The following is a 194,726-nucleotide window of genomic DNA, read 5'->3' as shown; positions in this document are numbered from 1 at the left end:
AGTTCTTTTAGTGGTTGATTTCATAACACTCTCCAATTTTTGGGGTGGAAAGTGTCAACCTTATTTAGGACGGCATAGAGAAATGAAAAAAGGCTTAGCTGATGCTAAGCCTTTTTTGTATTTTGCAGCTTGGTTAGAAACGGTAGTTTGCTTGAACACCGATTAGCCAAACATTACCCGTAGTTTCGCCTACAAATTGGCCACCGACTTGTTCTGCAGTGTCGTCTGACTTGTAACCACGAGACTCAACGATTGGTGCGTCTTTCGCAAAAATATAGGTGAAGCCAGCGTCTAGGCTGAAGTCTTTCGTCCAATCGTACGTTGCGCCAATACTTAGCCAAGTGCGGTCAGTTTCTGGAATAGTGATCGTACGGTTTTTGTCGCTTACCGCTGAAGTATCGTATGCAATACCAGTGCGTAGCGCTAGCTTAGGATCAAGCTGGTAAGTGGCACCAACAGCAAAGCGATAGTTGTCTTCCCAGTTTTCTACTTTAACCATATGCGTGCCAGCAGTATCTAGACGTGCTTCCAATTTCTCGAAAGAGCTCCAATCCGTCCAGTTAACGCTTGCGTGTAATGCAAGTTGGTCTGTTACTTGGTGGAAGCTTGCCAACTCAGCTGTTGCAGGCAGGTTTAGATACATGTAGCCGTTGTCGCGTTCAGAAGTACCGAAGCCAAAACCAAGACCTTCAGCATGGCCTTCAAGCTTCAGTTCAACTTCAGATTTGTACGCGAATCCGATACGGTTATTTTCATTGATCTGCCATGCTGTACCAACTTGCCAGCCCCAAGCGGTATCGTCACCTTCCATGTATTTTAGAGCGGTACCTTGAGGAACACTGATTGGTTGATTAGTTTCAGGGTTTAACCCTACAACGTTATTCTTAGGAGCTGCTGCGCCAAAGCTGCCTTCGCCGATGATGTAACGGATACCACCACCAACGCTGATCGATTCATTGACTTTGTAAGCTGCGTTTAAGTTCGCTTCCATTGTCGTTACGCTTGCTTCATTACCGAAGTGCGAGGCACCAAAGCCTTTACCTAAATCGGTTTCCATGCCGTAGTTGGTGCCAAATGCCAAACCAATCGCGAATTTCTCATTATATTGGTGTGATAGGTAGAAGTTTGGAATGATTGCATCATGTGCGAAGTCATCTGAAGATGCAGAAGAAGTGCTACCGTGGAAGTTTACATCACCTTCAATATCAATATTTGGGTTCACATAGATTGCACCAACGGACACTTGAGTGCCTTCCAAATAAGTTAGCATTGCTGGGTTACGCCATTGTGCACTTGCGTTGTCAGCCATTGCAGCTTCACCAGCATATGCTCGACCTAGGCCTGTCGCAGAATATTCAGCAAGTTGGAAACCTGCTGCGTTAGCCATGCCCGTTGTGCCAAGTAGGCTTAATGCCACTGCTGTTGATAGAAGAGTCTTGTTGGTTTTCATTCGAATGTTCGCTGATTTGTTTATAACGTGGGACGAAAGTTTAAAGGTAGAGTTTTTACTTTAGAAATGAAAATCCAGCGCAAGTGGTCATTTGGAATATTATCCTTTCAAATGTTATTTGTGCGGTTTAATAATCTAACTGTGAAAGGCTTGTAAACGGAATTCAGCGAACAGCTGTGCGTCCTAATTGTGAGATTTAGATACACGTGTTCACTCAAATTGAGTGGGCAATAAATCGCAGATATGAAAAAAGGCTGGAAATCCAGCCTTTTATATAAAGTATTTTTCTACTAACTAACAGCGAAGTGTTTAGAAGCTACGGCTGTATTGTAAGCCGAATAGAATTGCATCAGCATGAGTTGTTGCTGTTACACCGGTAGAAAGACCAGGAGCTAATTGAGTATTCTCATTAACTTTTACATCTTCACCTAACAAGTACGTGAAGCCAAAATCGATGTTTGAGCTATTATCAATATGGTAAGAGAAACCTGTGGAGAACCACTGGCGATCTGAGTCTGGTACCGAGATAGACGTTACTTTATCTTGAGCGCTTGTGTCGTACATGTAACCAGCACGAAGTGTCCAGTTGTTGTTTAGGTAGTAAGTACCACCAATTGCGTAGTGCCAGCCATCTTGCCATTGATAGTCTTTCGAGTAACCACCTTTAAGTAAACCCTGATTTAGGTTCTCAAAATCAATTTGGTCGAAATCTTTCCAACCGATGTATTGGATGCTGTAGTGTACAGCAAACTTAGTGTCTTGGATTTTGTGGAAACCAGAAAATTCGGCCATATCTGGTAGAGGTAGCGTGATTTCCTGACCTTTGTCGTCTTTCGCCGTAAATTCAGGGCTGTAACGATACGCTAGACCAAAACGGTTGTTTTCATCTAGTTCGTACACAGTACCAACGTTAAAACCAACAGCCCAACCATCAGCTTTATCTACGTCCAGAATTTTTTGACCGCCAACCCCTGGGACTGAAGAGCTAGTTGTACGCTTCATTGTGCCTTGGCCGTAGATTAAATCTAAACCAGCACCAAAGCTCCATTGTTCGTTTAAACGGTAAGAACCCGCCAATCCAAAGTTGAAGCTTTTTACATCCGTAAGACCACCGTACTCGGTTGCGGTGTAGTTATCTGAAAATTCAGTTTTAGTGCCGAAATTAGAGTATGCGTTTACGCCCCATGCAAACTTGTCATTTACTGGAACGATTAGGTGAATGTTTGGAGCTATTGACGTATCACCCACATCATCAGTGTCAGCAACATTTACAGTACTGGAGCCCAAAGGAGTATTAACGTTATATTTCGCATCTTTCACTTCAATCATTGAAGTAATGCTTTCGAAACCTAGCGACAGTTCCATTTTATCAAACAGAGCCATTGCTGCTGGGTTACGAGCCATTACTGCTGCATTATCTGCGATTACTGCATCACCAGCAAATGCACGGCCGATGCCAGTTGCTGATTGAGCGTTGATTTGGAAACCCGCTGCCATCGATTGACCTGAGGCAAAAGCTACCGTTACTGCTAGGAGAGTCTTTTTAAACAGACGCGTGTTCTGAGTCATTTGTTTTTCCTTATTAGATTCGTCTCTTTGGACGATAAATTGAGCTTTTGCTCAGTGGCGCAGATAGTAGTATCAATAGTTGCTTGGACAAATCCGACCATTGGATAAAATTGAATAAAAATTGCAGAAATGATGTCTAAAAGACGGGAAATTGCACTTAAAATGCATAATTTAGAGTTTAAGCTCTAAATGCGATAGGGGTGGTGAATGTTTTGTGTTCTATTTATACAAAAATGCCGCTAAATAAGATCATTTAGCGGCATTTAACCTTTTGAAGGCTGGAAATCGTCGAAGTTGTTACATTGGCTTAATCATTGATGCAAGAGTCGTAGCGATCGCATCAATATTTTCACCTTCTTCCCCGACTAAAATCAGGCTTGAACTCCCGACGGGCTGAACGATTCCGGTCATGCCATCCTTACTAAAGTCGGTACTTTGTTCGCTTGGAATACCAGTAATAAATAACGTTACTTTACCTTTTGGACCTTGGAACACCATATGCACCGCATTGGATTCGCCAAAACCGCAGTGGTTTAGGTAGTAAACGTGATATGGAAAGTTTTCACTAAACTGGTAATGAAATGGCGACATTTTCGCATTAATTTGCGAGCTCGGTACATCCTCATCAAGATGACGAACAAACGGTTCTTCATGAATAACGTGTTTCATCGCGGTATCCGCTAAACTGGCTTGTGCTGGAGACACCAAAACATTTCCCCAGTTTACTTGGCCAACTAATAATCCTGCGGTGAACGCAATAGAAGCGGCAAGTGCCATTGCTTTGCGGACAAAGTTTGGTCTGACGACCTTCTCTTCATCAAGTGCACTCGACGTCTGGCTAAATAAAATCTTATCTGCGAGATCTTCGGGTACATCCACATTCATGGCTTGTTTAATTTTTACATCGAGATCCAAAACGTCATCAACAAACTTATTGTTGGCGTCGCTACCAGCTAAAGCTTGCAGAATCTCTTCATCCTTTTGTTTTGGATCCGACAAAATACGACGACGAAATTCTAAATCATCCATTCTTTTGTCCTCTCTTAGTATCTTGAGAATCCAACATCTCTTTAAGTTGATTACGAGCGCGAAATAGTCGAGTCATCACTGTGTTTTTATTTAAATCAAGAATGTCGCCAATTTCTTCTCCACTGAAACCACCGACAACTTGGAGAAATAAAGGCTCACGATATTCAACATCGAGCTTCATGATCTGTGCCTGCAGCCATTCTTGCTGATGATGTGAGTCATCGCTGACTTTAGCATCATTGCCGTAATCATCGATATCAACTAAATCAAATTGTTTACGTTCGAAGCGGCGCGCATTTTCTCGTCTCAATATTGTGATGAGCCAAGACTTGGCAGCTTTTTCGTCTTGGAGGCTATCGAGTGACTTCCAAGCTCTAAGACAGGTTTCCTGAACTAGATCTTCCGCGACCGCTTTATCTTTGCACAACCAATATGCGTAGCGGTACAAGTCACGATGATACCCTCGGACGAGCGCTTCGTATTTTCTTTGCTTGTCCATATCAGAGTTGACCGGACTGTTGGAATTTTTCTTTCCAAACATTTTTAATATGGCCACAGGAGCCTCCATCCTCGCTCTGTGAGTTTCTTATTTGTTCTGAGCATGACTTTACTTGCTTCATCGCTTAGCGGTTTTGGTTGCAGGATTTGTCATGCAACCCCTTTGACACAATAAGCCATGTGGTTACCTAAAAGTGTATACGCAAATGTCAGATATCATCGAACACGAATTGATATATATTGTTAACAATATCATCATTAGTAATCAATGGCTTGGATAAGTTCACTCGATGGAGCATTAAAAGGGACTTCTGATGGTGGATTCTTGAATTGTTTTGAATCAATAATCGCTTTAGGTGAGCTTAAAACTCGTAAAATCACTATAAAATTGATCTATTTCAAAATATCAAGCAGTGAAGGGGTTATAGTACACCTTGTCATCTCGTTAGTCATTGCGACTAACATGTTGAGCAAGATGACACTTCCTTTTGAAGGCTGACTTTACTTTCTCCTAATCAGGAAACTGATTACTTTTCAATTGGCGTAAGTTAATTGTTTTATAGATATTCCGACCACACAGTTATGTGTGGTTTTTTTTTGCTTCGATTTTACTTTCCGTATACCTCTTACCGTTTTAACTCTCTATAGTTAACCATTAGTAATCGCATAAGAATCAAAGAAGTAGAGTAATTGAACTACTTGCTTCACGTTTATTTAAACGCACGTTTGATAAATTTAACAAATTCATTACAATGCATCAGGTCAGACCTCTTGTATTTAAGGAGAAACAATGGGCAAGCAGGAAGTAAAAACACGCAATGGTGAGCGTGTCGCTATTGTCGCGGGGCTTCGAACTCCCTTTGCTCGTCAAAGCACGGAATTTAGCCAAGTGCCAGCGGTCGATTTAGGGAAAATGGTAGTAAGCGAAATGCTTGCTCGAACAGATATTGATCCGAAGCTAATCGAACAAGTGGTATTTGGACAAGTAGTACAAATGCCTGAAGCGCCAAACATCGCACGAGAAATCGTGTTAGGCACCGGTATGAACATCCATACTGATGCTTACAGTGTGACTCGAGCGTGTGCGACGAGTTTTCAAGCGGCGGTTAATGTCGCAGAAAGCATCATGGCGGGAACCATCGATATTGGTATTGCTGGCGGTGCAGACTCTTCTTCCGTCCTGCCTATTGGCGTATCAAAGAAATTGGCTGCTAATCTGCTTGCTCTTAGTAAGACAAAAACAATGGGTCAGAAGCTTAGTATCCTCAAAAACTTGAGCTTTAAAGACCTGATGCCAGTGCCACCAGCAGTAGCAGAGTACTCTACGGGTTTATCCATGGGACAAACTGCAGAGCAAATGGCTAAAACACATGGTATTTCTCGCGCAGAACAGGATGCGCTTGCACATCGTTCTCATACGCTGGCTTCTCAAGCTTGGAAAGAAGGAAAAATCCAAGATGAAGTGATGACGGCTTTCCCTGAACCATACAAAAAGTGGATTTCGGAAGACAACAATATCCGTCATGACTCAACGGTTGAGGGATACGCGAAATTGCGACCTGCGTTTGATCGTCAGTATGGCAGTGTTACGGCTGCGAACAGTACGCCATTGACTGATGGTGGTGCGGCAGTGATGTTGATGCGAGAAGGTAAAGCGAAAGAGCTCGGAATGGAGATTCTTGGTTACATCCGAGGTTATGCATTCTCTGCTATCGGCGTGGAAAAGGACATGCTGATGGGGCCGACTTATGCCACAGCGAAAGTGCTTGAAAATACAGGCTTGGAACTGTCAGACCTGACGTTGATCGACATGCACGAGGCCTTTGCTGCTCAAGCATTGGCGAATGTGAAGATGTTTGCTTCCGATAAGTTTGCTCAAGAAAACCTTGGTCGCTCAAAAGCGATTGGTGAAATTGACATGGATAAGTTCAACGTGCTTGGCGGATCAATTGCTTATGGTCACCCATTTGCTGCGACTGGTGCGCGTATGATGACGCAAACCCTACGAGAACTAAAACGCCGTGGCGGTGGTATTGCATTGAATACCGCATGTGCTGCTGGTGGTCTTGGTGCGGCAATGATTCTGGAGGTTGAGTAATGAGCGAGCAAAAAGCATTTAGTCTAAAGGTTGATGAGCAAAATATTGCTTGGTTAGCAATTGATGTTCCTAATGAAAAAATGAATACGCTGCAGGCGGCTTTTGCTGACGAAATGAAAGAAATTTTTGCTCAGCTAAAAGACTCCAGTGGTATTAAAGGGATGATCATCCACTCCCTAAAACCGGACAATTTTGTTGCGGGCGCAGATGTTCGAATGCTAGAAGCATGCACCACAGCAAGTGAAGCGGAAGACTTAGCAAGGCAAGGTCAGGATTTATTCCAGCAGCTATCGGACTTACCGTATCCTGTCGTTGCGGCTATTCATGGCCCATGTTTGGGCGGTGGTTTAGAACTGGCTCTTGCATGTGATTACCGTGTTTGTACGGATTCTGACAAAACGCGTTTAGGTCTGCCAGAAGTACAACTTGGTTTATTGCCAGGTTCTGGTGGTACTCAGCGTCTGCCACGTTTGATTGGCCTGTTACCGTCGTTGGACTTGATCCTGACGGGTAAACAACTTCGTGCGAAGAAAGCTAAAAAATTGGGCGTTGTGGACGCCTGTGTGCCTGACACCATTTTGCTCGACGTAGCAAAACAGTTTATCGACAAAGGTAAAAACAAGGGCACGAAAAAGCTATCGACGAAAGAAAAGGTGATGTCTGGTAGCGGGCTAGGGCGCAAGTTTGTATTTGAGCAAGCTGCGAAGAAAACGAATCAAAAAACTCGCGGTAACTATCCAGCAACGGTTGCAATTCTAGAAGTTATTCAACATGGCTTAGAGAAAGGCTTCGCTAAAGGTCAAGAGCTTGAAGCGAAGCGCTTCGGTGAGCTTGTGATGAGCTCAGAGTCAAAAGCGCTCCGTTCGATCTTCTTTGCCACAACAGAAATGAAGAAAGAAAATGGCACGGATGCGAAACCAGCACCAGTTCATAAAGTTGGTGTGCTTGGTGGTGGTCTGATGGGCGCCGGAATCAGCCATGTGTCTGTTGCAAAAGCAAAAGTACCTGTTCGCATCAAAGACGTTAGCAACGATGGCGTTTTAAACGCGCTCAACTACAACTACAAGTTATTTGAGAAACAGCGCAAACGTCGCATTCTATCCAAGGCCGATCTGCAAGCGAAAATGCTGCAACTGTCTGGTGGTGTCGATTTTACCAGTTTTAATCATATTGATGTCGTAATTGAAGCCGTTTTTGAAGACTTAGATCTTAAGCAAAAAATGGTGGCGGACATTGAAGCGAACGCTAAGACAGAAACTATCTTTGCGACCAATACTTCTTCGTTGCCTATCCACAAAATTGCAGAAAAAGCGGAGCGTCCAGAAAACGTAGTGGGTTTGCATTACTTCAGCCCGGTAGAAAAAATGCCGTTGGTGGAAGTGATTCCGCATGAAACGACGTCAGATGAAACCGTTTCAACAGTTGTTGCACTTGCTAAGAAGCAAGGTAAAACCCCGATCGTAGTGAAAGACAAAGCGGGCTTTTACGTGAACCGCATTCTTGCTCCATACATGAACGAAGCGGCGCATATTTTGTTGGCTAACGAACCGATCGAAAAGATTGATACGGCGTTGCTTGATTTTGGTTTCCCTGTTGGCCCGATTACCTTGTTGGATGAAGTTGGTGTCGACATTGGCGCGAAAATTATGCCGATCCTGGTTAATGAGTTAGGTGACCGATTCAAAGGGCCGGATGTGTTTGATATCTTGTTAAATGATGGACGTAAAGGACGCAAGAGTGGTAAGGGGTTTTACACTTACAAGGGCAAGAAGAAAGATGTCGACAAATCGGTTTACAAACTGCTTAAGCTCGACCCTGAATCTAAGCTAAGCGATAACGATATTGCGTTGCGCTGTGTGCTGCCAATGCTGAATGAAGCGGTACGTTGTTTGGATGATGGTATCATTCGCTCGCCACGTGACGGCGATATTGGCGCGATATTTGGTATTGGTTTCCCACCGTTCTTGGGTGGTCCGTTCCGTTACATGGACCAATTTGGCATTAAAGAGCTCGTAGAGAAAATGAATGAGTTTGCATCGAAATATGGCGATCGTTACGCGCCGTGTGATGGTTTGCTTACTCGAGCTGGTGAAGGGACAACGTTTTATTAAACGTTGCTTCGGTAGAGAAAAAGGCTTGCACAGGGCAAGCCTTTTTCATAAATAAGAAATGGTTACTTCTTCTTGTCTTTCTTATCTTTATTGTGGCCTTTACCAGGGTTGTCGTCCCCATGAACGCTGCTATTACCTTTTTTGTCTTTATCATTCCACTGTTTTGAAGAGCAATCATCTGATTTGATGGATACATTGTCTCCGCTAAGGCGCACACAGTCGTCACTTAGTTCGAAACCATCGCCTTTGACTGAGATTTCAGCGTGAGCAGATGCCAATGGCAGTATAAGAGCCACAAGTAAAAGTGCTTTTTTCATGATTACCTCATTAAGTTATTTTTAGTGCGGTAATTAGAGCATAAGCCGCAATGGCGCAATTTCAATTTTCTGCCAATTATGGTGCCGATTCAATCTATGAGACCGACAGCCTCATAGGTTTGTAGGTTCATTCTAGTAATCGACAATTTTATTTCTGCGCAACTAGATCACCCCAAGCCGCAATCTTTTGGCCGAAGTTGGAACTCTTCAATCGATCCTATTTCTTGTCCTAGATGGATGCGCGGAGCCTCCGAATGCGCTTGACCTTGAGAGTGCATGATCAAACGATTTGCAGTACGAGGTTTCAATTCGTTCACAACGAAGCGAATCATGTCTGCGCGCGTCAGCTTCTTCAACTCCGCCAGTACCTTGTCACGTTGGTTAAACTCAGTGTCCTTATTTCCTATCGCAACCCAAAGACGTTGAGCCCGTCCTCGAAGTGTGGTGTCCGGCGTTGCTATTTGGTTCCACAAGCCGCGCTTACTGCTGTGCCATTGGTAATCGTTTAACTCTAACAGCACCATATAAAAGGCATTTAAAAACTCATCGATTGAGGTAACCAGTTCGGCAGGTGCTGCATTAGGTGACTGCACATACAGTACAATACCAGGGTGACGATTTAGCGGCATATTGCCAGTGCCTACCATGTAACCTAATTGCTGCTTGGTACGGATTTCGTGGAAAAACGTTGCCGACATAAGGTGATTGGCCAATGAGTATAGCGCGATACTGCGAGGCTCAATATCCTCGCACTGGTGGTAAATAACGACCGCGGAATCTTGCTGGTTACAATGCACCTCACGTTGAAAACTGCCATTTTTACCTAGCATAATGAGAGGACGAAGTGCCTCTTCATAACGTTGCTCGTTAACTCTTAGAGCATCCTTTAAGGTCGTTGCCATGTCATGGGCTTGCTGGCGTTGCCAGTCTCCGTAAACAAACATTTCAACGTGAAGTTCTGCAAGAATGGATTCTACGAATACCGAGAGTTCATCGACTTCGATTTCTTCTAGCGCTTCGACTAAGGTTGCGAAAGGCGGGTTATTGGGTTGAAGTAACCCAGTAAGTGCGTTAAACAGCTGCGAAATAGGGCGATCTTGTGAAGCATTTCTCCAGTTTCGTAACAGTTGTTGTTTGATGGTTTCAAAGCGAGCAGGGCTGAAATCTCGAGAAGCAAAACGGTGCAGAATCATTTCTAGCAACTGAGGCAGCTTTTGACTGAACCCTGAGAGGGTTAAGGTCACGCCACCTTGGTGAGCGTACATGTTGTAACCCATCCCTGCGATTTCTGCTTGATAGGTTTCTTTTGCTAGCGAATCGAGGAACATCTCTACACATAAGCGCGTTTTGACGATGTTCTTTGGTGATGCAACGGCATGAGAGCTGTCGATAGCGACATAAACGACACCTTTAGGCACGCGAAATTCGTCATCTTGCAAATGCCACAGCCGAAACCCTTCGAGATCCTCAATCAACTCTGGCAGCGAATCACCATTTTCGAGTGGCATGGGGTCGAGGTCGTAGCAAATATAAGGGTTCTTTTTCGGTAAGACGAATTGCCAGCTTGGGTCGATTTGTTGATAGAAACGACGTTGGTCTTCACTAAAAGGTGTGACGGAGTACGGGGTAAAGTACCATTCGGCAGTACGGTTGTATTCCAGGCCTTTAGCAATCAAAGTGACGCGTACATTATCGATGGTTAAGTATCGCAGCAATGAGCGCTGTAACTCCTCATCGTAGCCCGCCATTTTGTAGTCACCATAAACCGTGTCTTCCGGTTGATAGTGCTGCATGTTGATCACCAGATGGCTGACGAGATCCATTGGGCGCGATGGCTCTTGGAAGCGAAAAGCCGATTCTAATACCGCTTGTTTTTCGAGATAGCGCCATTCATCTAACCCGTCTTGTTTGATCATCGAGAGGTATTGAAAAACTGCTTGAACGATATCATCAACATGATCTAAGCCGTTTGGCGTCAGGGTGCAGCTTACGGTAAAGTCTCGGTAGTTACTGCCACTCGCGCCGCCGCCCGCTGAGAGAGAAGTAATCCAGCCTTTTTCTTTGAGTTGAAGCATCAAACTGCCTTCTCCTTCATAACCCAACAGGTGAGCAAAGTAGGAGAGTGGCTTCACGCTATAATGCGCATCCATTCCCGGCATGGGGAATGTGAGAATCAGTTTACGGAACTCTTTGAGCGGCTCGACTTGAACCAAAATGCCCGTGCTTTCCTCAGTGCCGATCGGTACATCAATCGATTTTCCACGAAGATGGTGATTTGGGATGTCGGCAAACATGGCTTCTACCCAAGCTTGCTGTTCATCGAGCGGCTGTGGCCCAAATAGAGTCAGTGTCATCAAATCGGCGGAATACTGAGAGTGGTGAAACTCCACAATTTCGTCGCGGATGGATTTACCATCTCGGTCGCCAAGAGTATCTAAGTTTCCGACAGAGAATTTTGAAAACGGGTGCTCTGGATTGATGACTTCTTTGTTAACTTGATACAGGCGACGAGAATCATCATTGAGTTTGAGCTTGTATTCGGAGTCGACAGCCTGGCGTTCTTTGTCTAATGCTTCTTCGTTAAACAAAGGTGCGGTAAAAAATTGGCTAAATCGATCTAAGGCACTTTCAAAGGCATTTGGAGCAATATTGAAAAAGAAACAAGTGTGCTCTGTACCAGTCCAAGCGTTGTTTGTTCCACCGTGTTGGCTAATATAGCTTTGAAACTCGCCCACTTTAGGGTATTTTTCCGTACCCAAAAAAAGCATGTGTTCTAAATAGTGTGCCAGACCTTGGCGATCGTTTGGGTCGTCGAAGTGTCCAACGTTCACTGCCAGAGCAGCTGCCGACTGTTGAGCTGTATCGGAATGAATCAGCAGTACACGCAGTTCATTGCTCAAGGTAATGTAGCGGTATTGATTTGAATCGTTAGGACTTAGATGCACGATGCGTCTCCAGATTTCGCATTACAGTAATTTAGGCTCCCCTCGCGGGGGGCGCAAAGTTTGCGTTTCGACAAATACTGCTTGCCGTATTTTTGTTATTCGTAGACTTCTGCACAGGCCCATCGCGTTTGCGTATGGGGAAGAACTGTTTGAGTGAATGCTCTGAACTCATTGCACAGTTAAATAGTGTGATGAACTGAGTACATTCTTTTAATAGATTGTTAAGAAAGTCGCTATCTTTAACAAGCGAATTGGTATAATGAACAGATAATTATATCAGTATTTTTGTTTCGTCATTGTTAAAGTTAGCCCCGTCTATCTAATAAAGATAGCAGTCAACCTTTTGGTAGCGTTAGCTATCCCTAGGAAATAACATGAAAATATTCATCATGCGTCACGGTGAAGCCGAGCATTTTGCAGATTCAGACGCAGCACGACAATTGACCCCAAGAGGCAGAGTCGAATCAGAAGCGGTTGCGAGAGCCTGTAAAGAACAGGGTTTTGCGCAATTCGATAAAGTGTTGGTGAGTCCGTACATTAGAGCTCAACAAACTTGGCAAGAGATCAGTGCGTATTTCTCTGCAAAAAGCATTGAAACTTGTGAAGATATTACACCTTATGGCCAGTCCGAGCATGTCTTCGATTTCGCAAGTGCATTAATCGAAGTCGAACAATTGGACTCGCTTTTGTTCGTATCGCATTTGCCTTTGGTCGGTTATCTGACTTCAGAGTTTGTAAAAGACATGACACCACCGATGTTTCCTACATCAGGGCTAGTGTGCATTGAATATGATTTACAAACACAAAATGGTGAAGTGCTTTGGCATATTACGCCATAAGTGTCTAAACCAAAATAAGCGTTTGCAAATTAGAGACAGAATAAGAAAGGCAGGAGATCCCTGCCTTTTCGTTTAGTGTCTACAGCAAGCCTGTTACTTTTCAGGAATAGAAAGCAACACTAACAACGCACCATCACCACCAAATTCTAGTGGCGCTTGGTGAAAAGCCATAACGTCAGGATGCTGTGCTAACCAAAGTGGGGCTTTCTGTTTCAGGATGTGTTTCCCAATACCATGTTGCACACACGCACAATGAATCTCGTTTTTGATGCAATAGGCTATCATCGCACCAAGCTCGCGTTTTGCTTCTTGCTGTGTCATGCCGTGCATATCGAGGAACACGTCCGGTACATACACGCCACGACGTAGACGTTTGACTTCATAAGTGGAGACGTCGTCACGTGCATAACGAGTTGGACCTTCATCGTTTAATAGAGGGACAAACTCGTCTGAAAAGTAAAATTCAGAGTCACTCGCTTCACGGTTGGAGCGCTTGATTTCTTTTTGCTTAGTATTTTTTTTTGGTTGCTGGATTATGGTATCCTGTCGCAACTTTTTTACGCCCTGTACTGCTTCCTGAAACAAGGCGAAATCGTCATCGTTCTCGGTGTCTTTTTTGCTCATTAGGTAAACAATTTCATTAATAAACTTTATTGGCAGTATTGTAGCGCTTTTCGGAGGCAATTTTGGATAAGATTTTTGTAGAAGAAGCGGTATCGGAGCTGCATACCCTTCAAGATATGATTCGTTGGACGGTAAGCCGCTTTAATGCAGCGAACCTGTTTTACGGTCATGGTACTGATAATGCGTGGGATGAAGCTGTTCAGCTTATCCTGCCAACCTTATACTTGCCGATTGATGTGCCTCCGCACGTATTGAACTCTCGCCTAACGACAAGCGAGCGTCTACGTATTGTTGAGCGCGTAGTAAAACGCATCAACGAGCGTACGCCAACAGCATACCTAACAAACAAAGCATGGTTCTGCGGTCTTGAGTTCTTCGTTGATGAGCGTGTACTTGTGCCACGTTCTCCTATCGGCGAATTGATTCAAGCGGAATTCCAACCTTGGTTGGTGGAAGAGCCTACGCGCATCATGGACCTATGTACGGGTTCTGGTTGTATTGCGATTGCTTGTGCGCACGCTTTCCCTGAAGCAGAAGTGGATGCTATCGACATCTCTACAGATGCTCTACAAGTGGCTGAGCAAAACGTACAAGATCACGGCATGGAGCAGCAAGTGTTCCCAATTCGCTCTGATTTGTTCCGTGATCTTCCAAAAGAGAAATACAATCTAATCGTGTCCAACCCACCATATGTGGATGAAGAAGACATGAACAGCCTGCCAGATGAGTTTACGCATGAGCCTGAGCTTGGGCTAGCTGCGGGTACGGATGGTCTAAAACTAGTGCGTCGTATTCTTGCTAACGCGCCAGATTATCTAACAGATAACGGCATTCTTATTTGTGAAGTCGGAAACTCAATGATTCATATGATGGAACAGTACCCAGAGATTCCATTTACTTGGATTGAGTTCGAGAACGGCGGTCATGGCGTATTTATGCTAACGCGTGACCAGCTGGTTGAGTGTGCAGAAGAGTTTAAACTGTACAAAGACTAATAGAGTCTTGCACTAAACATCAAAACACCGAGCTTTATGCTCGGTGTTTTTTTTATGCATACCTCGCCGATATTAACTCTTTACATCAAAACGTAATAAAGCCACTATGAATCCACGAAGAATTGGAAAGCAGCTATGCTCTGTTTTGAGAGAGCGTGGCGATAAAAACTTGAGGAAGTAATGGCAGGAAACAGTATCGGACAACATTTCCGAGTGACGACATTCGGGGAAAGTCACGGTATCGCACTGGGATGTATCGTAGACGGATGTCCTCCGGGGTTGGAAATTACAGAAGCAGATCTACAAATCGATCTCGACCGCCGTCGTCCAGGCACATCACGTTACACCACACAACGTCGTGAACCGGATGAAGTTAAAATTCTTTCTGGCGTTTTTGAAGGCAAAACCACGGGCACATCGATCGGTTTGCTAATTGAAAACACCGATCAGCGCTCAAAAGACTACTCTGACATCAAAGATAAGTTCAGACCGGGTCATGCTGATTACACTTACCACCAAAAATATGGCATCCGCGACTATCGCGGTGGCGGCCGTTCTTCAGCTCGTGAAACCGCAATGCGTGTGGCGGCTGGTGCAATCGCGAAGAAATACTTAAAAGATGAGTTTGGTGTTGAGATTCGTGCTTACTTGTCACAAATGGGTGATGTATCTATCGACAAGGTAGATTGGAGCGAAATCGAGAACAATGCATTCTTCTGCCCTGATGCTGACAAAGTAGAAGCATTTGACCAACTTATCCGTGACCTGAAAAAAGAAGGCGACTCTATTGGCGCAAAAATCCAGGTTGTGGCAACTAACGTGCCTGTTGGTCTTGGGGAACCCGTATTTGACCGTTTGGATGCAGACATCGCGCACGCACTAATGAGCATCAACGCGGTGAAAGGCGTGGAAATCGGAGACGGTTTCGAGGTGGTAACCCAAAAAGGCAGTCAGCACCGTGATACGCTTGCTCCTGAAGGTTTTGGTAGTAATCATGCGGGTGGCATTCTTGGTGGTATCTCGACTGGTCAAGACATTGTCGCAAACATTGCGCTTAAGCCAACATCAAGTATCACTGTGCCGGGTGAGACCATCACAAAAGAAGGTGAACCAACTCAGTTGATCACCAAAGGTCGTCATGACCCATGTGTGGGTATTCGTGCTGTGCCTATCGCAGAAGCGATGCTGGCTATTGTGGTGATGGATCATTTACTACGCCACCGTGGTCAAAACCATGGCGTAACAACTGAAACACCGAAGATTTAAGAGCTTTGTGTCATTCCAGCGAGCTATAGCGAGACTAGGAATCTAATTTCAGCACGATGAAAAGAGAAAGAAACATCTCTGACAACAGAGTGCTCGGATAATAGATCCTGAATCATGCTCCTTCGTCGCTGTTCAGGATGACTGAATATAAAATTATGCCACTCACTGAATCGCGGGTGGCACAATTTTATCAGGCAACCTTTTTTGTTTAAGTAGTTTTTGCTTAATGAATCGAGCCTTCGGTTTCCAAATGGAAAGAAGGCAGACGCCACTTAAAGCGTACCGCAGCCATACGCAACATGTAACCAGTAACCAGTGTAATAATAGTGGCAGTGACATCGGGAACATTGAATTCTAATAGCGCTAAGTACATTCCTGATGCGATAAGAGCGACAGAAGCGTAAAGCTCTTCATGCAGTACCAATGGTGTTTGGCGACAGATTAAGTCGCGAAGTAGCCCACCGAATACACCAGTTACTAACGCTGAAACCATACAAATACCAGGGTGCAAGCCCATGCCCATCGCAATTTTTGTTCCGATGATACTAAACACGATTAAACCTAATGCATCGAGGCGAATGAACAGACCTTTCAGCTTAATCACCCATTTCGCTAAACCTGTTGTTAGCACACCTGCAACACACGTAATTGCAAGGAACTCTGGGTTTTTTACCCAACCAAGAGGGTAGTGGCCTAATAGAATGTCACGTACGGTGCCACCACCAATGGCCGTTGCGCTGGCCACCAACATAACACCAAACCAGTCCATCTTTCTTCTACCAGCACTTAACGCACCTGTCATGGCTTCAGCCGTGATACCAATGATATACAACACACTTAGCAACATAGGGAAACACTCAACGTAAAAAGTCACTACGTTCTACGAGAATCAGCGTAGGCGAAGTAACAACACTTACAAACGGTTCTATCTCTCTTAAAAAGTGATTAAAACCAGCAACATGCTTGTAATCAAACGGCTTAAAAATAGCGGTTTGAACGGCATCAAAATAAGGCGAGAGTGTAGTGGTAAATAAGTACGCTGACGAATGAGAAATTGTATGGAGAAAGCGATGTTCAGATAAATTCAACTAATAACCAAAAATGTGGGGTTGCCTTTACCTCATAGCTAAAAACAGCGACAATATGCAGCGCATGTCAAACTGAAGTACAAACTCGACGATGACCCACGAATACCAAGACTTAATCACCATTTTTAATGACACCTTTTTAGAACAATTTAATACGAAATTAGAGTTAGGTGGTGATGAGCCTATTTATCTTCCTGCTGATGATGAACACCCTCATCATCGGATTATTTTTGCTCGGGGTTTTTACGCCTCTGCTTTACACGAGATTTCGCATTGGTGTGTGGCTGGTCCAGAGCGTCGTTTGCTGGAAGATTTTGGCTATTGGTATGAACCCGATGGGCGAACAGCAGAAGTTCAAGCGGAGTTTGAGAAAGTTGAAGTGCGACCTCAAGCTTATGAATGGATTCTGGCACAAAGCGCTGGCTTCCCTTTTACGGTGAGTTGTGACAATCTACACGGCGATTTTGAACCAGATAGGCTCGGCTTTATGAAAAAAGTGCATAAAGAAGTGCTAGGTATTTTGGACGTTGGCTTGCCTTTGCGAGTGAAAATGCTTTCTGATGCCCTGCGCGCATTTTATCAAACTAAGCCACTGGAAGCGTCGGACTTTTTCGTTAAATAACCACTAATAACCTCAGAGATACACCATGATTATTGAATTTGAAGAAAAACTACTGGAACTGATTGATGCTCGAATTGAAACAGCATCTGACGATGAATTGTTTGCTGGTGGTTATTTACGTGGTCACATCTCTTTATCCGCGGCGTCTTGTGAAGAAGAAGGGATTAGCGATATTACTGAGCTGAAGTCACGCATTGAGAGCAGCTTAGAAAATGCGCGTACCGAGTTAAGCCCGGCCGATCGCGTGATTGTCAGTGATTTGTGGCAAGAGCTCCAGGCTCAGGCTTAATCCCTAAGCAGCGTTCTCCCTTTATTTAATCCTAGTAATTTACTACTTCGAAAAATTCGAACCTCTCCATAAAATTTTTGTGGTTGTAGCGAAACTGTTCAACTTTTATTCTGATCAGCATAAAACGTGAACAAAGGATTACAACCATGAAAATTGTCGCATTTGGTGCATCTACCAGCTCTACCTCAATCAACAAACTACTTGCTACATACGCAGCAAATCAAGTCGAAGGCGCTCAAGTGAATGTTCTAGACTTAAACGATTATCAAGCGCCAATGTTTAGCGAGGACAAAGAGAAAGAAATAGGTCAAGCTGAAGGGGCTGTCGCGTTTTTACGTGACTTGGCGGAGGCTGACGCTCTCGTTGTTTCCTTCGCAGAGCACAACGGTTCGTACCCAGCGGCCTATAAAAACTTGTTCGATTGGGCGACGCGCATTGAGCGTAATGTATTTCAAAACAAACCTGTCGTTTATTTAGCAACTTCCCCAGGTCCCGGTGGTGCACAAAGTGTTCTTGCGGCGGCGACAGGTTCTGCACAATTTTTTGGCGCGGATGTAAAGGCGTCGTTATCTGTGCCGAGCTTCTACGAAAATTTTGACGTGGAATCGGGTAAGGTTGTAAACCCAGAAGTGGCAGAGCAAGTGAAACAGGCAGTTGCACTGCTGAAGTAATCTCAGTACGAGCGACTTAATGAGTTAGCGATTCCCGACACGTATCTGTGTCGGGAATTAAAACGAGAGAATACTCTTACAGCTCGGTAATGGCTTTGCCTTTTCTTAGTTTACGAACCCACATTCGACTTGGGTGAAGTTCGCTCAATACATCAACCGGTAATGGCAGCGGGTCCCCACAGATCTGGGAGGCCAACACTTCAGCTAATAATGGTGCAGAGCTCAGTCCACGAGATCCTAAACCTAAGAAGCAGAATAGGTTAGGGTACTGATGAATGGTTTCTACCTCTTCTTCTTTTTGATTTTGTAAGTTGGCGTATTGCGTTTTGATCGTCTCAAAGTCACCCACATTTCCGACAAATGGTAAGTGATCTCGGCTAACACAACGAATACCTTGGCGAGATTGATTACCAGTGATATCTACCTCTTTTGCCCATGTTTGATTCGGTACACATTTCACTAGCTTTTCCGCATTATCTTTTTGGGCGTTTTCATCAAATTCGTAGTCAAGGTGACTGCGGTCGTAGCTTGCACCGATACACAAGTGTTGATTACTTGGGTTAACAGGTGTCATGTAACCGTCGTAACACAACACCGTTTTCAGCTGACTCAGCGTTTCGGTTGCTGGCGCATGACTGACTTGTCCTTTCACTTGTCCCATTGGTAGGGAAGCGGTTTGACTCAATGTCTGGAACTCATGGCCGTTCGCAATTACAACCGTTGAGTGCTCAAATGTTTGACCACTCGCCGTTAGTAGCCAGAGCTGACGCTTTTCATCCCAATCTAATGCCTCAACAAGATGTTCAAACTTCGTTGAGAGTAACGACGTCTTCTCCAATTGTTTAATTAACCCGCGAGTTAACTCGGCAGGGCACAGCCACCCTCCCATTGGGTAGTGCACAGACGCCATATCAATAGGTAACCCGATAGTGTTCGCAGTTTCCTCGGCGGACAGCTTTTGAATGAGCTCTGGAGTGAAGTTACCCGCAAGCATTTTCTCCAGTTTGTCTGTGGATTTGTCATCCCACATCAACTGAGTTACGCCACACCAGTCATGATCAAAATCGATCTCTTGTGCTGCTTGTTCAACAAACTGACGTGCGAACAAAAATGCAGGAGCAAACACTCGTGAAACACCCGTGTGCGGGCCATTAAGCAGTGGATAAACGGCTCCTTGTCGATTGCCTGAAGCTCCTTTGGCTGGTTGTTTGTCTTTACAGTAAAGGGTGACGTTTTGGCCACGACGAACTAACGTTTTCGCTAACGCCGCGCTAGCTATACCACCACCAATGATGGCAATCGAATCAAGATTGCTAGATGCTGAGCGATTGAACCAAGGGAGATGGTTCGATTGCTTTTCACGTTGCTCCATAGAGCCGGCGATCATTTCTCGCTTAGTGCCGAAACCTTTCACCTTTTTCATTGTAAAGCCAGCTTCGTTCAAACCACGACGTACAAAGCCTGCTGCGGTAAACGTGGCAACTGTACAATCTTGCTTGGCTAGCTTTGCCATGTTGTTGAACAGGCCTTGGTTCCACATTTCTGGGTTTTTGCTTGGCGCGAATCCATCTAAGAACCAAGCATCAATCAAACCTTGTTCGTTGTATGGAACTTGCGGCATGCAGTCTTTAATGTCACCAAACCAAAGGTCGAGTGTGATTGCGCCGTCTTCTAAAACAATGCGATGACACTCCGGCACAGCGGCAGGGTAGTGCTTTTGTAACTTTTCCGCGTATTCAGCTAGCTCAGGCCAAGCTTCATGCGCCTTCTTTAAATCGGCTTTGCTTAATGGGTATTTTTCAAAGCTAATAAAATGCAGCTCTTTCAATGTTGCGTCCGGATGCTGACGACGAAACTCACTAAACCACTGGCATACTGCTAAGAAGTTTAATCCCGTGCCAAATCCTGTTTCACCAATGACAAAACGTCTTTGGTCAAATTCCTGCCATCTTTCTGGGAGATGATTTTGTTTTAAGAAAACGTAGCGTGTCTCTTCAAGACCGTTTACGTTAGAGAAGTAAACATCATCAAATTGGTCTGAAACCGGAGTACCAGCTTCGTTCCAACCAAGTTCTGCGTTTTTTATTGAAGTCATAATGGTGCAAATTTGTGATTTGGCGCGGTAAGAATGGGGCGATTGTACGAATTTATGGGAAAGCTGACCACTTTTGTTGACTATCTTAGTTATCATCTAGCGGATTTTTGAATTATAGGAATGTCATAATGAAACGAGTCGTAATCACCGGTATGGGTATTGTTTCAAGTATCGGTAACAACGTCGAAGAAGTTCTAGCGTCTCTTAAAGCGGGCAAATCTGGCATCACTGCATCTGAGCAGTTCAAAGAACACGGTCTTCGTTCGCAAGTATGGGGTGACCTAAAAATCAACCCGGCGGAACACATCGACCGTAAGCAGATGCGCTTTATGGGTGATGCGGCTGCTTATGCATACCTATCAATGGAGCAGGCAATCGCAGACGCTGGTCTTACAGAAGAGCAGGTTTCAAACGATCGTACCGGTATCGTTGCAGGTTCTGGCGGTGCTTCTGCATACAATCAAACGGTAGCGACAGACACGATGCGCGCCAAAGGCGTAAAGCGAGTTGGTCCTTACATGGTTCCTCGTACTATGTCTTCTACTGTTTCTGCTTGTCTTGCTACGCCATTTAAGATTCGTGGCGTGAACTACTCAATGAGCTCTGCATGTGCAACATCTGCACACTGTATCGGCCATGCTATGGAGCTTATTCAACTAGGCAAACAAGATATTGTTTTTGCTGGTGGCGGCGAAGAGCTAGATTGGTCTCAAACTATGATGTTTGATGCGATGGGCGCACTGTCAACCAAATACAATGACACGCCAGACAAAGCATCTCGTACATACGATGCAGACCGTGACGGTTTTGTTATCTCGGGCGGCGGCGGCATGCTGGTTATTGAAGAACTAGAGCACGCACTGGCACGTGGTGCGAAAATCTACGGTGAAATCGTAGGTTACGGTGCGACATCAGATGGCTACGACATGGTAGCGCCATCAGGTGAAGGCGCAATTCGTTGTATGAAGATGGCGATGCAAGACGTTGATGGTGTGGATTACATCAACACGCACGGCACATCGACACCCGTTGGTGACGTGAAAGAGCTTGGTGCTATCCAACAATTGTTTGGTGAGAACAGCCCTGCAATCTCTGCAACAAAAGCAATGACTGGCCACGCACTCGGCGCAGCGGGCGTGCACGAAGCAATTTACTCAACACTTATGCTAGACAAAAACTTCATTGCTCCAAGCATCAATATTTCAAACTTGGACGAAGCAGCACAAGGTCTGGACATCGTGACAGAAGCACGTGATGCAGAGCTAACGACCGTAATGTCAAACAGCTTTGGCTTTGGCGGCACAAACGCAACTTTGGTTATTAAAAAGTACCAAGGTTAACTGAATTTGTTGGCGCCTTGCGAGAGTACTGTAAACGCCAACAATCCAGTTTCCAGAGCTTGATCAGTCACACTGATCGAACAGACGCAGACTCTATCCCATGGAGAGCGGGATAGGATCCTTTTGTTCTGGAACTTTGCCCGGCTATTTAGCCGGGCTTTTTCTTTTCTCTGTTTCTGCTTTTCTCTAGGCTTCCCGTCAATCGATTCTATAGGAGTTACCTCCTTGAGGTTTATTGGTGTTATATCTTGAGATTTTTCGGGAAAAGGGCACAATCGCTTTAGTTTCGCATCTTGCGAATAAACGAACTCTTACAAATGGATGTTAGAACGCTGGCGCTATGAAAATTATTGTTGATGAAAATATGCCGTATGCTGAAGAACTATTCAGCCAACTCGGTAACGTAATTCTAAAACCAGGTCGTACACTGACCGCTGATGATTTAGTGGATGTTGATGCCCTAATGATTCGCTCAGTCACCAAAGTGAATGCTGACCTGATCAGCAAAGCAAACAAGCTGAAGTTTGTTGGTACGGCCACGGCAGGCATGGATCATGTTGACCAAGCACTCTTAAAAGAGAAAGGCATTTTCTTCACTGCGGCGCCAGGGTGTAACAAAGTGGGTGTGGCGGAATACGCGTTCAGCGTGATGATGGTGCTCGCTCAGCAACAAGGTTTCTCGGTATTTGACAAGACGGTAGGTATTATTGGTGCAGGCCAAGTAGGTAGCTACCTAGAGAAATGTTTGAAAGGCATGGGTATTAAAGTTCTCATCAATGACCCATTCAAACAAGAGGCTGGTGATCCTCGTAGCTTTACTCCGTTGACAGAACTGATTGAAAGCTCAGACATCATTACACTACATACGCCAATCACCAAAGATGGCCCATACCCAACGCATCATTTGATTGATGAGAAGGTATTAAATGGTCTCCGCAGCGATCAAATTTTGATTAACGCGGCTCGAGGTCCCATCGTTGACAACGCTGCTTTGAAGCAACGTCTTTTGAAAAATGATGGCTTTACAGCGGCACTCGACGTATTTGAATTTGAACCAGAGGTTGATATGGAGCTTCTGCCTCTGCTAGCATTCGCAACCCCTCACGTTGCAGGCTATGGTCTGGAAGGGAAAGCTCGCGGTACAACGATGATTTTCAACAGCTACTGTGAGTTCTTAAATAACGAATTACGTGCGCATGCCAGCGATTTACTGCCAACCGCGCCTGTTCCTACTATGGTATTGGACAGAGCTTGGGACGAAGCAACACTGCATAACATCACGCAGTTAATCTATGATGTGCGTAGAGATGACGCTCTTTTCCGCCGTGAAATCAGTAAGCCAGGCGCTTTTGACCTGATGCGTAAAAACTACTGGGATCGCCGTGAATACAGCGCTGTCACGCTAGTGGGTAACAAAACATGTAACCTTGCTCCATTAGCAGAACTAGGTTTTCAGATTGAGGTAAGTCAATGAGCCAGCAATATAATGTTGCCATTTTAGGTGCGACCGGTGCGGTCGGTGAAACAATTTTGGATGTGCTTCAAGAGCGCAAATTCCCAGTAGGCGAAATCTTCCTACTCGCGAGTGAGCGCAGCGAAGGCAAGACTTACCGCTTCAATGGTAAAACGGTACGCGTTCAAAACGTAGAAGAGTTCGATTGGTCTCAAGCGCATATCGCACTGTTTTCTGCTGGTGGTGAGCTATCAGCCAAGTGGGCTCCAATTGCCGCTGATGAAGGCGTGATTGTTATCGACAATACATCACACTTCCGTTACGAGTACGACATTCCTCTTGTTGTGCCAGAAGTAAACCCAGAAGCGATTGCAGAGTTTCGTAACCGTAACATTATCGCGAACCCGAACTGTTCAACCATCCAAATGCTGGTGGCACTAAAACCAATTCACGATGCGGTGGGCATTGAGCGTATTAACGTATCAACTTACCAATCGGTGTCTGGTGCAGGCAAAGCGGGTATCGATGAGCTAGCAGGTCAAACGGCGAAGCTGCTAAACGGTCTGCCTGCAGACAAGAAGCAATTCTCTCAACAGATCGCGTTTAACTGCATTCCACAAATCGATCAGATGATGGAAAACGGCTACACCAAAGAAGAAATGAAAATGGTGTGGGAAACACAGAAGATCTTTAACGATCCATCAATCACAGTCAATCCAACGTGTGTACGTGTTCCTGTATTCTACGGTCACGCAGAAGCACTTCACATTGAGACTCGTTCACCTATCGATGCACAAGAAGTCGTTAACTTGCTTGAACAAACTGACGGTATCGAAGTGTTCCACGGTGAAGACTTCCCTACACAAGTTCGCGATGCGGGCGGTAAAGACCATGTAATGGTTGGCCGTATCCGTAACGATATCAGCCATCATAGCGGCGTAAACCTGTGGGTTGTTGCTGATAACGTGCGTAAAGGCGCGGCAACTAACGCGGTGCAAATCGCAGAAGTTCTGATCCGCGATTACTACTAAGTCGCTTACAGTTCATTTCAAAGCCTCGCACAGTGCGAGGCTTTTTTGTACGAACGAAACAAAATAGTGTGAGATTAGTACGAATATGGCGAGAGCCACACATTTTTTATTCTCAACGCTATAGTTTTGCATGCGATATCCGATATATTTAACCGATCACCATTTCAAATTGTATCTAGCACAAAACTGAGCCTTCTATGCGTCAAAATTATAAGCGTTTGTTAGCAGCCCTTGTGTTGATGAGCGCGACTCAGACATCATCAGTGGTTCAAGCCGAAGGAATTCGTCTTGTTGGACCGTCTGGTGAAGTGCAATCATCTCCGAGCTATGCTGAAGATATTGAGCGAGCATTACCTGCTCCTCCTGCGAATACTCAACCGTCACGTTTCTTTGGTCCGACTGGTGAAAATCAAACACTATGGTCGATCGCTTCAGAATTACGACCTTCACGCGGTGTTACCGTTCAACAAACGCTTCTTGCCATTTACCGAATTAACCCTCAAGCGTTTGAGAACCAAAACATTCATGAATTGATCCCAGGGAGTCGGCTACGAGTACCTTCTCTAGAGCAAGTGCAAAGCGCGACCACAGCGCAAGCTGTTGCGATTATGAAGGCGCATGAAGCTAAGTTAAAACAGCCGAAGCCGACAAATAGAGCGACGCCAGCACAACGAGTCACCGAGCAACCAAAGCCACAAATTAAAGTAGAACCCAAGCCTGCGGCTAAGCCAGAGACAGTGGCAGCAACGGAGCCAAAACCAACTCCGAAAACAATACCCGTCATCCCTGCGCCACCAGTAACTACCTCTCCGCAGGGTGAAAAGCAGGTCAGTGCGCTAAAGGACAAACTTCAAGGCTCACAAAGTGAATTAGACTCATTAGAAGAGAAGAACCATCGTCTTCGATTGATGCTGTCAGAAGTGCAAAGCGAAGTCGAAACTTTGAAAAGCGAGCTGAATGACGAAGAACGCATTCGCTCAGAAGTCGAGAAGCTGCTTGCTGAAGAACGCCAGCGCCTTGCTGAACAACAACGCATGCAACCAAGCACCATGGACAAAATTTTGTCGAATGGTTGGCTTGTTGGTCTTGCGGCATTAATTCCTGGTGCTTTGATTGCGTTGCTAGTTGTTATGCTTCTTGGTCGACGCTCTAAAGCGAAAGAGGAAGATGCGGCTGCACAGGAACAGCAAAACGTTGATCCTCTTGCGGCGCCAATCGGTTTAGCGGCGGCGGATGAGCTGGATGAAGAGCTCACGCTTGATGATGAATTGTTTGCAGATGAAGATATCAACGCACAGTCTTTAGAAAAAGAGAAGTCAGATTTAGAAGAAGACGTCTTTGCTAACCTCGACGATGAAGAACTTGATTTCAATCTGGAAGGGGACGATGACCCATTTGCAGATATTGGCGATGACGGCGACCTAGATGTTGGTCTGGATGAGTTTGAATCATCGAACAATGGTATCCAAGTCAACGGCGAAGAAAAAGCGCTTGGTTTAGAAGAAATGGAGCGAGCCTTAGATGAGGTTGCTCCAGAACTAGAAGTGCTCGATGACGATGAGTCTGGCTTCGATCTTTCGGATGATACGAATGAGAAATCAGACTTGCTTTCAGACGACGCATTTGCCGAGTTACTTGCAGCCGATGAGCCGTCAGAAGAGTTACCAAGTGACACTGTCGACCAGGATATGCTTGATGACTTGTTTGCTGAACTTGGCAACGATGACTTCGATTTAGATACTGATGAGCCTGAGTTAAAACAGCCCGTTTCGGATGATGACTTTAGTGTAGGAGAGGCATCTGACGACGATATCGATAAGCTATTGGCCCAGTATGAACAACCGGCTAGTGAATCGGAAGTTCGAGAAGCTGACGCCAATGAAGGTCCTGTTCTAGATGAAAACAGTACAGAGCTACTCGATGAACTCATTGATTTTGATGAAGATGACGCAGACGAGTTTGATCCACTAAACGAGCTAGAAGCAATCTCTGGTTTTGAAGGTGATGACTCGATCGAAGAGTTAGACGCAGATAGCACAGACTTACTGGATGAACTCATTGATGATGTTACCTCTGAACTTGATGAAGAGACTGAAGCTGATTTAGATCCGTTTGATGATCTGATTCGAGAGGACGAGAGCCCAGAGCAGAATAAATCGGAAGAGGAAGAGTTACTGAAATCACTTGGTTTTGGTGAATCAGACGCCGACGAAAAGCCATCTCCCGTAGTTGAGTCAGAACAAACTCATGAAGATCAGGACATTGAGTCTGGGTTGGACATCGACGCTTTATTAAGTGAAAACCAGCCAGACACGCAACAAGCTGTAGAAGATCAACCATTAACCGAGCCAGAAGCTACTTCAGAGCCATTTAGCAGCGATGAATTTCTTGGTGATTTAGAGGACCTCTCACCAGAGAATGATCCTTTAATGAGCGAGCTAGACGACCTATTTGAGTCAGACAGTGAAGAGCTTCTGCCAACAGAACAAGAAAAAGCGGATTTTTCTGCTGAACTTGACGCTCTATTTGATAGTGAAGACGATTTACCGCAGCAAGTTGAAAAAACACAAACGGAGATAGAGGAAGCTTCATCACTACAACAAGAGGCTACCGATACTGATTCAACACAAGAACCATCCGTGGAGTCCGATGCTGAGGTACAGCCTCACGTTGAGCGAGAGGAAGACATTCCAGCCTTCACGCCGACACCAAATACAATAGAAAATGAATTCGGTGTTCCACAAGAAGAAGATTGGCTACTGGATGAGCCTGAATTGGAGCCGGAAACTGAGTCGACCAACGATTCAGAAGATGAATTCAATTTTGATGAGCTAGATTTGCCAGAATTCAGTGAAGAAGATGCTCTAGCATCTATGGCTGGCGAACCTGCGTTAGAAACGTCCGAGTCCGTTGAACCAGAACAAATTGAAGCCGACTTGCCAGCTGAGTCCGAAGAAGAGTTCAATTTTGACGAGCTGGATCTTCCAGAATTCAGTGAAGAAGATGCCCTGGCGTCCATGGCTGGCGAACCTGCGTTAGAAACGTCCGAGTCCGTTAAACCAGAGCAAGTCGAAGCTGACTTACCAACCGAGTCCGAAAAAGAGTTCAATTTTGATGAGCTGGATCTTCCTGAGTTTAGTGAAGAAGACGCATTGGCGTCTATGACGGATGAGCCGGAGTTAGAAACGTCCGAGTCTGTTGAGCCAGAACAGGTTGAAGCAGACTTGCCAGCTGAATCAGAAGATGAATTCAATTTTGATGAGCTCGATTTGCCAGAGTTCAGTGAAGAAGATGCACTGGCGTCTATGGCTGGCGAACCTACGTTAGAAACGTCCGAGTCCGTTAAGCCAGAACAAGTTGAAGCCGACTTGTCAGCTGAGTCCGAAGAAGAGTTCAATTTTGACGAGCTGGATCTTCCTGAGTTTAGTGAAGACGACGCATTGGCGTCTATGGCTGGCGAACCTGCGTTAGAAACGCCAGAGTCCGTTAAACCAGAGCAAGCTGAAGCAGATTTGCCAACTGAGTCCGAAGAAGAGTTCAATTTTGATGAGCTCGATTTGCCAGACTTCAGTGAAGAAGATGCACTGGCGTCTATGGCTGGCGAACCTGCGTTAGAAACGTCCGAGTCCGTTGAACTAGAACAAGTTGAAGCCGACTTGTCAGCTGAGTCCGAAGAAGAGTTCAATTTTGATGAGCTCGATTTGCCAGAGTTCAGCGAAGAAGATGCCTTGGCGTCGATGGAAGAAGAGCCAGAATTACCGAGCTCTGAGACTGCAGATATAGAACCAATCTCCGGTGAGGATGAAGAGTTAAGTTTTGACGACCAAGATCTTCCAGAGTTCAATGAGGAAGATGTTCTCGCGTCAATGAACGAGGGTGCGCCAGAGAGCCCTAAGGTTGAAGCAGAGACATCGAGACCAGCTATTCAAGCCGATAACGATCATGATGCTTTGTTTGAAGTATTTGCGCAGCAAAACGGCTTTGATACTGACCCAGAAGTGCAGCCAACAGCGACAGAGGGTGAGCCGCTCAGTAATTTGGATGATGAATCATCAATGGCTAACCTTCTTACGGAAGACGCAAACTCAGAAGTATTTGAAGGTAAACTAGACAGTGACACCATCGCAAGTGCAGGTATGGATTTTGAAACCATGCTTGATGTTGGAGATGATTGGGATGGCTTTAAACCCGCTGCTGATAACGTAAGTTCTACTGAAGAAGTGCCTGAGGACCAGCGTGATGTTTGGAATTCGAGTGATGCACTAAGTCAGCCAGAGATCGCGCAAGAAAACTGGGCAGAGCAAAGCGACTTGGATGACTTCGACCCGAAGAAAAATCAATTTATGACGATTGATGAATTGATGGCTCAGGTCGACAGAGAAGGTGGTGAGTTCGAAGAAGAAGACCTTAAGCTCGATGTCGGATTGAACGAGTTTCCAGATGTTATCGGCGAGATCGGCGATATTGACGTAGATAACAATGCTGAAGCGGCTGGGAAACTGGATTTGGCTAAAATCTATCTCGAGATGAACGATTCTCAAGGGGCGATTAAACTACTAGAAGAGGCGATTGTTTACGGTGAGGATGATATTCGCCGCGAAGCAAAAAGCCTGATTGACGCCATTAATGGCCGATAAACCGAAACAAAAGGGTAGCGTTTGCTACCCTTTTTGTGTCCCGTTAGTAGGATGCTACCTTTATGTCATCCTTGGTGAAACTGGCAACTTGAGGTGACTTGAGTATATACTTCCCGCCCCATTTTAGAGTTCGAAGGTTAAGATGAGAATCGCATTAGGTATCGAGTACAACGGTACAAACTACTTTGGTTGGCAGCGCCAAAGAGAAGTGAAAAGTGTCCAAGAAGAGCTAGAGAAAGCATTGTCCGTCGTCGCTAATCACCCAGTTGAAGTTCAGTGTGCTGGTCGGACAGACGCAGGCGTGCATGGCACGGGACAAGTTGTGCACTTTGATACCAACGTTACTCGAAAAATGGTAGCTTGGACCATGGGCGCAAACGCGAACATGCCAAGCGATATAGCGGTTCGTTGGGCTAAGGAAGTTTCAGATGATTTCCATGCAAGATTCTCAGCGACAGCGCGCCGTTATCGTTACATTATTTTCAATCATGCTTTACGTCCAGGCATCTTAAACTCGGGGGTTAGTCACTATCATGGTGAGCTCGACGAGAAAAAAATGCATGAAGCAGGGCAGTCCCTACTTGGCGAAAATGATTTTACGTCGTTTCGCGCGGCGCATTGTCAGTCTCGCAGCCCATTTCGAAACTTGATGCATCTGAACGTTACGCGCCATGGGAACTATGTGGTTATTGATATTAAAGCTAATGCGTTCGTGCATCATATGGTTCGTAATATCACGGGTAGCTTGATAAAAGTTGGACGTGGCGAAGAGAGTCCTGAATGGATCAAGTGGTTATTAGAAGCCAAAGATCGCAAACTAGCGGGTGCGACAGCGAAAGCGGAAGGTCTGTACCTGGTAGATGTAGACTACCCAGAAGAGTTTGGGTTACCTGAAGTGCCGATCGGTCCACTGTTTTTACCAGATAATTTGAACTAATTTTACAAACTTATTTCAAAATATCGGTAGTGTTTACATTGAATGTGAACGGAAAACATACGCTATTTACGATATCAAAAATAGGTACAACCAGTTTTTTATCTACAGTAGCTGCAAGATATGGTTTAATCCGTCGGTATTATGTCGAATTTATATCTTTCGCAATGAAGCGGAAGAGTTGAGAGAAAAGGTCTTCCATGAGTTGGCTTGAAAAGATTTTAGAGAAAAGCAATCTAGTAAGTTCACGCAAAGCTTCTATCCCAGAAGGTGTGTGGACTAAATGTACCTCTTGTGAACAGGTTTTATACCATGCTGAACTAGAGCGTAACTTAGAAGTTTGTCCAAAGTGTAACCATCACATGCGTATGAAAGCGCGTCGTCGTTTGGAAACATTTTTAGATGAAGGTAATCGAGTTGAATTAGGTTCTGAACTTGAGCCACAGGATAAACTGAAATTTAAAGATTCTAAGCGATACAAAGAGCGTATCTCTGCTGCACAAAAAAATAGCGGTGAGAAAGATGCGCTAGTTGTGATGCAGGGTGAATTGCTTGGTCTGCCGCTTGTGGCGTGTGCGTTTGAATTCTCCTTTATGGGTGGTTCAATGGGTTCAGTCGTTGGTGCTCGCTTTGTGAAAGCAGTGGATGCAGCCATTGAAAATAACTGTGCGCTTGTTTGTTTCTCAGCAAGTGGTGGTGCTCGTATGCAAGAGGCTTTAATGTCTCTTATGCAAATGGCAAAAACCAGTGCTGCGCTTGAGCGTTTATCAGAAAAAGGTCTGCCGTTTATTTCTGTTCTAACTGACCCTACAATGGGTGGTGTATCAGCAAGTTTGGCTATGTTGGGTGATATCAACATCGGTGAACCTAAGGCCCTCATTGGCTTTGCTGGTCGTCGTGTAATCGAGCAAACTGTACGTGAAGATCTTCCTGAAGGTTTCCAGCGTAGTGAGTTCCTACTTGATCACGGTGCTATTGATATGATCGTTGACCGTCGTGAAATGCGTCAGCGTGTGGGTGGTCTTATCGCTAAGATGACTAACCACAAGTCTCCTTTGGTGGTTTCGGTTAACGAATCTCCAAATGAAGAGCCATATTCTGTACCAGAAGCGGACGAAAAAGGGTAAAGTATCAACTAACATAAAAACCAAAGAATTTAATGGTTAAAGTTAGATGACCCAAAACCCAACTCCTCAAGCCACATCTTCATTAGAGATGTGGCTTGATTATTTAGCAAATATTCATTCCTCAGCAATTGATCTAGGCTTAGACCGTGTCCAAGCGGTAGCAAACAAAGCCAATCTTACCAAACCAGCTCCAACCGTAATCACCGTTGCCGGAACCAATGGCAAAGGCTCAACGTGTGCGTTAATGGAAGCCATTTTACTTGATGCTGGCTATTCAGTCGGTGTTTACAGTTCTCCGCACCTGATTCGTTACAACGAGCGTGTACGCATTAATGGCGTCGATGTTGTAGATGCAAAGCACTGTGAAGCATTCGATTATGTAGAAAAGCAGCGTGGTGATATTAGCCTTAGCCTCTTTGAATTCGGTACACTTGCTGCGCTACGTATTTTCCAAGTAGAGAAAGTTGACGTTGTCTTACTTGAAGTAGGACTTGGCGGTCGTCTAGACGCCACTAACGTTGTTGACCATGATGTTTCTGTTATTACGAGCTTAGCGATCGATCATGTGGATTGGCTTGGTGATGACATCAATGTTATTGGCTTTGAAAAAGCGGGCATTTACCGTTCAGGGAAGCCAGCAATTTGTGGTCAACCAACGCCACCAGCGACCGTGGCGGCTCATGCTGACGATATTGGTTCTGAGTTCTTCCAAGTAGGTATTCAGTACGATTACCAACTAACTGATAATGGTTGGAAATGGAGCAGTGGGGCATTTGAGTTAGAGGATTTACCAATCCCATCGCTACCATTACAAAATGCAGCCACTGCACTGATGGCACTAGGGGCTTCGGAATTGCAAATCACTGACATAAATATTGTCAATGGCTTGAATAATGCTCGTTTGGCGGGGCGTATGCAGGTACTGCATCACGAACCTGAAATAGTCCTTGATGTCGCTCATAACCCGCACTCTGCTGAGTATTTGGTAGAGAGAGTGAAGCAACAATATCTGGGTAAGAATATCCATATTGTGGTTGCAATGCTGCATGACAAGGACATTAAAGCAACCATTGAAGCTCTAACTCCAGTTGCAACACAATGGTATCCAGCGTCGCTTACTGGACCGAGAGCGGCGACCGCTGATGAATTGTGCCAATACTTACCTGATGGGCAAGTTCATTTTGAAAACCCTGTTGACGCCTTCGAGAGTGCGAGAAGCCACGCAAAGACAGGAGACGTTATTCTGGTGGTTGGCTCATTCCATACCGTCGGAGAGGTATTGGAACATTGGCAATCAAATAATAAATAAGTAAAGGTATTTTGATGGCAAGTAAATTCCAAAGTCGTTTAGTCGGCACCATCATTCTAGTCGCAGTCGGAGTCATTGTTCTTCCCGATGTGCTAGATGGTAAGAAACTGCACTACAAAGAAGAATTTGCCAGTATTCCTATCAAACCAGAACTTGATAGTGATGTGGAAAACTTCGAAATATTAGAGCCAGTGGAAGACGACATTACGTTACCGGATTCTCCGGTTGAAGCTGTAGTGCAAGAACGTGAGGATGCTCAAGTAGCCGTTTCTGAGCCCGAGCCAGCGCCAACATCTAAACCTGAGGTCATCAAACAACCAGAGCAAGTTGAGGTCGTCACTCGTCCTGTTCAAGAGAAAAATCAATATGAAGATTCAGCTTGGATCATTCAGTTGATGGCACTTAAGAATCACGAAAATGCTGTCGCGCTTGTCGCGGATTTGCAAAAGCGTGGTTATCAAGCTCACACAAAGAAAGAAAACGAGTTTACGAGAGTGATTGTTGGCCCTGATGTGTCAAAAAGTAAACTTGAACGACAAGTTCAAGAATTACAAAAAATTACAGGTTCAAAAGGTCAATTGCTTAAATTTAAGCCATTAAATCCATAAGAAAACGTTTGCGTCAGCATTTTTTCTGTTAAAATGCGCGCCAACTTAAGATGAAGAAAAGATGAATTGGATAGATTTTATCATTTTAGGTGTGATCGGATTTTCAGCTCTGATCAGTTTAGTTCGCGGTTTTGCTAAAGAAGCTTTGTCTTTGGTGATTTGGTTCGGAGCGTTTTTTATCTCCAGTAATTACTATGCCAAATTGGCGGTGTACTTCACCAACATCGAAGATGATATGTTTCGTAACGGAGCGGCGATTGCGGCGTTATTTGTCGCAACCTTGGTAGTTGGTGCAGTGGTGAATTACGTCATTGGTCAACTGGTACAAAAAACAGGGCTATCAGGTACGGACCGAATTCTCGGGATTGTATTTGGTGGTCTACGCGGAGTCTTAATTGTTTCTGCGGTGCTGTTTTTTATGGATGCGTTTACTGCATTCCCAAGCTCGGATTGGTGGAAAGATTCACAGTTGATCCCTGAGTTCAGCCGTATCATCGCCCCATTCTTCGAGCATTTACAAGCAACATCAAGTTTTCTGTCTGGCACTATCTAGTAGTGCCAGCTACTGTCGCAAATCGAGGATTAGGACATGTGTGGTATTGTTGGAATCGTGGGCACAACGCCTGTAAACCAGTCTATTTATGACGCGTTAACGGTGTTACAGCATCGTGGCCAAGATGCCGCTGGTATTTGTACCATAGAAAGCAATCGTTTTCGTCTACGTAAGGCGAACGGTTTAGTCAAGGATGTATTTGAAGCAAGACACATGCAACGCCTGCAAGGCGAGGTCGGAATTGGTCATGTTCGTTACCCTACAGCAGGCAGTTCAAGCGCTTCAGAAGCTCAACCTTTCTACGTAAACTCTCCTTTCGGTATTACACTTGCCCACAACGGTAATTTGACTAACGCTAACGAAGTTCGTCAGAAGCTGTTTGAAAAAGATCGCCGTCATATCAATACCACTTCAGACTCTGAAGTATTACTAAATGTACTGGCGCACGAAATTGACTCAGTAAAAGGAAATGTCACGACCGAAGACGTATTCCGCGCAGTCACCAATGTTCATCGCACAATTCGCGGTGCTTATGCTGTGACCGCCATGATCATTGGTCATGGTATGATTGCATTTCGTGACCCACACGGTATTCGCCCGCTCTGTTTAGGTAAGCGTGAAGTTAACGGCAGAGCAGAGTACATGGTTGCGTCTGAATCGGTGGCATTGGATGCGGTCGGTTTTGATTTCGTCCGTGATGTTGCACCTGGTGAAGCGATTTACGCAACGTTTGACGGTGAGCTTTACACGAAGCAGTGTGCAGATAATCCTAAGCTGAACCCTTGTATTTTCGAGTTCGTGTACTTTGCTCGTCCAGATTCGTTCATCGATAAAATTTCGGTATACAGTGCTCGCGTTGAAATGGGTAAAAAGCTGGGCGAACGTATTCGTGAAGATTACGCAAACCTTGATATCGATGTTGTCATTCCTATCCCTGAAACGTCTTGCGACATTGCACTGCAAATCGCTCAAGCGATCGATATCCCTTATCGCCAGGGTTTCGTGAAAAACCGTTATGTTGGACGTACGTTTATCATGCCTGGCCAGCAACAACGTAAGAAATCAGTACGTCGCAAGTTGAATGCTATTCGTTCGGAATTCAAAGGTAAGAATGTGTTGCTGGTGGATGACTCTATTGTTCGAGGTACAACGTCAGAGCAGATTATTGAGATGGCTCGTGATTCTGGTGCCAAGAAAGTGTACATGGTCTCAGCGGCTCCTGAAGTTCGTTTCCCGAACGTATACGGCATTGATATGCCAAGTGCTACAGAGCTTATTGCCCATGGCCGTGACAACGATACAATTTGTAAGCAGATTGGTGCCGATGCGCTTATTTATCAACGTCTAGAAGATTTGGTAGAAGCTGTAGGTCTTGGAAATCAAGACATTACTCAGTTCGATACTTCCGTGTTTAACGGTGAATACGTAACGGGTGATATCGACCAACAATACCTAGATTTTTTAGATGGTCTTCGTAACGATGATGCGAAAACACAACTTGAAATCCAACAGGACTTAGCAAACCTAGAGCTTCATAACGAAGGCGCATAGGATGCGCTTTCTTAAGTCGTAAAAAAACCAGAGCTTCGGCTCTGGTTTTTGTTTTCGCTATCTAATTAGTGAATGTTATAAGCGATCACAAAGTCAATAAAGAGGCGAACTTTCTCTGGCAGGTGATCTTTGTGGTTGTAAAGCATATAAATGTCGCGCGGGTTTGCACTCCAATCTGGCAGTACGCGTACCAAATCGCCGCTCTCGATGTACTCTTTGATCATGACATCTGGCATTAGTGTGATGCCTAAACCTTCGGAACAAGCGCTGCGCACCACATTGAGCGCGTTTGCTTGAAAACGACCACGATCAACATTCACCACAGACTCGCCTTTGCTATTAATCAAGGTCCACTTAATAAGTGGGTACCCTTTTAGCAATGAATGGTTAGAGAGCTCTTCTGCATGATGTGGCGCAGGATTCGAGGTTAGATAGTCAGGGCTTGCAACGAGAATATCCTTCACTTCGCCAATCTTACGCGCGATGAGGCTAGAGTCGCGTTGCGGTCCCACTCGAAAAATTACATCCCATTCAGTAGGGTCAAGCTTGTCCGCATTATTCTCTGTCGTTAGCTCAATGTTGATGTCCGGGTACTGCTTCATAAAGCTGTTGAACATCGGCATCATCATTCGTTTAGTTAAGTTGTAAGGCGCGGATATCTTAATCTTGCCGGATGCTCCTCGGCAGTCGTCAGTGATTTCCTCTGCTGCGGTTGTTAGCCTTTGTAGTAAAGGAGAGCACTCATGGTAAAAACGTTCCCCTGCTTCAGTGAGCGAGAGTTTGCGAGCATGACGGTTCAATAGTCGAAGATTGACAGAGTCTTCTAGCGCTTGAATGCGTCGGGTGATGGTCGCAACCGGGATCATGGTTTTTCGCGAAGTTGCGGTGTAGCTCCCATTTTCGACAACCAGTCGAAACAGGTTTAAGTCATCTAATTTCATATTTCCAGACACATTAAATTACCGATTACGGTTAATTTATAATTAACTTTGTGATCAAAGCTTGCTTTAAGTCAACATGTTGCATCATTTGAACACAGCAACCCTGTTTGAGTAAATACTGTTATACGCCGTAATATTTGTATTAATGCAGTTTCCGAGCTAAGTTTTATAACAAGGCGAAGCGGCCTCAGGTCTTGCTGTGACACGTTTTGCTGGAAGTAAACACAACAAAAATAATGACTTAATAATAAATCTGTTTTTTTGACTGAGCTTTGTGAGGGATAAAGGTATGTTTAAGACTCACAGTCAAACGGCAATGGTCTCGGCACAGGAAGTGATTAATCAAAAACTAATAATGTTGGTGGACGATGATCCAATATTTCGTAAAGTAACCAATGCCTATTTAGAAAGTCAGGGTTTTAAAGTAGTAGAAGCAGAAAACGGCCTAGAAGCGCTTCAACAACTCAGGGAATGCCAACCCGATCTTATCTTATGTGATTTATCGATGCCGGTCTTAGATGGTATCGAGTTCGTCGAAGAAGTTAGTCTCGAATATCCATATATGCCGCTTATCGTGGTATCAGGCACGGATGAAATGTCCGATGTCGCGAAAGCGTTGCGATTTGGTATTAAAGATTTTCTTCCTAAACCGATAGGTAATTATGAGCACCTATCTCAGGCGATAGAGAATACGCTAGAAGATACCGATAGCCACTTCTCAGAACAACGTGACTTTTCAAGTCAGTGGTTCAGGGTTGATGATGGTGGTGAGATCCCGGATGAACAAGAGCTGTATTGGCATCTGGAATATTTACAACAGAATCCGAGTGCGGCAAGAGATTTACTGCAAGCGCTATTGCCAGAGAAGGATGCTGCTCAGGGAGATTGGCGCTGCTCGTACCGTTTATTGCAATCGACGGATGTGATGCCCTTGGTTTTCGATTATCGTTGGTTAATGAATGGTCAATTTGCGTTTTATCTCGTTGATTCTGCTTCCCAAGCTAATGATGGAGTTGCGACGACATTGCTCGTTAGGGCATTGTTTGACGATTATCTCCGTAACTTGAAAAGTTTCAGTGCTGATCTCAAGGACATGGTAGGGATCATTGAAAAAGGAATTGAGTGTTCGGAGTGTGCGGGTGCAGTCAATGCTGTGTTTGGTGTCGCCGACCTCGCTTCATCCTCGGTCTCTATATTGCCTGCGGGTTTAGATAGCCATTGGTCTGACGGAAATACGAATCAACACATCGCAGCAGGTAACCGTTTAGGGGGAGGAAGTATGAAAAACTTCATCACCCGCGATTTACCGCTTAGTGTTGCAGGACAGTTGTCTATCGGGTGTTTAGGTTCTTCAAGTTTTAGTTTAAGTATTACCCGGAAATCCCGACTAGTATAATTATGACTTGCAAACCAATAAGCAGCGTCCTTACGCTGCTTATTATCTTTTTAGAACCACCAAAACAACATACGTTTAGTTTAATAACCTTACTTTTTGCTGGTGTTTAGATTTGGCTGTTTAATGTATAGTCAGCGCTTAAAACAATAATGCCCCATTTGTGCAACGATAATTTAACGCTGTGCCTTGGGAGAAGCAAAGTCAACTAGTGAGAAGACACATCATGGCAGACAAAGATTTTAAAGAGCCTTATAATATTTTTTACTTTTTAGGTTTTATTGCAGTTCTTTTGATCCCAACACTTCCTGCAACGCTAACCTGGCTTCGTGTAATGAATGGTTACGCAGGCTTTTAATCTAGCTATTTTGTACCGGAGTTCACCATTCGTATTAAGCGTTACTTTTTCAATACTGTTGGTGGACTCTGTATTGTGCTCGGCATAGCCGGCATAGCCCTTCCACTTTTACCCACCACACCTTTTATTTTGCTTGCTAGCGCATGTTTTATGCGTGGTAGCCCCGCATTTCATCAATGGTTACATAACCACAAAACGTTTGGACCCATTCTCGACAATTGGCATAAGCATCGGGCTGTTACTTCAAAAGTAAAAAAGCGTGGTGCGATTTTTATTGCGCTTAGTTTCATGGTTTCAATCGTTGTTGTCCCCCTCGTTTGGGTAAAAATTGGTCTTTTAGTGATGCTAATCGTTTTACTCAGCTGGTTTATGCGTCTGCCTGTGATTGAGTTGGTTGCTGACCGAGAAGAAAATCACTAAGATTGTAGAGAATAGTGTGCCCGCTCTTCGAGTGGGCGTTTGTATTTTCAGCGCCTGTGACTTTTACGAAAATAAGCACATAGTGGTGAAAACCTATTGTTCGTTGCCCTCGTGATACTGCGATTAGAGAGGGCGATGAGCCAATCTAAGTAAATCGGTATTATGACTACAGAAACAATCTCACTGATCAAATCTAGCATCAAAAGCATCCAAGACTACCCAAAGCCAGGCATTCTATTTCGTGATGTGACGAGCCTTCTTGAAGACGCGAAAGCATACCAAGCGACGATCAACTTACTTGTTGAACGTTACAAAGATATGGGCTTTACCAAGGTTGTGGGTACGGAAGCTCGTGGCTTTCTATTTGGCGCGCCTTTAGCGCTTGAGCTAGGTGTTGGTTTTGTACCAGTGCGTAAACCAGGCAAGCTACCACGCCCTACTGTTGCTCAATCTTATGAGCTTGAATACGGCGTTGATACACTAGAAATCCATACAGATGCCATCGTTGAAGGCGACAAAGTACTGGTTGTCGACGATTTATTGGCAACGGGCGGTACTATTGAAGCGACGACTAAGCTGATTCGCCAACTGGGTGGTGAAGTTGAGCACGCTGCGTTCGTTATCAACCTACCAGAAATCGGTGGTGATAAACGTTTAGAAGCACTAGGTCTAAACGTGTACAGCATCTGCGATTTTGAAGGACATTAATACATTCAATGAGTTATTTAGCTTTAGCGCGAAAATGGCGTCCTAATCAGTTTGACCAAGTTGTCGGACAAAAACATGTCCTGACGGCGTTGGAAAACGCACTGGCGCAAAACCGTTTACACCATGCTTATCTGTTCAGCGGGACTCGTGGTGTGGGTAAAACGAGTATCGGTAGGCTGTTTGCCAAAGGCTTGAACTGCGAAACCGGCATTACCGCGACACCTTGTGGTAAGTGTGATACTTGTCGTGAAATTGATGAAGGTCGCTTTGTCGATCTTCTTGAAATCGACGCAGCATCACGTACTAAAGTTGAAGACACTCGTGAACTGTTAGACAACGTTCAATACAAACCTGCTCGTGGACGTTTTAAAGTGTACCTCATCGATGAGGTGCACATGCTATCGCGTCACTCTTTCAACGCGTTGTTGAAAACCCTGGAAGAGCCGCCAGAGTATGTGAAGTTCTTACTCGCAACAACTGATCCACAAAAGCTGCCTGTCACTATATTGTCGCGTTGTCTTCAGTTTCATCTGAAACCAATCAGCGTTGATGATATTCACCAGCAACTTGATTACATCCTAGGTCAAGAGCAAGTTTCAGCAGAGCCAAAAGCGTTGGGTATGATCTCACATGCTGCAGATGGCAGTATGCGTGATGCTCTCAGCTTGACTGATCAAGCAATTGCATTAGGTAACGGTGCGGTGCAAACCGATATTGTCAGCCACATGTTGGGGACGATTGATACCGACCAAGCGATTCACTTACTAGAGTCAATCAGCAGCAAGCAACCTCAACAAGCCATGGATAAAATCCAGCAATTAGCAGCAAATGGTGTTGAGTGGGATGGTTTGTTGCAGCAAGTCGCAACACAGCTTCATCGAATTGCGATGTATCAAGCGCTGCCAGCGTCGCTAGACCGAGCGCAGCCAGATGCAGAAAAAATCGAGTTGTTGAGTAAAGCACTAAGTCCGCAAGACGTTCAGCTTTACTACCAAATTGCATTGAAAGGTCGTGAAGATTTGACTCTCTCGCCAAATGGGCGAGTCGGTCTGGAAATGATTGTGCTGCGTATGATGGCGTTCCGCCCATCAAGTAACAGTGGGGCAAATGTTGTTTCCAGTAACTGCGAATCAGCTTCAGCCCCAGTTCAAAGTGCCAGTCAATCAAAGGCTGCGCCAGCTCAGACCGCCGCTGCCCCTCGAGCTCAACAGCCGAGTCCAGCACAAAGCACACCACAAGTGGCGCCTCAACCTTCATCCAGTTCGCAACCTGAGTATCAAGCGAGTGGATATGAGACGGTTCCACCACAGTATGATATGGCGCCGCCGATGAGTGAAAACCCAGCGCCGCAGCATGAAACGCCACCTCAACAAATGCAAGAGAGCGTTTCAACACCAGCGCGCGGTGGTCTAAGCGGTTTACGTCACCAATTACGTTCTCAGCGTCAAGGCCTACAACAGAATACTCCTCAAAATGGTGGCTCAAAAAAGCCTAAAGCGGCATCTGCACAACCAGAATCGGTGATCGACCGAGTAGCGCAATTGCATGGCAATTCCGCGCAGGTGTCGCCAAACTTAGCTCCGAAGTCGACGGAGCCACAAGTTGAGGAAGCGTATCGCTGGCGTCCAAGCAAGCCTGTTGAGACAAAAGTAAATACAAAACTGACACCTACGCAGCTCAAGCAGGCACTTGAGCATGAGAAAACGCCTGAAATGGCACAAAAGCTCATCGATGAGTCATTAGAACATAATGAATGGGCGAAGCTAATCAGCTTAATGGAGATCCCTAAGCTGGTAGAGCAACTTGCGCTAAACTCTCATTATAGTAAGGAAGGAACAACCGTTTCGTTACTATTGAGAAGCAGCCAAGCTCATTTGAATACTGATAGAGCTCAAGCCGAATTGCTTAAAGCACTTAATACCGTGTTGGGTGAAGAGTGCCACATGAGCATCGAAATAGGGGAGAGTGGAGAAACACCACTTGAACTGAGAGATAGGCTCTACCAAGAGAAATTACAGCAAGCGCTGAACAGTTTAGAAAACGATCCAAATGTTCAATTTATTGAACGTCGTTTTGCTGCAGAGCTTGATAAAGATAGTGTGCGCCCTATCTAATAATCGAATGGAATGGGGTTGAAAACCCAAAGGTATAACCCCATTAATTGATGCAACACCTCATTAAACCAGAGAGATAAACATGTTTGGTAAAGGCGGTATGGGCAACCTAATGAAGCAAGCCCAGCAAATGCAAGATCGCATGCAAAAGCTTCAAGAAGAAATCGCGAATATGGAAGTAACTGGCGAGTCTGGTGCTGGCCTAGTTAAAGTTACTATCACTGGTAGTCACAGCGTACGTCGTGTTGACATCGATGAAAGTTTGATGGAAGACGACAAAGAAATGCTTGAAGATCTGATCGCTGCGGCGTTCAACGATGCAGCCCGTCGTGTTGAAGAAACTCAAAAAGAGAAAATGGCTTCTGTAACTGGCGGTATGCAACTACCACCAGGCATGAAAATGCCATTCTAATCTGCTGATATTTAATTAAGCGGACTTTTAATGCGTACCAGTCATATGCTGGAGCAATTGATGGAGGCCTTACGTTGTCTACCTGGGGTTGGCCCCAAGTCAGCGCAGCGTATGGCCTTTCATTTGTTACAGCGCGATAGAAAAGGCGGTTTGCAGCTTGCAGATGCGCTGAGTCAGGCAATGACAGAAATAGGTCATTGTACTGAGTGTCGAACCTTCACCGAAGAAGAAGTCTGTCACATTTGTACCAACCCAAAACGCCAAGAAAATGGTCAAATTTGTGTGGTAGAAAGCCCGGCAGACATCGCAGCCGTTGAAGCAACAGGCCAATATTCTGGTCGGTATTTTGTTCTTATGGGGCATTTGTCGCCATTAGATGGTATTGGTCCAAGTGATATTGGATTGGATGTCCTTGATTACCGCTTACGTCGCGGTGATATTACCGAAGTGATTTTGGCGACAAACCCAACAGTTGAAGGTGAAGCCACTGCCCACTACATCGCAGAGCTATGTAAAGAGCACCAAGTTGATGCCAGCCGCATCGCGCATGGTGTGCCTGTCGGTGGGGAGCTAGAGCTTGTTGATGGCACGACGTTGTCACATTCGCTATTAGGTCGACACAGAATTTAATAAAAAGCCGCTGAATTCAGCGGCTTTTTTGATTTTGGGAGTTAGGAACGATTAATCGTTCGATTCTTTACCAAGAAGATTTTTGTAGATAACCGCACCAAGCACGCCACCCACAATAGGCGCAACCCAGAACAGCCATAGCTGAGAAACCGCCCATTCACCCACATATACTGCGACTGCCGTGCTACGAGCAGGGTTTACTGACGTATTGGTGACAGGAATGCTGATCAGGTGAATGAGAGTCAAACACAGGCCAATTGCGATAGGTGCAAAGCCTTGTGGCGCACGTTTGTCTGTTGCACCCATAATGACAATCAGGAACATCATCGTCATGACAACTTCAGTCACAAGTGCAGCGATCATCGAGTATTGGCCTGGAGAGTGTTCACCATAACCATTGGCGGCAAAGCCAGAACCCACAACATCGAATCCTGCTTGTCCAGATGCAATAACGTAAAGCACGCCACCTGCGATAAGCCCGCCGATCACCTGTGAGATGATGTAGGGAGCAACGTCTTTTGTTTCAAAACGACCGCCTGCCCAAAGGCCTACTGTCACTGCAGGGTTCAAGTGACAACCTGAAATATGACCGATAGCAAATGCCATCGTCAGAACGGTTAAACCGAATGCCAAAGAAACGCCCAACAGACCAATACCCACTTCAGGGAAACCCGCAGCCAACACCGCGCTACCACAGCCGCCTAACACTAGCCAGAACGTGCCAAAAGCCTCAGCCAAATACTTATTCATGTTCTTTCCTGATCTTTAATTAAATGACCCGCTGAACATAGTCGAGAATTGTCAATAAATTGTGAGGGAGATCGCGCAAAAACCGCAAATGGAACGCTATGTGGCAAGAGTTCTCAAGGGTGAGATAAAAGGCTGAGGGGGGGATTGCTAAATCTTGAGTTTGCTTTGATTACTGCCTCGGAGAGAAACAACCGAGGTACTAACTTTAAACGTGTGGTCTAGAGTCGCATTACGTCAATTGTTCTAATTCAGTGATGTTGTCGAGTGCTTCTTGATTGGTCTTGCCGCATACAATCGGACACGGTTTAAAATCGTGACAGACTTTAGGGCGTTCAGGCTTACCAAATAGCTTGCACAAATTGTCGTCGTTGAGTTGCACACAACGAACACCTGCAGGTTTGCCCTTGGGCATTCCAGGTATTGGTGAAGAGATACTTGGCGCAATACAGCACGCTCCACATCCTAATCGACAATCCATAATGTAAACCTCTTAAAAAATTAAGGGGGCAATTATGGTCATTTTGACGTGGATTGGAAGAGTGAAGAAAGAAAAAAACAAAAGGGCGCGCTTAACATTACGCTCCCTTTTTGGTTTTTTGCTTTTAAATCATCGTGATTATTTTAAGAAACGGTTATAAACAAACAACAGAATAAATGCGCCTAGTGTTGCGGTAATGATACTACCAATGTTGACGCCAGTTGCTCCGCCGAAACCGAGAATGCCGCCAAGGAAGCCACCTACAAATGCCCCTGCAATACCAAGTAACATTGTTGCAATCCAACCGCCCCCATCTTTTCCTGGCATGAGCCATTTAGCAAGTGCGCCGGCGATTAAGCCCAAAATAATCCAAGAAATAATACCCATGAAAACTCCTTAATGCCTTCTTGATCAATTGAGTAATGGAAACTTGTTTAAGGATAGAACAGTAAAACGAAAGTAGTTGAATATCTCCACCGTTATGTGGAAAGGATGCAAGATCTTCTCAAAACTTGAACTTTTGCGTTGAGAAGAGTATAAATCGCCCCCTAAATTCCCTTGGTGAGACCTGAAGTATGAGCACTCCATTTTGGCAAAGTAAATCGTTAGAGCAGATGACAGAAGAGGAATGGGAATCTCTCTGTGATGGTTGTGGCAAATGTTGTTTGCATAAGCTGATGGATGAAGATACCGATGAAATCTACTATACCAATGTGGCTTGTAGCTGGCTGAACAGTAAAACGTGTTCATGTAAGGATTACCCAAACCGTTTCACTTCGGGTGAAGAGTGCACCAAGCTGACCCGAGAAGACATCGACGATTTTACTTGGCTGCCACACACGTGCGCTTACCGTCTGTTGGCTGAAAAGCAGCCTTTACCAGAATGGCATCCGTTGATTACAGGCTCTAAGTCCGCAATGCATGCGGCAGGGGAAAGTGTCCGTAACAAAGTTGTTTACGAGATTGATGTGGTGGATTGGGAAGACCATATTTTAAATCATCCCAACCGTCCTTAGTCGAATACAAACAAGCCTTTCATTGATTAAATGAAAGGCTTGTTTGCTATTGGGGCTCCCAACTTTGACGTCTCGCTAACGAAATGCTGCTCAGTTTATTATTTAGTGTTGTAAACTTAGGAGTATGATTTCAACGCTTTACACTTCTATTCCTGATTGTTTTGATCAGGATTGTTCCCTATGAGGTAAACATGACGTTTCATTTCCCCCAGAAACTGCGCCTGACATCTTGGGTGACATTATTCGCACTTGCCGTCATTATGTTCTCCCCAATGGCTGTTCATGCGACTGCTACTGACGATATCCAAGAGCCTTCTGCTGCCGAAATCTCGATTGACAACTTGAACCGAGAGATTGTGGATTTATCCCAAAGCCTCTCGCAAGCGAGTGGCGACGAGCGTGATGCCCTTCAACTGCAACTATTCCAAAAGAATGAAGAATTAAGAAGCCAGTTAGCGTCAGCGATTGAACGTGAAACTATCTCTCGCGACAAGCTGATCTTGCTAGTTAAAAAACAAGAACAATACTCTGAGGATGCGACGAACTATCTATCGGAAAAAATAAAGAAAGTCGTCGAGGATTTAAATAAGGCTAAGGATGAAGAGAAGCTTGCTCTTGTTAATGATTATCGAGAGCTACAGCGTTATCTTGATGTTAGCTTCGATTCGAGCTGGCAAAATCTCGCTTGGTTGAAGGAGCTAGGGGCCCAAAACGAGCGCGCAGAAGCGGAACTAAAAGATAAAATTGATAAACGTATGCGCTTACTGTCTGCTTCTATTGAGTACTTGAGTCAGCAAAGTGAGATCATTGGCTCCCAACTTTCGTCTAGCCCAGAGTCGGAAAAAGCGTCGTTGCAACTTAGTCAGCTCATTACTAAACAAAGGCTAAATATTGCGACAGAAAGCTTACGCAACCTGATTTCAATTGGTGATAAAGTCGGTTTAGAAACGTCTGAATACAAACGCCAAATTTTTGAAGTGACGGGTAATATCACCCATGATTTACTAAATACCAAAGTTGTGTGGTCAATACTGAGTCACTGGTCCAACTCGGCACTGGATTGGTTTGCCGAGAATGCACCGCAGCATATCTTCCAGTTGTTTGTTTTTGCGCTGATTTTATTGATCGCTCGCGGACTGGCTAAGTTAACGCGCAAAGTCGTCCGTAAAGCAGTTGCATCGAAAAACTTAAAACTTTCCCACTTGATGCAGGACTTCTTTATCTCGATGTCCGGCAAATTCGTGTGGGTGATCGGTATCATGGTGGGCTTATCTCAGCTTGGTTTGAACCTAGCGCCAATCCTAACCGGTTTCGGTATTGCTGGTGTGATTATTGGTTTCGCGTTGCAAGACACGTTATCCAACTTCGCGGCGGGTATGATGCTGCTTATTTATCGCCCATTTGATGTTGGTGATTTTGTGTATGCTGGCGGTGTGGATGGCAAGGTAAGCCATATGAGTTTGGTGAACACCACAATCCGTACGTTTGATAACCAAATTATTATTGTGCCTAACAGCAAAATCTGGGGGGATGTTATTAAGAACGTCACGCATGAACGCATTCGCCGCGTGGATATGGTGTTTGGCATTGGCTATGCGGATGACCTCTTAAAAGCGGAGTCAGTATTGTCTGATATCATTACCTCTCACCCTTCGGTACTTCGCACTCCAGAGCCAATGATCAAAGTTCATACATTAAATACGTCTTCTGTAGATTTTATTGTGCGTCCTTGGGTAAAAACGGATGATTACTGGGATGTATACTGGGATGTGACTAAAGAAGTGAAACTACGCTTCGACCGAGAAGGTATTTCGATTCCTTTCCCACAACAAGATGTGCATTTGCATATGGTGGAGAAGCAAGACGCTTAATCACAGATCCCAACTAGTGAAAGGCACTCTAGATAGAGTGCCTTTTTTGATCTTCGGTTAGCGCTATAGTTACAGTTCGTTAAAGAACACCAGTTTCGGCTCGCATTCTAACAAATTGTCGATCTGGCTAATCAAAAGAGCAAAGTGTTCTGTTTTACCATGAAGCTCAAATGCTTGTTGGTCTTTAAATTGCTCCTGAAAAACGAAGTGGCATGCATTGTCTTTATCTTGGAACAATTGATAACGAACACAACCTTCTTCATTGCGAGTAGGTTCAAGCGCTCGGGTAAGTACCTCTTTCAACTCTTGTTCTTTTCCCGGTTGTGCATGAAAGGTAGCCGTCAAGTGAATCATAATGTTTACTCTTTTTGTTATAGGTAACGCCCTTGGCGTTGCAGGAACTCAATTTTGTAACCATCAGGGTCGGTTACAAAAAAGAACGTTGCTAAATGCTTTTGTTGATGGTCAAAGGCTTTGATGTCACCAGTTTCAATGCCGAGAGATTTAATGCGTTTGTGGGCTTGTTCAATGTCCTCCACGCTGACGGCAAGGTGGCCGTAGCCTGAGCCGTGAGTGTAGGGCTCACTTTGATCGTGATTGTGCGTCAGTTCCAATTCAAAGCCAGTTTCTTGGTTGGCTAGATAGGTTAGAGAAAAGCCATCAAAGATGTATTGATCAGCGACTTCTAGTTCAAGTACGTCACAGTAAAATTGTAGAGAGCGGTCCAGATCACTTACTCGGATCATGGTGTGAATCATTTTTGTCATAGGTACTCCTTGATAGTCCGCACAGGTTAGCGATTTCAAAAGGAGTCTGGGTAGTACTCTAGTACGACAAGTTAGAAGATGCTCAAGGGTTTATAATACGGATGCATAGCCTAGGATGGTTATTGCTCGGTTGGTTGCTATTAACTGTTAAGTTGCGCAAGTGCTTGACGAGTGGTCTCTTGAGGTTGGCGAGCGTACGTGAGGCAAGCGCATCGAAGTAAGGAGGCAAAGTTGTTCACTTCACCATTGTATTCGAGTGCTTCTTGATAAACAGTGCTTATGAATTTAGGAACCGTCATGTTTTGAGCACTAGCGATTTCCTCAAGAATTGTCCAAAAGCTCGCTTCAAGTTTTACACTGGTCGCGTGACCATCAATACGGATAGAGCGGGTGATGAACTGATAGTTGTCTTGGGGTTGCTTAGCAAAGATTTCGCACATTTTCTTTATTCATATAATTAAAGACCCATAATTATTGTGGTGTACGATTTAAAACGTCAACTGTTTTCATGCATAAAAAAACGCTCCCTTGCGAGAGCGTTGAAACATCACGAGTTGTGAAGTAAGTGCAAGTTGATTATTTAATTTGTTGTTTCAAGTACTCGCCTAGTTGCGAGTGGTGCATGATTTTTGATACTGGAAGGATAGTTTCTGCAGGTCCCCAAGCAAATACGTTGACAGGAGTATGCGTATGAGTACCCGTCCCCCATACTGTGTTTTGCTTTGTTGCATGCTCACGCGCTAGCAAGTTGCCACGGTCGTTGTAAGGAAAGAAAGCATCAAAGTCATTGATTGTCGGTACGTTCTCTTCGCTTAAGTATTTGTGTCCAGCGAGTCGGTATGGATTTGGTTTACTTGCTAATACGCGTTCTGCTTGCTCAGGCGTAATCGAAAAATCGCTATTTGCGTTCACGACTTCCGCAAACTTCTCTGGAGTTTGCTCTTTCTTATCAAGCGCTTGGAATTCACTGATCATGCCGTAGTAACTTTTCTTTTGGTTGTATAAACCATCGAGGATCTCGAACTGACCAAAGTTGAAGTTTGGCGCGTAATCCTGATTTTTGAATGCTTCGCCGTCGCGTTTTTGTGGTTTAGGCAAGTTTGCTGATGAGTAGCTAAAGCCAAAAGAGCCGGTTTCGTGGTCAGCAGTAACAATGATCAGGGTGTCATCACGGCCTTTTGCCCACTCATAAACTGAGTTTACCGCTTCATCGAATTTAAGCATTTCATGCAGCATCGTACCTGCATCGTTACTGTGGCCAGCCCAGTCAATTTGGCCGCCTTCAACCATCAAGAAAAAACCGTCTTTGTCTTTTGAAAGAATGTCGATTGCTTTGGTGGTCATTTCTTTCAGCGATGGCTGCGTGCGTTTTGGATCGTTTTTGCTTTGACTGTAGGCAATACCATCGTTCATGCCCGAGTAAGCAAAAAGTCCAAGTAATTTGTCACCTTTAGCTTGTGTGAGCATATCGCGGCTGAAAGCTAAGCTATAGCCTTGGTCTTGCGCTTCGGCAAGCAAGTTGCGTTCGTCTTTGCGTTTCGATTTTAGGTAGACATTACCTTGAGTGAGCTTTTCAAGTTGCTCGTATGTCTCTCCCTTGTCGTTTGTCGACTTTGGAATCCAATGACGAAGTCCCCCAGACATCATCACGTCTACGCCTGTTTCGAGCATATCCGCCGCAATACTGTTTTCTAGGGAGCGATGTGGTTGATGAGCGGCAAATGCTGCTGGCGTTGCGTGGGTCATACGCGTATCAGAGACGAGCCCAGTTGCTTTACCTTTACTTTTGGCTTTTTCCAAAATAGTTTCGACATGGTTGCCTTGGCTATCAATGCCAATGACTTCAGAAGCGGTAGGGATTCCTGTCGCTAGCATCGTAGCTGAGCACGCAGAGTCGACGACAATTGCGTCTTCTGGATTGGTCAGTGATGATCCAATCACACCTTCTTGAGCGAGTTTGTATAACGCTGTGCTTTCGCCTTTGTAAACCGAGTTAGGTGCGTGTTTTGCGTAGGTCTCGAGTAAACCAACTTGTTGAGGACCCATGCCGTCGCCGATCATCAAAATGACGTTTTTGATTTCAGCTGAGAGTGCGTTGAAAGAGAGGGTAGATGCAGCCACTGCCGTAACGATTGGAGATACTAAGCGCTTCATTATATTTTCCTTGTTTATTGAAAGCGCAGGCATTAAAGCAATGATTTATGAAGGTTTTGTGTCGGTAATAAAAGTTTAACCAAATTGTCGTTTTTGTTTGGTTTTGCAGAAAAAATGAGTCGCTCTCTATCGTTCGTTAGTTTGGAAAGAAGAAAGCCCACAAACGTGGGCTTGGATTACGCTTAGGAGTTGAAAGCATGGACTAAAGTTATCCATTCAGTGCCTTCACAAGAAACCTAGTTTAGGGAGCAATAAACGAGCATGTATTATCGGGCCACAAGAGCGGTCGAATTCACTTACGTTTGCATCATATCGTTCTTTGGCTTATTAAATTATGGGCTGCAGTAAGTGTTTGGCTCAAATAGGATTTGTTGTCGTGACGATTATCAGACTGGTTATCAGACTAATGCCAATATGATGCCACCAACGGTAAGTGCCGCAGAAAGGTATTGACCCGCAGAATATGAGCCATCCTCTTCTTTCTCGATTTTATCGGGGTGATCCATGCCAAGCGCACCATGCGTGAAAGATTCGACCTTTTCACCAACAGATTTATCTTCTGCTTCTATTTTCTTGCTGTCGTGCTCGATTTGTTGCAGAACGGCAAGTAGCGCTTTGCCTTCGATCGAAAGCGTCACCTTATTGTGTTCGACTTTCAGCGGCGAAGCACTAGTTTCTTCTTGTGCAATACTTGCTTGTTTAGAGGCGACAGATTGTTTGGCATAGCTATTAACAGAAGTGCTTCCTACTGGATTCATCGAATACTCCTTGGAACATCGACACTCGGTCACTGAGTGCGGGTAAAAAGCAGTTATATTTTTATCGGCGGCAAAGTTTATTTCTGAAGCTATTTGGATAAAAACAGGTCTGCTTTTGCCGCTTCTAGTTTCTATTGGTGATCTTTAGCAAAAAATAGACCAGCAGGAAGCAGACCCTTGTCACTCAATGAACTCGGAGCGGTGTGATGATGCAACGCAACGGCAAGGTAGTAACTTAAATTGAAGACCAACTACTTACATTGAAGATCGTTATTGCGTTTAGTTAGATGTTGATATGCCGCCATTCGGTGAGCATCTTGTACATACCGTACTGGTGGTGCGAGAACCTCTAACTGATAGTCAGTATTATCGGAAAGCACGTTATCTGTTGGGCTAATTACAACCACTTTTAAGCTCGGGTTGCGGCTTAAGATTGATGCTGCCGTACCCAACCCTTGCTCGGTGTGAAACTTGCCTGCAACATGGACAACCTGAGCGCCTGGGTTGTCATCTAGGTAGCTAACGATAGATTCCGCCATAGTTTCATCCCAAGTAACTTGAGCTGCAAACTGTTTTTCCGTCTGCTCTGGCTTACCGTGATGCATGGATGCCATGAACTTTTCTTTGTACGGACTACTACCAGTGTTGATGGCTTGTGCAATGAACATCCGCTGATCATCATCGAGCTTGTTAATGTAATCTAGCCCTTGTCGACCAATGCATCGGACAATGCTCTTTGGTGCATTTGCTGCAATGACCGGGAGATTCTTCTGCTTAGCAAACTCCACGAGAGGGCGATAGTCGCTTTCATAATTGGGCCAAGCGTTGGCTTGTTTCATTAAGTACTGTTCGCCGATCTCCCCACGTAGGTAAGCGTCAACAACAGGTTGTTTGTCGCGGGTAAATTGTTCCATAGATAACGCGAGTGAGCGGTCGTAGGACGTAAGTTGTTTGAGCATATCGGTTTGAAAGCGATGAATGCCGGCGTGTGTGTGCCATTCACCAATAAGAATGACATCTGCTTGTTGCAGCTCAATTGGCAGTTTGCTTAGAGCGATGTGCTCGCCAGAAGGGGTGTATAGTTGGTAGTCGTAAAAACTAGTGACTTCCGCTGAGGTTGCGTGAGAGTTGGTGTGCGTATATGAAGAGCAACCAGTAAGTAAGCCTGCAAAGAGCAAGCTCAAAGTAGAAAAGCGCATTGAAAAGCCTCCAAAAATGTCCGGATGATATTAATGGAGGCTGAGCAATGAATCAATATAAATGATAACTATTTGCGTTTGTTGTTTTTTTTGACTTATTAATTGAGTGTTTTTTTGCGATATACACGCAACATAAAATCAGCCTCACATTGGAAAAGTGTAGCGGATTTCAACTCTTCACGAAGAGCATCGGTTGCTTTCCATGCGAATGGCGTCATTTGCAATAAATCGATTGCGGCTCCGTTTTTCAAGTCCATAACATAGTTAAGATGCTGCTGGTGCTCTAATTCAAACCCTTCAATATGTTCTGGTTCTTCATTGTGAAGACGAACTTCTTGATAAATACGTTCACGCAGTTGGTATAAGTGGCGACTAGCAGGAGTAACCGTGACAACAACGCCGTCGTTTTTTACAACGCGCTGCAGCTCCTCAGCTTTACAAGGGGCATAAATGCGCAAAATGGCATCTAAGGATTCATTTGCGAAGGGAAGTCGGTGACTAGAAGCCACACTAAAATTGCAGTGCGTGTAACGCTTCGCCGCGTAACGAATGGCAACTTTGGAAATGTCTAAGCCATAAATCGTGGCATGGTTCGCTTGTGTTTCTATCGTCTTTTGTACTTGATCTGTGTAGTAACCTTCACCACAACCAATATCTAATAATTGATGGGTGCTCCCCTCAGTGTATGTTGCACACAGCTGCGCCACTTCTTGGCGCATTGGGTTGTAGTAATCTCCTTCAAGGAATCGACGACGAGCTTGCATCATCTCTTTGTTGTCACCAGGATCTTTAGAACGTTTGTGGTGCGCTGGCATCAAGTTAACGTAGCCTTCTTTTGCTAAGTCAAACTGATGATTGTTTTCGCACTTAAACGTTTTTTCATTTAACGCTAGAGTTTGGTGGCATAGAGGGCATTGATAGTTCATGACGATCTCGAACAGAAAGTAGGGCGGCAAATTCTATCAAAAAGCATGGTCTCAAGTGAAACAAAAAGAGCCGACTGGGTCGGCTCTTATTAAGTATTAGTGGAAGAAGTCGACTTGCTCTTTCAAGTTTCGTGCTTGTTGTTGAAGTTCAATGGCACTTTGCGAGGTTTTTGCGCTCGTGTTGCGGCTTTCTCGGTTAAGTTCACTGATAGAATGGGCATTTGCTGCAATTTCTTGTGAAACTTGAGCTTGTTCTTCTGAAGTCGCTGCAATGGCGTCGGCTTGAGAGGCTATCGACTGCACTTGTACTGCGATGGCTTCTAATGCTGTGCCCGCGTCTTGTGCTTTGTCCAAGACCTGGTTTGCACTGCGTTGGCTGTCTGTCATCATATTAACTGCATTATGAGTCGACCCTTTTAGTTTCTCGATAATTTCCACGACATCCTGAACTGAGCTTTGGGTTCGGTGCGCAAGTGTGCGCACTTCATCTGCTACAACTGCGAAGCCACGACCTTGTTCACCTGCTCGTGCTGCTTCAATGGCGGCATTCAAGGCAAGTAAATTGGTTTGCTCAGCAATTTCATCAATCATTTTAGTGACGGTTTGAATACTCTCGCTATCGCGATTTACTTGCTCGATAGCCGTTGCTGATTGATCCAATTGATCGTTAAGTTGAGCAACGTCGATACATACGCCTTCAACAATCGCGAGACCAGACTGGCTATCGGTATTTGCTGAGCGTACGTTTTCCGCAATGCTTTCGACTTGTTGTGCGACAGATTGAGCGGAAGAGGCCATTTCTTCAATCGCTGTCACAACTTGCTCGACTTCTTGTTGTTGTCGGTCGGCTTGGGTCAAATTGCTATGTGCATCGTTGGCAACGCTGGTGGAGTTGCTCTCCACTAAGTCGCTTGTTGAACGGATCTTACCAACGAGTTCATTGAGCTGACTTGCCATACTGGCGACACCCGAGCTCAGGTTCGTAATTTCATTCTTTGATGCTTTACGAGACGCTGGGATGCTCAAGCTGACTTCGCCGCCGGCTAAGCGAGTCATGTATGAGTTTAGAGTCGTGAGAGGTTGTAAGCTGTGATTCAAGAAAAGTGTCAGTACAACAAAAGTAATGATTGCCGCTACCGAAGAAATGATGGCAATGAGTGTGAGAAGCGTGTCGCTACCTTTTGTAACTTCTTTGATAAACGTACCGCCTAGCAGTTTCCAGTTCCAACCTGGAACCTCTGTGTAGACAAGATACTTTTCGCCTACGTTACCTTGGAACTCGAAAGGGTAGCGAATTAATCCACTAGATTGTTCGAAAATCTGGCCAAAAGGCTTGTGACCATTGTAGTCGGCGACTTCTAGTATTGACGAATCTGAGCCGCTTTTTGCTGGATGAAGTAGGTATTTACCAAGATTGTTTTCGTCGTTATCAACGATAATGGTGTAACCAGTGTCGCCCCATTTTATCTCTTCGAGTGCATCGAATAAGGTTTGTGTCGCTTGGTCTACTGGTAAGCCAATAAACGATAGGCCTGCTACCTTTCCTGTCGCATCTTTGATTGGGGCATAGTAGGTAATGTAGCGCTCGCCATACAATTTAATTTGAGCGTAATACGGTTGTCCTGCTTTAAGTTGCTGATAACCAGGATGGTTGATGCCTAGCGTGGTTCCGACCGCTCGCTGACCTTGTGGATCTTTTAGGGAGGTGGACACCCGAATAAAGTCGTCACCCAATGGTGCGAATAGCGTTGCTATAGCGCCGGTATCACGTGTGAAACTGTCGACCAACTTGGTGTCATTAATTAAGCTTTCACTGTATTGAGTGATGTTTGGTACTTCATGTCCCATGAAGTCAACCGTGTAATTTTCGACATAGACACCGGCAAGGTAGCCATTGCGAAAAGTAGATTCGAGGACTTTAGCGGTGTGCAGGTAAGCATCGAATTGGCCAGCAATGGTTTTTGCCATTGATTCTACTTTAGATTGGTGTTCTTTCAGTGTGCTTTCCAATAGAACATCGGAAGCGTTGCGGTAAACAAGCGCTGCAATACTGCTGAAAGCAATGAATAGACACAAAGTGAGCACCAGTTTCAACTGGAATCCGACACTTTGATTTCGGTATCTCTCTAACATAGACTAATTCCTGATATTTTTATTATTTATGAGTTTTGTATCGGTATGCTATCGGTTTATATGATCAATTTTTTTGATATTTATTAATGAAACCGTCAAAAGTGACCAGTAACCAATAAGTTAGTAAAGATAGGACCATCTAAGCAGAGCTTTTATTACAAAAAAAGCCGGGTATCCCCGGCCTTTATATGGTGATTCTTACTGCGCTGAAATGACAGTGACAAGTTCATGTGTCTCACCTGGTTGGAGCGTTTGACCTTGCTCAATACTTGGTGCATGAACAGCAGACTCCACACACAACATGGTTTGATAACCATCGTCAGCCATGTCACCCATGCTTTGCGCACCTTCTGCCCAAGGGTTCCATAATACTGCAGAGTTGTGGCCTTGGTTGTGTACGCTTAGCGTACGATCCAATACCGGGTCTTTTACCAAAATTTTCGCTTCTGGTTGCGTGTAAACGCGATCAATGGTGTCAGTTAGTTGTAGAACATTACCACCTTGGCATACCGCATCAGCTTTCAAGCTATCAATGTACTCGGCACCCATGCCTGTCGTTTGTGCTTGCTTAATGTCTCCAACGTTTAGGTAAGTATGTAATGCGCCAGAGAAGGTCCAAGCCTCGTCATCGATGTTCATGACTTTGAGCGTCACTTTTAGCTCATCGCCCACTTCAATCACCAAACGAGCGTCAAACATATGGGGCCAAATATCGTGGATTTCTTCTGTCGGGAACAGAGCAAGTTCAACAATCACACCGTTATGGTTCTCACGATGTTCAACCAACTCCCATTCTGCGGTGCGGGCAAAGCCGTGAGCTGGAGCAGCAATACGCCCAAACCAAGGCCAACAAATCGGAATACCACCGCGAAGAGCAGCTTTACCATCGAAGACAGCTTTTTCGCTCATCCAGATCAGATCTTCTTGACCTTCAGGCGTGAACGACACGACATGACCACCGTGTAGCGAGATGCCTGCCGTTGCTTTGTCATGAATCACGCGGACGATTTTTATCTGATCAACTTCAACGATAGTGACGTTATCAGATAGCACCGTTAGGGCTGGGAGAGTTTTTAAATCCATGTATAGTTTCCTATCGCTGGGGAGAGCTTTTAGACGCGCTTCTCACATTAAATGCAACATCGAGCCTGCATTCTCTCAAATTCCAGATACAAAAAAGGCGACCCTAGAGCCGCCTTTTCTTTAACGAAGTTATTCGCTAATTGCTAACTTTCTAATTACTTAGAGATGTGAGCGATTAGGTCTAGAACTTTGTTTGAGTAACCGATTTCGTTGTCGTACCAAGATACAACTTTAACGAATTTGTCAGTTAGCGCGATACCAGCTTTAGCATCGAATACTGAAGTGCAAACTTCGCCGATGAAGTCTTGAGATACAACTGCATCTTCAGTGTAGCCTAGAACGCCTTTTAGTTCGCCTTCAGAAGCTTCTTTCATCGCTTTACAGATGTCTTCGTAAGAAGCACCGTTAACTAGGTTAACAGTTAGGTCAACTACAGAAACGTTAGCAGTTGGTACGCGGAAAGCCATACCAGTTAGTTTGCCGTTTACTTCTGGAAGTACAACGCCTACAGCTTTAGCAGCACCAGTTGAAGATGGGATGATGTTTTGAGAAGCACCACGACCACCGCGCCAGTCTTTAGCAGAAGGACCATCTACAGTTTTTTGAGTTGCTGTAGTTGCGTGAACTGTAGTCATAAGACCAGATTCGATACCGAACTTGTCGTTAAGAACTTTAGCGATAGGCGCTAGACAGTTAGTAGTACAAGAAGCGTTAGAAACGATGTCTTGACCAGCGTAAGTGTCGAAGTTTACGCCGTTAACGAACATTGGAGTAGCGTCTTTAGAAGGACCAGTTAGTACAACTTTTTTCGCGCCAGCAGTGATGTGCTTACGTGCAGTCTCGTCAGTTAGGAAAAGACCAGTTGCTTCAGCTACAACGTCAACACCGATTTCGTCCCATTTTAGGTCTTCAGGGTTGCGCTCTGCAGTAACACGTACAGTTTTACCGTTAACGATTAGGTTACCGCCTTCAACTTCAACAGTACCGTTGAAACGGCCGTGAGTTGAGTCATACTTAAGCATGTATGCCATGTAATCTACATCGATAAGGTCGTTAATACCTACTACTTCGATGTCGTTGCGCTCTTGCGCTGCACGGAATACGAAACGACCGATACGGCCAAAACCGTTAATACCTACTTTGATAGTCATTATAGTTGCTCCACAACTTAATTTCTGATTAAAGATAACTGGTAGTAAAATTACAGAATCCAGTAAACATCTGCAAGTGATAATCGGACTTAACTTGTTTAAAGTCAAAAAAAAGCGACGCTTTTTTTAACAATTCTTTGCAAATGTACGTTTTTTAAACTTTTAACTGATTCTTCTGTAGCCCAGTTGGCGTAATATAACTGGTGAGATAAGTGCTCTTATCAAATTAATTACGCATGGTGTCCTGGTGAGAAAGTATGTGCTACAACTGTTAAGAGAAGCAAGTTTTTTGCTAAAAAAGTCAATACCAAGAACAGTAAATAAGGAGCCGAAAGTCGTGGAACAAAGCGGGAAAAAAGTGACGAAGTCAGATGAACAGTGGCGTGAGCAACTGTCTGATGAAGAGTTCCGTGTTTGCCGAGAGCAAGGTACAGAGCCTCCTTTCAGCGGTAAGCTACTGCATAATAAGGAAACTGGTGTTTATGCTTGTACTTGTTGTAATGCCCCTCTCTTTGTCTCTGATAACAAGTATGACTCTGGCTGCGGATGGCCAAGTTTTGATGCGCCTATCAACGATCAAGCGGTGCGCTATTTAGAAGATCTAAGTCACGGAATGGTACGTACAGAGATTCGTTGTGCAACGTGTGATAGCCATCTAGGGCACGTTTTTGAAGATGGCCCACAGACCACAGGAGAGCGTTTTTGTGTTAATTCTGTGTCGTTAATTTTCAACAAATCAGAATAATAACGACAAAATTGTGCTCGAGATTGTTTTATCCTTTCAGGATGATTCATGCTCAACGGTGATCTGAGTGTCGCTCGACTTAAATAAAAACTCCCGCTCATTGCGGGAGTTTTTCGTTTATATCTCACTGGGTATCATTGCTGGGGAATAGATACCTTTCTCTATGGCTTTCGCCACCGATTCGGCTAATTCATCCAACTGCTTATATCGCTCTGGATGACTGAAATTGAACATACGTTGGAGCTGCTTTTCATCAGCAAGCGGTACGTCGAATCTCTTCGCGACCATTGCCCATAGATACGCTTGCTCTTTGTCTCCAAGCCCTTGATGAATACTTGCCATTGACTTGAGAATGACCGGATTGATGTTGTCTTCATCAGATAAAGACAACGCGTTATTAAGAAGCTCCAGGGTTTTCTTGGTATCTCGGTTGGTATAAAAAGTGGCTAATGCATATTGCATCTCAGCATTATTTAATTGGGGAGACCCTTCCATTTGTAAAAATGCGCGCCGAGCTTGAGTATCTCCCGTTTGAGACCATAAGAAATACAAAGTAGCCGGGTCTTCTGAGCCTTTTAACTCGTTTACAATGCGCTCTAGCTCATCAATACTGTGTACCAATGCATTAAAGCGTTGTCTTTTGAGAGCACTTTGATCAATAGGGGTGATCTGGGAGGCGAGTTCTAAGCATTTCCTATATCCAGCGACCAGACCGTATTCGATGATTTGGTTGGCCTCTGATGGGTTTTTCAATTGCTCAAACCGATGCCAAACCAAATTTGTTCTTGGAATTCGACATTGGCCGTCATCCATATTGAGCTGCTCGCAACGCAGCTCTGGTGTTTTTTGGCACAACTCTTCGGTTGTCACGTTACCTTCAAAACAGCCCGATAGCGCAAAACATGCGAGGCTGAGAAGTAACCAGTTTGTTCTTTTCATGGCTTTGCTTGTGATCCGTTACACCAATTCATTTTCGTATTCTTGACTCAGTTTCTTAACCCGTTATGTTCTGTAAATAGAATGTAATAAGAAGGTACACTATGGACGCAGAACAACTATTACAAGCGATGACTCCAGAAGTTTATGATCGCTTAGTCTATGCAGTAGAAACGGGAAGATGGCCTGAGGGTACAACACTTTCTAAAGAGCAGCGAGATTCGTGTATGCAAGCTGTGATGTTGTATCAATCAAAACATAATACTGATGCGCAGCATATGACGGTTGCAGCCGGTGGTGAAATCAGTTTTAAATCAAAACAAGAGCTTAAAAAACAATTCAGCGGAGAAGAGAGCGATATTGTTCGTGTCAATCCGAACATTGATTAATCCTTACGCCTTATTTCTCAAAATTTTATTATTTTGATTTTGAAAGAAAAAAGCCCAAATTGTATTGGGCTTTTTAGATCGCAGAAAGCTTGAACTTACAGGCTCATTTCACCACGCAGTACTTGTTGCATTCTCGCTTTTACTTCTTCGTAAGAAAGGTTTTGGCTTAGAAGGTAGTGTAGTTTTGCCAGCGCCGCTTCGGGCGTCATGTCAAAGCCACTGATAACACCAGAGTCTGCGAGCGCACAACCTGTGGCATATCCGCCCATATTCACTTTACCTGCCAAACACTGAGTTAGGTTTACGACAATAACGCCGCGCTCAGAGGCTTCTTTCAGGTGACCAAGCAGCTCAGGGTTTTGAGGAGCATTGCCGACACCAAAAGTCAGAAGAATCATCGCATTCACGGGCTGACGAAGCGTGTTGCGGATAACTTCGTGTGAAATACCAGGGTACATGGTGATCACACCGATTGGTTGTGGCGTGATGTTGTGAACCTTAAACTCACCTTCTGGTTGTGCACCAACGGTTACGCTGTTGCTAACTTGAATATTGATCCCAGCTTCCAATAGTGGAGGAAGGTTTGGTGAAGTAAAGGCATTAAAACCGTCAGCATGAGATTTTGTGCTGCGGTTACCACGCATCAATTGATTATTGAAGAACAAAGTTACTTCGTTGATCGGGTAGTTTGCCGCAATATGTAGCGCGTTTAATAGGTTTGCTTGGCCGTCAGAACGCAGCTCTGCGAGAGGGATTTGTGAACCCGTTACAATCACTGGCTTACCAAGGTTTTCAAGCATGAAAGACAATGCGGACGCTGTGTACGCCATGGTGTCAGTACCATGTAGGATAACGAAACCATCGTATTTGTCATAGTTGTCACGAATATCATTCGCAATCTGCTGCCAGTCAGCAGGTGTCATATCTGATGAGTCAATCAGAGGGTCGTATTCGTGGATGGTGTAATCCGGCATTTCAGGACGATGGAATTCGGGCATGCTTGCTAATTGCTTTTCCATAAAGCCAGCAACAGGCACATAGCCGTGGTCGGATTTTTGCATTCCGATGGTACCACCGGTGTAAGCGATGTAGATGTGTTTTCTAGTCATCGTTTTTTCTTTCGTGTAGGGGAACAGAGGCGGGGATTATATACCTAAATAACCTTGAGATGCGAGGCTATACGCACAGCATCAGAAAGTCATCTGAGGAGATGCAAAGCCTAATAAAAAGGGCACTTCAAGTAGAAGTGCCCTTTGTAATATTGATGGAAAAACTACTGCACTTGGCAGTTCAAACAAAATGCGTATTGACCTTTAGGATCGTTGAAGCTTTGGAGCAAGCTTGCGTCTTGTTCGAATTGTTGAGCTACGGGTTGAAGACTTTTTGGTAGCAAGCTTGTTGCATCAATACCTAGAGAGACTTTCACCTGTTTCATAAACTCTTGCAGAAATAGTTCAGTAGGTGAAAGAGGCTCTTCTACCCAGTAAATGCCGTAATCGGTCACGTTCGCTAGTTTCGCCGCTAGCTCTACAGCATCATCAAAGTCACCCATTTGATCGACAAGACCAAAGGATAGTGCATCTTGGCCAGTCCAAACTCGACCTTGAGCAACCTTGTCAACTTCCTCTAGAGACATATCGCGATTCTCGCCAACTAGAGAAATAAAGCGCTTGTAACCGTGTTCGATACCTAATTGGAACACTTGAGACGCGCCTTCAGAAAGGCCAGTGGTAATACCGTCACCTGAGAACGGCGATGTGCCAACGCCATCAGTGTTAATACCTAACTTGCTAAAGCCTTTTTCAAACGTGGTGATGACACTAAATATACCAATGGAGCCCGTCAGGGTTGTTGGCTGAGCAACGATTTTGTCTGCGCTCATTGAAATCCAATAACCACCAGAAGCGGCCAAACTCGACATGGATACAACAACCGGCTTACCTGCTTGCTTCAGAGCTTCTACTTCGTTACGAATCACTTCAGAAGCAAAGGCACTGCCTCCTGGACTATCTACTCGTAACACGACCGCTTTCACTTTTTCATCATTGCGTGCTTGACGCAGCAAGCTTGCGACCGTGTCACCACCAACAGTTCCGCGAGGTTGTTGACCGTCCATAATCGCGCCACTGGCTAGAACAACGGCGATGTCGTGTTGAGGTAGTGTGTAATCAGGACGAATCGTTGCAAGGTAGTCGTAGTAACCAATCGCGTTGTAGCTGTCTTTGCCGTCGCTACCAAACTGTTTTGCAAATAGAGTGCGAATGTCTTGGCGTGTCGCGAGTTCATCCACTAGCCCCAATTTGACTGCGAGCTGAGCAATATCGCCATTTACAGACTTCATCTCGTTAATCAGCTCATCCATGGTTGGATTAAGCACTTTCGCATCAATGTTTCGGTTTGTTGTTACGTCATCAACAAAAGCACTCCATAATTGAGTAACCCAACGTGTTGCTGACTCTTTCGCCGCATCGGACATGTCATCACGAATAAAAGGTTCGATAGCGGATTTATAAGTACCTACGCGAAAAACATGAGTAGAAACGTCAAGCTTTTCAAGTAACGTTTTGTAGTACATTGAGTAAGCGCTGTAACCTTTAATCAATACACCACCATCAGGTGCCAGATAAACTTTATCGGCGTAACTTGCCAAGTAATATTGGCTTTGGTTGTAGAAATCACCTACGGCGTAAACGGGTTTGCCTGATGCTTTAAATTCGTTCAACGCTTTCGCGATGTAACGTAGTTTCGTGAGATTTGTTTCTGGCATGTCTCGCAGTGCTAGCACTAATCCAGACACTTTAGGATCGTCTTTCGCGTAGCGAATAGTATCAACGATATCGAAAAGGACGTTTTCTTTCGGTAGCTCATTACCCAAAAGGGAACCAGCAAAAGAGTCCATTGGGTTTACATAACGTCTTTGTTCGACAATTGGGCCTGAAAGGTTCATCACCAATGCCGATTCTTTTTCGACGACAGGTTGACCGTCTCCGGTATAAGTAAAGGCAAAGTAGAAAACGGCAATCATCAGCAAGAAAATTAGGTTTGCCAGTGCGAGTCTAATGAAAGTGATACTTTTCCATATCCCTTTAAATATCAAACCAATAAATTTGAAGAGTTTTTTCATCTTGTCTCCATAACGAGATAGTTACGCCGAGTCTAACAAAGTATGGGTTCTTATCTCTAAGATCTCAAAAGATAACATTTTTTTAGCTTATCACGACCACTCAACAATTGGCATATTTTCACACGAGATTGATCGGTGTTACAAAAATGTAAACGCTTGTTTGATTTTTTGGTTGAGCAGGCTTAATCTGGTCAGACCATGATAATAACAATGGATGTTAAGTGATGTCTGCCATGTACCCAAACCTATTAAAGCCACTGGACCTCGGTTTCACACAATTACGAAACCGAGTTCTGATGGGATCAATGCACACTGGCTTAGAAGAGCACAAAGAAGGATTACAGAAGCTCGCGGCTTTTTATGAAGAACGCGCGAAAGGCGGTGTCGGACTGATTGTAACCGGAGGTTTTTCTCCTAACTTACGCGGTCGTTTACACCCGTTGAGTGCTGAATTCAGCAAGCCAAAACATGCTAAAGCCCATAAAGTTGTGACAGAAGCGGTGCACAAGCACGGTGGTAAAATTGCGTTGCAAATTCTCCATGCTGGGCGTTATGCAATGCATCCATTCTCGCAAAGTGCATCTGGCATTAAAGCGCCAATTGCAAAGTTTGCTCCGAGTGAAATGAGCGACCGCCAGATAAAGAAAACCATCGACGCGTTTGCTAATAGTGCGGAGTTAGCACAGCTTGCTGGTTATGATGGCGTCGAGTTAATGGGCTCGGAAGGTTACTTGATAAACCAATTCTTATGTAAACGTACTAATATGCGTTACGACGAATGGGGTGGCAGCTATAAAAAACGTATGCGTTTTCCGCTAGAAATTGTTAAAGCGGTACGCAAGACGGTAGGTGACAAGTTCATCATCATCTTCCGTCTTTCTATGCTGGATCTTGTCGAGCAGGGCAGCACTTTTGAAGACGTTATCGAATTGGCGAAAGCACTTGAAGAGGCTGGCGTCACGATTATTAATACGGGTATCGGTTGGCATGAGGCTCGAATTCCGACCATTGCGACTCAAGTACCACGCGGTGCGTTTACATGGGTTACGGAAAAAGTTAAACCTCACGTTTCGGTTCCTATTATCACTTGCAACCGTATAAATACGCCAGATGAAGCAGAACGTATTTTATCTTCAGGTCATGCCGACATGGTTTCGATGGCGCGCCCATTCTTGGCCGATCCTTACTTTGTTGCTAAAGCCGAACAGGAAAAAGCGCAGCTTATTAATACGTGTATTGGTTGTAATCAGGCGTGTCTAGATAACGTGTTTAAAGGTAAGCGCGCCAGTTGCTTAGTGAACCCTCTAGCGTGCTATGAAACCGAAATTGTTGTTGAACCAGCCTTTAAAAAGAAAAACATTGCAGTTGTTGGTGCTGGACCTGCGGGCTTGGCTTGTGCGACCACACTGGCTGAACGTGGCCATAAGGTTGATTTGTTCGAAAAGAACGACCGCATCGGTGGTCAGTTCCGTCTTGCGATGCAGATCCCTGGTAAGGAAGAGTTTCGAGAGACGATACGATATTTCGCTAACCGTATTGATGAAACAGGCGTGAATCTGCACTTATCGACGGAAGCGAACTATGACTTACTCACAGAGTACGATGAGATAGTGATGGCATCGGGTGTTGAGCCACGTAAAGTCAATATTGATGGAATTGATAACCCAGAGAAAGTCGTCGACTATCAAACTCTCATTCGAGACAAAACGCCAGTCGGTGAGAAAGTGGCTATCGTTGGTGCTGGTGGCATTGGCGTAGATGTCGCGACCATGCTCACAGAGCCAGTTGGACAAACGTTGGATGACTGGTTGCATGAATGGGGAATCGACAAGGAGATGTCTCAGCCGGGTGGTTTATACCCTTACCCTGATGCGGTTAGCGATAAAGAAGTCTGGGTACTTCAGCGTCGTAAAGGTCGTGTAGGTAAAGGTCCGGGTAAAACGACAGGTTGGATCCATAAACGTACCCTTGAAAAACGGGGCGTACATTTAGTCGGTGGTGTGTCTTACGATAAAATTGATGATCAAGGTTTGCACATTCATGTAGATGGAAAAGAACAATTATTGAACGCGGACAAAGTCGTCATTTGTGCGGGGCAAGAGTCTGTTCGTCCATTTGAAGATAAATGGTCTGAACTCGGAGAGAAGATTCATATCATTGGCGGAGCTGACCATGCGGGTGAACTTGATGCTGTGCGTGCGATTCGTCAAGGTGTTAAATTGGCGGTAAAACTCTAGCCTTTTAATGTGTGTTTACCATAAAAGCTGCGCTTTGAGCGCAGCTTTTTTGTATAGAACTAGTCACTGATATCTGGCAGTTGTTTGGCCATTACCACGCCAACAAAAGTAATAAAAGAGAACACTAACACCACAGCTGAAAGGCTCAAGAAGTTCGACATAACACCAAGAGAGCTCATTAGAAGCAGCATTATCCCAACCACTGTGTTACTCACGGCTACATAGCTCGTCCGTTTGTCACCTTCTGCGATATCAACTAAATAGGTTTTTCGTCCGACTCGTATTCCGTCGTGGGCAATACAAACACAAAAGTAAAGCAGAGGAATCACGAATAGGAAGCTTTGGCTAGCGGTGACCCATGTATCGTAAATAAATAACACAACACCAAGTAGCGCGCTCATCATTGCGCCTATGACCATCACACTGCGGCTGGAGCGATCGGACATTCTTCCCCAGAAAGGACCTGACACAAAGGAGGCTAAGCCACTCGCAAACATAAAGAGAGCTAGCACCCAGAGCTGTCCACCCAGAGATTGCTGTGCCAGCACAACGTAGTACGGTGCACTCAGCGCAGAACATAAAAATAGTGTCCGCGTGATAACGAATCGACGAAAGGTCACGTCTGTCTTAAGTAACGCGAGTTGTTTAAATGCTTCGAGGACGCCATTTCGACCACCGTCTACCTCACCGGCATACTCATTAATTCGCGCATAGACGAATGCCGCGATGAGCCATATGACGCCCGCTAAGCCTAAACTCAGACCGTAAAAGCGCTCTGTCGGCTCTACGTCCCATAACCAGGCTAGTGCCAGAAGGCTCGCGAAAAGTAGCGTAACCAGGCCAGCAGCGCTTGAAGACCAGCCGTTGACTTGACCTCGTTGGTTTTTAGGGATGGTTTTGCCCAATACATCTTTTGATGCGACGGAATTTAAACCGCGTGAGAGGCTGAAGATCACAAGGCATGCAATCACACCATAACCCGCAGCTGCTCCTGTTAGAGTTAATGCGACCAATCCGATTGCAAATATGGAAAGAGCCTGCAAGATACTGCCAATTACCCAGACCCATTTTCTTACTGGAATGCGTCGGATGTAGTGCGCGATGCTAAGTTGTGGGATAAGGGATCCTGACTCACGAATAGGAACCAGCCAACCAATTAAGTAAACCGGAGCCCCGAGACTTTGTAGTATCCACGGCAACGTGACTTTAGGATTGATTAACGCATCGCCGACTTTCGTTAAAAACTGAGCGAGAATGATTTTAAGAAAGTTGCCGGGAACTTGATGACAAGCTGATTCAGGAATCGCCTTACAGGCACGGGCATCTTCGTCATTAACGATCTTTTCGTAAATGCTGTTTTGTTTGTCCTTGTTCATCAACCTGCCTATGTTCAACTTATTCATTTCGCGAATAAATTAACATTAAACCCAGATTGATGTTAAGTGAAGCACGTTATCAAGCCCACAGAAAACCGGTTGTTATTCGCAGGAGCAGATTGTGCTAAAGTGGCGTAAACAAAATAACAACGATATTCAATAAGGATTCTTTCATGGACGCTCTCGATCTTTTGCTCAATCGCCGATCTATCGCGAAGTTATCCGCGCCTGCACCAGAAGGTAAAGCTCTTGAGAACATCATTCGTGCTGGCCTTCGTGCGCCTGACCATGCGGGATTAACCCCTTGGCGTTTCGTTATCGCACAGGGCGATGGTTTGAAAAAACTGTCAGATATCTTGGTAAAAGCGGCAGAAGCTGAAAATAGTGATGAAGCGGTGGTCGAAAAGGTAAAGAATGCCCCATTTCGCGCACCAATGGTGATCACGGTGATTGCTAAAGTAACAGAACATGAGAAAGTACCAGCACTAGAGCAACACTTATCTGCGGGATGCGCTGTACAAGCGATGCAAATGGCAGCCGTAGCGCAAGGCTTTCAAGGGTTTTGGCGCTCAGGTAAGTGGATGTTCCATCCAGAAGTTCATCAAGCATTTGGTTTAGAAGGTGACGATGAGATTGTTGGTTTCTTGTACTTAGGCACGCCTGGTTGTACACCGATGAAAGTTCCTGAGCGTGACCTTTCTCAGTTTGTTGAATTTCTATAACTGAAAACTTAAATAAACTGACTGTTTATTTATACAGTTTTTCTTGATTTATTAGGGCTACATTCGTTAATGTGGCCCTAATTATATTTATTTCCAAAACGTTATGTCTCGTCTGTTTATTGCTGAAAAACCAAGCTTAGGCCGTGCGATTGCCGCTGCACTGCCAAACCCTCAAAAGAAAGATCAAGGATTCATCCGCTGTGGGAACGGGGATATCGTTACTTGGTGTATCGGCCATTTGCTCGAACAAGTCGAACCTGACGCTTACGATGAGCGTTATAAAAAGTGGAATATGGCAGATTTACCAATTGTTCCGCAGCAATGGCAGCTCAGACCGAGGAAAAGCGCAACTAAGCAATTAACAGTGATTCGTAAATTGCTCAAAGAAGCTAACGAAGTCATTCATGCAGGAGACCCAGATCGAGAGGGTCAGCTGTTAGTTGATGAAGTTCTGGACTATTGCAAGTTATCTAAAACCAAGAAGGAATCCACACAGCGTTTGCTGATTTCCGACTTGAACTTACCTGCGGTTAAACGCGCACTCAGTTCTATGCGCAGTAATCGCGAGTTTATCCCACTTTCAGTTTCTGCATTGGCCCGCTCTCGGGCTGATTGGCTGTATGGTATGAACATGTCTCGTGCTTATACCTTGCTTGGTCAAAAAGCAGGGTATCAAGGTGTTCTCTCGGTAGGGCGAGTGCAAACGCCAGTTCTTGGCTTAGTGGTGCGTCGTGATGAAGAAATCGAAAACTTTGTCCCGAAGGACTATTTTACCCTACATGCTCTGATCCCATATCAAGATGCCAATGGTACTTTTGATATTCGTGCTCGTTGGAAGCCAAGTGAGGCATGCAAGCCTTGGCAGGACGAAGAAGGTCGAGTGTTAAACCGTAAGTTGGTGGAAAATGTTGCAAACCGCATCGCAAATCAACCTGCAAAAGTGACGGAGTCGGAACAAAAGCAAACCAAGCAATCAGCACCATTACCTTATTCGTTATCTGCCTTACAGATCGATGCCGCGAAGCGCTATGGTATGAGTGCGCAACAAGTACTAGATACTTGTCAGGCATTGTATGAAAAGCACAAGCTGATCACTTACCCGCGTTCAGATTGTCGCTATTTACCGATGGAACACTACTCACAAGCAGGGACGGTGACAACTGCTATTGCGAATAACGCAAAAGAGTTGCAAGTTGCCGTTCAGGGAGCAGACTTAACATTAAAGTCCAAAGCCTGGAACGATAAAAAAGTGGATGCGCACCATGCGATTATCCCTACACCGAAGCAAGCTAATGTGAATGCGCTTTCCGGCAATGAGATGAAAGTGTATCAATTGATTGCGCGCCAGTACCTCATGCAGTTCTATCCGGCGGCGGTTTACGCAGAAGCGAAATTGGTTTTCGATATCGCTGGTGGTACGTTTGTCGCGAAAGGTCGTCAGTTAGTTTCGCCGGGTTGGAAAGCGCTAATGGGCAAAACTGACAAGGAAGATGAAGGTATTGATGCCGTGCCACCGCTACCCGAAGGCACCGTGTTAACTTGTCGTGAAGGGGAAATAAAAGACCGAAAAACCGAGCCACCAAAGCATTTTACCGAAGCATCGCTGTTGCAAGCGATGACCGGGATCGCCCGTTACGTTGCGGATAAAGAACTGAAAAAAATCCTTCGTGACACTGATGGGCTAGGCACGGAAGCGACTCGCGCTGGTATTTTGGACACGCTGTTCAAACGCCAACTGCTTACGCGTCAAGGTAAGTCAATTCTCAGTTCTCCTGCGGGAAGAGGTCTCATTCATGCCTTGCCAGAAGATTCAACATACCCTGATATGACGGCTCATTGGGAGCACCAGTTACAAGGTATGGCAGAGAGAAATCAAGCATATCAGCCGTTCATGCAAGCACTGGAACAACGCATTGATAGCTTGATGGCACAAGTAAAAGCAGGCCCTATCCCTGATTCATTACGTCATTTACCCAAGGTGGAACGTCCTGCGTTTAAACGTAAAAAGCGCAGTTATTCAAAGAATGGTGGCGCGACTAAATCTCGTGCAACCAAAGGTAAGCAGGCATAGGACAAGCGCGGTGTAATTAAACACCGCGCATGCTTGAAAATAGATTACTCGAACAGGTCACCGTGGTTTTGGATCGCGCCTCTTACTTCACCTTGAGTTAACACGCGTTTGTCCAGTACCTCTTTCACCTGGTTGCCCAAGTCAACTAATGTATCTCGATTCGCTTGAGTTTGGCGTTTACCAGCACTTCTCAAGCAGTAATTTAGTTCGTGCTCTTCGCTAAAATTAACCAAATCCCTATCTGCTGCCATCGTGCTTTCTCCTTATTTGTTCTACTTTTTCCTAAGTCTGGATTGGATGTAGATAAATTCAAGTTAGATTGCGTGAATTATGCTGGTGGATCACTGATGAACATTATGTTTGCCAACCAAGTCACGATTATGAAGCCTGGCTTTGATGGTATTTGGTTTAGTGATGGTTGTGTCTTAATGCTGCTACCAAGGTAACTCAGTACCATCGTAGTTAATAAATCGACCTGAAAGCTGCGGTGTGCTCAGCTCTATCACGTTCGCTAGGCCTTGCGCGGAGGTTTGCGTATCTATCAAAGCATTTGGCCCGCCCATCGCCGTTTTTACCCAACCAGGGTGAAGCGCTAAAACGGTAAATCCTTCAGGTGTTAAATCATTACTTAAGCTTTTCACAACCGAGTTAAGCGCCGCTTTCGATGAGCGATAAATATAACCGCCACCGGACGTATTTTCGGTCATGCTCCCCACTTTTGATGAGATACAAGCAATCTTTTTTATCTTGCCTTGTTGTAAGCGAGGGTAACAGTGCTCAACCAGTTTTAACGGTGCAATGGTGTTTACTTCGAAGGCTTTACGCCATTCTTCTACGTCAGTGTTTCCAAAGCCATATCCCTTGGGGCCGTAATATCCTGCATTATTGATGAGTAAGTCGATGGCAGGGAGTTTATCGGCAAGCTTAGCGACTTGTTCGTAGTGAGTGACATCCAGTTCGTGCAAAACCAAATTACTGAATTGTGAGGCTAGAGTTTGTAGTTCTGAACTGTTCTCTAAGGAACGGCTAGTAGCATGTACTTGGTGGCCTTGCTTCAGGTACAGCTCAGTTAAGCTAAGGCCAATGCCGCGATTTGCTCCGGTAATAAAGACGGTTTGACTCATACAAACACCTATGTTTTTTTGATTTCAGTTGAAAGTCATTGTGTTAGCTAAGCACCATAAAATCAACCAACCACCACGCACCAACAACAAGAGATGAAAATAGGGACAGAGCACAAAGAGAGCCAAACAGTGCGCCGAGAATAGCAAAGAAAGTAGAATTCATATGTATATTAAATTTAATTGATATTGAAAATCATTATCAATTAAATTGCGTTTTATTCAACCCTTGAAGTTGATACTATTTCGTTACCATTGTTATTAAGAATTTCTCATGCTGCCATTTATCTACCACCCGATTTATTCTCAACTTGAGTTGCCAGAGGGGCATCGTTACCCAATTATGAAATACCAGTACCTCTATGAATCGGTATTGGTGCATATAGAGAAAGATAACTGGAAAGAGCACGCGCAGTTTTTCCAGCCCGAAGCATTAACTGTTGGGGAAGTAAAGCGTGTTCATGACGAGGAATACGTCGAGTTACTTGTTAGTGGAAACATGCCAGCTGCGAAGATGCGCCGAATAGGTTTTCCTTGGAGTGAGTCTCTCATTACCAGAACGCTAACTTCAGCAGCGGGCACGGCTATGACCGCAAAAAAGGCACTTGAGTACGGTGTGGCCATTCATTTGAGTGGTGGGTATCACCACGCACACAAAGAGTTTGGCAGTGGTTTTTGTTTATTTAATGACTTAGTGATCGCGGCCAGGCAAGCGCTCGAAGTCGAGCATGTCGATAAAGTATTGATCATTGATAGTGATGTTCACCATGGGGATGGAACAGCAACTTTATGTGACGATGAGCCAGATATCATCACGCTTTCTTTCCACTGTGATAAAAACTTCCCAGCGAGGAAGCCTCAGTCTGACCTCGATGTGCCTTTGGTGCGAGGGACAGGTGATGAGGATTTTTTAATGGCGTTTAAAGAAGTGGTCGATATGGCACTTAATCTTCATCGCCCTGATTTAGTTATCTACGATGCTGGTGTCGATATACATCAAGACGATGAGCTTGGATATTTTGATGTGTCGACTCAAGGGATTTTAGAACGTGATAGATTTTTAATGCAAACAGTGAAATCTCGAGGTATCCCTGTCGCAGCTGTCGTTGGAGGTGGATATCGAACGAATCATGCTGACCTCGTCCCAATTCATTTGCAGCTTATCAATGCCGCTAAAGAAGTCTTTATTGATGAGTAGATACAACTAGATGTAAATATCAAATTGATTCAACACTGGAACGAACGAAAAGGGCATTAATTTTTTTGTGGGTTCTTTCGGAGTGTGGCGGAGTGCTTAGTTGCGTTCAAGAAGTGATAAGTGATTTGTACAAATCTTTTAAGTCTGGAGATGCGAAAAAGCCCGCTAATTTCTTAGCGGGCTTTTTCTAAAAGTGGCGGAGAGATAGGGATTTGAACCCTAGATACGCTATTAACGTATGCCGGTTTTCAAGACCGGTGCTTTCAACCACTCAGCCATCTCTCCGTTGTTGAGGCGCATAATATAAGGCTTTGAAAATGTTGTAAACCCCTAGTTGAACTGATTGGATGTTTACTGCGCAAATTTGTGGTTTGTGTTGTTTAAATAAACAAAAACTCCCCAAAAAGGGGAGTTTGAATAGTATATGGATTGCTAGGTATTAATCGTTTTTAGAATAAAAACGCTGTAACTCAGTTAAACCTTGCATCAAAACTGGCAACTTCGGTGCATCATCTCGAAGTCGTTTGTAGTTTTTGTCATACAGCTTGTAGTTGCCAAACTTATCGATCACTGTGGTTTGTGAGCTAGTAATTAAGGCAAGCTCGCGAGTATCGCCCGCCAAGATCCAGCGACGACGACTTTCATCGAATAGGTTGCGACCACTACTGTAATCATATGGGTTGGAAGATACGCCGAGCATATCTTGCAACAGTGTAACTGAGAGGTCCAAGTGACTTGTGCTGTGATTAAATTCGCCAGCTAGCATTCCAGGCCAATGGATCACCATCGGAACTTGTAATTGATAACGGCTGTAGTTGCTGTTTGCTCCCCAGCTGTTCGTATTGGTTTCGTTAAATTCACTACCGTGATTAGAAGTGATGATTACGATGGTGTTTGTCAGTTGTCCCGTCGTTTCTAGTTCATCAATAATACCGGCGATAGTTCTATCCGCCGACTTCACTGCATATTCATAAGCTTTTTTGAATCGCTCACTTGCGGGCATTTCTTCGTCATTATTTGAAGGAATCGATTCAAAATTATCAACGGTGGTGACTTCGATGTAACTAAACCATGGCTGACTTGCTTTCTCTGCTAACCATGTATTCCAGTTTGCGATAGATTGTTTATCGGTATGAGCTTGCGTGCCATCTAGGTCTTCCGCTAAGTTCAAGTCGCGGAAAATAATTTCTGAGTAGAGATCATCTTCAAACCCACTGCCACTGAATAAACCAAAGTTGTAGCCCTGATCTTTCAGTACATCGAGCAATACTGGGGAAGCACCTTGCGCCTTGATGCTTGATGCATAACTGGTCGGTAAGCCATAGAACAAACCAAAGGCCCCGTATGTATCATTACTTGAGCTGTAATGATTACGGAAGTTCTGATTGTTTTCAGCAAACTCATAGAGGTTAGGCATCTCTTCTTGGTTAAGCGCATCCGCTCGTAAATTGTTTATGCTGATCATCAACACATTGAGCTTATTAACTCGGCGGTTAAACTCAAGCTTTTCAAGAGGGTAGTTGACTAACTCTACGTTGCCTTCGTTTTCTGCTAAACGTTTTAGGTATTCCTCACGGTCAAGTAGACCATGTTTTTCCATAAAACTCTTCGCCGTCATCGGATAAGACAAAGGGAAGTTTGAACGCTGGCTAGTAATTGGGTTGTAAAAATATGCATCTGCCCAAATGTAAACCAAATGGCTGGTCATAAAGCTGAGGAAAAAGACGGCCGCGAGAGGGCGTCCTACGTGCTTATGAGATAGTTTGCGCTGTTTTCGCCATACCCATTCGGATAGTGCGAGTTGAATAAGGAAGATCAGCGGCATCACAACAAATAAATGTTGTAGGTCAGTGCTGAGCGCACTTTTGTCTTCGCTGAATAGTAACTCCCAGACAACGGGAGTTAAGTGCAAATTGATCGACTGATACGCTTGGGTATCAATTAATAATATGGTTTGCCCAACGGTTGCGAAAATCACTGCCACCAAACGGAACAACTTCCGCGATGGCAGGATAAACGTCAACGGGAATAGAACAAGCAAGTAAAGTGCGAAAACTAGAAAGCCAAAGTGACCAACCCAAGAAACCGCCAGATAAAACTGACCAAGTAACGTCTCGGGCCAAGGAGACTGAACAATGTAGCGTGTGCCTATCAACATCGATGCAACGATATTGAAGAATGCAAACCAGTGACCCCAACCAACTAGTCGAGATACACGTTCGCCGTATGAGTTTCCGCTGTCTACCATGTATGTGTTCTATTGTCCGTGATTAGTGTGTTTTTGGTGTTTCTAAAGAAGACATCAGCGCCTGAGCAAATTTTTCAGCAATCGCTTTGCGTTGTGAAGCAGCAACACGTTGATTTAAGACATTGGTTGCGATATTTCCGGCAATCATTAGCGTCAACTCAGGAGAAGCAGCGTGTTTTTCAAGAACTGTTGCTACTTCAGCAAGAATTTTTTCTACTTGCTCGTCAGTATATTTAGATGTAATCGGCATAAAGACTCTAATAATGATAGTAAAAGCGGCTTATGATAACCTACAATGCCCATCAACTAAAACCTTGTAGCAAGATAAAATCACTATGAGTCTTCATCTTTCAAACGTTATTCTGCATCAACTGTGCAAAAACGATCAGGACGAGCTGGTTGTAAACTTTCGTCCAGCATCATTAGAGAACGATGCATCTACAGAAAACTTAGTCGCTGAGCTTCACCGAGTATTCCATTCTAAAGCTGGTAAAGGTTTTGGCGCTTTCCAGTCAGACAGCGAATTTCAATTTTGGCTTCAAGAAATGCGCAAAGGAGAGCGAGATTTTTACGACTTCTCACAAATTAGTGCAAATCGCTTGAAAGAAGAGTTGATTAAGTACCCATTTGCGGATGAAGGTATCTTGGTTTTCGCAGAGTATCAGAGTTTAGCAACGGACTACTTGTTCATCGGTATCCTACCAATGAATCAAAGTTTAAAAGTGACCGAAGGTTTGGACATCAGTGCGACAGATTACTTAGATATCACCAAAATGGATATTGCCGCACGCATCGACCTGTCGAGCTACGAGACCGACAAGGAATCCAATCGTTATCTGCAATACATTAAAGGACGCGTTGGCCGTAAAGTGGCGGACTTCTTCCTAGATTTTCTGCAAGCGGATATTGGCTTAGATACTAAACAACAAAACTTAGTGTTGATGCAGGCGGTGGATGATTTTTGTGCTGACTCGAAGCTAGAAAAGCAAGAAGTGAACGAGTACAAGAAACAAGTTTACGACTACTGCAATGAGCAAATTAAATCCGGTGATGAAGTTCAAATCTCAGAGCTTTCCGGAGAGCTTCCTCAAAGCCAAGATGGCACGAGCTTTATGGATTTCACCAAAGAGCAAGGGTACGAACTTGAAGAGTCTTTCCCAGGTGATCGTGCGACGGTTCGCAAACTGACTAAATTTGTTGGAGCTGGTGGTGGTTTGAATATTAGCTTCGATAGTCTCTTACTTGGCGAGCGTATTTTTTATGATCCAGAGACGGATACCTTAACGATTAAAGGGACGCCTCCAAATCTAAAAGATCAGTTAAGTCGCAATTAAAATCATATCGTTAAATAAAGAGAGCAAACGGCTCTCTTTTTTTATGTGAATAAGAAACATCCATAGTATATGCTTGTAATTAATGGAGATATGCGAGGGGCAAGTGTTGCTGAAGCTAAAAGAAGAAATACGGCGGTTTGTTTGGTTCTGGTTCGTTTTGTGGTGTGTTTTAGCACTTGGCATTTGGCTGCAAGCCAAACAAACGATTCAAACGATTTCGACTGTAAATGAGTTAGGAAGTAAAGTTGAAGAAGTCAGGCACTTTTTTAACTTCGATCTGCCTTACCGTGTTAAACACGTCGACCAAATTTCACTGAAACTTCAGTTGGCTTATGCAGTTCGCTTACAGCTTGAAAGTGAGTTTTCTGAAGGGAAAATCACACCAGACATCACTCAATTGCTTTATACGACCGACCGATTTTTAGAAAGTGCTCGAGCTTTTGTAAGAAGTGACAGTGAATTGGTTTCGTTAGCAGAACAGTTACGAAGCAGCCGTGCTCGAACAGAAAACTCTGAGCAAATTCAGGCAATGTACTATCGCTTAGGTGCGCTTGTTTTTGAGTCTGTCTTTAGTGACTCTGCAACGAATAGCGATACTTACCGTGACTTAGACCGACTTTTTATTGAATCAGAGACGCTCTCTCCCGAAGAGCGAAGCGCTCTTCAGCGCCAGCTTGCTCAAACCTCAAGCGCACTATCTGCTCAGGCACAGGGCAGTTATTTATCCAATCACCTGCTTAATCCAGATTTCCCGAACCAGTTAACTTCGATAAATGATCAGTTGGAACAGAAGCTAATGACTTTTATTGTTTGGTTGTCTGTAATCAGTGGTTTGCTCCTTTTCCTCATTTCATGGGGAGCCTTCTCCCCAAAAACGATTCAACCGATACCACTACCCAGAACCGATGATAGAAAGTCAGAGCAAGTTGGCGATGATGAAAATGGAGCTAACGCTGTTCCCTCTGCTCAGTCAGAAAATTTTCAAAACGTCCAAATGAACGAAGAAAGTTGTAATGAGGTGAATTCATCACAAGTGGAAGTAGTGGAACGTGAGCCGTACATAGATATCAATAAAATGTTAGATTCTCTGTCTGGTGACGAGGGCGCTGTGCGGATGTTACTGGAGGTCTTTATTCAGGATCACTCTGGCGATGGCACTAAAATGTATCAGCTGTTAGAAGAGGATAAAGAGCAAGCGCAAAGAGCCGCACACAGTCTTAAAGGGGTCTCAGGGAGTTTAGGTGCAATGCCATTGCACTGTATTTCGGGTGATATTGAACTGTTGATTAAACAAGGGCAAAAAGTGCCGGAAGAGAAGTTGGCATGTTTAGATGATGTCCTAAAACAAACCATACTTTTTGCTAATAATGTTCTCAATAGTGAAAAGATAACAGAAGCGCTAACAGATTGATATTGCTCTGACTTAATGTCATAAGAGTTGAGGTAATAAAGGCTCGAACTATATGACTTAGTTCGCTTTATTCCTGTTCTATACAATTTGTTAAAGGTGTTTTCATGTCCGTTCGCCGAATGTCTTCAATGATGTTGATAGGGCTGGTTATGATGCTTTCAGGGTGCTCCCTGCTCGAAGTCAAGATCGAGAGTCAAACCGTCCCTCTTACCAAACAAGAGCTCAATATGCGTCTTTTGACTCGTGAGTATGCGCAGCAGTTTTTTGCTCAGGTTGAGCAAGCAGCAGACGCACTACACGAACAATATGAGCCTCATGATAAAGTTCATCAATCTTATATTTTACTTTGGAAGATAAATGCTGAAGAAGGCATCCAAGCTTCTGCGTATCAAGTGTCCCCAATGGCTGCACTGATTGATACATGGACTTTCACGCTACAAATGGAACAGTTCTTTACTACCGCTTCTGGTAATGAGCTCTTTGCGTCTGATGAGGCCAAGTTAGTTTCCGTTTATTTAGCGAAAGAGGTAGATAAACTGGCTCAATCTTTATTGAAGAAAGAAGCATACATCAAGACACAAACGTTTGTTGCAGAGTTCGCCAAGCAGCATCCCTTCGCTGATTTAAGCATGATTAGGACTCCGGCTTACCGTAGGTGGTTAGCTGCAAACCAAATTAGCGAAGAGGAAGCCGTTACAACGCTAGGCACGATGCCAGAAGCACTCGGGGATGTCTCTGATCGTCTAAGTCTGGTATCAGAGCAGACACCAAAAATTATGACGTGGAAAGCGCAGTTGTTGGCCTTGAATAGCTCTGCCAGTATCGAAAAAGTCAATGCGGCGCTCAATAGTTTGCAAGTTACCGCTGATTCGGTGAGGGATTTTATCGATAACAACCCAGAGTACATGCGTTATTTGGCAGAACAAATGGCGCTGGAGTTACAACCTTTGGTTGACGATATTGATCAAAGGACGGAGGCGCGTTTATCTCAGTTGGGTGAAGAACGCCAAGCTATAGAGCTGATGGTTGCCAGAGAGCGCCAAGAAATCGCACAGATCATTACCCATGAGCGCGAGAAGTTTGCTCAAGATATGGATCGAGTGTCGCAAGAGGTTGTGAATCTCGCAATGACTAAGCTGATTGAACTTGTCAAAAGTACCATCATCTACTTTATTCTGTTCATTGCCGTTATATTCTTTGCACCGCTTGGCTTGGGCTATTGGTTTGGGAAGCGTGCAGCCGTGAAAACGCCAGTCAAACAAAGCTAACGATTTGTTTTGGAAATAAAAAAAGAGCGCTTTAAAGCGCTCTTTTTTAGTATTGAATTCGGAAGGGAGGTTCTTCCTATCTCTGCGAAGTTAAGCGGTTTGCTGCTTTAATTCGCCTTCAGCTTCTTCAACTGCTTCTGCTGTTGGTTCGCACTTATCAACAAACCAACCCATGTAAGAAGTGAAGATCGTTACGATGATACATACAAAACTCAGCCACATGAACGGGGCATAAGACAGTGTAGCAACACCCAAAATACTGGCCATGTAGATACCGTTGTCACTCCAAGGGACCATACCTGAGGTTAGCGTGCCGCCAAATTCTGCGTTACGAGACAAATTCTTACGTTTGTAGCCTAGACGGTCGTAGTTCTTCGCACAGATTTTTGGGGTCAGAATAAGTGAAACGTACATCGCTGAACCAAATACGTTGCCCATAAAGGCAGTACCAATTGTGCTTGTTGCCAATGAACCTGCACTTTGAACGCGTTTTTCAAACAGCTTCGCGATAGTCTCTAGCACGCCTACTTTATCTAGTAGACCACCAAAACCAAGGCCAAATACGATAACCGCTACCGACCCAAGCATTGAAGACATGCCGCCACGGTTAAGGATTGAGTCAATGAAATCTACGCCAGATGAGATTGCAAACGGAGCCCAAGCCGTGTTGAACGCGGTTAGGAAATCGACATCTTGGATCATCACTGCCCAAATAATACCTAGCAGAGAACCAAAACTGATCACTGGGAATGAAGGCATACGCATCGCTAGAAGTGACAATACGATGATCACAGGAACAAATGAGTAAGGGGTGATGTAGAACTGCTGTTCCATCGCTTTAATGACAGAGTCTACCTGGCTCATGTCAACTTGACCTGCGTAGTGGAAGCCAAATGCAGTAAACATAATGCCTGTAATAATGTAGCTAATGAGTGCTATCGGCAACATGCCTTTAATATGTTCCATCACTTCAACGTTAGACATAGATGAAGCAAGGATTACTGAATCCGAGAGAGGCGACATTTTGTCACCAAAGTAACAGCCTGAAAGTACGGCACCTGCAGTGATTGGCGCAGGAACACCAAGACCTTGACCGATACCCATCATTGCAATACCTGCCGTGCCAGCCGCACCCCAAGACGTGCCAGTCGCTAGCGCAGTCAATGAACAGATGATCATGGTCGCGAGCAAAAAGATGGAAGGGTGGATTGCTTTAAGGCCGTAGTAAATAATGGTTGGAACAATACCACCAGAGATCCAAGTACCTACAAGCGCGCCAACGGCCAAAAGGATTAAAACGGCTCCAAGTCCATTGGAAATGCCATTTAGTGCTGCTTTTTCCAGATCTTTATACTGATGGCCAAGCTTTATGCCCAATATCATGACAATGAACCAACCGATGTATAGCGCTAGCTGAATCGGTAGGTCTAGCTTGGCTGTGAACGAAAATGCCAGCAGGAGAAATAAACCGAGCGAGATAAATACCTGTATCAAGCTTGGTAGGCGTGGTGTAACTTGCTTCATATGTGCCTCTGTCAATCTTGGAGCAATAGAGGAAGGCGCTCCTTGTTGTAATCGCGCATAACATACATTAACAAAAATTATATTTCGAACATTTGGTGTTTTATCTTGATGTTCGTCGGTAAAAACGTTTGCTTGTGAAATTAACTGTTAGTTTGTTTTAACTTTTTTGGTTTTAAATGTTGTGTAATGTGAAATTATTGTGCTTCATGTGTTATTTTCTCATTGAGTGGTAAGACCAATTAGGGAGCTAAAGTGCTTTCCCTACTTGAAAAATGGTTAAAACCGCAAACCAAACACTAAAAAATCTCGTGTAACCCGGTTTTTCAGAGGAAAAGGTTAAAAAACGCGCTTATTTACAAAATAGGGGTTGAGATTTTGCTGTGAAAAATTAACTATGGGGTAGGTTTTTTAATACATGGAGAGTTAATACGATGAGAGTTGGTTTAGTTGGTTGGCGCGGTATGGTTGGTTCAGTCCTTATGCAGCGTATGGTTGAAGAGAAAGACTTCGACCTAATCGAACCAGTATTCTACAGTACTTCTCAAGTTGGTATTCCTGCTCCTAACTTAGGAAAAGACGCAGGCTTACTGCAAGACGCGTATGATATTGAAAGCTTAAAACAGCTTGATGCGGTAATCACCTGTCAAGGTGGTAGCTACACAGAAAAAGTTTTCCCTGCACTTCGTCAGGCTGGTTGGAAAGGCTACTGGATTGATGCGGCCTCTACGCTACGTATGGCTGAAGATTCGATCATCACACTTGATCCAGTGAACTTAAAGCAAATCCAACAAGGCATCCACGGTGGCACGAACACATTTGTCGGTGGTAACTGTACGGTTAGTTTAATGCTAATGGGGCTAGGTGGTCTATTTGAGAAAGGCCTTGTTGAGTGGACAAGCGCAATGACTTACCAAGCCGCATCTGGTGCCGGTGCGCAAAATATGCGTGAATTGATCTCGCAAATGGGCGTTATCAATGACTCTGTGAGCTCTGAACTTGCAAACCCATCAAGCTCTATCCTAGATATTGATAAGAAAGTTGCGGATACAATGCGCAGCGGCTCTTTCCCTACCGATAAATTCGGTGTGCCACTAGCTGGTTCGTTGATCCCATGGATCGATGTGAAGCGCGATAATGGTCAGAGTAAAGAAGAGTGGAAAGCGGGCGCTGAGGCGAATAAAATTTTGGGTTCTCAAAGTTCACCTGTTCCAATTGACGGTACTTGTGTGCGTATTGGCGCGATGCGTTGTCACTCTCAAGCACTTACTATCAAGCTTAAACAAAATGTACCAATGGACGAAATCGAAGAAATCATCGCTACTCATAACGATTGGGTGAAAGTGATTCCTAACGACCGTGACATCACTGCTCAAGAGCTAACACCGGCAAAAGTTACGGGCACAATGTCTGTACCAGTGGGTCGTCTACGTAAGATGGCAATGGGTGATGATTTCCTAAATGCTTTCACTGTTGGTGACCAACTGCTTTGGGGTGCTGCGGAGCCATTGCGTCGTACTCTGCGAATTATTCTGTCTGAGAAAGCATAATCACATCAATCCTTTATTTGATGACAAAATAAAAGAGCTCCTTAGGGAGCTCTTTTTTCATGCGTCGTCTTCCGTTCGAACGACTCTTTTGTCTGGATCGGCCAGTTCACTACCACAATGTTTACAGTAAATTGCGTCAGAGTCGTGCCCTGCGTGGGAGCAGTTTGGGCATTTCACCAATACTTTGTGCGATTGCATCTCTTGGTGCAGTTCGGCAGTGAAAATACCTGTAGGTACCGCCAAAATGGAATAACCCAGTAACATGGTGAGTGATGCAAGCCCTTTACCTAGGTCTGTTTGAGGGACCAAGTCACCATACCCAACCGTTGTGATGGTCACGATCGCCCAGTAAATACTTTTAGGAATGCTAGTAAATCCGTTTTCAGGTCCTTCAATGATAAAAATCAATGAGCCGAAAATCGTTACCATAATGGCGACGGAGCTAAAGAAGATAAAAATCTTTCTGCGCGCCATAAGCAGTGAACGTAAGAGGATATTGGACTCTTGGAGGTATCGGACTAACTTGAGTATGCGGAATATTCGCATCACTCGCAGCGCCCTGATCACACCCATAAACGAAGCCGATGGGAAGAAGAGTGCTAAATAAGTGGGCAAAATCGCAAGTAAATCGACGACACCATAAAAACTCTTTGCGTAGGCGGCAGGTTTGGGGGAGCAATAAAGCCTTAGAAGGTATTCAATCGTGAATAGGCCAGTAAATGTGTATTCAATAAACTTCAGCTCTTTTTCCCACTCGGCCCGAACGGAGGGTATCGAATCTAACACCAGTACGATTAACGAACTGATGATCGCGATAATGAGAGCAATATCGAACGTTTTACCAGCTTTGGTATGAGTACCAAAAATGGTGACATATAGAGTATGTTTAAGAGAGTCAGTCGTCATGACAAAGCGATCCATTGTTGAATCGCTCTATCATACAATTTTATAGAAACTCAGGCTAATCCTGGAAATAAGTTGCGTAAGCCATTCGCAATGAACTCTATGCCAAGCGCGCCCAATATCAAACCCATGATACGAGTAATGACGTTGATTCCAGTTTGACCTAAAAATCGTACGATCAATGGGGCAGAACGGAATAATAGCCATGAACAAAGGCAGAACAAACCAATCGTAATACTAATGCCCACGGTATCGAACATGCTTGGGTAGCGTGCACCATAAACAATAGTCGAACTGATTGCACCAGGACCTGCCATTAAAGGCATTGCAAGAGGGACCACACCAATCTGTTCACGACTGACGTATTCCGTTTTCTCTTGTTTGTTCTGCTTATCTTCCCCCAGTTTACCGCTCATCATCGAGAATGCGATGCTAAGTAATAGCAACCCGCCAGCGACACGAAACGAATCCAGAGAAATACTGAACATGTCTAACAGTAACTGACCAGCAAAAAGCGAAATGATCAGGATGATCGCAACAGCCACATTTGCTGTTGTTGCCGTATTGCGCTTTTCGTCGGGTGTCATATGCCCGGTTAGTGACACAAACACAGGCATGATACCAACAGGGTTTACTGCGGCGACCAAACCGAGAAAAAACTGCAAGAAGATAGCAAGTTCAAAAGTTTGCATGTTGCTTACTCATCAAAGTTCACATTAGTGAAAAGGAGAAGGGGTAATTTGGGCGTAATGTAAGGCAAAAGTTAGGTTGTAAGAAATGAAAAAAACTAACGCATTCCCTGCCATTTAAGTGAGAAAAACTAATTCTTTAATAAACTGTATCTAATCTGGAAAGGAAATGTTACCTATAAAGTTGCTGATAAATTGCACTGTTTTACATAAACGTTAACATTCGCACATTTTTGATAAAAACCAAGGTGGTTTGTAGAGAGATGTATTCGGTTCGATATACTCTCAGTGGCACAAAGAATTGGGCCTACATGTAATTTTGTTGGTCAAAAATGAAACTTTTTTACAGGTTGTTGTAGTTTCTTTTATTTATTTGTCCATTTGCTTCTTTTTTACTCAATAAAAAATGAAAGTTAATTTATTTGTTTATCAGTGATTTATGTCATTTTGGTGTGATGAGGCACCACTTTGGTAGTATTTAGGTGGTGAGAACTGATCCAAGTCAATTTTTTTCACACTCTGAAATATTATACTCAGTCCTGAAAGCAATTTACTAAGACGTTTGTTTTCTAAGTGACTGATAAACAGTAAAAACGATAAGTAATAGCCTTAGTAAAAAGTTTTTAATATTTGTTAATTTTAGGAGATTCCCTATGCCTGTAACTAATATGGCTGAACTAGATGCAATGGTTGCTCGCGTTAAGAAAGCGCAAGAAGAGTTCGCTACTTACTCTCAAGAGCAAGTAGATAAAATCTTTCGTGCAGCATCGCTTGCAGCTAACCAGGCCCGTATCCCGCTAGCTCAACAAGCGGTAGAAGAATCTGGTATGGGTATTGTTGAAGATAAAGTAATCAAGAACCACTTCGCTTCTGAGTTTATCTACAACAAATACAAAGACGAACAAACGTGTGGCATCTTAGAAGAGGATGACAACCTAGGTACTATGACTATCGCTGAGCCTGTAGGCATCATCTGCGGTATCGTACCAACGACTAACCCAACTTCTACAGCGATCTTCAAATCTCTAATCTCTTTGAAGACTCGTAACGGTATCATCTTCTCACCACACCCACGTGCGAAAAACTCAACTAACGATGCAGCTAAACTCGTTCTAGATGCAGCAGTAGCAGCAGGCGCACCAAAAGACATCATCGGTTGGATCGACCAGCCTTCTGTTGAGCTTTCAAACGCTCTAATGAAACACGATGACATCGCGCTTATCCTTGCAACTGGTGGTCCTGGCATGGTTAAAGCCGCTTACTCTTCTGGTAAGCCAGCAATCGGTGTAGGTGCAGGTAACGTTCCGGTTGTTATCGATGAAACAGCAGACATCAAACGTGCTGTTGCTTCTATCCTTATGTCTAAGACTTTCGACAACGGTGTAGTATGTGCTTCTGAGCAAGCTGCAATCGTAGTTGATGAAGTATACGACGAAGTGAAAGAGCGTTTTGCTTCTCACAAAGCTTATGTCCTAAGCAAAGCAGAAGCTGATAAAGTTCGTAAAGTGCTTCTTATCGATGGCGCGCTAAACGCGAAAATCGTAGGTCAGCCAGCAGCAGCAATCGCTGAAATGGCAGGCGTTAAAGTTCCAGCAGACACTAAAGTTCTTGTTGGTGAAGGTCTGGGCAAAGTATCTCACGATGACGCATTCGCTCACGAGAAACTATCTCCAACTCTAGGTCTATTCCGTGCTGACAACTTCGAAGACGCGGTTGCTCAAGCGGTAACTATGGTTGAGATTGGTGGTATCGGCCACACATCTGGTCTTTACACTAACCAAGATACTAACGCTGATCGTATCCGTTACTTCGGTGACAAGATGAAGACAGCTCGTATCCTAATCAACATCCCGACTACTCACGGCGGTATCGGTGACTTGTACAACTTCAACGTTGCGCCATCTCTAACGCTAGGTTGTGGTTCTTGGGGTGGTAACTCTATCTCTGAGAACGTAGGTCCTAAACACCTAATCAACAAGAAAACTGTAGCGAAGCGAGCTGAAAACATGTTGTGGCATAAACTACCTAAGTCAATCTACTTCCGTCGTGGTAGCCTTCCAATCGCACTGGGCGATCTAGAAGGTAAGAAACGTGCATTCCTAGTAACTGACCGTTTCCTATTCAACAACGGTTACGCAGATGACGTAGTAAGCCTACTAAAAGCTCAAGGCATGGAAGTTCAAACATTCTTCGATGTTGAAGCTGACCCAACACTGTCTGTAGTAGAAAAAGGTGCGGCTCAAATGGCTAGCTACCAACCTGACGTTATCCTAGCGCTAGGCGGTGGTTCACCAATGGATGCAGCGAAAATCATGTGGGTAATGTACGAGCACCCAGAAACTCACTTTGAAGAACTAGCAATGCGCTTTATGGACATCCGTAAACGTATCTACAAGTTCCCTAAAATGGGTAAAAAAGCTGAGCTTGTATGTATCACTACAACTTCAGGTACTGGTTCAGAAGTTACTCCATTCGCGGTTGTTACTGACGACAAGACTGGTGCTAAATACCCACTAGCTGACTACGAAATCACGCCAAACATGGCAATCGTTGATGCGAACCTAGTAATGAACATGCCTAAGTCTCTAACAGCATTTGGTGGTTACGATGCAGTAACTCACGCTCTAGAAGCTTACGTTTCTGTTCTTGCTAACGAATACTCAGATGGCCAAGCTCTTCAAGCACTTAAGATGCTAAAAGAGTACCTACCATCAAGCTATGCGAACGGTGCAAATGACCCAATCGCTCGTGAGAAAGTACACAACGCAGCTACTATCGCTGGTGTTGCATTTGCGAACGCATTCCTAGGTGTTTGTCACTCAATGGCTCACAAACTGGGTGCTGAGTTCCACTTGCCACACGGCCTAGCTAACGCACTACTTATCTCTAACGTGGTACGTTACAACGCGAACGACAATCCAACTAAACAAACTGCGTTCTCTCAATACGACCGTCCACAAGCACGTCGTCGTTACGCTGAAGTTGCTGACCACCTAGGCCTAAGCCAAGAAGGTGACCGCACTGCTCAGAAGATTGAACGTCTACTAGCATGGTTGGATGAACTAAAAGTTAACCTAGACATCCCAATGTCTATCCAAGCGGCAGGTGTTGCTGAATCAGATTTCGTAGCGAAACTGGATGAGCTAGCGGTAGAAGCGTTCGATGACCAATGTACTGGTGCGAACCCACGTTACCCTCTAATCAGCGAACTTAAAGATGTGTTGATGGCTTCTTACTACGGTAAAGCATTTGTTGAAGGCGAAACTTTCGAAGGTACAACTGTTATCAAGAAGAAAGCAGACCAAGAAGCAGCAAAAGCAGCACCTAAAGCAAAGAAAGAAAAAGCTGACGCGTAATTAAAAAATCGAGTGAGCAAGGTTTTCGCTAGCACGGAACCTTAATCGGGAAAAGGTTAAAGCCCCAGTCAAATGACTGGGGCTTTTTTTTATTTTGGTGCAGGAGTTACATCTGGCTTGGGAAAACAGAGTTGCTGTGTATGCTTACACTTCGGTCGCAACTACTCGGCCACTGAAGTATTCATTCGCGACGATGTATGCTGTGTTGCGGACTAGTTCGTCTTGGATCTCAGCCCAGTGCCTCTCGTTGAGCTCTTCTTTTGTATGATTTACCGAGGGAATAACGCCGCCCACTCGAATGTTGAATGGTGTGAGTTCTTTTGCCCAGCTGTGAGTAAAACCTGACACCAACGCCGCCATGCTTTCAACTCCCGTAAAGTCTTCATGGTTGTCATGAGAAATGACGTTAACAATGACGCCTTTCTTGTTTCTGGCTCGAAAGCGCTCTGCTCCTACTTGGCCGTAGGTATAAAGGAAGCGTGCCGCAGACGACAAGTGATCAATGTAAGTACTCATTGGTTCTGGCGCCATTAAGCCAGGCATAGGGGAGCTGGTCCAGCAATTAACAATCACATCTGGTGTCGCACGTAGCTGTGATTCTATCTGGTCAAACAATAAGTTAATGGACGTTGTGTTATCACTACACACATTCATCGCATACACTTTGTCAGTGAAAGCGCTGATTTGCTCATAGCTCGCTCTCAAAGCGCTAGAATTTTGGTCACAAAGAATCAACGTTGCTCCAAGGTGAGCAAAGTGATTTGCACAGGTTCTTCCTATAACTGAACCTGCAGACGTGACGAGAATAATTGATTCTTTGATATCCATAGCACCTTCACTGTATCCATATGTGAAAAACAATACACCAGTGGTTTGTGCTAATAGCATGGTTGAAATTCGTTGGGTTCAGTGTGAAAGGCTTCAAACTAACGCTTTCGAGTGAGGACTATTGTGCGGTAATTTGTAAGATGTCACATTTCTGACGTGTAGGTATTGCAAGCTATTGGATAAAAAGCGGATCTCTATGCTTTAGCTTGAATTTGATGCTGACGTTGAGCCGTCACTAGCTGATTATATAGCCCAGCATCTGGGATCAGTTGTTTGTTGCGTTCGCCCAATCTGCGTCGCTCATGACCAGATAGGTTGTGATAAACCTCCTCTGGTAGGTTGAATGTGTCTTCAGGCAGGTAAGTCAGCGCATCTGGTTTTAGGTAATGGCTCAGCTTTGCGGAAGGCAATCCTGCATCGTGAAACTGTTTCGCTTGTTCAGCTGCGAGTTCATAGCTGCTGCTATTAGAACGAAGAGCTTGAGGTTGCGATAAACCCAATTGTTGGCGAAGAATACTGTCACTGGTGATGACTTCCTGGACCTCTTCAACTGGGACCACATCGCGAACATCATTAGAGAACATAGACAGAATCAGCGAGAAATCCGCACGACGACCTTCGTGTACGGCATGGTTAATACCATTACCGAACTGAAGTTCGTTGATAATTGCAGCTTTGTCTAACGTATGAATTTGCATGATGTTCCTCGCTCGATGCTCTTTTAACGGCGTGGATAAGAAAAACTTTAGTAAAAGAGGGAATTATTTAAAGGTGCTAGGGAAGGCGAAACAAAAAAGCCCGCTAAATAGCGAGCTTTTGAATAAGACTAAATTGAACTTAGGGGGAAGTATATTACTTCGCTAGGTTCTCAGCTACGAAGTCCCAGTTTACTAGAGCCCAGAAGCCGTTCATGTAATCAGGACGTACGTTGCGGTAATCGATGTAGTACGCGTGTTCCCATAGGTCAACAGTTAGAAGTGGTGTTGTACCTTCTTCTGTTAGAGGAGTAGCAGCGTTAGATGTGTTAACGATCTCTAGAGAGCCGTCAGCTTTCTTAACCAGCCAAGTCCATGAAGAACCGAAGTTGTTGATTGCTGAATCAGTAAACTTCGCTTTGAATTCTTCAAAAGAACCGAATGCTGCGTTGATAGCGTCTGCAACTGCGCCAGTTGGCTCGCCGCCCGCATTTGGAGCAAGACAGTGCCAGTAGAACGTGTGGTTCCAGATTTGCGCTGCGTTGTTGAATACGCCACCAGTAGAAGTCTTGATGATCTCTTCTAGAGTTTTGCCTTCGAACTCAGTACCAGGGATAAGACCGTTAAGCTTAACAACGTAAGTGTTGTGGTGCTTACCGTGGTGGTAGTCTAGAGTCTCTGCTGAGATGTGTGGTTCTAGTGCGTCTTTCGCGTAAGGAAGAGCTGGTAGTTCAAATGCCATTACTCGATTCTCCATTGATTTGAAAGGATGACCTTTCGATTGCTTCCAGTGTTTTTTATAGCTATGTCGCCTTTAAGGCTGACTTGCTAAGTATTTTAGCAAGTTTTTACTTTATTAAAACCCCGATATGAAAATATTTTAAGAGGTTAGCAGTGGTGAAGTGCTGCATTGCTCGCCAATAAGCAACCTAAAATTAAGCCTTATTAATTATATGGTTTTTATTCTGTCGTTATTGAGTAGAATGTGGCAAATAAATAAAGTTCAAACCCATGAATGAGGAAGCGATGGAAACTATCGACAAAATCAAACAGCAGATCTCTGAAAACTCAATCCTGCTGTACATGAAAGGATCACCGAAACTACCTAGCTGTGGTTTCTCTTCTCAAGCGTCACAGGCACTAATGGCATGTGGTGAGAAGTTCGCTTACGTAGACATTCTGCAAAACCCAGATATCCGTGCTGAGTTACCAAAGTACGCGCAATGGCCAACTTTCCCTCAACTATGGGTTGAAGGTGAGCTTATCGGCGGTTGTGACATTATTCTAGAAATGTTCCAAAAAGGTGAACTGCAGCCTCTAATCAAAGAAGCAGCAGCGCGCGCTGAAGATCAAGCTGAGTAATTCGTAAATACTCACATTTAGCGATAGAATACGAAGGAGCCGTACTGGCTCCTTTTTCTTTTTAGGTTAGTGGAATGAACATAAAGCTTTACTACGTGCATGACCCAATGTGCAGTTGGTGTTGGGGTTACAAACCAACGCTGGATAAACTAAAACAGCAACTGCCAGGTGTGATTCAGTTTGAGTATGTGGTTGGTGGTCTTGCGCCAGATACTAATTTACCGATGCCGCCCGAGATGCAACAAAAACTCGAAGGTATTTGGAAGCAGATTGAGCGCCAGTTAGGCACTAAGTTTAACTACGATTTCTGGAAGCTTTGTACGCCAGTAAGAAGCACTTACCAATCTTGTCGTGCGGTTATTGCAGCGGGCTTTCAAGACTCTTATGAGCAGATGCTAGAAGCGATTCAGCATGCGTATTACTTACGTGCGATGCCTCCTCATGAAGAAGCCACTCACTTGCAACTAGCGAGAGAAATTGGCTTGAATGTTCAGCAATTCAAGAATGACATGGATGGCTCTTTCTTAGAAGGTGTGTTCGAAGATCAATTGAGCCTTGCAAAGAGCCTAGGTGTGAGCTCTTACCCTAGCTTGGTTCTTAAAATTAACGACGCTTATTTTCCGATTGCCGTCGATTACCTGTCGACAGAACCAACCTTGAAGCTGATTCGTGAGCGTATTATTGACAATATGCCAGCGCAATAACCACAGTTATGAATAACAAAAAGCCGCTCATTGAGCGGCTTTTTCGTAACTAATGTACATCCATCCAAACAATAGTATTAAAGCACCATTGCTGCAATCCAACCAAAGATGATTAGAGGGATATTGTAATGGATAAAGGTTGGAACGACTGTTTCCCAAATGTGCTCATGTTGACCGTCGGCATTTAGACCAGATGTAGGGCCTAATGTAGAGTCAGAAGCTGGAGAGCCTGCATCACCTAACGCCGCTGCAGTACCTACCAGTGCAATCGTTGCCATCGGCGAGAAACCGAATGCTAGCGCAAGAGGAACATAGATAGTTGCAAGGATTGGAATCGTAGAGAACGATGAACCAATGCCCATTGTTACTAATAGGCCAACGATCAGCATCAGTAGTGCAGCTAAAGGCTTATTGTCACCGATGCTGGTTGATAGCGATTGTACTAGTGTTTCAACACCGCCAGTTTGCTTCATTACTGCTGCAAAACCTGCCGCTGCGATCATGATGAAGCCAATCATTGCCATCATGTGTACACCTTTAGTAAATACGTCGTGCGTCTCTTTCCATGCAATAACGCCGCCGAAAGTGAACACCATAAAGCCAGCTAGAGCACCGATAATCATTGAACCCGTGTAAAGCTGAACACCCAAAGCAGCGACAATACCAAGTGCCGCAACTAAGATGTGCTTTTTATTAATGACGTGATCGGTTTCGTCAACGACAGTCAACTCAGTTTCTTTGTAGACACGCGGTTTACGATAGCTCACAAAGATAGCCAGTAATAGACCAAACAGCATCCCTGCACCTGGCAGTAACATGGCGGTTGGGACTTGGCTTGCAATCACATTCTCCAAACCGTTGTCATGTAGGTTCTTTAATAGAATGTTGTTTAAGAAAATACCGCCGAAACCAACAGGTAAGATCATGTAAGGTGTGATCAAACCGAAGGTAAGAACACACGCGACCAAACGTCGATCGAGCTTAAGTTTCGCAAATACGCCCAAAAGAGGTGGAATCAAAATTGGAATAAAGGCGATATGGACCGGAATTACGTTTTGAGATGACATAGTGACAAGAACGAGCGCGACTAACACCGCGTACTTTAACCCGGTAGTTGACGCCGAGTTTTCTTTACCATTTAAGCGCTTGATAACACTTTTGGCCAGTAGATCCGTGATGCCTGATTTCGAGATGGCAACAGCGAAAGTACCTAACATGGCGTAGCTTAGCGCGATAGTTGCACCGCCACCTAGACCACTTTCAAATGCGGCAACCGTATCCCCAAGGCTCATGCCTGCGACTAGGCCGCCTACGATGGCACTAAACGTGAGGGCAACCACCACGTTTACGCGCATCAATGCTAACACGAGCATGACGCACACTGATATAACGACAGGATTCATACTTTTCCTAATATGTTGTGTTTACTTATTATTCTTCGTCGACAAGCGGCCAACCGCCGAGGGCCTTCCATTTGTTGACAATACCGCAGAATAATTCTGCTGTTTTTTGTGTATCGTAAAGCGCAGAGTGTGCTTCACGGTTATCAAATTCCATCCCGGCTGTTTTGCATGCTTTAGCGAGAACTGTTTGGCCATAAGCAAGGCCACTTAATGTAGCCGTATCAAAAGTAGCAAAGGGATGAAAAGGGACTCTTTTTAGTTTACAGCGTTCATTTGCTGCGTTTACAAAACCCAAGTCGAATGCTGCGTTATGAGCAACCATAATTGCACGTGAGCAATCTGCGGCTTTTTGTTCTTTGCGAATAAGCTTATAAATTTCCTTTAGCGCCTCTTGCTCAGAAACAGCACCTCGAAGAGGGCTGAAAGGGTCACGAATACCATTGAATTCAAGCGCTTCTTTTTCTAAGTTAGCGCCTTCAAATGGTTCCACATGAAAATGAATGGTGGAGGCCGGATGCAACACGCCATGTTCGTCCATTTTCAACGTAACGGCACAGATTTCTAAAAGTGCATCAGTTTGAGCATTGAAACCAGCGGTCTCAACGTCTACTACCACAGGGAAATAACCACGAAAGCGTTTTTTCAAGGTTAGAGCTTCATTTTCTAGTGTCATGTTGGCTTATTTTTGTGTGACGAAGGCTGCATTATTGCAGATTATACCGATGAGAAAAACCGCAATTTAAGAGAAAACCGGAATTCTATTTTGCATCCAATCAATAAGTTTGTATTGCATATTATGTAGACGTTTATTCGCCATACTTTGCATCATGTAAACCGATAAAACATGAGGAGGTAAAACGCTAAGTGGCGGTTAAGGTGATTGGAACACGGTGGCTCACATTAATGGCAGTGTGACAGATAACCCTATATTGGCGAGATTTTTGCATGCCGGTTGAAGTGGTTTTATTGATGCAAATTGACGGCAACAGACTGCCGTTTAAGAGACAGTATTAGATGAAGAAATGGCTGATTACCAGTGGTGTTGTATTTTCGTTGTTTAGCACAAGCAGCTTCGCTTTGATGGGCAAACGTTATGCTGCAACTCCACAGCAATCTCAATGGGAAATGGTGGTCAATACACCATTAGAATGTCAGCTTGTACACCCCATTCCAAGCTTTGGAGATGCGGTATTTTCATCTCGTGCGAATAAAAAAATCAATTTAGACTTTGAGTTAAAAATGCGTCGTCCGATGGGAGAAACACGTAACGTCAGTCTCATTTCTATGCCGCCACCTTGGCGGCCAGGTGAACACGCCGATCGAATTACAAACCTAAAGTTTTTTAAACAGTTTGATGGTTATGTCGGAGGGCAAACAGCATGGGGCATTTTGTCTGAGCTGGAAAAAGGCCGTTATCCGACTTTTAGTTACCAAGATTGGCAGAGCCGAGATCAGAGAATTGAAGTCGCATTGTCATCAGTACTATTTCAAAACAAGTACAACGCGTTTAGCGACTGTATTTCCAACTTATTGAAATATAGTTTTGAGGACATTGCTTTTACGATTTTGCACTACGAAAGACAAGGTGATCAGTTAACCAAGGCTTCTAAAAAGCGTTTATCACAAATTGCAGATTATATCCGACATAATCAAGATATCGATCTCGTGCTGGTGGCGACGTACACAGATTCAACCGATGGTAAAAGTGCGAGTCAAAGTTTATCAGAGCGACGTGCAGAGTCACTTCGTGACTATTTTCAGTCTCTAGGGCTACCGGAAGATCGAATTCAAGTGCAAGGGTACGGCAAGCGTCGTCCTATTGCAGATAACGGTTCCCCAATAGGAAAAGACAAAAACCGCCGAGTCGTGATATCTCTAGGGCGAACCCAAGTGTGATGCTTATAAAAACGCCGAAGCTGAAAGCTTCGGCGTTTTTGATTTACTGACGTTGTTAATAATATTTTAGTGGTATTTTGCCAAGCACCTTTCGGTGATTCCTGCTGTATAATTTGAATGTTAGTTTAAGCGGAATTTGGCAATGACTTCGCAATTGGTTGCGGTATCTATTTTTTCAACCTGTTTGGCAATAGCTGGATTAGGGTGACGCTTCATAAAGTCTATCAACGCCTTAGTACAGCATCCTATCGAGTCGATAAAGCTTGCACACTCTTTATTTGGGCATTGTGGGATAAGTGTTAAGACTTTCTCAGAGGCCAGTTGAAGGTATTTGAGTTCATAGTCAGTATCTCCGGCCCAACGCCAGAACTGAGCTAAGTTATGACAAGAAATCACAGAAATTAATAATCGCTCGTCCGCCTCAATTTCCACACATTCGCTAATATCTTCACTCAGGCTTAGGGCTTGCTGGTAATGAAGAATGCTGCGAACAGGGTCATCTAGTTGAAGTGCCGTATCGGCTAGAAGTGTGTGTTTTTCCCATTCACTGATCATTATCGTAATCCCGCATATCGAAGTTGCGGATAAATCTAAACGATAACCATTATCAAGTAAAGAGTTTTGTTTATAAAAGGACAGGCAGATCGCAGACCTGCCTGTAATCGGAGTTCAACTTGCAGTACAAGTGATTATTAGAAGTGCCGCTTAGCCTTCAAGACCTGCTGAAGCTTGCTTATTTTGAATAAGCTCAATCATATAACCATCTGGGTCTTTTACGAATGCAATGTGCGTGCTTCCGCCTTTTACTGGACCTGGCTCACGCGTCACATTACCGCCCGCCGCTTTGATAGCGTCGCAAGTTGTGTAGATATCGTCAACACCAATGGCGATATGACCAAAAGCGGTACCTAAGTCATACTCAGTTTTACCCCAGTTGTAAGTCAGTTCGATCACTGCACCTTGGGATTCGTCACCATAACCAAGAAACGCTAGCGTGTATTCGTACTCTTTATTTTCGTTAGTACGAAGCAGCTGCATGCCCATAACTTCAGTGTAAAACTTGATGGATTTGTCTAGATCACCTACGCGAAGCATAGTGTGGAGAATTCGACCGTTTGACATTTTTTGCTCCTAGCTTTGATTTACAAATAGCGTTAGCTATCTGGGTATACTTTCTCTTTATATTCGCACAAATCTTCGATAATGCAGCTACCGCAGCGAGGCTTTCTTGCTACGCACGTATAACGACCATGAAGAATGAGCCAGTGGTGCACATCGAGTTTGAACTCTTTTGGCACAACTTTTAATAGCTTCTGCTCGACATCATCAACCGTTTTTCCCATCGCAAATTTAGTGCGATTCGACACGCGATAAATGTGCGTATCGACGGCAATAGTTGGCCAACCAAAAGCGGTGTTGAGCACGACGTTTGCGGTCTTGCGACCTACGCCTGGTAGCGCTTCTAACGCTGCACGATCTTCAGGAACTTCACCATTGTGTTTTTCCAACAAGATCTTACAAGTCTTGATTGTGTTTTCTGCCTTTGAGTTAAACAAACCGATGGTCTTTATGTATTCTTTTAAGCCATCGACTCCCAAATCAAGAATGCTTTGAGGTGTATTCGCTACAGGGAAAAGCTTATCGGTGGCTTTATTGACGCTTACATCGGTTGCTTGAGCTGATAGTAATACAGCGATTAGCAGCTCAAAAGGGGAGCTCCAGTTAAGCTCAGTTTGAGGATTCGGATTGTTTTCTCGTAATCGCTCAAGAATTTCGATTCTTTTTATTTTGTTCATTGCTGACTTCCAATACCGTCTCTGCGGTTTATGAAAAAGGCTCCTATGACAGAGCCTTATCTTGTTATGCGTTAGTGACGCGAGCACGTTCTATGGTTGGTTTTTCTTCTTTTGGTTGACGTGCCTGAATTGAATTATCTATGACATTTTTGAGCGCTATCAACAGCCCAACACCGATAAATGCACCAGGTGGGAGAAGCGCTAACAGGAAGCTATTGTCAAATTGGAAAACTTGAATCCGTAGAGCTGAAGCCCAGTCTCCTAGGAGAAGGTCTGCTCCGTCGAATAGTGTGCCATTACCAATTAATTCGCGCATGGCACCTAAAACAACCAAGACGCTCGTCATACCAAGGCCCATCCACAAACCATCTAGCGCAGCGGGTGTAACATCATTTTTTGACGCGTAAGCTTCTGCTCGGCCAATAATAATGCAGTTCGTTACAATCAGAGGAATAAAGATACCTAGAGACAGGTACAAACCGTACGCATAGGCATTCATTAACAACTGAACGCAGGTAACGAGTGAGGCAATGATCATAACGAATACAGGTATACGGATCTCTTTTGGCACATAGTTACGGATAAGAGAAACTGTTACGTTGGATCCAACTAGCACGAGTAAGGTTGCAATACCAAGACCTAATGCATTGGTTATCGTGGAAGAAACCGCTAGCAGTGGACATAAGCCCAGCAGTTGTACGAGAGCGGGGTTATTACTCCACATACCGTTTTTCATCAGTAATTTATTCTCATTCATTACTGCTCTCCTTCACAGCCTAACGGCTGGCTAAGAATGTCTTCACGAGATTGGTTTACGTAGTTAACGGTATTTCGCACCACTTTTACGACGGCTCTTGGCGTGATCGTTGCACCAGTAAATTGATCGAAATCGCCGCCATCTTTACGAACTTTCCACGAATTCCAATTGTTTTCCGTGACTTGTTTTCCTGTAAAGCTCAGGATCCAGTCGGTGACACGAAGATCGATTTTATCGCCCAGACCAGGGGTTTCTTGGTGGTTTAGGACGCGTGTCCCCAAAATATTGCCCTGATTATCAATCCCAGTAATCACTTTTATCTCACCATTGTAGCCATCTGGCGCGATAGATTCTATTGCGATTGCTGTTAGTTCACCATTCTTCGTGGCGAGGTAGGCTGGCATCGCACGTAATGTCCCCAGATCTGGAGACGTGACCATTGTACAAGCTTGCGTGAGTGCGTTGTCATGCATGTTTTCTGGAATGACTTGATTCAAAACAGAAAGTAATTGTTTTTGCTCTTGTACCTTGATTTGGTCTTTTGTTAGGTACTGAGTAAGGGCGACTAATCCGGTTGTTGCACATGCAAATATCGCGAGTGTCAGACCATTTTTTCTAATAGCGGTTAACATGTTTACCTCAGTGACCGTAAGTTCTAGGTTTGGTATAGTAATCGATCAGTGGCACACACATATTTGCAAGCAACACTGCAAATGCAACACCATCTGGGAAACCGCCCCAACTGCGAATGATAAAGACCAAAGCACCAATAAGCGCACCGAAGATTAAACGTCCTTTGACGGTGGTAGACGCCGAAACGGGATCGGTTGCAATAAAGAATGCGCCAAGCATGGTTGCACCAGATAACAAGTGTAAAACTGGCGACGCAGTTTCCCCTGGCGTCAGCAACGTGAACACTAGGCTAAACAGAGTCAGACTCGCAAGGAAACCTGCTGGAATATACCATTGGATGATACGCTTTTTGATCATGACTATGCCGCCAAGAAGGTAAGCAAGGTTTACCCATTGCCAACCAATACCACCTAAGCCATCAAATATTGGCTGCGACATTACTTCGCTTGGAGTGGCACCTGTAAGAATGCCAGTCTTAAATGCATCAAGTGGTGTCGCCATTGTCACGCCGTCAACACCTGAGCGAACTTGCTGAAGTGATAAGCCGTCGTAATCATAGCCCGTAAAAATTAAAGAGAGTGTATCTGCAAAATTTACATGATCAGGTATGAGTGATGTCGGTGCACTCCAACTCGTCATTTGTACTGGGAAAGAGATCAACAAGACCACATAAGCGACCATTGCAGGGTTGAATAAGTTTTGTCCAAGGCCACCATAGAGGTGTTTAGCGATTACTATCGCAAAAATAAGCCCGATCACCATAATCCACCACGGAGACCATGGTGGTATAGCAACGGCTAACAACCAAGCGGTAACTATTGCACTGTTATCACGTAGCGCTCTCATTGGTGAGCGTTTACGACAGATCATGACTAAGGCTTCAAGGGATACAGCGACTGCAATGGCAAAAATCAGCTGAATAAGCGTACCCCAGCCAAAGAAGTAGGTTTGAGCTACTAAACCTGGAAGTGCGCAAAGTGCCACCCATTTCATTAAGTCTGGCGTACTACGACGACTGTGGGTATGCGGTGAACTGGCAATAAAAAACGACACTACTCGTTCTCCTCAGTATTATTTTTATTAGCTTCTTGTTGCGCTTTGCGTGCCTTCGCGCGCGCAATTGCTGCGGCAACCGCGGCTTTCTTCGGATCCACTTCTGGTTCTTCGGAGGTTGCTTCTTCAACAGGCTCTGTTTGCGTTTCTTGCTTCGCTTTGCGCGCTTTGGCTCGAGCGATGGCAGCAGCCACGGCGGCTTTTTTCGGATCGTCGGTTTGCTCGGCAGGTGCTTCAGCTTCTTCCGCTTCAGTTGAGTCTGCTTGTTTCGCTTTACGAGCCTTCGCGCGTGCAATTGCTGCGGCAACCGCGGCTTTCTTCGGATCGTCGGTTTGCTCGGCAGGTGCGTCAGCTTCTTCCGCTTCAGTTGAGTCTGCTTGTTTCGCTTTACGCGCTTTGGCACGTGCAATGGCAGCAGCCACTGCGGCTTTCTTCGGATCGTCGGTTTGCTCAGCAGGTGCTTTAGCTTCTTCCGCTTCAGTTGAGTCTGCTTGTTTCGCTTTACGTGCTTTGGCACGTGCAATCGCGGCAGCCACGGCGGCTTTTTTCGGATCTTTGGTTTGCTCGGCAGGTGCTTCGGCTTCTTCCGCTTCAATTGAGTCTGCTTGCTTCGCTTTTCGTGCTTTGGCACGTGCAATCGCAGCAGCCACGGCGGCTTTTTTCGGATCTTCGGTTTGCTCGGCCGGTGCGTCAGCTTCTTCCGCTTCGGTTGAGTCTGCTTGCTTCGCTTTTCGTGCTTTGGCTCGAGCAATTGCAGCGGCCACGGCGGCTTTTTTCGGATCGTCGGTTTGCTCAGCAGGTGCGTCAGCTTCTTCCGCTTCAGTTGAGTCTGCTTGCTTCGCTTTACGTGCTTTGGCACGTGCAATGGCAGCAGCAACCGCGGCTTTCTTCGGATCGCTGTCTTGCTGTGTAGACGTTTCCGATTCTACAGATTCAGTTGAATCTTCTTGTTGTGCTTTTTTCGCTTTAGCTCGGGCGATGGCGGCCGCAACTGCCGACTTTTTATCATCAGCGTTATTGTCTGGCGTTTCGCCTTGTTCTTTTTGCGCTTTCCGTTCGCGAGCAAGACGTTTGCGTTCTTCGCGCAGTTTTGCCATTTCTGAGTTATCAGGTTCACTAGAGCCTGCTTTAGCTGCTGCCGCTTGTTTCGCCTTCGCTTTGGCAATGGCTGCCGCTACGGCTGGTTTTACTGCTGGCTCTGTTTTTTCTGTGGTTTCTGTCTTTTGAGCTTTCACTCGTGCGATTGCTGCTGCTATCGCATCATCGCCGCCAGAAGACTTCATCTCTTTACGGCGCTGATCGGCAGCTTTCTTGAAGCGATTTTCACGTTCTGCTTTTTCGCGTTCCATACGCGCTTTTTTCTCTTCAAAACGCAGTTTTGCTCGCTCTGCAGCTTCCGCTTCTTGTGTTCTAGTTCTAATTTCTGCTTTCGCTTGGCGGTAGTACTGTACGAGCGGAATTTCACTTGGACATACAAACGCACAAGCGCCGCACTCGATACAATCCTTTAAGTTTAATTCTTCGAGTTTGTCATACTCTTCAGCTTTTGCATGCCATTGCAGTTGTTGAGGCAGCAGCGAAGCAGGGCACGCTTCTGCACATTGGCTACAGCGAATACATTCCATCTCATACTGGTGCGGAGAGATCTCTCGACGAGTCGGAGCAAGGATACAGTTTGCTGTCTTGGTAATCGGCACTTGGGAGTGAGGAAGGGTAAAGCCCATCATTGGCCCACCCATAATTAAACGCTGTAACTTCTTATCTGCTTTATAGCCAAACTCATCCAACAGTGCTTGTACTGGTGTCCCTAACAATGCCCAAACGTTGCGTGGTTGTTTGAAGGTTTTACCAGTGAGAGTCACGATGCGCTTTATCATCGGTTCACCGTCGATGACTGCGCGTTTTATAGCGTAAAGAGAACCAACATTCTGAACCAAAATACCAATATCGGCTGGAATCGCGCCACTTGGTACTTCTTTATTGGTTAAAATTTTGATCAGCTGTTTTTCACCGCCAGAAGGGTATTTAGTCGGGATAACGCGAATAACGATATCTTTGTTTATAGCCGCAGCTTCTAGCGCTTTGATTGCTTCTGGCTTGTTGTCTTCAATGCCAATAATCGTGAGCTTTGGTGTCAGGATATGTTCGACAATTTCGATACCTTGAATAAGCTCTTCGGCATGTTCTTGCATGAGCTTGTCATCAGACGTGATGTATGGCTCGCACTCTGCTGCATTAACGATAAGAATCTCGGTACGAGCAAAACCTGATTGGATTTTTTTTGCAGTAGGGAAGCCTGCGCCACCCATACCAGAAATACCAGCGAGACGAATAATATCAATCAGTGCGTCAGGGGTTTCTTTTTGGTAATCTGCGACGGGGTTTCTTTCACACCATGCATCTTTCCCATCAGGCGTGATGACTGCGCACAACTCACTTAACCCAGAAGGGTGCGCGACAGTTCGTGGCTCAATCGCGGTGAGCGTACCTGATGTTGGAGCATGCACTGGAACCGTAAAGCCGGTCTCCGATTGCGTTAATGGCTGACCTTTTAATACGTAGTCACCTTCGGCAACCAGTAGGTTACCCGCTTTACCAATGTGCTGTTTTAGCGGCAATACAATTTCTGACGGGATAGCCGCATGAGCGAGTTCAGTTTTGTTGGACTGCTTTTTATTTTCTGCCGGATGCACACCACCTGGGAAATCCCAAAGCGCGCCTGTACGAATTTGTTCAATCAAAGACAACATGTGAAACCTTACTTAATTGAATCTTTCACGTTCGCTGCATTGTCGGCAGCATCCGTAATGTTAAGTACCGGAATGGAGTGAAGTTGCCACTTCCAGCTTTCTGTGGTCGTTGCCACAGGAATCATTTCAATACAATCAGTCGGACATGGGGCAACACACAAGTCACAGCCCGTACATTCGTCTTTGATTACGGTATGGACCGCCTTTGTTCCGCCTACAATTGCATCCACCGGACACGCCTGAATACACTTAGTGCAGCCAATACACATGTCTTCATGAATAAACGCAACGGTTGGAATTTTGCTGTCGAGATCGTGCGCAGATTCTTCTGGCTCAACACCCATTAAGTCGGCGAGCTTTTCGATTGTTGCCTGACCACCAGGTGGACATTTGTTGATGTGGTCGCCATTTGCAATTGCTTCAGCATAAGGGCGGCAACCAGGGTAGCCACATTGACCGCATTGAGTTTGCGGTAAAATGGCGTCGATTTGATCCACAATAGGGTCCGCTTCAACTTTAAAGCGAATAGAAGCAAAACCAAGTATCGCGCCGAAAATCGCAGCCAGAACCGCTAACGCGATAATCGCAATTAAAATCGTACTCATCGCTTACTTCACCAAACCTGTAAAGCCCATAAAGGCGAGTGACATTAAACCTGCTGTAATCATTGCTATTGATGCACCTTTAAAAGGTACAGGAACGTCGGCGGCGGCTATGCGCTCTCGCATGGATGCAAAAAGTATCAACACCAATGAGAAACCAACAGCGGCGCCGAAGCCGTAGATGATCGATTCAATAAAGTTATGGTTTTCATTAATGTTAAGAAGTGCCACGCCCAATACTGCGCAGTTTGTTGTGATCAGCGGTAAGAAAATGCCAAGCAAGCGATAAAGCGTCGGGCTGGTTTTGTGCACAACCATTTCGGTGAACTGCACCACAACGGCTATCACCAAAATAAAACTCATGGTTCGAAGGTACTCAATACCCAGTGGACGAAGGATGTAGCTTTCCACTAAATACGCACACACTGACGCGAGCGTTAGCACAAAAGTTGTCGCTAAGCCCATACCTATTGCTGTTTCCAGTTTTTTGGACACGCCCATGAAAGGACATAGGCCCAAAAACTTCACCAGTACAAAGTTGTTCACCAGCACAGTGCCGACCAACAACAAAACATATTCGGTCATAGTTATTACGTTCTTAAAATCCGATCTTGATATTATCGTGTTTTGTGACACCAATAACAACCAGTGAACGATGTGGTTTTACATACACGATGGAAAAATAGTCGTCTAATTGATGTATTTTGATGAATCAATAAGAAATTGAATCGTTTGCTGAATGTATTGTTAGCGAGAGGATACTACCTATTAATTTTCATCTAATGTGTGATTTTAAAAAAGCCCGCCTCTCCCAGGTAGAAAAGAGAGGCGGGCAATGTATATTTACAAGCTAATTATTTAAACTTTCTGAGTGCTTGATGGACTGTGTTTATATCTTACTCGTGAAGGTACGAGTGATGACGTCTTGCTGTTGCTCTGTCGTTAGAGAGTTAAAACGTACCGCATAACCAGACACTCGAATCGTCAACTGAGGGTATTTCTCTGGATGTTCAACCGCATCCAATAACATCTCTCGGTCTAGAACGTTGACGTTAAGGTGTTGACCACCTTCAATCGCAATGCCCTCGTTGCTTGCTTCGTGATGGAAGTAACCATCCATTAGCGCAGCTAGGTTCTTCTTCTGACTCAAGTCATCTTTACCCAATGCGTTAGGCACAATTGAGAAAGTGTAAGAAATACCATCTTTAGCGTAAGCGAACGGTAATTTAGAAACCGATGCCAGAGACGCAACCGCCCCTTTTTCATCACGACCGTGCATTGGGTTTGCACCCGGTCCAAAAGGCATACCTGCGCGACGGCCATCTGGTGTATTACCCGTTTTTTTACCGTAAACCACGTTAGATGTGATTGTTAAAATCGATTGAGTTGGCACTGCTTCGCGGTAGGTGTGCATCTTCTGAATTTTCTTCATGAAGCGCTCAACTAGATCACAAGCGATGTCATCAACACGGGCATCGTTGTTACCAAATTTTGGATAATCACCTTCGATTTTAAAATCAACGGCGATGCCATCTTCATCACGAACGGGTTTCACGGTTGCGTATTTAATTGCTGCTAAAGAGTCTGCAACAACAGACAGACCTGCAATACCACACGCCATCGTGCGGTGCACGTCGCGATCCATCAATGCCATCAGTGATGCTTCGTAGCTGTAACGGTCATGCGAATAATGGATGATGTTCAACGCTGTGACGTATTGCGTTGCTAGCCACTCCAACATATTGTCGAAACGAGGCATCAAAGCGTCAAAGTCGAGAATTTCATCTTGAACTTTGTCCACTACCGGACCCACTTGCGCTTTCGATTTTTCATCGATACCACCATTGATGGTGTAAAGCAGTGCTTTTGCAAGGTTGGCACGTGCACCAAAGAATTGCATGTGCTGACCAACAACCTGCGGGCTCACACAACAGGCAATCGCGTAGTCGTCATTGTCGAAATCAGGACGCATTAGATCGTCGTTTTCGTATTGAACCGAAGAGGTATCAATCGACACTTTTGCAGCATATTGTTTGAACGCTTCAGGCAATTGCTCTGACCAAAGAATCGTCATGTTTGGCTCAGGAGCAGGGCCCATAGTATGTAGCGTATGTAAGTATCGGAATGTCGTTTTAGATACTAGCGTACGGCCATCAACACCCATACCTGCCATGGCTTCTGTTGCCCAGATTGGGTCGCCAGAGAACAATGAATCGTATTCTGGTGTGCGTAGGAAGCGAACCATCCGTAGCTTCATGATGAAGTGGTCAATCATTTCTTGCGCTTGTGATTCATCAATCAAACCGTTTGCGATATCGCGTTCTAGATAGACGTCTAGGAAAGTCGAAGTACGGCCCAGTGACATTGCTGCGCCGTTTTGCGATTTAACCGCCGCTAGGTAGCCAAAGTAGGTAAATTGGATCGCTTCTTGTGCTGTTTTAGCAGGTAGCGACATATCAATGCCGTATTTCAGACCCATTTGACGAATGTCTTCAAGCGCTTGAACTTGATCGGCTATTTCTTCGCGCAGACGAAGTGTTTTCTCAAGATCGTTGCCTTGCTCTAAGAACGTTTGTGTTGAGTTGTATTGTTCTTTTTTGTCTGCTTTTAAGAAGTCGATACCGTATAGGGCGAGACGGCGATAGTCACCAATGATACGACCACGGCCATAGGCATCAGGAAGGCCTGTGATGATGCCGGATTTACGACAGGCTAGAATTTCTTTGGTGTAAAGGTCGAAACACGCTTTGTTGTGAGTTTTACGGTATTCAGTGAAGATTTTTTCAACCGTTGGATCCAATTCGCGGCCATAAACTTCGCACGAGTTTTTTACCATGCGAATCCCGCCATTGGCGATGATTGCACGTTTTAGCGGTTGATCAGTTTGTAAGCCAACGATCTTTTCCAGATCTTTGTTGATGTAGCCTGCATCGTGGGAAGTGATTGTTGAGGGCAAGTCTGTGTCAAAATCAATAGGGGCGTGTGTGCGGCTTTCTTGTTTTATGCCTTCAAGCACTTGGTTCCATAATGCTGAAGTGGATTCGCTAACCTCGGCTAAGAAAGACTCGTCTCCCTCATAGGGTGTATAGTTTTTTTGGATGAAGTCACGAGTGTTGACAGAGTTTTGCCATTCACCAGCAGTAAATCCAGCCCATGCATCTAGCATGTCAGTTGTCGGAATAGTCATAAGTAAATCCCTAAGTTATTGATAATTAGAATGGAGGCGACGAGTAGGACGGAACCATTCTTAACCCTTTTAATCGTATGGATTTATTTGGTATGAGTAAAATGAATGCTTTTCATTTTTTCAATGATTAAATTGCATTAATAATACATTCAATTGGTTATGATTATTTTTTGCTAGAAAAGAGACAGAATTAAATGTGTGGTGCTGTGAGAACACTATCTATGACAATGTTATGAGTTCTGTAATTTGAACTTATTTCGGTGTGATTTTATGACGCCTAGATTGGCTTAGATTTCATGGCGATTAAGATACAAAAAAAGCCGTGTCTTGCGACACGGCTTTTCTATAATCTGGCTCCTCCTGCTGGGCTCGAACCAGCGACCTGCGGATTAACAGTCCGTCGCTCTACCAACTGAGCTAAGGAGGAATTGCTTTGCTTGAAAGCGGGACGAATCTTACCGAGCACTCAAACTACTGTCAACAGTAAAAAAATACATTTTTAGCAAAAAATATTGAGTTAAGGGCTTTACTTTTCTGTATGGCTTGTCAGTAAAGGCTCGAGGTTAGTTATCCACTAAATTTGTGGATAAGTATGTTGATGAGATCTGGGTAAAGAAAATTGATATGCAACTAAGTTTTTATTTAATGAATTTTTAGTAGGAATTATGCGTAAAATAAGCAAATAAAACAAAGATTTATCGATGTTAATCAAAAGGTATTCAAAGTGGATAAAAATCAATCTTTTGGGGATAAGAAAGTTTTAAGCTAATTTTTGGGGAAAAGTTGTGGAAACTATAATGTGAAGAATGTGTGTAGCTCTTCAACTAGGGCGAAGTACTATATCAGAGTCACTTTTGTATGGCTATAGCATTCTAGACAAACAAGAAAATTTATTAACAATGATGGTTAAATTCTCGATAGACGTAGATTTCATTAGCTAAGGTGTATATATATACAGCCAAAGCGCAGTAAAATTGAGGAAGGGTATGAGTAAAGTCTATGAATTGGTCTCCGATTATCAGCCGTCGGGCGATCAACCAGGAGCGATCAATCAGTTGCTTGAGGGGCTCGATGCTGGGCTAGCACATCAAACCTTGTTGGGGGTCACAGGCTCAGGTAAAACCTTCACACTAGCGAATGTGATTGCTCAAGCCCAACGACCTGCAATATTACTTGCGCCAAACAAAACGCTTGCTGCTCAGTTATATGGTGAGATGAAGTCATTCTTTCCTAATAATGCGGTTGAGTATTTTGTTTCTTACTACGATTACTACCAACCTGAAGCGTACGTTCCGACCACGGATACCTTTATAGAGAAAGACGCTTCAGTTAACGCGCATATAGAACAAATGCGTTTGTCTGCTACAAAAGCACTACTAGAACGTAAAGATGCCATTATTGTTGCATCGGTTTCAGCTATCTATGGTTTGGGTGATCCGGAATCCTACTTACAAATGATGCTTCATTTGCGACGTGGAGATGTGATTGATCAGCGTGATATGCTTCGTCGCCTAGCGGAGCTCCAATACTCGCGCAATGATGTTGCTTTTGAGCGAGGGCAGTTCCGTGTCCGTGGCGAGGTGATTGATATATTCCCTGCTGAATCAGACCAAGACGCTGTGCGCGTTGAGATGTTTGACGATGAGGTGGATTGCATCAGTGTGTTCGACCCATTGACAGGCGTGGTCAAACAACGAGACTTGCCGCGCTATACCATCTATCCCAAGACGCACTATGTGACGCCAAGAGATCGCATTCTTGAAGCGATTGAAAATATTAAAGTCGAACTAGAAGTGCGCAAAAAGCAGCTTCTAGATAACAACAAGCTACTGGAAGAGCAGCGAATTAGCCAGCGCACTCAATTCGATATCGAAATGATGAATGAGTTGGGCTTTTGCTCCGGTATCGAAAACTATTCTCGTTATCTCAGTGGACGCTCGGAAGGTGAGCCGCCACCAACCCTGTTTGACTACTTACCTCATGATGGCTTGTTGATCATCGATGAATCTCACGTGACAGTACCGCAGATAGGTGCCATGTATAAAGGTGACCGTTCGCGTAAAGAAACGCTGGTGGAGTTTGGTTTCCGGTTACCTTCAGCTTTGGATAATCGTCCACTGAAGTTTGAGGAGTTTGAAGCACTAGCGCCACAAACGATTTTCGTCTCTGCTACGCCCGGAAATTACGAACTAGAAAAATCGGCGGGTGATGTGGCGGATCAAGTCGTTCGTCCAACAGGCTTGCTTGACCCTGAGTTGGAAGTTCGCCCAGTAGCGACCCAAGTCGACGACCTATTGTCTGAGATCCGTATTCGCGCTGCTAAAGATGAGCGAGTTCTGGTTACAACACTGACCAAACGAATGGCTGAAGATCTCACCGAATACCTTCACGAACATGATGTTAAGGTACGTTATTTACACTCAGACATTGATACTGTTGAGCGTGTGGAAATTATCCGTGACCTTCGTCTTGGGGAATTTGACGTGCTGGTGGGAATAAACTTATTGAGAGAGGGCCTGGATATGCCAGAGGTCTCGTTAGTTGCAATTTTGGATGCGGATAAAGAGGGCTTCTTGCGGTCTGAACGCTCACTCATTCAGACCATTGGTCGTGCTGCACGAAACATCGAAGGTAAGGCGATTTTATACGCTGACCGAATCACCAACTCAATGAAAAAGGCGATGGATGAAACTAACCGTCGTCGCGAGAAGCAGGAAGCGTACAACGAAGAAATGGGTATTTCGCCACAAGCGCTCAAACGAAATATCAAAGACATCATGGAACTTGGCGATATCACTAAGTCTAAACGCCAGCGTAACACTAAACAGGTACCATTATCGAAAGTGGCGGAGCCTTCGCAAACTTACGAGGCACTGTCCCCTCAGCAGCTAGAAAAAGAAATCAGTCGACTGGAGGCAGCGATGTATCAGCATGCGCAAGATTTAGAATTTGAGTTAGCGGCACAAAAGCGTGACGAGATTGAAAAACTACGAGCGCAGTTCATCGCAAATAGTTGAACAAACTTACCGATTTAACTATCCAAGCATTTTAGGTCGCTTGTAAAAAAAGAAGCCAATAGGCAGTCGGGTCTATTGGCTTGTTTTGTGAACATATCGTTCACTAACAACGTCAGTTGGCTAGGTGACCCGAGGGGTCACTATCGTTACAGCATGGTTTGTGCCACTTTTTAAATAATTGATATTATTTTTGAATTTTTTCCTTTGCCCATAATTTAGCTAATGTTATTTGCAAAATGCAAAGCGTAATGCGATTATTGTTTAAAACACAACAAAATAATAGCTAGGTTATGCAACAAAAACCCGAAGGCCCAAAGTCTCGTTACCTTTTAATGGTCGAGGACACCGCATCTGTTGCGGCTCTGTACCGCTCATACCTGACACCGCTTGGCATAGATATCAATATTGTCGGCACAGGTAGGGATGCCATTGAGAGCCTAAATCATCGAATTCCAGATCTTATTTTACTCGATCTCCGTCTGCCAGATATGACGGGGATGGACGTTTTACATGCCGTTAAAAAGAGTCATCCCGACGTACCTATAATTTTTATGACCGCTCACGGTTCTATCGATACCGCTGTCGAGGCCATGCGTCATGGCTCACAAGACTTTTTAATCAAACCGTGTGAAGCAGACCGTTTACGTGTCACGGTTAACAATGCAATTCGTAAAGCGACCAAGCTAAAAAATGAAGCCGATAATCCAGGTAATCAGAGCTATCAGGGGTTTATCGGCAGTAGCCAAACCATGCAGCAGGTTTACCGTACGATAGATTCAGCGGCGAGCAGTAAAGCGAGTATTTTTATCACAGGTGAAAGTGGTACTGGTAAAGAGGTATGTGCCGAGGCTATTCACGCAGCAAGTAAACGTGGTGACAAACCTTTTATTGCAATTAACTGTGCTGCAATTCCAAAAGATTTGATTGAGAGTGAACTGTTTGGTCACGTAAAAGGGGCCTTTACTGGCGCTGCGAATGATCGTCAAGGGGCAGCTGAGTTAGCGGATGGCGGCACACTTTTTCTAGATGAGCTTTGTGAGATGGACTTGGATTTACAAACCAAGTTGCTACGATTTATTCAAACGGGCACATTCCAAAAAGTGGGTTCCTCAAAAATGAAGAGCGTGGATGTGCGCTTTGTGTGTGCCACTAACCGTGATCCCTGGAAAGAGGTACAAGAAGGTCGATTCCGTGAAGATTTGTACTATCGTTTGTATGTCATTCCTTTGCATTTACCGCCTTTACGCGAACGAGGCGAAGATGTTATTGAAATTGCATACTCACTGTTAGGTTACATGTCACACGAAGAAGGAAAAAGCTTCATACGTTTTGCGCCTGATGTCATCGAGCGATTCAACAGCTATGAGTGGCCGGGTAACGTTCGTCAGTTACAAAACGTGCTACGCAACATCGTTGTTCTAAACAACGGTAAAGAGATTACGTTGGACATGTTACCGCCACCGTTGAATCAACCGCTTGACCGTCCGTCGTCTGTGGCTAAATTAATTGAGCCGAAAGCGATGACCGCATCTGAGATTATGCCATTATGGATGACGGAAAAAATGGCAATCGAGCAAGCGATTGAAGCATGTGATGGCAATATTCCTCGAGCGGCGGGATATCTTGATGTCAGTCCGTCGACGATTTACCGCAAGTTACAGGCATGGAACGGCAAGGAAGAGCGGCAAAAAGTATGAGTGTAAATGTATTAAATCAGCAAAAAATAGATGAACTGTCGATGGAAATTGGCAGTGACAACGTACCTGTACTGTTCGATATCTTCCTAGGAGAAATGGATACCTATATCGAGAACTTATCCCAACTGCAGGGGGCAGAGCGATTAGCTTACTCAAAAGAAATCAGCCACGCGTTGAAAAGTAGTGCTGCGAGCTTTGGGGCAGATCGCCTTTGTGAACTGGCTATGTCCATAGACAAAAAAGCGAAAGCCGGTGAGTTGACTGCGGAGTCTGAGGAGTTAGAGGCTATGTTCGATCTTTTGCACGAAACTCGAGATGCTTATCGCTCTTGGCGACAGTAGCTATTTTTTCTATTAACCATTTTTTCTTAGTAAACATCTGTTTTTACTGGATGCCTGAACTAAAACCCTTCGATGACAGAAGGGTTTTCATTATCAATAAACACCTTAAAAGAGGGCGCTAGCCAGGTAACGTGCTCTTAAATAGAAAGTTGTAGCTGATTTTCAATCGCTAGTTTGAGCTTGTTTCTATCGTGACGCCAGTCTCGGTTAGAGGAGGCGAGTGACTCCGTCACTACATTCCATTGACTTAAGACGTCTTGCTCGGTTTTCTCTGCTAGAACCACGTCTATTTTTCTTCCTTGACAGGCACGTTCACACCATTCTAATTTTTGAGCCATCGTCATTCGTCCCGCTGGGCCGTATTCTGGACTCAGGTTAGCAACAAAAATGACTTTTGCTTTTGTGTTTGCTGCAATCGCTTTGCCGAGTTCAGGCAGCAATAAAGGAGGCATGATACTAGTTAAAAAACTGCCAGGGCCAAGAATAATCGCGTCAGCTTCCGCCAAAGCTGTGATGGCTTCTTTGGTAGCAGGCACTTCTGGTGAAAGATCCAAACGTCGCAAGTCTGCTTTCATTTCGTCGACATTTGTTTCTCCCGTAACCCACTTCCCATCTACGGATAACGCGGAAAGATCCGAAGGGTGTTCGGACATAGGAAGGATGTTAACGTCGACTTTTAACATATTGCGAATCAGATTAATGGCATCTAAAGGTCTGACCGATAAGTTATCGAGTGCAGTAAGCATCAAGTTACCAAGATTATGACCATCAAGTTCGCCAGTGCCTTTGAAGCGATATTCAAACATCATAGAACTGATCGAAGGCTCTGTAATGAGCTGATTAATACAGTTACGTGTGTCTCCCCAAGCGATTCCTCCTTGGCAGTGACGAATTCTTCCTGTTGAACCACCATTGTCAGTCGTGGCAACAATCCCAGTTGCATTGCTGCCAAAATCTCGTAATGCGGCCAGCATTCGACCTAAGCCATGACCACCGCCAACAGCGACCACTTTTTTATCTGTGTAGATATTCATTATGTTCTTCTAATAATCTAATAAAAAACGGCTACAATTTATCTTAAGGAGTGTCTTAAAGGTACTCACTTAGCGGTAAATTGTGTCTCTAGAGAGTTTTTTATCACTCAAGTCTGGATTCCATTACAAATATTAAGTATTTTACACCGCAAAGCTATCAGAGATTTCATATCTCTGGTTGCCATAACTCCGAGCTCACTATTGCTAAGTCCTTGGATAAGCGTTTTGAGCCAGTGGCATACTGTCACAAGGGCATGATTGGAAATGGCCATGCCTCCCGTGTTTGGAAAGGTGTTCCGTGGCGCAACAATTCGAAGACAAATTTCATCGTAAGTTTTATTACTTGCGTCTGTCTGTGACCGACGTATGTAATTTCAAATGTACCTATTGCCTTCCTGATGGCTATAAGCCTTCGGGCAATAAAAACTCGTCTTTTTTATCTCTCCCTGAAATCAAACGGGTCGTAAAAGCATTCGCTGATTGTGGCACGTCAAAAGTGCGCATCACTGGTGGTGAGCCTAGCTTACGCAAAGATTTTACCGACATTATCCATTCAGTAGCGGCGACGCCTGGCATTCAAAAAGTTGCAACGACAACCAATGGCTATCGCATGGCAAAACAAGTCGCAGATTGGCGTGAAGCGGGTTTAACCCACATTAATGTCAGTGTGGATAGCCTTGACCCGCGTATGTTTCATCAAATCACAGGTGAAAATAAGTTTACTGAAGTCATGAATGGTATCGAACGTGCGTTCGAGGTCGGTTATGAGCAAGTAAAAGTTAATGTGGTGTTGATGAAAGATCTGAACCATCACGAGCTGCCAGCGTTTCTTAACTGGATAAAAGATCGTCCAATCCAACTGCGTTTCATTGAGTTGATGCAAACGGGTGAGATGGATGAGCTATTTAATAAGCACCATGTATCCGGAGTGGCAATTCGTAACCAGCTAATTGCAAATGGTTGGTTGCTGAAAGTGCGCTCGCATAATGATGGTCCTGCGCAAGTATTTGTTCATCCTGATTACAAGGGTGAAATAGGTCTTATCATGCCTTATGAAAAAGACTTTTGTGAAAGCTGCAACCGACTGCGCGTTTCTGCGATGGGTAAGCTGCACCTATGTCTGTTTGGAGACCACGGTGTAGAATTGCGTGATCTTTTGGAACGTGATGAGCAAGAGAGTGAGCTTATTGAACGTATCCAGGCGCAGTTACAAACCAAGTCGGTAAGCCATTTCTTGCATGATGGCAATACTGGTATGACGCCACACCTCGCGTCTATCGGCGGCTAACTTCATTCAATTTTTAGAGCGAGTTCACTGATAAGCTGGCTCTAACTTTTTCCGAATCGATACCAAGCGTATCAAAGCTAATTAAGAGAATAGGTGAACAAATGGGTCACGCTGAAAGCAAATTCCAACCTGCAAATATTGCCGTTCTAACGGTATCTGACACTCGTACTGAAGAAAACGATACCTCTGGTCGTTACCTTGCTGAACATGCTCAAGAAGCGGGTCACAACGTAGTAGACAAGCAAATTGTTATTGATGATATGTACAAGATCCGCGCGATTGTTTCTCAATGGATTGCTGATGAAAGCGTACAAGCGATCATGATTACTGGCGGTACAGGTTTCACCTCACGTGATAGCACGCCAGAAGCACTTAAGCCTCTATTTGATAAAGAAGTTGAAGGTTTTGGTGAGTTGTTCCGTATGGTGTCGTACGAAGAGATCGGTACGTCAACTATTCAGTCTCGTGCGATTGCAGGTTTTGCTAACCACACCGTGATCTTCGCAATGCCAGGTTCAACTGGTGCGTGCCGCACAGGCTGGACAAAAATTATTAAACAGCAGTTGGATGCAAGTCATCGCCCTTGTAACTTCATGCCACACCTATCTGTATAACCTTTCCTAAAAGCGAAGGAAAAACAATGACCCAATTTACACATATCAATGCTTCTGGCGAAGCAAACATGGTTGACGTGTCAGCAAAAACGGAGACGGTTCGTGAAGCTCGTGCTGAAGCATTTGTTCACATGGCCCCAGAAACACTTCAACTGATTGTCTCTGGCCAGCACCACAAAGGTGATGTATTTGCGACGGCTCGTATTGCTGGTATTCAAGCTGCGAAGAAAACCTGGGATTTGATTCCACTTTGTCATCCGCTACTACTCTCTAAAGTTGAAGTTCAACTGGAAGCTATCGAAGCAGAAAACAAAGTTCGCATCGAATCAGTATGTAAACTTGCGGGTAAAACTGGTGTGGAAATGGAAGCGCTCACGGCAGCTTCCGTTGCTGCTCTAACGATTTACGATATGTGTAAAGCAGTACAAAAAGACATGGTCATTGGTCAAGTTCGTCTATTAGAGAAAACGGGTGGTAAATCTGGTCACTTTAAGGTGGAATCATGATTAAAGTACTTTTCTTTGCTCAAACTCGCGAGCTGATTGGCATCGACAGTGTTGAGTTAGACGGGCCGTTTGAAACGGTTGAATCAATTCGTGCACATCTAGTGGAAGAAGGCACTGAGAAAGATGGCAAGTGGGATTTAGCACTCGAGCCAGGAAAGCTACTTGCTGCAGTGAACCAATCTATCGTCCCTCTGGATACACAAGTAAAAGCAGGTGACGAAGTTGCGTTTTTCCCGCCGGTAACTGGGGGTTAAGATGGATTCTCGTGTTTCTGTACAAATTGAAGATTTTTCGGTTGAGCAAGAATATCAACGTCTATCTGAAGGGACGGCTGCCGGCGCTGTCGTTACATTCGTTGGTAAAGTTCGAGATATGAACCTTGGGGATAATGTCATTGGTTTACATCTAGAGCACTATCCGGGGATGACAGAGAAGAGCTTGAGCGACATTTGCGATCAAGCTGAATCACGTTGGCCATTATTGGGCGTACGCGTGATTCATCGTGTCGGAGACATGGATAGCGGTGATCAAATTGTATTTGTGGGCGTTTCCAGTGCGCACCGCGGCGCGGCATTTGATGCGTGCGAGTTCATCATGGATTATCTGAAAACCCAAGCTCCATTTTGGAAAAAAGAGCGTACGACGAATGAAGATCGTTGGGTTGAGTCGCGCGACACCGATCATCAAGCTGCACAGCGTTGGGAAAAATAGAACTAACCCGCATTCTAGTGAAAAAAGCTAAGTGCTAATGGTACTTAGCTTTTTTTGTATTTATCTTCATTGTATTGCTCACTTTGTTTCAATATTTCCTATCTTTTGTCTGGTGATATTCTTCACAATAAAAGTTTTTTGCCCAATATATAAACAATTATTTGTTAGACTTGATTTGTCATAAATGTTAAATGATGTGTAAATATCTAGCATAAGATGCTAGTAAATGGTTTAAACTCAGATTAATCGAAAGTTTCGCCTGTTAAATGTCGCTTCTGGTCTTTATTTGGCTGGTGAATGCTTTGGGGTTAGAGTTTACTGCTAGATATGTGTGGTTTAGTCAGCATTATTGGTTTTTTTGCTACATTTTTATGGCAAATTACTTCAATGATTGCTAATGTGTGCCGCAGTCTTTGTAAGGTTTTAGACTTTTGTGCTCAGAAAGTGCACTAAAAAAATCTAAAACTCTGACCGTTCCAGGCCCTTACAAAGAAGTCATGGATGCTAACGAAAAAATTTGGAGTTTTACGCATGTATAAGAATAAAATCACGCGCGCTTTATTTATTGGTGCTGGTCTTTCTCTCGCTCTAGCTGGTTGTGGTGAAAAGCCTGCGGAGAAACAAGCTGCTGAGCCTGCTCCGGCTCCAGCCCCTGAAGCTAAATCTGATTCTAAAGAGCCAAAACTTGCTGCTGTTCAAGAATTGGTGCGTGGTAACGGTACAGAAGTTGCGACAATAGACCCTCATAAATCTCAAGGTGTTCCAGAATCCCACGTGATTCGCGATCTTCTTGAAGGCCTTGTAAACCAAGATGCGGACGGTAACACTATCCCTGGTGTTGCAGAATCTTGGGAAACTGAAGACAACAAAACATACACTTTCCACTTACGTGAAGACGCAAAATGGTCAAACGGTGATCCTGTCACTGCAGGTGATTTCGTTTACAGCTTCCAACGTGCAGTCGATCCAGCAACCGCCTCTCCATATGCTTGGTACATGGAATACACCAAGATGAAGAACGCAAAAGACATTGTTGCGGGTAAAAAAGATAAGAGCGAGTTAGGTGTTAAAGCGGTTGACGACCACACGTTAGTGGTTGAGTTAGATACTGCAGTACCATATTTTGTAATGATGATGGGCCACACGACAGTGAAACCTGTTCATCAAGCAACTGTTGAAAAGTTCGGCGATCAATGGACGAAGCCAGAGAACTTTGTAGGTAACGGTGCTTATGTTGTTGACAACTGGGTTGTAAACGAGCGTTTGGTTCTAAAACGTAACGAACAGTACTGGGACAACGAAAACACGACGCTTGACCAAGTTACTTTCTTACCAATTGAGAACCAAGTAGCGGAAATGAACCGCTTCCTAGCGGGTGAAATCGACTTCACGAACGAGCTGCCTACAGAGCACTTCAAGCGTCTGAAGAAAGAGCACCCACAAGAAGTGTCTGTAACCGGTAACTTATGTACTTACTACTACATCTTCAATACGAAGAAAAAGCCGTTTGATGATGTTCGTGTGCGTAAAGCGATTTCTTATGCGATTGACCGTAACATTGTGACCGATGCGATTTTAGGTCAAGGTCAAAAGCCAGCTTACTTCCTAACACCTGAAATTACGGCAGGTTTCAACCCAGAAATCCCTGCATACGGCAAAATGACGCAAGAAGAGCGTAACGCAGAAGCTGCGCGTCTATTGGAAGAAGCGGGTTACGGCGCAGACAACCCTCTTGAATTTAACCTTCTATACAATACATCAGAGAACCACAAGAAACTTGCGGTTGCACTGGGTTCAATGTGGAAGAAGACACTTGGTCTAGACGTTACGCTAGAAAACCAAGAGTGGAAAACTTACCTATCTACCAAAGATTCTGGCAACTTTGAGGTTGCTCGTGCAGGTTGGTGTGGCGACTACAACGAAGCTTCATCTTTCCTAACGCTGATGATGAGTAATAACACTACTGGTGGTATTCACTACGACAGCAAAGAGTACGATGCGATCATGAACAAAGCATTTGCTTCAACTTCTGACGAAGAGCGCCAAGCACTTTACCTAGAAGCAGAGAAGTTGATGGCAAAAGATATGCCAATCGCACCTATCTACCAGTACGTGAAATCACGTCTACTATCACCGAAAGTTGGTGGCTTCCCAGTAAATAACGCGGAAGACAAGATTTACTCTAAAGATCTCTACATCACAGAGTAATTCGTAACTCGATAGAACTATAAAAATGAGGCCCTACATGTGAGAAATTGCATGTAGCGCCTATCTTTAGTCCAAAAGAATTGGACGACTTCTTTAATTTAACTGTCACAGACTGAAAGAGTGAGTTTATGCTTAAATTCATCGCAAAAAGGATATTTGAGGCGATCCCAACAATGTTGGTTTTGATCACCGTATCTTTCTTTCTTATGCGCTTTGCACCGGGAAACCCTTTCTCGACAGAGCGTCCATTGCCACCCGAAGTAATGGCAAATATCGAAGCTAAATATGGCTTGGATAAACCTGTATTTGAACAATACACCACGTATTTGACCAATGTTATCCAAGGTGATTTCGGACCGTCATTTAAATACCTTGATTACTCAGTAAACGAGCTGATCGCGGTTGCCTTACCTGTTTCGGCTAAAGTGGGCTTCATCGCCTTTATCTTTACTTTGATAATGGGGGTTACCGTCGGTACCATTGCTGCGCTCAAGCAAAATACTTGGATTGATTACACCATTATGTCGACTGCGATGCTTGGTGTGGTAATGCCATCCTTTGTATTAGCGCCTGCGCTTATCTACATATTCTCGCTTCACTGGAATATCTTCCCTGCGGGTGGTTGGCAAGATGGTAGCTGGCAGTATTTAGTGCTTCCTGTTATTGGTATGTCGCTACTGTATGTTGCTACCTTTGCTCGTATCACGCGTGGTTCGATGATCGAAACCCTAAACAGTAACTTTATTCGTACGGCACGTGCTAAAGGTCTAAGTTACCGTTATATCATTATCAAACACGCTCTTAAGCCGGCACTTCTCCCTGTTGTTTCTTACATGGGTCCAGCTTTCGTAGGTATCATCACCGGTTCCGTTGTTATCGAAACCATTTTTGGTCTGCCTGGTATTGGTAAACTATTCGTTAACGCTGCGTTTAACCGTGACTACTCGCTAGTAATGGGGGTAACCATTCTGATTGGTTTCCTATTCATTCTATTCAACGCGATTGTAGATATTTTACTTGCAATGATTGACCCGAAAATTCGCTACTAACAGGGACGTTTGGTTATGTTAACGAAAAAAGAAAACCTAGAAGCGATTGAGAAATTCTCCGAAAACTTGGAGATTGAAGGTCGCAGTCTTTGGCAAGATGCTCGTATCCGTTTCATGCGCAACAAAGCGGCGATGGTGAGCTTATTCCTTCTTGTTCTAATGACGTTGGCGGTTATTATCCTGCCAATGATCGCACCGTACACATTTGATGATACTGACTGGTACGCGATGCACGTTGCACCGAATGCTGACCATTGGTTTGGTACTGACAGCTTAGGCCGTGATTTATACGTGCGTACGCTAATTGGAGGTCGTATTTCGTTGATGGTAGGTGTTATGGGTGCATTTGTAGCGGTACTGATTGGTACGCTCTACGGCGCAGCATCTGGTTTCATCGGCGGTAAAGTTGACCGCGTAATGATGCGTATTCTAGAAATTTTATACGCGGTACCGTTTATGTTCCTGGTGATTGTACTGGTAACATTCTTCGGTCGTAACATCATGCTGATCTTCGTTGCGATTGGTGCTATCGCATGGCTAGATATGGCGCGTATCGTACGTGGTCAGACTCTTAGTCTACGTAGCAAGGAGTTTATCGAAGCGGCACATGTGTGTGGTGTAAGCAACTGGAAAATCATTACTCGTCATATCGTACCTAACGTACTGGGTATTGTAGCGGTATACTCTACGCTGCTTATCCCAAGTATGATTCTAACGGAATCATTCCTATCATTCCTTGGTCTTGGTGTTCAGGAACCAATGACAAGTTGGGGCGCTCTTCTACAAGAAGGTGCACAGACAATGGAAGTAGCAATCTGGCAGCTGGCATTCCCAGCAGTGTTCATGGTTGTGACGCTATTCTGCTTCAACTACGTTGGTGACGGCCTGCGCGATGCGCTGGATCCAAAAGACAGATAATTAAAAGATAAGATTAAGGAAGCAATGATGAGCTTATTAGATGTCAAAGATCTGCGCGTCGAATTCACCACGCAAGATGGTATCGTAACCGCAGTAAACGATTTGAACTTCTCTCTCAACCAAGGCGAAACCTTAGGTATCGTTGGAGAGTCGGGATCAGGTAAATCTCAAACCGTATTCGCAATCATGGGCCTTTTGGCTAAGAACGGTATTATTTCTGGTAGCGCAAAGTTTGAAGGCAAAGAAATCCTAAACTTACCAGAAAAAGAACTGAACAAAGTGCGTGCGGAACAGATCGCAATGATCTTCCAAGACCCAATGACATCACTGAACCCTTACATGAAAGTGAGTGATCAGTTGATGGAAGTGCTTATGCTGCACAAAGGCATGGGCAAAGCGGAAGCATTTGAAGAATCAGTACGCATGCTGGAAGCGGTAAAAATCCCTGAAGCGCGTAAGCGTATCACGATGTACCCGCATGAGTTTTCAGGCGGTATGCGTCAGCGTGTAATGATCGCGATGGCGTTGTTATGTCGTCCTAAACTGCTTATTGCCGATGAGCCAACAACAGCACTTGATGTGACGGTACAAGCACAGATCATGGACTTGTTGAATGAGCTGAAATCTGAGTTCAACACAGCGATCATCATGATCACGCACGACCTTGGTGTGGTTGCAGGTTCGTGTGACAAGGTGCTGGTGATGTATGCAGGCCGTACTATGGAGTACGGCAACGTAAACGAAATTTTCTACAATCCAAGCCATCCTTATGCGGAGGGGCTGCTGAAGGCGATTCCTCGCCTCGATACTGAGGGTGAAATTCTGCCGACCATTCCTGGTAATCCACCAAACTTGCTTCGTCTACCGCCGGGCTGCCCTTATCAAGAGCGCTGTCACCGTGTGATGGATCGTTGTAAGCGCGAGGCGCCAATTCTGACACCATTTGGTGATGGTCGTCAGCGTGCATGTTTTTCTGAATGGGAGGCTTGGAACAAATGAACGCAGTAGACAAAAAACTAATTCTGGACATTTCTGAGCTGAAAGTTCACTTCAGCATTGCCTCAAAGTCGGCATGGCCGTGGTCAAAGCCTTCGAGCCTGAAAGCGGTAGATGGCGTGAACGTTCGACTATACGAAGGGGAAACGCTTGGTGTAGTAGGTGAATCAGGTTGTGGTAAATCGACGTTTGCTCGTGCCATCATTGGTCTGGTTGAAGCTACTGACGGCCAAGTAGTTTGGTTGGGTCAAGACCTTACTAAAATGAAAAGCGTTCAGCGCCGTGAGACGCGTAAAGAAATTCAGATGATTTTCCAAGACCCATTGGCATCGCTGAATCCGCGTATGACTGTTGGTGATATCATCGCTGAACCTCTTGAGACATTCTATCCAGAACTGTCTAAGCAGGAAGTGAAAGATCGCGTTAAAGAGATGATGGCGAAAGTTGGCCTATTACCTAACGTGATTAACCGTTACCCACACGAGTTCTCGGGTGGTCAGTGTCAGCGTATCGGGATAGCGCGTGCGCTTATCCTTAAGCCTAAGATGATCATTTGTGACGAGCCAGTATCGGCGCTTGATGTATCTATTCAAGCTCAGGTTGTTAACCTGCTTAAAGAGATTCAAAAAGAGTTAGGGCTTTCTCTGGTATTCATTGCGCATGACTTGTCTGTCGTTAAACACATTTCAGATCGCGTTTTAGTTATGTATTTAGGTAATGCCGTGGAACTTGGCGAGGCCGAGGCTCTGTTTGCTGATCCTAAGCACCCATATACGCGTGCGCTGATGTCTGCGGTTCCGATCCCGGACCCGGATATTGAGCGCAATAAGAAAATCCAAATGCTAGAGGGTGATCTTCCTTCACCTATCAACCCACCGTCGGGTTGTGTATTCCGCACTCGTTGCCCACAAGCAACCGAAGAGTGTGCGAAGACAAAGCCAACCATTTTAGGTAATGACGTTCACGCGGTATCTTGTTTACACGTTAGTGTATAAATTCAGCCTGTGACGGGCTTAAGCGCGACACCTTCATCGGGTCGCGCTTTTTTTATGTGTCTGATTTATACATTCGAATTTCTTGAACATGATGTCCTAAGTTCGATGATTCTCTGTTTGATAGGAAACGCTAATATAGACACAAACAGAACGAGAGGAGAGCAATCATGGGTAAGTTGGTTGAAGGTGTTTGGCAAGATGTCTGGTATGACACAAAATCAAATGGTGGCAAATTTGTGCGCGAAGATGCCGGATTCCGTAACTGGGTTAAAAACGACCCTGATGCGGAGTTTACACCAGAGTCCGGTCGATACCATTTGTATGTCTCTCTTGCTTGTCCGTGGGCACATCGAACCCTCATTTTCCGCAAGCTGAAAGGTTTAGAACCACATATTGATGTCACGGTCGTTTGCCCTGATATGCTCAGCCAAGGTTGGCAAATGGGGCTTCCTGAGCCATTGTTTGGTCACACGCGCATGTATCAAATTTACACGCAGGCCAAACCCGATTACACGGGCCGCGTAACCGTGCCTGTACTTTGGGATAAAAAGACCAATACTATTGTGTCAAACGAGTCGTCAGAGATCATTCGCATGTTCAATTCGGAATTCAATGCGTTAACAGGGAATCACGACGACTACTATCCAGATCATCTAAAACACGTTATTGATGAGTGGAACGATTTTGTTTATCCAAATGTCAACAACGGAGTGTATCGTTGTGGCTTCGCGACTACACAAGAGGCGTATGAAGAAGCGTTTGATTCTTTGTTTAATGCGTTAGATAAAATCGATGCTCACTTAGCGACGCATCGTTACTTAGCTGGGAACACAATTACTGAGGCTGATTGGCGTTTGTTTACGACTCTTATTCGTTTTGATGCGGTGTATGTGGGGCATTTCAAGTGTAACAAGCAGCGCATCGCAGACTACGAAAATATACAAGGCTACTTAAAAGAGTTATATCAAGTCGAAGGCGTCGAAGAAACGACGGATTTCTATCACATTAAACGCCACTACTACTTCAGCCACACTGGGATTAATCCGACGCAAGTTGTACCAAAAGGGCCTGATTTAGACCTAAATACTCCTCATGGAAGAGAAAGGATTGGCTAGTTTGCTGCTTCCATTGCAAATGAAAAAGTACTTAACGGTTAGCAATGCCGTTAAGTACTTTTGTGTCATCTAAATACCGGGAGTAGGAAGTTTACTTTTTCATTCATCGCCACCTTACTTAGCGCGTACGATGTCCATCACTAGCTTTCCGTCCACTTTTACAGGACCGTCCTCTTTAGCGCCGAGCGTATACTCAAACACACCAGTCTTCATGCCACCTTTCTCTCCGTGGACCATTAACATCAGCATATCGCCTGATTCTACTGGTTCCATCAAAATTGCATTTACGTTTTCATTCTTTCCCATTTTTAACGGAGCGTAGCCGATAACAGGACCAGGCTTCATTGATTCGTCTGTTCGGTGGACAACCATCCACCCATTGTCATCAGCATGAGCCATTTCAGCGGTCACCGTTCCTCCGGACATATCTTGATCGACGCCTTTAATACTCGAGGCGGAAAAGCTGAATGAAGAAAAACTAATCAGAAACGCAGCTAAACCAAACTTTATCAGTGATGTATTGATGAAATCCTTCATATATATTCCTTAGCAGTCAATGAGTTTGTGCATTGCAGTAGCTTTTACGTATTTCCTAGCAAAAAAGTTTAGCTAAAACGTAAATAATGCCGATAAATTGAACAGGGGCCGTGCTGCCTTGGAGCCAATGTATTTTGGGGAATGGGTCAATCGGTGTAAGAACAAGCGCGAGCATTGTCGATTAGGTGTGGTGGGGCGATAGGGAGAAAAGCTTTGCGCACCAGTAATTATAGGTTGTGCAGTGATTGGTATAAAAAACAAATAAGTGTTCTGGCCAGCAATAGAAAAAGCCCTCGACGAATCGAGGGCTTTGTATCTATATCTAACTAGATGTCAGAAGCGATTATTTAGCTTCTTGGTCTGCTTGGATAGCTGTTAGAGCGATGGTGTACACGATGTCGTCTACTAGCGCTCCACGAGACAAGTCGTTTACAGGCTTACGCATACCTTGCAGCATTGGACCGATAGATACTAGGTCAGCTGAACGTTGTACCGCTTTGTAAGTTGTGTTACCCGTATTTAGGTCTGGGAATACAAATACTGTCGCTTTACCTGCAACTGGAGAGTTTGGTGCTTTAGAAGCAGCAACGTTTTCCATAATGGCAGCGTCGTACTGTAGAGGACCGTCAATGATAAGATCAGGACGTTTCTCTTGAGCCAGTTTTGTTGCTTCACGTACTTTATCAACGTCTGCACCCTTACCAGATTCACCAGTAGAGTAAGAGATCATTGCAACGCGTGGTTCGATACCGAATGCTGCTGCAGAGTCAGCAGATTGGATAGCGATTTCAGCAAGCTGTTCAGCAGTTGGATCTGGGTTGATTGCACAGTCACCGTAAACCAGTACTTGATCAGGCAGAAGCATGAAGAATACTGAAGATACGATAGACGCATTTGGTGCCGTCTTGATGATTTGGAACGGAGGAACGATAGTGTTCGCCGTAGTGTGAACAGCACCAGAAACTAGGCCGTCAACTTCGTCGTTCTCAAGCATCATTGTGCCAAGGAATACTGAATCTTGTAGCTTCTCACGAGCCACAACTTCAGTCATGCCTTTCGCACCGCGCAACTCAACTAGGCGAGCAACGTAGTTTTCACGAACAGCATCTGCATCGATGATGGTTACACCAGTACCTAGCTCAACGCCTTGTTGAGCCGCTACGCGACGGATTTCATCTGGGTTACCTAGAAGTACACAGTCTGCAATGCCGCGTTCAGCACAGATTGCTGCTGCTTTAACTGTGCGTGGTTCGTCACCTTCTGGAAGAACGATACGCTTACCTGCTTTACGAGCAAGTTCAGTTAGCTGGTAACGGAACGCTGGTGGGCTTAGACGACGAGACTTCTGAGTGCCTTCAGTCATAGACTCGATCCAGTTACCGTCAATGTGGCCAGCAACGTGTTCGTTGATGAACTCGATACGCTCTTTATCGTCTGCAGGTACTTCGATGCTGAAGCTCTGTAGGTTTAGAGACGTTTGCCAAGTGTTACCTTGTGCTTTGAAGATAGGTAGACCAGTGTCGAATGCTGGTTTACATAGGCCTTCGATTTCGCTAGGGATATCGTAACCGCCAGTTAGCAGTACTGCACCAATATCCACACCGTTCATTGCAGCAAGAGAAGCAGCAACGATAACATCAGGACGGTCTGCAGAAGTAACAAGTAGAGAACCCGGTTTGAAGTGCTCAATCATGTTTGGCAGAGAACGTGCACAGAAAGTGATGCTCTTGATGCGACGAGTGTTGATGTCACCTTCGTTGATGATATCTGCTTTCAGGTGCTTAGCCATGTCGATTGCACGAGTCGCAATCAGATCAATGCTCCATGGCACACAACCTAGTACACGAATTGGAGAAGTGTTGAAAATTTCCATCACTTTCAATTCGTTTTGTTTCGCGCTGTCTGCATCGTCAAAGATTTCAGATAGGTCAGGGCGAGTACGGCCAGCTTCGTCAACAGGAGCGTTTAGCTTGTTGATGATAACACCAGAGATGTTTTTGTTTTTAGTGCCGCCGAAGTTAGAACATGCTACTTCGATACGCTCTTTCAGTTGCGCAGGGTTATCAGTACCTGGAGTCGCAACTAGCACGATTTCTGCACCAAGTGTTGCCGCGATTTCCGCGTTTACTTGGTTTGCAAATGGGTGCTTACGAGTAGGTACAAGACCTTCGATTAGCGTAACGTCTGCGTCTTTGTTGATTTGGTTGTAACGTTCAACAACGGTTTCTAGCAGCTCGTCCATGTTGTCGTTACCGATTAGGCTTTCAGCAACAGACATCGCCATTGGTTCACCGATCTTCATATCGCTGTTACGACCAACGATAGTTGAAGTCAGATCTGGCTGATCACCACCTGAACGTGGCTGACAGATTGGCTTGTAGAAAGAAACTTTAACGCCTTTACGCTCCATAGCGCGAAGAACACCCATGCTAACGCTTGTTAGGCCAACGCCTGCGCTAGTAGGGATAAGCATAATAGTACGAGACATTCGTAGAGTACCTTTAGCTATTTGGGGGATAAAAGCTCAACTCTTATTCCATGAAGCTCGAAGAATAGGAGTTGAGCCCCTAAGAAATTCGTTTGAATGAAAATCTGGCTAGCCGAGTGGCTAGCCAGGAATTCAATTAAAGACCTGTCAGGCGAGCAGTGTCTTCAGCGATGACTAGCTCTTCGTTAGTAGAGATAACCATTGCAGGGATACGGCTGTTTTCAGTCGTGATAACGCCTTCGCCGCCGAAGCGAGCTTTAAGGTTAGCTTCGCTATCTACTTCGATACCGAAGATGCCAAGACGGTTTAGAACCATTTCACGGATAGGGCCAGAGTTCTCGCCGATACCGCCAGTGAAAGTGATTGCGTCTAGACGGCCTTCCATTGAAGCCGTGTAGCCAGCAACGTATTTAGCTAGACGGTGGCAGAACACGTCCATTGCGCGTGTTGCTTCTTCTTTTTGACCGTAGTTGTCTTCAACGAAACGACAGTCAGAAGTCACTTCAGTTAGACCTTGAAGACCAGACTCTTTAGTTAGCATCGTGTTGATTTGATCAACAGAGTAACCTAGAGCGTCGTGTAGGTGGAAGACGATAGCAGGGTCGATGTCGCCACAGCGAGTACCCATTACCAGACCTTCAAGTGGAGTAAGACCCATAGAAGTGTCTACAGATTGACCGTTCTTGATCGCACATACAGATGCGCCGTTACCTAGGTGACAGTTGATGATGTTTACTTCTTCAACTGGTTTGTTTAGTAGGCCTGCAACTTCACGAGTGATGAACAAGTGAGAAGTACCGTGCATGCCGTAACGACGGATACCGTGTTCTTTGTATAGGTTGTATGGAAGAGCGTATAGGTAAGACTCTTCAGGCATAGTTTGGTGGAACGCAGTGTCAAATACAGCAACGTTTTTCAGCTCTGGGAAGTTTTTCTTAGCCGCTTCGATACCGATGATGTGAGCAGGGTTATGAAGAGGTGCAAATGTTGCAGCGTCTTGAATACCTTTTAGAACTTCATCAGTAATTAGTGCAGATTGAGTGAACTGCTCGCCGCCGTGAACGATACGGTGACCGATTGCGCCTAGGTTAGCTTTAAGCTCTGGCTTAGAAGCAAGAATAGTTTCTACCATAAACGCTAGTGCTTCTTCGTGAGCTGCACCATTGCCTAGTTGAGCTTCGTGCTTGCCATCAAGTTTCCACTTGATGCGAGCTTCAGGAAGGTGAAGACACTCAGCAAGACCTGACAAGTGCTCGTCGCCGTTCTCGGCATCAACAACGGCAAATTTAAGAGAAGAACTACCGCAGTTTAAAACTAAAACTAGCTTAGACATGTATGACTACCTGTTATTCGTCTGATAAAAAAATCAGTTAAAGAATGAAAAATTAATCACAAGAATAGCCGATACCCAGAAGGCTGCGTACTAATCCTGGTCAAAAATTGTTCTAATTCCATATAAAGAAATAGTGATGAACCCTTCCATCACTATGATGCGATCCGTGCAGATAGATATCTCGGAGTTGCTTAAATTGTAAATAACAGCAACAATGAGATTGAGGGTCTGCAAAGGATAGCGATAATAAGCAATGATAACAAAAAAAATTTGAAAGAATATTAACTTTCATCAATTTTTTGTACCTTCAGTTGAAATGTTCAACTATTTTTTAGTGAGAGAGCGGTATGAGTAATAAAGTCGGATTGATCCATAGCCTGAAAGATGGCCAGAATTACATGGAGATCTGGCCGGTTCGTAAAGAGCTAAGCGCCATATTTCCGGAACAGCGTATCATTAAGGCGACTCGCTTTGGCATTAAAGTCATGCCGGCCGTTGCTGCGATCAGCGTACTCACTCAAATGGCATTCAACAATTACCACGCGTTACCTCAATCCATTGTTGTCGCCTTGTTTGCGATTAGCTTGCCACTTCAAGGCATTTGGTGGCTTGGTGCTCGATCCAACACGAAATTGCCGCCTTCTTTGGCCTCTTGGTATCGGGAGTTGCATCAAAAAATTGTGGAAACAGGTTTTGCATTAGAGCCTGTCAAAGCTCGCCCTCGTTACAAAGAGCTTGCGATAATACTGAACCGAGCGTTTCGCCAGCTCGATAAATCGTCATTAGAGCGTTGGTTCTAATTTAAATTGTTTGAAATGGAGTGTGCACTGGCCGCTCCATTTTTGATCCTGCCTCTATTACCTACTTTGACGGTCGTTGATGAAGCGAGCGAAGCTTTGTTTACCAAAGATTCTTTCCGGATGAAGAAGTCCCCCGATCACAAATGTTGCTTTAGTGTTAAATCTTTCTTTTCTTTACTAAGACTTAGTAGTAATAATAAAAACAAGATGCGCAAGAAGTGCACAGTTATATGAACACAACAATACCGCCTTCAAACATTTGAATTCACGAGTCGATACACATATTGAAAGCTCGTGAAACAAGGACGAAGTCACATCAAGGAGTTATGATGAAAACGAAACGTTTATTAGCCACTGCCGTTCTATCAGCTACTGCTATTTTCTCTTCTACCAATGTACTGGCCGCCACTGCAACTGTCGCAGTTTCACAGATTGTCGAACACCCGGCGTTAGACGCGACGCGCCAAGGGTTACTTGATGGTTTGAAAGCGAAAGGCTACGAAGAAGGCAAAAATCTAGAATTTGATTATAAGACCGCACAGGGTAATCCAGCGATTGCGGTGCAAATTGCCCGTCAGTACGTCGGCGAAAATCCTGATGTGTTAGTTGGCATCGCGACACCTTCGGCACAAGCTTTGGTGTCGGCTACTCGCTCTATTCCTGTTGTCTTTACTGCGGTAACAGATCCGGTTGGTGCGAAATTGGTTAAGTCGATGGAACAACCAGGCAAAAACGTAACTGGCCTGTCTGATCTTTCACCCGTTGCTCAGCATGTCGATCTCATCCAAGAAATTCTTCCTCAGGTGAAAAGCATCGGGGTTGTATTTAATCCCGGTGAAGCTAATGCCGTGACTTTAGTTGAATTACTAAAAGAAAGCGCAAAAGCAAAAGGCATACAAGTGGTTGAAGCGACCGCACTAAAAAGTGCTGATGTTCAGTCTGCGACTCAAGCGATTGCAGCGAAATCAGACATTCTTTACGCCCCAACAGACAATACAGTTGCAAGTGCGATTGAAGGGATGATTGTGGCAGCGAATCAAGCGAAGAAACCTGTATTTGGTGGCGCGACGTCGTATGTCGAAAAGGGTGCTATTGCAGGCTTAGGTTTTGACTACTACCAGGTTGGTGTACAAACCGCGGATTACGTGGCGGCGATTCTTGATGGTCAAGAACCAGGCAAGCTGGATGTAAAAGTCGCGACGGGCTCTGACCTTGTAATTAATGAAAGCGCAGCATCTAAGCTCGGTATCAAGCTGCCAAGTTCTGTGGTTGAACGTGCGACAAGCATGCAATAAGTAACGCTTTTTGGGGTAAAGACCGTCACGTTGGTTGGTAGACGCTTGCCCCAAAATTGATACTCGCCGAATTTCTCGTGTAGAGCATTCTGCTAGAGAAGAAGGGGAGTATACGTTAGAAGTCTTACGTTCAGGTTGGTATTAGCCAGCCTGAGCATGCAGAAAGGAGCAGTTATGTCTGCATTTGCTTTTTTTGGCGCACTCGAAATTGGCTTGATTTATGGCCTAGTCGCTCTGGGTGTGTATCTTACGTTCCGTGTTCTCGATTTCCCCGATTTGAGTGTGGATGGCAGCTTTCCAATGGGAGCTGCGGTGGCTGCAACGGCGATTGTCGCAGGTATTAATCCTTGGCTTGCGACAATAATGGCGATGATAGCTGGTAGTATGACGGGGTGGGTAACCGCTTTTCTGGCTGTTCGGTGTGGTATTTTACACCTGTTAGCTTCCATTCTTACCATGATCGCTGCATTTTCAATTAATATTCGTATTATGGGCAAACCTAATATGGCGTTGCTTGGAGAGGATACTATTCTCACTCCGTTTGAAGCATTGGGCGATGCGATGTTTATTCGCCCTCTGGTTGTTGGGGTCTTAGTTCTTCTTTCCGCTTTCTTTGTCATTCGCCTGCTGAACAGCGACTTTGGTCTTGGTTTACGAGCCACGGGTGTGAATGCGCGTATGGTTTCTGCGCAAGGGGCGAGCACTGGCTTTTATACCTACTTTGGCTTGGCTTTATCCAACGGGTTTGTGGGATTCGCAGGCGCGTTGTTTGCACAAACGAACAGCTTTGCGGATGTGACCTCTGGCGTGGGCACCATTGTCGTTGGTTTGGCAGCTGTGATTTTGGGGCAGACCCTTATTCCCGGGCGCAAGATTTGGGTTGCGGTATTTGCGGTCATCATCGGTTCGGTACTTTATCGCCTTGCAGTGGCTTTCGCTTTGAGCTCTGGCATGTTTGGTTTACAAGCTTCAGACCTCAACCTTGTTACCGCAGTATTGGTGGCTGTGGCGCTTATTGCTCCAAAGCTAAAACAGAGCATGAGAGCGAAACAACGCGTTACTGATGCTAAACAAGCGGCATCAAAAAATGGTTCTGGGGAGGCATTATGATCGAACTAAATAATATTCAGGTCACGTTCAACCCTGGGACGATTTTGGAAAATCGTGCATTGAAAGGCGTCTCTTTAGAGGTTCCAGAGCATCAATTTCTTACCGTGATTGGTTCTAATGGCGCAGGAAAATCGACGTTGCTTGGTGCGGTGACAGGTGAGACGCCGATGATAGGTGGTCAGGTGATCATTGATGGCAAAGACGTCACCAAGCAGACGGTTGCCCAACGTGCGACGCAATGCGCCCGAGTGTTTCAAGATCCATTGGCCGGGACTTGTGGTGAACTGACGATAGAAGAGAACATGGCTCTAGCGCACATGCGTGGTAAAAAACGCAGCTGGGGGTTGGCGCTCTCTACCAAACGTCGCAAGCTGTTCCAAGAGCGAATTAGCATCCTCGGTCTTGGTTTAGAAGACCGCTTGGGCGATAGCATTGGGTTGCTGTCTGGTGGACAACGACAAGCCGTTAGCCTTGTGATGGCGACGTTATCGGAGAGTAAGTTGTTGTTGCTTGATGAACACACGGCTGCGCTTGATCCTCGTATGGCGGCGTTTGTTATCGACTTAACTAAACGTATTGTCGATGAGTTCGATTTAACCGTGATGATGGTGACGCATTCGATGAAAGACGCATTAGCATGTGGCGATAGGACCGTAATGCTTCACCAAGGTGAAATTGTGCTTGATGTGGCTGGAGAGCAGCGTGCTAACATGCAAGTACCAGACTTGTTGGATATGTTCTCCAAAGTGCGTGGTGAAGAGCTGGCAGATGACAGTCTTTTGTTGAACTAAGCGGTATCCGACAAGTCACTACGCCTACTAAGTGTGATCCTCCTTGGGAAAATTGGCTGATATGTCAACTCGCAAGGAGGATTTCTTGTCTCTAATTCTTCAATAACATAGTGGCATATCCGATGACGAGGAGTGCCCATAATGAACCTGCCATTTATTTTTCATAGTCAAACTATTGATGGTTTAGCTTTTAATGACGAGCACGTTACAGTCAGACTGAAAACCGAGACATTGGATTTTGATTCCGTCTATGTGCGTATTGAGCCGGACAATGAAGAATATCTGGTCGACATGGCTCAAGTAGGAACGGCTGGTGAATTATTACTATGGGAGGCATCGTTTCGACCAAATCAAGATCGAGATGTCACACATTATGTGTTTAAGCTCCTCAAAGACGGACAACAATACTGGCTCGATGCACGAGGCGTACAAAAGCGTATTCCACCCAAAGAGTTCCACTTTAAGTTGAATGTAGAGCATCAACCACCAAGCTGGGTCCAAGAGCAAGTTTTCTATCAAATCTTTCCTGACCGTTTTTCTGCTAGTAAAAGTGAGTCCGATATTCGCCACGCTTATGCTCAGTATGATTCTGCATCGATCGTCAAGCCGTGGGGAGACGCGGTAGGTTCTCACCAAAATACCGGGGCACGTGAATTCTTTGGCGGCGACCTCAAAGGTGTAGAACAAAAGTTGGACTATCTTGAACAGCTCGGCGTTACTGCGCTTTATTTCAATCCGATCTTTTCTTCACCAAGTAATCATAAATACGACACCACTGATTACTTCACTGTTGACCCTATGTTCGGCACCAACGATCAGTTTGCTGAACTGTGTGAGAAAATCCGTGGTAAGAATATGAAGATTGTCTTAGACGCGGTGTTTAACCACACGTCAGTGCATCATCCTTGGTTTGATATCCAACAAAAAGCAGAAGGAGCACATGGCAATCCGCAGTCAAAGTTCCGTGATTACTACTTTTTCGAAGGCGAAACCAATCACTACATTGGTTGGAAAGGCATTGGTAACTTACCGGTTCTGAACTTCGAAAATGAACAGGTGCGCGACTACATCTACCAAAGTGAAGAGTCTGTCATCAAGTACTGGCTGAAGCCACCGTACTTGGTTGATGGCTGGCGGTTTGATGTAATTCATATGCTTGGCGAAGGGGACGGCGCGAAAAACAATGCTCATTATGTGGCAGCGTTTCGTAATGCGACTAAGTCAGTAAAACCGAATGCTTATGTGTTAGGTGAGCACTTTTTTGAAGCAACGCAGTGGTTGCAAGGTGATCAAGAGGATGGGGCGATGAACTACTACGGTTTTGCTCATCCAGTCCGAGCTTTTATCGCACGACAAGACATTATGTACGATCCAATCAACATTGATGGTTTGGAGTTTAAAGCATGGTTGGACGAAGCCAGAGCAAAAATCCCATTTTCTAATCAGCTATCGCAGCTAAATCAACTCGATAGTCACGATACTGCTCGGTTTATCACATTGGTTGATGGTGATAAGCGTAAAATGAACATCGCGCTAGCAATGCTTATGACTTACGTTGGCACGCCTTGTATTTACTACGGGAGTGAAGTCGGTCTAGAAGGAGGTCTAGACCCGGATAATCGTCGCTGTTTTCCTTGGAATGAAATCGAAAGTTCACAATGGCTATCGCTTTACCAACAATGGATCAAGATACGTAAACAATGTAAGCCTTTACAGTCGGGCTGTATTCAATGGCTTCATTGCACTAACAACCAGTTGGCGTACGCACGTGTACTGGGTCGCGAAGCAGTCGTTGTTATGATTAATCTCAGTGGTAATGAATGTTCAATCGATTTACCTATGTGGCAACTGGGCTTGGAGGTTAGCCAAGTTATATCGTTGTTAGATGACACAGAACAGGTTGATTATAAAGGTCATATCTCTGTCAATATGTCGGCACAGAGCTGCAAATTATGGCGACTAAAGTGACACCACACTCTATATTGATTAAACTCCTTTAATATATAAACGGTCTCAAACAGCGCGCACACATTTGTTTGGTCTCTTGTTATCTGGTGCTGCATTGCATGCGTCACCAGATAACGAGTATCAATTTAATAGCAGTCATAAGAGACTATTGACCTTTCATATGCATGGTACTCAATGGTAAACCAAAGGCGATTTAGCCTCTCATTTGTCATCTTTTTTCCTCTGGCGTTATTTGTAGTGGTTTTACTCGTGACAACGAAAAATTACTATGATGCGGTTAACCGCTATATCGATTCTGAGTATTCGCGTATCGAGCGTGCAATGTCTCGCGGTATTAAAGTACTCACGGCTTTAGATTACAGCTTCACCAACTATACCAATTACGCTAACCCACTGTTTGAAGAACATAATTCTTTAGTCAAAGAAGGGCTTTGTTATCTTTGGCCTATAGATGTGTTATTACTCGAAAGTGTTTATAGTGAAGGGTTACCTGCGGTTGACCTTGATTATATGATCGTAGGGGACGAAAGCTTATGTCAGCAAGGTTCAACGATTAACCAGTTAGCTGAACAAAAGGCGGGTTTTGCGCCGTCATTGTCATTTCTGCACGATATTGAATCGCACATTGTTGGAATCCATTACATTGACAAGCGCGGTTACGTTATCTCCTCCCCCGATACCTACGCAAAAAATTTCACAAGAGAGCTTTTGTCAACGCTAAAAGCCCGACCTTTTTGGCAAAAAACCGCGCAAGATAAAGTGAACATTACCTTGGCTGGACCAGGGCCTGTGTTGGACTCGATGGAAGGTCAAGTCATTAGTATGACGGTACCCGTCTATGAGAAAGGAGAACATCAAGGTGTTTTGTCTATTGATTTTGACATCAATACGCTCATGGCTTCGTCGCTAGGTCTTGTTGGTCAGTTTCATTTGGTTTCCAATTTACAATCCATTCCTTCAAACAGTACACGAATCAAACCAGTCGAATTAGAGCGATTGAGTGCGAATCACAGCATGTACTACGAGTACAACCTTTGGGATGAAGCTAAGAACCTAGCGGTTTTTGAAAAATACAGCCTTATTGTCGCACTATTTATTTACGTGCTGAGTACCGTCGTCTTGTTCTATGTGAATATGCATAGCGAGCGACGCTACTTTAAAGAACTGGCAGCAAGAGACCCAATGACCAGCTTATTGAATCGTCGAGGTATGCAAACCGTGTGGCGTAATAAGATGACAAAAAAACAGGTTGCTTTAGCAGTGTTCGATATTGATAACTTCAAGAAGATCAACGACACCTATGGTCATGATGTCGGTGATTCTGCAATTCAGCTTGTTGCAAAATGTATACGTGAAAATATTCGCCATACCGATGTTGCCTCAAGGTTTGGTGGCGAAGAGTTCGTTTTAGCGATTTATGACGAAGATTCAGAAGGCATTAAACTCATTTTAGACAGAGTAAAAAAAGCCATAGATGAGCGTTCGATACGCGTAACGAAAGAAGGCTTTACGATCTCTGGCGGTGTGGTGTTTAGTAAAGAGAGCCGAGTAGAAAACTTTGATGAATTGTTTAAAGCGGCGGATGAAAAGTTATATCAAGCCAAAAGTACCGGCAAAAATAAGATCTGTTACTAGGATTTAGGTACAAAAAAGGACGAGATATTCGTCCTTTTTTGTGTTCGGGAGTTATGCAACCTGAGAGTTTAAGTCATCGCGGTAGCGTTGAATATGCTCAACAATTGGTGCGGCTTTGTTGAACGTTCTGATTTCTCTAAATAGGTCTTTTGCTTCAGGATAAGCCTGACGTAAGTAAGAGAACCATTGTTTTACGCGGTTTGGGTAATACAAGCCTTTATCGCCTTTCATCTCAAACTTGGAGTAATAGATGAGCAACTCAACCACCTCGGGCCATGACATTGGCTGGTGGTTATGTTTCACCATATTGCCTAAGTTAGGGATATTGAAAGCGCCTCGGCACACCATCAAAGAGTTAACGCCAGTCGTTTCAATGCAACGTTGACCGTCTTCATAATTCCAAATTTCACCATTCGCTATCAGTGGGATATCGAAACGTTCGCGAATTTGGTTGATGTAATCCCATTTTATCTCAGAAGCTTTATAACCACCTTGTTTAGTACGTGCGTGTACGGTCAATTCATTTGCGCCAGCAGACTGAATGGCATCGACAATTTCAAAGCAATCTTCAGGGTTCTCCCAGCCAAGACGAATTTTTGCAGTTACGGGAATGGCTTCTGGAACGGCTTCTCGACAAGCTTTCACAACACGGTGAATGAGCTCTGGATGCTGGAGTAGCGCTGCTCCACCTTTACTTTTGTTGACCATTTTGGCTGGGCAACCAAAGTTTATATCAATGCCTCTGGCACCAAGATTTGCCGCTTTAATTGCGTTCTCAGCCATCCAGTTCGGTTCCTGTCCCAACAATTGCACATGTACTGGCACACCAGATGCAGTCTGAGAACCTTGCAACAGCTCTGGGCATAAACGGTGAAACACATGATCGGGTAATAGCTGGTCGATTACGCGAACAAACTCCGTAACACACAGGTCATAGTCGTTTATCTCGGTCAGGATTTGGCGCATCAAATGATCTAAAACGCCTTCCATTGGGCCTAGTACAACTCGCATAGCTTGCCTAATACAGTTTGGTGGTAAAAAGGAGGGCGATTGTAGCGATGTAAGTTAAGTTTGTCATTAAAAGACTCGAAGCGCCCAATGCCGTCAAACACACAACGTTAGGTTACTTGCTTTTGAGCTCTGAGGTATAATGCCGCCAAATTTATGGGAAACCAGATGTCATGCAATACACATTGATTGAAAAAGGTGAAGTTCACGTCGATGAATCTTGCCTATTTATCGAAGGCGCAGTGTTAGCTGCGAATCTGACGACAAAACCACTCGCTCCTGAAAAGTGGTTAGAGCCGCTATTAGGTGAGGGATTCAAAGCGATTCAACCAGCTGTGGAAGAGCAAATTCACAAGCAGCATAACCGAATTCAACGAAACGAATATTCCGTGCTAGAGCTAACAGGCAAAGAACCTGAACAACTTGCTGATTTTGCCGAAGGCTTTATGTCTGTTTGGTCAATGATTGAAGAACAGTGGCAAGACGTTGAGCTCAATGATGGATTACAGCGTATGCTGCAAGCATTACTGACCACTTTGATGCTGGCTATCGATGAGCCAGCAACGCAGCAACAGATGCGCGACGCAGGTATTGAAACGCCACCGGCCCTGACAGATTTAGTCGACCAGCTTGATTTAATGGTCGGTGAAGTCGCGCTGGGCGCGGATGAGTTGATGGTAGGAAATAAAGCTCAAAGCCTAAACCCATTCAAAGGTATCGGGCGCAATGATCCCTGTCCTTGTGAGAGCGGAAAAAAATTCAAGCAGTGCTGTGGTCAATCACGCGGCTAAATCGAATCGCCGCGCTATCCACTTAACAAAGAGCCGACCAGATGGTCGGCTTTTTGTTAATTTTTACGCGTCAGTAGGATTAACGAATTGGATTAACGCGTTTTGCAGGGAAGAATTGTGCAATTACAATTAATGCCAAAGCGATTAAATTGCCTGCAAAAATTACGACTAACCATTGTGGCATTGATAAATCAAGGAACTGCCATACAACCTTAGAGCAATCACCATATGCTTCAAACATCCAAGGAACCCACTGATTGAGCGGAGCCCAGCTAGGGAATGTGACGAATAAATCGCAAGTCGCGAATGGTGATGGATTAAACTGGTAGTCAACGTGCTGCATCGCAAGTAACAAACCCTTGTAAGCACTTAATCCCCAGCCTATCAAACCTAGCCAGCGGAAAATTGGGTTCTTGGGTGCCAATATACCAACCATTGCAGCGACGCCCACTCCCATCATCGCGACTCTTTCATAAATACACATGACACATGGTGCAAGCATCATGACGTGCTGAAAATAGAGGGCACATGCTTCAAAGAAAACGACGAATAGCAGAAGCAGTAGCCACGATAAACGTCCCTTTGAAAACTGGTTAAGTGAATTTAAAATAGTCACGTTTTTGTTCCTGTCTGAAATAGAAAAAGCTCTGAATACTCAGAGCTTTTTATCGTGGATAAGTTTCCTAATCAACTCAAATTTTAGTGACCACCGGATACTACGGGAGTCAGATCACCACTATGAGGTAAAATCCAACCAGCTTCGTAGAAAGAAGCTGTTGCAGGCTCTAGGAAGAACATGATTCCCATCAGACCGACAATCGCAAGAACGACGGTGTAAGGCAGCGCCATGATAACCATTCGACCGTAAGACAGACGAATTAATGGAGCGAGAGCCGATGTGAGTAAGAATAGGAATGCCGCTTGACCGTTTGGCGTTGCAACAGAAGGCAGGTTAGTACCAGTATTGATTGCCACCGCCAGTAAGTCGAACTGATCACGAGTAATGAGACCCTCAATGAGTGCAGTTTTTACTTCATTGATGTAAACCGTACCAACGAACACGTTATCCGACACCATCGATAATAAGCCATTCGCCACATAGAACAGAGCTAGCTGAGTACCTTTATCTTCAACGGCAAGCACCGCATCGATGACTGGTTTAAACAGCTCTTGGTCAATGATTACAGCAACGATCGAGAAAAATACTGCAAGCAGTGCAGTGAAGGGCAGGGCCTCTTCAAACGCTTTCCCCATGGAGTGCTCTTCAATGACACCAGTAAATGCGGTCGCTAATATGATCACAGAAAGGCCAATTAAGCCGACAGCCGCTAAGTGCAAAGCGAGTGCAACGATCAACCAAACCGCAATAAGACCTTGAACCCAGAGTTTTGCGACATCTTGATTTGTTCGCGTTTTACGCTCTTCACGGTCAAAATCGACGAGGATCTGACGAACGTTATTAGGAAGCTTCGCGCCGTAGCCAAACACTTTAAGCTTTTCAACTAAAGCACAAGTGATGAGACCACAGAAAAATACAGGTAGTGTCACTGGAGACATACGGATTAGGAATTCACCAAATAACCAACCCGCTTGGTCTGCAATAATTAAGTTTTGAGGTTCACCAACCATCGTGGTTACGCCACCTAAGGCAGTACCTACACCAGCATGCATCAACAAAGAGCGCAAAAACGCACGATAGTTTTCTAAGTCATCACGCGTTAGTTCAGTGATCGTGTCATCTTGTGTATGGTCATGGTCACCGATAGGGTTACCAGACGCCACTTTGTGATAGATAGAGTAAAAGCCGATCGCCACGCTGATAACAACGGCGATAACCGTCAAGGCATCCAAAAATGCAGACAAAAATGCCGCAGCAAAGCAGAACGCGAGTGATAGTAGGGTTTTAGAGCGAATGCCAAGTAAAATTTTGGTAAAAATGAACAGCAATAGCTGCTTCATGAAGTAGATGCCCGCAACCATAAATACCAGAAGTAGCAGTACTTCGATATTTGCTACTAATTCGTGCTTAACTTGCGCAGGGCTAGTCATGCCGATAGCAATGGCTTCAATAGCAAGTAAACCGCCAGGTTGTAATGGGTAGCATTTTAATGCCATTGCTAGCGTGAAAATAAATTCAGCGACCAACAACCATCCAGCTACAAATGGGTTTATTAGGAAGAATACAATCGGGTTAATTATTAAGAAGGCTATAATGGCAACTTTGTACCAATCAGGCGCTTTACCAAGGAAGTTCTTGATAAAAGCGTTTCCGAGCGATATCGGCATGATAATTCTCTTTATAACAAAATTATGAATAGACACTACAATAGTGCTTAAGTATCTGTTTGTTAGACTTATTGACTAGTCTTTAAAAACAATAACTTAGTAAAACAACACTCCTTTGTTTATTGTAGTCTTGCCAAGTTACTTCCCCTGAACTCAAGCACCGCTCACTTTCGACCGCAAACTCTACACTCAGGCATTTATTAGTCAATAACAAAACGTGATGCTACCGACTAAAATGACTTTTTAAATGTAATAACGCGATCAAAACGGCGTTACTATACCATGAAAGTCTTAAAAAAATCCTCTTGGATTTTAAATGACGGTCAGTGACGAGAAAAGGCAAATTAAGAAAGAATATTAACTGTGATATACAAAGTAATTTTTCATATTTTGAATATAAAAATGTGACACGGTTGTCTTTATTTCTCCGAGATTTGTGAGCTGTTTAATTAAATGAAAATTCATATTTTACTGCTTTCGCTCGCATGTTAGAGCCTCTTAAATTGACACAACATATAGAGTATTAACTCTATATTATGGAGTCGTTTCCACTATTGATCGTAAATTTTCTCAAACCGCTAAGTAGTGGTATGATGAGTAGTATCGACCCTCAGAAATCAATATTGGATAAAAAGTAGAATGGTCATAAAGGCGAAAAGCCCTGCGGGATTCGCAGAAAAATATATTATCGAGAGCATTTGGAACGGCCGTTTTCCTCCAGGCTCAATTTTACCTGCTGAGCGCGAGCTGTCCGAACTGATTGGTGTTACTCGAACGACTTTAAGAGAGGTTCTTCAACGACTAGCCCGTGATGGATGGCTGACTATCCAGCACGGCAAACCTACGAAAGTTAACCAATTTATGGAGACCTCTGGTCTGCATATTTTGGATACTTTAATGACGCTAGACGTTGATAATGCGACAAACATTGTAGAAGATCTGCTTGCGGCACGTACTAACATCAGTCCTATCTTTATGCGCTATGCATTTAAAGCGAACAAAGAGAGCTCTGAGCGTACAATTAAGAACGTAATCGAATCTTGTGAAGCTTTAATGAATGCGGCTTCCTGGGACGAATTCATCGCTTCTTCGCCGTATGCTGAAAAAGTTCTGCAGAATGTGAAAGAAGATAACGAGAAAGATGAAGCGAAGCGTCAAGAAATCTTGATTGCTAAAACGTTCAACTTTTACGATTATATGCTTTTCCAGCGCCTAGCATTCCATTCAGGAAATCAAATTTACGGTTTGATCTTTAATGGTTTGAAGAAGCTCTACGATCGTGTCGGTAGCTACTACTTCTCAAATCCAGCTTCTCGTGAGCTAGCTCTGAAGTTTTACCATCAATTGCTCGAAACTTGTGAAAGTGGCCAGCGTGAGCAACTACCAGTAGTGATTCGTCATTATGGTATGGAAAGTGCGTTGATCTGGAACGAAATGAAAAAGCAATTACCAACGAACTTCACGGAAGACGACAGCTAAGCGCTGACAAGTTGAATAAACGAAAACCGCAGTGCCTTAGGCCTGCGGTTTTTTTGTTTTTATTTATAAGTCGGCGACGAACCAAGCACCAATAATAAGGTATGGAACGTTTATCCTGCTAGTGAGAGTCTGGGTAACGGTAGATATAATGACTCTACGACATCTGAAAGGACATGGTCGTAAGTATTGAAGATGGTCAATGACAAGTCCGATGTGACGCCATAAAGCTCTGCTTCTGTTAAGTCGACATGACTCCCTGTCACGTATTCATTTAGCGTCTGTATTGAGCGCGTGGAAGCAGGAGAGGTAATGCTAAGTGGAGCGATAACCGCTAGTTGGTTTAGCTTACGCATCATGACCGATGCATAATTTTTGAAACGCTCATTTCCGCCTTGCTCTCCTAAATCTTGAATGCTGATTCGTAACTGAGTCAGGGTCTCCAAGCTATCCATAATGTTTTGCCAGTTCATGTGATACTCATTATGCAAGTCATCTCTTTGCTCAACCGCTAGCCATGCGATGGTTACTTCATCCATCAAAAACAAGCAATGACGAATCAACTTACCATGCTCCATCTGGTTTCTTGCAACACTATGGGCATCCCATTGTTCAAGTAGTTTCCCTACTTTAATCTGTAATACGCGATACATGGGTTTGTTTTCAAACCGTGAGGTTTCGACTAAAAGATGAAGCTTGTTAGTCAGAGCATCATTAAGAGCGTCCAATTTTTGTTGATCGTTTTGTTGGAATTGAAGCGAGTAGTGAGTAGCAGCTCGGTGGTGTCTCAGAAGGTGAACAACATCTCGTAATAATGTTAACAGCTGATATTTGCGCGCATGTTGCTGCTCTCGTTTAGAAGATAAGTGATATATTCCGGCTAAAATAGCGATGGACAATAGTGTGGAAATCAAAACAAACATAACCAACTCCTTGTTAGTGTTTGGACCTAACAAGGAAGATTGCAGTTTTGATGCCAAACAAAAACTCAATTTAAACAATTGGTTATATTGAATGTTCTTTTTGAATGGTCGTTGTTGGTGCATGGATTCACCAAATTTGTGAATATGTTTGATTATTCGGTGTCGATGCTTGGTGTACGCGTTATTCTTTGTGAGTTACATATTGATTACTTTTTAGTCTGATTCAAGTCACAATGTTTAGAAATTAAAATATTCGAACACTTCATATGATATAAGTTGTCTATTTTGTTGATTGTTCGAGGTAATTAATTTGTCTAATAAATTCGACCTATGCTTCAGTACTCACTCAAAGATAACGCTCCCTATCGATACAAATGATGAGGATAGGTACCTTCAGTTTCGTAAGGACAACCCACATATATTTGGTAGTTTTATTCCCGCAGGTACTCCTTTCATACTGAACGAAGGCTCTGTGATCAACATAGCTAAGTTGCGTAGCGAGAGACCTGATATAGCTTGTGCTCTTGATACTGTAAAAAGTTGGTCACAAGAAACCAAAAGAAATGTAGCCAATCTAACAAGTGAGTTTGGCGATGAAAACTTACAAGCGGTAGCCCTCCTCTATGAAAAAGAGATTAAGCCTTTTTTAGATGCTACTAATCATACTATGGGAGGGAAAATCGATGAGTATACTGCAGTAGGTGCTGCCGCTACTGCTGTTAATGAAAAGCAAGTCAGATTGAGTAATTTCGGGAAAGCTTTGCTCAAATATCAAAATGCCTTACTAGATGTACGTACAGCCTCACGAAATGGTGCGCAGAAAAAGGAGCTTGTGAAGCTTGGATATAGAGTTAAAGAAGCTCATAGTTCTTTGAATGCAAAATTTACAAAAGAACTTGCCCATTATGCAGGGCGAATTAAAAGTAGCCGCGGTAACATTTGGAGCAACCCGAATAGGGCTGTCAATATCGCGCGAAGCGGTAGGGATATAACTAAGTTACATTTAACATCTATAGCTAACATCCGCTCAATTCGAGTTCTTGAACAAAGCTCTAGTATTGTAGGTAAAAAGATCATCATGATTGATGCTGGTGTTCGCTTTAACAATGTTCGAAATGCCAAGAATAACGGAGAAAATTGGCAAAAAAGAGCGGCAATGGAAGTTGCTGGGTTTGGTGCGAGCAACGCTGCTGGCATTTGGACCACATCCAAAGTGATTGCATCTGGAATGGGAATCGCTTTGGCTGCTGGCCCATTTGGAGTCGTAGTCTTAATTGGTGTAGGCTTAGGTGTCGGCTATGCAGCAGCTAAGATGGCTGATAGTGCAGGGCAAAATTTAGCCAAAGGTGCCTATGAAGTTAGTTCTAACATTCATTGGAATTAAAGGGATCAACGTGTCTTATTTTGATATGACAAATATGATTATCGGATGTACTTGGTTAGTTAGTACTTTGCTTTTCATTCGTGTTTCGGTAAAGCGGATCGAGAAAAAGATGTCGAAGGATGGTCATGGCCCTGTCGGTTGGGATAGAGATACCTGGGGGGTTAGATTCCCAATGTATACTACAGTTTTAATGCGAGGCAAGCCTGCGAAAGTATCACTTGTAGATGATCAGTTAATACTAAAATACGCAACGACATTTGATCGAGTTCTCGCTTTTGTAGTCACGATCAGCTTTGTACTTTTCCTTGCATGTGGCGCGATTATTACTTGGGGTCCAGAAGAATTCTCTTTGTAGTACAATCAAGCTTAATCGATAAGCTTAACTGCGAGAAAAGGCTTAACTGATTTAGTTAAGCCTTTTCAATAAAGATACTTACATTACGCGCATGCCAGGTTGAGCGCCTTCGTGTGGCTCAAGGATCCACAGGTCACTACCACCAGGGCCTGCCGCTAGGATCATACCTTCAGACATACCAAACTTCATCTTACGAGGTTTTAGGTTTGCTACCATTACCGTTAGCTTGCCTTCTAGCTCTTCAGGTTTGTAAGCTGACTTGATGCCAGAGAATACCTGACGAGTTTCACCACCGATGTCCAATTGGAATTTAAGCAGTTTGTTGGCTTTTGGTACTTCTTCACAAGAGATGATACGAGCGATACGCATATCTACTGCAGCAAAAGCATCGAACTCAATCTCTTCAGCGATTGGTTCTTTGTCTAGCTCGGTTTGGCTAGCCTTGTTCTTTTCCGCTTCAGCTTTCTCTTTCGCCGCCATTTCTGCCGCCGCATCTTCTTTAGACGCTTCGATCATCGCTTCAACATTCTTCGGATCGATACGGTTGAACAGTGCTTTGAACTTAGTGATCTCGTGGCCTGTTAGTGGAGCAGCGATGTTTTCCCAAGTTAGCTCTTGGTTTAGGAACGCTTCAGTACGCGCAGCTAGCGATGGCATTACTGGTTTCAGGTAAGTCATCAGTACGCGGAACAGGTTGATACCGACAGAACAGATGTCTTGTAGTTCCTGATCTTTGCCTTCTTCTTTTGCTACAACCCACGGTGCTTTTTCATCAACGTATTGGTTAGCTTTGTCTGCCAATGCCGTGATTTCACGGATTGCACGACCAAACTCACGCGTTTCGTAAAGCTCAGCGATACGGTCAGCAGCAGCAACAAATTCGTTGTAAAGTTCAGGCTCTGCAAAGTTGTCAGACAGTTTGCCTTCAAAACGTTTCGCGATGAAACCTGCGTTACGAGATGCCAGGTTAACGATCTTGTTAACAACGTCAGCGTTTACGCGCTGAGTGAAGTCTTCAAGGTTAAGATCTAGATCGTCGATACGGCTGTTTAGCTTCGCAGCGTAGTAGTAACGTAGACACTCAGGGTCTAGGTGCTCTAGGTACGTGCTTGCTTTTACGAACGTACCTTTAGACTTCGACATTTTTGCGCCGTTTACGGTTACGTAACCGTGTACGAATACGTTGTTAGGCTTGCGGAAGCCAGAACCTTCTAGCATTGCTGGCCAAAATAGGCTGTGGAAGTAAACGATGTCTTTACCGATGAAGTGGTACAGCTCTGCTGAGCTGTCTTTTTTCCAATACTCGTCGAAATCTAGGTCGTCGCGCTTGTCACATAGATTTTTGAAAGAGCCCATGTAGCCGATAGGCGCGTCTAGCCATACGTAGAAGAATTTGTTCTTCTCACCAGGGATCTCGAAGCCAAAGTATGGTGCATCACGTGAGATATCCCATTGCTGCAAACCAGATTCGAACCATTCTTGCATTTTGTTCGCTGTTTCAGCTTGTAGCGAGCCAGAGCGAGTCCACTCTTTTAGCATGCTTTCAAACTGGGGCAGGTCGAAGAAGAAGTGCTCTGAATCTTTCATTACTGGCGTCGCACCAGAAACCGCAGATTTAGGATTGATCAGTTCTGTTGGGCTGTAAGTCTCACCACAGTTGTCACAGTTGTCACCGTACTGGTCTTCAGACTTACATTTTGGACAGGTACCTTTTACGAAACGGTCCGGTAAGAACATCTCTTTTTCTGGATCGAACAGCTGAGAGATAGTGCGGCTAGAGATAAAGCCATTTTTCTTCAACTCAAGATAAATGTGTGACGCTAGCTCACGGTTCTCATCTGAGTGCGTGCTGTGGTAGTTATCAAAGCTGATATCAAATCCAGCGAAGTCTTTTTGGTGCTCTTCGCTAACTGCGGCAATCATTTCTTCAGGAGTAATACCCATCTGTTGCGCTTTAAGCATGATTGGTGTGCCGTGAGCATCGTCAGCACAGATGAAGTTTACAGTGTTGCCGCGTAGGCGTTGGTAACGAACCCAAATGTCCGCTTGGATATGCTCAAGCATATGACCAAGGTGGATCGAACCGTTAGCGTACGGAAGGGCACAAGTTACCAGCATTTTCCTTGACGGAAAGTTTTTTGGATCGTTTGCCATACTTAATATTCGCTTTTCTTGATAGGTATAAATAAATTTTGATGGATAATACTACCCCATGAACTGACTAACTCCAAGGTGTCAAACTGCGGAATGCCTTAGTTTTTTTGGGGTTCTGGTTGAGCCTGGACGGTGGTAGCATGACATCTAAAAGGAGGGCTTATGCATCAGTTCACTTCAAAACAAGATTTTTGTCACTGGTTTAACCAATTCCAACATCCACAGTTGGTGGAAAACTGGGCAGATACTCATGGCGCAATTTCGATTACGACAAAGGGTTCTATTGATATAACGTTGCCATTCGCAAGTAATGAGCTTCAAACCGTACTGCATGACTGGATCAAACAGCAGCGAGCCTCGGGTAAAGTGGCTGAATTCCCATTTAATATTCGCCTTGGAGTTAAAGCTTTAGAAACTCAAGTGGCTAACTCGGTTAAGGGTGTTAAGAACATCATTGCTGTCAGTTCTGCGAAAGGTGGCGTTGGTAAATCTACTACCGCAGTTAACTTAGCGTTGGCGATTGCTCAATCTGGGGCGAAAGTGGGATTGTTGGATGCAGATATCTATGGTCCGTCTGTACCTATGATGTTGGGGCAAGAAGATGCTAAACCAGAAGTTCGTGATGGCAAGTGGATGGAACCCATTTTTGCTCACGGCATCTATACTCATTCTATCGGTTATTTGGTGGATAAATCAGAAGCGGCGATATGGCGCGGTCCAATGGCTTCAAAAGCATTGTCGCAGTTATTAACTGAAACAGATTGGCCAGATTTGGATTATTTGGTGATTGATATGCCGCCAGGTACGGGGGATATTCAATTGACGCTGTCACAACAAATTCCGGTAACAGGTAGCGTGCTAGTCACAACGCCGCAAGATTTAGCCCTTGCCGATGCAAGGAAGGGAGCGGCAATGTTTAACAAAGTCCATGTCCCGGTTATTGGTGTTGTGGAAAACATGAGTTATCACATTTGTAGTCAATGTGGCGCGAAAGAGCATATTTTTGGTATGGGCGGAGCTGAAAAAATGTCGCAAGAATTTGGCTTAGCATTGTTAGGACAAGTTCCGCTTCATATCTCTATGCGAGAAGATATTGACGCTGGCGTGCCAACGGTAGCAAGACGCCCAGAAAGTGAGCATGCAGGGTATTATAAGCAACTTGCCGATCGCGTATGTAGCACGATGTTTTGGCAAGGCAAAGCAAAACCAGATGCGATTAGCTTTACAATGGTGAACTAAGTTTACTATGCCTGTTGGTTGATAATTGCACATTTTAACGTTTGCTCGGAGGTTAATCCTCTGAGCAGGCAGAAACTTATGACTAAACCCTAATTCCAACTAGTAACTATGGGGTGAACTCCCTATAATCAGGCAGTTTATCTTTTTATGTGACTAGAAATCATCATCGGGTGCAAACTAATGTCTGATAATAATCAATGCGTCATCGTAGGTATTGCTGGCGCTTCTGCTTCTGGAAAAAGTCTGATCGCGAGCACTATTTATAATGAGCTTCGCGCGAAAGTAGGCGATCATCAAATCGGTGTCATCACGGAAGATTGCTACTACAACGACCAAAGCCACCTAAGCATGGAAGAGCGAGTAAAGACGAACTACGATCACCCGAGTGCGTTGGACCACGACCTACTGTGTGAGCACCTAGAAAAATTGGTACGTGGTGAAGCAGTAGAAGTGCCTGAGTACAGCTACACTGAGCACACAAGAACAATTAACACCACCACAATGACACCTAAAAAGGTGATCATTCTAGAAGGTATCCTTCTTCTTACAGACCCTCGTCTTCGTGATTTGATGCATGCGACAGTATTTATGGACACACCGTTAGATATTTGCTTGCTTCGCCGTGTTAAGCGTGATGTGGAAGAACGAGGCCGAACTATGGAGTCTGTTCTTAAGCAATACCAACAAACAGTACGTCCGATGTTCATGCAGTTTATCGAACCTTCTAAGCAATATGCGGACATTATTGTTCCTCGCGGTGGTAAAAACCGTATCGCAATTGATGTATTAAAAGCTCACATTGCAAGACTTTTGAAAGCTTAAGCCTATAGACGGCTATATCGCTTTATTTTTAGGAGAAGAAGTGGCACCTTAAGTGCCACTTCTTTTTTTGTTTTTAAATTAGTCAGTTGCAGGTTAAAACCAGACACTTTTCACGCTTTTGTGGAACTGTCAGCGGCAAATGGAGTCTGCGCTTATAATTGTAAAAACACTCGAGCAAGGAAAAACAAATGAAGAAACTGCTCTTAATTCTAGCAATACCGATTGTGGTCATTTTGGTCGCAATTTTAGCGTTAACCATCTTCGTCAACCCGAATCAGTTTAAACCCCTTATTGTTGAGCAAGCGCAAAAGCAAACGGGATTAGAGTTGGTGATTGAAGGGGATATCAGTTGGCAATTTTTCCCATCAATTGGCTTTGAGTTGGGACATACAGAATTGCGAAACCCACAAGGCTTTAGTAAACCCAATTTATTCAAAGTTGATACCGTTGGTGTAGACATCTCTGTTATGCCACTTTTTAGTCAACAGCTTGAAATTGGAAACGTCACGCTTGATGGTGCTGAGTTCTACATTGAAACCAAGAAAGATGGCAGCAAGAATATTGATGCATTGACGAAAGCCCAAACACAACAAGCAGAACAAGAGAGCAATGCTGCGCCTACGCAAAATGGTGAAACGCAAACTTCTGGTTCTGATTGGAGTATTAATCTTGCTGGCGTTACGGTTTCTAACGGTTCATTAGAAATGCAGGATAAGCAAGCCGGTAGTTACACCAAACTTTATGATATTTCATTAAACCTTTCCGAATTCGCTTTTGACAACTGGACAACGGCTGATTTTGGCGTGAAGGGCGAAATGAACGACCAAAAGTTCACCGCGAAAGGTCAGGCAGACTTTAAGCTAGAAAAAGGTTTGGCAAACTACGCGCTAAAGAACATCAACTTTGATGCGACATACTCTGACCCTGCCAATAAAATTGAATCGGCAACGATCGGTTTAGACACGTTTGAATTCGATAAAGTAAATAACCTGACTTATGCCATTAAGGGTGTCGCTGGTGGTATGAAGTTAGATATGCAGGGTGCTGGTCAACTTAGCGTGGACAAGGCTATCAGCAAAGTACAGTTGGATAAGTTAACTCTTAAATCGACTTTTGAGGGTGATGCTTTACCTCAGTCCCCGATGAAAGTCGACATGGTGTCTGATCTGTCTTTCGACCTAACGAAAAACCATCTGAGTTTTGTTCTAGAGAAGTTAACAGCGAATGCTATCGCCCTAGATGGTAAGGCAGATGTGACACTCGGTGATATTCCTAAAGTACGCTTTGCTCTCCATAGCCCCAATATCGATCTTGATGAGTTTTTAGGGTTAGATAAGCAAGCTGCCGAAGGTAATAAGCCTGCTTCTGGTGGCGAGAGTGCTCCTGCCGGACCTGAGGTTGAGCCTGATTTGTCTGCGTTGAAAACGTTAGATGTAAAGGGTGACATTACCATCGACAAATTCAAAGCGGCAAATGCGAAGATGGAAGCGGTAAAAACGAGCTTCACTGTAAATCGTGGCGTGTTTGAGCTTACATCTTTTAGTTCGAAGTTGTACCAAGGCTCAATCTCAGCGACAGCGAAGTTAGATGCACGCCAATCACCAGCGACTTACAGTGTTAAAAAGTCAATCAAAGGCGTGAAAGTTCAACCGCTACTTATAGACGTTGCTGAAAACGACAAACTTGAAGGGACAGGTAACATTGATGTGAATGTTACAGGTAAGAGTCTCACGCCTACCGGTATCAAGAAGAATCTATCTGGTACGGTTGTTATCAATTTTGCTGACGGTGCGGTGAATGGCATCAACGTTGCTCAGTTGATTCGTGAAAACTATGCGAAATTTAAAGGGCAAAAAGTTGAAGGCACCAATGAAGCTAAGAAAACAGACTTCAGTGCGATGACGGCGACATTGAAACTCAACAAAGGTGTTGTATCAACGGATAATATGCAAGCTCAGTCTCCATTGTTACGTGTTCGTGGTAAAGGTACCGCAAACTACATTAATGAAACAGTCGACTTTACTATCAGCACGTCAGTTGTAGGCAGCCTAGAAGGCCAGGGCGGTAAAGATATAGATGAGCTGAAAGACATCACGATTCCAATCAATGTGTCTGGTAAGTGGGCAGAACCTAAATTCAAGCTCGTATTCGATGATGTTCTGAAGCAGAAAGCTCAGAAAGAAATCGATCGTGGCGTAGAGAAGCTAACGGACAAAATCAAAGACGAGAAAACCAAAGATGCGGTCGATGGTTTATTGAAGAATCTTTTCAACTAACCGTGCGTGAAAATCAAAAGGGTTGGCATTTTGCCAACCCTTTTTAAATTACTCTGCGAGTGTTACCAATCGACGCCTTTGAGGGCTTTTACGCCAGATTCAAATGCGTGCTTTACATTTTTCACTTCAGAAACGGTATCGGCCATTTCAATCAGGGTTCGATGTGCGCCACGCCCAGTAATAATAACCGACTGCATTTTAGGTCGGTTGCTCAGCGCTTCGACCACTTCGTCTAAGTCGATGTAGCCGTAGCTCACCATATAAGTTAGCTCGTCAAACAAGATGACATCGATAGAGTCGTCTTGCAGCATGCGCTTACATTCTTGCCATACGCCTTGCGCTGCTTCGGTATCAGCGGCTTTGTTTTGAGTTTCCCACGTAAAGCCGGTTGCCATTACTTGGAATTCAACGCCGAGTTTCTCAAGTAGGTTGCGCTCACCGTTGTCCCAAGTACCTTTAATAAACTGCGCGACAGCACAATTCAAACCATGACCCACTGCGCGTGCGATCGTACCGAATCCTGATGTCGATTTACCTTTACCATTTCCGGTAATGATCAGTAGCAGACCTTTTTCCTCTTGAGCAGCAGCGATTTTTGCGTCTACCTGTTCTTTGACTTTTTGTTGGCGAGCTTTATGGCGTGCTTCTTTATTTTCTTCGATAGACATAATACTTCCTCAATTCCTTTTCGTGCTGTGCCCAAGTTAATTTGGGTTCATTGATTTATCTCGCTATGATAGACCAACATATCGTGAAGAAAAACCACCGATAATTCAGGGAATAAAATGAAGAAAATACTTGTTGTTTGTATGGGAAACATTTGTCGGTCACCAACTGGAGAGGCAGTGTTAAGAGCGAAAGCTCAAAAGCTAGGCGTTGAAGTAGAGGTTGATTCGGCAGGTACAATTGGCTACCACGCAGGAAACCGACCGGATTCAAGAGCGATGGCAGCAGGAAAGCAGCGAGGTTATTCTTTTAAAGGAATGCAAGCGCGCCAAGTCACCATTGATGACTTTGAAAAGTTTGACCTTATATTAGCCGCAGATAAAGCAAATTTGGCCGATTTATTGGATATTTGTCCGTTGAAGTATCGACACAAAGTATCGTTATTTTTAAGTCATTCTGAGTCAGGTTACGACGAAGTCCCGGACCCATATTATGGTGGGGAAGATGGCTTTGAACTGGTGCTTGATTTAATCGAAGAGGCATCAGACGCAATTTTGAAGAAGCTATAATCGCCGTGCTTGAAGACAATAGAAAAAGGGATGAGCTCAGCTCATCCCTTTTTATTCGTGTTAACCCGCTAGTATGTCGGTTGCGACTTTGTAGCTTGGGTCTTCCTTCACGTTAATTTCAACCAAGCTGCCAGCTTTGTCCAAAAGTTTACGACAATCTGGGCTTAGGTGACGAAGGTGCAGCGTTTTACCTTGAGCATTGTAACGCTCAGCCAGTGTTTCAATGGCTTCAATTGCAGAGTGATCTGTCACGCGAGAGTCTGCAAAATCGATAATCACATCTTTTGGATCTTCAGGCGCGTTAAACAACTCCAGGAAGTTAGCCGCAGAGCCAAAGAAAATAGGGCCGTGAATCTTGTACTCTTTTGAACCTTCCTCGTTTAAGCACGTGTCGGCATAGATGTGCTTAGCGTGTTGCCATGCAAACATTAATGCAGAAACGATAACACCAACCGCTACGGCAACAGCAAGGTCAGTAAGAACAGTAACAACGGTCACAAGAACAATAACGAAGAAGTCTTGCTTCGGTACGCGGCGTGCTAGCTTAAATGTTGCCCATTCGAATGTACCAATGACAACCATGAACATCACACCAACCAGAGCAGCGAGTGGGATCATTTCAATTAGCGAAGAAGCGAATAAGATAAACATCAATAGAGCGATAGCCGCAACGATACCAGATAGACGGCCGCGACCACCTGAGTTTACGTTGATCATCGACTGACCAATCATCGCACAACCACCCATTGCGCCAAACACAGAACACGTCATGTTTGCCATACCTTGACCGATACATTCGCGGTTAGATTGACCACGAGTATTCGTCATCTCATCTAAAACTGTCAGTGTTAGTAGAGATTCAATTAGACCAATGGCCGCGAGAATGATCGTGTATGGAAGAATGATTTGTAGTGTCTCTAGTGTAAATGGTACCGCAGGAATAGAGAAGGTTGGTAGTGAACCTGCGAGTGTTGCAGCTTCATCACCAGACATTGTACGCAGGAAGTCAACAACAGTGCGAGTTTCCAGATCCAAGCCAACCACTAAAGCCGTCACCGTTACGATCGCAACAAGTGAAGAGGGTACAGCTGTTGTGATTTTTGGTAGAAAGTGAATGATTGCCATAGTCAGCGCAACCAAACCAAGCATTAGCAGCATCTGGTCTTGTGGTAGCCAAGTAAGCATGCCGTTGATGTCTGGCGCTTTAAACTGACCCAACTGAGCTAGGAAGATAACAATAGCCAGACCGTTCACAAAACCGATCATCACAGGGTGAGGTACGATACGGATGAACTTACCCAATTTAAACATACCAGCGGCAATTTGAAGAATACCAGCGAGCATGATGGCTGCGAATAGGTACTGGACACCGTGAGTCGCGACAAGCGAAACCATTACGACTGCCATGGCACCTGTTGCACCAGAGATCATGCCAGGACGACCACCGAAAATGGAAGTAATAAGACCAACGATGAATGCAGCGTAAAGACCGACCATCGGATCTACGCCTGCGACGAACGCAAATGCGACAGCTTCAGGAACCAATGCTAGCGCAACGGTTAAGCCTGATAGCACATCATTTTTTACGGAGTGCTTAGAAAATTGGGGAAATTCGAACATGTTTGTTTTTAAGTTCTCTTTGCAATGAGTTAAACCCGACACATATTCGTATTTGCACAAGCCACTGGAAGGTTGAATTTTAATCAAACATTGCAGTGTAAACCGTAGTATTAAAAGAGCAGCATCAGAATGGTGTCGAAAACTTGAGTCGGCGCATGCTACCGAAAAGTGTGATTAAGTTCAAGAATGATACGAATAATGGCGTACAAATGTGATCACGAATTGGTATTTATATGAACAATTTTTTGGGCAAATATGAAGATAAAAAAGGCTACCAGATGGTAGCCTTTAATTTATTTATGCCGTTAAGCAGTTGAACGTAATGATTTAGCCTAGTTAAAGTTAGGCTTTGTCATCTCTGCCGATGCACGGTTTTTAGCCACTTGGCTACCAGCACCTTTAGCTTGGTAACGTTCGGTTTTGAACGGTGCTGCTGCAACCGTGATTTCGCGTAGCTCTTGAGGGCCAGGTGCTTTCGTCATCGGTGCGCTAGCGTTTAGCTTAGCCGCAACTTTAATGGCTTCGACTTTAGGCTCTGGTTTATCTACTGGCGCTTCGGCCGCAATCTCTTTTTCTGCTTCAACGATAGGCTCTTCAGTAGGTGCCGTTTCTACAATGGCATCAACCGGTTCAGCATGTTCAGTTAAAGGAGTTTCAACGATAGGCTCTACCGAGGCTGTTTCTATTACTGCTGATTCAGCTTTTTCTGTGATTACTGTTTCCACAGCAGGTGCTTCCACAACGGGTGCTTCTACTACTGGAGCTTCCACTTTCGCTTCAACGGTTTCTTGAACCTTGTGTTCAACAACTGGCGCATCTGTTACGACAGGCTGCTCGCGACGAATAATCACTTTACCCATTGCCATTTCTGGACAAGCAAAGCCACCTTGGATTGCAGGTACTGCTGCTACAGCTTCTTCCTTAACTCGCTCTTCCTTCTTAGGTGCTGGTTTCGGAATGTAACGTGGCATTACTTTACCCATAGCCATTTCAGGAGAAGCGACACCTCCCTTACGTAGGCGGAATGGGTTAGGGCGGCGATCACGGCCACGGCGACGACGCTGGCCGCTTGCACGCAGGTGACGTGGTGAACGACGATTACGACGTTGCTTAGACTCTGCTTGCTTGTTGTCTTGCTGTGCCTCTACCGCTGCTTCTGTTGGCTTTTCAACTTTAGCTTCAACCGTTTCTTGAGTCTTAACCGCTGTTTCTTCGGCTTTCTTCTCAATAGCTTCTTGGTCCTTAACGCGTACAGACTTGTTCAATTTGCGACGTTGGCGGCGCTCTTTCACTTTTTCTGCTTTCGCATTTTGCTGCTTCGGTTTGCTCTCTTCTGGTTTTGTTTCAGTACGAGCTTCCGCTGCTAGCTGCAGACCTTTTTCCGCTACTTTTGCGTTTGCTTTCTGCTCTTGGGCTTTATCTGCCTGTTGAGCTTTAGGTTTACGCTTTTGGTTACGGTTTTGCGGTTTATTTGTTTGTTGTTGAGCTTCGTTTTGCTCATTAGCCTGCTCATCACGAGGCTTACGACGACGTCGGTTATCGCGATTGTCGCGGTTATCACGATTATCACGCTGGTTGTTATTGCGACGACGATCGTTGCGATCACGTTTGTTACGTCGATTATCGCGATTTGGTTTTTTCTCTTCCTGAGGTTTCTGTTCTTCTTTTGTTTCTTCAGAACCACCGAATAGGAAGCTACCAAGTGCTTTAAACAGACGGCTGAACAATCCAGGTTTCTCTTCTTGTTCAACGTTTTGTTCTTTCTTCTTCGCCTCAGGAGCTGGTTTAGCTGCTGGTGCAGGTGCGGTTTGAGACGGAGCAGCAAAGCCTTTAAGAACTGGCTCTTCAATTCGTTTTGGTTTTACGTCAACTTCCGCTGGCTCTTTACCTTCTGCTTCTTTCATTGCTTCCAGTTTCTTAGGAAGTAAGTAAGAAATCAGATCGAACTCTTCGCCTTCACGAACACGGATAACTTCAAAGTGCGGTGTTTCCATATCAGAGTTAGGAACAACCGTAATTTTCACTTCTTGAATGCGTTCGATATGGTTTACTGAACGACGTTTTTCGTTCAATAAGTAAGAGGCGATTGGCACAGGTACGACTGCAAGTACTTGTGCTGTGTTGTCTTTTAGCGCTTCCTCTTCAATTAAACGAAGTACAGAAAGTGCTAGAGATTCGTTGTCGCGAACGACACCAGTTCCGCTACAGCGAGGACAGATGTGATGGCTTGCTTCTGCAAGAGAAGGGCTCAAGCGCTGGCGTGACATCTCCAACAAACCAAAGCGAGAAATACGACCGATTTGTACACGAGCGCGATCAAGACGAACGGCTTCACGTAGACGGTTTTCTACTTCTCGTTGGTGACGAACTGGGGTCATATCGATAAAGTCGATAACCACTAAGCCACCCAAGTCACGTAGACGTAATTGGCGAGCAATTTCGTCGGCTGCTTCTAGGTTCGTGTTTAGAGCTGTTTCTTCAATATCGCCGCCCTTGGTTGCACGAGCAGAGTTGATATCGATAGACGTTAGTGCTTCAGTCGGGTCAATAACAATAGAACCACCAGATGGCAGACGCACTTCACGTTGGAAAGCCGATTCAATTTGGCTTTCGATTTGGTAGTGGCTGAATAGTGGAACTTCGCCTTCATATTTCTTAACGCGGTTAAGGAAATCAGGGCGCACCAATTGAATGTGCTCTTTTGCACGTTCGTAGATGGTGTTGCTATCAATTAAGATTTCGCCAATATCACGACGCAAATAGTCACGGATTGCACGAACGATAACGTTACTTTCTTGGTGGATTAAGAATGGAGCAGGGTTAGAGTCCGCTGCACCTTTGATTGCACCCCAGTGGTTAAGTAGTACATTCAAATCCCACTCAAGCTCTTCAGCACTCTTGCCAACGCCAGCAGTACGTACGATTAGGCCCATGCCCTGAGGCAGTTCCAAAGTACTTAATGCGGCTTTTAGTTGAGTACGCTCGTCACCTTCGATTCGACGAGAAATACCGCCAGCACGAGGGTTGTTAGGCATCAGAACAAGGTAACTACCAGCAAGAGAAATGAAAGTAGTAAGAGCTGCGCCCTTGCTTCCACGTTCTTCTTTTTCCACTTGAACGATAACTTCTTGGCCTTCCGTTAGCACTTCTTTGATGCTTGGACGACCTTGGTAGGTGTAACCTTCAGGGAAATATTCGCGGGCAATTTCTTTGAGAGGGAGGAAACCGTGACGCTCGGCGCCGTAATCAACAAATGCGGCTTCTAAGCTTGGTTCGATACGTGTGATACGTCCTTTGTAGATATTCGCTTTTTTAGATTCATGACCTGGACTCTCGATATCAAGATCGAAAAGTCGCTGGCCATCAACCAGAGCGACACGCAACTCTTCTTTTTGAGTTGCGTTAATTAACATTCTTTTCATTGAAAATTCTCGTTGTCTTTTCTTTTATATCTTTCTTGTCGACTTGCCACTGTTTTTTCGCTCTTTCACGGTGCCTGATCCCATGGCTTGTATTTTGCAGCCTCCCGGCTGGAAGGGGATGCTCTCGGGCACTTCAGTCATCACAAGCCTCTTGTGGTTTCTGTTGGAAACGTAGACTTGTGACCCGCTATTTGGGCGGTAGGTACTCAACGTGAATATGCGAGGAGTAGGGTGGCAAGAGTGTTGAATTCGATGTGTCTCACGCCAATGCTGCACTCGACCTTCAACGATCTACTCACATTGCTTGAGGATAAATGATTGGTAATGAATAAAATGTAACCAAACCTTCCTTAGCAGCTGTGAACTATAGCAGTGCGCGTGGCTATCAGCAATCTGCTTTCACGCAAACGATAGAAAATTTGCCGCTAAACTCAAAATTTCTAATTTATAACAGGTTGTTTCATAAGCAATTGAGATGTGCAAACTGTTCAGGACAGAAAACAAATTGAGAACTTGATTGAGAGTTTTAATAATTTAAACAAAAGCTTGGCGAAATTTAGACCAGTATGTGCCACCGAGTGTTTCTTTTACGACAAGAATAATGTGAAGTCGCACGAAATTGAGTTTACAATACCGCCCATGAACGAAATAAGAACAAAAGTCCAGTTCGTCGACATTGACGAAGATATGGCGGGTCAGCGCATTGATAATTTTTTGCGCAACCAATTAAAAGACATTCCTAAAAGCATGATTTACCGAATTGTGCGTAAGGGCGAAGTGCGCGTAAATAAAAAGCGTATAAAAGCAGAGTACAAGTTAAAAGCAGGCGATCTCGTTCGTATTCCACCGGTGACCGTCGAGAAAAAAGATGATGATGTCGCACCAAGTACGAAACTTAACAAAGTCGCTGAGTTGGAAAATATGATTATCTTCGAAGATGATCATATGTTGATTCTAAACAAACCATCTGGCACCGCGGTGCATGGTGGCAGTGGTTTAAAGTTTGGTGCGATTGAAGCGCTTAGGGCTCTGCGTCCTCAAGCTCGCTTTCTTGAACTTGTGCATCGTATTGACCGTGATACTTCAGGGATTTTGCTGGTTGCTAAGAAGCGTTCTGCACTTCGTCACTTGCAAGCCCAGTTTCGTGAAAAGACAGTAAAGAAGTTTTACTTAGCTCTTGTCATGGGGCAATGGAAAAGCAGTTGTAAGGTTGTGAACGCGCCACTGCTCAAAAACGAAGTGAATAGTATTGTTCGTGTTAACCCTAATGGTAAGCCGTCAGAAACGCGTTTTAAGATTTTGGAAAAGTTCGAACAAGCTACATTGATTCAGGCGAGTCCGATTACTGGTCGAACTCACCAAATACGAGTTCATACGCAATACACTGGTCACCCAATCGCTTGGGATGATCGCTACGGTGATCGTCGCTTTGATGCTTACACAGGTCAAGTTGGTTTAGATCGTTTGTTCCTACACGCGGCAAACATCAAGTTCCAACACCCATCAAATGATGAGTGGATGGAAATCAACGCACCGATGGAACCGAAACTAGAAAAAGTGTTGGCGGGTTTAAGAAACGCGTAACCATGTTTTCCTCGCGGATGCAAAAGGGAGCCTGTGGCTCCCTTTTATCGTATTTGGGTTAAAGGACATCGAGTCCTTGAACATTCAACATATCAATCAAATCAATCAATGGTAGTCCGACAAGTGTGTTCGGGTCTTTACCGACTAATTTCGTAAACAAGCAAATTCCCATGCCTTCGCTTTTAAAGCTGCCTGCGCAGTAAAAAGGTTCTTCCCTGTCGACGTAGCGTTCGATTTGTTCAAGCGTTAAATCTCTAAAGTGCACCTCGAAAGAATCAAAGCCGACTTCTGTATGGTTTGTCACGGTGTTATGTACCGCAAGACCAGTATAGAAAGTGATGACTTTTCCACTTTGAGCCAAAAGTTGATTTATCGCGTTATCTCTATTTAAAGGCTTGCCAACGATTTCACCATTAATGACACAAACTTGGTCACTGCCGATAACTAAACTTGCTTTATCCGTCTGGCAAGATATTGCTTTCTCTTGGGCCAGTCTCTGCACAAGTTCAGTTGGCGTTTCTTGGTCAAAAGGTGTTTCATCGCAATCAGGTGGTAAACAAACGAATGGTAGTGAGAGCTTTTCAAGCAGTTGTTTACGAAAAGGGGAAGTTGAGGCTAAAACCAGTTGGTAATTTTTCATTTTGAATTACAATTCGTGGGAGCATTTCCAATAGGATAATCGATCAAAAATGATTCTGGCTAATGCTCTGTATGTTAAGCGTAAAAAAGTACAACTTTTTTGCCTTTTTCTTTGACTAATTTTGATTTGGAAGATAATATTCGCGCCCTATGCAAAAGGTAAAAATACCGCGAACGGTTGACCCAGCTAAAGCTGCACAGAAACGATTGGATTACGATGGCATCATCCAAGCTAGTCTTTTCAAGCGCTTAGTGGAAACAACTGAAGGCGTAAAACGCGACGCAGAAGTCTCATTGTCATTTGGGATGGATGAACAGCGACTCGTTGTTATCTCTGGTAAAGCTAACATCGAAGTCGATTTAGAGTGTCAGCGTTGTAATGAGGTATTCGCACATGAGTGCGAAGTTGAATTCCTTTCTACTCCTTACTACGGTGAGAAAACAGAACAGGAAGCACCAGAAATTTATGATTTGGTAGATCTAAATGAATATGGTGAATTAGACCTCATACAACTTGTTGAAGACGAGTTCATCTTAGCATTACCTCAAATTGCGATGCACGATGAAGCGGATTGTAGCGTTGATTCAAATAACATGGTTTTTGGTGAGATTCCTGAAGAAATTGAGGAAGAAAAACCGAATCCATTCGACGTTTTGAAAAGTCTGAAAAAGTAATAGGTGTGGTAGCCGATTCTTCTTCAGGTTTTTAACCCAATAGTATAGGAGTAGGGTCAATGGCCGTACAGAAAAACCGTAAAACTCGTTCTAAGCGCGGTATGCGTCGTTCACACGATGCGCTAACTACAGCTGCTCTATCTGTAGACGCGACTTCTGGTGAAACTCACCTACGCCACAACGTAACTGCTGAAGGTTACTACCGTGGTCAAAAGGTTATCAACAAGTAAGGTTGAACCTTTGCAAAGTATTACCGTTGCACTTGATGCAATGGGCGGGGATTTCGGTCCACGCGTAACAGTGCCTGCCGCCGTGCAGGCACTGTCTCATTTCCCAGAGCTAAAAGTGATTCTTATTGGTGATCAATCTCTGATCACGTCTCAATTATCTCAACTCGGTACCTCGACCAGTTCCCGCTTGACTATTCTTCACAGCGAGAAAGTTATCTCGAACTCAGAAAAACCTTCATTGGCGTTACGTAATAGCCAAAATAGTTCTATGCGTATGGCTATCGATTTGGTTTCTGAGCAGAAAGCGGATGCTTGTGTTAGTGGTGGCAACACCGGTGCATTAATGGCACTATCGCGTTTCATTCTTAAGTTACTTCCTGGCATTGAACGTCCTGCTTTAGTTTCCGCTTTACCGACGATTACCGGAAAGCGTACTTGGATGCTGGATCTGGGGGCGAATGTATCGTGCGATGCTGATAGCTTGTTCCAATTTGCTGTAATGGGCAGTGCATTAGCTGAAGAACACTTGGGTCGTCCTCCTCGCGTTGCTGTACTCAATATTGGCGCAGAAGAGATTAAAGGTAACGATTTAGTCAAACGTTGCGCAGAAATGCTTTCTCAGACCGATGCGATTAACTTTGTCGGTTATATTGAAGGTAATCAAATTTTGCATGATGTTGCGGACGTCATTGTTTGTGATGGATTTGTCGGCAACGTATGCTTAAAAGCCAGTGAGGGAACAGCTCAACTTTTTATCGAAAAAATTAAAACCAGCATAATGGCATCAACGATAAAGGGTTGGATAGCTAGAAAGTTGTTTTCTAGGCTGTTTAATGAACTAAAAACACTGAACCCCGACCAGTATAACGGCGCAAGTTTGCTAGGATTGCGCGGCATTGTCATAAAAAGCCATGGAAGTGCGGATGTATCTGCGATTGTCAATGCACTTGGCGAGGCAGTACACGAGGTCAAACGACAAGTACCAAGCCGTATTAGCGATCGTTTGGAAGCGGTTTTACTCGAGAGGCATTATTAGTCTTCATGTATAGCAAAATTTTAGGTACTGGCAGCTACCTGCCATCTCAGGTGCGTACAAACGCAGATCTAGAGAAAATGGTAGATACAAGTGATGAGTGGATCGTTGCTCGCACGGGTATTAAAGAGCGTCGAATTGCTGCAGAAAACGAAACTGTAGCAGACATGGCATTCTACGCAGCTGAAAACGCTATCGATATGGCGGGTATTGATAAAAACGATATCGACCTGATTATCGTAGCCACAACGAGCAGTAGCCATACTTTCCCTTCATCTGCGTGTCAGGTGCAGGCAAAGCTTGGCATTAAAGGTTGTCCAGCTTTTGACTTAGCCGCTGCTTGTTCTGGTTTTGTGTACGCATTATCTGTTGCAGACCAACATATCAAATCTGGTATGTGCAAAAACGTACTTGTGATTGGTTCAGATGCTTTGTCTAAAACGTGTGATCCGACAGACCGTTCAACCATTATCCTATTTGGTGATGGTGCCGGAGCCGTTGTCGTAGGCGCTAGCCAAGAGCCTGGCATTATCTCTACCCACATATACTCGGATGGTCAATTCGGAGAGCTTCTAAGCCTACCTGTACCTGTGCGGGGGCAAGATGCGGATAAATGGCTTCATATGGCTGGGAACGAAGTATTCAAAGTCGCTGTAACTCAGCTATCGAAACTAGTAAAAGATACGCTTGAAGCCAACAACATGCATAAGTCTGAACTAGACTGGCTAGTGCCGCACCAAGCGAACTACCGCATTATTTCAGCGACAGCGAAGAAACTTTCGATGTCACTAGACCAAGTCGTGATTACACTTGATAAACACGGCAACACATCAGCTGCGACGGTGCCAACAGCACTAGATGAAGCGGTACGTGATGGTCGTATTAAACGCGGTCAAACTCTGCTTCTTGAAGCGTTTGGCGGCGGATTCACTTGGGGCTCGGCCCTTGTGAAGTTCTAAGTTTCACAAGAATTCAAAATTTAAGGTGCACTTGGTGCATCTTATTTCTTTTTACTTTGCTTAAAGGAAAACAACATGAGCAAGTTTGCTATCGTATTTCCAGGTCAAGGTTCTCAAGCTGTAGGTATGCTTGCAGAACTAGGCGAACAATATGACGTAGTAAAACAAACATTTGCAGAAGCATCTGACGCACTAGGTTACGATCTATGGGCGCTTGTTCAAAATGGACCTGCAGAAGATTTAAACGAGACTTTCCGTACTCAACCAGCTTTGCTAGCTTCATCTGTTGCAATCTGGCGTGTATGGCAGGAACTTGGCTTAGAGCAACCAGCAAACCTAGCCGGTCACAGCCTAGGTGAGTACTCAGCACTTGTATGTGCGGGTGTTATTGACTTTAAAGAAGCCATCAAGCTGGTTGAATTACGTGGTCAACTTATGCAAGAAGCAGTACCAGCGGGTACTGGCGCAATGTACGCGATTATCGGTTTGGCTGATGATGCGATTGCAAAAGCGTGTGAAGACGCAGCGCAAGGCGAAGTGGTCTCTCCAGTAAACTTTAACTCGCCTGGCCAAGTCGTTATCGCTGGTAGCAAAGACGCAGTAGAGCGAGCTGGTGCGCTATGTAAAGAAGCTGGTGCGAAGCGTGCGCTTCCTCTTCCTGTTTCAGTACCTTCACACTGTGCACTTATGAAGCCAGCAGCGGAAAAACTTGCTGTAGCTCTTGAGTCTATCGAATTTAACTCACCACAGCTGCCAGTTATCAACAACGTTGATGTGGTTGCTGAGACAGATCCTGCAAAAATCAAAGATGCGCTTGTTCGTCAGCTACATAGCCCAGTTCGTTGGACTGAGACAGTTGAACTGATGCACGAACAAGGCGTAGAAAATCTTCTTGAGCTTGGTCCTGGTAAAGTTTTAACAGGTCTAACAAAACGTATCGTGAAAACGCTAACTGCAGCAGCAGTGAATGATATCGCATCGCTAGACGCTGCGAAGTAATCCATCAAGCGATAAATTTGCGATAAGAAAAGGAAACACAACATGATGAATCTAGAAGGTAAGATCGCGCTAGTTACCGGCGCAAGCCGTGGTATTGGCCGCGCGATCGCGGAACTTCTTGTCGAGCGAGGTGCTACGGTTATCGGTACTGCTACTTCTGAAAGTGGTGCGGCTGCTATCAGCGAGTATCTTGGTGATAACGGTAAAGGCTTAGCGCTTAACGTGACTGATGTCGAGTCTATCGAAGCGACATTAAAAACGATCAACGAAGAATTTGGTGTGATCGATATTCTGGTGAATAACGCTGGTATTACTCGTGACAACCTATTGATGCGCATGAAAGATGATGAGTGGAACGACATCATCGATACCAACCTAACGCCAATCTACCGCATGTCTAAAGCGGTTTTACGCGGTATGATGAAAAAACGTGCGGGTCGTATCATCAACGTAGGCTCTGTTGTTGGTACCATGGGTAATGCTGGTCAAACTAACTACGCAGCAGCGAAAGCGGGCGTGATTGGTTTTACTAAATCAATGGCTCGTGAAGTTGCGTCTCGTGGTGTAACAGTGAACACTGTTGCTCCTGGTTTCATCGAAACTGACATGACTAAGGCACTAAATGATGACCAACGTGCGGCAACATTGTCGAACGTGCCAGCAGGTCGTTTAGGTGACCCACGTGAAATTGCATCAGCAGTAGTTTTCCTTGCTTCTCCTGAAGCAGCGTACATTACTGGTGAAACTTTGCATGTAAATGGTGGCATGTACATGGTTTAATGCGACAGTTTATGCAAAATAAGCTATTTTACATTGTGAAAAATAGCCTATAGTTGCAGTTAACTGTCATGAACTTTTCATGCTTATGCGCAAGATTTGTGCATGATTTAAGTCAAAAATGTATTGAAATTCGGTTAAATTCGCTAATTTTGTGGTTTGACCAGCAAGGACCCCCTTGCAACTTTCAATAGTTCGAATAAACTACGGAATCATCGCATTAGGCGAAATCTGTAAAGGAAAAGAAAAATGAGCAACATCGAAGAACGCGTAAAGAAAATCATTGTTGAACAGCTAGGTGTAGACGAAGCAGAAGTTAAAAACGAAGCTTCTTTCGTTGACGATCTAGGTGCTGATTCTCTAGACACTGTAGAACTAGTTATGGCTCTAGAAGAGGAATTCGACACTGAGATTCCTGACGAAGAAGCTGAGAAGATCACTACTGTTCAAGCTGCAATCGACTACGTAAACAGCGCTCAGTAATTAGCTCTCCCAGGCGGTCTCCTAGACCGCCTGTGTTCTTTCTAACTTCTTCTATCCTCTCATAGAAATATTCAATTCCCGGAGAATTATATCGTGTCCAAGCGTCGTGTAGTTGTCACTGGCATGGGTATGTTGTCACCGGTAGGCAACACAGTAGAATCATCTTGGAAAGCCCTGCTAGAAGGTCAAAGTGGTATCGTAAATATCGAGCACTTTGATACTACGAACTTCTCAACTCGTTTTGCAGGTCTTGTTAAAGATTTCGATTGCACAGAGTACATGTCTAAAAAAGATGCTCGTAAGATGGACCTTTTCATCCAGTACGGCATTGCAGCGGGTATTCAAGCTCTTGATAACTCTGGCTTACAAATTACCGAAGAAAATGCGGCTCGAGTTGGTGTTGCTATCGGCTCAGGCATTGGCGGTCTTGACCTTATCGAAACTGGCCATACTGCATTAGTAGACAAAGGCCCTCGCAAAGTTAGCCCATTTTTTGTTCCTTCGACCATTGTAAACATGGTTGCAGGTAACCTATCTATCATGCGTGGTCTTCGTGGTCCAAATATCGCGATTTCTACCGCATGTACTACTGGCCTGCATAATATCGGCCATGCAGCACGTATGATTGCCTACGGCGATGCAGATGCGATGGTTGCTGGTGGTGCAGAAAAAGCTTCTACGCCTCTTGGCATGGCTGGCTTCGGTGCAGCTAAAGCACTATCTACTCGTAATGAAGAGCCTCAAAAAGCGTCTCGCCCATGGGATAAAGGCCGTGATGGTTTTGTTCTAGGTGATGGTGCTGGCATGATGGTGCTTGAAGAGTACGAACACGCAAAAGCACGTGGCGCGAAGATTTACGCAGAACTGGTTGGTTTTGGTATGTCTGGTGATGCTTACCACATGACATCTCCAAGCGAAGACGGCTCTGGTGGTGCACTTGCGATGGAAGCGGCGATGCGTGACGCTAACATCACAGGTACTCAAGTAGGTTATGTGAATGCTCACGGTACTTCTACTCCTGCTGGTGATGTTGCAGAAATCAAGGGCGTGAAACGTGCTCTTGGTGAAGAAGGTGCGAAGCAAGTTCTTGTGTCTTCAACTAAGTCGATGACGGGTCACCTATTAGGTGCTGCTGGCTCTGTTGAAGCAATTATCACGGTTATGTCTTTGGTTGACCAAATTGTTCCGCCAACCATTAACCTTGATGATCCAGAAGAAGGTCTAGACATCGACCTTGTGCCGCATACAGCGCGCAAAGTTGAAGGTATGGAGTACGCTATCTGTAACTCGTTTGGCTTTGGTGGTACAAACGGTTCTTTGATCTTCAAGAAGTTCGCTGAGTAACACTATCTAACCTAATTTAGATAAGCGAAACTTGTATTCTAACGGCTCGATGCTTAGCATTGAGCCGTTTTGTTTTATTTGTTGTCTGCTAATTTGAAGGTACGTGAATGTTTTGGGTAAATGGAGTTCCGCAAACGCATGTAGAGCTAGGTGATCGCTCATTCCAATACGGTGATGGAGGCTTTACCACCATCCTGACCCAAAATGGAGAGTTGGTTTACTGGCAGGAACATACTGAGCGCATGAGTGCTTGCCTTGACGCTTTGAAGATCTCTTCACCTGACTGGAAAGTTGTGCATGATTGGGCAAGCAAAGCGGTTTTATCTGACACACGAGCGGGGGTGAAGATTCACGTTAGCCGCGGTATTGGCGGGCGAGGGTATAGCCCTAATGGGATTGAAAGCCCTATCGTGACGATTTCCAATTTTGCGTTTCCTTCTCATTATTCATCTTGGCAAGAACAAGGTGTGGACTTGGGCGTTTGTAATACTCGTCTAGGGATTCAACCTTTACTTGCGGGACATAAGCACAACAACCGTTTAGAGCAGATTCTCGCCAAGGCTGAAATCGACAATACAGAGTTTGCAGATGCAATAACGTTAAATGTGCAAAACCATGTCATTGAAACTACAATGGCCAACCTTTTTTGGGTTAAAGGTAATAAAGTATTTACGCCGGATCTGACCTTATCAGGCGTTACGGGCGTAATGCGTCGTAAGGTGCTTGAGTTACTTAAAGTAAGTCATATTGAAGTCATCGAGGGGCGTTTTATACTTCCAGATTTGCTGAGTGCTGACGAGGCTTTCATGTGTAACTCAATATTAGGTGTCGCACCTATTCGCAGCATAGTGACATCGAACTCTAAGACTATATTTCCGATAGGAAAATTGACTCAACGACTGCAAGGGAATTTAACTACGTGATTAAAAAACTGTTGGCTTTTGTTGTGCTGATCGCAGTGATAGGCGCAGCAGCTGTTTTTTATATAATTTCACAGGCTAAACAATACGTTGAAAAGCCTATTCTATTGGAACAACCTCAGCTGTTTACTGTAGAAAGTGGTACAAGCTTTCATCATGTCATGCGCGCCTTAGTTGAAGATGAGGTGATTGAAACATCGGAGTATATCCGTTTAATTCCTCACTTATATCCAGAATTGTTGCAAGTGCGAGCGGGTACTTACCAACTTGAGCCTGGTATGTCGCTTTCGCAAACATTGGAGCATCTGAATAATGGAAAAGAATACCAGTTTGCGATCACTTTTGTTGAAGGCAGCCGCTTTTCTGAATGGGTAGATCAACTAAAAAGTGCTCCTTATTTAAAGCATGATTTAACCGAACTGTCAGAAAAAGAAATGGCTGCGAAGCTCGGAATTGAGAGAGAAAAGCTAGAAGGGTTGTTTTTAGCAGAAACCTACCATTACACAGCGGGTGCGAGTGAAAGCCAGTTATTAAAACGAGCGCATCGAAAACTCAATAAAATACTGGACGCTAGCTGGGAAGCTCGTCAAGAAAAGCTGCCATTACAGGATAAATATGAAGCCTTGATTCTCGCGTCTATCATCGAGAAAGAGACGGCTATTGATTCTGAGCGTGAGCGCGTCGCTTCTGTGTTTATCAACCGATTGAACAAACGCATGCGGTTACAAACTGATCCGACAGTTATTTATGGTATGGGTGACGCCTACGATGGCAACATTCGTAAGAAAGATTTGCGTACGCCGACACCATATAACACCTATACCATCAATGGTTTGCCACCAACACCGATTGCGATGGCTGGTAAAGCTTCCATTGAAGCGGCTTTGAATCCAGAAAGCAGCAACTATTTATATTTTGTAGCAAGTGGAAAGGGCGGACATGTATTTTCGAAATCCCTTGCTGAGCACAACCGTGCTGTTCGTGCCTATTTAAGAGAACTAAGAAAGAACAAATGATGAAAGCAAACTTTATTGTCGTTGAAGGCCTAGAAGGCGCGGGTAAAAGCACTGCGATTAAAACCGTTTTAGGTACGCTAAAAGCGGCTGGTATTGAAGATATCGTAAATACCCGTGAGCCAGGAGGCACACCGCTAGCGGAAAAAATGCGCGCTCTGGTGAAAGAAGAGCACGAAGGCGAAGAACTTAAGGACATGACGGAGTTGCTTCTTCTGTACGCTGCACGTGTTCAGTTGGTTGAGAACGTGATCAAACCAGCTTTGGAAAACGGTCAGTGGGTGGTTGGTGACCGACACGATATGTCGTCGCAAGCTTATCAAGGTGGTGGCCGTCAGATTGACGCATCGTTAATGAAAAATCTCCGGGATACAACGCTTGGTGATTTTAAACCTGCTCTCACTCTCTATATGGATATTGACCCTCGTGTTGGGCTTGAGCGTGCACGTGGGCGTGGTGAGTTAGATCGTATAGAGAAGATGGATATTAGTTTCTTCGAGCGTACACGTGAGCGTTATTTGGAGATTGCTCATGCCGATCCTTCCATCGTTATCATTAACGCAGAACAGACGATTGAAGGCGTGTCGCGTGATATTCGGGACGCTCTAAACGAGTGGCTAGCTCGTCAATAAGTGAAACGTAAATTTAGGTGACTCATGTTAAATGATTATCCATGGCTACAGCCAATATGGGATAACCTCAAAGTAGGGTTAGAGTCGGACAGAATACCAGGTGCGCTTTTATTACAAAGCGAGCAGGGCTTGGGCATCGAAAAACTTATCGAGTTTTTTAGCCAAGCACTTCTTTGCCAAAATTACGCGAGTGAAGCATGCGGTTTTTGTCATAGCTGCCAGCTAAATCAATCTCAAAACCACCCTGATTTACACTGGATCAAGCCAGAGAAAGAAGGAAAGGCGATAACGGTGGACCAAATTCGCGCTTGTAACCGTCTTGCTCAGGAATCATCTCAGCTTAATGGTTACCGCCTATTTGTAATAGAATCGGCGGACTCTATGAACGAGTCGGCATCGAATGCGCTGTTAAAGACGCTAGAAGAGCCTGGGGAAAAGTGCTTGTTTTTGCTCGTTACCCACAATCAGGAGCGTCTGCTCCCAACGATTCGTAGCCGTTGTCAACACTGGGTTGTTGCGCCTCCGTCAGCGGAACAAGCAATGCAATGGATGCACGAACAAGGGGCGAAGCAAGTTCCTGCTTATGCCTTAAAACTGAATATGGGATCTCCAATAAAAACATTGGATGCGTTAAATAATGGTGAGCTCGAAGCTTACTTGGCTTTTGAACGCAGTTTTATTAAGGCAATGTCTTCGCCTGTTTCAGACGTTTCTGAGTGTGCTTCTTTAATCGCTAAACACTCAGAGCAATCATTAGACTGGGCATGGTATTTACTGACAGATGCTCAGAAAGCGCAGTTTGGTGTATCAGAAGCTCAAATGCTTCCGGGCGCGACAAAGTTTCAACCGGACAACTATAACGGTTTGTACTCATCAGCGAAGGCGCTGATGAACCTGAAAGCTCAGGTGCAAGCCTTTCCTGGCCTGAACCTTGAGCTACTATCAATGAATTGGTTAATTGAATCACGAGAGGCATTATGTTCGTAGATTCTCATTGTCATTTAGACAAATTGAATTACGACGATCTCCACATCAATGTGGAAGACGTTATTAACAAAGCTAAACAAGCAAACGTAACTGAGCTACTTTCTGTTGGAGTAACGCTGGATTCTTTCCCGAAAATGATGGAAATGATCGAGCCTTATGACAATGTTTATGCTTCGTGCGGTGTGCACCCACTTGATGTTGAAAGCGACTTTTCGATGGACGTATTGCGCCACCATGCGTCGAATGCAAAAGTCGTCGCTATTGGCGAAACGGGTTTAGATTATCATTACAAGCCCGAAACGGCCGCGTTACAGAAAGAGCGCTTTGAGCAACACGTTGATCTTGCAGTGGAGCTCAACAAACCTTTAATTATCCATACCAGAAACGCACGTGCGGATACTCTAGATATTTTGCGTAAGGGTGGGGCAGAGAAATGTGGTGGTGTTATCCACTGTTTTACAGAAGATCTTCCATTTGCTGAAGCTGCACTGGAGCTGGGGTTTTATATTTCTATCTCGGGGATTGTTACTTTCCGTCAAGCTACAGAGTTAAAAGAAGTGGTGAAGACTCTACCTTTAGAGAAGCTTCTTATTGAGACAGATTCTCCTTACTTGGCTCCTGTCCCTCATCGTGGCAAAGAGAATCAACCCGCTTACGTTGTCGAAGTCGCTTCTTATATTGCGCAACTCAAATCGTGCTCTCTTTCTGAAGTGGCACAAAAAACCACCGAAAACTTCCGAAATCTTTTTTTGCGATGAAAAAATAATAAGAGCATAAAAAAGGAGCTTAGGCTCCTTTTTTGTTGATAAAAACAACAGATACGCTCACGAGTTTAATGTTTACTAAAAATGTTGATTTAATAACATTCAAAAATCACAAATGTAATTTTGTTACTAAAAATAACATTGAGGCGTATTTTATTTACGCCTTAAAATTAATTATATAAATAATTAATTCTTTATAAAACAGTAATATAAGTGCAATGCAAACCTTTTCATCGGCTGTTTTTGGGTGTGATCCAAGACTTGTTTTGAAACTAAATTTCGTAACTGTGTGGAAAGTTTGAGGGTCATCAATATATATTTAGAGCCGGAAAATATAATGCAGTTGTGGTTACATTTTCATTGGGTGCTAACCTTTAGGCTACGGGGGTGTGCCGTTAGTGCCCAAATAATACTTATAAATTTATCAGGAGCATAAACATGTTTAAGAACCTTTTTGCTAACCTGCAAAAAGTTGGTAAGGCTCTGATGCTTCCAGTATCAGTTTTACCAGTTGCAGGTATTTTATTAGGTGTGGGTGCTGCCCATCTAAGCTTTATTCCAGAGATCGTTTCTAATCTTATGGAACAAGCTGGTGGTTCAGTATTCGGCCAAATGGCACTTCTATTTGCAGTAGGTGTAGCTCTAGGCTTCACTAACAACGACGGTGTTGCAGGTCTTGCAGCTATCGTTGGTTACGGCATCATGACGGCAACGCTAGGTGTAATGGCGGGCGTTATGGGTGTTGAGAAAATCGATACAGGTGTACTAGGTGGTATCCTTGTCGGTGGTGTGGCTGCTTGGGCATTCAACCGTTTCTTCAAAATCCAACTTCCAGAGTACCTTGGCTTCTTCGCTGGTAAGCGCGCAGTGCCAATCATCACTGGTTTTGCTGCGATCATCCTAGGTGTTATCCTTTCTGTTATCTGGCCACCAATTGGCGGTGCAATTTCTGCATTCTCTGATTGGGCTGCACACCAAAACCCACAGCTAGCATTCGGTATCTACGGTGTTGTTGAGCGTTCTCTAATCCCATTCGGTCTACACCACGTATGGAACGTACCGTTCTTCTTCGAAGCAGGTTCTTGTGTTAACGCTGCCGGTGAAGCTCAAAATGGTGTACTAACTTGTTACCTAGTTGCTGATGAAGCATCTCGTGCTGCTGGTAATGGCTTCGGTCAGCTAGCGGGTGGTTACATGTTCAAGATGTTCGGTCTACCAGCTGCAGCAATCGCAATTGCTCATTGTGCTAAACCAGAAAACCGTGCAAAAGTAATGGGTATCATGGCGTCAGCTGCACTGACTTCATTCCTAACTGGTATTACTGAGCCAATCGAATTCTCATTCCTATTCGTTGCTCCACTACTATACGGTATCCACGCTCTACTAGCTGGTTCTGCATACATCGTTTCGAACACTCTAGGCTTTGTACACGGTACTTCTTTCTCTCACGGTCTGATCGACTTCCTAGTTCTATCTGGTAACGCTCAGAAGATGGTGCTAATGATTGCCGTTGGTCTAGTTTACGCAGTAATTTACTACGTAGTGTTCCGTGGTGTAATCACAGCGCTTGACCTAAAAACACCTGGCCGTGAAGATGAAACGGAAAGTGCAGCTGTAACTTCTGGCTCTGATATGGGCGGTGAACTGGTTGCAGCGTTTGGCGGTAAAGCTAACATTACTGGTCTAGATGCATGTATCACACGTCTACGTGTAGCAGTTGCAGATACAGCTGCTGTTGACCAAGACAAGCTAAAACAACTAGGCGCTGCTGGTGTTGTAGTTGTAGCTGGTGGTGTACAGGCTATCTTCGGTACTAAGTCTGATAACCTAAAAACTGAAATGGATGAGTGGATTCGTAACCACGGTTAATCGCAGTCATTCATAGTAATGCATAAAAGGAGGCTTCGGCCTCCTTTTTTAGTTCCTATTTTATTAACTGACAGTTCCTTTTTTAGTGTGATCCTAAACTCATCTTTACTTTTGTCAGCTTTTTCATACATCGAGCTTACCCATCGTTGACATATTGATATGCCATTATGTTTGAATAGCGAATAATGTTTTTTTGAATAATTGATAACGTGTATGAAGAACAAATTCATTTTAGTTTTGGGACTAGTTTCTAGTACGGCAATGGCGGCAAGCGAACCAACGGATCTATCAGTTGGTATGGCTGTCGATCAACAATTAAGTGTTGTTGTAGAGTTAGATAACAAATATCGTGGCATTATCGGAAACGATGGTATGGCGTTTGATTACATCGCTAAGCGTGGAACATTCGATCAAAACATGCCTGTGACTTGGTATGTCGGCGTTGGTGGCTGGTATGAATGGGATGACGAGTTTGGTGTGAGAGTACCACTTGGTGTGAACTGGGATTTATCACGCGGCTGGGACCTTTATGGCCAAATACACCCAGAGCTAGATCTTTACAAAGGTGCTGACTTGCAACTTGGCGGCGCCGTTGGCATCAAGTACAGTTTCTAGAATTGAACTAATGTATGTATAAAAAAACGCCGGTAACTACCGGCGTTTTTTTGTATGGAACTTAACGTTCTATTGTTTATTCATGGCTCGCTTAATGCAAACGGCAGCGCCGCCCCAAGTGATACCTAAACCAATAACCATCATAATAATTGCGCTGATTGTCATTTTGCTGTCTCCTTGCGGTTCACTGCGTTGATCACTAGACCAAAGATAAAGAGTGCGGCGATAAGTGCCCAGCCTAAAGTTAGATCATAGCCACCGTAGCCTTCAGTAATTAGGGCGTATAGCTTGGTCGCTAAGATAATGGCGAGCATGATTGGTGTAACGAAGCGTAAGCAGATCTCGAACCATTGACCAACAGAGAAATCAGAGCGCTCGTTAACGTAATTACGTACTTCTGGCACGCGCTTCAATAGCCACGCCATCAAGACAATCTCAACCAGACCACCAACCATGATGCCAACGTTGTTTGCAAAGTGGTCTACTAGGTCGAGTAGCAGCAGACCGCCATTGGTAGCAAACGCCATAGAGACAACGAAGCCAATACCAATCACAACATTTGCAGCTTTTTTACGGCTCCACTTCAGCTTGTCGATAATGGCTGAAGTTACGGCTTCCATAATTGAAATATGCGAACTTAGACCAGCAACCACCAGTGCAAAGAAGAACAGTGGACCAAGAATATATGGGGCAGGTAGTAGGTTAATTGCCGCAGGTAAAGTAACAAAAGCCAAGCCAACGCCTGCAGATACCACCTCTGTTAACGGCTTACCTTGCTCTTGAGCCATGTAACCCAATACTGAGAAGATCATGATGCCGGCTAGGATCGAGAAGCCACAGTTGATCAACACGGTCATAAACGCGTTATTCGTTATGTCTGACTTTTCTGGTAGGTAGCTAGAGTAAGCTAGCATGATGGCGAAGCCGATACTTAGCGTAAAGAAGATCTGACCATATGCCGCTGCCCATACTTTCACATCCCAAATTTTGCTGAAATCGGGTTCGAACATGTAGTTCACGCCATCTAGAGCTCCTGGCAAGAAAATCATACGTCCGATTAAGAAAATCACCATCAAGAATAGGATTGGCATCATAATTTTAGATGCTCGTTCAATTCCTGATTTCACGCCTTTGGCAATGGCGGTGTAAGTAATTGCCCAAGCAATTACCATGGATAAAGCAATCTTCCATTGAATACTGCCTAAGTCTGTTGGTGAGTTGTCACCTAGCTTTAGGTATTCACTAAAGAAAAATGCGTTGGTATCGGTTCCCCAACCTTGAGTGAACGACAACCCAAAGTAAGAAATCGACCAACCGATAACAGCCACATAGTAAACGGCAATAACTGCAGCCACACCAACTTGGAACCAGCCAAGCCATTCAAATTTAGAATGAATTTTCGCAAGTGTTTTTGGTGCCGAGCCTCGGTATTTTTGTCCCATACTGAACTCAAGGATCATAAATGGAATACCGGCAGTGATCATGGCAAAAATGTAAGGAATAAAAAATGCGCCGCCACCGTTTTCATAGGCCATGTATGGGAAACGCCAAATGTTTCCCAAACCGATAGCAGACCCAACTGCTGCTAAGATGAATCCCGCCCGGGATCCCCATTGTTCTCGCTTCATATTTGACTCCTATAAGACTCCCTGAGGAATGAAGCTCTCTACGTAACACAGTAATAATTGCGCAAATAGTTGGAAGAAAGGACCGCTGTTATCCATCAGCTTTTCTATCCTTAATTCTAACTTCTTATAATTTTATAGAGCTATATTCTGGCTACTGTAAGAGAAAGTAGATTATTAATCTTAAAATTTTGATGTGTGTTTGATAAAACTGAAATATTTATCTGTTTTCACTGATCAGACTAACTTCTAATAATACTTAGCGCAATAGAATCTAAATGTTAATTCAGATGCGTTGTCTGGTTTTAATCTTGTTAAATTTGAGTTTGATTGTGGTTTTATGTGGGTGTGTGGTTGTTTGTCTGGAATAAATGACTGGGATCTAATAATTGCTTTGGTGTTTAAGACTATTTTGATGAATTAGGGCGTACGGCTATCTTTTGTGCACCTATCTAGATGATGCTTCGTTACTTTGCCAAACAATGGTGTTTAGACGATGTCCTTTATCGGCTCTGTGCAGGACTCGTTCAGCGTTCTTTGTGACGAGCCCTACAGAGGAACATGTATAAAAATTAGAAGCGGAAACTAAAACCGACATTTGATTGGAATTGGTTCATCCAATCAGTATCGAACTTAATGATACAGCTTGAGCCGTCATTAGGTAGAGTACAGGCGCCAGATGTATCGTTATCAACGACCGTACCTAACCATCTCAGTTGGGCTGTTAATGCAAAGTTCTTTGAAAATTCATATTCCAGTCCTGCAAAAGCGCTAGCCGAAAATCCGTATTTTTTGTCTACCCAATCCACATCGGCATAAGAAGCGCCCAAACCTACACCGATATAGGTTTGCCAATTTTCTGCGACAGGATAGTACATGCTGCTTTGGAAGTGCAGATAATGTATATCTGCTGAGTTGGACAGCTTTTCAAGTTCCGTCGATTGATTGGAGTAAAACAATCCGATCCTTCCTTTTTCTAAGGGAGTCTCGACTGAAAGAGCGTAATTCACTGCGGGGTCGAGATCGTATGTATTACCACTTTCATCCTCTACTTGGCCGCCTCCTGTATAGCCTATGTATGGTGTAACGATGATATTCGCTTGTGCATTGATAGCAGTACTCATCATCATGATTCCTACTAGCCAGCTGAGTTTTTGGTTCATGCCCTATCTCCTTATTATGACTAAGCTAATTGTGATGGGTTAGTCAAAATTGCGCGACTAAATTAAGCAAATCTTGAACATATTTCACACCGGTGTTATTAATTTGTTACATATTAAGGAGGTGTTTATGGAACACGATCTAAAATCCGCATTAATCATTGTGGTGACTGTTTTTGCAGTGCTTTTGTCATTTGGCATCATTGCTATTACAACAGCTTAAGATAACCACTTTTACCAAACGTTTTAACAAAACGGCGTGAGCCTATGATACGTAACAGCGGTATAATCACAGAAAGCCATGCAGAGCTTGATGTAAAAGTTTATGAGCACTTTAGGCATGGTAAAACTGCTTTAGTCACGCAAGGTGGAGGGCAGAGAGGGATTTTTACCGCTGGCGTTTTAGACGCCTTTTTACTTTCCAACTTCGATCCTTTCGATGAATTCTATGGCACCTCTGCCGGAGCACTTAACTTATGTTCTTACTTGTGTCGTCAACATGGCATGGGCAAAGCTTTTATTACCGAGCTGACAACGTCTCCTGAATTTTTTAATCTGTTTCGCTATATCCGAAAGCAGCAGTACTTAGGTTTAGAGTGGGCATTAGAACGGATTCAAGATTTCCCATACAAGCTTGACCTTGATTTAGGTCGCAGCGCATTGGGAAAACGAGGAGCGTTTGCTGCGGTAACGAATATAGAGACGCTATCAGATCAATATCTACCAATCTTGGATGACTCGTGGTTTAACACTATGCTAGCGACATGTGCGATTCCCAAGTTGTACCACGGACCTGTCGACGTAAATGGCAATAAGTTTGTTGATGGCGGCGTGTCTGCCTCTATCCCTGTTCAAGAAGCGTGGCGTCAGAATGCTCGCAACATTATTGTCATTCGCACAGAGCCGTTTTCAGAGATTGAAGCGAGAGCCCAAAGTGAAGTGGGGGATGTGCCTGTCGAATGGTATCGAGAGTCTATCAACTCAGTACAGCAATCATGGCAGCAAAAAGTGAATCAGTGGAAGCTGGATTGGGCGTCGTTCTTCCAACAAAAAATTAATGCAGCACATCAATCGAAGCTTGCAGGGAAAATGCTGTTAAATGGAGGCCGTTGGTTGTTCGGTGCCGATAACTTGTATCGTTTAAGTCATCTGATTGGTGAGAATTTTGATTCAGGTTTAGCCGACATGCTGATGATTCATTATCAAACATTTGAGCTCACTCAGGCCTTTATATCTGCTCCACCTGACGACACTTTTATTTTACAAGTTGCGCCTAAAGAGGGACTTCGTTCTTCTTCTTTGTTAAGTGACCAAGAGTCACTAGAGCATGACTATCAACTTGGGCTTCAAGCTGGGTTTAACCTAGTTCAACTCTATGACCAGCTGGATGTTGAAATTGATGGTAGAGAGACTGCATAAACCTTCTTACGTTCACGATGTGCGCAATATACAAAGCATATAAATAAGGCTCCATTTTCGGAGCCTTATTTGCGGGTTCTTGTGGTTAATTCCAGTTAGGTATAACGACTACGCTTGTAGAATGCGCATGCAGTTGGTTGAGCCAACAACATCCATTACATCGCCTTGAGTAATAATGACTAAATCACCTTTGTGCAAGAACCCTTGCTCTTTAAGGCTAGTAATCGCTGCTTGAGCTGTTGGTAAACCCGCATCACTTTTTGACTCGAAATATACAGGTGTCACGCCTCGGTATAATGCTGCTCGATTTAGTGTCGATTCATTCCGTGATAAGGCAAATATTGGCAAGCCAGAGCTTAAGCGAGACATCATCAACGCAGTCCTGCCAGACTCAGTTAACGAGATCATCGCTTTAATTCCTTCCATGTGATTCGCAGAGTACATGGTTGCCATTGCGATGGTTTCTTCAGCGGTTTCGAAGGTTCTATCTAAGCGATAAGTAGATAGACTTGCCTCCGACATTTTTTCTGCCCCCACACATACTTCGGCCATGGATTTGACCGTTTCTACAGGATATTTACCTGCAGCAGTCTCTCCAGACAGCATCACCGCGTCAGTGCCGTCTAGAACCGCATTGGCCACATCCATCACTTCAGCACGCGTTGGCATTGGGCTAGTAATCATGGATTCCATCATTTGTGTCGCAGTAATCACGATACGGTTTAAACTGCGTGCGCGACGAATCAGTTTTTTCTGGACACCAATGAGCTCAGGGTCACCGATTTCTACACCAAGGTCACCACGTGCAACCATCACCACATCGGATGCGAGAATAATGTCGTCAATAGACTCATTGGTCGCGACGGTTTCTGCTCGTTCGACTTTAGCCACTAACATGGCTTCAAGGCCTGCATCTCTGGCTAAGCGTCGAGCGTAATGCATGTCTTCGCCGTTACGTGGGAATGAAATAGCAAGGTAGTCCACTTGAATTGCTGCGGCGGTAAGAATATCAGCTTTATCTTTCTCTGTGAGCGCATCCGCTGACAATCCGCCGCCTTTTTTGTTGATCCCTTTATTGTTGGACAATGGACCACCGACAATCACACGGGTATGAACTTTATTACTCTCTACTTTAGTAACTTGCAACTGAACGCGTCCATCATCGAGTAATAAAATGTCATTTGGTGAAACATCTTGCGGTAGTTCTTTATAATCTAACCCTACAGATTCTTGATTGCCTTCACCTTTTGGTAAATCACTATCTAATGTGAATTTATCGCCCACATTCAAAATGACTTGGCCGTCTTTAAACGTTGATACACGGATTTTAGGGCCTTGTAAGTCACCAAGAATTGCAACCTGACGCCCAAGTTTTGCTGCAATGGTACGGACTTTGTTCGCACGTTGAATGTGGTCTTCACTGGTTCCATGTGAAAAATTCATACGGACAACGTTTGCACCGGCTTTGATGATCTCCTCAAGTATATTGTCCTTATCCGTTGAAGGACCCAGCGTAGTGACAATTTTTGTTCGTCTTAATTTGGAAGTCATAGATTCTCCGATGAATGTGTGTGTACAGGTAACTTGAACTCTATCCTTACTTTACGCAATCGCTCTCAAGGTTAGCCTCGTTGCTGAGCCCACACCTTAAAGCTACTTGAATATAAGTATATGCACAGAATGTTTACATTAAGAGTAACCCCGGTAAAACAGGCAGATATTCGACAGGCAATGGCCTTATTGATAAAAATGCGCTGCTTTAAAGGCACTACTTCATAATTTAGTGAATAAAAATAAGTTATTTTTCAAACAATTTAACAGGAGTAGATTCTTCGTTATTTGATTGAATACACAAACAAACAGGTTTATACGTGATGCTTGTCACGGGGATTTATTAATTCACTTCACAATTAGTTCGCAAAGTAAAAAAATTGTCCCGTTATAGAATTTCGGAGTGCAAGATGTACATGGCTCAACCGGGCCATATTGATCATATCAAACAGGTCAATGCTGGTCGTGTATATAAACTAATTGACCTAAAAGGTCCTATTTCTCGAATTGATTTGTCCAAGCAGAGTGAGCTTGCTCCTGCTAGTATCACCAAAATCACTCGAGAATTAATTGAAGCGCACTTGATTCATGAAACGACAGTACAAGAAGCGACGAGTCGTGGTCGACCTGCTGTCGGTTTGCAGGTCAATAATGAAGGCTGGCAATTTTTGTCAATGCGTTTGGGGCGGGGTTATTTAACCATTGCTTTGCATGAGTTAGGCGGTGATGTACTAATCGATACTAAAATCGAGATACACGAGCTTGATCAAGACGATGTGCTTGAGCGCCTGCTTTACGAAATTGATGAATTCTTTCAGACTTACGCGGATCAACTTGATCGGGTTACCAGTATTGCCCTTACGCTGCCTGGTCTCGTGAACTCAGAGCAAGGTGTCGTTTTGCAGATGCCTCATTACAATGTCGAAAATCTTGCTCTTGGACCAGAGATATACAAAGCAACAGGCTTGCCAGTTTTCATTGCCAATGACACGCGAGCTTGGGCATTAGCAGAAAAGCTTTTTGGTCATTCTCAAGATAATGATAACTCCGTTCTTATCTCTATCCACCACGGTTTAGGTGCGGGCATCATTCTGGATGGGCGCGTTTTGCAAGGCCGTCATGGTAACATTGGTGAACTCGGGCATATTCAAATTGACCCAAATGGAAAACGTTGTCATTGCGGCAATATTGGCTGTTTGGAAACCGTTGCCAGTTCTCAAGCAATTCGTGAAGAAGTCGTAAGACGAATCGCTGATGGCGAAGACTCTGTTCTTGCTAAACAAGAGGAAATGAGTATTGAGAGCATTTGTGAAGCCGCTGCAAACGGTGATCCTTTGGCCGTCGATGTGATTGAAAAACTTGGACGCTACTTAGGCTCTGCAATTGCTATTGTGATCAACTTATTTAACCCTGAGAAAATCTTGATCGGTGGTGTGATTAACCAAGCAAAAGATGTGCTTTATCCTGCGGTTCGTCGCTGTATCGAAGAGCAGAGTTTACCTGTTTATCACCAAGATCTTGAGCTGGTGGAGTCTCGTTTCTATAAGCAAGCCACAATGCCTGGTGCCGCGTTGATTAAGCAAGCGTTGTACGATGGTCAACTATTGATGAAGGTTGTGGAAGGTTAAGTACTTTTTAACATGATGATGTGCCTGGCTGTTGAGACTGCATTTGTAGGTGATTTAGGGTGAGACTTAACGGCTCACCCTTTTTGATCGCCTATTACTAGAAAGGGAATTTGAGTTATGCTGCATTGCTATATCTGCGCCATTCATGTAATTTCCTAAAAAGCTCAAGTAAATAAACAAAATGGCTTTCAATGTGCTGCGTGACTTTGCGTCTGATGCGAAGAGAAGTAATACGCTAAAACTGTTGTACTTTAAAGCTGTGCTCGAAAAGCCAAATATTTTAAGGTTATTTGGTTATATAACCTTGCTGTGTCTGTACTGATTTCGAGTAAAATAAGAATTATCCATAATTTAGGTAGTAGTATGTCCGGAGTGTTAAATACGGTTGACCAGCGTACAAACTTGGTTGGTGAAAATCGACTAGAGCTTCTGCTGTTTACTTTAAATAGTCGCCAATTATTTGCGATTAATGTGTTCAAAGTGAAAGAGGTCATCAAGCTTCCACCGTTAACCAAGCTCCCTGGATCGCACTACAATATTCGTGGGGTTGCTTCTCTACGAGGTGAAGCGGTACCAGTGATTGATTTACGAGGCGCAATTGGTTTTCCTGCTTTACGTGGTGAAGCGGAAGAAGAAAATTTGATCGTGACAGAGTACAACCGCACGGTGCAGGGCTTCTTAGTCGGTCCGGTTAAAAACATTATTAATACGGCATGGACTGAAATTCAGCCGCCTCCTTCCACGTCTGGTCGCTCGAATTACCTCACGGCTATCACGCAAATCAAAGAGGGGGATGCCTCTCAAATTGTCGAAATTATTGACGTTGAAAAAGTTTTAGCAGAGATCGTGCATTATGACGTGACTATTTCGGAGGACATTCTCGATCAAGAATTGGCCCAAGCAATGGTCGGGCGTAATGTTCTGATTGTAGATGATTCCTCTACAGCTCGTAATCAAGTTCGCGATACGCTTTCTCAATTGGGTATGAATATCATCGAGTGTCGTGACGGGCTAGAAGCGTTAACGGTTTTAAAACGTTGGTGTGATGAAGGTAAAGATGTAGAAAAAGAGCTGTTGATGATGATTACGGATGCTGAAATGCCTGAAATGGACGGTTATAAACTGACCCATGAAGTGCGCCAAGATCCACGTATGTCTAAGTTGTTTATCACATTGAACACTTCTCTGAGCGGTAGTTTTAATGAAGCCATGGTACAAAAAGTAGGCTGTGATCGCTTTATATCTAAATTCCAACCGGATCTGCTGGTTGAAGTTGCTCAAGACCGATTACGCCAGATGCTTTCTAAAAGTGCATGATTAGATCTAGTGAAATCAGAGGGAGCGCACCTCTCTCTGATTTTTAACATCTCTCTCCTTAATTCCTCTGTACTAATGGAAATCCCGAGATTTACTTTGTAGATTGTTCAAGTAGTGCGTGCAATCAATCAACCTGCCAGCTATAACGTGCGTGACTTCTCCCTCTCTTTCAAGAATGCCTTTCACCATTAATACTTTAGCGCCTAAATACGCTTGCTTTTGGGCTCGTGCTGTCGCTTGCCAAACGACCACATTAATGTTGCCCGTGTCATCTTCTAACGTAAAAAATGTCACGCCAGCGGCGGTGCCTGGAGATTGTCTTCCTGTTACCACACCTACCACTGTGACCAGTGACTTATGCGGTTTCTCTGTCAGTTGCCTCATGCGGGTAAAGTGAGGGAGTTTGCCCGTTTCTTCTAATAATTTAATTGGATGGCGGCTAAGAGATAGTCCCGTGCTTGCGTAATCCTCAATTAAATTTTCATATTCAGAAGGTTGAGTCTGGTAGCTAACATTGGGTTCTTCGACCTTGTGAAACAATGGTAGGTCAGATAAGGAATCCATTGCTGCCCAGCGAGCGTTATAACGATTTCCCGATAAGGCCTGAAATGCATTGGCTGAAGCCAATAATTCAATGTCACTTCGGCTTCTTAATATCTGCTTTACTTCTTGAATCGATCGGTAACCATTAAGTGGTTTGCGCTCAATAAGCCTTTGTGCGCTTTCTGCGTTAAAGCCTTTCACCAAGCGAAAACCAAGTTGCACGCCGAGCCTGCCATTCGGACGTGAGACGAGATGATGTTGATATTTTGAATGATTGACGCACACCGGCAATACTTCGACGCCATGTCGGCGAGCATCTTGTACTAATTGCGATGGGCTATAAAATCCCATTGGTTGGCTGTTCAACAATGCAGTGTAAAATTCGGCTGGGTAATAATATTTTAACCATGCAGAACAATATGCCAGCACTGCGAAAGATGCTGAATGACTTTCAGGGAAGCCGTACTCACCAAAGCCGCAAATCTGATCGAAAATGCGCTCAGCAAACGCTAAGTCATAACCTCTCTCTTGCATACCATTGATCAGTTTTGGTCTGAATTTAGCGAGATCGCCATTCTTTTTCCATGATGCCATTGCTCGACGGAGTTGATCGGCCTCGCCGCCGCTAAACCCTGCGGCTACCATGGCTAGCTTGATGACTTGCTCTTGGAAAATAGGGACGCCCATAGTCCGCTCAAGAACGCTTTTTACTTCTTCCGATGGATAACTGACAGGCTCTTTGTGATCTCGTCGTTTTAAAAAAGGATGCACCATATCACCCTGAATAGGGCCTGGACGAACAATTGCAATTTGAATCACTAAGTCGTAATAACAAGCAGGCTTTAGGCGAGGAAGCATGCTCATTTGTGCACGAGATTCAATTTGGAATACGCCTATCGTGTCAGCTTTTTGGATCATGCGGTACACGTGTGGATCATCTTGTCGGCGAGTGATCTCGGAAATCGAGAGGGAGCGCTGGTGATGTTTCTCGACCAGTTGAAAGCACTTTTTGATGGCGTTTAACATGCCGAGTGCGAGTACATCGACTTTTAGTAGCTTCAAGCTTTCTAAATCGTCTTTATCCCATTGAATGATAGTGCGATCTTCCATCGAGGCATTTTCAACAGGTACCAACTCATATAAAGGGCCAGATGAAATTACAAAGCCACCTACGTGCTGAGATAAATGGCGTGGGAAGCCAATGATCTCGTTGACCAATTGGATAAACTGCTGCCCTTTGAGAGATTCTGGTTGTAAGCCAAGTTCAATAATTTGAGCTTGCCAGCCTTGGCTGCGATCTCGGCGATTAACGTTCTTAATGAAAAAATCTAATTGGGTCTCTTCAATCCCTAGTGCTTTACCGACTTCACGCACGGCACTTTTAAAGCGATAGCTGATCACTGTTGCAGCAAGTGCTGCACGCTCACGGCCATATTTTTTGTAAATATACTGGATAACTTCTTCACGGCGCTCGTGTTCAAAGTCTACATCAATATCCGGCGGTTCCTTACGTTCTTTACTGATAAATCGTTCGAATAAGACAGCGATTTGTCGAGGATCGACGGCGGTAATTTCCAGGCAATAACACACTACAGAGTTTGCAGCGGAACCTCGCCCTTGGTAAAGAATACCTTGCTGTTTCGCAAACATTACGATGTCGTGAATAGTAAGGAAGTAGTAGTGGTATTTAAGCTCTTGAATAAGCGCCAGTTCATTCTCGATGGTTTGATTGACTTCTGCTGGCACGCCTTCAGGAAAACGCAGCTTTTTACCACGTTCGACCAACATACGTAAGTAAGAGTCGGGTGTATAACCATCTGGGATCAGCTCGGTAGGATATTCGTATTTTAAATCGGAGAGCTTAAACTCGCATAAATCGGCGATGTAAGTACTTTCTTCCAGCCATTCTGGTTTGTAAATCCGAATCAACTTTTTAAAAGGACGAAGCGCTCGCTCAGTATTCGAAATACGGTCAAAACCGAGTTTATCGACGCTACACCCATGTTTTATAGCAGTAAGTACATGCTGTAATGGCAAGCGTTCAACATCATGCATGAGAACGCCTCCGCAGGCAGTTATAGGTAATTGAAATTCATGTGCTAACTGCTCGCAGTGCGCAATGTACTCAGTATCGTTGTTACTCAAATGGCGCTGAATCGCTACCCACAAACGATTAGCGTGGTGTTGATTGAGCCAGCGCCCCCAATAGTGATCACTCTCTTGATGTGTGGGCAGCCACAATACCAAACAATGTCGAACCGACATCAAATCCCATTCGAACAGTTGATAGTTGCCTTTTTCACTGCGTCTCCTTGCGTTTGTGATGATACGACACAACTCGGCATAAGCCTTGCGACAAGGGCAAAGCAGTACGATTTGGCATTCATCATTTAACCAAAACATACTTCCAACGATTTGTTTGATATCGAGTTTATGTTGTTCGATGGTCGTATGGGCTTTGACAACGCCCGCGACTGAACATTCATCCGTTATAGCTAGAGCTTGATAGCGATAGAAAGCAGCTTGGAGTACCAGCTCTTCTGCATGAGAAGCCCCAGTCAAAAAAGAGAAGTTAGACTGACAAAATAGTTCCGCGTAACTCATAATGACCCAACAAAAATAACTGTCGATTTAACAAAAATAGCCATGAAGAAACCAGTGCTTGTGCTGATCGCGAAATATCCATAACCAGCGGCCTTGCTTGGTGTGTGCAATGTAGTAATCACGCATGATCTCATCACCATCCCACCACCCAGAAACTATTCGCTCAGGTCCGTGGACCAAAGAAACTTGCTCTTGCAATACAATGGGAGTCGGTAATTGCATTGCTGGGCGTAGTATGGATGGTATGGCGTGCCCCTTTTCATCCGGAGCATCAGCAGGGCGATACTGACTGGCCTTTTCTGGTCTAGGATCGCAAGCAATATTGGGTTTTAAAACGGCACTTTTTCCCAATTTAGCTTGCAGTAAAGAGAGCAGCTCTAAAGCATTCATGTTTCCTTTCTGCCCAGCAAAGAGATCGCGTGATGCACTAAGAGGCTCACCTTGACGGATGACTTTTAACGTTAGCCCTGTGACTGGGCCATTAAGCGAGAGTGATTCTAAGCTTAAACTCGCTAACTGTTGCCAACGCTGACATAGGTAATCACCTTGCGCAGAAGTGAGTTGAAGGTGTTGCTCTTGTTTCTCACGCTGGTGGAGTGTTAAACACAGTTCAAAAGCGACCTTATCTCTTAATTTTAGAAAGGTTTCGAGTTGACGAAGTAATTTGGTCAACGGCTTTTTAATCCACTGAACGTTTTCGATCTCAAACAAGAGCTCTAAATAAACTTGGAAGGATTCGGTAGGGTGATAAAAGTCGACAGGGTGTTTAAACTGCCCAGTCAGTCGACCAACGTAGTTCACCAAATCGATATCAAAGCGTCGTGCGATGTCTTGCAATGGCAGTTCAAGCAGGTTTTGCAATGTGGTGACGCCTACACGTTGTAACTTCTCTACGGTAGCGTTTGATAAATCTGTCAGTTTTAACGGTAGTGGTGATAAAGCTTTTTGTATGGCAGATTTGTCTTCACTGATGACGTTCGCTCCTGATATTGCCATCAATTTGGCAGCAAAAGGCGAAAAACCACATCCGAATTGAAAACTCAGTTTCAGCTCCGATAAGTGAGCTCTGACTTTATTCCAATAGTTTTCAAGCCCTTCATACAGAGCGAGCATTGGAGTAGCACGCAGCAAAATACCTTGGTTTGGCATCAACACAACGTCAGATGTGATCAAATACAGCCATTGAGCAATTTCTTGTAACTTGCTCAATTCGGTGTGCGGATGATAAGGATGCACTTGTAAATCTCGACACAAGGACGCAGCACTGCCTAGGCCCATACCAGGCTTAATGCCTTGTTGTTCGGCAATCTCGTTGTATTGAAGAATCTGGCAACGTTGGCTTTCGACAATCACCACGGGTTGTTCTTGGTTATCACCAAAGAGTGCGTCTAGCTGCAGGCGAGGGAAGTGCAAGTAAATCCACAGAGCCATATCACTAACCTTGGTTCGCCAGTGGGAAATTGACCACAGTCGAGTGCACAGTTTCAGATGATGGTTTCACCAGTTGCGGGTAATGGTGTTGGAAGCCGATACTAACGCTACCTCTATTCCAGCCTCCTTTCCTTTTCAGCACTTCAACATTAATCCCTTGCTCGTCGCCTTTCAGTTTTAAACTGAGTGACACAGGCAAAGACAAGCGGTTGATAGTATCTGTTTTAAGCATAAAGAGAGGGCAACTCCCTTGTTCACTTGCTACCTGTAAGCGTTTCACTTGATGTATTTCAAGCTCTTCTTGCCATAACAAAACATTACTGCATACCCCACTTTTCAGACATTGCTCTGCAGCCCAAAGAGCATCTTTGGGGTGAGTTGGAGTAACAACCCACACTTGGTTTATATCCAACCCGATGTAGTGTAAAAACAGAGAATTCACTAGCGCAGGTGGTTGAATAAATGCGGTCATACCATTGGTCTGAGTGGCTTTTAAATAGGGAGCGAGCAAACGCAATTCACCAATACTACCAATAGATTCCATCTCCACTACGCCATGAGATGGAAAGCCTCCGCCGAGCAAATCATCTAATTCAGAAAAACCGGAACTAGTCTGCAACTGCTGAGGATCTGCTTTCGTTAAATTTGCTTGCCAAACAAGGTGTTGGCTTTTTAAGTTCTGAATAATATCTTGCATAATAAATACCTGTATATATGTACAGTATATTTCTGTGGGAGAAAGTCGCAAGATTTTTATGAAGAGAGAAATGAAAAAAGGCAGCGTTTGCTGCCTTTTCAATCGATTATGTGAGGTAACCTGAATGAGTTATTTACGCTTCGGTTGAGCGTCGATGCACTGACCGTTCACATCGGTAACCGCAGGATCCATTAAGTGCAAATATAGCGGCATGATATCCAGTGGCGTTTTGAGAGTATTCGCATCTTCACCCGGATATGCTTTTTCACGCATGCGAGTACGAGTGGCACCAGGGTTAATTGCGTTAACGCGGATCGGTGTATCACTCAGCTCGTCAGCTAAAACTTGCATCATGCCTTCTACGGCAAATTTAGAGATAGCGTATGGCCCCCAGAATGCGCGGCCAGAGTGGCCGACGGTTGAAGAGGTAAAGATAATACGCCCAGCTTCTGATTTACGCATCACAGGCAGTAATGCTTGAGTCATTAGCACTTCGGCTTTCACGTTGATCTGCATGATATCGTCGAAGTCTTCCTCTTTGATTTGATCAAATGGACACAGCGAACTCAAGACACCTGCGTTGTGTAATAGACCATCCAAGCGACCAAACTGTCCTTCGATTGTCTCTGCCATATCAATGTAATTCTGCTGAGTTGCGCCCTTGAGATCCAATGGAATGATAGCTGCTTGTGGATAGCCAGCAGCTTCAATCTCATCATAGATAGATTCAAGGTTTTGCACATTTCTACCCAAGAGAATAACAGTTGCACCGTGCTCGGCATAAGAAAGCGCGGCTTGACGGCCGATGCCATTACCAGCGCCAGTAACAAGAATGACTTTACCTTTTAGAGCATCAGCTGAAACGGAGTAGTTCACGGCGATAAATCCTTATTATTGTAAGAGGGTCCATGATAGTTAATTGACGCTAAAAAACGCCTGTTTCTCAATGGAAAATCTTGGTAATCGTGACAAGATGGTTACAATACACCAATTCATGTGTTATACCAATTCCAGAACTTTCGTTAGGTATGCTATCAATCAGAACAAGTGGTTACAAACCGCGCTGCCTTCTCGCTGATGTTTCTGCGTAACATACTAACATCATCTGAAATGAGATAAAGGAGCTCTCGTTGGAATTTTTATTAGATTATGGTCTGTTTCTGGCCAAAATTATCACGGTGGTTGCTGCGATAATTGTTCTGCTCATTATTGCAAAATCGGCTGGTGGCAAATCGGGTGCGGCGAAAGGGGAGTTAGAGATTACCAACCTTTCAGAGCAACACAAACAATCTGTTGAGCAGTTAGAGCATCATTTGCATGACGATGCTTTCATCAAGGCTCGAGATAAAGCCGTCAAGAAAGAAGAAAAAGAGAAGAACAAATCTCGCGAGAAAGAAATCAAACAAGCGAGCAAAGACGGTTCATTAGATAGCAAGCGTGAACCACACCTATTTGTTCTTGATTTCAACGGTAGCATAGACGCAAAAGAAGTCGCGTCTCTACGTGAAGAAATCACCGCTATTTTGGCTGTCGCACGTGAAGGTGATGAAGTGTTACTTCGCTTAGAGTCTGGCGGTGGTATGGTTCATGGTTACGGCCTTGCCTCTTCTCAACTGGACCGAATCAAAGCTGCGGGTCTTCCTCTGACCATCTCTGTTGACAAAGTTGCGGCAAGTGGCGGTTACATGATGGCATGTGTAGCAGATAAAATTGTTTCTGCACCATTTGCAATTGTGGGTTCTATTGGCGTTATCGCACAAATTCCTAACTTCAACAAACTGTTGAAGAAACATGACATTGAGTACGAACAACTAACAGCGGGTGAATATAAACGCACGCTAACGATGTTCGGTGAGAATACCGATAAAGCGCGCGATAAGTTTAAGCAAGAACTTGAAGAAACACATGTCTTGTTTAAAGACTTCATTCGTGAGCGTCGTCCTAGTTTGGACCTAGACAAAGTAGCCACTGGTGAGCACTGGTTCGGTACACAAGCGAAAGAGCTTGGTTTGGTGGATGACATTAGTACATCTGATGATATCGTTGTTGCGGCATGCAAAGATAAAACTGTACTTTCTGTGCATTATGTACAAAAGAAAAAACTGGCCGACAAGCTAGCAGGTGTGGCGGGTAAAGTCGCTGATAGTGTGATTTTAAAGTTAGCTGAGCGTGGTCAAAATCCGATTGTTTAATCGAGCTTAAGTTCATGACATTTAAAACGGCGAGGGCGGAAGCTCTCGCCGTTTTTGTTGAACTTTATGTTTATTGATGAATCCAATTACGCATTAGGTGTAATGCTTTACACGACATTTTTCCTCGCTCCAAAGACTGATTACCCGTATAATGTGCGCCTCGAAAACCGAGCAAATTGCTGAAAAGAAACTATTGGTGGAGAAGAACATGTCCTCTCAAACTCCGGTTGTAACCGTAGATGGACCTAGTGGTGCAGGTAAAGGCACTTTATGTATGTTGCTGGCGAAAAAATTGGGTTTCCAACTCTTAGATTCTGGCGCAATTTATCGTGTACTTGCACTCGCTGCGATTCACCACGGTGTCGACACCGAGTCAGAAGATGCTCTTGTCCCACTAGCAACACACCTAGACGTTCAATTTATCGCGGAAGGTGACTTAGTTAAGGTCATTCTAGAAGGCGAAGACGTGTCAGGGGAGCTTCGTAAAGAAGAAACGGGTATGGCAGCATCTAAAGTTGCGGCTTTGCCACGTGTTCGTGAAGCATTACTACGTCGTCAGCGTGCATTTGAGACCGCTCCGGGTCTGGTTGCTGATGGTCGTGATATGGGCACAATTGTATTCCCGAGTGCGCAAGCAAAAATCTTCCTTGATGCGAGTGCTGAAGAGCGTGCAAATCGACGCCTTAAACAGTTGCAAGAGAAAGGGTTAGATGTTAGATTTGCTGACCTTTTAAGCGAGATCCAAGAGCGTGACGACCGAGATCGTAACCGCCCAGTGGCGCCATTACGCCCTGCTGAGGATGCGCTTGTGCTAGATTCTACGTCGATGACTATCGACGAAGTAGTAGAAAAGGCACTACAATATATCGAATCGAAGCTAGCTGAGTAATAATACTCGACTAGGCTAAGAGCGTTGGTCGCAAGGATGATGACTGGCGAATTTAATAACCCCATGCGGTAGGATACCCGTGGAAGTTTAATTTATTGAAGATTAATTAAATGACTGAATCTTTTGCTCAACTCTTTGAAGAGTTTCTAAACGAAACAGAATTCCAACAAGGCAGCATCGTTAAAGGTACTGTAGTAGCTATCGAGAACGGTTTCGTTCTTGTTGACGCTGGTCTTAAGTCTGAATCTGCTATCCCTGCTGAACAGTTCAAGAACGCTGCTGGCGAACTTGAAGTTGAAGTTGGCGCTGAAGTAGACGTAGCTCTAGACGCTGTTGAAGATGGTTTCGGTGAAACTCAACTTTCTCGTGAGAAAGCTAAGCGTCACGAAGCTTGGATCGTACTTGAGAAAGCTTACGAAGAAGCTGAAACTGTTGTTGGTATCATCAACGGTAAAGTTAAAGGCGGTTTCACTGTTGAACTAAACGGTATCCGTGCTTTCCTTCCTGGCTCTCTAGTAGACGTACGTCCAATCCGCGACACTGCTCACCTAGAAAACAAAGAGCTAGAGTTCAAAGTTATCAAACTTGACCAAAAACGTAACAACGTAGTTGTTTCACGTCGTGCAGTTATCGAATCAGAGAACAGCGTTGAGCGTGACGAGCTTCTAGAAACTCTACAAGAAGGTTCTGAAGTTAAAGGTATCGTTAAGAACCTTACTGACTACGGTGCGTTCGTTGACCTAGGTGGCGTTGACGGTCTTCTACATATCACTGATATGGCTTGGAAGCGCGTTAAGCACCCATCTGAAATCGTTAACGTTGGTGACGAGATCCAAGTTAAAGTTCTTAAGTTCGACCGTGAGCGTACTCGCGTATCACTAGGTCTTAAGCAACTAGGCGAAGATCCATGGGTAGCAATCGCTAAGCGTTACCCAGAAGGTCACAAACTAACTGGTCGCGTAACTAACCTAACTGACTACGGCTGCTTCGTTGAAATCGAAGAAGGCGTTGAAGGTCTAGTTCACGTTTCAGAAATGGATTGGACTAACAAGAACATCCACCCTTCTAAAGTTGTTAATGTTGGCGACGAAGTTGAGGTTATGGTTCTTGAAATCGACGAAGAACGTCGTCGTATCTCTCTAGGTCTGAAACAGTGTAAAGCTAACCCATGGCAGTCATTCGCTGAAGCACAAGCTAAAGGCGACAAAGTTACTGGTAAGATCAAGTCTATCACTGACTTCGGTATCTTCATCGGTCTAGAAGGCGGCATCGATGGTCTAGTTCACCTATCTGACATTTCTTGGAATGTTGCTGGCGAAGAAGCTGTACGTGAGTACAAGAAAGGCGACGAGATCTCTGCAGTTGTTCTAGCAGTAGACGCTGAGCGTGAGCGCATCTCTCTAGGCATCAAGCAAATGGAAAATGACCCATTCAATGCTTACGTTGCTGACAACAAGAAAGGTGTTCTAGTTAACGCTACTGTAACTGCTGTTGACGCTAAAGGCGCTACTGTTGAAATCGCAGAAGGCGTTGAAGGTTACATCCGTGCTTCTGAAGTATCACGCGATCGCGTAGAAGATGCTTCTCTAATCCTAAGCGCTGGTGATGTTGTTGAAGCGAAGTTCACAGGTGTAGACCGTAAGAACCGCGTAATCAACCTATCTATCAAAGCTAAAGACGAAGCTGACGAGCAAGAAGCAATGGCATCTATCAACAAGCAAGATGACAATGCATTCGGTAACGCAATGGCTGACGCTTTCAAAGCTGCTAAAGGCGAATAATATACTCGCTTAAGCAAAAAAGGAGCCGCAAGGCTCCTTTTTTATATTTGGTCATATTTAAGTAGTAATACTAATGACAGTAAACTATCTTAATAAAAGGCATTTCTTCATTGCGCATTTTGCATAAAATTTGTCTAGAATTGTCAGCAAGTGTTTGTTGGAATTAGTATTACTTACTATAATAAGTGATAAAGATACTCAAAGAGGGCAACTATGACTAAGTCTGAACTGATTGAAAGACTCTGCGCTGAGCAAACACACTTATCAGCGAAAGAGGTAGAGGATGCTGTAAAAGATATTTTAGAGCACATGGCCTCTACACTAGAGAGCGGTGACCGTATCGAGATCCGTGGCTTTGGTAGTTTTTCTCTTCATTACCGCGAGCCTCGCGTAGGTCGTAACCCTAAAACGGGCGATAAAGTGGAATTGGAAGGTAAATACGTTCCACATTTCAAACCTGGTAAAGAACTTCGTGAGCGTGTAAATATTGGTTAATGCACTCTTATTAGTTTGAAAAAAGCGGCATACGTTTGTGTATGCCGCTTTTTTGTAATGTATCCAAGTTAGTCATACATCCAAGATCGTTTACTAATCTAATTGTGGATTCAGCTGTTTTCTTTGCTGCTTTCTATACCCAAATAACTTTAACTTCTAAGCATGTCTACAAACTAAGCATCTTGAGGTTACTTGGGTATAGATTATTGCTAATATACGTAGTCTGAAGAAGCATTTTCCTGCATAATCTTACCGACTTACTCCTAGAAGGGTGATGTAACATGAAAATTATAAAAATCGTTGCTGTTTTAGCTCTCTTTTTAATTGCATTGGCGTTAGGTTCCCAAAACCAAGAGCTCGTGACTTTTAACTATCTTCTAGCAAAAGGAGAGTTCCACTTATCTACGCTATTAGGTGTAGTATTTGTGGTTGGCTTTGCTTTAGCGTGGGTTATATTTGGTAGCATCCAACTGAAAACTCAGCTACAGGTCCGTCGTTTAAAGAAAAAACTGAAAAAGTACGAACCAACTGAATCAAACAACGCTGCTGATAAGCCAGCCATTGAAAAACAGGCATAAGGATAAGGCTTAACTTTAATGCTTGAACTACTCTTCTTGTTGTTGCCTATAGCTGCTGCGTATGGCTGGTATATGGGGCATCGCAGCGCTCAGCAAGACAAGCAGAAGCAATCTCATCAAATCTCTCGTCAGTATATGACGGGTCTTAATCTGCTGCTCTCTGACCAATCAGATAAGGCTGTCGATCACTTTATTGAATTGCTCCAAGTTGATAACGAGACCATCGATACTCACCTTGCGTTGGGTAACCTGTTCCGGTCTCGTGGTGAAGTCGACCGCGCAATCAGAATTCACCAAAATCTTATTTCTCGTTCAGGCTTAACACTGGACCAAAAGAACCTCGCCCTTCAACAGTTAGCGAAAGACTACATGGTCTCAGGTTTTCTTGATCGTGCAGAGAAAATCTTTGAACAGTTAGTCGAAGAGCCAGATTACAAAGAGGCGGCTCTTCAACAATTAGTGACCATTTATCAGCAAACACGAGAATGGGAAAAGGCGATTTATTACGCGAACCAATTGGCTAAGTTAGGTAATAAACGCTCAAGGATGCGTGCAAATATTGCCCATTTTTGGTGTGAAATAGCCATGCTCGACCAAGCTGATGGGAATACTAATAAGGCAATACAGCATTTTAAAAAAGCGTTAGCGGAAGACCCGAAGTGTGTTCGAGCAAGTATTGCTTTGGGACGAATTTACCTAGAGTCTGAAGACTATAAGCACACCATCAAATATCTGACGGGGGTACTTGAGCAAGATAAAGACTTTATCAGTGATGTCTTGCCAACTATTGCAGAATGCTATCATCATCTGGGTCAGGAAGATGAACTTGTCGAATTTCTGCGAGCTTGCATTGATAAGAAAGCAGGCGTATCAGCCGAGTTGATGTTGGCTCAATTAGTTGCTCATCACGAGAACGTTGGGGCTGCTCAAGAGTTACTGACGAAACAATTGCTGAAAAATCCAACCATGAAGGGCTTCTACCGTTTAATTGACTACCACATTGCAGAAGCAGAAGATGGTCGAGCGAAAGACAGCCTATCAACACTACAAGCGATGGTGGGTGAACAGTTAAAAGTGAAACCACATTACCGATGCCGGAAGTGTGGATTTTCTACCCATTCCCTTTATTGGCATTGTCCGTCCTGTAAAGGATGGGGGACGATCAAGCCAATCCGCGGATTGGATGGTGAATAATTCTTAATGCAGCTGGCAGAGTTTCTGTCCGCTGCATTTTTTTAACTTTTTATTTAATAAGAACCAAAACAGTTAGGAGATGAAATGATCGACCAAAAAGTTATTGTCGCACTGGATTATGATAACCAAGCAGATGCACTTGCGTTTGTAGATAGAATTGATCCTGCGTCATGCCGACTAAAAGTTGGCAAGGAGATGTTTACGCTATTTGGTCCTGATTTTGTACGTGAACTCCATAAACGTGGTTTCTCGGTATTCCTAGATTTAAAATTTCACGATATTCCAAACACCTGCTCGAAAGCAGTTCGCGCTGCGGCTGAAATGGGTGTATGGATGGTGAACGTACACGCGAGCGGTGGTGAGCGTATGATGACGGCATCACGTGAAATTCTTGAGCCATATGGTAAAGATCGTCCACTTCTTATCGGTGTAACGGTGCTAACCAGTATGGAACAAAGTGATTTAGCTGGTATTGGTTTGAATGTTGCGCCTCAGGAGCAAGTGATTCGTCTAGCAACCTTGACCAAAAACGCGGGCTTAGATGGTGTCGTATGTTCAGCGCAAGAGTCCTCACTACTGAAGAGCGAACTAGGCCAAGAATTTAAATTAGTGACCCCTGGTATTCGACCTGCTGGCTCGGAACAAGGTGACCAACGCCGTATCATGACGCCAGTAGACGCTATCCAATCAGGTTCAGATTATCTTGTGATTGGTCGCCCTATCACTCAAGCGTCAAATCCTGCAGAAGTGCTGAAGTCGATCAATGAGAGCTTATCTAACATGTAAGCACTGTCTCGATTGTATGGAGAAAAGTGAGGCTGGATGCCTCACTTTTTATATCGAATGAAAATACTGATCGCGGTAAACAACCATTCCTTTTAACCAGCTATGTCTGATCATTTACTCGCTGTAACTGGTATATCGGGGCCAATTGAGATAAAGGTTCTGCGGTTTATTCTGAGTAAAGTAGGGCTTGGTACTATGTCGATCACACTTTTGTAACATAACTCACTGTGATGCCTCGAAAATGCAATCATGTGTTATTGATGGCTTGCGTTACAAATATCTAAAGAATACTATGGCGAAGATGCATTCACTGCGTTGTAAGGTCTAGGATGACCTAGTGAAACTCTTTGAAATTAATATAGAAGCTGGCAGGACGTCACTTCATATTACGTTCCTATTATTTCCTATCTGCGTATTTTAAATCGCAGCTTTCTGTGAGCTTTCACACGCTGTCTTCCTTGTTACGACCTTAGTGCGCAAACACAACAAGGAAGAAACATGACTAAAAAACTGCCATTTTCAGTACTAGCAACACTGACCGCTGCCAGTTTTCAACTGAGTGCGGCAGAATTGCCAGCTGATATCGAATGGATTTCAAACAACAACGAACCTCTATTTGCCTCTGAAGAAGCGGTACGAGGTGGCACCTATCGCACTTACATTCAGAGCTTTCCGCAAACATTACGAAGTGTTGGTCCAGATGCGAACTCAGGTTTGCGCCAATACTTAATGGATGGTTCACCAAAACTGGCTCAGCGTCATCCAAATACTGGCAAATGGATCCCTCAACTTGCTGAGTCATGGGCATTTGGAGAGGACAACAAAACCGTATTCTTTAAACTCGACGAAACGGCCGAGTGGTCAGATGGTGAAAAAATTACAGCAGATGATTACGTCTTTATGATGAAGTACTACACGTCAAAAGACATTATCGACCCGTGGTATAACGACTTCTTCACAAACAGTATTGTGAGTGTTGAAAAAATTGATGACTACACGATCAAAGTCAATCTTGCTGTAGCTCAAAGTCATGACTCACTTATGGTTATGATTAACATGCCAAGTAATGGTTTTCAGCCTCGTCCTGAACACTTCTTTGAAGGAGAAAAGGACGCAAATAACGATGGCATGCCTGATAACTTCGTCAGAAAGTTTAACTTTAAATCTGAGCCAACCGCAGCGCCTTACTACATTGATCAAGTGAAGAAAGGTAAGAGCGTAACATTCAAACATGTCGGTGAAGATTGGTGGGGATACAACAACCGCTACTATAAAAACCGTTATAACGTTGAAAAGGTTCGCATTAAGGTAATTCGCGATCCTGATATTGCCATGAAGCACTTTGAGAAAGGCAACTTAGACTACTTTGAGATGGTGCTACCAAGCTTTTGGCATGACAAAACCAATAGTGATGTGTACAAAAAAGGCTATATCCAAAAGTACTGGGGCTTTAACGAAGCACCGCAAGGAGCTGGTGGTCTTTGGATGAACACAGCGATGCCGATGTTGGATAACCTAGAAGTGCGTAAAGGTGTTATGGCAGCCACTGACTATGACGGCATGATTGAAAACATCATGCGTGGAGATTATTCACGTAAACCGCATGGACTCGGATTTGGTCATGGCGAATACGATGATCCTAACAATACACCGCCAAAGTTTGATGCTGATGCGGCGGTTAAACACTTCGAAAAAGCGGGCTTTGACAAAGTGGGCGCAGATGGTATTCGTGTTAACGACAAGGGCCAACGCTTGAGCTTTGCTATCACCTACGGATACAACTCTTGGACACCGCGTATTGCATACCTGAAAGAGCAAGCGAAACTTGCTGGTCTTGAGTTCACGTTAAACTTGGTGGATGGCTCATCTGCGTTTAAATACATTCTTGAGAAAAAGCATCAGCTAGCGTTTTTGAATATGGGCTCTGGTGAGATCCCTGCGTATTGGGAATACCTACACTCGGATAATGCAAATCGACCACAAACGAATGCTCACACCAACTACAGCAGCCCTGAGCTAGACAAGTTAATTGAAGCGTATGATTCTGAGTTTGATCAGGAGAAGCGTTACGACTTGTCGCATCAAATCCAAAACTATGTCAGCAAAGCGAACATCATCGTTCCTGGCTACATGGTGCCTTATTCTCGAGTTGCTCATTGGCGCTGGGTTAAAATTCCTAAAAACGGCATGACAAAAGCGACAGAATGGGTGCTTCATCCAATGGATATCGGTAATTTCTGGATTGATAACCAAGTAAAAGAAGAGACAGAAGAAGCGATGGACGAGGGTAAAACCTTCCCAGAATTAACGGTAATTGATGATCGTTACAAATTGTAAATCAGTAGTTTAGATAGAAAATGATAGCCCCGGTAATGAATTTTATCGGGGCTTTCTTTTTTACTTAATAAGGTAAGACGCTTCTAAAAGGTAGGTTTTTGCATCACCAAGCAAAGAGAACGCTTTATCGATGGTTTTAAATCGATCATCAAGCGAGTCGCTTGATATCAGCTGGCTGAATGTTTGCAACGAGAAAGCTTCGTTTGCTTTGAAGAACTGATGTACGTTTTCAAGCTGCACTTTATGAATATGCTCCACCTTATTTAGGGCGGTGGTTAAATCGGAAATGTTAATCGACATTGCTACTCGGGAACCTTATCAACAAGACCTATATGAGGTCATAGAGTGGGGTTTTATATTTTGTGACAGAGAGTAGCACCGAAGAGCAATTTATAGTCTGATGAAGATCAATTTGCCTTATTTAAGCATCTGTAACGTGGCACTAGACGTGTACCTAGAGCTAGTACACGTTACAACGCTTGAATATAGGCTAGGATTTCACCTGATCAAAAGTAAAAGCCAAGTCCGACTAAAAGCCCTTGAGAAGCCGTATCATATTCAAATACCTCTTCATTTTTGTAATCGACCCAGGTCGACTTGTAAGCTAAGTTGAGATCAGACCATTCGTTAAAGCTATAACGAACACCAGTTTGAATGGCATAAGTGAAGTGAGTATCGTTGCCAAGTCCGGCGTCGATGCTGGCATGAAATCGCCAGTTTTCGCTCAATTCATCAATGAGTCGCAAGCCAACTAAAAAATCGACCCAATCTTCTTGTAATGACAGTCTATCTTCTAGTACCCGGTTGTCATTACGATACAGCTTGCCGGTGATGTCATTGTCCCACCAACGTAATCCAAACATATAATCCAGTTTACCAAATGAATATTGTTCGCGTTGGAATGCCTTTGCTTCTAGAACACCTTGCCGTATTTCGATGTCCGCACGATAACGAGCGTTAGGCAGAGCGCCCTTGATATTATTAACATCACCACTTAAGTTCATGAAACTATAATCTATGTAGTAGCCCCACTTACTTTGGTAAATACTCTCGAATCGCAACATCGCCCCAATATCGAGGTGGTCTACGATGAACTTAGGATCGACATCCACCTCTGATGAAAAGCGACCAATACTGGTATCCCCGTGGATATTCAGTCCTAGCATGTACACTTCTATGCTATTTCGCCAACGAGATTCTTGTGTCTCGGCTGAGAGCGCTACTGATGTAGGTAATACAAGAATGAGTGAGGAGAGTGATAGCAGGTTACATGGTTTCATCCAATTTCCTTTTCGGCTTTTCGTCAGCTTTCAGCTTAGTAGAAGTCGCTACACTCTGCATAAAAAAGGGAAGCAACTTGCTTCCCTGTAATTAACATTGACTTAGAGTTGTTTGGCAATGTCTGAGGTTAGGCTTTCTAAGCCTATGGATAAAGCGTTGACGAGCGCTTCATAGCCCTCATCTTGAAGCGGCTGTGAGATTTGTATTGGCGCGCTGTTTTCTACCTTACCTTCGGCATTAATGAGTAACCATTCCCCCTCAATTTCGATATTACCTTTGTAGCTGCCATTAAATTTATTTAACGTAAGCTGGAGTTTGGCTTCACCGCTTTGATCCAACAGATTATTCATTTCAGTCGGCCAGTAATGACTTTGCTTGTGACGTAGTTCCGCGACGACTCTCTGAGTGATTTGCTCAGAAATACTGTGCGCCCATTGATTGTGCTTCGCCTGAATAACTTGGGTCTCAGAGGTTCGATAAACAATGCCATTATCATTCAAATAACTCGCCAATGTCACTGGACGAACAACTAAAGTTGGGCGCTGAGCGATATCAGAAGAGCTCAGCGTCACTGGTTCCGCCTTAGGTAGAAGGTACATAGCTCCTTTAGTTTGCGGAGCGCTACTGCAACCCGTTAGACCGACAAATAGCGCGATAGACAGAAAGAATACTCGTTTCATTAGTTTTTGCCTTTAACTGGTATTGGGTCACTGATTTCATCTTCTCCAAACACGAGAGAGTTTGGCTTTTCGTTTAGCTGTTTAAGTACGGGTTTAAACTCTGTCATCACGCTTTCTAATTCTTTTAGCGTGGCTTCCATTTCGCTGTACATGGTTGAGTTGGGCCCATAACCATCGAGTGTTTTTTGTAATTGCTGTAAGCTTTGGCGAATATCTGTTGGGATCTCTTGCGTCTCTTTTTGATTCAAAAGTTTATCAATACTGTCCGCCACGCGTTCTGCTGAAGCTAACGTTTTTTCAGACGTTTTTAACGTTGAATTGAGAGAGTCTAGTGTTTCTTCCATTGGTAAGTTATTAATCTTATTTAGGAAGTCGTTCACTTGGCGCTGAACCTGCGCAAAACCACCACGCATGGTTGGGAAAACATCTAAATCAGCAAACTTACTCGGTACGTAAGGCTCGTCGTTTGGATAGAAGTCGGCGTCAACATACAGTGCGCCTGTTAATAAGTTACCTGTTTTTAAAGTACCACGTAGGCCTTTAGCAAACTCACTCTTCAATTTATCTTTTAACATTGGTAAAGATTGGGATTGGAAATCGCCATAAACACGGCCGAGCTCGATACGTACCAATACAGGGATTTTTTTCGCAGAAAAGTTCTCTTCTGGGGTTGGAAGTCGCATTGGTACACGCATCACAGTACCAATTCTCAAGCCTCGATATTCGACAGGTGCCTTACGTTTAAGTCCTCGTACCGATTCATCAAAAAGCATAACGAATTCAATATAATCATCGTACATGCCTTCTCGAAGTTGTTTAATATCATCGTACAAGCGGAAGTTGACCATATTTTCAGTGAGCTGTTCACCGGATTCAAGACCTGGAACGGTATCGAAGGTAACACCACCCGTTAGCATGCTCTCTAATGAGCCAAACTTGACTTCGAACCCTTCAGCATTGAGCTGTAAATCTACGCCAGAATTCAGCCAGAACTTGGTACGAGTGCGCACTAAGCTGTCATAAGGCTTGAAAATAAAGAGTTGGTATAACGCTTTGCGAGTGTCAACATCAAAGCTAGTTTTCTCTACACGACCAACCGTAAAGCCTTTATAAATGACGGGGTCACCAACGCCTAGCTTACCCGCCTCGCGGTGTGTTAACACAAGGCGTAACCCCTCTGCATCAGGAGAGGCCACTGGGGGAACATCTAAGACCGTAAAGCGCTCTTTCTCTATTTTAGATTTACCCGGCTGAAGTTGGATATAAGCGCCAGAGAGCAAGGTCTCTAAACCTGAAACGCCATCACGGCCAATACGAGGCTTCACCACCCAAAACATGGTGTCATCTCGCAGCATGCGTTCTGCATCCTTGTTCATTTGTGCCTTAGCGATGATGTGATCGT

Annotated in this window: 171 protein-coding genes, 2 tRNA genes and 1 riboswitch (1 of these 174 cut by a window edge); of the genes, 97 read left to right on the top strand and 76 right to left on the bottom strand. The window is 44.3% G+C overall.

All coding sequences use genetic code 11. From position 1 onward, the window contains the following. Positions 1 to 133: 133 nt before the first annotated feature. The 4 genes from R7Z47_RS13980 to R7Z47_RS13965 all read right to left on the bottom strand — a co-directional run bounded on the left by R7Z47_RS13980 (position 134) and on the right by R7Z47_RS13965 (position 4,616). On the bottom strand, positions 134 to 1,450 hold the full coding sequence (locus tag R7Z47_RS13980; RefSeq protein ID WP_047104363.1) for an outer membrane protein transport protein: 1,317 nt from the start codon (positions 1,448 to 1,450) through the stop codon (positions 134 to 136). A gap of 309 nt (positions 1,451 to 1,759) precedes the next feature. Beyond that, on the bottom strand, positions 1,760 to 3,019 hold the full coding sequence (locus R7Z47_RS13975) for an outer membrane protein transport protein (RefSeq protein ID WP_064354222.1): 1,260 nt from the start codon (positions 3,017 to 3,019) through the stop codon (positions 1,760 to 1,762). A 297-nt stretch (positions 3,020 to 3,316) separates the two neighbouring features. Further along, on the bottom strand, positions 3,317 to 4,048 hold the full coding sequence (locus R7Z47_RS13970) for a DUF3379 domain-containing protein (RefSeq protein WP_017635939.1): 732 nt from the start codon (positions 4,046 to 4,048) through the stop codon (positions 3,317 to 3,319). Beyond that, the gene (locus R7Z47_RS13965; RefSeq protein WP_005380528.1) at positions 4,041 to 4,616 is read right to left on the bottom strand and encodes a sigma-70 family RNA polymerase sigma factor; all 576 of its coding nucleotides are present in this window, start codon (positions 4,614 to 4,616) and stop codon (positions 4,041 to 4,043) included. The genes R7Z47_RS13970 and R7Z47_RS13965 overlap by 8 nt, the downstream gene beginning before the upstream one ends. A 720-nt stretch (positions 4,617 to 5,336) precedes the next feature. Between R7Z47_RS13965 and fadI the strand changes: the two genes are divergently transcribed. Beyond that, positions 5,337 to 6,644 carry an acetyl-CoA C-acyltransferase FadI gene (gene fadI / locus R7Z47_RS13960; RefSeq protein WP_005384447.1) on the top strand — a complete coding sequence of 436 codons (1,308 nt, stop codon included), beginning with the start codon at positions 5,337 to 5,339 and terminating at the stop codon, positions 6,642 to 6,644. After that, positions 6,644 to 8,755: a fatty acid oxidation complex subunit alpha FadJ gene (gene fadJ, locus R7Z47_RS13955; protein ID WP_005380532.1), complete on the top strand. Its 2,112-nt coding sequence runs from the start codon at positions 6,644 to 6,646 to the stop codon at positions 8,753 to 8,755. The genes fadI and fadJ overlap by 1 nt, the downstream gene beginning before the upstream one ends. A 62-nt stretch (positions 8,756 to 8,817) precedes the next feature. On the opposite strand, the gene R7Z47_RS13950 is transcribed toward fadJ, so the two are convergent. Together R7Z47_RS13950 and R7Z47_RS13945 are read right to left on the bottom strand one after the other, a co-directional pair. After that, the gene (locus R7Z47_RS13950; protein ID WP_005384444.1) at positions 8,818 to 9,072 is read right to left on the bottom strand and encodes a hypothetical protein; all 255 of its coding nucleotides are present in this window, start codon (positions 9,070 to 9,072) and stop codon (positions 8,818 to 8,820) included. A gap of 167 nt (positions 9,073 to 9,239) precedes the next feature. After that, on the bottom strand, positions 9,240 to 12,017 hold the full coding sequence (locus R7Z47_RS13945) for an insulinase family protein (RefSeq protein WP_086046947.1): 2,778 nt from the start codon (positions 12,015 to 12,017) through the stop codon (positions 9,240 to 9,242). A gap of 374 nt (positions 12,018 to 12,391) precedes the next feature. On the opposite strand from R7Z47_RS13945, the gene sixA reads away from it, so the two are divergent. After that, complete coding sequence (sixA, locus tag R7Z47_RS13940) at positions 12,392 to 12,856, top strand: phosphohistidine phosphatase SixA (protein ID WP_005380537.1); 465 nt, start codon at positions 12,392 to 12,394, stop codon at positions 12,854 to 12,856. A 93-nt stretch (positions 12,857 to 12,949) separates the two neighbouring features. Here the strand turns inward: sixA and smrB are convergent, their stop codons facing one another. Beyond that, the gene (smrB, locus tag R7Z47_RS13935; protein WP_005380539.1) at positions 12,950 to 13,480 is read right to left on the bottom strand and encodes an endonuclease SmrB; all 531 of its coding nucleotides are present in this window, start codon (positions 13,478 to 13,480) and stop codon (positions 12,950 to 12,952) included. 62 nt (positions 13,481 to 13,542) lie between these two features. On the opposite strand from smrB, the gene prmB reads away from it, so the two are divergent. Together prmB and aroC are read left to right on the top strand one after the other, a co-directional pair. Next, entirely contained in the window at positions 13,543 to 14,475 is a 933-nt protein-coding gene (gene prmB, locus R7Z47_RS13930; protein ID WP_005380541.1) for a 50S ribosomal protein L3 N(5)-glutamine methyltransferase, read from the top strand. Between the two features lie 180 nt (positions 14,476 to 14,655). Continuing rightward, the gene (gene aroC, locus R7Z47_RS13925) at positions 14,656 to 15,741 is read left to right on the top strand and encodes a chorismate synthase (protein WP_262606917.1); all 1,086 of its coding nucleotides are present in this window, start codon (positions 14,656 to 14,658) and stop codon (positions 15,739 to 15,741) included. A gap of 223 nt (positions 15,742 to 15,964) precedes the next feature. Here aroC and R7Z47_RS13920 read toward each other — a convergent pair whose 3' ends face one another. Then, positions 15,965 to 16,588, bottom strand: coding sequence for a trimeric intracellular cation channel family protein (locus R7Z47_RS13920; protein WP_005380544.1), 624 nt, complete (start codon positions 16,586 to 16,588; stop codon positions 15,965 to 15,967). 332 nt (positions 16,589 to 16,920) lie between these two features. Between R7Z47_RS13920 and R7Z47_RS13915 the strand changes: the two genes are divergently transcribed. From R7Z47_RS13915 to R7Z47_RS13905, 3 genes are all read left to right on the top strand, one after another. Then, positions 16,921 to 17,451 (top strand): elongation factor P hydroxylase, encoded by a 531-nt coding sequence (locus tag R7Z47_RS13915; RefSeq protein WP_213897693.1) that lies wholly within the window; start codon positions 16,921 to 16,923, stop codon positions 17,449 to 17,451. Between the two features lie 25 nt (positions 17,452 to 17,476). Next, positions 17,477 to 17,740 carry a YfcL family protein gene (locus R7Z47_RS13910; RefSeq protein WP_017635933.1) on the top strand — a complete coding sequence of 88 codons (264 nt, stop codon included), beginning with the start codon at positions 17,477 to 17,479 and terminating at the stop codon, positions 17,738 to 17,740. 146 nt (positions 17,741 to 17,886) lie between these two features. Further along, the gene (locus R7Z47_RS13905) at positions 17,887 to 18,411 is read left to right on the top strand and encodes an NADPH-dependent FMN reductase (protein WP_005380552.1); all 525 of its coding nucleotides are present in this window, start codon (positions 17,887 to 17,889) and stop codon (positions 18,409 to 18,411) included. Between the two features lie 76 nt (positions 18,412 to 18,487). On the opposite strand, the gene mnmC is transcribed toward R7Z47_RS13905, so the two are convergent. Beyond that, a complete protein-coding gene (gene mnmC, locus R7Z47_RS13900; RefSeq protein ID WP_262606916.1) occupies positions 18,488 to 20,506 on the bottom strand; it encodes a bifunctional tRNA (5-methylaminomethyl-2-thiouridine)(34)-methyltransferase MnmD/FAD-dependent 5-carboxymethylaminomethyl-2-thiouridine(34) oxidoreductase MnmC in 2,019 nt (672 codons plus the stop codon). A gap of 128 nt (positions 20,507 to 20,634) precedes the next feature. Between mnmC and fabB the strand changes: the two genes are divergently transcribed. The 10 genes from fabB to purF all read left to right on the top strand — a co-directional run bounded on the left by fabB (position 20,635) and on the right by purF (position 35,049). Then, entirely contained in the window at positions 20,635 to 21,846 is a 1,212-nt protein-coding gene (gene fabB / locus R7Z47_RS13895; protein ID WP_005380557.1) for a beta-ketoacyl-ACP synthase I, read from the top strand. A gap of 340 nt (positions 21,847 to 22,186) precedes the next feature. Continuing rightward, entirely contained in the window at positions 22,187 to 23,320 is a 1,134-nt protein-coding gene (locus tag R7Z47_RS13890) for a 4-phosphoerythronate dehydrogenase (protein WP_005380560.1), read from the top strand. Continuing rightward, positions 23,317 to 24,330 (top strand): aspartate-semialdehyde dehydrogenase, encoded by a 1,014-nt coding sequence (locus R7Z47_RS13885; protein ID WP_005380562.1) that lies wholly within the window; start codon positions 23,317 to 23,319, stop codon positions 24,328 to 24,330. Before R7Z47_RS13890 ends, R7Z47_RS13885 begins: the two co-directional genes overlap by 4 nt. A 197-nt stretch (positions 24,331 to 24,527) precedes the next feature. Then, positions 24,528 to 28,967, top strand: a complete 4,440-nt coding sequence (locus tag R7Z47_RS13880) for a FimV/HubP family polar landmark protein (protein WP_318077680.1) — start codon at positions 24,528 to 24,530, stop codon at positions 28,965 to 28,967. Between the two features lie 142 nt (positions 28,968 to 29,109). Then, on the top strand, positions 29,110 to 29,904 hold the full coding sequence (truA, locus tag R7Z47_RS13875) for a tRNA pseudouridine(38-40) synthase TruA (protein WP_318130154.1): 795 nt from the start codon (positions 29,110 to 29,112) through the stop codon (positions 29,902 to 29,904). 197 nt (positions 29,905 to 30,101) lie between these two features. Then, on the top strand, positions 30,102 to 31,028 hold the full coding sequence (gene accD, locus R7Z47_RS13870; RefSeq protein WP_005380583.1) for an acetyl-CoA carboxylase, carboxyltransferase subunit beta: 927 nt from the start codon (positions 30,102 to 30,104) through the stop codon (positions 31,026 to 31,028). A 46-nt stretch (positions 31,029 to 31,074) separates the two neighbouring features. After that, positions 31,075 to 32,337, top strand: coding sequence for a bifunctional tetrahydrofolate synthase/dihydrofolate synthase (folC, locus tag R7Z47_RS13865; RefSeq protein ID WP_053349561.1), 1,263 nt, complete (start codon positions 31,075 to 31,077; stop codon positions 32,335 to 32,337). Positions 32,338 to 32,351: 14 nt separating this feature from the next. Further along, entirely contained in the window at positions 32,352 to 32,945 is a 594-nt protein-coding gene (locus R7Z47_RS13860; RefSeq protein WP_017820797.1) for an SPOR domain-containing protein, read from the top strand. A gap of 61 nt (positions 32,946 to 33,006) precedes the next feature. Further along, complete coding sequence (locus R7Z47_RS13855) at positions 33,007 to 33,498, top strand: CvpA family protein (protein WP_005380590.1); 492 nt, start codon at positions 33,007 to 33,009, stop codon at positions 33,496 to 33,498. A 36-nt stretch (positions 33,499 to 33,534) separates the two neighbouring features. Then, positions 33,535 to 35,049, top strand: coding sequence for an amidophosphoribosyltransferase (gene purF / locus R7Z47_RS13850; protein ID WP_005380592.1), 1,515 nt, complete (start codon positions 33,535 to 33,537; stop codon positions 35,047 to 35,049). Positions 35,050 to 35,114: 65 nt separating this feature from the next. Here purF and R7Z47_RS13845 read toward each other — a convergent pair whose 3' ends face one another. Further along, positions 35,115 to 35,990, bottom strand: coding sequence for a LysR family transcriptional regulator (locus R7Z47_RS13845; protein ID WP_005384959.1), 876 nt, complete (start codon positions 35,988 to 35,990; stop codon positions 35,115 to 35,117). Between the two features lie 289 nt (positions 35,991 to 36,279). Here R7Z47_RS13845 and R7Z47_RS13840 point away from each other — a divergent pair, with 289 nt between their 5' ends. The 7 genes from R7Z47_RS13840 (at position 36,280) to recR (ending at position 42,025) form a co-directional block, all read left to right on the top strand. Next, positions 36,280 to 37,386: a response regulator gene (locus tag R7Z47_RS13840; protein WP_005380606.1), complete on the top strand. Its 1,107-nt coding sequence runs from the start codon at positions 36,280 to 36,282 to the stop codon at positions 37,384 to 37,386. Between the two features lie 223 nt (positions 37,387 to 37,609). Continuing rightward, entirely contained in the window at positions 37,610 to 37,741 is a 132-nt protein-coding gene (locus R7Z47_RS13835) for a hypothetical protein (RefSeq protein ID WP_005380608.1), read from the top strand. Between the two features lie 33 nt (positions 37,742 to 37,774). Next, positions 37,775 to 38,161: a YbaN family protein gene (locus R7Z47_RS13830; RefSeq protein ID WP_080276930.1), complete on the top strand. Its 387-nt coding sequence runs from the start codon at positions 37,775 to 37,777 to the stop codon at positions 38,159 to 38,161. Positions 38,162 to 38,323: 162 nt separating this feature from the next. Continuing rightward, entirely contained in the window at positions 38,324 to 38,869 is a 546-nt protein-coding gene (gene apt / locus R7Z47_RS13825) for an adenine phosphoribosyltransferase (RefSeq protein WP_005380615.1), read from the top strand. Positions 38,870 to 38,877: 8 nt separating this feature from the next. Continuing rightward, positions 38,878 to 40,983 carry a DNA polymerase III subunit gamma/tau gene (gene dnaX / locus R7Z47_RS13820; RefSeq protein ID WP_258481878.1) on the top strand — a complete coding sequence of 702 codons (2,106 nt, stop codon included), beginning with the start codon at positions 38,878 to 38,880 and terminating at the stop codon, positions 40,981 to 40,983. 82 nt (positions 40,984 to 41,065) lie between these two features. Then, the gene (locus R7Z47_RS13815; protein ID WP_005380618.1) at positions 41,066 to 41,395 is read left to right on the top strand and encodes a YbaB/EbfC family nucleoid-associated protein; all 330 of its coding nucleotides are present in this window, start codon (positions 41,066 to 41,068) and stop codon (positions 41,393 to 41,395) included. Positions 41,396 to 41,425: 30 nt separating this feature from the next. Continuing rightward, the gene (gene recR, locus R7Z47_RS13810; protein ID WP_005380619.1) at positions 41,426 to 42,025 is read left to right on the top strand and encodes a recombination mediator RecR; all 600 of its coding nucleotides are present in this window, start codon (positions 41,426 to 41,428) and stop codon (positions 42,023 to 42,025) included. Positions 42,026 to 42,076: 51 nt separating this feature from the next. Here the strand turns inward: recR and aqpZ are convergent, their stop codons facing one another. The 3 genes from aqpZ to R7Z47_RS13795 form a co-directional block, all read right to left on the bottom strand. Then, on the bottom strand, positions 42,077 to 42,775 hold the full coding sequence (gene aqpZ / locus R7Z47_RS13805) for an aquaporin Z (protein WP_258481877.1): 699 nt from the start codon (positions 42,773 to 42,775) through the stop codon (positions 42,077 to 42,079). A 229-nt stretch (positions 42,776 to 43,004) separates the two neighbouring features. After that, complete coding sequence (locus tag R7Z47_RS13800) at positions 43,005 to 43,253, bottom strand: YkgJ family cysteine cluster protein (RefSeq protein WP_065767476.1); 249 nt, start codon at positions 43,251 to 43,253, stop codon at positions 43,005 to 43,007. Between the two features lie 138 nt (positions 43,254 to 43,391). Then, on the bottom strand, positions 43,392 to 43,640 hold the full coding sequence (locus tag R7Z47_RS13795; protein ID WP_005380625.1) for a GlsB/YeaQ/YmgE family stress response membrane protein: 249 nt from the start codon (positions 43,638 to 43,640) through the stop codon (positions 43,392 to 43,394). 188 nt (positions 43,641 to 43,828) lie between these two features. Between R7Z47_RS13795 and R7Z47_RS13790 the strand changes: the two genes are divergently transcribed. Continuing rightward, positions 43,829 to 44,269: a YcgN family cysteine cluster protein gene (locus tag R7Z47_RS13790; protein ID WP_005384948.1), complete on the top strand. Its 441-nt coding sequence runs from the start codon at positions 43,829 to 43,831 to the stop codon at positions 44,267 to 44,269. 191 nt (positions 44,270 to 44,460) lie between these two features. Beyond that, positions 44,461 to 46,140 (top strand): mechanosensitive ion channel family protein, encoded by a 1,680-nt coding sequence (locus tag R7Z47_RS13785; RefSeq protein WP_005380681.1) that lies wholly within the window; start codon positions 44,461 to 44,463, stop codon positions 46,138 to 46,140. A 69-nt stretch (positions 46,141 to 46,209) separates the two neighbouring features. Here R7Z47_RS13785 and R7Z47_RS13780 read toward each other — a convergent pair whose 3' ends face one another. The 10 genes from R7Z47_RS13780 to gap form a co-directional block, all read right to left on the bottom strand. Next, positions 46,210 to 46,494 carry a putative quinol monooxygenase gene (locus tag R7Z47_RS13780; protein ID WP_025767189.1) on the bottom strand — a complete coding sequence of 95 codons (285 nt, stop codon included), beginning with the start codon at positions 46,492 to 46,494 and terminating at the stop codon, positions 46,210 to 46,212. A gap of 17 nt (positions 46,495 to 46,511) precedes the next feature. After that, positions 46,512 to 46,907, bottom strand: a complete 396-nt coding sequence (locus R7Z47_RS13775; RefSeq protein WP_005380685.1) for a VOC family protein — start codon at positions 46,905 to 46,907, stop codon at positions 46,512 to 46,514. 140 nt (positions 46,908 to 47,047) lie between these two features. Beyond that, positions 47,048 to 47,347, bottom strand: a complete 300-nt coding sequence (locus R7Z47_RS13770; RefSeq protein WP_005384938.1) for a ribbon-helix-helix domain-containing protein — start codon at positions 47,345 to 47,347, stop codon at positions 47,048 to 47,050. 136 nt (positions 47,348 to 47,483) lie between these two features. Next, entirely contained in the window at positions 47,484 to 49,061 is a 1,578-nt protein-coding gene (locus R7Z47_RS13765; RefSeq protein WP_047104402.1) for an alkaline phosphatase, read from the bottom strand. 398 nt (positions 49,062 to 49,459) lie between these two features. After that, entirely contained in the window at positions 49,460 to 49,819 is a 360-nt protein-coding gene (locus tag R7Z47_RS13760) for a hypothetical protein (protein ID WP_258481876.1), read from the bottom strand. 251 nt (positions 49,820 to 50,070) lie between these two features. Then, positions 50,071 to 51,018: a ChaN family lipoprotein gene (locus R7Z47_RS13755; protein ID WP_258481875.1), complete on the bottom strand. Its 948-nt coding sequence runs from the start codon at positions 51,016 to 51,018 to the stop codon at positions 50,071 to 50,073. Positions 51,019 to 51,116: 98 nt separating this feature from the next. Further along, the gene (rlmA, locus tag R7Z47_RS13750; RefSeq protein ID WP_132936857.1) at positions 51,117 to 51,944 is read right to left on the bottom strand and encodes a 23S rRNA (guanine(745)-N(1))-methyltransferase; all 828 of its coding nucleotides are present in this window, start codon (positions 51,942 to 51,944) and stop codon (positions 51,117 to 51,119) included. A 96-nt stretch (positions 51,945 to 52,040) separates the two neighbouring features. After that, entirely contained in the window at positions 52,041 to 54,077 is a 2,037-nt protein-coding gene (locus tag R7Z47_RS13745) for a methyl-accepting chemotaxis protein (protein WP_258481874.1), read from the bottom strand. Positions 54,078 to 54,275: 198 nt separating this feature from the next. After that, complete coding sequence (locus R7Z47_RS13740; RefSeq protein WP_258481873.1) at positions 54,276 to 55,160, bottom strand: D-hexose-6-phosphate mutarotase; 885 nt, start codon at positions 55,158 to 55,160, stop codon at positions 54,276 to 54,278. Between the two features lie 155 nt (positions 55,161 to 55,315). Further along, positions 55,316 to 56,311 (bottom strand): type I glyceraldehyde-3-phosphate dehydrogenase, encoded by a 996-nt coding sequence (gene gap / locus R7Z47_RS13735; RefSeq protein WP_005380697.1) that lies wholly within the window; start codon positions 56,309 to 56,311, stop codon positions 55,316 to 55,318. 337 nt (positions 56,312 to 56,648) lie between these two features. Here gap and msrB point away from each other — a divergent pair, with 337 nt between their 5' ends. After that, complete coding sequence (msrB, locus tag R7Z47_RS13730) at positions 56,649 to 57,056, top strand: peptide-methionine (R)-S-oxide reductase MsrB (RefSeq protein WP_005380698.1); 408 nt, start codon at positions 56,649 to 56,651, stop codon at positions 57,054 to 57,056. 117 nt (positions 57,057 to 57,173) lie between these two features. Here the strand turns inward: msrB and R7Z47_RS13725 are convergent, their stop codons facing one another. Then, the gene (locus R7Z47_RS13725; RefSeq protein ID WP_047104411.1) at positions 57,174 to 57,995 is read right to left on the bottom strand and encodes a DUF2989 domain-containing protein; all 822 of its coding nucleotides are present in this window, start codon (positions 57,993 to 57,995) and stop codon (positions 57,174 to 57,176) included. 101 nt (positions 57,996 to 58,096) lie between these two features. Here R7Z47_RS13725 and R7Z47_RS13720 point away from each other — a divergent pair, with 101 nt between their 5' ends. Then, positions 58,097 to 58,381: a YeaC family protein gene (locus R7Z47_RS13720; protein ID WP_005380700.1), complete on the top strand. Its 285-nt coding sequence runs from the start codon at positions 58,097 to 58,099 to the stop codon at positions 58,379 to 58,381. A 95-nt stretch (positions 58,382 to 58,476) separates the two neighbouring features. On the opposite strand, the gene ansA is transcribed toward R7Z47_RS13720, so the two are convergent. Continuing rightward, a complete protein-coding gene (gene ansA / locus R7Z47_RS13715; protein WP_054577621.1) occupies positions 58,477 to 59,490 on the bottom strand; it encodes an asparaginase in 1,014 nt (337 codons plus the stop codon). Positions 59,491 to 59,654: 164 nt separating this feature from the next. Next, entirely contained in the window at positions 59,655 to 61,505 is a 1,851-nt protein-coding gene (gene sppA / locus R7Z47_RS13710; protein WP_005380705.1) for a signal peptide peptidase SppA, read from the bottom strand. A gap of 224 nt (positions 61,506 to 61,729) precedes the next feature. Here sppA and R7Z47_RS13705 point away from each other — a divergent pair, with 224 nt between their 5' ends. Further along, the gene (locus tag R7Z47_RS13705; protein WP_053306674.1) at positions 61,730 to 63,742 is read left to right on the top strand and encodes an NADPH-dependent 2,4-dienoyl-CoA reductase; all 2,013 of its coding nucleotides are present in this window, start codon (positions 61,730 to 61,732) and stop codon (positions 63,740 to 63,742) included. 59 nt (positions 63,743 to 63,801) lie between these two features. Here the strand turns inward: R7Z47_RS13705 and R7Z47_RS13700 are convergent, their stop codons facing one another. Then, on the bottom strand, positions 63,802 to 65,118 hold the full coding sequence (locus R7Z47_RS13700; protein ID WP_238966925.1) for an MFS transporter: 1,317 nt from the start codon (positions 65,116 to 65,118) through the stop codon (positions 63,802 to 63,804). Positions 65,119 to 65,291: 173 nt separating this feature from the next. Between R7Z47_RS13700 and R7Z47_RS13695 the strand changes: the two genes are divergently transcribed. Further along, positions 65,292 to 65,840, top strand: coding sequence for an NAD(P)H nitroreductase (locus R7Z47_RS13695; RefSeq protein WP_005380711.1), 549 nt, complete (start codon positions 65,292 to 65,294; stop codon positions 65,838 to 65,840). 103 nt (positions 65,841 to 65,943) lie between these two features. Beyond that, positions 65,944 to 67,911, top strand: a complete 1,968-nt coding sequence (locus R7Z47_RS13690; RefSeq protein ID WP_171345868.1) for a DNA topoisomerase III — start codon at positions 65,944 to 65,946, stop codon at positions 67,909 to 67,911. A 44-nt stretch (positions 67,912 to 67,955) separates the two neighbouring features. On the opposite strand, the gene R7Z47_RS13685 is transcribed toward R7Z47_RS13690, so the two are convergent. Further along, positions 67,956 to 68,162 (bottom strand): hypothetical protein, encoded by a 207-nt coding sequence (locus tag R7Z47_RS13685; protein ID WP_005380717.1) that lies wholly within the window; start codon positions 68,160 to 68,162, stop codon positions 67,956 to 67,958. Positions 68,163 to 68,345: 183 nt separating this feature from the next. Further along, complete coding sequence (locus R7Z47_RS13680) at positions 68,346 to 69,035, bottom strand: SDR family oxidoreductase (RefSeq protein ID WP_017635826.1); 690 nt, start codon at positions 69,033 to 69,035, stop codon at positions 68,346 to 68,348. A gap of 271 nt (positions 69,036 to 69,306) precedes the next feature. Between R7Z47_RS13680 and R7Z47_RS13675 the strand changes: the two genes are divergently transcribed. Then, positions 69,307 to 70,230: a histone deacetylase gene (locus R7Z47_RS13675; RefSeq protein WP_213880849.1), complete on the top strand. Its 924-nt coding sequence runs from the start codon at positions 69,307 to 69,309 to the stop codon at positions 70,228 to 70,230. 194 nt (positions 70,231 to 70,424) lie between these two features. On the opposite strand, the gene R7Z47_RS13670 is transcribed toward R7Z47_RS13675, so the two are convergent. The 3 genes from R7Z47_RS13670 to R7Z47_RS13660 all read right to left on the bottom strand — a co-directional run bounded on the left by R7Z47_RS13670 (position 70,425) and on the right by R7Z47_RS13660 (position 72,728). Further along, positions 70,425 to 70,515 (bottom strand) — tRNA-Ser (locus R7Z47_RS13670). A gap of 154 nt (positions 70,516 to 70,669) precedes the next feature. Next, positions 70,670 to 72,478, bottom strand: coding sequence for a DUF3413 domain-containing protein (locus R7Z47_RS13665; RefSeq protein ID WP_005380721.1), 1,809 nt, complete (start codon positions 72,476 to 72,478; stop codon positions 70,670 to 70,672). A 22-nt stretch (positions 72,479 to 72,500) separates the two neighbouring features. Beyond that, on the bottom strand, positions 72,501 to 72,728 hold the full coding sequence (locus R7Z47_RS13660) for a YejL family protein (RefSeq protein ID WP_005380722.1): 228 nt from the start codon (positions 72,726 to 72,728) through the stop codon (positions 72,501 to 72,503). 85 nt (positions 72,729 to 72,813) lie between these two features. Here R7Z47_RS13660 and yejK point away from each other — a divergent pair, with 85 nt between their 5' ends. From yejK to R7Z47_RS13645, 3 genes are all read left to right on the top strand, one after another. Next, positions 72,814 to 73,812 carry a nucleoid-associated protein YejK gene (gene yejK / locus R7Z47_RS13655; protein ID WP_005380723.1) on the top strand — a complete coding sequence of 333 codons (999 nt, stop codon included), beginning with the start codon at positions 72,814 to 72,816 and terminating at the stop codon, positions 73,810 to 73,812. A gap of 82 nt (positions 73,813 to 73,894) precedes the next feature. Continuing rightward, positions 73,895 to 75,223, top strand: a complete 1,329-nt coding sequence (locus tag R7Z47_RS13650; RefSeq protein ID WP_262606909.1) for an Hpt domain-containing protein — start codon at positions 73,895 to 73,897, stop codon at positions 75,221 to 75,223. A gap of 104 nt (positions 75,224 to 75,327) precedes the next feature. Then, positions 75,328 to 76,491 (top strand): chemotaxis protein, encoded by a 1,164-nt coding sequence (locus R7Z47_RS13645; RefSeq protein WP_262606908.1) that lies wholly within the window; start codon positions 75,328 to 75,330, stop codon positions 76,489 to 76,491. 90 nt (positions 76,492 to 76,581) lie between these two features. Here R7Z47_RS13645 and nhaC read toward each other — a convergent pair whose 3' ends face one another. Next, positions 76,582 to 78,015 carry a Na+/H+ antiporter NhaC gene (gene nhaC / locus R7Z47_RS13640; protein WP_005380726.1) on the bottom strand — a complete coding sequence of 478 codons (1,434 nt, stop codon included), beginning with the start codon at positions 78,013 to 78,015 and terminating at the stop codon, positions 76,582 to 76,584. A gap of 431 nt (positions 78,016 to 78,446) precedes the next feature. Between nhaC and asd the strand changes: the two genes are divergently transcribed. After that, positions 78,447 to 79,562, top strand: a complete 1,116-nt coding sequence (gene asd, locus R7Z47_RS13635; protein WP_005380727.1) for an aspartate-semialdehyde dehydrogenase — start codon at positions 78,447 to 78,449, stop codon at positions 79,560 to 79,562. A 57-nt stretch (positions 79,563 to 79,619) separates the two neighbouring features. On the opposite strand, the gene R7Z47_RS13630 is transcribed toward asd, so the two are convergent. Then, positions 79,620 to 80,483, bottom strand: coding sequence for an ion transporter (locus R7Z47_RS13630; protein WP_005380728.1), 864 nt, complete (start codon positions 80,481 to 80,483; stop codon positions 79,620 to 79,622). 35 nt (positions 80,484 to 80,518) lie between these two features. Continuing rightward, the gene (locus R7Z47_RS13625; RefSeq protein WP_005380729.1) at positions 80,519 to 81,157 is read right to left on the bottom strand and encodes a YchE family NAAT transporter; all 639 of its coding nucleotides are present in this window, start codon (positions 81,155 to 81,157) and stop codon (positions 80,519 to 80,521) included. Between the two features lie 650 nt (positions 81,158 to 81,807). Here R7Z47_RS13625 and adhE point away from each other — a divergent pair. After that, on the top strand, positions 81,808 to 84,510 hold the full coding sequence (adhE, locus tag R7Z47_RS13620; RefSeq protein ID WP_005380731.1) for a bifunctional acetaldehyde-CoA/alcohol dehydrogenase: 2,703 nt from the start codon (positions 81,808 to 81,810) through the stop codon (positions 84,508 to 84,510). A gap of 144 nt (positions 84,511 to 84,654) precedes the next feature. Here adhE and R7Z47_RS13615 read toward each other — a convergent pair whose 3' ends face one another. The 3 genes from R7Z47_RS13615 to sodB all read right to left on the bottom strand — a co-directional run bounded on the left by R7Z47_RS13615 (position 84,655) and on the right by sodB (position 86,775). Then, complete coding sequence (locus tag R7Z47_RS13615; RefSeq protein WP_005380732.1) at positions 84,655 to 85,398, bottom strand: SDR family oxidoreductase; 744 nt, start codon at positions 85,396 to 85,398, stop codon at positions 84,655 to 84,657. A 134-nt stretch (positions 85,399 to 85,532) separates the two neighbouring features. Continuing rightward, positions 85,533 to 86,036 carry a VC2046/SO_2500 family protein gene (locus tag R7Z47_RS13610; protein WP_213874813.1) on the bottom strand — a complete coding sequence of 168 codons (504 nt, stop codon included), beginning with the start codon at positions 86,034 to 86,036 and terminating at the stop codon, positions 85,533 to 85,535. A 154-nt stretch (positions 86,037 to 86,190) separates the two neighbouring features. Next, complete coding sequence (gene sodB / locus R7Z47_RS13605; protein ID WP_005396533.1) at positions 86,191 to 86,775, bottom strand: superoxide dismutase [Fe]; 585 nt, start codon at positions 86,773 to 86,775, stop codon at positions 86,191 to 86,193. 284 nt (positions 86,776 to 87,059) lie between these two features. On the opposite strand from sodB, the gene R7Z47_RS13600 reads away from it, so the two are divergent. Next, entirely contained in the window at positions 87,060 to 87,395 is a 336-nt protein-coding gene (locus R7Z47_RS13600; protein WP_017635833.1) for a Grx4 family monothiol glutaredoxin, read from the top strand. Positions 87,396 to 87,469: 74 nt separating this feature from the next. Continuing rightward, positions 87,470 to 88,099 (top strand): DsbA family protein, encoded by a 630-nt coding sequence (locus R7Z47_RS13595; RefSeq protein ID WP_262606907.1) that lies wholly within the window; start codon positions 87,470 to 87,472, stop codon positions 88,097 to 88,099. Positions 88,100 to 88,176: 77 nt separating this feature from the next. On the opposite strand, the gene R7Z47_RS13590 is transcribed toward R7Z47_RS13595, so the two are convergent. Together R7Z47_RS13590 and rnt are read right to left on the bottom strand one after the other, a co-directional pair. Next, on the bottom strand, positions 88,177 to 89,502 hold the full coding sequence (locus R7Z47_RS13590; protein ID WP_005384889.1) for a Na+/H+ antiporter family protein: 1,326 nt from the start codon (positions 89,500 to 89,502) through the stop codon (positions 88,177 to 88,179). Positions 89,503 to 89,530: 28 nt separating this feature from the next. After that, on the bottom strand, positions 89,531 to 90,175 hold the full coding sequence (rnt, locus tag R7Z47_RS13585; protein ID WP_005384888.1) for a ribonuclease T: 645 nt from the start codon (positions 90,173 to 90,175) through the stop codon (positions 89,531 to 89,533). A gap of 341 nt (positions 90,176 to 90,516) precedes the next feature. Between rnt and motY the strand changes: the two genes are divergently transcribed. Beyond that, a complete protein-coding gene (gene motY, locus R7Z47_RS13580; protein WP_005384887.1) occupies positions 90,517 to 91,398 on the top strand; it encodes a flagellar protein MotY in 882 nt (293 codons plus the stop codon). Between the two features lie 120 nt (positions 91,399 to 91,518). On the opposite strand, the gene R7Z47_RS13575 is transcribed toward motY, so the two are convergent. The 11 genes from R7Z47_RS13575 to R7Z47_RS13525 all read right to left on the bottom strand — a co-directional run bounded on the left by R7Z47_RS13575 (position 91,519) and on the right by R7Z47_RS13525 (position 102,603). Continuing rightward, the gene (locus tag R7Z47_RS13575) at positions 91,519 to 91,953 is read right to left on the bottom strand and encodes a DUF2753 domain-containing protein (RefSeq protein WP_005384886.1); all 435 of its coding nucleotides are present in this window, start codon (positions 91,951 to 91,953) and stop codon (positions 91,519 to 91,521) included. A 150-nt stretch (positions 91,954 to 92,103) separates the two neighbouring features. Next, positions 92,104 to 92,520, bottom strand: a complete 417-nt coding sequence (gene gloA, locus R7Z47_RS13570) for a lactoylglutathione lyase (RefSeq protein ID WP_005380739.1) — start codon at positions 92,518 to 92,520, stop codon at positions 92,104 to 92,106. Between the two features lie 32 nt (positions 92,521 to 92,552). Then, a complete protein-coding gene (gene nth, locus R7Z47_RS13565) occupies positions 92,553 to 93,194 on the bottom strand; it encodes an endonuclease III (protein WP_005380743.1) in 642 nt (213 codons plus the stop codon). Between the two features lie 64 nt (positions 93,195 to 93,258). Then, positions 93,259 to 93,951, bottom strand: coding sequence for an electron transport complex subunit E (locus R7Z47_RS13560; protein WP_262606905.1), 693 nt, complete (start codon positions 93,949 to 93,951; stop codon positions 93,259 to 93,261). Then, positions 93,951 to 94,583 carry an electron transport complex subunit RsxG gene (gene rsxG, locus R7Z47_RS13555; protein ID WP_262606904.1) on the bottom strand — a complete coding sequence of 211 codons (633 nt, stop codon included), beginning with the start codon at positions 94,581 to 94,583 and terminating at the stop codon, positions 93,951 to 93,953. Before rsxG ends, R7Z47_RS13560 begins: the two co-directional genes overlap by 1 nt. A gap of 7 nt (positions 94,584 to 94,590) precedes the next feature. Then, complete coding sequence (rsxD, locus tag R7Z47_RS13550; RefSeq protein WP_005390256.1) at positions 94,591 to 95,637, bottom strand: electron transport complex subunit RsxD; 1,047 nt, start codon at positions 95,635 to 95,637, stop codon at positions 94,591 to 94,593. Continuing rightward, positions 95,637 to 98,387: an electron transport complex subunit RsxC gene (rsxC, locus tag R7Z47_RS13545; protein ID WP_262606903.1), complete on the bottom strand. Its 2,751-nt coding sequence runs from the start codon at positions 98,385 to 98,387 to the stop codon at positions 95,637 to 95,639. Before rsxC ends, rsxD begins: the two co-directional genes overlap by 1 nt. Positions 98,388 to 98,395: 8 nt before the next feature. Beyond that, entirely contained in the window at positions 98,396 to 98,992 is a 597-nt protein-coding gene (gene rsxB / locus R7Z47_RS13540; protein ID WP_005380760.1) for an electron transport complex subunit RsxB, read from the bottom strand. Positions 98,993 to 98,995: 3 nt separating this feature from the next. Beyond that, a complete protein-coding gene (gene rsxA, locus R7Z47_RS13535; RefSeq protein ID WP_005380762.1) occupies positions 98,996 to 99,574 on the bottom strand; it encodes an electron transport complex subunit RsxA in 579 nt (192 codons plus the stop codon). 304 nt (positions 99,575 to 99,878) lie between these two features. Then, positions 99,879 to 102,176: a formate C-acetyltransferase gene (gene pflB / locus R7Z47_RS13530; RefSeq protein WP_149192467.1), complete on the bottom strand. Its 2,298-nt coding sequence runs from the start codon at positions 102,174 to 102,176 to the stop codon at positions 99,879 to 99,881. A 351-nt stretch (positions 102,177 to 102,527) separates the two neighbouring features. Next, positions 102,528 to 102,603: transfer RNA gene (locus R7Z47_RS13525), tRNA-Asn, on the bottom strand. 559 nt (positions 102,604 to 103,162) lie between these two features. Between R7Z47_RS13525 and uvrB the strand changes: the two genes are divergently transcribed. The 3 genes from uvrB to luxU all read left to right on the top strand — a co-directional run bounded on the left by uvrB (position 103,163) and on the right by luxU (position 107,231). Beyond that, positions 103,163 to 105,193 carry an excinuclease ABC subunit UvrB gene (uvrB, locus tag R7Z47_RS13520; protein ID WP_017636056.1) on the top strand — a complete coding sequence of 677 codons (2,031 nt, stop codon included), beginning with the start codon at positions 103,163 to 103,165 and terminating at the stop codon, positions 105,191 to 105,193. Positions 105,194 to 105,483: 290 nt separating this feature from the next. Continuing rightward, complete coding sequence (gene luxO / locus R7Z47_RS13515; RefSeq protein WP_005380768.1) at positions 105,484 to 106,890, top strand: quorum-sensing sigma-54 dependent transcriptional regulator LuxO; 1,407 nt, start codon at positions 105,484 to 105,486, stop codon at positions 106,888 to 106,890. After that, a complete protein-coding gene (gene luxU, locus R7Z47_RS13510) occupies positions 106,887 to 107,231 on the top strand; it encodes a quorum-sensing phosphorelay protein LuxU (RefSeq protein ID WP_017636054.1) in 345 nt (114 codons plus the stop codon). Before luxO ends, luxU begins: the two co-directional genes overlap by 4 nt. 137 nt (positions 107,232 to 107,368) lie before the next feature. Here the strand turns inward: luxU and R7Z47_RS13505 are convergent, their stop codons facing one another. After that, entirely contained in the window at positions 107,369 to 108,265 is an 897-nt protein-coding gene (locus R7Z47_RS13505) for a YvcK family protein (protein ID WP_005388931.1), read from the bottom strand. Between the two features lie 175 nt (positions 108,266 to 108,440). Next, a riboswitch (molybdenum cofactor riboswitch) is annotated at positions 108,441 to 108,575 on the top strand. Between R7Z47_RS13505 and moaA the strand changes: the two genes are divergently transcribed. From moaA to R7Z47_RS13450, 11 genes are all read left to right on the top strand, one after another. Continuing rightward, positions 108,564 to 109,553 carry a GTP 3',8-cyclase MoaA gene (moaA, locus tag R7Z47_RS13500; RefSeq protein ID WP_017636052.1) on the top strand — a complete coding sequence of 330 codons (990 nt, stop codon included), beginning with the start codon at positions 108,564 to 108,566 and terminating at the stop codon, positions 109,551 to 109,553. Its footprint overlaps the riboswitch before it by 12 nt. Positions 109,554 to 109,654: 101 nt before the next feature. Next, positions 109,655 to 110,167 carry a molybdenum cofactor biosynthesis protein B gene (gene moaB, locus R7Z47_RS13495; RefSeq protein WP_005388935.1) on the top strand — a complete coding sequence of 171 codons (513 nt, stop codon included), beginning with the start codon at positions 109,655 to 109,657 and terminating at the stop codon, positions 110,165 to 110,167. 26 nt (positions 110,168 to 110,193) lie between these two features. Next, entirely contained in the window at positions 110,194 to 110,673 is a 480-nt protein-coding gene (gene moaC / locus R7Z47_RS13490) for a cyclic pyranopterin monophosphate synthase MoaC (protein WP_005380779.1), read from the top strand. Next, on the top strand, positions 110,670 to 110,927 hold the full coding sequence (gene moaD, locus R7Z47_RS13485; RefSeq protein ID WP_017636051.1) for a molybdopterin synthase sulfur carrier subunit: 258 nt from the start codon (positions 110,670 to 110,672) through the stop codon (positions 110,925 to 110,927). Before moaC ends, moaD begins: the two co-directional genes overlap by 4 nt. Before the next feature lies 1 nt (position 110,928). Next, complete coding sequence (gene moaE, locus R7Z47_RS13480; protein ID WP_017821374.1) at positions 110,929 to 111,384, top strand: molybdopterin synthase catalytic subunit MoaE; 456 nt, start codon at positions 110,929 to 110,931, stop codon at positions 111,382 to 111,384. A 531-nt stretch (positions 111,385 to 111,915) separates the two neighbouring features. Beyond that, a complete protein-coding gene (locus R7Z47_RS13475; RefSeq protein ID WP_017633862.1) occupies positions 111,916 to 113,592 on the top strand; it encodes an ABC transporter substrate-binding protein in 1,677 nt (558 codons plus the stop codon). A gap of 128 nt (positions 113,593 to 113,720) precedes the next feature. Continuing rightward, complete coding sequence (gene oppB, locus R7Z47_RS13470; protein WP_005380786.1) at positions 113,721 to 114,641, top strand: oligopeptide ABC transporter permease OppB; 921 nt, start codon at positions 113,721 to 113,723, stop codon at positions 114,639 to 114,641. Between the two features lie 15 nt (positions 114,642 to 114,656). After that, entirely contained in the window at positions 114,657 to 115,559 is a 903-nt protein-coding gene (oppC, locus tag R7Z47_RS13465) for an oligopeptide ABC transporter permease OppC (protein ID WP_017633861.1), read from the top strand. Positions 115,560 to 115,586: 27 nt separating this feature from the next. Then, positions 115,587 to 116,558 (top strand): ABC transporter ATP-binding protein, encoded by a 972-nt coding sequence (locus R7Z47_RS13460; RefSeq protein ID WP_005380792.1) that lies wholly within the window; start codon positions 115,587 to 115,589, stop codon positions 116,556 to 116,558. Beyond that, positions 116,537 to 117,550 carry a murein tripeptide/oligopeptide ABC transporter ATP binding protein OppF gene (gene oppF / locus R7Z47_RS13455; protein ID WP_005387265.1) on the top strand — a complete coding sequence of 338 codons (1,014 nt, stop codon included), beginning with the start codon at positions 116,537 to 116,539 and terminating at the stop codon, positions 117,548 to 117,550. Before R7Z47_RS13460 ends, oppF begins: the two co-directional genes overlap by 22 nt. Positions 117,551 to 117,717: 167 nt before the next feature. Further along, on the top strand, positions 117,718 to 118,665 hold the full coding sequence (locus R7Z47_RS13450; RefSeq protein WP_005387267.1) for a glutathione S-transferase family protein: 948 nt from the start codon (positions 117,718 to 117,720) through the stop codon (positions 118,663 to 118,665). A 114-nt stretch (positions 118,666 to 118,779) separates the two neighbouring features. Here R7Z47_RS13450 and R7Z47_RS13445 read toward each other — a convergent pair whose 3' ends face one another. The 3 genes from R7Z47_RS13445 to R7Z47_RS13435 form a co-directional block, all read right to left on the bottom strand. Beyond that, positions 118,780 to 119,202, bottom strand: coding sequence for a hypothetical protein (locus R7Z47_RS13445; RefSeq protein WP_005387269.1), 423 nt, complete (start codon positions 119,200 to 119,202; stop codon positions 118,780 to 118,782). Positions 119,203 to 119,545: 343 nt separating this feature from the next. After that, complete coding sequence (gene pta, locus R7Z47_RS13440; protein ID WP_005380805.1) at positions 119,546 to 121,690, bottom strand: phosphate acetyltransferase; 2,145 nt, start codon at positions 121,688 to 121,690, stop codon at positions 119,546 to 119,548. Between the two features lie 136 nt (positions 121,691 to 121,826). Then, entirely contained in the window at positions 121,827 to 123,023 is a 1,197-nt protein-coding gene (locus tag R7Z47_RS13435) for an acetate kinase (protein ID WP_005380807.1), read from the bottom strand. Positions 123,024 to 123,370: 347 nt separating this feature from the next. Between R7Z47_RS13435 and yfbV the strand changes: the two genes are divergently transcribed. The 6 genes from yfbV (at position 123,371) to R7Z47_RS13405 (ending at position 130,622) form a co-directional block, all read left to right on the top strand. Further along, the gene (gene yfbV / locus R7Z47_RS13430; RefSeq protein ID WP_005380809.1) at positions 123,371 to 123,823 is read left to right on the top strand and encodes a terminus macrodomain insulation protein YfbV; all 453 of its coding nucleotides are present in this window, start codon (positions 123,371 to 123,373) and stop codon (positions 123,821 to 123,823) included. Positions 123,824 to 124,152: 329 nt separating this feature from the next. Further along, the gene (locus R7Z47_RS13425) at positions 124,153 to 125,118 is read left to right on the top strand and encodes an ABC transporter substrate-binding protein (RefSeq protein WP_017633858.1); all 966 of its coding nucleotides are present in this window, start codon (positions 124,153 to 124,155) and stop codon (positions 125,116 to 125,118) included. Positions 125,119 to 125,292: 174 nt separating this feature from the next. Further along, positions 125,293 to 126,228, top strand: a complete 936-nt coding sequence (locus R7Z47_RS13420; RefSeq protein WP_012841584.1) for an ABC transporter permease — start codon at positions 125,293 to 125,295, stop codon at positions 126,226 to 126,228. After that, on the top strand, positions 126,225 to 127,019 hold the full coding sequence (locus R7Z47_RS13415; RefSeq protein WP_005387275.1) for an ABC transporter ATP-binding protein: 795 nt from the start codon (positions 126,225 to 126,227) through the stop codon (positions 127,017 to 127,019). The genes R7Z47_RS13420 and R7Z47_RS13415 overlap by 4 nt, the downstream gene beginning before the upstream one ends. A gap of 141 nt (positions 127,020 to 127,160) precedes the next feature. Further along, positions 127,161 to 128,987 carry a maltodextrin glucosidase gene (malZ, locus tag R7Z47_RS13410; RefSeq protein WP_318130142.1) on the top strand — a complete coding sequence of 609 codons (1,827 nt, stop codon included), beginning with the start codon at positions 127,161 to 127,163 and terminating at the stop codon, positions 128,985 to 128,987. 174 nt (positions 128,988 to 129,161) lie between these two features. After that, entirely contained in the window at positions 129,162 to 130,622 is a 1,461-nt protein-coding gene (locus R7Z47_RS13405; RefSeq protein WP_005387278.1) for a sensor domain-containing diguanylate cyclase, read from the top strand. Positions 130,623 to 130,673: 51 nt separating this feature from the next. On the opposite strand, the gene dusC is transcribed toward R7Z47_RS13405, so the two are convergent. After that, on the bottom strand, positions 130,674 to 131,633 hold the full coding sequence (dusC, locus tag R7Z47_RS13400) for a tRNA dihydrouridine(16) synthase DusC (RefSeq protein WP_017633856.1): 960 nt from the start codon (positions 131,631 to 131,633) through the stop codon (positions 130,674 to 130,676). Positions 131,634 to 131,803: 170 nt separating this feature from the next. On the opposite strand from dusC, the gene R7Z47_RS13395 reads away from it, so the two are divergent. After that, the gene (locus R7Z47_RS13395) at positions 131,804 to 132,421 is read left to right on the top strand and encodes a YecA family protein (RefSeq protein ID WP_064354183.1); all 618 of its coding nucleotides are present in this window, start codon (positions 131,804 to 131,806) and stop codon (positions 132,419 to 132,421) included. Positions 132,422 to 132,500: 79 nt separating this feature from the next. Here the strand turns inward: R7Z47_RS13395 and dsbB are convergent, their stop codons facing one another. Further along, positions 132,501 to 133,037 carry a disulfide bond formation protein DsbB gene (gene dsbB / locus R7Z47_RS13390; RefSeq protein WP_017821379.1) on the bottom strand — a complete coding sequence of 179 codons (537 nt, stop codon included), beginning with the start codon at positions 133,035 to 133,037 and terminating at the stop codon, positions 132,501 to 132,503. A gap of 83 nt (positions 133,038 to 133,120) precedes the next feature. Next, positions 133,121 to 134,707 carry a Na(+)/H(+) antiporter NhaB gene (nhaB, locus tag R7Z47_RS13385; RefSeq protein ID WP_005380822.1) on the bottom strand — a complete coding sequence of 529 codons (1,587 nt, stop codon included), beginning with the start codon at positions 134,705 to 134,707 and terminating at the stop codon, positions 133,121 to 133,123. A 639-nt stretch (positions 134,708 to 135,346) separates the two neighbouring features. Between nhaB and fadR the strand changes: the two genes are divergently transcribed. Then, positions 135,347 to 136,186, top strand: a complete 840-nt coding sequence (gene fadR / locus R7Z47_RS13380; protein ID WP_005380824.1) for a fatty acid metabolism transcriptional regulator FadR — start codon at positions 135,347 to 135,349, stop codon at positions 136,184 to 136,186. A gap of 110 nt (positions 136,187 to 136,296) precedes the next feature. Here fadR and R7Z47_RS13375 read toward each other — a convergent pair whose 3' ends face one another. Then, entirely contained in the window at positions 136,297 to 137,106 is an 810-nt protein-coding gene (locus tag R7Z47_RS13375; protein WP_213866435.1) for a hypothetical protein, read from the bottom strand. A gap of 310 nt (positions 137,107 to 137,416) precedes the next feature. Here R7Z47_RS13375 and R7Z47_RS13370 point away from each other — a divergent pair, with 310 nt between their 5' ends. Together R7Z47_RS13370 and R7Z47_RS13365 are read left to right on the top strand one after the other, a co-directional pair. Continuing rightward, the gene (locus R7Z47_RS13370; RefSeq protein WP_171344334.1) at positions 137,417 to 138,490 is read left to right on the top strand and encodes a hypothetical protein; all 1,074 of its coding nucleotides are present in this window, start codon (positions 137,417 to 137,419) and stop codon (positions 138,488 to 138,490) included. Further along, positions 138,459 to 138,845, top strand: a complete 387-nt coding sequence (locus R7Z47_RS13365) for a hypothetical protein (protein ID WP_017633851.1) — start codon at positions 138,459 to 138,461, stop codon at positions 138,843 to 138,845. The genes R7Z47_RS13370 and R7Z47_RS13365 overlap by 32 nt, the downstream gene beginning before the upstream one ends. 78 nt (positions 138,846 to 138,923) lie before the next feature. On the opposite strand, the gene metG is transcribed toward R7Z47_RS13365, so the two are convergent. Next, positions 138,924 to 140,999 carry a methionine--tRNA ligase gene (gene metG, locus R7Z47_RS13360; protein WP_005387290.1) on the bottom strand — a complete coding sequence of 692 codons (2,076 nt, stop codon included), beginning with the start codon at positions 140,997 to 140,999 and terminating at the stop codon, positions 138,924 to 138,926. A 162-nt stretch (positions 141,000 to 141,161) separates the two neighbouring features. On the opposite strand from metG, the gene apbC reads away from it, so the two are divergent. The 3 genes from apbC to R7Z47_RS13345 all read left to right on the top strand — a co-directional run bounded on the left by apbC (position 141,162) and on the right by R7Z47_RS13345 (position 145,336). Continuing rightward, complete coding sequence (gene apbC / locus R7Z47_RS13355) at positions 141,162 to 142,238, top strand: iron-sulfur cluster carrier protein ApbC (RefSeq protein WP_262606901.1); 1,077 nt, start codon at positions 141,162 to 141,164, stop codon at positions 142,236 to 142,238. A 180-nt stretch (positions 142,239 to 142,418) separates the two neighbouring features. Continuing rightward, positions 142,419 to 143,060 (top strand): uridine kinase, encoded by a 642-nt coding sequence (udk, locus tag R7Z47_RS13350; protein WP_005380833.1) that lies wholly within the window; start codon positions 142,419 to 142,421, stop codon positions 143,058 to 143,060. Positions 143,061 to 143,248: 188 nt separating this feature from the next. After that, positions 143,249 to 145,336: an AsmA family protein gene (locus R7Z47_RS13345; RefSeq protein ID WP_025767218.1), complete on the top strand. Its 2,088-nt coding sequence runs from the start codon at positions 143,249 to 143,251 to the stop codon at positions 145,334 to 145,336. Between the two features lie 62 nt (positions 145,337 to 145,398). Here the strand turns inward: R7Z47_RS13345 and cobO are convergent, their stop codons facing one another. After that, positions 145,399 to 146,004 (bottom strand): cob(I)yrinic acid a,c-diamide adenosyltransferase, encoded by a 606-nt coding sequence (gene cobO, locus R7Z47_RS13340; RefSeq protein ID WP_005380837.1) that lies wholly within the window; start codon positions 146,002 to 146,004, stop codon positions 145,399 to 145,401. A 117-nt stretch (positions 146,005 to 146,121) separates the two neighbouring features. Here cobO and R7Z47_RS13335 point away from each other — a divergent pair, with 117 nt between their 5' ends. Beyond that, on the top strand, positions 146,122 to 146,571 hold the full coding sequence (locus R7Z47_RS13335; protein ID WP_025767219.1) for a low molecular weight protein-tyrosine-phosphatase: 450 nt from the start codon (positions 146,122 to 146,124) through the stop codon (positions 146,569 to 146,571). 60 nt (positions 146,572 to 146,631) lie between these two features. On the opposite strand, the gene R7Z47_RS13330 is transcribed toward R7Z47_RS13335, so the two are convergent. Then, complete coding sequence (locus R7Z47_RS13330; protein ID WP_262606900.1) at positions 146,632 to 148,191, bottom strand: SulP family inorganic anion transporter; 1,560 nt, start codon at positions 148,189 to 148,191, stop codon at positions 146,632 to 146,634. A gap of 332 nt (positions 148,192 to 148,523) precedes the next feature. Further along, positions 148,524 to 151,613, bottom strand: a complete 3,090-nt coding sequence (gene rne / locus R7Z47_RS13325) for a ribonuclease E (protein WP_262606899.1) — start codon at positions 151,611 to 151,613, stop codon at positions 148,524 to 148,526. 639 nt (positions 151,614 to 152,252) lie between these two features. Here rne and rluC point away from each other — a divergent pair. Beyond that, positions 152,253 to 153,197 carry a 23S rRNA pseudouridine(955/2504/2580) synthase RluC gene (rluC, locus tag R7Z47_RS13320; RefSeq protein WP_021033985.1) on the top strand — a complete coding sequence of 315 codons (945 nt, stop codon included), beginning with the start codon at positions 152,253 to 152,255 and terminating at the stop codon, positions 153,195 to 153,197. 58 nt (positions 153,198 to 153,255) lie between these two features. On the opposite strand, the gene R7Z47_RS13315 is transcribed toward rluC, so the two are convergent. Further along, on the bottom strand, positions 153,256 to 153,837 hold the full coding sequence (locus R7Z47_RS13315; RefSeq protein ID WP_017821384.1) for a Maf family protein: 582 nt from the start codon (positions 153,835 to 153,837) through the stop codon (positions 153,256 to 153,258). Between the two features lie 149 nt (positions 153,838 to 153,986). On the opposite strand from R7Z47_RS13315, the gene yceD reads away from it, so the two are divergent. The 15 genes from yceD (at position 153,987) to R7Z47_RS13240 (ending at position 167,136) form a co-directional block, all read left to right on the top strand. Next, positions 153,987 to 154,511: a 23S rRNA accumulation protein YceD gene (gene yceD, locus R7Z47_RS13310; RefSeq protein ID WP_005387307.1), complete on the top strand. Its 525-nt coding sequence runs from the start codon at positions 153,987 to 153,989 to the stop codon at positions 154,509 to 154,511. A gap of 59 nt (positions 154,512 to 154,570) precedes the next feature. Then, positions 154,571 to 154,741 (top strand): 50S ribosomal protein L32, encoded by a 171-nt coding sequence (gene rpmF, locus R7Z47_RS13305; protein WP_005396978.1) that lies wholly within the window; start codon positions 154,571 to 154,573, stop codon positions 154,739 to 154,741. Between the two features lie 10 nt (positions 154,742 to 154,751). After that, positions 154,752 to 155,777, top strand: a complete 1,026-nt coding sequence (gene plsX / locus R7Z47_RS13300) for a phosphate acyltransferase PlsX (protein ID WP_017633846.1) — start codon at positions 154,752 to 154,754, stop codon at positions 155,775 to 155,777. A 5-nt stretch (positions 155,778 to 155,782) separates the two neighbouring features. Further along, on the top strand, positions 155,783 to 156,733 hold the full coding sequence (locus R7Z47_RS13295; protein WP_017821385.1) for a beta-ketoacyl-ACP synthase III: 951 nt from the start codon (positions 155,783 to 155,785) through the stop codon (positions 156,731 to 156,733). Between the two features lie 75 nt (positions 156,734 to 156,808). Continuing rightward, positions 156,809 to 157,732, top strand: a complete 924-nt coding sequence (gene fabD / locus R7Z47_RS13290) for an ACP S-malonyltransferase (protein ID WP_005387313.1) — start codon at positions 156,809 to 156,811, stop codon at positions 157,730 to 157,732. Between the two features lie 45 nt (positions 157,733 to 157,777). Beyond that, on the top strand, positions 157,778 to 158,512 hold the full coding sequence (gene fabG / locus R7Z47_RS13285; RefSeq protein WP_031781117.1) for a 3-oxoacyl-ACP reductase FabG: 735 nt from the start codon (positions 157,778 to 157,780) through the stop codon (positions 158,510 to 158,512). Between the two features lie 246 nt (positions 158,513 to 158,758). Further along, a complete protein-coding gene (gene acpP, locus R7Z47_RS13280) occupies positions 158,759 to 158,992 on the top strand; it encodes an acyl carrier protein (protein ID WP_004406112.1) in 234 nt (77 codons plus the stop codon). 93 nt (positions 158,993 to 159,085) lie between these two features. Beyond that, positions 159,086 to 160,336 (top strand): beta-ketoacyl-ACP synthase II, encoded by a 1,251-nt coding sequence (gene fabF, locus R7Z47_RS13275; protein WP_005372948.1) that lies wholly within the window; start codon positions 159,086 to 159,088, stop codon positions 160,334 to 160,336. Between the two features lie 107 nt (positions 160,337 to 160,443). After that, positions 160,444 to 161,259 (top strand): aminodeoxychorismate lyase, encoded by an 816-nt coding sequence (gene pabC, locus R7Z47_RS13270; protein WP_262606898.1) that lies wholly within the window; start codon positions 160,444 to 160,446, stop codon positions 161,257 to 161,259. Next, positions 161,256 to 162,272, top strand: coding sequence for an endolytic transglycosylase MltG (gene mltG / locus R7Z47_RS13265; RefSeq protein ID WP_262606897.1), 1,017 nt, complete (start codon positions 161,256 to 161,258; stop codon positions 162,270 to 162,272). The genes pabC and mltG overlap by 4 nt, the downstream gene beginning before the upstream one ends. Next, a complete protein-coding gene (gene tmk / locus R7Z47_RS13260; RefSeq protein WP_262606895.1) occupies positions 162,269 to 162,901 on the top strand; it encodes a dTMP kinase in 633 nt (210 codons plus the stop codon). The genes mltG and tmk overlap by 4 nt, the downstream gene beginning before the upstream one ends. Positions 162,902 to 162,925: 24 nt before the next feature. Next, positions 162,926 to 163,888, top strand: a complete 963-nt coding sequence (locus R7Z47_RS13255) for a DNA polymerase III subunit delta' (RefSeq protein WP_064377077.1) — start codon at positions 162,926 to 162,928, stop codon at positions 163,886 to 163,888. After that, positions 163,879 to 164,646: a TatD family hydrolase gene (locus R7Z47_RS13250; RefSeq protein ID WP_005372957.1), complete on the top strand. Its 768-nt coding sequence runs from the start codon at positions 163,879 to 163,881 to the stop codon at positions 164,644 to 164,646. Before R7Z47_RS13255 ends, R7Z47_RS13250 begins: the two co-directional genes overlap by 10 nt. Before the next feature lie 444 nt (positions 164,647 to 165,090). Next, a complete protein-coding gene (ptsG, locus tag R7Z47_RS13245; RefSeq protein WP_005372959.1) occupies positions 165,091 to 166,521 on the top strand; it encodes a PTS glucose transporter subunit IIBC in 1,431 nt (476 codons plus the stop codon). 213 nt (positions 166,522 to 166,734) lie between these two features. Beyond that, a complete protein-coding gene (locus R7Z47_RS13240) occupies positions 166,735 to 167,136 on the top strand; it encodes a hypothetical protein (protein ID WP_005372960.1) in 402 nt (133 codons plus the stop codon). A gap of 69 nt (positions 167,137 to 167,205) precedes the next feature. Here the strand turns inward: R7Z47_RS13240 and R7Z47_RS13235 are convergent, their stop codons facing one another. The 3 genes from R7Z47_RS13235 to R7Z47_RS13225 form a co-directional block, all read right to left on the bottom strand. Beyond that, a complete protein-coding gene (locus R7Z47_RS13235) occupies positions 167,206 to 167,301 on the bottom strand; it encodes a MetS family NSS transporter small subunit (RefSeq protein WP_017633863.1) in 96 nt (31 codons plus the stop codon). Further along, the gene (locus R7Z47_RS13230; RefSeq protein ID WP_005372966.1) at positions 167,298 to 168,764 is read right to left on the bottom strand and encodes a sodium-dependent transporter; all 1,467 of its coding nucleotides are present in this window, start codon (positions 168,762 to 168,764) and stop codon (positions 167,298 to 167,300) included. The genes R7Z47_RS13235 and R7Z47_RS13230 overlap by 4 nt, the downstream gene beginning before the upstream one ends. A gap of 569 nt (positions 168,765 to 169,333) precedes the next feature. Next, positions 169,334 to 169,924 (bottom strand): outer membrane protein, encoded by a 591-nt coding sequence (locus R7Z47_RS13225; RefSeq protein ID WP_206970738.1) that lies wholly within the window; start codon positions 169,922 to 169,924, stop codon positions 169,334 to 169,336. Positions 169,925 to 170,051: 127 nt separating this feature from the next. Here R7Z47_RS13225 and R7Z47_RS13220 point away from each other — a divergent pair, with 127 nt between their 5' ends. Both R7Z47_RS13220 and R7Z47_RS13215 read left to right on the top strand, forming a co-directional pair. Then, on the top strand, positions 170,052 to 170,144 hold the full coding sequence (locus R7Z47_RS13220; RefSeq protein WP_005372970.1) for a YnhF family membrane protein: 93 nt from the start codon (positions 170,052 to 170,054) through the stop codon (positions 170,142 to 170,144). Between the two features lie 44 nt (positions 170,145 to 170,188). After that, on the top strand, positions 170,189 to 171,340 hold the full coding sequence (locus tag R7Z47_RS13215) for a patatin family protein (protein ID WP_017821664.1): 1,152 nt from the start codon (positions 170,189 to 170,191) through the stop codon (positions 171,338 to 171,340). A 108-nt stretch (positions 171,341 to 171,448) separates the two neighbouring features. On the opposite strand, the gene pyk is transcribed toward R7Z47_RS13215, so the two are convergent. Next, on the bottom strand, positions 171,449 to 172,891 hold the full coding sequence (gene pyk, locus R7Z47_RS13210; protein WP_258628301.1) for a pyruvate kinase: 1,443 nt from the start codon (positions 172,889 to 172,891) through the stop codon (positions 171,449 to 171,451). Between the two features lie 410 nt (positions 172,892 to 173,301). Between pyk and R7Z47_RS13205 the strand changes: the two genes are divergently transcribed. Both R7Z47_RS13205 and R7Z47_RS13200 read left to right on the top strand, forming a co-directional pair. Next, the gene (locus R7Z47_RS13205; protein WP_213868095.1) at positions 173,302 to 174,519 is read left to right on the top strand and encodes an ROK family protein; all 1,218 of its coding nucleotides are present in this window, start codon (positions 173,302 to 173,304) and stop codon (positions 174,517 to 174,519) included. A gap of 363 nt (positions 174,520 to 174,882) precedes the next feature. Next, on the top strand, positions 174,883 to 175,836 hold the full coding sequence (locus R7Z47_RS13200; protein ID WP_005372976.1) for a chemotaxis protein CheV: 954 nt from the start codon (positions 174,883 to 174,885) through the stop codon (positions 175,834 to 175,836). A gap of 72 nt (positions 175,837 to 175,908) precedes the next feature. On the opposite strand, the gene R7Z47_RS13195 is transcribed toward R7Z47_RS13200, so the two are convergent. The 4 genes from R7Z47_RS13195 to R7Z47_RS13180 form a co-directional block, all read right to left on the bottom strand. After that, positions 175,909 to 178,983 (bottom strand): error-prone DNA polymerase, encoded by a 3,075-nt coding sequence (locus tag R7Z47_RS13195; protein ID WP_262606894.1) that lies wholly within the window; start codon positions 178,981 to 178,983, stop codon positions 175,909 to 175,911. A gap of 27 nt (positions 178,984 to 179,010) precedes the next feature. Continuing rightward, complete coding sequence (locus R7Z47_RS13190; protein ID WP_033905737.1) at positions 179,011 to 180,414, bottom strand: Y-family DNA polymerase; 1,404 nt, start codon at positions 180,412 to 180,414, stop codon at positions 179,011 to 179,013. 4 nt (positions 180,415 to 180,418) lie between these two features. Beyond that, positions 180,419 to 181,111: a translesion DNA synthesis-associated protein ImuA gene (gene imuA / locus R7Z47_RS13185; RefSeq protein ID WP_318130130.1), complete on the bottom strand. Its 693-nt coding sequence runs from the start codon at positions 181,109 to 181,111 to the stop codon at positions 180,419 to 180,421. Between the two features lie 129 nt (positions 181,112 to 181,240). Then, positions 181,241 to 181,987 (bottom strand): YciK family oxidoreductase, encoded by a 747-nt coding sequence (locus tag R7Z47_RS13180; protein ID WP_005372980.1) that lies wholly within the window; start codon positions 181,985 to 181,987, stop codon positions 181,241 to 181,243. Positions 181,988 to 182,241: 254 nt separating this feature from the next. Between R7Z47_RS13180 and sohB the strand changes: the two genes are divergently transcribed. From sohB to R7Z47_RS13140, 8 genes are all read left to right on the top strand, one after another. After that, positions 182,242 to 183,303: a protease SohB gene (sohB, locus tag R7Z47_RS13175; protein WP_186584801.1), complete on the top strand. Its 1,062-nt coding sequence runs from the start codon at positions 182,242 to 182,244 to the stop codon at positions 183,301 to 183,303. 208 nt (positions 183,304 to 183,511) lie between these two features. Continuing rightward, complete coding sequence (gene cmk / locus R7Z47_RS13170) at positions 183,512 to 184,192, top strand: (d)CMP kinase (protein ID WP_021033981.1); 681 nt, start codon at positions 183,512 to 183,514, stop codon at positions 184,190 to 184,192. Positions 184,193 to 184,302: 110 nt separating this feature from the next. Further along, a complete protein-coding gene (gene rpsA / locus R7Z47_RS13165; protein WP_005385817.1) occupies positions 184,303 to 185,973 on the top strand; it encodes a 30S ribosomal protein S1 in 1,671 nt (556 codons plus the stop codon). Between the two features lie 213 nt (positions 185,974 to 186,186). After that, complete coding sequence (gene ihfB / locus R7Z47_RS13160) at positions 186,187 to 186,468, top strand: integration host factor subunit beta (RefSeq protein WP_005385816.1); 282 nt, start codon at positions 186,187 to 186,189, stop codon at positions 186,466 to 186,468. Positions 186,469 to 186,749: 281 nt separating this feature from the next. Further along, positions 186,750 to 187,046, top strand: coding sequence for a LapA family protein (locus R7Z47_RS13155; RefSeq protein WP_005376663.1), 297 nt, complete (start codon positions 186,750 to 186,752; stop codon positions 187,044 to 187,046). An 18-nt stretch (positions 187,047 to 187,064) separates the two neighbouring features. After that, entirely contained in the window at positions 187,065 to 188,240 is a 1,176-nt protein-coding gene (gene lapB, locus R7Z47_RS13150; RefSeq protein WP_005376665.1) for a lipopolysaccharide assembly protein LapB, read from the top strand. Between the two features lie 84 nt (positions 188,241 to 188,324). Beyond that, positions 188,325 to 189,026: an orotidine-5'-phosphate decarboxylase gene (gene pyrF / locus R7Z47_RS13145; protein ID WP_005376667.1), complete on the top strand. Its 702-nt coding sequence runs from the start codon at positions 188,325 to 188,327 to the stop codon at positions 189,024 to 189,026. 498 nt (positions 189,027 to 189,524) lie between these two features. Then, a complete protein-coding gene (locus R7Z47_RS13140; protein WP_213960471.1) occupies positions 189,525 to 191,363 on the top strand; it encodes an extracellular solute-binding protein in 1,839 nt (612 codons plus the stop codon). 60 nt (positions 191,364 to 191,423) lie between these two features. Here R7Z47_RS13140 and R7Z47_RS13135 read toward each other — a convergent pair whose 3' ends face one another. The 4 genes from R7Z47_RS13135 to pqiB form a co-directional block, all read right to left on the bottom strand. Further along, positions 191,424 to 191,663 (bottom strand): hypothetical protein, encoded by a 240-nt coding sequence (locus tag R7Z47_RS13135; RefSeq protein WP_005376679.1) that lies wholly within the window; start codon positions 191,661 to 191,663, stop codon positions 191,424 to 191,426. Positions 191,664 to 191,869: 206 nt separating this feature from the next. Beyond that, positions 191,870 to 192,643, bottom strand: coding sequence for a hypothetical protein (locus R7Z47_RS13130; protein ID WP_031778929.1), 774 nt, complete (start codon positions 192,641 to 192,643; stop codon positions 191,870 to 191,872). Between the two features lie 102 nt (positions 192,644 to 192,745). Then, complete coding sequence (locus R7Z47_RS13125; protein WP_017821657.1) at positions 192,746 to 193,324, bottom strand: membrane integrity-associated transporter subunit PqiC; 579 nt, start codon at positions 193,322 to 193,324, stop codon at positions 192,746 to 192,748. After that, positions 193,324 to 194,726, bottom strand: partial view of an intermembrane transport protein PqiB gene (pqiB, locus tag R7Z47_RS13120; protein ID WP_017821656.1) — the 3' portion only. The gene runs 244 nt beyond the window's last position; 1,403 of the gene's 1,647 nt are visible here — the last part of the coding sequence; its start codon lies beyond the right edge, outside the window — the gene reads right to left on this strand; its stop codon occupies positions 193,324 to 193,326. Before pqiB ends, R7Z47_RS13125 begins: the two co-directional genes overlap by 1 nt.

The organism is Vibrio sp. 1641 (genome assembly GCF_033339995.1).
GTDB classification, from domain to species: Bacteria; Pseudomonadota; Gammaproteobacteria; order Enterobacterales; family Vibrionaceae; genus Vibrio; species Vibrio alginolyticus.
This window is presented reverse-complemented; position numbering and strand designations above follow the sequence as displayed.

Bases quoted from the DNA above. Each gene is read 5' to 3' on its own strand.
- R7Z47_RS13460 (WP_005380792.1), top strand. From the start codon at position 115,587: ATGAGCTTATTAGATGTCAAAGATCTGCGCGTCGAATTCACCACGCAA.
- rsxG (WP_262606904.1), bottom strand. From the start codon at position 94,583: ATGTTAACCGCTATTAGAAAAAATGGTCTGACACTCGCGATATTTGCA.
- dusC (WP_017633856.1), bottom strand. From the start codon at position 131,633: ATGCGAGTTGTACTAGGCCCAATGGAAGGCGTTTTAGATCATTTGATG.
- R7Z47_RS13425 (WP_017633858.1), top strand. From the start codon at position 124,153: ATGAAAACGAAACGTTTATTAGCCACTGCCGTTCTATCAGCTACTGCT.
- R7Z47_RS13815 (WP_005380618.1), top strand. From the start codon at position 41,066: ATGTTTGGTAAAGGCGGTATGGGCAACCTAATGAAGCAAGCCCAGCAA.
- luxU (WP_017636054.1), top strand. From the start codon at position 106,887: ATGAGTGTAAATGTATTAAATCAGCAAAAAATAGATGAACTGTCGATG.
- gloA (WP_005380739.1), bottom strand. From the start codon at position 92,520: ATGTCAAACGGTCGAATTCTCCACACTATGCTTCGCGTAGGTGATCTA.
- rnt (WP_005384888.1), bottom strand. From the start codon at position 90,175: ATGACACTAGAAAATGAAGCTCTAACCTTGAAAAAACGCTTTCGTGGT.
- R7Z47_RS13785 (WP_005380681.1), top strand. From the start codon at position 44,461: ATGACGTTTCATTTCCCCCAGAAACTGCGCCTGACATCTTGGGTGACA.
- metG (WP_005387290.1), bottom strand. From the start codon at position 140,999: ATGGCAAACGATCCAAAAAACTTTCCGTCAAGGAAAATGCTGGTAACT.
- ihfB (WP_005385816.1), top strand. From the start codon at position 186,187: ATGACTAAGTCTGAACTGATTGAAAGACTCTGCGCTGAGCAAACACAC.
- rsxC (WP_262606903.1), bottom strand. From the start codon at position 98,387: ATGTTGTCTTTGATTGAACAAATTCGTACAGGCGCGCTTTGGGATTTC.
- R7Z47_RS13230 (WP_005372966.1), bottom strand. From the start codon at position 168,764: ATGAAGCGAGAACAATGGGGATCCCGGGCGGGATTCATCTTAGCAGCA.
- fabB (WP_005380557.1), top strand. From the start codon at position 20,635: ATGAAACGAGTCGTAATCACCGGTATGGGTATTGTTTCAAGTATCGGT.
- R7Z47_RS13795 (WP_005380625.1), bottom strand. From the start codon at position 43,640: ATGGGTATTATTTCTTGGATTATTTTGGGCTTAATCGCCGGCGCACTT.
- R7Z47_RS13345 (WP_025767218.1), top strand. From the start codon at position 143,249: ATGAAGAAACTGCTCTTAATTCTAGCAATACCGATTGTGGTCATTTTG.
- R7Z47_RS13125 (WP_017821657.1), bottom strand. From the start codon at position 193,324: ATGAAACGAGTATTCTTTCTGTCTATCGCGCTATTTGTCGGTCTAACG.
- smrB (WP_005380539.1), bottom strand. From the start codon at position 13,480: ATGAGCAAAAAAGACACCGAGAACGATGACGATTTCGCCTTGTTTCAG.
- malZ (WP_318130142.1), top strand. From the start codon at position 127,161: ATGAACCTGCCATTTATTTTTCATAGTCAAACTATTGATGGTTTAGCT.
- R7Z47_RS13790 (WP_005384948.1), top strand. From the start codon at position 43,829: ATGAGCACTCCATTTTGGCAAAGTAAATCGTTAGAGCAGATGACAGAA.
- tmk (WP_262606895.1), top strand. From the start codon at position 162,269: ATGATGAAAGCAAACTTTATTGTCGTTGAAGGCCTAGAAGGCGCGGGT.
- R7Z47_RS13420 (WP_012841584.1), top strand. From the start codon at position 125,293: ATGTCTGCATTTGCTTTTTTTGGCGCACTCGAAATTGGCTTGATTTAT.
- R7Z47_RS13250 (WP_005372957.1), top strand. From the start codon at position 163,879: ATGTTCGTAGATTCTCATTGTCATTTAGACAAATTGAATTACGACGAT.
- R7Z47_RS13205 (WP_213868095.1), top strand. From the start codon at position 173,302: ATGTACATGGCTCAACCGGGCCATATTGATCATATCAAACAGGTCAAT.
- R7Z47_RS13625 (WP_005380729.1), bottom strand. From the start codon at position 81,157: ATGCAAACTTTTGAACTTGCTATCTTCTTGCAGTTTTTTCTCGGTTTG.
- R7Z47_RS13195 (WP_262606894.1), bottom strand. From the start codon at position 178,983: ATGAGTTACGCGGAACTATTTTGTCAGTCTAACTTCTCTTTTTTGACT.
- sppA (WP_005380705.1), bottom strand. From the start codon at position 61,505: ATGAAAAAACTCTTCAAATTTATTGGTTTGATATTTAAAGGGATATGG.
- ansA (WP_054577621.1), bottom strand. From the start codon at position 59,490: ATGACTAGAAAACACATCTACATCGCTTACACCGGTGGTACCATCGGA.
- imuA (WP_318130130.1), bottom strand. From the start codon at position 181,111: ATGCAAGATATTATTCAGAACTTAAAAAGCCAACACCTTGTTTGGCAA.
- R7Z47_RS13445 (WP_005387269.1), bottom strand. From the start codon at position 119,202: ATGAAGGATTTCATCAATACATCACTGATAAAGTTTGGTTTAGCTGCG.
- R7Z47_RS13220 (WP_005372970.1), top strand. From the start codon at position 170,052: ATGGAACACGATCTAAAATCCGCATTAATCATTGTGGTGACTGTTTTT.
- R7Z47_RS13295 (WP_017821385.1), top strand. From the start codon at position 155,783: ATGTATAGCAAAATTTTAGGTACTGGCAGCTACCTGCCATCTCAGGTG.
- moaD (WP_017636051.1), top strand. From the start codon at position 110,670: ATGATTAAAGTACTTTTCTTTGCTCAAACTCGCGAGCTGATTGGCATC.
- folC (WP_053349561.1), top strand. From the start codon at position 31,075: ATGACCCAAAACCCAACTCCTCAAGCCACATCTTCATTAGAGATGTGG.
- aroC (WP_262606917.1), top strand. From the start codon at position 14,656: ATGGCAGGAAACAGTATCGGACAACATTTCCGAGTGACGACATTCGGG.
- apt (WP_005380615.1), top strand. From the start codon at position 38,324: ATGACTACAGAAACAATCTCACTGATCAAATCTAGCATCAAAAGCATC.
- R7Z47_RS13920 (WP_005380544.1), bottom strand. From the start codon at position 16,588: ATGTTGCTAAGTGTGTTGTATATCATTGGTATCACGGCTGAAGCCATG.
- oppC (WP_017633861.1), top strand. From the start codon at position 114,657: ATGTTAACGAAAAAAGAAAACCTAGAAGCGATTGAGAAATTCTCCGAA.
- R7Z47_RS13775 (WP_005380685.1), bottom strand. From the start codon at position 46,907: ATGACAAAAATGATTCACACCATGATCCGAGTAAGTGATCTGGACCGC.
- R7Z47_RS13645 (WP_262606908.1), top strand. From the start codon at position 75,328: ATGTCCGTTCGCCGAATGTCTTCAATGATGTTGATAGGGCTGGTTATG.
- aqpZ (WP_258481877.1), bottom strand. From the start codon at position 42,775: ATGAATAAGTATTTGGCTGAGGCTTTTGGCACGTTCTGGCTAGTGTTA.
- R7Z47_RS13840 (WP_005380606.1), top strand. From the start codon at position 36,280: ATGTTTAAGACTCACAGTCAAACGGCAATGGTCTCGGCACAGGAAGTG.
- R7Z47_RS13980 (WP_047104363.1), bottom strand. From the start codon at position 1,450: ATGAAAACCAACAAGACTCTTCTATCAACAGCAGTGGCATTAAGCCTA.
- pabC (WP_262606898.1), top strand. From the start codon at position 160,444: ATGTTTTGGGTAAATGGAGTTCCGCAAACGCATGTAGAGCTAGGTGAT.
- R7Z47_RS13395 (WP_064354183.1), top strand. From the start codon at position 131,804: ATGCAATACACATTGATTGAAAAAGGTGAAGTTCACGTCGATGAATCT.
- R7Z47_RS13215 (WP_017821664.1), top strand. From the start codon at position 170,189: ATGATACGTAACAGCGGTATAATCACAGAAAGCCATGCAGAGCTTGAT.
- R7Z47_RS13915 (WP_213897693.1), top strand. From the start codon at position 16,921: ATGACCCACGAATACCAAGACTTAATCACCATTTTTAATGACACCTTT.
- pyk (WP_258628301.1), bottom strand. From the start codon at position 172,891: ATGACTTCCAAATTAAGACGAACAAAAATTGTCACTACGCTGGGTCCT.
- oppF (WP_005387265.1), top strand. From the start codon at position 116,537: ATGGGAGGCTTGGAACAAATGAACGCAGTAGACAAAAAACTAATTCTG.
- R7Z47_RS13575 (WP_005384886.1), bottom strand. From the start codon at position 91,953: ATGATCAGTGAATGGGAAAAACACACACTTCTAGCCGATACGGCACTT.
- R7Z47_RS13700 (WP_238966925.1), bottom strand. From the start codon at position 65,118: ATGAACAAGGACAAACAAAACAGCATTTACGAAAAGATCGTTAATGAC.
- R7Z47_RS13970 (WP_017635939.1), bottom strand. From the start codon at position 4,048: ATGGATGATTTAGAATTTCGTCGTCGTATTTTGTCGGATCCAAAACAA.
- R7Z47_RS13610 (WP_213874813.1), bottom strand. From the start codon at position 86,036: ATGCAAATTCATACGTTAGACAAAGCTGCAATTATCAACGAACTTCAG.
- R7Z47_RS13975 (WP_064354222.1), bottom strand. From the start codon at position 3,019: ATGACTCAGAACACGCGTCTGTTTAAAAAGACTCTCCTAGCAGTAACG.
- ptsG (WP_005372959.1), top strand. From the start codon at position 165,091: ATGTTTAAGAACCTTTTTGCTAACCTGCAAAAAGTTGGTAAGGCTCTG.
- R7Z47_RS13745 (WP_258481874.1), bottom strand. From the start codon at position 54,077: ATGTTAGAGAGATACCGAAATCAAAGTGTCGGATTCCAGTTGAAACTG.
- recR (WP_005380619.1), top strand. From the start codon at position 41,426: ATGCGTACCAGTCATATGCTGGAGCAATTGATGGAGGCCTTACGTTGT.
- R7Z47_RS13140 (WP_213960471.1), top strand. From the start codon at position 189,525: ATGACTAAAAAACTGCCATTTTCAGTACTAGCAACACTGACCGCTGCC.
- R7Z47_RS13650 (WP_262606909.1), top strand. From the start codon at position 73,895: ATGGAGATATGCGAGGGGCAAGTGTTGCTGAAGCTAAAAGAAGAAATA.
- R7Z47_RS13910 (WP_017635933.1), top strand. From the start codon at position 17,477: ATGATTATTGAATTTGAAGAAAAACTACTGGAACTGATTGATGCTCGA.
- pflB (WP_149192467.1), bottom strand. From the start codon at position 102,176: ATGACTATTCCGACAACTGACATGCTAGATGCATGGGCTGGATTTACT.
- R7Z47_RS13255 (WP_064377077.1), top strand. From the start codon at position 162,926: ATGTTAAATGATTATCCATGGCTACAGCCAATATGGGATAACCTCAAA.
- dnaX (WP_258481878.1), top strand. From the start codon at position 38,878: ATGAGTTATTTAGCTTTAGCGCGAAAATGGCGTCCTAATCAGTTTGAC.
- R7Z47_RS13660 (WP_005380722.1), bottom strand. From the start codon at position 72,728: ATGCCGATTACATCTAAATATACTGACGAGCAAGTAGAAAAAATTCTT.
- pyrF (WP_005376667.1), top strand. From the start codon at position 188,325: ATGATCGACCAAAAAGTTATTGTCGCACTGGATTATGATAACCAAGCA.
- R7Z47_RS13880 (WP_318077680.1), top strand. From the start codon at position 24,528: ATGCGTCAAAATTATAAGCGTTTGTTAGCAGCCCTTGTGTTGATGAGC.
- R7Z47_RS13855 (WP_005380590.1), top strand. From the start codon at position 33,007: ATGAATTGGATAGATTTTATCATTTTAGGTGTGATCGGATTTTCAGCT.
- R7Z47_RS13890 (WP_005380560.1), top strand. From the start codon at position 22,187: ATGAAAATTATTGTTGATGAAAATATGCCGTATGCTGAAGAACTATTC.
- moaC (WP_005380779.1), top strand. From the start codon at position 110,194: ATGACCCAATTTACACATATCAATGCTTCTGGCGAAGCAAACATGGTT.
- rpmF (WP_005396978.1), top strand. From the start codon at position 154,571: ATGGCCGTACAGAAAAACCGTAAAACTCGTTCTAAGCGCGGTATGCGT.
- R7Z47_RS13770 (WP_005384938.1), bottom strand. From the start codon at position 47,347: ATGTGCGAAATCTTTGCTAAGCAACCCCAAGACAACTATCAGTTCATC.
- R7Z47_RS13705 (WP_053306674.1), top strand. From the start codon at position 61,730: ATGTCTGCCATGTACCCAAACCTATTAAAGCCACTGGACCTCGGTTTC.
- R7Z47_RS13190 (WP_033905737.1), bottom strand. From the start codon at position 180,414: ATGGCTCTGTGGATTTACTTGCACTTCCCTCGCCTGCAGCTAGACGCA.
- oppB (WP_005380786.1), top strand. From the start codon at position 113,721: ATGCTTAAATTCATCGCAAAAAGGATATTTGAGGCGATCCCAACAATG.
- R7Z47_RS13835 (WP_005380608.1), top strand. From the start codon at position 37,610: ATGGCAGACAAAGATTTTAAAGAGCCTTATAATATTTTTTACTTTTTA.
- rlmA (WP_132936857.1), bottom strand. From the start codon at position 51,944: ATGAACTATCAATGCCCTCTATGCCACCAAACTCTAGCGTTAAATGAA.
- R7Z47_RS13155 (WP_005376663.1), top strand. From the start codon at position 186,750: ATGAAAATTATAAAAATCGTTGCTGTTTTAGCTCTCTTTTTAATTGCA.
- yceD (WP_005387307.1), top strand. From the start codon at position 153,987: ATGCAAAAGGTAAAAATACCGCGAACGGTTGACCCAGCTAAAGCTGCA.
- accD (WP_005380583.1), top strand. From the start codon at position 30,102: ATGAGTTGGCTTGAAAAGATTTTAGAGAAAAGCAATCTAGTAAGTTCA.
- R7Z47_RS13950 (WP_005384444.1), bottom strand. From the start codon at position 9,072: ATGAAAAAAGCACTTTTACTTGTGGCTCTTATACTGCCATTGGCATCT.
- fadI (WP_005384447.1), top strand. From the start codon at position 5,337: ATGGGCAAGCAGGAAGTAAAAACACGCAATGGTGAGCGTGTCGCTATT.
- R7Z47_RS13845 (WP_005384959.1), bottom strand. From the start codon at position 35,990: ATGAAATTAGATGACTTAAACCTGTTTCGACTGGTTGTCGAAAATGGG.
- pta (WP_005380805.1), bottom strand. From the start codon at position 121,690: ATGTCTCGTACTATTATGCTTATCCCTACTAGCGCAGGCGTTGGCCTA.
- nhaB (WP_005380822.1), bottom strand. From the start codon at position 134,707: ATGCCGATATCGCTCGGAAACGCTTTTATCAAGAACTTCCTTGGTAAA.
- R7Z47_RS13415 (WP_005387275.1), top strand. From the start codon at position 126,225: ATGATCGAACTAAATAATATTCAGGTCACGTTCAACCCTGGGACGATT.
- R7Z47_RS13760 (WP_258481876.1), bottom strand. From the start codon at position 49,819: ATGAATCCAGTAGGAAGCACTTCTGTTAATAGCTATGCCAAACAATCT.
- gap (WP_005380697.1), bottom strand. From the start codon at position 56,311: ATGACTATCAAAGTAGGTATTAACGGTTTTGGCCGTATCGGTCGTTTC.
- udk (WP_005380833.1), top strand. From the start codon at position 142,419: ATGTCTGATAATAATCAATGCGTCATCGTAGGTATTGCTGGCGCTTCT.
- fadJ (WP_005380532.1), top strand. From the start codon at position 6,644: ATGAGCGAGCAAAAAGCATTTAGTCTAAAGGTTGATGAGCAAAATATT.
- nhaC (WP_005380726.1), bottom strand. From the start codon at position 78,015: ATGAAGCAAGTTACACCACGCCTACCAAGCTTGATACAGGTATTTATC.
- R7Z47_RS13690 (WP_171345868.1), top strand. From the start codon at position 65,944: ATGTCTCGTCTGTTTATTGCTGAAAAACCAAGCTTAGGCCGTGCGATT.
- R7Z47_RS13740 (WP_258481873.1), bottom strand. From the start codon at position 55,160: ATGGATTTAAAAACTCTCCCAGCCCTAACGGTGCTATCTGATAACGTC.
- R7Z47_RS13560 (WP_262606905.1), bottom strand. From the start codon at position 93,951: ATGAATGAGAATAAATTACTGATGAAAAACGGTATGTGGAGTAATAAC.
- R7Z47_RS13765 (WP_047104402.1), bottom strand. From the start codon at position 49,061: ATGAAGCGCTTAGTATCTCCAATCGTTACGGCAGTGGCTGCATCTACC.
- moaE (WP_017821374.1), top strand. From the start codon at position 110,929: ATGGATTCTCGTGTTTCTGTACAAATTGAAGATTTTTCGGTTGAGCAA.
- R7Z47_RS13615 (WP_005380732.1), bottom strand. From the start codon at position 85,398: ATGCTATTAGCACAAACCACTGGTGTATTGTTTTTCACATATGGATAC.
- fabD (WP_005387313.1), top strand. From the start codon at position 156,809: ATGAGCAAGTTTGCTATCGTATTTCCAGGTCAAGGTTCTCAAGCTGTA.
- R7Z47_RS13885 (WP_005380562.1), top strand. From the start codon at position 23,317: ATGAGCCAGCAATATAATGTTGCCATTTTAGGTGCGACCGGTGCGGTC.
- R7Z47_RS13240 (WP_005372960.1), top strand. From the start codon at position 166,735: ATGAAGAACAAATTCATTTTAGTTTTGGGACTAGTTTCTAGTACGGCA.
- R7Z47_RS13200 (WP_005372976.1), top strand. From the start codon at position 174,883: ATGTCCGGAGTGTTAAATACGGTTGACCAGCGTACAAACTTGGTTGGT.
- acpP (WP_004406112.1), top strand. From the start codon at position 158,759: ATGAGCAACATCGAAGAACGCGTAAAGAAAATCATTGTTGAACAGCTA.
- R7Z47_RS13590 (WP_005384889.1), bottom strand. From the start codon at position 89,502: ATGAATCCTGTCGTTATATCAGTGTGCGTCATGCTCGTGTTAGCATTG.
- R7Z47_RS13475 (WP_017633862.1), top strand. From the start codon at position 111,916: ATGTATAAGAATAAAATCACGCGCGCTTTATTTATTGGTGCTGGTCTT.
- R7Z47_RS13235 (WP_017633863.1), bottom strand. From the start codon at position 167,301: ATGACAATCAGCGCAATTATTATGATGGTTATTGGTTTAGGTATCACT.
- R7Z47_RS13450 (WP_005387267.1), top strand. From the start codon at position 117,718: ATGGGTAAGTTGGTTGAAGGTGTTTGGCAAGATGTCTGGTATGACACA.
- R7Z47_RS13800 (WP_065767476.1), bottom strand. From the start codon at position 43,253: ATGGATTGTCGATTAGGATGTGGAGCGTGCTGTATTGCGCCAAGTATC.
- fadR (WP_005380824.1), top strand. From the start codon at position 135,347: ATGGTCATAAAGGCGAAAAGCCCTGCGGGATTCGCAGAAAAATATATT.
- mnmC (WP_262606916.1), bottom strand. From the start codon at position 20,506: ATGACTTCAATAAAAAACGCAGAACTTGGTTGGAACGAAGCTGGTACT.
- R7Z47_RS13600 (WP_017635833.1), top strand. From the start codon at position 87,060: ATGGAAACTATCGACAAAATCAAACAGCAGATCTCTGAAAACTCAATC.
- rluC (WP_021033985.1), top strand. From the start codon at position 152,253: ATGAACGAAATAAGAACAAAAGTCCAGTTCGTCGACATTGACGAAGAT.
- rsxB (WP_005380760.1), bottom strand. From the start codon at position 98,992: ATGAGTACGATTTTAATTGCGATTATCGCGTTAGCGGTTCTGGCTGCG.
- purF (WP_005380592.1), top strand. From the start codon at position 33,535: ATGTGTGGTATTGTTGGAATCGTGGGCACAACGCCTGTAAACCAGTCT.
- sodB (WP_005396533.1), bottom strand. From the start codon at position 86,775: ATGGCATTTGAACTACCAGCTCTTCCTTACGCGAAAGACGCACTAGAA.
- yfbV (WP_005380809.1), top strand. From the start codon at position 123,371: ATGAGTAATAAAGTCGGATTGATCCATAGCCTGAAAGATGGCCAGAAT.
- adhE (WP_005380731.1), top strand. From the start codon at position 81,808: ATGCCTGTAACTAATATGGCTGAACTAGATGCAATGGTTGCTCGCGTT.
- R7Z47_RS13725 (WP_047104411.1), bottom strand. From the start codon at position 57,995: ATGAAAAGAACAAACTGGTTACTTCTCAGCCTCGCATGTTTTGCGCTA.
- yejK (WP_005380723.1), top strand. From the start codon at position 72,814: ATGAGTCTTCATCTTTCAAACGTTATTCTGCATCAACTGTGCAAAAAC.
- R7Z47_RS13365 (WP_017633851.1), top strand. From the start codon at position 138,459: ATGAAGTTAGTTCTAACATTCATTGGAATTAAAGGGATCAACGTGTCT.
- R7Z47_RS13695 (WP_005380711.1), top strand. From the start codon at position 65,292: ATGGACGCTCTCGATCTTTTGCTCAATCGCCGATCTATCGCGAAGTTA.
- R7Z47_RS13335 (WP_025767219.1), top strand. From the start codon at position 146,122: ATGAAGAAAATACTTGTTGTTTGTATGGGAAACATTTGTCGGTCACCA.
- rsxA (WP_005380762.1), bottom strand. From the start codon at position 99,574: ATGACCGAATATGTTTTGTTGTTGGTCGGCACTGTGCTGGTGAACAAC.
- R7Z47_RS13905 (WP_005380552.1), top strand. From the start codon at position 17,887: ATGAAAATTGTCGCATTTGGTGCATCTACCAGCTCTACCTCAATCAAC.
- R7Z47_RS13675 (WP_213880849.1), top strand. From the start codon at position 69,307: ATGCTGCCATTTATCTACCACCCGATTTATTCTCAACTTGAGTTGCCA.
- rpsA (WP_005385817.1), top strand. From the start codon at position 184,303: ATGACTGAATCTTTTGCTCAACTCTTTGAAGAGTTTCTAAACGAAACA.
- R7Z47_RS13780 (WP_025767189.1), bottom strand. From the start codon at position 46,494: ATGATTCACTTGACGGCTACCTTTCATGCACAACCGGGAAAAGAACAA.
- R7Z47_RS13135 (WP_005376679.1), bottom strand. From the start codon at position 191,663: ATGTCGATTAACATTTCCGATTTAACCACCGCCCTAAATAAGGTGGAG.
- R7Z47_RS13860 (WP_017820797.1), top strand. From the start codon at position 32,352: ATGGCAAGTAAATTCCAAAGTCGTTTAGTCGGCACCATCATTCTAGTC.
- luxO (WP_005380768.1), top strand. From the start codon at position 105,484: ATGCAACAAAAACCCGAAGGCCCAAAGTCTCGTTACCTTTTAATGGTC.
- R7Z47_RS13315 (WP_017821384.1), bottom strand. From the start codon at position 153,837: ATGAAAAATTACCAACTGGTTTTAGCCTCAACTTCCCCTTTTCGTAAA.
- R7Z47_RS13720 (WP_005380700.1), top strand. From the start codon at position 58,097: ATGGACGCAGAACAACTATTACAAGCGATGACTCCAGAAGTTTATGAT.
- R7Z47_RS13630 (WP_005380728.1), bottom strand. From the start codon at position 80,483: ATGGATCGCTTTGTCATGACGACTGACTCTCTTAAACATACTCTATAT.
- moaB (WP_005388935.1), top strand. From the start codon at position 109,655: ATGGGTCACGCTGAAAGCAAATTCCAACCTGCAAATATTGCCGTTCTA.
- cmk (WP_021033981.1), top strand. From the start codon at position 183,512: ATGTCCTCTCAAACTCCGGTTGTAACCGTAGATGGACCTAGTGGTGCA.
- R7Z47_RS13680 (WP_017635826.1), bottom strand. From the start codon at position 69,035: ATGAGTCAAACCGTCTTTATTACCGGAGCAAATCGCGGCATTGGCCTT.
- fabG (WP_031781117.1), top strand. From the start codon at position 157,778: ATGAATCTAGAAGGTAAGATCGCGCTAGTTACCGGCGCAAGCCGTGGT.
- rne (WP_262606899.1), bottom strand. From the start codon at position 151,613: ATGAAAAGAATGTTAATTAACGCAACTCAAAAAGAAGAGTTGCGTGTC.
- R7Z47_RS13225 (WP_206970738.1), bottom strand. From the start codon at position 169,924: ATGAACCAAAAACTCAGCTGGCTAGTAGGAATCATGATGATGAGTACT.
- nth (WP_005380743.1), bottom strand. From the start codon at position 93,194: ATGAACAAAATAAAAAGAATCGAAATTCTTGAGCGATTACGAGAAAAC.
- R7Z47_RS13965 (WP_005380528.1), bottom strand. From the start codon at position 4,616: ATGGAGGCTCCTGTGGCCATATTAAAAATGTTTGGAAAGAAAAATTCC.
- uvrB (WP_017636056.1), top strand. From the start codon at position 103,163: ATGAGTAAAGTCTATGAATTGGTCTCCGATTATCAGCCGTCGGGCGAT.
- cobO (WP_005380837.1), bottom strand. From the start codon at position 146,004: ATGTCTATCGAAGAAAATAAAGAAGCACGCCATAAAGCTCGCCAACAA.
- R7Z47_RS13755 (WP_258481875.1), bottom strand. From the start codon at position 51,018: ATGCGCTTTTCTACTTTGAGCTTGCTCTTTGCAGGCTTACTTACTGGT.
- apbC (WP_262606901.1), top strand. From the start codon at position 141,162: ATGCATCAGTTCACTTCAAAACAAGATTTTTGTCACTGGTTTAACCAA.
- R7Z47_RS13665 (WP_005380721.1), bottom strand. From the start codon at position 72,478: ATGGTAGACAGCGGAAACTCATACGGCGAACGTGTATCTCGACTAGTT.
- R7Z47_RS13330 (WP_262606900.1), bottom strand. From the start codon at position 148,191: ATGTTCGAATTTCCCCAATTTTCTAAGCACTCCGTAAAAAATGATGTG.
- R7Z47_RS13595 (WP_262606907.1), top strand. From the start codon at position 87,470: ATGAACATAAAGCTTTACTACGTGCATGACCCAATGTGCAGTTGGTGT.
- sixA (WP_005380537.1), top strand. From the start codon at position 12,392: ATGAAAATATTCATCATGCGTCACGGTGAAGCCGAGCATTTTGCAGAT.
- truA (WP_318130154.1), top strand. From the start codon at position 29,110: ATGAGAATCGCATTAGGTATCGAGTACAACGGTACAAACTACTTTGGT.
- R7Z47_RS13405 (WP_005387278.1), top strand. From the start codon at position 129,162: ATGGTAAACCAAAGGCGATTTAGCCTCTCATTTGTCATCTTTTTTCCT.
- R7Z47_RS13685 (WP_005380717.1), bottom strand. From the start codon at position 68,162: ATGGCAGCAGATAGGGATTTGGTTAATTTTAGCGAAGAGCACGAACTA.
- R7Z47_RS13435 (WP_005380807.1), bottom strand. From the start codon at position 123,023: ATGTCTAAGCTAGTTTTAGTTTTAAACTGCGGTAGTTCTTCTCTTAAA.
- R7Z47_RS13375 (WP_213866435.1), bottom strand. From the start codon at position 137,106: ATGTTTGTTTTGATTTCCACACTATTGTCCATCGCTATTTTAGCCGGA.
- lapB (WP_005376665.1), top strand. From the start codon at position 187,065: ATGCTTGAACTACTCTTCTTGTTGTTGCCTATAGCTGCTGCGTATGGC.
- motY (WP_005384887.1), top strand. From the start codon at position 90,517: ATGAAGAAATGGCTGATTACCAGTGGTGTTGTATTTTCGTTGTTTAGC.
- R7Z47_RS13505 (WP_005388931.1), bottom strand. From the start codon at position 108,265: ATGAATATCTACACAGATAAAAAAGTGGTCGCTGTTGGCGGTGGTCAT.
- asd (WP_005380727.1), top strand. From the start codon at position 78,447: ATGAGAGTTGGTTTAGTTGGTTGGCGCGGTATGGTTGGTTCAGTCCTT.
- R7Z47_RS13130 (WP_031778929.1), bottom strand. From the start codon at position 192,643: ATGAAACCATGTAACCTGCTATCACTCTCCTCACTCATTCTTGTATTA.